This window comes from Vibrio sp. FE10, from assembly GCF_030297155.1.
GTDB classification, from domain to species: domain Bacteria; phylum Pseudomonadota; class Gammaproteobacteria; order Enterobacterales; family Vibrionaceae; genus Vibrio; species Vibrio apostichopi.
Genome location: NZ_AP028067.1, coordinates 3229601 through 3460286 on the forward strand (window position 1 = coordinate 3229601; position 230686 = coordinate 3460286).

The following is a 230686-nucleotide window of genomic DNA, read 5'->3' on the forward strand; positions in this document are numbered from 1 at the left end:
CAATAGCAATTTCAAAGTTGGTCATCAGTTGCGCGTCTTCACGTACATCTAATCCCGCTAGCTTACATACATAGCCTTGGCCATGACGTTTCCAGCTTTCAACTTTATACTCAACCCACTCGCCCTTTAGCTTTAAATACCAAGGACTGTAATCAAATATGCTTTCAGCATTGTCTGTGTAGGAGAACACTTTAAGCCAGCCACGAATACCATAGGTAGACCCAAGTTTACCCATAACAATTCTTTCGTTTTGCTCGCTCATCGTTTCTTTACCCTTCATCGACATAAGCTATTTCTCTTTTTAAAAAAGAATTAAGCCGCTTTTTGAGCGTCTTTAACTAGCTTAGCTACGCGGTCAGATAGAGATGCGCCTTGACCAACCCAGTGGTTAACACGATCTAGGTCTAGACGTAGACCTTCTTCTTGACCTTGAGCAGTAGGGTTAAAGAAACCTACTTTCTCGATGAAACGGCCAGTTACAGAGTTACGGCTATCCGCAACTACGATTTGATAAAATGGGCGCTTCTTTGCACCGTGACGTGCCAAACGAATGGTTACCATGTCGTCCTCTTTGCTTTCTTAATAAAATAATTAACCCCAAGTATAAGTAAATAGCTTGGGGTCTCGTGCCAAATTAAAGCCCCGGAATTTTACTCTTATTCCGGTGCAATGCAAGGGCTTTAGCTATTTTTTCACCAACATAGCCACCGTACACTTTCTGTGACACGGCTAACACTATGAAAAGTAACGTAGCTAAAGCTTACATTTGTAGATTATCGGCCAAACGGGTTAAAACCACCACCCATTCCGCCCATACCTCCACCGCCGCCCATCATGCCCTGCATGTTGCGCATCATGCCTTTCATTCCACCCTTCTGCATTTTCTTCATCATCTTCTGCATTTGAGTGAACTGTTTCAGCATACGGTTTACATCTTGTACTTGAGTGCCAGAACCTGCAGCAATACGCTTCTTGCGTGAGCCTTTGATTAGGTCAGGACGTTGGCGCTCTTTCATTGTCATAGAGTTGATGATCGCTTCCATTTGCTTGAACATCTTATCATCAACTTTATCTTTTACGTTGTCCGGCAGCTGAGACATGCCTGGAAGCTTATCCATCATGCCCATCATGCCGCCCATGTTCTGCATTTGTCCTAGCTGTTCACGGAAGTCTTCAAGGTCAAAGCCTTTCTTCTCTTTGAACTTCTTAGCCAGTTTCTCTGCTTTCTCGGTATCAACGTTTTTCTGTAGGTCTTCAATAAGAGACAGTACGTCGCCCATACCAAGGATACGAGAAGCAACACGATCTGGGTGGAACGGTTCTAGTGCGTCAGTTTTTTCACCAACACCCAAGAATTTAATCGGTTTACCTGTGATATGACGAACAGATAGTGCAGCACCACCACGCGCATCACCATCCACTTTCGTTAAGATAACACCAGTAAGTGGTAGCGTATCGCCAAAGGCTTTTGCAGTATTCGCAGCATCTTGACCTGTCATTGCATCAACAACGAACAGTGTCTCTACTGGGTTAATTGCAGTATGAAGCTCTTTGATCTCGCCCATCATCTCTTCATCGATAGCCAAACGACCGGCAGTATCGACAATGAGTACGTCGTAGAATTTCTTCTTCGCGTGGTCGATTGCAGCGTTTGCAATATCAAGAGGCTTTTGATCAGCTGAAGATGGGAAGAAGTCGACACCAACATCGCTTGCTAAGGTTTCAAGCTGTTTGATCGCCGCTGGACGGTAAACGTCGGCAGACACAACCAAAACTTTCTTCTTGTCACGTTCAGTCAGGAGCTTAGATAGCTTACCTACCGATGTGGTTTTACCCGCACCTTGTAGACCCGCCATTAAGATAACTGCTGGCGGTTGTGCAGCTAGGTCAAGAGCCTCGTTGGACTCGCCCATCACAGCTTCAAGTTCAGCTTGAACGATCTTAATGAATTCTTGGCCAGGTGTTAGAGATTTAGATACCTCAACACCCACAGCGCCTTCTTTTACGCGCTTAACAAAATCACGGACAACTGGCAGTGCAACGTCGGCTTCAAGTAGCGCCATACGTACTTCACGCAGCGTCTCTTTAATATTGTCTTCGGTCAGGCGACCTTTACCGCTGATATTCTTCAGCGTTTTGGATAGACGATCCGTTAAATTATCAAACATAGTTTTCTCTTCGCTCAATCCTGCGACTATTACTGTGAGTATACATTAGCGTGGATTAGAGTCATACCCGTTGTAGAGCGTTAATCATCCACGCTTGTGATGTGAGACATTGTTCCCTTGGAATTGAGTGAGGTTCACCATAGCCCCAAAGAGCGATGCAAGGTATAATTCGTCAATTAGTAATCATTTAAATGGATACCATGGACAGTCTTATTGCGATCGCAGCAGCCTTTCTTTATACAATGGCGATTTCCACGATCATTCCAGGTCTCGTGCACCAAACAGGAATCCGTGTAAAAACGGTGTTTATCAGCGCATTACTTGCTTTAGCTTTCCATGCTTGGTTGCTTGGCGATTTAATCTTTAATGCCAGTGGCCAAAACCTCAGTATCTTGAACGTTGCTTCATTGATCAGTTTAATCATCTCTTTGGTGATGAGCGGTGCTATGCTCAAAACCCGATTGTGGTTCATCTTGCCCGTCGTTTATAGCTTCGCTGCGCTTAACTTGATGGCTGCCACTTTTCTTCCGAGCACCTTCATCAAACATCTAGAGAATGACCCAAAACTGCTTGTGCACATCTCTTTGGCGCTCTTCTCATACGCGACACTGACTATCGGCGCGCTATATGCTCTGCAACTCGCGTGGCTCGATCACAAACTTAAAAAGAAAAAAGCGTTAGTAATAAACCCTAACCTACCTCCATTAATGATGGTGGAAAGACAACTTTTCAAGATCATTCTTATCGGTAATGGTTTATTAACGGGTACCTTGCTGACTGGCCTTATCTTCGTACAAGATATGTTTGCTCAAGGAAAGGCGCACAAAGCCGTGTTGTCTTTTATTGCTTGGGTTATCTACTCCATCCTTCTTTGGGGTCATTATCAAAAAGGTTGGCGTGGACAAAAAGTCACTTGGTTCGCCCTTGCGGGTGCCAGTATGCTCACATTAGCCTACTTCGGTAGCCGCTTCGTTCAGGAAATCATCCTGAATTAGTCTGTAAAATAAAGGCAAGGTCTCACACACCTTGCCTTTAAAATATTGAGTCCGTTAGATTCAATTGACATCTCGACCATGTTCGGTCATAAATTAATCAAGATACACAAATAGGAAAAGAATAGTTTTGGACGACATATCAACGGGTATCTTATTTGCGCTACTCGCGTGTCTCATCGTAATTTCTGGTTATTTCTCTGGTTCTGAAACGGGCATGATGTCCCTGAACCGCTACCGTTTAAAGCACTTAGCCAGTACGGGCCATAAAGGTGCCAAACGCGTAGAAAAACTTCTGAGTCGCCCAGACAGATTGATCGGCCTCATTCTCATCGGCAACAATCTCGTCAACATTCTTGCATCTGCGATCGCTACGATTCTTGGTATGCGTATCTATGGGGATATCGGCGTTGCAATCGCAACCGGAGCCCTGACCCTAGTGATCCTCGTATTTGCTGAGGTTACTCCAAAAACCATCGCCTCACTTTTCCCAGAACGAGTGTCTTACGCCAGCAGTATTCTATTAATGATACTGATGAAGGTGCTGTCTCCACTGGTTATCTTGGTTAACTTTATTACTAACGGCTTCATTCGTATCCTAGGTGTCAAAGCCAGCCATGATGCGACCGACCACTTGAGCTCAGAAGAGCTTAGAACCGTAGTAAATGAAGCGGGAACCCTGATACCTCAGCGTCACCAAGATATGTTGGTGTCTATTCTAGATTTAGAGCACGTCACCGTGAATGACATCATGGTGCCGCGTAATGAGATCACCGGCATCGACATCAATGATGACTGGAAGTCTATCGTCCGTCAGCTAACCCACTCTCCTCATGGTCGTGTCGTGCTATACCGCGATCAGATAGATGAAGTGGTTGGTATGTTGAGGCTGCGTGAAGCTTATCGCTTGATGCTTGAAAAGAACGAGTTCAATAAAGAGACACTGCTGCGTGCCGCAGATGAAATCTACTTTATTCCTGAAGCGACGCCACTCAATATTCAACTGCTTAAATTCCAACGCAACAAACAGCGTATTGGCTTGATCGTCGATGAGTATGGCGATATCAACGGCTTGGTCACGCTAGAAGATATTCTTGAAGAGATCGTGGGCGAATTTACGACTTCTATTGCACCGAGCTTATCTGAAGAGATCACACCACAAAGTGATGGTAGCTTCTTGATTGAAGGCAGCGCCAATATCCGAGATATTAACAAAGGCTTGCAGTGGAAATTGCCAACTGACGGCCCAAGAACACTCAATGGCCTGATATTAGAACATCTAGAAGATATCCCAGAAAGTCACCTCAGTGTTGAGGTTGCCAGCCACCCGATGGAAATCGTTGAACTCGAAGAGAACCGCATCAAACTAGTGCGCGTGTTTCCACAGGTAGCCAACGGGTAATCGCGACTCGACGAAAAACAAAAGGCCCGGTTCATTGAACCGGGCCTTTTAGTATCTAACTCTTTTAGTATCTAGCTCGCTCTGCCTCTAGAGTGAAATGTATCTAGAGGCAGAGCGTATTCAAAGTGAACTAACAATGACTAGTCGATTTTAAGCTCTTGAAGCATCGACTCTGGCAATGCCAGTTCATCATTTTTGTTTACAGAGATACCAGCAGCAATGATCGCTTTGGCGATATCTTTCGCTTCATCCAAAGAGTGCATTGCCGCAGTACCACATTGGTATTCGTTCAGCTCAGGGATCTTATTTTGATTCTCAACTTTCAGCACATCTTGCATTGCAGCCAACCAACCGTCTGCCACTTGTTGCTCTGAAGGCGTACCAATTAGGCTCATGTAGAAACCAGTACGACAGCCCATAGGTGAAATATCGATGATCTCCACATCTGAACCGTTCAATTGATTACGCATGAATCCAGCGTATAGATGCTCTAGAGTATGGATACCTTTTTCAGATAGGATATCTTTGTTTGGTGCAGTAAAACGCAGGTCAAATACCGTGATGGTATCCCCTTTTGGGGTTTGCATTGTTTTCGCAACACGAACTGCCGGGGCGTTCATGCGTGTATGATCAACAGTAAAACTATCTAATAAAGGCATTGCTATTCTCCATGACGGTTGGCTTTAGAAAAACCAACTTCGATTGTCTTCTAGTTCTTTGCGGCACTGTTTAAGTTGCCAGCCATAATCTTTTGCTTGCTGTTCGACTTTGCGGGCCACCTTAATCAAAGATGGTTTGCTGTTATACGATTTACGCTTAAAACCACCGCGACCTTCATGATAAGCCAAGTACTGGTTATATGGGTCCCAAAGTGAAACCCCTAACTGACGACGCGTCTCGCTGGTGTACCAGCCAATAAACATCAGTGCATCGTCAAAGTTGGTTCTTGAACCACCATTGTTGGTTGCCTTCTGGAAATCTTCCCAAGCAGGATCTTGAGCTTGTGCATAACCATAAGCACTGCTCACACGACCCCATGGAATGAAACCCAGAATGTAATCTTTTGGTGGGCGCGCATCATGACGAAAGCTACTCTCTTGCTTAACAAAAGCCATCGCTACGTTGATCGGCGTTCCCCACTCTTCTTGCATATCTAACGCATCTTCGTACCACGAAGGGTGCTCTCTAAAGATACTACAGATGTTACTTTGCTCTTTAGGCGGTGGTGTTGCACAGCCAACCAACAGGCTAGAGACAACACCAACAGTCACTACGGGCAGCCACTTTCCACTTACACGAGTGGACAGGCCTAATAAGGCTTGCTTCCTTTCCACCGAAGTCTCGCTATGCTTTTAAATACGAAAAATAATCCGTTAAGAAGCTGTCAAAATCTTGTGTGCTTGCTTCTTCACTTTGTTGCTGAGCGATCATTGAGCGTTGAACTTCCGCTTCCATCAACTCAGCTGAGTAAACTTTATATTGGTGCGCTTTGTGTTGTTGAGCGTAGGTTTTTCCTAACGCACAAGCAACTTTACCCAAGCCACCTAATCTTTTGGTCTCTTCAAGTAGCTGACCTGAAATCGTCAATTCTGGGTTATCGATCCAAGTTTCAAGCGTATCGCATGTTTCTTGGTAAGCTCGACCACCTTGCTCTGCGTCCATCATTTCGGCAATAGAGCGTAGATCTTTGAAGACACGCTTCGCCCAGTCTTGTAGAGACAGTCTTTCTCCATCACAACCGATTTTCAGCTCTAAACCAACCTGACGACCTTCTAAGATCACCTTGTTCCAGTTATCGCGCCAGCATTCAAGTTCGCAGTTATCCATCTCAGCAGAGTCGGTTAACACACTCCAAGTTAGGAATAAATCTAAGAAGCGAACTTGTTGCTCATTGATACCAATTGAGCTGAATGGGTTTACGTCTAAAGAGCGAACCTCGATGTACTCAACACCAGCACGAGCCAGTGCTTCAGATGGCTTCTCACCACTTTTAGCAACACGCTTAGGACGAATTGGCGCATAAAGCTCGTTCTCGATTTGAAGAACGTTGCTATTTAACTGACGGTATTCACCATCAACTTTGGTACCAATTTCGGCAAACTCTTCCGATGGTGTGCGAATCGCTTGGTTCAATCCCTCTAGGTACTGGTCTAGGCTATTAAAGCCAATTTTCAATACACTTTGAGCACTGTTGGTGTAGCCAAGATCGCTCAGACGTAGTGCCGTTGCTTTTGGCAGATACAGCGTCTCGCCAATCTTTTCAAAAGGTAGCTTTGTCTCTCTTCCTTTGATGAAAGAAGGACATAGTGCAGGTGAAGCACCGAAGAAATAAGGAATTAACCAGCCAAAACGGTAATAATTACGAATCAAGCCAAAGTAAGCATCGGACTTGGATTCACAACGCACTTCTTCGGTTTGCTCTCCAAACAAGCTATCCCAAAAACTATCTGGGAAAGAGAAGTTGAAGTGAACTCCTGAAATAATCTGCATCAGGCTACCGTAACGACGTTTTAAGCCTTCACGATATAGCGTCTTCATCTTGCCGTTGTTAGAGGTGCCGTATTGCGCTAGCTGAATATAATCTTCACTGCCTACATAACAAGGCATAGAAAGCGGCCACATCTTTTCGCCATCTAACTTGGTTTGTGTGAAATGGTGGATATCAGACAACTGATTCAAAAGCGTCGGAACGTCGTTAGAAACAGGCGTAATAAACTCCAGTAGCGACTCAGAAAAATCGGTCGTTACCCATCCGTTCATCAACGCAGATCCCAAAGCCTTTGGGTGCGGCCCAGTCGCAAGATGCCCATCTTCCGTGTAGCGTAACGTTTCCCTTTCAACACCACGACCAAATTGAGAGAAGGTCTTAGGGTTGGTTGCAACTTGCTTTAGTCGCGCAGCAAAATCAGTCAAAATTCAGTTCACTTATCTTATATCGTTCTGATTAGAACTATCATAAATTAGGTCGGAGGAGAAAAATAGAGTCTTTTCCCTCCCCCTTTAATGTGTACTCTAACGAATGATTTCAAGCTCTTCTATTGGAATATCTAACTTTTCTAGTTGAGGACGAAGCGAAGCCGCGTCGCCAACAACAATTATTTGATAATCATTCGGGTCAAACCATTTCTTAGATAGCTCGTTTAATGTCTCTTTTGAGACTGTTTCAACTATCTGATTACGTTGTTGTAGGTAATCTTCATCAAGGCTCAGCGCAACAATATTACTCAACAATCCAGCCTTTTGACTTGGTGTTTCGTATTTAAGCGCATCTTGTTGACCGACGGCAAGGCGCATAAATTTCACCTCTTCGTCAGTTAATCCACTTTGACTAAATTCATTCAGCTCAGAGATAAACTCTTGAATCGATGGAACCGTCGCATTGGCTCTTACTTGAGCACTGAATACTACCGCACCAGTTTCACGCGTACTGGCGAAGTAACCACTCGCACCGTAAGTGTAGGCTTTGTCCTCACGCAGGTTCTGGTTGATACGACTATTGAAGTTACCCGCTAAATTGAAGTTAGCCAACTGGCTCAAATACAACTCACCGGTCGCATCAAAAGGTAAACCTTTACGCACCAAACGAACAATACTTTGCGGCGCACCCGGTTTATCCACTAAATACAGATGCTGTCCTGAAAGCTCTTTGATGATCTGCGGACGCGTTAGTGGTGCCGCATCGCCTTGCCACTGTTCAAAGAATTGTAGCTGTTTCCCCACCTCTTTCTTCGAGATGTCTCCCACAACAACAAGATTGGCACCTTCTGGTGTGTAATGTTGGCCATAGAATTTTTTCACGTCATCTAAGGTCAGTTGCGATAGAGACGCTTTCGTGCCATCGCTGGCTCTAGCAAAAATACTGTCACCAAATAGCACTTCACGGGTTGCTTGAGAAGCCATCCAGCTTGGTTGTTGGTGCTGATAGACAACGCCTTCAAGCATCTGCTTCTTAACCCGTTCGAAGTCTTGCTCATCAAACTTAGGTTCAAACAGAACCTCTTGCACGATCGCTAACGTTTGAGGCAGGTTTTTCTCTAGCGTTGAAACCGAGATATCCGTGGTATAACTTCCGGCGCTAATGCTGACACTGCTGCCAAGCTTATCTAAGGTTGCCTGTAGCTCTTCAACCGTTCGCTTCGTCGAACCTTCTTCCATCATAGAAGCCGTTAAGTTCGCTAAGCCTTCTTGTCCTTTACGAACATAGCGTTCGCCTGCAGGCAGTTGAATTTGTAGCTGTACTGTCGGCGTTTCACTGGTCACAGTACCAATCAAGTCAGTGCCGTTCGCAAAGTGCATGCGATACAGTTCAGGCATGGTCGCTTCAACACCAAAGTTCACTTCTGGCATCACGCTGCGATCAAATGTGTTCGGTGCTTTTCTGAAATCAAGCTGATCTTCAGTGACCTTGGCATATTCAGGTAACGTGCGAGCTGGAGTGGTGAATGTAGCTTCACGAACCGCGAGATCGAGCTGCTTCTTAGGAACAACACTCAAGGTAACCTTATGCTTACCCTCGATGAAATCTTGATAAGCCTTGCTGACGCTTTCTGGTGTTACCGCTCGGATTTGATCGAGTTGCGATTCAATACGATCCGGTTGACCATAGAAGGTCTGATTCGAAGCCAGTTGTGACACTTTCCCTTTCACACTTTGCAGAGCGAAAACCGCATCCGCTTCAGCCATACCGGTAATTTGGTCTAAGCGCTCTTGTTCAACACCCTCTTTCGAGAACTGCTCTAAGGTATCCATCAACTCTTTGTTAAGAACCGTCAAATCACCTTTTTTACCAGAGTCGCCCATCGCATAAACATACATGGTACAAGCCAATTCAGCACAGTCATGGAAGGAACCTGCACTCACCGCTTTTTGCGTCTTAACCAAGTTTTGATATAGGTAACTGTTGGTACCAGAACCTAAAACATTAGACAGTGCATTTAGCGAAGCTTGTGTTTCTTCACCACGATACGTCGTTGGCCAACCGACCAGTACCATCGGCTGACGAATATTATCTTTTAGGGTGATGTACTTATCTTCAGTCAGCACTGCAGGTTGTTTCTCAGCAGCCTTAACTTCAGGGCCTTGAGGGATTGGACCAAAGTACTTGTTAACCCACTCTAGCGTGTCATCAACATCGATATCACCACCGATAGTCAACACAGCATTATTGGGGCCATACCAGCGTAGGAAGAAGGCTTTAAGATCATTCACATCCACACGGTCTAAGTCTTCAACATAACCGATTGGTTGCCACGAATACGGGTGCCCTTCAGGGTAAAGCGCTTCACCCATGCGTTCCCACATTAAGCCATAAGGGCGATTTTCGTAGCTTTGTGCTCGCTCGTTCTTAACCGTGCCTCTTTGCACTTCAAATTTCTTCTGAGAAACCGCATCCAACAAGAAGCCCATACGATCCGATTCCAACCACAACATTTTCTCAAGTTGATTAGAAGGAACGGTTTCAAAGTAGTTGGTACGGTCACGGTTGGTGGTGCCGTTTAACGAGCCACCAGCCTCGGTAATGATCTTAAAGTGCTGTTGGTCACCGACGTTTTCAGAGCCTTGGAACATCATGTGCTCAAAGAAGTGAGCAAAGCCTGACTTACCAATCTGCTCACGTGCAGAACCTACGTGATAAGTAACATCAACATGCACCAGTGGATCGGAATCGTCAGGAGAAAGAATAACGGTCAGGCCATTTTCAAGCTGATATTTCGCATACGGAATCACGACTTTATCTTTAGAAGGCTTAACTTCTTCTAATAAAGTGACACCTTCAGGTAGCGAAGAAAAGAAGGGTGTTGAGCTAGGTACATTGTAAGAACAGCCAGCAATGGCGATAAGAGAAAATGTACCAAGTAAAACCTTTTTCATAGGTTCTCCTTAGAAAAAACCGAAGTAGATAGCAGCAAGTAAGCTGTAGCGAGCGGCTTTGCCAATCGCTATCAAAATAACGCTAGGGATAAATTTCATTCTCAGCCAGCCTGCAGCCAGACACAAAGGATCACCAATGATGGGTAACCAACTAAATAACAATGTCCAGTAACCATAACGGCTCAGCCAAGCCATAGCCTTATGACCATGCTTTTCAGATTGAGTTCGATTAGGCAACCACAAACCAATCCAATAGTTGGTCAGGCCGCCTAAGGTATTACCAAGTGTCGCCAGCAGAATGATCGATGATGTTGAGAACTGATCCAAGCTCAATGCCGCAACCAGGCTTGCTTCTGAACCGCCGGGCAATAACGTGGCGCTCAAGAAGCCACTGATGAAAAGCACCCACAGCGCTGAGTCAGAGAACCACAGCGCTATGTTTTCAAACAGAGAATTAAAAAACTCTAGCACTGCCTATCAACCTTCTTGCATTTTAAGTAGTACCTTGCCTCTGGTATGTCCGGTTTCAACCTGTAGATGAGCTGACTGCGCTTCGTCTAACTGGTAGATACCTTGAATTTCTGTTTTGAGCAAACCGACACTGACCATGTACAGCATGGTGTCCATTTGCTCTGGGTTTGGCTCAACCAGCATACCTGACGCAGTAAAGCCTAATAATGTTGCTTTTTCGCAGATCAATTCAGCAGATAAAGTTGGGACTGTCACAACTCTTGCGCCATCTTTTAGACACTTCAATGCATCGAGAGCGGTGTCGCCACCAACCAAATCAATCAGCACATCAACATCAGATACTCTTTCTGATGCTGGCGCAAACTTATAGTTAATCGCATGAGCGCCCAGCGTTGCTAAGTAATCAAGATTCGCTTCGCTACAAGTGGTGTAAACCTCGGCTTTCGCTGCCACCGCGATTTGAACCGCTAGATGACCAACGCCGCCTGCACCCGCTAAGATGAGTACACGGTCGCCCTCTTTCACTTCAGCCTTGTTGAGTGCCTGTGCTGCCGTTTGACTGGCTAGTGGTAATGCCGCAGCCGCTTCTAGAGTGACCGAATCAGGAACCATGCTTAATGCAGCCTCTGGAACACACACATATTGGCTGTAACCGCCGCCTTGTAATGGGAAGCCAATAAAGCCGGCTACGTTATCACCAACAGTAAAACGCTCTGCCTGTTCGCCTAGCGTGACAATTTGCCCTGAAATGTCGTAACCAGGCACCCAAGGAAGGTTATCTTTGTTCTGTGCTGCAGCCCAACCAAGGCCAGCACGGGTTTTGACATCAATCGGATTAATGCCTGAAAAAGAAACTTTAACCACGACCTCCCCGGCTTTAGGCTCAGGAATAGCACTGGTTTGAATACTTAGGTTTTCGACGCCGCCGAATTGAGTAATCGCAATCTGTTTGTTTTCCATTTCCACATTTCCTTGATTGATAAAAGCCCTAGTGAGCAAACACCCTAATTGATAAAAAGAAAGGGATGCGAAAGCATCCCTTTGACTATAAACCATTTAATAAGGCGAAGTTAACCGCTCATTCGTAAATTGACGACCAATTAACGTAACGATACATGACCCAGCAGTTCATTAGCCGACTAGCGCTAATAGAATACCGGCGGCAACCGCACTACCAAGTACACCTGCCACGTTCGGCCCCATCGCATGCATCAACAAGAAATTCTGAGGGTTTGCCTCAAGACCGACCTTGTTTACAACACGAGCTGCCATCGGAACCGCTGATACACCAGCTGCGCCAATCAATGGGTTAATATCTTCTTTAGAGAAGCGATTAAGTAGCTTAGCCATTAATACGCCACCCGCCGTACCGATACTGAACGCCACCGCACCTAAACCTAAAATACCCAGTGTCTCTAAGTTCAAGAACGTATCCGCTTGAAGCTTAGAACCAACACCTAGACCTAGGAAAATAGTCACGACGTTAATCAGTTCGTTTTGAGCTGTTTTTGAAAGACGATCAACCACACCCGCTTCACGCATTAAGTTACCTAAACAGAACATACCCACTAGAGGTGTTGCTGAAGGTAGGAACAGAATCGTCATCAGTAGTACAGCAAGCGGGAAAAGGATCTTCTCAGCTTTACCAACGTGACGTAACTGCGCCATTTTAATCTTACGTTCTTCAGGCGTCGTTAACGCTTTCATGATTGGCGGCTGAATAATAGGAACCAACGCCATGTAGCTATAAGCCGCTACCGCAATGGCACCTAATAAATCAGGAGACAACTTACTCGCCAAGAAGATCGCGGTTGGGCCATCGGCACCACCAATGATCGCAATCGAAGAAGCATCGGCCATCGAGAATTCCATTCCTGGAACATAGTTCAGCAAGATCGCGCCAAATAGCGTTGCGAAGATACCAAACTGAGCCGCAGCTCCTAGCCATAACGTTTTAGGGTTCGCAATCAACGCACCGAAGTCCGTCATTGCACCAACACCCATAAAGATCAGCAGTGGGAAAATACCCGTTTCAATACCAATGTAGTAAACGTAATAAAGCAAACCACCAGGATCAGTAAACCCAGCATTTGGAATATTTGCTAATACGGCACCAAAACCAATCGGTAATAGAAGTAACGGTTCAAATCCTTTACGAATTGCCAAAAACAACAGTAAGCAACCGACCAACATCATACAGATCTGGCCGAACTCAAAGTTAGCAATACCTGTTTCAGACCATAAGGTCATCAATCCTTCCATGGGACTCCCTTACGCTAAGCTTAGTAGTGGAGCGCCTACAGTAACTGCATCGCCTTCTTTAACATTCAACTCTTGAACGATACCACCACGAGCAGCACGAACTTCCGTTTCCATCTTCATCGCTTCCAAGATCAGTAGCACATCACCTTCAGCCACCTCAGCGCCCGGCTGAACGATAACTTTGAAGATATTGCCCGCTAACGGAGCTGGAACGGCTTCTGCATCAGAAGCCGCAGCTGGTGCTGCTTGAGCCGCTTGTGCTGGTTTTGCTGATGGAGATACCGATGTCAGTTCACCTTGAGGGCCAACTTCAACATCATAAACCTGCCCGTCAACCTTCACGCTGTAGCTTTCAATACTACCAGAAGCTTGTACCGGAGCTGCCGCAACTGGAGCTGCCGTTTCTGCAGTCGGTGCAGGTTCAAATGCTTCAGGATTACGACGGTTCTTAAGGAACTTAAGGCCGACTTGTGGGAAGAGTGCGTAAGTTAGTACATCATCAACGGTATCTTCAGCGAGTGAAATGCCATCTGATTTCGCTTTTTCTAAAAGGTCCGTCGTTAACGTATCCATTTCAGACTTAAGTAAATCAGCAGGACGACATGTGATTGGCTCAGCACCATCTAGCACTTTCGCTTGCAGTTCAGCATCAACCTCAGCAGGAGCTTGACCGTACTCGCCTTTCAACAGACCCGCAGTCTCTTTAGTGATGCTCTTATAGCGCTCACCCGTTAGAACGTTGATAACCGCTTGAGTACCGACGATTTGAGAAGTAGGTGTTACCAAAGGAATGTAACCTAATTCTTTACGTACGCGAGGGATCTCTTCAAGCACTTCGTCCATACGATCGGCTGCGCCTTGCTCTTTAAGCTGACCTTCCATGTTGGTTAACATGCCGCCAGGAACTTGAGCAATCAAGATGCGAGAATCCACACCTTTTAACTGACCTTCCCATTTCGCGTACTTTTTACGTACATCACGGAAGTAAGCCGCGATGGGTTCGATCTGATCAAGCTTAAGATTGGTGTCGCGCTCTGTGCCTTCCAACATAGCAACAACCGTTTCGGTTGGCGTATGGCCGTAAGTGCAGCTCATAGAAGAGATTGCGGTGTCTAGAATATCAATGCCAGCCTCAACAGCTTTAACGGCTGTAGCGGTTGAGAGACCCGTTGTCGCATGGCTGTGCAGCGCTAGAGGTACATCACAAGACGCTTTGATGCGAGTGATTAGCTCTTCCGCTTCATAAGGCTTTAATAAACCTGACATATCTTTGATACATAGTGAATGACAGCCTAGGTCTTCCAAGCGCTTAGCAAGATCAACCCACGTATCTGAGTTGTGTACTGGGCTGGTTGTGTAAGACAACGTACCTTGAGCGTGGCCGCCAACATCAATCGTTGCTTTCACTGCCGTTTCAAAGTTACGAACATCATTCATCGCATCAAAAATACGGAATACGTCCATGCCGTTCTTATGGGCACGTTCAACAAACTTTTCAACTACGTCATCCGCGTAGTGGCGGTAACCTAATAAATTTTGACCACGCAGTAGCATCTGCATTGGTGTGTTTGGCATCGCTTTTTTCAGCTCACGCAAACGCTCCCACGGATCTTCTCCAAGAAAACGGATACACGAATCAAACGTCGCGCCACCCCAAGTCTCTAAAGACCAGTAACCGACTTTATCCAGTTCTGCCGCAATAGGCAGCATATCTTCGATACGCATACGTGTAGCAAATAGTGACTGGTGCGCGTCACGAAGTACCACATCAGTGATAGCTAGTGGTTTAGACATGCTCATAAACTCCTTTTTAATCCTTTAAATGCTACTTAGCAGTAGACGCACGGTATTGGTGAACCGCGGCCGAAATTGCTGCCACTACCTGTGGACTAACAGCAGAAGGGTTTGATTGTGATTTTTTAATTTTTTTAGGTGCTGCGATCGGTTCAGGTACTTCTTCTGGTACCAGTTTTGACATCAACCGAACGAGGTAAACTAGAATAGTTAGGAAAATAAAGACAACGGACATTCCCGTTATCATTAGAGTTGCTGCATCTCCTAGCAGGCTTCCAATATTAGTCATGTTGCTTCCTTTCTTCGTCATCCTGACATAGGTGCAGGATTTCAGCGAATAGTGATCCCGACCCATGGATTATCTCGATTGGTAAAAGTTTGTCAATTTTGTTTAAGGTTCTGTTACGGATAACGCACACATAAGGTTAATTATTCGCCTATCAGATCACATAAATCTGTCAAATGAGTCATTTTTAGATATTTAAACTGTGACTTAAACGGGGCTTTTCGGAGAAATGATATGAGAAAGGTGGAATAATAAAGAAGCAATCAAGAATTACTTTAAATACAACAAGTTAAAAAACCGTAAATTTAACATTGTTGCAACAAATTTACAGCGGGCATAAAAAAAGCCTCGTAAAAACGAGGCTTTCTCTAATAATGTGGTGCGCCCTGGAGGATTCGAACCTCCGACCGCCTGGTTCGTAGCCAGGTACTCTATCCAGCTGAGCTAAGGGCGCAACGGTTTCGATATTGAGCATAAAGTTAAAACTAAACATTCAACATCAGGATTAATAAAAACCCTAAATAGTGGTGCGCCCTGGAGGATTCGAACCTCCGACCGCCTGGTTCGTAGCCAGGTACTCTATCCAGCTGAGCTAAGGGCGCAACGGTTTCGATATTGAGCATAAAGCTAAGACAATAAAGCCAAACTAAACATTCAACATCAGGATTAATGAAAACCCTAAATAGTGGTGCGCCCTGGAGGATTCGAACCTCCGACCGCCTGGTTCGTAGCCAGGTACTCTATCCAGCTGAGCTAAGGGCGCAACGGTTTCGATATTGAACTGTTAGTTAAGGCAATAAAGCAGTTAAAACTAAACATTCAACATCAGGATTAATGAAAACCCTAAATAGTGGTGCGCCCTGGAGGATTCGAACCTCCGACCGCCTGGTTCGTAGCCAGGTACTCTATCCAGCTGAGCTAAGGGCGCAACGGTTTCGATATTGAGCATAAAGTTAAAACTAAACATTCAACATCAGGATTAATGAAAACCCTAAATAGTGGTGCGCCCTGGAGGATTCGAACCTCCGACCGCCTGGTTCGTAGCCAGGTACTCTATCCAGCTGAGCTAAGGGCGCACGGTATCTTCAAGTGAAGAAGTTGTGAAATATATCACATTCTTGTTTCTACGAAACAAAAAAAAGGCCATAGGCCTGTAATGAATGGCGGTGAGGGAGGGATTCGAACCCTCGATGCGGCTACAAACCACATACTCCCTTAGCAGGGGAGCGCCTTCGGCCACTCGGCCACCTCACCTAATTCATTATTCTTATCCATTACTTCTTAACAAAGTAATCTAAAGAATGGTGCGCCCTGGAGGATTCGAACCTCCGACCGCCTGGTTCGTAGCCAGGTACTCTATCCAGCTGAGCTAAGGGCGCACATTGTTACTTCTGTGTTTGCTTGCAAATTCAAACGTGCAAGAAATGGCGGTGAGGGAGGGATTCGAACCCTCGATGCGGCTACAAACCACATACTCCCTTAGCAGGGGAGCGCCTTCGGCCTCTCGGCCACCTCACCGTCTTGCGGAGGCACATATTACGTTTTACCGAAAATATGTCAAACACTTTATTGAAAAAAACCGGACAAAAACATTCAACCGTTTGCAATTTAATCAAAGCGCTTGCAAATTGAACTTATAACATCCAATTAGCGCTTTTTCCCTTAAAAATTAAGGTGAAAGATTGGCAATAATTAACAGCGGAAAACAATTATCTAATTTATCTCGCAGCAAGTGTCACTGCTGTTTGCACCATACTACGGGATGCTCTATTTCGCCATAGGGAAAGTCAGTAAAACTTGAACTGCGGCAAACAAATATCGTGTTGCCTCAATAAGAGTTAACTCAAGCGGTGTGGCTTTTCTATCTCAAGCATTCAGCTCAGCATCTTCAACTAAGCCAGTTATTGAACTAACCAATCACTAAGTTGTGATTCTGCTGTCCCAAGATCAAAAAAGGCTAGCAACAATGCTAGCCCCTCTTCTACGCAAAAGTATTAGTAGTTGCCAGATGCAACGTTACCATTACCTTTTTCAGCTTGAATGCGCATGTAGATCTCTTCACGGTGAACAGATACTTCTTTAGGTGCGTTAACACCAATACGTACTTGGTTACCTTTAACGCCTAGTACAGTAACTGTTACTTCATCACCAATCATCAGTGTTTCGCCAACACGGCGAGTCAAAATTAGCATTCTTTGCTCCTTGAGTAATCTCTAAATTTATCTAGCTACGAGAGCATTATCCAACAAAAGTTATATTTTCGTAAACTATCGATTGAGTTTATTTAACCAAAATGCACTTCTTTTTTAAGATAACCCTGTGTTTCACGCGCTACGATGTATGCATTGTGTAATATGTTAGCAGCCATATCGACTTGCGTTGGTGATATCACCAAAGTTAAAGACTGCTGCTGCAATAAGTGATGTTGTACATCAATTTCGCCTTCAGACAACAATCCATGTGAACTGACCACAATTTCTTGTGTTCGGCTTCCTACCACAGTTAACAAACTAACATATTCACTATTACGGATTTTTTCAGCAAAAACTAGTTTTAATTTAGCACTTATGTCCGGTTTGATAATGAGCGCTGCCCGTTCTGTTTCCTCGATCACACTACAGACTTCGATCCCTAACAACTGGCAATGCGACATGAGAGACGGTAAATCTTGATTCAAACACTCGATGCGAACCATATCTCTTTGAATGGCTATCCCAGCAATATCATTCAAACAGTCATTACCTGCGATAAGAGTTCCCTCGCCTTCTTCAAAGCTTGAAAGCACTCTCAATGGTACATTGTGTCGCCACGCATGCTGAACACATGGAAGGTGCAAAACCTTAGCGCCTCTGCGAGCCATTTCTTCCATAGAGGGAAAGTCTAAGGTATCTAATTTCTTAGATTGCTTAACCACTCTAGGGTCGCAGGAATATACGCCATCAACATCGGTATATATCTGACACTCTTTCGCTTGCAGCGCACCCGCCAACGCAACGGCCGTGGTGTCTGAACCACCTCGCCCTAAGGTTGTAATATCACCTTTAGCGTTAACGCCTTGAAAACCTGCAACAATGACTATCTGGTCATCATCTAACAGCGCTTTAATAGGAGCGGTATCAATACGCTCAATCGTCGCATTATTATGATTAGAATCGGTGTGTATCTTGGCTTGATAGCCAGTCATCGATGTCGCTTCATAACCCAACTTGTGCAACGTCATCGCTAACAAAGCCATGGAAACTTGTTCTCCAGCCGTTAACAGCACATCCAACTCTCTAGCGTTTGGTACGCTATCAACTTGTGAAGCTAAGTTAACTAACCGATTTGTTTCACCTGACATAGCAGAAACGACAACCAGGATCTGGTTCCCTTCATTTTTCGCTTCAATGATTTTTTCTGCTACATGATGGATTCGTTCTATTGAACCCACCGACGTTCCACCAAATTTCTGCACGATAAGAGGCATTTTCACCCTTCCTCACCTTCCCAAGACCAATGTCTATATATGACAAAAAAACACATACTCCGCGTCATGGCGAAGCAATAAAAAATTAACCAAGGAGTCTAACGTTACCATTAGACTTCTTGGTTAATCTCAATCAAACCTTTTTCAGACGTTCTTCCAATAGGCAAAATAAAAGATGCCCAATCAGTTGATTGGGCATCTTTGTATCAATTACTTAAGCTTAAAGACGCTCTTCTAGCCAAATACGTACTGATTTAAGCGCTTCAGGTAGTGCTTCAACATCTGTACCACCCGCTTGAGCCATATCTGGACGACCGCCGCCTTTACCGCCAATTTGCTCAGCAACCATCTTAACGAGGTCACCAGCTTTTACTTTGCCGATAAGGTCTTTGGTTACGCCAGCAATTAAGCCAACTTTACCGTCTGCTACGTTCGCAATCAGGATGATGCCACTACCCACTTGGTTTTTAGCATTATCAACCATAGTACGTAGGTTCTTGTTGTCTGCGCCTTCAATTGCAGCAACCAGAACTTTAGTCCCTGAGATGTCTTCCACTTTACCCATGATGTTTGCACCTTCAGCTGCAGCCATCTTTTCTTTAAGTAGTTGGATTTCTTTCTCTAGCGATTTCGCTTTCTTAGCCGATTCAGCCAGTTTTTCTTCGTAAGCGTTAGCTTGAGCATCAACTGCATCTAGAGCAGCTTCACCCGTTACCGCTTCAATACGACGAATACCGGCAGCGATACCACCTTCAGAAGTGATCTTGAATAGACCGATATCACCCGTGTTGCTCGCGTGGATACCACCACAAAGCTCAGTAGAGAAATCGCCCATCGACAAAACGCGAACTTCATCATCGTACTTCTCGCCAAACAGTGCCATCGCACCTTTCTCTTTCGCTGACTCGATGTCCATGATGTTCGTTTCAATCACATGGTTCTTACGAACTTGTGCGTTAACTAGACGCTCGACTTCTTTAATCTGTGCTGGTGTTACCGCTTCAAGGTTAGAGAAGTCAAAACGTAGGTTGTCTGGCTTAACTAAAGAACCTTTCTGAGCAACGTGCTCACCTAGCACTTCGCGCAATGCAGAGTGAAGTAAGTGAGTTGCAGAGTGATTCAGTGAGATAGCAGCACGACGCTCAGCATCAACGCGCGCTTCTACTTTATCGCCTTGAGCAAACACACCTTCAACGAGCTCGCCGTGGTGTGCAAATGCATTACCTAGCTTCTGAGTGTCTTGTACTTTGAACAGACCCGACGCAGTGCTTAGCGTACCAGCGTCACCACATTGACCGCCTGACTCAGCGTAGAATGGTGTCTCTTCAAGGATGATGATTGCTTTGTCGCCAGCCGATAGTGAAGATACTTCTTCGCCGTCAACGAATAACGCAGAAATCTCACCAGCACCTTCAGTACCTGTGTAACCACAGAACTCAGTGTTAGTGTCTACTTTGATCGTTGCGTTGTAATCAGTACCGAACTGACCCGCTTCACGTGCACGCTTACGCTGTGCTTCCATCGCCTTCTCAAAACCTTCTTCATCGATAGTAAAGTCGCGTTCGCGAGCTACATCGTTAGTAAGGTCAGCTGGGAAGCCGTATGTATCGTAAAGTTTGAATACTGTTTCACCGTCAAGCTCTTTGCCTTCAAGTGCGTCTAATGCGTCGTTAAGGATAACCATGCCGCGCTCTAGCGTGCGACCAAAGTTCTCTTCTTCGATGCGAAGTACTTTTTCAACAAGCTCTTGCTGTTTCTTAAGCTCTTCAGCCGCAGAACCCATCACTTCAGCCAGTACGCCCACAAGTTTGTGGAAGAACACGCCTTGTGCACCAATCTTGTTACCGTGACGAACTGCACGACGAATAATACGACGTAGAACGTAGCCACGACCTTCGTTTGAAGGCATTACGCCATCAGCGATTAGGAATGAACAAGAACGGATGTGGTCAGCAATAACGCGTAGCGATTGGTTAGATAGGTCGTCATGACCAACAACTTCAGCTGTCGCTTTAATTAGCTTTTGGAATACATCAATTTCGTAGTTAGAGTGAACGCCCTGCATGATTGCAGAGATACGCTCAATACCCATACCAGTATCTACAGCTGGCTTAGGTAGCGGTTCCATAGTGCCGTCAGCGTGACGGTTGAACTGCATGAATACGTTGTTCCAGATCTCGATGAAACGGTCACCATCTTCTTCAGGTGTACCAGGACGGCCCCCCCAAATGTGCTCACCGTGATCGTAGAAGATTTCAGTACATGGACCACAAGGACCTGTGTCACCCATTGTCCAGAAGTTGTCAGATTCAAACTTCTTGCCGCCTTCTTTGTCGCCGATGCGAACAATCTTGTCAGCTGGGATGCCTACTTTTTTGTTCCAGATTTCGAATGCTTCGTCATCTGTCTCGTAAACCGTTACTAACAGGCGGTCTTTTGGTAGACCTAGTGTTTCAGTCAGGAATTCCCAAGCAAACCCAATCGCTTCTTCTTTGAAGTAATCACCAAAGCTGAAGTTACCTAGCATTTCGAAGAATGTGTGGTGACGAGCCGTGAAACCTACATTTTCAAGGTCATTGTGTTTACCACCCGCACGTACACAACGCTGAGCCGTAGTTGCTCGAGTGTAGGCACGTTTTTCGGCGCCTAAGAAGCAATCTTTGAATTGGTTCATACCTGCATTAGTAAATAGCAGGGTTGGATCGTTATGTGGAACTAACGATGAACTGTCTACGATTTGGTGTTCTTTGCTCTCAAAGAACTTAAGGAACGCGTTGCGAACCTCATCAGTGCTCATGTACATGCAGCTCTTCCTGAAAATAGTCGAGTTAGAATTTTGCCGTATTGTAGATCATGGTTAAGGCTTCGACTAGTTTTCTTGTAGAAAAGACACCCTTGGGCAGGATTTTAGTTGGAATTCGATAAAATGAAGAATATTCCACTAGCTCAGGTAGAGAACACACAAAGAAAATGGATGAGACAGGGAGATAGTTGCTCTTAAAGGCTAAGGAACTCGGAAGGCTTAACGCTTGGTACAAATGTGATTGAACTCTTCACTATTGCTGGATGAATACAAGTAAAGAAAATCACCGTCCAATTCAATGTCATATTGGATAGTGAACCCTTTATACAAAGACTGATTACGATTAATCATGTCATCTGGGTGTTTATGTCTGAAGTTCACTTCATTGAAAACCATCTCTAGGAGGTTGTCATGCAGCGTATATTTCCCCACAAATACGACTTCCGCGGTTTCAACGGCGCCTTGTTGATTCTGGGTTTGAATTCTATCGCTGACAAAAAAATCTTCATCAGAGCTAAATGAATACAGCATAAATTCATTTAATTCGGAGTATTGCACATATGATGGTGTGACAAATCCCATTTGCTTGAAATTGCATGCCCACTGACTCCCGCGCAAAGCTAGCGGAGGCGTGCTCAATACGATGGCGAGAATAAGCCCCCCTATCGTTGAAAGCGTAACAAAAATGGCTAACTTTACTTTTATCAAGGAAGAACACCGATATCTAATTCAACAATCTAATTCAATAATCTAATTCAATAATCCAGTTCACTCGTTGGACATTGTTCTACAAGCAACTGAATTATAAGCGTAGACCGAATTGAGCTTGGGTTCTAAAAAACGAAATCAACGTGTTATCGTTATCCGTAAAATAGTGAAACCTTGATGCCCAAAATTCACCAAGGTTTCAAATCATCATTAAGCCTTTAAAGCTTCAATGATAGCGCTGTAGTTTGGCTCTTCAGTCACTTCAGCGACCAATTCACTGTGTACCACAACGTTGTTTGCATCCAACAGGATAATTGCGCGAGCTGACAAACCAGACAAAGCATGCTCTTCGAATTGAGTACCAAAGGCTTTTAGTAGCTCAGGGTTCTTGAATACTGATAGCTGCTCAACACCTGTCACTGCTTCTTTCTCTTGGAAACGAGCAAGTGCGAATGGCAGATCGGTTGAAACCGTGTAGATATCTACAGAATCTGATTTCAGTTCCGCTAACTCAGAGATAGCTTTAGTGCTGCTTGAGCATACTGGCGTATCAACACTTGGGAACAAGTAAATCAGTTTAAACTCAGCCGCTTTGTCTGAGATAGTTAACGGAGCTAGCGATACTGTTGTCATCGAAGGTGTTGTCAGTACTTCGCCCTTTTGTGGGAAATCACCCGCTAGTGCAATCTTGTCGCCTAAAAATGTCACTGTGTTCATTATTTCTTCCTTTCAATGTAATTATAATCTTGCTGTTCTAGCTGACTGTGTTGCCTTTGTTTAAAGACATTCAAATCAAACATGAACATCTTTAATTTATATTTCACTTAGAAATTGAACCTCAGGAGTCAGCGTAAATATCTGACAACCTTCAAATTCAAAATCTACGTTTAGACAACTTCAATGACTTTTCTAATTGAAGTCAGAATAGGAACGGCATCATCAAAACCAACAGAAAGTGAAAAATCGATCTCTTCATCGATATATTGTTGTGCAACCTTTACTAAGGTCACCTTATCGCGTTGCTCAAGGCTTTTATCAGTGTCGGTAAAAATCTTTATTAAAGACTTAACGACATCCAATTGAAAAGACTCAACGGAGGTCACTTCTTTGTACTCTTCTAACAGGGTCTTCACTGATTCCGAGTTTTTCTGTTTAATTTCGGGCATCCTATTTACCTATAAAACAACAATTAGTAATCGAGCTATCATCAAAACTCGTGGCGGCATAACGTTAGCAACCACCTTTGGCTTTCGCTACAAACCATTGCCAAACAAAAATATAACCAGATAACTAAATGTAATTTTTATATAACCAATGACGTTTTACAGTTACAGACTGGCCTCCTATGCTTAAAGTACCGCCCGCAAAAGCCAACATGAACACTGCATACAAGCCCATGAATCACACAAGTAATATCACTGACCACATCGTTATCAATAACAAAATGAGGACGATCACACAGATTCTGTCTGATACTACGATCAGCATGCGCCCGTTGCCGTTTAAGGTTCTTGTGTATCTGTTAGAGCACCAAGATCAGTGCATATCTCGAGACGAATTATTTGAAGAGTGTTGGCAAGGTGTACTGGTCACCGATCAGTCACTGACCAACACCATTAGCTACATTAGAAAGGTCATCAAAAATTTAGACACTGATGAGTTAGAGCTCAAAACGATAAGTAAGAAAGGATACTCACTTTCAGTCATCCCAAATAAGCAATCTCAAGCACCAAATGCCCCTCAAACTGAAAACCGAGATGTGACAGAAGCAATGCCTGAGGCTGGTATTTTAGGTAATGCGTTAGGAGTTGGGTTTGAAGTAGAAGTTGATAAAAGAACTGATCACCTACGACAACCAATCAACAACGAACAAGCCAACCCAAGATTCCCTCATCAATTTGCGATAAGTTTATGTGCTCTATGGTTTGGCATCATTCTGGTCGCCTATTACTTTATTCATTACAGCAATGAACAAGCGCCATTCCTGAACAAAGAGCGCTACCAACCCTATCAATTCGGCAGTGCGACGCTTTACCTCAGTGACGATTCACAGAAGGTATCTTCAACTGAAATGAAGGTCTATATAGATGGCTTAGAACTGTCGCAATGCAATGTAAAAAGTATCTACATTCGAGTTAGCAATTCAGCATACAGAGACAACATTGTTTCGATGTATGCCTTTGTCTTTACCAACAATAGAAAAAGCCAAAACATATTTAAGCAGAAGCTAGATAACATCAATCTCTATCACTCCATCATTACACCGTTACTGAACTCTTTTTACTGTAAGGGTAAGCCTCAAAAGTGATTAGGGTTTAAGGTTTAGGGAATGAAGAAATGAAATCGCACGATACAACTCAAAACTAAATCCGCCCCAATAAAAAAGCCCCGCATAAAATATGCGAGGCTTTCTACTCTTTCAAAACGGATGTTTCTTTAAAACACCCGCTCTATAAAACGTTAGCTTATAGCTCTTCGTTTTCTTCTTCTTTCTCTGCGCCTTTCTCTTCAAGAACAGCAGGAGTCAGTAGCAATTCACGAAGCTTAGTGTCAAGTTCCAGAGCGATCTCTGGGTTTTCACGTAGGTGCTTACAAGAGTTCGATTTACCTTGGCCGATCTTGTCGCCTTTGTAGCTGTACCAAGCGCCCGCTTTCTCTACTAGCTTATTCTTAACACCTAAATCGATAAGCTCACCTTCGCGGTTGAAGCCTTTACCGTAAAGGATTTGAGTTTCAGCTTGTTTGAATGGTGCAGCAATCTTGTTCTTAACAACCTTGATACGAGTCTCGTTACCAACAACTTCATCACCATCTTTGATTGCACCAGTACGGCGGATATCAAGACGAACAGATGCGTAGAACTTAAGTGCATTACCACCTGTTGTTGTTTCTGGGTTACCAAACATTACACCAATCTTCATACGGATTTGGTTAATGAAGATAGCCATACAGTTAGACTGCTTAAGGTTACCTGTTAGCTTACGCATTGCTTGAGAAAGCATACGTGCTTGAAGACCCATGTGGCTATCGCCCATTTCGCCTTCGATCTCAGCTTTAGGTGTTAGTGCAGCAACCGAGTCAATAACAAGAACATCAATAGCACCTGAACGAGCCAATGCATCACAGATTTCTAGAGCTTGTTCCCCCGTATCTGGTTGAGATACAAGCAAAGCATCGATATCAACACCAAGCTTTTGAGCGTAGATAGGGTCAAGTGCGTGTTCCGCATCAACGAATGCACACGTTTTGCCTACTTTCTGCGCTGCAGCAATAAGCTCAAGCGTTAGCGTTGTTTTACCTGATGATTCTGGACCGTAAACTTCAACGATACGTCCCATCGGTAGGCCACCAGCACCCAGTGCGATATCTAGAGATAGAGAACCTGTAGAAATAGTTTCTACGTCCATTGTACGGTTATCACCAAGACGCATGATCGAACCTTTACCAAATTGCTTTTCAATCTGACCAAGGGCTGCGGCTAACGCTTTTTGTTTATTCTCGTCCATTTCTATCTCCACATAATCGGTTGTCTCAACAAGCGACTTAGAATCTATTTCTAACCCACAAAGGGGTGACTAATTGGCTTTTATTATACTGTTGATTCATACAGTGTCTATACCTGTGTGAAAATAATTTGTACAAATGTTATTTGTCTTCCATTGATAGGTAATCATAAATAACTTGCAGGGCATGGTGCGTGGCTTGTTGGCGTACTTGTGATCTATCGCCTGTAAAAACATGCGTTGCTACTTTGTTCCATCCATTTGCAGCCTTCCAAGCAAAACAGACTGTACCAACGGGCTTCTCTTCTGTGCCGCCGCCAGGGCCAGCAATGCCGCTGATCGATACAGAAATAGTGCCGTTTGAATGTTGCAGCGCCCCGTGAGCCATTTCTATAACCACCGGCTCACTCACGGCACCAAACTCAACTAAGGTTTCAAGCTGAACACCAATCATCTCTTGTTTCGCTTCATTACTGTAGGTCACGAAAGCACGGTCAAACCAAGCCGAGCTACCAGCAATATCGGTTACCGCGCTAGCAACGCCACCGCCAGTGCAAGATTCAGCCGTCACTAATACATGTTTATGTTTCGCAAGTAAGTGTCCGAGTTTTTCACTAAGAGCTTGAGTCGTCTGCATCTTTGGCTTCCCTTATCTAGATGTATATCATTTGGATTTGCATCTTTTCGCATGTGTCGCTTTTCGCACGAAACGCTTTCACGTATCCTAAGCCGCAATAGAAATAAACGAAAGAAGTTAACTGTGAAAGCCGATCAAAAACATACTCCTATGATGCAGCAGTACCTAAAACTAAAAGCAGAAAATCCAGAAATTTTGCTGTTCTACCGCATGGGAGATTTCTACGAGCTTTTCTACGATGATGCTAAAAAGGCCTCTCAACTCCTCGATATTTCGCTAACCAAGCGTGGCTCTTCAAACGGTGAGCCTATTCCTATGGCTGGCGTTCCATACCACGCCGTTGAAGGTTACCTGGCGAAGTTAGTGCAGTTGGGCGAGTCCGTAGCGATTTGTGAGCAGATTGGTAATCCAGCAACTTCAAAGGGCCCGGTTGATCGCGCTGTCGTAAGAATAGTGACACCGGGAACTGTAACGGATGAAGCATTGCTTTCTGAGCGTATTGATAACTTAATTGCCTCCATTTACCACCACAATGGTAAATTTGGCTACGCGACGCTTGATATTACTTCTGGCCGATTCCAGCTATGTGAGCCGGAAACCGAAGAAGCGATGGCGGCAGAGCTACAAAGAACATCACCACGTGAACTGCTATTCCCTGAAGATTTCGAACCCGTAAATTTGATGGCAAGTCGTAATGGCAATCGCCGTCGTCCGGTATGGGAATTTGAATTAGATACCGCCAAGCAACAACTCAATCAACAATTTGGTACTCGTGATCTCGTTGGTTTTGGCGTTGAAAGCGCAAAACTAGGTTTATGCGCTGCGGGCTGTTTGATTCAATATGTAAAAGACACGCAACGTACTGCTCTTCCACATATCCGTTCACTTACAATGGATAAGCAAGATCACTCAGTGATCCTTGATGCGGCTACTCGCCGTAATTTGGAGATTACCCAAAATCTTAGTGGCGGCACAGACAACACCCTAGCCGAAGTACTTGATCACACTGCGACTGCTATGGGTAGCCGCATGCTTAAGCGTTGGTTGCATCAACCCATGCGTAATATTTCAGCTCTTGATCAACGCTTAGATGCGATTGGTGAAATGAAAGAGTTGGCTCTGTTTACTGAGTTACAACCAACGCTGAAACAGATCGGTGATATCGAGCGTATTCTTGCGCGTCTTGCCCTTCGTTCTGCTCGTCCACGTGATATGGCTCGACTTCGCCAAGCAATGGAATACCTACCAGAGCTTGCAGAAACGCTGACGCAACTTAAGCACCCATACCTGACTCAGCTTGCTCAGTATGCATCTCCTGTGGATGAAGTATCAGAGCTGCTTGAGCGTGCTATCAAAGAAAACCCACCGGTGGTGATCCGCGATGGCGGTGTGATAGCTGAAGGCTACAACGCAGAACTCGACGAATGGCGCGACCTTGCAGCGGGTGCAACCGAGTTTTTGGATAAGCTTGAGCAAGAAGAGCGTGAACGTCACGGTATCGACACGCTTAAAGTTGGCTACAACAACGTACACGGTTTCTTCATTCAAGTTAGCCGCGGACAAAGCCATCTTGTGCCACCACACTATGTTCGCCGTCAAACACTGAAAAATGCAGAACGCTACATAATTCCTGAGCTGAAAGAGCACGAAGACAAAGTTCTCAGCTCTAAATCGAAAGCTCTAGCTATCGAGAAGAAGTTATGGGAAGAGCTGTTTGATTTGTTACTGCCTTATCTAGAGCGACTACAAAACATTGCTTCTTCAGTGTCTCAACTGGATGTTCTACAAAACTTAGCTGAGCGTGCAGACACCCTTGATTACTGTCGTCCAACCATGACAGAGTCTGCTGGTGTACACATTCAGGCGGGCCGTCACCCTGTTGTTGAACAAGTGATGGACGAACCGTTTATTGCGAACCCTATCGACCTCAATGATCAACGTAAGATGCTGATCATCACGGGTCCAAACATGGGTGGTAAGTCGACCTACATGCGTCAGACCGCACTCATTGCGCTGATGGCTCACATCGGTTGTTATGTTCCAGCAGAAAGCGCAACGATTGGTTCTATCGACCGTATCTTTACGCGTATTGGCGCATCCGATGATTTGGCTTCGGGTCGTTCAACCTTCATGGTTGAGATGACAGAAACCGCGAATATTCTGCACAACGCAACACCAAATAGCCTTGTGTTAATGGATGAAATCGGTCGTGGTACCAGTACTTACGATGGTCTATCTCTAGCTTGGGCAAGTGCTGAATGGCTAGCCAATCAAATCAATGCGATGACACTATTTGCAACGCACTACTTTGAGCTAACTGAGCTACCTAACCAAATTCCAACCTTAGCGAACGTACACTTAGATGCGGTTGAACACGGTGACAGCATTGCCTTTATGCATGCGGTTCAAGAAGGTGCAGCAAGTAAATCTTACGGCCTTGCGGTTGCTGGATTAGCTGGTGTACCTAAAGCGGTGATCAAAAACGCACGTGCGAAGCTGACTCAGCTAGAGGCATTGAGTATCGACTCTCCGACATCAAAGCCAAGTGGCGTTGATATCGCGAACCAACTGAGCCTGATACCTGAACCAAGCGAAGTAGAACAAGCACTTGCGAATGTTGATCCCGATGATCTAACCCCTCGCCAAGCATTAGAAGAACTCTACCGCTTGAAGAAGTTGCTTTAGTCTCTTTCCAAATAGCTGGTTATTGTCGTTTTGTACTGTCGTTTGAGTGGGCAGCATCAAATACAAAAGCCATAAACAAAAAAACGCTGACTTAAAGTCAGCGTTTTTATTTGTCTTCTATTCAAAGAAACATCATCAGTTCATTTAGTCGTTTTCTACGTTGAACAGATTTTCCATGTTCAAGCCTTGCTTGATTAGAATCTCACGTAGACGACGAAGACCTTCAACTTGGATTTGACGAACACGTTCACGAGTCAGGCTGATTTCACGGCCTACTTCTTCTAATGTTGACGGTTCGTAGCCAAGTAATCCAAAGCGACGCGCAAGCACCTCTTTCTGCTTAGGATTCAGCTCATCAAGCCAGAAAATCAACGAGTTCTTGATATCGCTATCTTGAGTTGAAACCTCTGGATCTGAATTGTTGATGTCCGGAATAATATCCAGTAGCGCTTTCTCACCATCACCACCAATCGGCGTATCAACGGAGCTCACTCTTTCGTTTAGACGAAGCATCTTACTCACATCACCAACTGGTTTATCTAGCTTAGAAGCGATCTCTTCAGCCGTTGGTTCGTGGTCAAGTTTTTGTGATAGCTCTCGCGCAGTACGCAGGTAGATGTTCAGCTCTTTCACAACATGAATTGGCAAACGGATAGTGCGAGTCTGATTCATTAGTGCACGTTCAATGGTTTGACGAATCCACCATGTCGCGTAAGTTGAGAAGCGGAAGCCACGCTCTGGGTCAAACTTCTCTACGGCGCGAATCAAACCTAGGTTGCCTTCTTCAATAAGATCGAGAAGTGCAAGACCACGGTTGCTATAACGACGAGAAATTTTTACCACCAAACGCAGGTTACTTTCGATCATGCGTTTGCGTGCTGCTTCATCACCGCGTAGAGCTCGACGTGCATAAAGCACTTCTTCTTCAGCGGTTAATAGTGGTGAGAAACCGATTTCGCCTAAGTAGAGTTGAGTAGCATCTAAACTCTTAGATGTAACTTCAGTCTCTTCTTTCGTTTCGGCTTTCTTTTTGACTGTTCGTTTTGCTTTTCCAAGAGCTTCCGGTTCCGTGGTTGCTTGGTTAAGATCGAACTCTTCTTTGGTTACTGCATTGCTTATACTCATAACGCCTCCCCCTGGCGAAATTAGCATGACATTACAACTTCATATGTCGCTAAATGACTGTGTCACTCCATACAATACGTAATTTTGCATACTGTATTTAAGGTAAATATCGTTTTGGATTTACGGATTTACCTTGGTAACGAATCTCAAAGTGCAGCCTAACACTGCTGGCTCCAGAGCTTCCCATTGTTGCAATCTTCTGCCCTGGTTTCACACTTTGCCCTTCAGATACTAATAGTCGGTCGTTATGCGCGTATGCACTTAAGTAATTATCATTGTGCTTCACAATCACTAGATTGCCGTAGCCACGTAGTGCATTACCCGAATAAACAACCGTTCCCCCTGCAGTAGATACTATTGGCTGACCTCGCTGTCCTGCTATGTCTATGCCTTTATTTCCTTGTTCGCCTACAGAGAAATTCTTTATTACTCTCCCTTTAGTTGGCCATAACCATTTGGATACTTTATCACTTGTTGGTTTGGTGGACGGTGTAACATTCTGTTTACCTTTAGACCCAACATACTCCTTTGATTTGGATTGTTCAACCTTCTTTGGTGGATCTTTTTTCACCGGTTTGGCGGAAGTTTGCGCAGGCTTGGAATTAGAGTTTTTACTCTTTGCTGACGTGGTTTTTGGCTTACTGCTCGCAGACGCTGTCGTGGCCGCGGCTGCAGGAGCTACCACAGCAGCCGCAACGACCGTTGATTTACCATACGCTGGCGCGCTATAGCTAGGACGCCATAACTTAAGCTTCTGTCCGGGATGAATAGTGTAAGGTGCTGCGAGGTTGTTATAACTCACAAGGTCTTTGACGTCTTTATTGGTGACATAAGCAATGAAATAAAGGGTATCGCCTTTTTTGACTTCATAGTAACTGCCACGATAACTACCACGATCGATCGATGAGTAATTTTTGTTTAGGCTAGAAACTGGCGCAGGCGAGTTAGCCGCACACCCAACAAGTGCACAGCTAAGTAACAAAGTACTTCCTTTAAAAACCTTCGAACGCATCGACTATCTATCCACCTACACCATTAGTCTTGTTATTAAGCTAGCTCACCAGGAACAAGAGGTACAAACCTTACCATTTCAATCACGCTGGATAAGAACTCATCACCATGGCGAACGATTTTCAGCAACTGTTGTTCATCATCACCAACAGGAATCAACAAGCGACCACCATCTTTCAGCTGCTGTAGGAGTGCTTGAGGGATCGACTCCGCTGCTGCTGTTACAATAATGGCATCAAAAGGCGCCTTTGCAGCCCAGCCTTGCCAACCATCACCATGTTTGGTTGATATGTTGTAGAAATCGAGCTGTTTGAGACGACGCTTAGCATCCCATTGCAATGATTTAATTCTTTCAACCGAATACACATGATCAACCAGTTGAGCCAAGACGGCCGTTTGATAGCCAGAACCCGTACCGATTTCTAAAACACGGCTATTTTGCTGTAATTCTAGCAACTCTGTCATCTTAGCGACAATGTACGGCTGAGAAATCGTCTGGCCCTGTCCGATAGGAAGCGCATTATTATCATAGGCTTGATGATACATCGCCTGTGATAAAAAGCTCTCTCTCGGCAGTTGATAAATAGCATCAAGAACCTTTTGATCCTGAATACCATTTTCAATCAGAAAAGTAATTAAGCGCTCTGCTTGAGGATTACTCACTTACTTCTCCCCTAACCATGTTGTCATCGCACCTAGCGACTCATGCGCTGTCAGGTCAACTTGTAACGGTGTTACTGACACAAAGCCATGCTCGATAGCGTAAAAATCGGTGCCTTCACCCGCGTCTTGCTCTTTACCTGGAGGGCCAAGCCAATAGATATCATGACCGCGTGGATCTTTTTGCTTAATCATATCTTCAGCATGATGACGAGCACCTAGGCGTGTCACCTGAGTGCCAGACAATTGCTCTAAAGCTAAATCAGGGATATTAACGTTTAACAGGCGATTGGTTGGGATTGGGTTTACTAAATGTTGTTCGACGATACGGCGAGCAATAGCCGCCGCTGTCTTAAAATGTTTTTTACCCACCAGAGAAAACGCCACCGATTGAACGCCTAAAAAGTGCCCTTCCATTGCGGCTGCCACTGTACCTGAATAAAGCACATCGTCACCCAAGTTAGCACCATGATTAATACCCGTTAATACCAGATCGGGCATATCATTCTTTAGCAGTTCATTTAACGCAAAATGTACACAGTCGGTCGGTGTTCCTTGTACCGAATATGTATTTTCGGTAATTTCTTGAACACGTAAAGGCTGTTCTAAAGTTAATGAATTTGAAGCGCCCGAGCGATTACGGTCAGGTGCAACAATGATAATTTCAGCAAGATCACGTAATTCATTGGCCAGCTCATGAATACCTTGAGCGTGCACACCATCATCGTTGCTGAGTAAAATCTTCATCTTGTATCCTTTCTTTTGTTCCAATGCCAAGTCACTTAATTTCCGATATCAAGTGACTTCGCTCCAAGCAGAATCGTTATTGCTCGTAGCTTCTCTCTACGTGAACTTCTTCAACCAATTCACGAACAATAGCGGTTGCGAAACAACCCGCATCAAGAGAGAACTTAAGAGTGACATTGTCTTCGTTCACTTCCCAGGCTAAACCCATCGGCTTCAACGAAGCTTCACGGCGATCATGGCGCATACGGTTGCCACAAATAAGAGCCATTAGGTCTGGTTCAGCATCAAGATGTTTCTGCTCTAGAGCTTGAGATTCATCGGTCGTCGGTAACGCATTATCTCCGGCCAAAGCAACGGTAATAAACGCAGAGTCGTTCGCGACATCTTGATTTACCGTTTCGATATTGTCTGCCGTCACAGCTAATTGCGCGCCGTCTTTAACAACGATATCGCCAACCAATGCCGACGCAAACGCATCTTGCTCAATACGCTCAGAAAGGATTAAGTTGTAGATCCAAGAACGAGCGGCAGATAGATACAAGCTGCGCTTATTTTGATTACGCGTACGAACGTTTTCACGACCCCAACGACGAGCTTCAGATAAGTTGTTACCTTCATTACCGAAGCGCTGAGCACCGAAGTAATTTGGCACGCCGACTTGAGCGACTTTTTCTAAACGTTTTACCACATCATCACAGTCCGTTACTTCAGACAAAGTTAGCTCGAATTGGTTGCCAACTAAATCGCCTGGACGTAACTTTTTGTTGTGACGTGCTGTCGCCAAGATCTCAATGCTTGGGTATTGTGCAAGAAAAGCAGAAAAATCAGGTTCACCTTTTGGTAGATGCACGCTCAACCACTGTTCTGTCACAGCATGACGGTCTTTCAAACCAGCCCAGCTCACGTCTTTCGACTTAACACCACACGCTTTAGCCAGCTCGTTTGCTACGAAGCTCGTGTTCTCACCAGTTTTACGAATACGCACCATTAGGTGCTCGCCTTCACCAGTAAACTCAAAACCCAAGTCTTCATTAACGACAAAGTGTTCGGCTTTTGCTTTTAGTTTTGCTTTCGCAGTTGGTTTACCGTTTAGGTAAGCCAATGAAGATAAAATATCTGACATGCTGTTCTTTTCGTGTTGGTGCTTACGCACTTTTAGTAATTAGGACCACCGCTTCACATGCGATGCCCTCTTTGCGACCTGTAAAACCTAAACGCTCGGTAGTCGTGGCTTTTACATTCACATTGCTAATGCTTGTTTCTAAATCTTGAGCAATGGCTTGGCACATAGAGTCTATATGAGGAGCCATCTTTGGAGCTTGCGCCATGATAGTAATATCCGCATTACCAATCACATAACCTTGCTCTTTTACTCGACGGTAAACATCTTTAAGTAATTCGCGGCTATCTGCGCCTTTCCATTCATCATCCGTATCAGGGAAATGACGACCAATATCACCGGCTGCAATCGAACCCAGTAAAGCATCGCATAATGCGTGCAGGGCAACATCACCGTCTGAGTGTGCGATAAGACCCTGTTCATAAGGGACGCTCACGCCACCAATAATTACCGGGCCTTCACCACCAAATTTGTGTACATCAAAGCCATGGCCAATACGAATCATCATTATTCCTTATTCTGACTTAAATAGAACTCAGCCAAAGCCAAATCTTCAGGCTGAGTAATCTTAAAATTATCTGAACGCCCAGCAATCAGTGCTGGTGATAAACCTTTCCACTCAAACGCAGACGCTTCATCGGTAATTGAAACACCTTGTTGCAAAGCTTCACTCAAGACCTTCCGTAAAGGCTTAGATCGGAACATCTGAGGGGTAAGCGCATGCCAGAGATCGACGCGATCGACCGTGTGTTCAATTTGTCCTTGCGCACCACGTTTCATTGTATCGCGAACAGGCGCAGCTAAAATCGCACCAACATCATGGGTCATAGCACCAGAGATCAGTTTGTCGATGTCGCTCAATTGGATACAAGGCCTAGCGGCATCATGCACCATCACCCAATCACTGAGTTGCTGTTGAGCAATATAATCCAAAGCAGAAAGTACCGAGTCGGCTCTTTCCGTTCCACCGGAAACTCTGATCACCTGTGGATTAAGGTTAAGCGGTAATTCAGGGTAATAAGGGTCATCGTCGCTGACCGCTACCACGATTTTAGACACTTGAGGATGAGACAACAGTTTCTCAACGGTGTGCTCTAAAATCGTTTTACCGTGAATTTGAAGATATTGCTTGGGACGGTCTGCCTTCATTCGGCTGCCGACGCCCGCAGCGGGGACCACAGCAATAACGCTTTGAAGTTGGTTCGACATTAATGAGATTCCTCACCAATAATACGATAAAACGTTTCGCCTTCTTTCACCATTCCAAGCTCATGACGTGCGCGCTCTTCTATCGCGTCTAAGCCTTGGCGTAGATCGTCGATTTCCGCAAACATCTCAGCATTACGCAGATGAAGTTTTTCATTTACTTGCTGCTGAACTTGGATTTCGTTGTTCACACCGTAGTAATCAGAAATACCATTTTTACCGAGCCACAGTGTGTGTTGTAGCCAGCCAAACACTATGAGCAGTACTAAAGCAAAAATTCGCATAACACCTTTCGCCGGTTGAAAAAGAAGGAACTAGAATAAGGCACATATATACCATAATGAGCTTATTGGTGCGAGATATGTGGTGTCAGGGAATCAATAAGTCGGGGAATTATTGTTATGCGAAACCTGTGTTGAGAGTCCCGACTCCCTCCTTCATCAGCCTAGGGAGTCATGAATTAGATAAACCAATACCTGCAAAAGAGAAAACGACACACATTGCCCAACGACATCTAACCACGTCATTCCCAAGAAGGAGGAACGACTGAGTTGGGAATCTATCACGCTTAACGTAAGCAAGAGATTCCCTATGCCTTCCTCCGTCAGTCTAGGGAATGACGAATTTTAGGCAAAAAAAACGCCCTACCGAAGTAGAGCGTTTTCAAAAGCTTTAAGCTAATAATTCAGAGTGAATTATTGACCTTTAACTTCTTTAAGACCGTTGAAAGGAGCTTTAGAACCTAGAGCTTCTTCGATACGGATAAGTTGGTTGTACTTAGCAACACGGTCAGAACGGCTCATAGAACCAGTTTTGATTTGACCTGCAGCTGTACCTACCGCTAGATCAGCGATAGTTGCATCTTCAGTTTCACCAGAACGGTGAGAGATTACTGCAGTGTAGCCAGCGTCTTTAGCCATCTTGATAGCAGCTAGAGTCTCTGTTAGAGAACCGATTTGGTTGAACTTGATAAGGATAGAGTTAGCTACGCCTTTCTCGATACCTTCAGCAAGAATCTTAGTGTTTGTAACGAAAAGATCGTCACCAACGATTTGAAGCTTGTCGCCTAGAAGTTCAGTTTGGTGCTTGAAGCCATCCCAATCTGACTCGTCAAGACCGTCTTCGATAGAAACGATTGGGAAGTTGTTAGCTAGTTCAGCTAGGTAGTGGTTGAACTCTTCAGAAGTGAAAGTTTTACCTTCGCCCTTCATGTTGTAGATGCCAGCTTCTTTGTCGAAGAACTCAGATGCTGCACAGTCCATAGCAAGAGTAACGTCTTTACCTAGTTCGTAACCAGCAGCTGCAACAGCTTCTGCGATAACTTCTAGAGCTTCAGCGTTAGATTTAAGGTTAGGAGCGAAACCACCTTCATCACCAACTGCAGTGCTGTAGCCTTTAGACTTAAGAACTTTAGCTAGGTTGTGGAATACTTCAGCGCCGATACGCAGACCTTCTTTAAGAGTTTTAGCGCCAACTGGTTGGATCATGAACTCTTGGATGTCAACGTTGTTATCAGCGTGCTCGCCACCGTTGATGATGTTCATCATTGGTAGAGGCATAGAGAACTGACCAGCAGTACCGTTTAGCTCAGCAATGTGCTCGTATAGAGGCATGCCTTTCGCAGCAGCAGCAGCTTTTGCGTTAGCTAGAGAAACAGCAAGGATAGCGTTAGCGCCAAACTTAGACTTGTTCTCAGTACCGTCTAGATCAAGCATAACTTGGTCAACGTCAGCTTGTGCTTTAGCGTCTTTACCAACTAGAGCGTCAGCGATTGGGCCGTTTACAGCTTCAATTGCTTTAAGAACACCTTTACCTAGGAAACGTGATTTGTCGCCGTCACGTAGCTCAAGAGCTTCGCGAGAACCAGTAGATGCGCCAGATGGAGCAGCAGCCATACCTACGAAACCGCCTTCTAGGTGTACTTCAGCTTCTACAGTTGGGTTACCACGTGAATCGATGATTTCACGACCTAGAACTTTAACGATCTTAGACATTGAATGTTTCCTTCTCGTTGAATATATAAATGTCAAATTTAAAGGTAGCAGCACAACTTACGCAGCTACCTGTATTCCTTTTTACTTTTCTAATTCGCCGCGCTGGAATTCGCCAGCTGCTTTAACGAAACCTGCAAACAATGGGTGACCATCGCGAGGTGTTGAAGTGAACTCTGGGTGGAACTGAGCAGCAACAAACCATGGGTGGTTCGGGTTCTCAATAACTTCAACCAGTTTCTTGTCCGCAGATAGGCCCGATACTTTTAGGCCCGCTTTTTCGATTTGTGGACGAAGATTGTTGTTCACTTCGTAACGGTGACGGTGACGTTCATGGATCGTCGCGCTACCGTATAATTCGTAAGCTTTCGTCCCTTTCGCTAGGTGACAAAGCTGTGAACCAAGACGCATTGTGCCGCCTAGGTCAGATTTTTCAGTACGCTCTTCAACTTTACCTTCGCCGTCAATCCACTCAGTGATTAGGCCAACAACAGGGTATTTAGTTTCTTTGCAGAATTCAGAAGAGTGTGCACCTTCCATTTTCGCAACGTTACGAGCGTACTCAATAAGAGCAACTTGCATACCTAGACAGATACCTAAGTAAGGTACTTTGTTTTCACGAGCGTATTGAGCAGCAAGGATCTTACCTTCAACACCACGGTCGCCAAAGCCACCAGGAACTAGGATTGCATCTAGGTCTTGTAGAATTTCTGTGCCTTTAGATTCAACATCTTGTGAATCTACATATTTAATTGTGACACTTAGGCGATTTTTCAAGCCTGCGTGTTTCAGCGCTTCATTTACTGATTTGTATGCGTCAGGCAGTTCAATGTACTTACCAACCATACCAATCGTCACTTCACCCGTTGGGTTAGCTTCTTCGTAAATTACTTGTTCCCACTCAGACAGATCAGCTTCTGGTGCATTGATACCGAAACGCGTACATACAAGATCATCAATGCCTTGAGCACGGATTAATTGTGGGATCTTGTAGATTGAATCTACGTCTTTCATAGAGATAACTGCTTTTTCTTGTACATTACAGAAAAGAGCAATTTTCTTACGTTCGTTTGCTGGGATAACACGATCTGAACGACAAACTAGGATGTCAGGCTGGATACCGATAGACAGCAGCTCTTTTACAGAGTGTTGCGTTGGCTTAGTTTTCACTTCGCCCGCAGCTGCTAGGTATGGCACTAGAGTAAGGTGCATGAACATTGCGCGTTCACGGCCTAGTTCTACTGCTAGCTGACGAATCGCTTCCATGAATGGTAGAGATTCAATATCACCTACAGTACCACCAACTTCAACAAGCGCGATATCGTGGCCTTTAGCACCAGAGATTACGCGTTCTTTGATAGAGTTAGTGATGTGAGGGATAACCTGGATTGTTGCACCTAGGTAGTCACCACGACGTTCATTACGTAGAACGTCAGCATAAACACGACCTGCTGTGAAGTTGTTACGCTTAGTCATCTTGGTGCGAATGAATCGCTCATAGTGACCAAGGTCAAGGTCTGTTTCAGCGCCATCTTCCGTAACGAACACTTCACCGTGTTGAGTCGGGCTCATAGTGCCTGGATCAACGTTGATGTAAGGGTCAAGCTTCATCATAGTCACTTTAAGACCACGAGCTTCTAAAATAGCCGCAAGAGATGCTGCTGCAATACCTTTACCTAGAGAGGATACAACCCCGCCAGTAACAAAAATGTAATTTGTCGTCATGTTTAACCTGAAATTGGTTGAATGAGGGAAATGGATTACTTCTGGACGGGATGAAAATATACCAGAAGCCCCTTATCGCCACAACGTGAAATCTATCACACTGCAATTTTTTATTTTTTGCTTCAAATCAATTCATGATAAAAGCTTTGATGATCTTTTCTCCGCCACTTTGACTTCATCCCACATGGAATCAAGCTGTTGTAGAGAAAAGTCGGTCAAAATTTTATCTTGCTGACGAACTTTTTGTTCCACACCTTTAAAGCGGCGTGAAAATTTCAGATTGGCTTTATTGAGAGCCGTTTCTGGATTTTTACCTAAATGTCGCACTAAATTGACGGTAGCAAACAATAAATCACCCAGTTCTTCTTCAACTAAATCTTCGTTTGGCGTTACTTGAAGCGCTTCTTCTAACACCTCATCAACTTCCTCTAAAACCTTATCTGCGACTGGGCCAATAGAGTCCCAATCAAAGCCAAATTTCGCGACTTGCTTTTGAATTTTTGTAGCACGCGAAAGTGCAGGTAGAGAGTTTGGTATTGAGTCTAGAATACTTTCCTGAGTTTTTCCTGCCTGTGCTTTTTCTTTGGCTTTTTCAGCTTCCCAGTTGGCATTAATTTCTTCATCACTGGCAAATTCTGTATCAGAAAATACATGAGGATGACGGCGAGTCAGCTTCTCATTAATTCCGTCGACCACATCAGAGAACTCAAACAAGCCCTGCTCTTTTGCTAGCTGGCTATAGAAGATCACCTGAAACAACAGGTCGCCCAACTCTTCTTGTAGATTCGGCCAGTCTTTATTGTGAATCGCATCCACCACTTCGTAGGTCTCTTCGATAGTATGCGGCACAATTGTTTCAAAATTTTGTTTCAAATCCCAAGGACAGCCACCTTCAGGATCGCGCAGCTTAGCCATAATCTGTTCAAGTTGTTCAATCGGGTGATTCATCGTTTTCTTCCTATTCACTGTCTTTGATTTTTAAATTTAAACTTCACTAAAACTAAAAAAGGTGAGCAGCCAAAACCACTCACCTTTCTATTTTTCCAGTCATCCTCAAGAGCGAAGAATGAGCGAGTTGGGGATCTCAAATCGCTTGGCGAGATTCCCTATCACGTTCGTCCCTCACTGTAGGGAATGACGACTATCTTTGTTTTACTAAGTAATTGGTTCTTCTAACAAGGCAACAAACTTACGAGACTTCTGAGCATAGCTTGCCTATGTGATGAAGCGAGTATAGTGCAGTTAACACGGTTAGAAAGCCAAGTACGACGTAAAAACTAGCCTAGTCTTTTGACGCTCATTACATCTTTGATTTGTTCTACTCTGCTTGTTACGCGACTCAGAATCTCAATATTGGTCACTTCCAAATCGAAATCCATCACTGACAGCTGACGTTTATAGTCAATACGGCTCTTCATTGTCGTCACACTGACTTTTTCGTTCAAGAACAAGGATGTGATGTCTTTCAACAAGCCGGTACGTTCTAGCGCCTCTACACGCAGCGTTAAGATATACGAGCCTACGAAACCATCGCCCCACACAGTATCGATGATACGTTCGGGAGCATGCAGGTTAAGCTCACTCAACTGTTCGCAATCGCTGCGGTGTACTGAGATACCACGCCCTTGAGTAATGTAACCTTTGATCACATCGCCAGGGATAGGCTGACAACAACGAGCCAAATGGGTCATTAGGTTATCAACACCTTCAACAACGACGGCATCCTTTTTCGGACGACTTTGATGCGCTGGCTTATTGTCAGATTCAAGCAACTTCTCGAGCGCTTTCTTATCTTCTTCTTCCGCCGTTGGCTTGTTGACCAAAGCATTGATGTGATTAACGACTTGGTTGATACGTAAATCGCCGCTACCAATACCCGCATACAATTCATCTGGAGTGTTGACGTTGAATCGTTTCAGCGCGTATTGCTCGGCATCTTTCAGTGTTGCGCCGACTCTGCCTAGCTCGACTTCTAAGATATCTCGTCCAGCTTCGAGGTTTTTCTCACGACTCTGAGCACGGAACCAAGCGTTAATTTTTGCACGAGCTCGACTTGAATGAACAAAACCTGTGGTCGGGTTTAGCCAATCACGTGATGGATTCGGTTCTTTTTGAGTGATGATCTCAACTTGATCACCCATCGCCAACTTATGAGTAAACGGAACGATTCGACCTGCCACTTTGGCACCGATACAACGGTGTCCAACCATCGAGTGGATGTGGTAAGCAAAATCCAACGGTGTTGCACCCATTGGTAAATCGACCACATCACCGCGTGGTGTAAAGGCATAGACACGATCATCAAAGACTTGGCTACGTACTTCATCCAGCATTTCGCCAGAATCCGACATCTCTTCTTGCCAGTCGATAAGCTTACGCAACCAGGTGATTTTCTCATCGTAGCCACTGCGTACGCCGCTAGATGCACCTTCTTTGTATTTCCAGTGCGCAGCAACGCCCAATTCAGAATCTTCATGCATCTGCTTGGTTCGAATCTGAATTTCAATGGTCTTGCCTTCAGGGCCAAGAACTACGGTATGAATCGACTGATAACCATTTGGCTTAGGATTCGCCACGTAGTCATCAAATTCACTGGGTAGATGTTTGTATTTGGTGTGAACCACACCTAATCCGGCATAACAGTCTTGCAGCTGGTCTGCGATAATACGCACCGCACGCACGTCAAAAAGCTCATCAAACTCTAAGCCTTTTTTCTGCATTTTGCGCCAGATACTGTAGATGTGTTTTGGTCGACCGCTGACTTCAGCATTGATGCTTGAACGGTTCATTTCTGACGTGAGATCGTCAACAAAGTCGGTGATGTATTGTTCGCGCACGATACGTCGCTCAGACAGCTGTTTAGCAATCTGCTTATAGGTATCGGGTTGTTGGTAGCGGAAAGCGTAATCTTCAATTTCCCACTTTAGCTGACCAATACCGAGACGGTTTGCAAGAGGCGCATAGATGTTGGCACACTCTTTTGCTGCCGCACGGCGCACAGCATCAGGGGCCTTTTTTACTTCTATTAGGTTACAAATTCGCTCTGCTAGTTTGATGACTACGCAGCGGAAATCATCCACCATTGCCAATAGCATTCGTCGAACATTATCGACTTGACCCGAGGCTGCACTGCCTTCAAGGGTCACATTTAGCTGGCCCAAAGCCGCCATTTCTTCCACGCCATCAATCAGCTTTACGGTCTCCTTTCCGTAACTTTCTTCAAACGCTTCACGCTCAAAAACACCGCTTGATACGACTGGGAAGAGTTGTGCCGCCACTAAAGTAGCGCGATCCATCGACAAGGTGACCAAGATTTCGATCATCTCGCGACCACGCCAAAGCAAAAGTTCACCTTGCTCGTGATCTTTTAATAGCTCTTCACAGTGACGATAAACTTTGGTCAGTTTATTCGAGGTTTTTGCGTCTTGATTCAGTGACGCAATCCAATTATCTAGCTCAAACTGTTCGCTTGGGTTTAAATGTGCGCTTCGTACCGCAACCATCATGCCTTCCTAGTTATTATGTTTTATACCCAATTCAATATGACTAACTGGTTCCAAGTTAGTTCGACTCATATTGATATCGGTGCAGGCAGTCCCGCACCTTTGTAATACATTTTTAAGCCTTATTTAAGGACTTCTAAGCCTTGATAAAGAGAGCCATCGATTCGAGATGACTGGTATGAGGGAACATGTCCAACATGCCTAGCTTAGCCAATTGGTAGCCTTGTTTTTTCAAGCTCTCTGAATCTCTAGCTAGAGTAGCAGGATTACACGAAACATAAACCACACGCTTCGCTCCTAACCCTGAAATTTGATCAACGATCCCACTCGCTCCTGCACGTGCTGGATCAAGTAAGATTTTATCAAATCTTTCTTTTGCCCAAGGTTGTGAAGACAGTTCTTCTTCAAGGTTCGCTTGGTAGAATTCTGTATTACTTAATTGATTCAGAGCTGCGTTAGACGTTGCCTGCTGAACCATTTCATCGACACCTTCAACACCCACCACAAACGCAGATTGTTGTGCGATAGGTAGACTGAAGTTTCCTAAGCCACAAAACAGGTCGAGCACTCGCTCATCAGCTTGAGGCTCTAACCATTCAATCGCTTGAGCTACCATCTGTTGATTGACCTTTTGATTCACTTGAATGAAGTGGTTTGGTTCAAAAGGTAACGTTACGCCAGTTTCGTTATAGCTTGGCGTATCACCCACCAAACGAATCAACTTGTCTGTTTCTGGCATAGAATACAGCGTAGCGCCTTCTGCCTGAGCCAGCTCAATCAAAGATTGCTCATCTTTTTCAACCAAAGGCTTAAGGTGGCGTAGCACCATGACTGGACCAGTATCCCCGATCACTAATTCAACGTGTCCTAAAGAAGTAAGGTTGCTGAAAGTATTCAGTAAACTTTTCAGCTTTGGCAGCAAGGCATTGAGGCGAGGGTCAAGCACCGCACAATCGGTAATATTTTCAATCTGCTTGCTTTGCTTTTTACGGAAACCAAACTGAAGTTTCTGTGTTTTCTTATCAACAAACAAGCTGATGCGCGCACGGCGGCGATAACCTGTGTCATCACCAATAATCGGTTCAACAACGTCTGTTTTATCCGTTTGATATTGGCTCATCAAGTGGTTCAAAGACTGCGCTTTATGTTCTACCTGAGAAGAGTAGCCAAGGTGCTGGAGATGACAACCACCGCACTGATTAAAATGTTTACAGAAAGGCTTCAAACGCAGTTCGCTTGGCTCCAGTAATTTAATCAGTTTTGCTCGCGCAAATTTACTCTTACTCTCGATGAGCTGAATTACAACCTGCTCACCCGGCAATGCACCATCAATGAAAACGGGCTTATTTTTCTGATAAGCAATACCTGCCCCATTGTGATCCATTCGTTCAACCAAAACCGATTGGTGCTTGGTCTCGAATTGAGTTTTCTTTTTTGATTGAAAAAAACGTGCCATTGCTTGTGCCTAATGTATCTTTTAATAAGTAATTTGTATCCAGGACTCACTATTATGTCTTGGAATCATTGTCGAACGTCACGGCTTTGATTAAGCTTACCGTTCACTTAACCGCCATTGTGCGCGTTATTTTCCCATATCCAGACCTCGATGTAATTAAAGAACATGACCAGATATGGCTTAAGAGCCCGTGTAATTACCTTAACTCTAGCTCCAACCCTAATTATTGGGCTGCTATTGAGTGCATTTTTCTCATTTAACCGCTATCAAGACCTTGAGGGTCAGGTGGTTAACACTGGTACTAGCATTATAGAACCGCTTGCGATTGCGAGCGCATCTGGCATGCAACTCGAAAGTCGAGAGTCTGTTCGCCAACTCATCAGCTATGCACATCGAAAAAACTCTAACCTTGTGCGCAGTATCGCGGTGTTTGATGAACGCCATGAGTTGTTCGTAACCTCAAACTTCCACCCCGACTTTGAAAGCCTCACTTATCCCAAAGATAAGCCGATACCGCATTTGAGCTCGTCGAACCTGCTCGATAACACGCTGATTCTCAGGACGCCCATCATCGCTGAGGGGCAATACATCAACTCAGCCAACGGGCAATCACAAGCGAACCAAGCGATTGGCTATATCGCGATTGAACTCGACTTATCTTCATTACGATTACAGCAGTATCAAGAGGTGTTCTCTGCTTTCTTGGTGTTGATTCTGGGACTTGGTTTATCGGGCGTGTTTGCGTTCCGCTTAATGCACGATGTAACTCAACCGATCACGCACATGAAAAACATGGTTGACCGGATTCGACGAGGTCATCTCGATGTACGTATCGAAGGCAAGATGCATGGTGAGCTAGATTCACTGAAAAACGGTATCAACGCGATGGCGGTATCGCTATCAGAATATCACGTCGAGATGCAGCACAGCATCGACCAAGCAACGTCTGATCTGCGTGAAACCCTAGAGCAATTAGAGATTCAAAACGTTGAGTTAGACATTGCGAAAAAACGCGCTCAAGAAGCAGCTCGTGTTAAGTCTGAGTTCTTGGCTAACATGTCTCACGAATTGAGAACACCGCTCAACGGTGTGATTGGCTTTACTCGTCAGATGCTTAAAACCCACTTATCGACCAGCCAAACAGACTACTTGCAGACCATTGAGCGCTCTGCCAACAACCTACTAAGCATCATCAACGATATTCTCGATTTCTCGAAGTTGGAAGCTGGTAAATTAGCGCTCGAGAACATCCCATTTGAATTCCAAGCCAGCCTTGAAGAGGTTGTGAACCTTCAAGCGACCAATGCTCATGAGAAAGGCCTAGAGCTGACGCTTAAAATTGATCCGAAAGTGCCACCAGGCGTGGTTGGTGATCCGCTGCGTATTCAACAGATCCTAACCAACCTTGTTGGTAACTCAATCAAGTTTACCGAACGTGGCAACATTGACATCAGTGTTGAACTTCGTTCTCAGACCGAAGACAACATCGAGCTTCAATTCATGGTTCGAGACACCGGTATAGGTATCTCGGAGCGTCAACAAGCTCAGCTATTCCAAGCCTTCAGCCAAGCGGATGCGAGTATCTCTCGTCGTTATGGTGGTACCGGCCTTGGTCTCGTTATCACACAGAAATTGGTAAGCCAGATGGGCGGTGAGATCAGCCTAACCAGTCGCCTGCACCAAGGCTCAACCTTCTGGTTTACTTTAAGATTATCAACGACTGATATGCCAATGACCGAGCTTATCGAAACTCAATGTCTACAAGACAAACAGTTGTTGTTGATCGAGCCAAACATGCAAGCCGCCTCGATTACTCAGCAGATCTTGACCCAAGAAGGGCTGGTCGTCACTTACCGTTCGGTGATGCCTGACGAAAGCACCTCTTATGACTACGTATTGCTAAACCTTGCCGCGAACCAAGAATACCAACTTGATACCGTCAGTGGCTGGGCAATTGGTGCGAAGAAAATTGCTCAGAACGTCATTATTGGTACTCCAAGTACCGAACTTGCATTAGGCGAGCAATTGATGAAAGAGGTCGATGTTCAATGCATTACCAAGCCTCTCTCTCGTAAGAAGCTGCTGCAAACTCTGATCTCTAATCAAGCACCAACCTTGATTGCTCCAGCGATTGAAACGCACTCAGAAGAGAAACTACCGTTAACAGTACTGGCGGTAGACGATAACCCAGCCAACCTTAAGTTGATTACTGCGTTATTGAAAGAGCGTGTGGAAACCGTGATCAGCTGTACTAACGGTCAACAGGCAATCGACAAAGCGACCACCACACCGTTTGATATCATCTTCATGGATATCCAAATGCCACAAATGGATGGCGTGACCGCTTGTCAGCACATTAAGAAACTCGCTAACAATGCCAATACACCGATTATCGCGGTAACCGCGCACGCCATGACGGGTGAGCGAGATCGATTGCTCGCTGCGGGTATGGATGACTACCTGACCAAGCCTATCGAAGAGCATGTATTACAGCAGGTTCTACTCCACTGGAGTCCGGCTTCAGAGGTTGAGCATATCGATAAGATAGACCCTGAACATCCAGCCGTCGCAGTTGAGATCGATAGTAGTCAGCCACAAGAAACAGAAGCGAACGTGCACAAAAACATCATCATTGATTGGCAAGCCGCAATGAAGCAGGCCGCTAACAAAGAGGATCTTGCACGCGATATGCTGCGAATGTTAGTGGACTTTATTCCTGAGGTTTATGAAGCCGCAGAGAAAGCGATAGAAGACAACGACTTCCCAGTTGAAGAACTGATACATATCATCCACAAAATGCACGGCAGCAGCTCATACAGCGGCGTACCAAGGCTAAAATCGGTATGTGCAACGATAGAGAAAGAGTTGCGCTCAGGCACTTCCATTGAGGCGATTGAGCCAGAGCTGTTTGAATTGCAGGATGAATTAGACAAGGTTCAGGCAACAGCGATCCATTACTTGCAGCCGATTAACAGTTAAAAGTTGGCAGTTGGCAGTTGGCAGTTGGCAGGAAACTGTAACGCGTTCAGATAATAAAAAAGCAGAGCCATGAGCTCTGCTTTTTTTTACTGGAATATTTGGTCAGTGTTAATCGATTCGTTCAGTACCTAAACACATTCGTAACTAAACATGCTCGTAGTCTAAACACATGGCTCAATTCAAAGCTCACGACTCAAGTAATACCGTCGCCACCGCGTAGTGGCGCTCATCGGAAATCGTCAGATGAATCGACTTTGTTCCATTCGCCAATGCGATTTCCTGAGCTTTTTTATGCAAGTTCAAAACTGGCTTGCCATGCTCATCGTTCGATATTTCAAAATCGTGAAAGGTAACACCAAGCGCGATACCAGTACCGAGCGCTTTCGATGCCGCTTCTTTAGCCGCAAAACGCTTCGCAAGGTAACGCCCTTTTTGCTTAAGCTGCTGGAATACTTCAAATTCAGAATCCGTCAAAATACGTTTAGCGAAAGCCTCACCACTTCGTGACAGTGCTCTTTCTACACGTTCTATTTCTGCGATATCTGTACCTAATCCAACAACAGCCATGTTTACCTTACTATCAAACTTCGATTTATTGATTCTATTGGTTTTTGATTAACCACTTAACACTTAACACTTAACACTTAACACTTAACAAGCTAGGCGTTGTTACGCGCTGTTTCCATGATTGCTTTCATGTCTGCAACGGCTTTGTTCAAGCCATCAAACACTGCGCGTCCCATGATAGAGTGACCGATGTTCAACTCGTAGATCTCTGGAAGTGCCGCAATAGGTGCTACGTTGTGGTAAGTCAGGCCATGACCCGCATTCACTGTAATACCTAAGTCATCTGCGTAGCTTGCGCCTGCAGCAATCTTTTTAAGCTCATCTTGCTGATCTTCTTCTGTTTTCGCATCAGCGTAATGACCAGTGTGAAGCTCAATAAACGGTGCACCACATGCTTTTGCTGCATCGATTTGCTCACGATCTGCATCGATAAATAGAGAGACCTTAATACCTGCAGCCGACAGTTTTTCCGTCGCCGCTTTGATCTTCTCTAGTTGACCGACAACATCCAAGCCACCTTCAGTCGTTAGCTCTTCACGTTTTTCTGGAACCAAGCAAACGAACTCAGGATTGGTATCAAGTGCGATTTGAACCATCTCGTCCGTCACGGCCATCTCAAGATTCATGCGAGTTTGAATTGTCTCAGCAAGAATGCGTACATCACGGTCAACGATATGACGGCGATCTTCGCGTAGGTGAATTGTGATGCCGTCAGCACCAGCACGTTCAGCAATTTCAGCTGCGTGTACTGGGTCTGGATATTTAGTACCACGTGCATTACGTAGTGTTGCAATATGGTCGATATTAACGCCTAAAAGGATTGAGCTCATTTTCCAATACTCCGTGCTCTAGAGAGGGCTATTGTTGGCATAAATAGCTCTCTACTTTTTAATGGTTTGCCGCCAAGATACGGCTTTAAGGCTATGCGTGTAAAGCGTTTTGCCGCTTTTAACTGCTCTTTAGTGATAAACCTACGTTCACTGATTGCGATAAGTTCATCGCCCATAAAAGTTAGGTTATCTCGACGCACTGATGCGATAAAACCTTTCTGCTCTCGATAACGATAAGTCATGCTCGGATCAATCGGCTCACCGGTACCCGCACAGTGTAAAAAGTCGACGCCATACCCCATAGCGGAAAGTAGAGCCAATTCAAAACGACGTAGCGCTGGCTCAGGATTCTCATTATGAGCGAGTTCTGTTAAGGCATGAAGATAGTCGTGAAAAAATGCGGGCATAGCCACTTCGGCCATCAACACTCGCCCAACTAACTCATTGACGTACATTGCTGAGTACAGATTGATACCGGCAAGAGGAAGCCCCAAGCTGATTGGTTCAGCTTGGCGCAACGTTTTCATTGAACCATTGCCGGACCACTTAAGCAGCAGAGGCGTAAAAGGTTGCAATGCACCTTTCAAATTAGAACGCTTACTCCGCGCACCTTTAGACATCAACGTCACCCGACCGTACTCTTCACTGAAGACGTCCAGAATCAGGCTCGACTCACTGTATGGTCGACGGTGCAACACAAAGCATCGCTGTAACCCTTCGCTCAATAACTTACCCTTCTTACAGATACAAAAAGAGAGAGTTCGCACTCTCTCTTGTATTTATATTCAATTCAACTTTCTTGATATCAGAAAGTGACGTTCAATATATTATAGATCGTCGATGTAGCCTAACGAGCGAAGTGCACGCTCATCGTCAGCCCAACCAGACTTAACTTTAACCCAAGTCTCTAGGTAAACCTTACGACCGAATAGTTCTTCCATATCGATACGAGCTTCACGACCAATCGTTTTGATCTTCTCGCCCGCTTTACCAATTACCATCTTCTTCTGACCAGTACGTTCAACAAGAATCAAAGCATTGATGTGGAAACCATCGTTATCTGGGTTGTAATCAAAACGCTCGATTTCAACCGTTACTGAGTAAGGTAGCTCTTCGCCTGTGAATCGCATCAGTTTTTCACGGATGATTTCAGAGGCCATAAAGCGCTGTGAACGATCCGTTACGTACTCTTCAGGGAAGTGGTGCGTCGCTTTTGGTAAAGAGTTACGAACGTGCTTACGCAGTACATCGATATTCTTACCTTGCTTCGCCGAGATTGGCACAACATCAAGGAAGTCCATCTTCTTAGACACTTCCATCATGTGTTGCATTACGTCGGTACGATCTTGAACGTTGTCTACCTTGTTAATACAAAGGACAACTGGGAAATCTGTTTTTCTCAGCTTGTTCAGTACCATTTCATCGTCGTCAGTCCAGTGAGTACCGTCCACAAGGAAAAATACTAGGTTCACATCGCTCAGTGAGCTGTTCGCCGCACGGTTCATCAAACGGTTGATTGCACGCTTTTCTTCAATATGAAGTCCAGGAGTATCAACGTAGATCGCTTGGTAATCACCTTCAGTTTCTACGCCCATAATACGGTGACGTGTCGTCTGAGGTTTACGTGATGTGATCGAGATTTTCTGACCCAAAATATGGTTCAGAAGCGTCGATTTACCTACGTTTGGTCGACCCACAATAGCGATGAAGCCACAGTGTTGGTTTTCCGGTAGGCCCGTTTTTTTGCTATCAGATGAAAAGAATGCATCGATATCGAAATCTTGATTGTTATCAGACATTGCTTAGTTGCTCTAATGCTGTTTCAGCAGCCGCTTGTTCTGCCTTGCGGCGGCTAGTGCCTTTACCGATAACAGGTTTATCCACACCTGCCACTTCACACTCAACCGTAAACTCTTGGTTGTGTGCTTCACCTTTAATATTAGTCACTGTGTAGACAGGTAGGGGATTTCTTCGACCTTGTAAAAACTCTTGTAAGCGAGTTTTTGGATCTTTTTGAGATACACCAGGCTGAATAGACTCTAGGCGAGATTGGTACCAGCTTAAAATAATGCGGCGAACAACCTCGGTATCACTATCTAAATAGACAGCACCGATGATCGCTTCTACTGCATCCGCTAGAATAGAATCACGACGGAAACCGCCACTCTTCAACTCACCTGGACCTAATTTTAAGTAATCTCCTAGTTCGAATTCACGACCTAGTTCTGCCAATGTATGACCACGTACTAATGTTGCGCGCATGCGGCTCATATCACCTTCGTTTACCTTAGGAAAACGGTGGTAAAGATCATCAGCGATAACAAAACTTAAAATTGAATCGCCCAGAAACTCAAGACGTTCGTTGTGTTTACCTGCGGCGCTGCGGTGAGTCAGCGCCAGATGGATAAGATCGGCATCATTAAACTGATAGCCAATCTTTCTCTCTAGTTTATCAATTGGAGAATTCATGCTCTCTCGATGTGTTATGTGATCGATTAGTGAATCCCACCGATGCGATTAAAACGCACACCAGTAGGAATCCATGTTGGAAGTACACTGTCTGAACCGCGTTCGAATTCGAAGCTGATCCAAATAGCAACGGCCTTACCAACAAGGTTTGCTTCAGGGACAAAGCCCCAGTAACGGCTGTCAGCACTGTTGTCACGGTTATCACCCATCACAAAGTATTGGCCTTCTGGAACGATCCACTCGTTAACACCATTGCGAGGTTGATATGCTTGCACACGATCACGGCGTAATGGGTTAACTAAAATTTGGTGCTCCACATCACCCAGCTGTTCATTCAGCTGAATCAGAGGTACACCATCTTGAATAAATTGACTTTCTTCAACGTGACTTAGTTTCACTGGTTCACAGCTACTTGTGCCCTTCGCTTGAATGCAGACCTCTTTGCGGCTGCTGTAGCGAATTGTGTCGCCAGGCATACCAACAACACGTTTGATGTAGTCGATATTCGGCTGAGGTGGGTACTTAAATACGATTGAATCACCACGCTCTGGCTTGCCCGTTTCGACCAATTGAGTGCGCCATACCGGGTCTTTTAGACCGTACGCGTACTTCTCTACTAAGATGAAATCACCAACCAAAAGGGTTGGCATCATCGAACCAGATGGGATTTGAAACGGTTCATAAATAAATGAACGCAAAACCAAAACAAATGCAATTACAGGGAAAATGGACACACTGTTCTCAACCCACCAAGGCTGAGCCGTAACTTTTGCGCTGGTTGCAGCGTCTAGGCCATTCGATTGTGCTTCAACGTCAGCCAATTTTTGTTGGCGTTTCTTCGCCCACACAAACTTTTCCAACGCCCATACAATGCCGGTCACTAGAGTTACGATCACTAAAATAAGCGAAAATGTATTAGCCATTGATATCCCTTAAATTTCATTTCTTTAAAAATAACGAAAGTGAAAGAATAGCGAGCTACTCTTCCACTTTCAATTATTCGTTTAATGCTGGATAAAGTTAGTCTTTACCAACATGAAGAATCGCTAAGAATGCTTCTTGAGGCAGTTCAACGTTACCGATCTGCTTCATACGTTTCTTACCTTCTTTTTGTTTCTTAAGAAGTTTCTTCTTACGACTGATATCACCACCGTAACATTTTGCGATTACGTTCTTACGCAGTTGTTTCACTGTAGAACGAGCAATGATGTGGTTACCAATCGCTGCTTGAATCGCGATATCAAACATTTGACGAGGGATGAATTCTTTCATCTTCTCAACCAATAGACGACCACGAGACTGTGCAATGTCTTTGTGCGTAATGATAGCTAGTGCGTCAACCGTTTCGCCATTAAGCAATACGTCTACACGAACCATGTTCGACATTTCAAAACGTTGGAAGTTGTAATCCAGTGACGCATAGCCACGAGATGTTGATTTCAAACGGTCGAAGAAGTCTAGAACCACTTCTGCCATTGGCAGGTCGTAAGTCACAGCTACTTGCTTACCGTGATAAACCATATCAACTTGAACACCACGTTTTTCTACACATAAGGTAATTACGTTACCTAGGTAGTCAGACGGTACAAGGATATTACAACGAGCGATAGGCTCACGAATTTCTTCTACATCATTAGTCGCAGGCAGTTTAGCTGGGCTATCAACATAAAGAATGCTGCCATCCGTTTTTACAACTTCGTACACTACGGTTGGTGCCGTTGTGATTAGGTCTAGGTCGTATTCACGCTCTAAACGCTCTTGAATGATCTCCATGTGAAGCATTCCTAAGAAGCCACAACGGAAACCAAAGCCAAGTGCTGCTGAACTTTCTGGTTCGTAGAACAGTGATGCATCGTTCAGGCTTAGTTTGCCTAGTGCGTCACGGAAGTTTTCGTAGTCATCAGACGATACTGGGAATAGACCTGCGTATACCTGAGGCTTCACTTTTTGGAAACCAGGTAGACGTTCTGTGCTGCCGCCTTTTGCAAGCGTCAACGTATCACCAACAGGTGCGCCAAGGATGTCTTTAATACCACAAACAACCCAACCAACTTCGCCAGTATTTAGCTCAGTTGTGTCGATTTGCTTAGGTGTGAAGATACCTAGACGGTCAACACCCCAAACTTGGTCTGTCGACATTACTCTAATCTTGTCGTTCTTCTTCAGCTTACCGTTCTTGATACGAACCAAAGAAACAACGCCTAAGTAGTTATCGAACCAAGAGTCGATGATCAGCGCTTGTAGTGGCGCTTCTGGATCACCTTCTGGTGGTGGGATAGCCGTTACGATGTTTTCAAGAACGTCATCAACACCGATACCAGTTTTTGCAGAACAACGAGTCGCTTCCATCGCATCGATACCAACGATCTCTTCGATTTCTTCAGCAACACGCTCAGGTTCAGCAGCAGGTAAGTCAATCTTGTTCAAGATTGGCACTACTTCCAGTTCCATTTCGATCGCGGTGTAACAGTTTGCTAGAGTTTGTGCTTCAACACCTTGACCAGCATCCACAACCAATAGCGCGCCTTCACAAGCGGCTAGAGAACGAGATACTTCGTAAGAGAAATCTACGTGTCCTGGAGTGTCGATAAAGTTAAGTTGGTAAGTTTCACCATCTTTCGCTTTGTAATCTAAAGTCACACTCTGCGCTTTAATTGTAATACCACGCTCGCGTTCTATATCCATAGAATCGAGGACTTGAGCTGCCATCTCACGTTCACTTAACCCTCCACAAACTTGGATTAAGCGGTCAGAAAGGGTCGACTTACCGTGGTCGATGTGGGCGATAATCGAAAAATTACGAATGTGCTTCATAGGCTTGGTGTGACTAAACTCTTTGAATAGGGATAATAAGAAAGCCGCGACGCGTCCAATCTACAGTCAGCATTGGTGGCGGCATTTCAATCAAGTTGGCAGATTCTACCCAATTTAAGGGCAAGAAGCATCATAAATTAGACGAGAGGCTCGCCTAGGATTCGAATCAAGACGACTTCTTGCTTGGATTTGTCTTCCATCGGTTTGGCTAACCGCTTCGCTAAGGCAATGCCACCAGCAGTAAACAGCGCAGCACTTAAGATAACAATGCCCTCGCCCCCTTGGAGTAAGGGTTGTAACAAGAGTTGTCCAAAACCAGCACCAATCATCAACATGAAAAGTGGGATGAGGTAAACAATCGCCGCCGACTGAAGTAGGCTTTTTTCGGGAAAGCCAATTTCTACGATTTGTCCTGCTTTAACTAAACTTTTGGTTTTCAGCTGCCAAAACAAAGATTTATTACCGACAGCTTTAGTGACAATACCGGTTCCACAGCTTTTTTGAGAAGAACAGCTACTGCAACTGGTTTGTTGTTCGCAGCTCAGATGAACAAAAAATTGCTTACCTTTTTGTTCGACTGAGCTGACGGTAGCAAGCGCGGTCATCATTGCGCTGCAACCGAATTAGCAAACTTGATCGATTGAGCAATACGCTTAGCGGTTGCTGGCGGAATATCACCCACCACAGAGATCTCGCGGTCTCCATTCACTAAACTGTGTAACGTTCTGCGTCCTTGACGCACCAACTGACCTTTCAATGAATGTTCATCTTTATCGGCAACGTACACCGAGAAACTGAATAATCCATCACTGAACAGTTGGCTCTCAACCATTTTATTGGTTGCCGCCATAGGATAACGACTGAGTTCTTTTGACTTAAAGCCTTCCGGAATCCAAGACACTTCCCAGTTTGTTTCACTCACTAAGCCTTCAGGCAATGACAGTACTTTCGGCAGTTGAGCGCTATTTAAGCCTCCCATCGCCTCTGCAATTTTGTCATTCACCACGTAAGAAATAGTGCGGTACTGTTCTAAGACTTCACCGTCACGATCAAGAAGATCGGCACGTAAAGGAAGATTGGTTTTTTCGTCAACCCATACGACATAAGAATAGCGAAGCCCATCTTTCGGAACCACTCGCAACACTTGTGTGGTACTTCCAGCTTCACGAGCTCGACCAACTTTAACGAAATCGTAGTAGTCGTTGAGCGCGTCAATATCTCGGTTAATCATAGGAATGACAGGTGCAACCATACTGCCAGACTGGATAGTGAATGGTTCTGTACCCGGTTCTATATAGCTAACTTCGTCGCCACGTCGAATGACTTCGCGAACAGGGCCGCTTAAGTAAACAAGGTGTGCTAGTTGTTGGTCGTCGTTAACTGCATGACGATAAAGCAGAGGTTCAATACTGCTCTTCTTTATCAAAATATAGGAGAGTTCGTAATTTAGATGCTGACTGGCCTCGTTCATTTGATGCAATAACGCCTTTGCAGTAATTTCCTCTGCAAAGGCCGTTGGAGACATCAAGCTGAACAGTGTCAGTGCACTGACCAGGATTTTCTTCATTCAATGTCCGATTCTAGATGTGCATCTTGCATTGGCGATGCATCACTGTTTAATCTTAGCTGTAACTCATAATCTTCTAACAGTGCATGAACGCGTTTGCGCTGCTCTTGCAAGTTAGCTTCAGATGCTGGTTTCTCAACAGAGTCACGCGTTAAGCTTACTGGTTCAGCAGAACCCGCAAACGGAATCGTCTGGAGTACAGGCAGCTGTTCTGGTGCTGCTGGGTCACTGCCACCATATTGTTGAACACCTAACACAACAGCTAGAGAAACACAGGCTGCAACGGCAACTTGTCCAAACTGTTGTAACCAAGCAGGAAGCTGGCGCTTCGCTTGTTGAGGTTTCGGTTGTTCTTCAATTGGAGCAACAACAGGTTCTACATTCACTTGGTGCAAGTTCGACATTGAACCGTGTGCTGGCTCGCTTTCAAGCGCAGCGGCAACACTGTTAGCAATGTTCCAACCTTGACTTTCTGGCGCATCCCCACGCATTACATCACCAATTAAATGGTAATTCTGCCAGGTATCCATGCTTTCTTGATCAGACTCCAACTCTGCAATCAGAGCTTTGTCGATCATTTCTCCATCCATGAGTGTCGAAAGCTTTTCTTTATCAGCCATTATTTTCACCATAATTATTACAAGTTCTAGCGTTGTAAAAGAGGTTTAATTTTCTTTTCCACTGCTTCACGAGCTCGGAAAATACGCGAACGTACGGTTCCTACAGGGCAATCCATTACTTCTGCAATCTCTTCGTAGCTCAAACCTTCGAGCTCACGCAGCGTCATTGCAGTTTTTAAGTCTTCTGGTAACGCTTCAATCGCACCAAAAACGACCTGTTTCAATTCTTTGGACAGCGTTAAGTTCTCAGGGTTCGATATTTCTTTTAACGCGCTGCCTGTTTCGTAATATTCTGCATCTTCTGCATCAACATCTGTTGCTGGCGGCCTTCGGCTCTGAGCAACAATATGATTTTTAGCGGTGTTCACGGCAATTCGGTACAACCATGTATAGAAGGCACTTTCGCCACGAAAATTAGGTATCGCGCGGTAAGCTTTAATAAAAGCTTCTTGTGCTACATCAGGTACATCACCAGAATTATTCACGTATCGAGAGATAAGGTTACAAACTTTATTTTGGTACTTAACCACTAGTAAGTTAAATGCCTGCTTATCTCCACTCTGCACTCGCTCAATCAACACTTGATCGGTTAGCTGCTCGTTCATTCGAGCGGGTACTCCTATTGTTATAACCCTTACCTTCGCAGATATGGGTACTAATTATGCGAAATGTAGTATTGACACCACCGTCTACAAGAGCACTATTGTGACTAAGCCAAATACTGAAAGTTCCAACTTTCTTAAAATTATTTGCCATTATTGTTTCACAATGTGATGTAATAAAAATAGCTATCCCTATTAATTTGGGGAAATTTGAGCAAAAGCAATGGTATTGAGCAATTAAATATTTCTAGATAGCTGTCTATATCTTGATTTTGCATAGCGTTTTAGGATGGCACTGCGGGGATTATAACAGTCTTACCCCAACTCCTAAAACAAGACAGAGTCAATTGAGAGTGGACAACTCTACTATAGCCCGGGATTTAATAAGTTTTATGAACGCAAACCGTGAACATCAGTGTGATGTATTAGTGGTAGGAAGTGGTGCGGCAGGCTTGTCATTAGCCTTACGTGTAGCAGAACATGCAAAAGTAATTGTATTAAGCAAAGGACCACGTAGCGAAGGATCGACGTATTACGCACAAGGTGGTATTGCCGCGGTATTCGATGAATCAGACAGTATTGAGTCTCACGTAGAAGATACTCAAATTGCTGGTGCTGGGCTATGTGAAGAAGATACAGTTCAATTCATTGCTGAAAATGCAAAAGAGTGTGTGCAGTGGCTAATTGATGGCGGTGTTCCATTTGATAAAGATGAGAACAGCACCGAAGGTCAACCTAAATATCACCTCACTCGTGAAGGTGGACACAGCCACCGCCGAATTTTGCACGCTGCCGATGCAACTGGCATGGCGATGCAAACCTCACTACAAGACAACGTCAATAATCACCCCAACATCGAGATCTTCGAACGCCACAATGCGCTTGATTTGATCACAGAAGATAAAGTCGGTGGTTCGAAAGACAAGGTTATCGGTGCCTACATCTGGAACCGTAACCAAGAACACGTAGAAACCGTGCGTGCTAAGTTTGTGGTACTAGCAACTGGCGGCGCTTCCAAGGTTTACCAATACACTTCGAACCCTGATGTCTCTTCAGGTGATGGTATTGCTATTGCTTGGCGTGCAGGTTGTCGTGTCGCAAATCTCGAATTCAACCAATTCCACCCAACATGCCTATTCCACCCAGAAGCGCGTAACTTCCTTTTGACGGAAGCATTACGTGGCGAAGGCGCATATTTACGTCGCCCTGATGGTTCAAGATTCATGAAGGACTTTGACGAGCGTGGTGAACTGGCTCCTCGTGATGTGGTTGCTCGTGCGATTGACTTCGAAATGAAGCGTTTAGGCGCAGACTGTATGTATGTAGACATCAGCCACAAGCCTGAAGAATTCATCACCGCGCATTTCCCAATGATCCACACGCGTTTGATGGATTTGGGTATCGACATGACCAAAGAGCCGATCCCTATCGTACCGGCTGCCCACTACACTTGTGGTGGTGTAATGGTGAATAAGCAAGGTCAAACCGACTTAACTAACTTATATGCGATTGGCGAAGTGAGCTACACCGGCTTACACGGTGCAAACCGTATGGCTTCAAACTCATTGCTTGAGTGTGTGGTATACGCATGGGCAGCAGCGAAAGATATTGTTGAGAACATCGACCAATCTCAACTGTGTGCTGAACTGCCTGCATGGGATGAAAGCCAAGTCACCAACAGTGATGAAGAGGTGATCATTCAGCACAACTGGCACGAGCTAAGACTGTTCATGTGGGATTACATGGGGATTGTTCGAACGGATAAACGTCTAGAACGTGCAATGCGCCGTATTCAGATGCTGCAGCAAGAAACTCATGAGTACTACAGCTACTTTAAGGTTTCGAACAACCTGCTTGAACTGCGTAACTTATTGCAAGTGGCTGAACTGATGGTGCGTTGTGCGATGCAACGTAAAGAGAGCCGAGGTCTGCACTATACGTTGGATTACCCAGAGCTTGCAGAAGACAGCGGCCCAACTATTCTCACACCAGAGAGAAACCAATCATAACCATTGGTTAAAAGTTGTTAGCGACTTAATGCGTTAACCAAAAACAATCAAATGAAAGGGAGCCAAGTGCTCTCTTTTCTTTTATCTACGCTTTCTTTTATTTGATGCTCTAGTTTATCTCGCGGGCTCGTTGTAGGTTGGCGAGAAAATGTCGATACTCACGTTCATCACAACTATCTCGCCATAACAGGACTGAATGTCCACATTCAAAACTCAGCTTAACGAAAAATTGCGCCCAAACCTTATCGACGGTCTTGAGAACATAACTTTGGTCATTCAATCTAACTTCCCCATCAAGCTTGTAATCGAAACGACCTTGAGCCGCATTAACCACAACCGTATCGGTTTTGAATAAAGAGATCATGAGATGCAAACAGTAGAGACTGGCAACAAGGGAGATGGAAGAGAATACGATGAAAAACAAAAGGCACCCAAAAATAGTGCCTTTTGCAAATAATGCGGAATATGAAGGGTTAAGCTGAAGCCTAACGAACCTTGCTGAGGTTATGTGCGACAATTTTATCAACCATTGATGCATGACCTAGGTTTTCACTGCGCCCGTGTCCCATCACCCAAGTAAACAGATCTGGGTCATCACACTCTAATAGAGAAACAAACTCGCGCTGTTCCTGCTCTTGCAATGAATCAAAACACTCTTCAAAAAATGGCATGATGACTACATCAAGTTCTAACATGCCGCGACGGCAACCCCATTTAATTCGTGCTTTCTGCTCTGCAGTGTACATTGGCTATCCTCACCTATAATTTTTCTTTCTCGGAGTGTAACAAGTCATACGCTCTGCAACTACTATGTGAGTCACAGTCCCTATCTAAGCTCACAAAAAAACCTAGGCTGACAAAGAAACAGAACCGGATTAACATAGAGCCAAATAAAATTCTTAGGAAAGATAAAATGGATTGGAAAAACACATTTCAGCCGCTCGCTCATACGCAAAATGAATCGCTTCCAGAACTGATGATGACACACGTGTCTGATTGGAGCGCAATTACCATGATAGGCGATGACAAAAAGTCGTACCTACAAGGTCAAGTTACGTGCGATGTCGTCACTCTTCCTAATGATGAATCTACATTAGGTGCGCATTGTGATGCGAAAGGAAAGGTATGGAGTATCTTCCGCCTATTCCACCACAATGGCGGCTACGCACTCATGCAGCCTAAATCGGCAATTGAAGTCGAGTTAGTTGAAATCAAGAAGTACGCGGTGTTCTCTAAGGTTGATATAGAGCAAACATCTGACGTTGTTATCGGTGTCATGGGCGCGTCTGCGGATCAATACATTGATTCTATTTCAGAAAGCCAAGGTAACGTACGTGTTATCTCTGGTGGCACAGCGGTTCAAGTCTCTGACAACCGTTGGGCTCTGCTTGTTACGCAAGAAGCAGCCGAAGCCTTGGTATCAAGCAGCACTGCAGAAAAAGTATCGGAAGCGCTTTGGCAGTATCATGAAATTCTTGATGCTCAGCCGAACCTATCGAAAGCAGAGCAAAACGAACACATTCCTCAAGCACTTAACCTGCAAGCAATTGGCGGTATCAGCTTTTCAAAAGGCTGCTATACAGGTCAAGAAACGGTTGCTCGAGCTAAGTACCGTGGCATGAACAAGCGTGAAATGCGCATTGTTTCGGGAACGACTTCAGATGTACTGTCTCTTGAGAATGCGATTGAACTAGAACGCAGCGTGGGTGAGAACTGGCGTGGTGCAGGCCGATTATTAAACGTCTATCAATATGCTGATAACCAAGCGATTGGTTTGATGGTATTGCCAAACAACCTTGATGACGACGTTCAGCTTCGATTGACTGCGCAGCCTGATCAAGTGTGGAACATTCTGCCACTGCCTTACAGCCTTGACGAAAAGTAACCACGTGGAAACACTGATTACACAATGGTTGGATCAACAGCAGGTGGACTATCGCCTGCTGATGCAAAGTAAACCAACCACCAGCATCGAAGAGACAGCGCAAGAACGAGGCATCGATGCCTCTCAAATGGTCAAGTGTATCCTGCTCAAGGATATGGGAAACCAGTATGCGTTAGCTTGTATTGCAGGTGATCGCTCTGTCGACCCTAAGAAAGTACGCTCGGTACTGAATTGCCGCCGAATGACCTGCGTATCATTAAAAGATGTTGAATCCATCACTGGCTTTAAAGCTGGGTGTGTTGGGCCGCTTGCTCTGAAGAGACACATGCCGATCATTTTTGATCCTTCTCTGCAGAACAACGCCTTCGTGACGATCAGCTCTGGCGATCGAATGGCTGGCGTCGCACTGGATCTCGATGATCTTATGGCTTTGTGTGCCCCTATCGTCGCAGAGATCAGTCGATGATCGACTCTAAGGCGTAATTGATCGCAAACCTCAGTTAAAGTTTTCATTAAATACATATTTTGTGTGAAGTTCGTCATAAGAAAAACACATTAATAGTAAATATTTAATCAAATTAAAAGCATAAGTAGTCACAAGGTTAAATCTGCGTTATTGTTAATTTACTGACTAGCCTTTAGGTAAATCAGTACAAGTGAATCCACTGAGTAACATCAGTATCCACTTTTGTGTAATGCATCTGTGACTATTCGCCCGTTTTAGACGGGCTTTTTTTATGTCTAAAATTTACAATTTGATTACACAAATAAAAAAATCCCGCCTATTCTTATACTTGTAACATCTCTACTGCTTAATACCGAACAGGAAAGTTCACGGCAGTTTCCCTACTCACTATTATTTTGAGGAGAAGCTCACGTAAAAATAGATATTTACTACAGGAAGTGCTTAGAACAGCACAAATATCTAATAAACGTCAACTCTGCTGCATATTAATCCACGCTTATCACAATTATTATCACGGATTTTTTCTATAATATGCAGGCTAGGTAAATATAAGGATAATTAAGAATGAGACTGTTTAAGCGCTATACACCGGGTATGATTGCTAAACATGTAAGTCGACTTTTCAAAGGACGAATCTACATTTACGGCGTCGGCAAATTTGAGTTTGATAATGGCAAGCTCGTATTACCGGAGCGAGCAGAGAAACGTCATTTTCAAACCGTGAAAGAGATCAACAGTGAAATCATGAAGCTGCGTTGTGCATACGCCTGATCTGATTATCTAAAGAATTCTAAATAAAAAGGGTTGGCATATTAATGCCAACCCTTTTTTAGTACTTATGATTCTGAAAACTGTTCTGCCGCGAGTAATTCATAATGAATGCTCAACAACTTAACCATTAAATCCCTATCGGTGAGTCACAGGGCGTTTTGCTAAGTCAGGAAGGTTTCCTGATAGGCCAAGTGCTCTTTTCATGATTTCATCTTTCGCGCCAGGCAGTTGACCCGCAAGCTTCATACCGATGCCACGAATCAGCTTCTTAGCTGGATTATCGCCTTCAAACAGATCTTTAAAGCCCTGCATAGACGCAATCATCTTAGCTGCCTCAGCTTTTCTCCAGCGCTCATAGCCACGAAGGTTACGCTTAGTACCAATATCCTCGCCAGCAGCCCACAGCGTTAGCAGCTCTTGCGCTAAGCTTGCAGCATCTAATAGCCCTAGGTTGACACCCTGCCCCGCTAACGGGTGAATCGTATGAGCAGCATCACCAACTAAAGCTACACGCTCTACCGCGAAATCGCGCGCGTATCGCATGCGCAGCGGGAAGGCAAAACGCTCACCAACCACTTCGCACAATCCAAGCTTGGTATCAAATTCAGCTGTCAGCTGTTTATTGAAATCAGCGTCCGACATGGATACAAGCTTCTCGGCACGATTTGGTTCCGTAGACCAAACGATAGAGCTCATATTCGTTGGCTGCATTGGCAAGAACGCCAACGGCCCTTGCGGTGTGAATATTTGACGAGCAACACTGTGGTGAGGCTCTGTTGTTTTAATGTTCGCGACAATCGCACTGTGGCCATAATCCCAATGTGTCAGCGGGATATCTTGTTGTTTGCGAACCCAAGAGTTTGCACCGTCAGCGCCAACAACTAACTTAGCGGTCAGCGCTTGGCCATTGTCTAACGTTAACCATGCTTCACTTTCACCAATCGCCATCGTTTTGCACGTAGCTGGCATGTATAGGCTGACATTATCTTGCTTCTTAACCTGATCAAGCAGCGCTAATTGAATTACGCGGTTCTCTACAATATGTCCTAGGTTAGGCTGTGCCAAACGCGTCGAGTCAAACTCAATGCGAGCAAAGCTGTCTTGTTCCCACACTTCCATCGCTTGATAGGGCGCTGCACGTCTTTGTTCGATGCCTTGCCATGCGCCTAGATTACGCAGAATAACCTCACTCGAACGGCTCAGGGCCGACACTCGAACATCAGGTAATTCACTAAGCCCTTCACTGGGTGCTTTGCCTTCAATCACCGCAACTCTTAAGTCACTGTCTTTCAATGCGGCCGCAAGCGCTAGGCCAACCATGCCACCACCCACAATGGCGATATCAACACTTTGCATCATTATTTTTTACCTTATCTATCTACTAGGCCAAGCGTATGACGCAAAAGTGGACCTTTAAGAGATGGGAGGTTATCGATTACGGCTAACCCAAGATTTCGCCCAATACGAGCGGTCAAAAAATCGTTTGAGAACAGATGAACGAGGCTTGAAGTCAACGTAATCGTTGTGTCTCTGTCTTGTTCTCTACGCTTTCTAAAGTTAACAAGACCAGTGTAACGCCCAACATCATCCAGTTGGTTACATAACTCTTCCGCCAAAGAGGCGACGTCACGAATGCCGAGGTTAAAACCTTGGCCCGCAATGGGATGAAGCGTTTGAGCGGCATTGCCTACGATCGCAAAGCGATGAGAAATATTCTGCTGGCGATGACGAAGGATTAATGGGTAACTCGCACGCTTGCCCACTTTTTCTAATCGGCCCAATCGCCAGCCAAAATCTTTCTGCAGTTGCTCAAGAAATTCATCATCGCTTAAAGCGGTGACTTGCTGTGCTTGCTCTGGTGATAAACACCAAACCAGAGATAAACGGTTGTCGCTCATCGGTAACAGAGCAACTGGCCCATGATGGGTAAAACGTTCAAAGGCTCGACCTTGATGGGGTTCACTAGCAACAATATTGGCAATCACCGCAACTTGTTCAAAGTCATGTTCACTCAATGAGATATTCAGTTGCTGACAGCAGGTTGAGATAGCACCGTCAGCGGCAACCAATAACTTAGTAGTTACTGTTTGCCCACTTGTCAGCTCAATCGTCGTTAACGATTCATCACGTTCAACGGTTCTAACAGAATCAGGGCAAAGCATCGTAATTGCAGCTTCTGATTCTAATTTCTGTTGGTAGATCCGACCAACATCCGCCAACTCGACTACATAGCCAAGCGCATCAACTGCAAGGTCTTCACTGTAGATGTCTGTCATTCCAGCATGGCCTCGATCTGATACATGAATATCTTTGATCGGGGTTGCAACGGGAGCGATAGATTGCCACAACTGCAAAGAGTCAAGGATCTGCACTGTGCCATAGGACAAAGCGATAGAACGAGAATCGAATCCAGGATGAGCTTGATGATCAACCTGATAAGGCTCCACTACTGCAATAGACAGAGAGCCTTGACTTAAGTGGTTCAGAGCAAGGGCTAAGGTTGCCCCCGCCATTGCACCACCAGCAATTACAACATCATACTGAGCCATCATAACCTCAAGCGAGCAAACGAATTAGTGAATGGTTGGAGCGGCATCTTCAGATGGACGAGCACCAAACTCAGCATGAATCGTTAATGCACACGCTTTAACATGCTCGATAACGTGTTCTAGAAGCTGTGCTTGTTCTTCTAAGTCGTCTTCTTCATCAATACCCAGCTTCGCCATCTCTTCCAGATCAGCCAAGGCTTCTTTAGTGCCATCAGACGCTTTGTTTAACGGAGCGCCCACTAGACCCAAACCAGAAATAAAGTGGTTAATCCAATCAGAAACACCGTCAGCAAGATCAAACAAGCTTGCACTTGCGTCTTCATCAGGCAGCAACATAGATAATTCCATGCCAGAACCGGTAATTTCGCTGGTCGTCACCTTTAATGTTGCTTCAGCTAACGTTAAGACACGATCAGGCCAACCCATGCCTTCATTGGTGTAATCAAAGATCAGTGGCTGCCAGCTTTTATCTGTAAGGTTTAAACCTCCACTTAACATACCCGTTAACAGACCATGCATTTCAGCAGGTGTTACGGCTAGGCTTGCCGATTGAAGTTCAGTCGCAACCGTTAGGTAGTCAGGTAAAGTAGTTTCGCTCATCAGTAGCTCGCTCAGTTATTCTTTATATCGATAGTATAATCGTACCACTTCACCCCAATTCTGGTAAGCATCGATCCCCAGCAATTGAAGGATGACTGACTACCAAATGTTCAATTTGCTGAATTACTGTGTGCTCAAGCTCTCATTTACAAACAGTCACTCTGAAAAGCTTGAATCTTAATAGCGGTTTACCTATAGTTTCTCCCTCAGAGGAGATTGCTTCCTCAGCGGTGTTTGCTCTTTTTCTTTTTCAAAAATGAGAAAGTGCAACAGCCTTAAAAATAGCGCGTTAAAGAGTTCATCCATCATGAGTAATCAAGCGGTAGACGTTGAAATATTAGGAAAACTGACTCGAGTTAATTGTCCTCCTGGGCAAGAAGAGTCATTAATTGCAGCGGCGGCCGATCTTGATAATCGATTGAAAGAGATGGCTGAACGTACTAAGGTAACCAATGAAGTGAAGCTGCTAACGATCGCAGCTCTGAATATTTGTTATGAGCTACAGACTAAGAAGTTTGAAGCAAGCGACGAACAAGACGCACTGACCGAGCGAATGGAACAGCTCACGACATCACTTTCCGATGTCCTCAGTAAAGTTAAGCACGGACAGCAATAGCGTACACAAAATTTACCCTGGAGTGTTTGTCAGAGGATTCACGTCCCCGAGCCGATAAGCAATCCCTAAGGGTTAGTACTTGAGTGCTATTGAGCATGCTCGGTCCGCCGAGAAGCCTACGGTAATCATTGCTGATCCGCCTTGAACTCGCTGGTTCAAGGGCCATCTATTCTCAACGGCACTTTGGGGTATCCCTTCTTATGAAGACGCTCACACGCAGCGAATTTCGCAAACAGATCCGCATCAAACGCAATGCCTTAACGGGCGACCAGCAAACTCAATCCGGTTTAGATTTAGTCCAGCAGTGCGCTCAGCTTGCGGAAATTCAATCTGCTCAGCATATTGCACTCTATATTTCTATTGATGGCGAACTCGATACCCAGCCTTTAATTGAATGGTTATGGGCGCAAGGTAAACAAACTTATTTACCAGTATTACACCCCTTCTCTGCCGGACACCTGTTATTTCTTCACTATTCTCCAGACACACCGACCGTCCTCAATAAGTACGGAATCGTTGAACCTCAGCTGAATCAATTGCTCGTTAAACCGTGCCAGCAACTCGATCTTATTCTCACACCCTTGGTGGGCTTTGACTCTCAGGGCCATCGCTTAGGCATGGGCGGTGGGTATTACGATCGCACTTTGGCTCGATGGTTTGAGACTGGCAATGGCGCAACCCCGATTGGTCTCGCGCACGATTGCCAACATGTCGATCGCTTACCTATTGAAGGTTGGGACATTCCGTTACCTAAAATCGTGACTCCGAGTAAAACTTGGCAATGGGAAAACAACCATTAAAGCGCTATAATCGCGCCGCAAACGTTAACCTCGATATACAAACGTTAACTTTAATACGCGAACGATTAATTCACAGCGCAAGACCTTATTCAGGAGAATGGCATGACTCAAGATGAAATGAAAAAAGCAGCTGGCTGGGCAGCACTTCAATATGTTGAAGAAGGCAGCATTGTAGGTGTCGGTACTGGCTCAACAGTAAATCACTTCATCGACGCACTTGGCACAATGAAAGACAAAATCAAAGGTGCGGTTTCAAGCTCTGTCGCTTCTACTGAAAAACTAGAAGCACTAGAAATCAAAGTTTTTGAGTGCAACGACGTTTTCAAACTAGACGTTTATGTTGATGGTGCTGACGAAATTAACGGTTCACGTGACATGATCAAAGGCGGCGGCGCTGCTCTTACTCGTGAAAAAATCGTAGCGGCAATCTCAGACAAATTTATTTGTATCGTAGATGGCACGAAAGCGGTTGATGTTTTAGGTAAATTCCCTCTTCCTGTTGAAGTTATTCCAATGGCGCGCTCATACGTAGCTCGCGAGCTAGTGAAACTTGGTGGTGACCCAGTTTACCGCGATGGTTGCACAACGGATAACGGCAACGTGATCTTAGACGTGTACGGCATGGCGATCGAAAATCCAAAACAACTAGAAGATATTATCAATGGTATCGCTGGTGTGGTGACGGTTGGTCTATTCGCTCATCGCGGCGCAGATGTGGTTATCACAGGCACGCCTGAAGGTGCAAAAATCGAAGAATAAATAATAGAAGATTGAGTTTTTCTGTTACTTCATTACATACGGTGCCCAAGGGCGCCGTTTTTTTTGCTTTATACCTGTAAAATTATGTCTTATTCCGTAATTTTCTTACCCAAAACATTTTTTTTTTGTTACTTTATTGTTCAGAAGACGCACAGGGAAAACGTTTGTCTCCTGACAAAGTGGTGAATTTGTTCCCCTTTCAGCCATTTTGTAGCACGTGCGCCGCATTTGCCCAACCTTTCCATTTTAAGGACGAGAACAATGGCCAAAGTTTCACTGGAAAAAGAAAAAATAAAAATTCTACTTCTAGAAGGTCTTCACCCTTCTTCTGTAGAAGTACTGCAAGCCGCTGGTTACACAAACATTGAGTACCACAAAGGCTCGCTACCTGAAGATGAACTTCTTGAAGCAGTTAAAGATGCTCACTTCATTGGTATCCGTTCTCGCACAAACATCTCCCAAGAAGTTATTGATGCGGCTGAAAAGCTAGTTGCAGTTGGTTGTTTCTGTATTGGTACTAACCAAGTAAACCTTCAAGCGGCAGCAAAACGTGGTATCCCTGTGTTCAACGCACCGTTCTCAAACACTCGAAGTGTTGCTGAGCTGGTTCTTGGTCAGGTTCTATTGCTACTGCGTGGTATTCCAGAAAAGAATGCTCTTGCTCACCGTGGCATCTGGAAAAAGAGTGCAGACAACTCTTACGAAGCTCGTGGCAAGCGTTTAGGTATTATTGGCTACGGTCACATTGGTACTCAACTGGGTATTATTGCTGAAAACCTTGGTATGCGTGTTTACTTCTACGATATCGAAAACAAGCTGTCTTTGGGTAACGCAACTCAAGTCCATACCATGACTGATCTTCTGAACAAGTGTGATGTCATTTCTCTGCATGTTCCAGAAACCAATGAAACCAAGAACATGATGGGCAAAGAAGAATTTGACCGCATGAAGCCTGGTTCTATCTTCATCAATGCCGCACGTGGCACTGTTGTTGATATCCCAGCTCTGTGTGGTGCTCTAGATTCTGGTCATATTGCGGGTGCAGCGATCGATGTTTTCCCAACAGAGCCAAAAACCAATGCTGACCCATTTGAGTCACCATTGATGCAGTTCGATAACGTGATTCTTACCCCTCACGTTGGTGGTTCAACTCAGGAAGCACAAGAGAACATCGGTGTTGAAGTAGCAGGCAAGCTAGCGAAATACTCTGATAACGGTTCTACGCTATCAAGTGTTAACTTCCCAGAGGTATCTCTACCGCTACACACTGGCACTTCTCGTTTGCTACACATCCACGAAAACCGTCCAGGTATTCTTACTCAGATCAACACCATCTTCGCTGAAGAAGGCATCAACATTGCAGGTCAGTATCTACAAACTGCTGCTGATATGGGTTATGTGGTTATTGATGTGGAAGCCGATCGTTCACAAGAAGCTCTGCTTAAATTGAAAGAGATCGAAGGCACAATCCGTGCTCGTCTTCTTCACTAATCATCGAATTAGACCATAAGTAAAAACAGAAAAGGCTCTCGCAATGAGAGCCTTTTTAGTATTTGGCCTATAGTAGGCAATAAGATCATGATGATCCAAAATCTTCTTAAGGTGCGTTCACTACTCTTCTAGTTGGTAGATCACGTTGACACGATCACGAATGGTGATCGTTGAATCTTCATAAGAGTTCGATTCTGTTCTTGCATCCATCGCCATTGAACGCATTAGCACGGGCTGTGAAGACTGTGCGTTGTAGTCCACGCGCCACACATCACCTAGATCACGCTCAAAACCACTCGCCAATGACTTGGCTTTCGATCTCGCATCCTTGATTGCTTCTAAACGAGCCTGCTCTTGATACTTAGCTTGATCACGAACTTGCAGTTGAATGTTATCGATCTGGTTAATGCCCTGACCAATAGCAATATCCATGTAGTCATTTAGGTTAGCTAAATCATTAACTTGAACCGTCACATTACGTGAAGCACGGTAGCCAACCAGTTCAGGCTTACCATCTTTCGGGTAATGGTATTGAGGAGATAAATACAGGTTAGAGCTGTGTACGCTAGCCTCATCAACACCGGCTTGATGCAGTTTATTGAGAAAGCCTGTCACGACTTTATCAACGGTATTTTTAGCCTGTTCAGCGGTCATCGTAGATTCTACGACTCTAACAGAAAATGTTGCCATATCAGGTGTCGCAACTACTTCACCATAGCCCGTCGTTGAAATGTGCGGGAAAGAGGGAGAGTTTGCCAATGACGGAAAGCTCACAGCACTCAACGCTGCAGTAAGAGTAAGAGACGTTGTTAAGATTTTTGGTACAAACTTCATTAGGAAAACCCATGCTGAACAAATGTTCTTTTATCATAGAGTAATTTGCCGCATAGCCAATCCTGAGACCTAACTTCTAACAGAACTTTGACGATGAAAAAACCAACAACTTACTGAGGTAAGTGGTTGTGAGCATAACTTAATATGGCTTGAGAGATCTCTTTCAACACCCCGCTTTCAAGCTGCCAGTGGTGCCAGTAGATACGATAAGACAACAAGAAACCCGGCGTAACATCAATCAATGTCCCAGATTCCAACTCTTCAATAATCTGCAGCCGAGGGATCAAACAATAGGCGACCCCAGATAAGGCGAGTCGAACAAAAGCTTCTGAACTGCCTACCGTATGATTGATAACACTGTCTCTAGGAACATTAAAATGATCATGCAAAAACTTCTTATGCAGATCATCGTATTGGTCGTACGAAACCGCAGGCGCTTTTGTTAATGTCGAATAGTTCACTCCATCAGAGAAGTAACGTTGATGGAAGCTAGGACTCGCCACACACACGTAGTCCATACGGCCGAGATAGTCAGCGCTACACCCAGGGATAGGCTGTGATTCAAGACTGATCGCCCCTGCTACTTCTCCACTCTTAATTTTTTCTATCGTTCTCGACTCACCATGAATCGCAAGGTTCAACTCAACTTGACGTGAATTCATCACATCAGATAACGCAGGCAACAGCCATGTCGCCAAACTATCCGCATTGGTCGCTATGGATAGGGAAAGAGGTTGAGTACCCTCTTCATTCATCAATTCAGGGACAAGCTCGTGCTCTAACAAACGAACACGACGATACAAACCCAACAATTTTTTTCCTGCCGGTGTTGGCCTTGGCGGGCTCTCTCTCACAAGCGCGGGTTGGGCTAACCACTTTTCCAGTTGTTTGATGCGTTGAGACACCGCCGATTGGGAGATATAGAGTTGCTCAGCTGCCCTTTCAAAGCTGCGTTGTTTCACCACGGCATCCAGTGCTTCGATCCATTTGTAATCCAATCCACGCATCAACTTGCTTCCTTTTTAACCTAACTATCAATCACATTAGCAAGTCTAATAATAGATTAAAATCATTAATTATACTTATTTAAAAGGTCAGAGTATCTTCGCCATATAGCACGTAAATATCGTTAATTAAGTGGAGGTTAAAATGAATTTTTGGGTTTTATTACAAGGTTTTGGTCTAGGGGCAAGCATGATTATCCCTATTGGCGCTCAGAATGCGTACGTCTTAAATCAAGGGATAAAACGCAATCACCACCTAACCACAGCAACGATTTGTAGTCTGCTCGATACCTTATTCATCTCACTGGGTATTTTTGGTGGCGGAGCGATCCTATCGAAAAATGAATTACTGCTCACCTCAGTGACATTGGGTGGTATCGCCTTTCTTACAATTTATGGCTTGCTATCCCTGCGCAGTGCGTTCAGAACACGTACCAATGATGAATCAAAGGGTGAGATATTAGCTCGCGGTAAGCGCACCGTTATTTTAGGTGCATTGGCGGTAACAGTATTAAACCCACACCTCTATTTGGATACCGTGGTGATTCTAGGATCTATTGGCGGGCAGTTTGAAGGTAACGACAGAATTGCTTTTGCTATGGGCACGATCTTGGCTTCGTTTGTTTGGTTTTACTCTCTGTCATTGGGCGCAGCAAAGCTAGGCCCAACACTATCTAAACCAAATGTTAAGAAAGGCATTGATATCGCAGTCGCGACCATGATGTTTGCCATTGCTGCAGTGCTTACCAATGGACTGATCGAGCAATACTGGTAATCACTTAAAGAACAGAGACTACCGACTAAGCCAGGCACACCGTAAGTAACTCATTAATATAATGAGTTACGTTAAAATAACTCGAATTTTATTGTTCAGTTCACTCAGCGCAGCTTCAAGGCTTGGTTCCGGTTGGCTCAAGTGACTTACTAAGGTCATGAAATAGCTATCCATAATCAATGGCATTTTTTCAGAAATAGATGCATCAACATTAACCGTTTGAAAGAGTGCCTGATCAAAGGTGCGATAATAGTCTAAATCCCAAATGACCTCTTTGAGTAACGCTCGACTTAACTCAACATTATCAAAATAATAGCGATAGTAGTGTTCAATCAGCGAGATACCGGCATCCACAGCACGTTTATCTTGCTCAGCAGCTAACACCTCCTGACCAATCTTTTCCAACTGCGATAGCATCCCTTCTCGAAGAATCATCAGCTTGGTTTCAAAATGACTAAACACCGTGCCATCTGCCACACCCGCGTGGCGAGCGATCTGGCGAGTTGTGGTGTTGTCATAACCATTCTCCCCAAACAACTCCCAAGCAGACGCTAAGATCTTCTGTTTCGTTATCTCTCTCTTACTCACGAAAATACACCCTTCTCAAATCAAGCTTGATCATACTCTTAGTGCTCTAATTTGACAAATTGAGCGCGCTCAATTATAAAAATGAGCGCGCTCATTTTATTTTGGAGATACGGACATGATGAATATATTAAACCGACTGGGACAAGTACTGATTTTTTTACCCACTATCTTTTGTTTCTCTTATCTACTTCGACCACTATTGATGATTATTCTTATCCCCGGTGGATTATGTCTACTGGCAATTTTAGGAGGCAAAGAAGTAAGAAAACCTTTATATGCAATGCTGAAAACATCGTTATGGCCGACGTCGAGTAAAACGCTAAATAAAGATATACAAAGAAAAGAAGCTAAACAGTGATAACAACGAACGAACAGGAGTAGTGATATTGAAGACAACAAAAAAGGCGGATAACCTAAGTTATCCGCCTTTCCTTATAAAAGCTTATAGCTATAAAAGCTAACTAGAAATTAAGCTTCTACTTTATTCATGTGTACATCCACTTGCGGGAATGGGATTTCGATACCTTCATTATCCAAGCCTTCTTTGATTGCTTGCATCAGGTCGAAGTAAACATTCCAGTACTCTGCAGTGCTAACCCATGGACGAACGACAAAATTAACTGAAGAATCCGCTAGTGTGTGAACACCAACTTGAACACCAGGCTCTTTCAGTACACGCTCATCAGATTCACAGATCTTAGTCAGCAGCGCTTTTGTCTTCTGAAGATCGGCGTTGTAAGAAACACCAATCATTAGATCAATACGACGCGTATCATGACGAGAGTAGTTCGTGATTGGGCTACCAATAACGCTACCGTTCGGCACTACTACCATCTTGTTGTCTGGCGTTGTTAGAACTGTTTGGAAGATTTGAATTGAATCAACCGAACCTGCTACACCACCAATTTCCACGTAGTCACCAGACTTGAATGGACGGAATGCAACGATAAGTACACCAGCTGCAAAGTTAGATAGTGAGCCTTGTAGCGCTAGACCTACCGCTAAACCAGCCGCACCAATAACAGCAACCACAGATGCAGTTTGAACGCCTAAACGACCAAGTGCAGCAATTAAAACAATAACAAACAATAAGTAACGAACTAAACCATGGACGAATTCCACAACTGCTCGATCCATTTTCTTCTTCTGAAGAACCTTAGACACGCTATTCGCTACTGCTTTAACAATAAGGTTACCAATAAATAGAATTATCAGTGCTGAGATAATGTTTACACCGTATTGAATAAACAGATCTGAGTTATTTGTTAACCACTGCTCTGCGTGAGACAAACCATCCACAAGTGGAGTCTCAATCGCTGTCGAACTATCAGCCATAATGTGCATCCTCTATATAATATGCTATGAGCTAAACTGCCTTAAGCCAAACTTACCCAACAACAAAACAAACCGTTTAATTTACGTTAAGTCGTTGTGTTAAAAGTAAATTAAAGCCAAGTCCTTTTTTATAAACTGAACCAAGTTCAGTTTTTCGGCACGATATCCTATCTTTGACAGATTGCAAAGTCATATTTATGTAAGCTTTTGAATTAATAAAACTTACCAATAAACACAAATACCGATAACTAAAAGACTACGAAATTTATTCACCGCACGCTAGGTTTTTCACATATTTAATACAAGTTTTTATCAGACATAAAAAAACCCGCTCAATGAGCGGGTTTTTAAAACTTAAAGAATACTTAATTCAAAGAATTACAGTACGTCTACAGCGTTAAGGTCAGCGAATGCTTTCTCAAGACGAGTAACCATTGAAGACTGACCAGCACGTAGCCATACGCGTGGATCGTAGAACTTCTTGTTTGGAGCAGCTTCACCAGTTGGGTTACCGATTTGACCTTGTAGGAAATCACGGTTCTCAGCTTCGTAAGTACGAACGCCATCCCATGAAGCCCACTGAGTATCAGTATCGATGTTCATTTTGATAACGCCGTAACCGATAGACTCTTGGATTTCAGCTTCTGAAGAACCTGAACCACCGTGGAATACGAAGTTAAGAGCGTCAGCTGCAATGCCAAACTTCTCAGCACAGTATGCTTGAGAGTCACGCAGGATAGTTGGAGTAAGTACAACGTTACCAGCTTGGTAAACACCGTGTACGTTACCGAAAGAAGCTGCGATAGTGAAACGTGGGCTAACTGCGTTTAGTTTCTCGTATGCGTAAGCAACATCTTCAGGAGAAGTGTAAAGCTCAGATGCGTCCATATCAGAGTTATCAACGCCGTCTTCTTCACCACCAGTACAACCAAGTTCGATCTCGATTGTCATGTTTAGTTTAGCCATGCGAGCTAGGTAAGCTGCACATGTTTCGATGTTCTCTTCTAGAGACTCTTCAGAAAGGTCTAGCATGTGAGAAGAGAATAGTGGCTTACCAGTTTGTGCGAAGAACTCTTCACCAGCGTCTAGTAGACCGTCGATCCATGGAAGAAGTTTCTTAGCAGCGTGGTCAGTATGAAGAATAACTGGAACACCGTAAGATTCAGCTACTGCGTGAACGTATTTTGCACCAGCTACAGCGCCAAGAATTTGTGCGCCTTGACCTTCAAGTTTAACGCCTTTACCAGCGAAGAAACCAGCACCGCCGTTAGAGAACTGAACAACAACTGGAGCTTTTGCTTTAGCAGCAGCTTCAAGAACAGCGTTGATAGTATCAGTGTTGATTACGTTTACTGCAGGAAGAGCAAATTTGTTTGCTTTTGCTACTTCAAATACTTTCTGTACGTCATCGCCAGAAATCACACCAGGTTTTACAAAATCGAAGATCTTAGACATGGAAATAGTCCTATTTATTCTATCGTTTTAAGATTAAAAAACTTAAGTTTAAAAATTTGCAATCGTTTGCTCACAACTTATGCCATTCTAGCAAAAAAGTGTGATATGCAGCAAACGTTAAAAGGCGAGATTCACATCTCGCCTTTCTAAATCAATTATGCTTTAGCACGCTCTTCAAGCATTGCTACTGCAGGAAGTACTTTACCTTCAACAAACTCAAGGAAAGCGCCGCCGCCAGTAGAGATGTAAGAAACATCTGCTTTGATACCGAACTTGTCGATAGCTGCTAGCGTGTCACCACCGCCTGCTACTGAGAAACCTTCAGAGTCAGCGATTGCCTTAGAAATGCCAGCAGTACCCGCTTCGAAGTTTTTGAATTCGAATACGCCTACAGGGCCGTTCCAAAGAATTGTTTTTGCGTTGCCGATGATTTCAGCTAGAGCTGCAGTTGAATCTGGGCCAAGGTCGAAGATCATGTCGTCGTCTTGAACTTCAGAAACGTGCTTGATTTCAGCTTCTGCGTTTTCGTCGAATGCTTTAGCACATGCAACGTCAGTCGCTACTGGGATAGCACACTCTTTCATTAGCTTCTTAGCAGTTTCAACTAGGTCAGCTTCGTATAGAGACTTACCTACGTTGTGGCCTTCAGCAGCGATGAACGTGTTCGCAATACCACCACCAACAACAAGTTGGTCAGCGATTTTAGAAAGAGATTCTAGAACAGTTAGTTTAGTAGAAACTTTAGAACCACCAACGATAGCCACTAGTGGGCGAGCTGGGTTGTCCATTGCTTTACCAAGAGCTTCAAGCTCAGCAGCTAGAAGAGGACCAGCACATGCTACAGGAGCGTAAGTACCAACGCCGTGTGTAGAAGCTTGAGCACGGTGAGCTGTACCGAATGCGTCCATCACGAAGATGTCACATAGTGCAGCGTATTGCTTAGAAAGTGCTTCTTCGTTCTTCTTCTCGCCTTTGTTAAAGCGAACGTTTTCAAGAACAGTTAGTTCGCCAGCGTTTAGCTCTAGGCCATTTACGTAATCTTTCGCTAGCTTAACTTCGCAGTCTAGTGCGTCGTTTAGGTAGTTAACTACAGGAGCTAGAGAGAACTCTTCGTTGTATTCGCCTTCAGTAGGACGACCAAGGTGAGAAGTAACCATAACTTTTGCGCCAGCTTCTAGGCAAAGTTTGATAGTTGGTAGAGATGCTAGGATACGTGCATCTGAAGTTACTTTACCGTCTTTTACTGGTACGTTTAGGTCAGCACGGATAAATACGCGTTTACCTGCAAGTTCCAGGTCAGTCATCTTGATCACAGACATGATTTGTCCTCTCAAATTTAAATAAAAATAAAGTTTTGGAAACTCAGCAACCCTGCTAAGCCTATAAATTATTCAACTGGTAATTCTTTAACTACTAGTAATATGTGGACACTTAGCATTTAATTCAAGCTAAAAAATAAATAATCCACACATTTGCTTCTAGGTCTTACTTCTTGCCTTCAGAAGCTTCCATTGCAAGAACCGTATCCAGCATTCGGTTTGCAAAGCCCCATTCATTGTCGCACCACACCAGCATTTTGACTAAGTGGCCGTTGCTCACTCGAGTTTGTGAACCATCAACAATTGCGCTATGGGGATCGTGATTAAAATCGATGGAAACGAGCGGCGCTTCAGTATAGTCAACTATATTGTGTAATGTACACTGGGATGCATTAACAATGGTTTGATTTACGTCATTAACTTTCACATTTGCATTAATTGTGACACTTAAATCCATCGCAGTGACGTTTACCGTTGGCACACGCACAGATATCGCTTCAAATTTGTTAGAAAATTTCGGGAAGATTCTTTCAATACCTTTATGCAACTTGGTATCAACAGGAATGATTGATTGGCTTGCTGCTCGAGTTCGACGTAGGTCGCTGTGGTACGCATCGATCACTTGCTGGTCATTCATAGAAGAGTGAATGGTCGTAATCGTACCGGACTCAATACCAAAGGCATCATCAAGCACCTTGATGATAGGGACAATACAGTTAGTCGTGCATGAACCGTTGGAAACGATTCGATGGTCAGCTGTGATAGTGTCGTGATTCACACCGTAAATAATGGTGTTATCCAGATCGTTAGCACCAGGATGTGAAAACAGCACCTTTTTCGCCCCAGCAGCAATGTGCGCTAGGCCGTCATCACGGCAACCGTAAACGCCAGTACAATCAAGGACGATATCCACTTCTAGGTCACGCCAAGGCAACAACTCAATATCAGCAAGATGTAAGATACGAATAGTATCGAACTCTCCTTTATCTTCAGCACCAATACCATGATGAACATAGATGTGCTCTTGATCGTTAGAGATTTTCTTGCCGAAGCGGCCGTGACTGGTGTCGTATTGCAATAGGTGAGCCATAGCGTCAGGCTGAGCAAGCTCATTGACAGCTACTACTTTGATTTGTTGGCTTTTGCCACTTTCATAGACAGCGCGCAATACATTACGCCCTATTCGTCCAAATCCGTTTATCGCGACTTTTAGCATAGTTCCGTACATCTAACCAAAATTTCGTGCAACAGATGATAACTGAATCCTACCTAAAAGGCATTACTTGAATAACTCAGCCTACTTAGGACAGATTGATCTGCTGCGTATAAAGATGAGTCTAGGAGAAAACAAATCCTAGATACAAAAAAACCGAGCTCAGCGCTCGGTTTTTCTTTCACTTCACTGTTAGCACAAGGCCATCAGTTAATGATTAAGCAAGAAGTTCTTTCGCTGTGTTTACTACGTTTTCAGTAGTGAAACCGAACATCTTGAATAGCTCGCCTGCTGGTGCAGATTCGCCGAACGTTGTCATACCGATGATCTTGCCACCGAAACCAACGTACTTGTACCAGAAGTCAGCGATGCCAGCTTCTACAGCAATACGTACTGTTACGTCAGCTGGAAGTACAGACTCACGGTATTCAGCGTCTTGCTTATCAAACGCGTCAGTTGCAGGCATCGATACTACGCGTACTTTCTTGCCTTCAGCTGTTAGTTCAGCAGCAGCGCTAACCGCTAGTTCAACTTCAGAACCCGTCGCGATAAGGATAAGCTCTGGTTTGCCTTCGCAATCTTTCAGGGTGTAACCACCCTTAGCGATGTTTGCCACTTGCTCTGCATCACGATCTTGTTGTGCAAGGTTTTGACGAGAGAAGATAAGTGCAGAAGGACCATCTTTGCGTTCGATTGCCAGTTTCCAAGCAACAGCAGACTCAACTTGGTCACATGGACGCCATGTGCTCATGTTTGGGGTCAGACGTAGAGAAGCGATCTGCTCAACCGGTTGGTGAGTCGGACCATCTTCGCCTAGGCCGATAGAATCGTGCGTGTAAACTTGGATGTTCTGAATTTTCATCAGAGCAGCCATACGCATTGCGTTACGCGCGTATTCCATGAACATTAGGAACGTTGCGCCGTATGGTACGAAACCACCGTGCAGAGCGATACCGTTCATGATAGCCGTCATACCGAATTCACGTACACCGTAGTGGATGTAGTTACCAGAGAAGTCATTTGCTTCAAGAGACTTAGAACCAGACCACATAGTCAGGTTAGAAGGCGCAAGGTCAGCAGAACCGCCCATGAATTCAGGTAGCATAGCACCGAACGCTTCTAGAGCATTTTGAGATGCTTTACGTGATGCGATGTTTGCAGGGTTAGCTTGAAGATCAGCAATGATTGCGTTTGCTTTCTCTTCCCACTCAGCTGGAAGTTCGCCGTTAGTACGACGTTTAAACTCTGCTGCTAGCTCTGGGTGAGCGGCTGCGTATGCGTCAAACTTAGCATTCCAAGCCGCTTCTTTCGCTGCGCCCGCTTCTTTCGCATTCCACTCAGCTGCAATATCAGCTGGGATTTCGAAAGGACCGTGTTCCCAACCAAGTGCCGCTTTAGTTGCTGTGATTTCATCAGCGCCTAGTGGAGCACCATGACAGTCGTGCGTACCCGCTTTGTTTGGAGAACCAAAACCGATGATAGTTTTAGTACAGATAAGTGTTGGACGAGGATCCGCTTTAGCCGCTTCAATAGCAGCATTGATAGCGTCAGCGTCATGACCATCAACCGCTGGAATTACATGCCAGCCGTAAGCTTCAAAACGCTTAGGTGTATCGTCAGAGAACCAACCTTCAACTTCGCCATCGATAGAGATGCCGTTGTCATCCCAGAAAGCAACCAACTTACCAAGACCTAGCGTACCCGCTAGAGAACATGCTTCGTGAGAGATACCTTCCATCAGACAACCATCACCCATGAATGCATAAGTGAAGTGATCGACGATGTCGTGGCCTTCTTTGTTGAACTGTGCAGCCAATGCTTTCTCAGCCATCGCCATACCAACAGCGTTAGTGATGCCTTGACCTAGAGGACCAGTAGTCGTTTCGATACCAGGAGCGTAACCGTACTCTGGGTGACCAGGAGTCTTAGAGTGCAGTTGACGGAAGTTCTTAAGGTCTTCAATTGAAAGCTCGTAACCTGCAAGATGAAGCAGAGAGTAAATCAACATTGAACCATGGCCGTTAGACAGAATAAAACGGTCGCGGTCAGCCCACTCTGGGTTTGCTGGGTTGTGGTTCAAGTGACCACGCCAAAGAACTTCAGCGATGTCAGCCATACCCATAGGTGCGCCAGGGTGGCCTGAATTTGCTTGTTGAACGCCATCCATGCTAAGTGCGCGAATTGCATTGGCTAGATCTTTACGAGAAGGCATGTCTGCTCCTGAGTACATAAGCGATTTAAAAAAGAGATTGATGCTAAAATTTTCATTTTTATTAGCGCGGGTATTCTCTCAAACGACTTTAGCGACTGCAAACGTTTTACTGGCATTTTAACGGTCATTTTTCGCAATTTTCGAACATTTACATCACTTAGGAATGCCTTATCTCGACCGATACGCAAACGTTTAGTTATGACATATCATAAAAAAGAGCTTGTAATTCGACCGCTGGAATTTAGAATAGCCGTCTAGATGTAGAAACACCTACAAAATATACTGTATTTAATGGCGGCGCTTCCTAGCTTGCGACGCCTGAAATTATTTGCATTTAACTATTTGCAACTAAAAACTAAACTAAAAGTGGAGCTCTCATGGCTAAGCACCTATTCACTTCTGAATCTGTTTCAGAAGGCCATCCAGATAAAATTGCAGACCAAATCTCTGATGCTGTTCTTGATGCCATCTTGGAACAAGATCCAAAAGCACGTGTTGCTTGTGAGACTTACGTAAAAACCGGCATGGTTATGGTTGGCGGTGAAGTAACAACGTCTGCATGGGTTGATATCGAAGAAATCACTCGTGAAACAGTTCGTGAAATTGGTTACGTTCATTCTGATATGGGCTTTGACGCTGACTCTTGTGCTGTACTAAACACAATTGGTAAGCAGTCTCCAGACATCAACCAAGGTGTTGATAAAGCTGATCCTAAAGATCAAGGCGCAGGCGACCAAGGTATCATGTTTGGTTACGCGACTAACGAAACACCAATCCTAATGCCAGCTCCAATTACTTACTCTCACCTTCTTGTTAAGAAGCAAGCTGAAGTACGTAAGAGCGGCAAACTTGACTTCCTTCGCCCAGATGCGAAATCTCAAGTTACGTTCCAATACGACCAAGGTAAGATCGTTGGTATCGATGCTGTTGTTCTTTCGACTCAACACTGTGATTCAGTAACAACACCTGACCTACGTGAAGCGGTAATGGAAGAGATCATCAAGCCAGTACTTCCTTCAGAGTGGATCAACAAAGACACTAACTTCTTCATCAACCCAACAGGCCGTTTTGTAATCGGTGGCCCAATGGGTGACTGTGGTCTAACTGGTCGTAAGATCATCGTTGATACCTACGGCGGCGCAGCTCGTCACGGTGGCGGTGCATTCTCTGGTAAAGATCCATCAAAAGTTGACCGTTCTGCAGCTTACGCAGCTCGTTACGTTGCGAAAAACATCGTTGCTGCTGGCATGGCTGACCGTTGTGAGATTCAACTGTCTTACGCTATCGGTGTTGCAGATCCAACATCTATCATGGTTGAAACGTTTGGTACTGAGAAAGTAGCTCACGAAATCATCATTGAAGCCGTTCGTCAAAACTTCGACCTACGTCCATACGGTCTTCAAGAGATGCTGAACCTTCTTCAACCTATCTACAAGCAGACTGCAGCATACGGTCACTTCGGTCGTGAAGAGTTCCCTTGGGAAGCGACTGACAAAGCAGCAATGCTTGCAGACTTTGCTGGCCTAAAATAATTTAGCCAAAGCAAATCACTTCTTTAAAGCCCTTACTTGTTAGTAAGGGCTTTATTTTTATGTACTTACCTCTCCCACGCTAATCTATCCACCTTTCAAAAGACGCCTTTACCGTTAACCACTTAGTATAAAAACCCGCCGATAATTTGTGTTTTCGAACACTACTGACAATAGTTAAGGTAACTCCTAGGCGATCAAGCTCACATTTAACTCAAAGTAATTCAGTCTGATAGCTCTCGTTAAATGCACGCTAGAACAATAACTGGGACGAAAAAGAGCAATTTAGCTCAACACCATAACTCTCACAAAAGCCACACCGATGAGCCTTATGGAACTATAACTAGGACGTTATTTAACTAGGGGGATATATGCCTCGTACTGTACACCCATCCGAACTGAACGATAAGAAACACAAGGTCAGCGATCAGGATTACGCTCGCACCATTCCTTGTAACCAAGTAAGCATATCCGCCCCTTTCCATTGGTTATCGCTTGCACTACATGACTTAGTGAGAATGCCAATAATCAGCGCATTTTACGGATTGTGCTTCATGGCCGCGGCCATCGCCATCGTGCAACTAGTGCAATGGCAAGGAACACACCTAGTCGTCATGCCAAGCTTGATAGTCTATATGTTGATAGGACCATTCCTTGCTTTGGGTTTATACGATGCGAGCTGGGAAAGAGAGAAAGGACATTCACCAAGTTTGTTCCACTCAATGAAGGCGATTACTCGCAACTCCACGCACCAATGGGCTTTTGCGATTGTGTTGATGGTGGCAATGATATTTTGGATGAGGATTGCTGCGTTATTGCATGCACTCTACCCTTCCGTACAAGGCGCACCATTAAGCGAGTTTGCGCCATTCCTTATTACTGGTTCGGTGATTGGATTAGTTATCGCGAGTCTCATATTCAGCATCTCAGCATTTTCGATTCCATTGATGATGGAAAGACGTGTTGATGTGATGAGCGCCATCTTTACTAGCTTCAACGCCGTTAAATCGAACATCCCTGCGATGGTCGTTTGGGCTGGTATCATTGGTACAGGTATCTTAGTCGGCTTCGCGACCTACGGTGTGGGTATGATTGTAACGATGCCATTACTTGGTTACGGAACATGGCATGCTTACCACGAAGTCATCAAAAAGAAACATCACGTTTAAATCGTTTCACGATCGATGAGCAATGTTATGATGAGGCCTTAGCTTAAACGCTGAGGCTTTTTTTGGAGTTAACAACGCTTGTCTTACACCCCGCAACAACATCGAGTAAATAAAAAACTGGGCGAATGCCTAGCTATTGCTAATCAACATTTTTCTCGTGAATTTCCATGCCCAACCGTCACTTACAAGTTAAGAGGAAAGGCAGCAGGAAAAGCCTACCTCCAGTTAAACGAGATAAAACTCAATCAAGTGCTATTCAGCGAAAATGAAGACGCCTTTATTAACGAAGTCGTGCCTCATGAACTCGCACATCTGATCACACATCAGGTATTCGGACGAGTGAGACCTCACGGGAATGAGTGGAAATACGTCATGGAAAAGGTATTCAATGTACCGGCCAGAACCACCCACAGCTTGGAGATCACCTCAGTGCAAGGAAAAACCTTTGAGTACCGCTGTGATTGCACTACTTATCCCCTGTCGATTAGAAGACACAACAAAGTCATCCGCAACCAATCAACTTATCGTTGCCAACAATGCCAGCAAACCTTAGCTTTTACCGGCCTTCAATTGAGCTAAGTCTTAAGCTCACAAGGTAACGCGAATAAATGTAATAGAGAGAACTAACATTTGAGTGCTAGACTGTTGTTTATCATACTTTCATCAGTCTTTCTCTATGCAAAAAACCACTCCAAAAGTATTTGGCCTGTCGGTGTCCTTTTACCTATCAATAGTATTTGGCCTACTGGTAACCCAAAGCGTTTTCGCCGCTCCACCAAGCTCCTTCTCCAAAGCAAAAAAAGAAGCCGTGAAGATTTATCTCGATCACCCGACTTCATTTTATTGTGGTTGTGACATTACTTGGAAAGACAAAAAGAAAGGTATCCCCGACCTCGATGGCTGTGGTTATCAAGTGAGAAAACAGCAAAAACGCGCTTCCCGTATTGAGTGGGAACACGTGGTTCCAGCTTGGCAATTTGGCCACCAGCGTCAGTGTTGGCAAGATGGCGGACGTAAGAACTGCACTCGCAATGACAAAATATTCAAATCGATGGAAGCCGATCTTCACAACCTGACTCCGGCTATTGGCGAGGTTAACGGTGATCGCTCCAATTACAATTTCAGTCAGTGGAATGGAATGGATGGCGTGAGCTACGGTCAGTGTGAAATGCAGGTCAACTTCAAACAGCGTAAAGTGATGCCGCCAGACAGAGCAAAAGGTTCTATCGCGCGTACTTATCTTTACATGAGCCAAGAATATGGTTTCAAGCTATCTAAGCAGCAGACTAACCTAATGATGGCGTGGAACAAGCAATTCCCTGTCGATAAGTGGGAATGTACTCGTGATGAGCGAATCTATGCGATCCAAGGTAATCACAACCCATTTGTTTTCCCTGCTTGTAAATAACACGACGCAGGCAACCAACATCTCCAATTGCCTCCATCTCAAACAAGAGTTTCAGAATTGCCCCTGAAACTCTTGCTCTACCCTTGTTTTTTCAACTAAAAGCATCCATGTTAGGCAGAGACAAAATACCCAAATGACACTATTTATAGGTTTACCAGCATGAGAATCCCTCGTATCCATCACCCAGAACGCATTCATCAGTTAGGTTCACTCGCTTTAGGCGAAGATGCCGCGGGTCATGTTGGTCGAGTCCTTCGTATGAAAGAAGGTCAAGATGTTCTTCTATTTGATGGCAGTGGCGCTGAATTCCCTGCGACAATTGCTGAAGTATCAAAAAAGAACGTCACAGTTAATGTTACTGAACGTATCGAGCATAGCAGCGAATCTCCGTTAGACTTACATTTAGGCCAAGTAATTTCACGTGGCGACAAAATGGAATTCACGATTCAGAAATCGGTTGAGCTTGGTGTGAATACCATTACCCCACTGATTTCAGAGCGCTGTGGCGTTAAGCTTGATACTAAACGCTTCGAGAAAAAGCTCGCGCAGTGGCAAAAGATTGCTATCGCAGCATGTGAACAGTCTGGCCGTAATACGGTTCCAGTTATTCGCCCAATCATGCAACTTGAAGAGTGGTGCAGCGAACCGAGTGAAGCGTTAAAGCTAAACCTGCATCCTCGTGCAAAATACTCAATTAACACCCTTCCAGAACCCATCAGTAAGGTGCGCCTATTGATCGGTCCTGAAGGCGGACTGTCAGCTGAAGAAATCGGCATGACAGAACAATACAAATTTGAAGAGACGCTACTCGGCCCACGTGTACTTCGTACCGAGACAGCAGCTCTAACCGCAATTACTGCCTTACAAGTCCGTTTTGGCGATCTAGGCTAGGAGAAAAAAATGATCAAACTTGGCATCGTAATGGATCCAATTTCATCCATTAACATCAAAAAAGACTCTAGCTTTGCCATGATGCTTGAAGCTCAGCGTCGTGGTTACGAAATCCATTACATGGAAATGGATGATCTACATTTAGATCAAGGCGTAGCCATTGCTGACACTAAGGTTGTTGAACTAAAAGAAGATCCAAACGGTTGGTACGAGTTCAAATCAGAACAGACTATCGCGCTATCCGATTTAGATGCTGTATTGATGCGTAAAGATCCTCCGTTTGATACTGAGTACATCTACGCGACTTATATTCTTGAGCGTGCTGAAGAGAACGGCGCACTGATCGTAAACAAGCCACAAAGCTTACGTGACTGTAACGAGAAGCTATTCACGGCTTGGTTCCCAGAACTGACGCCGACCACCATCGTGACTCGTAAAGCTGAAAAGATTAAAGCGTTCCGAGAAGAACACGGTGACGTGATTCTAAAGCCACTTGATGGCATGGGCGGCGCGTCTATCTTCCGAGTGAAAGAAGGCGATCCAAACGTATCAGTTATTATTGAAACCTTGACCAACCACGGTCAAAACTACGCAATGGCACAAACCTTTGTACCAGACATCAGCAATGGTGATAAGCGTATTCTTGTGGTTGATGGTGAACCAATGCCTTACTGCCTAGCGCGTATTCCTGCTAAAGGGGAAACTCGAGGTAACCTTGCTGCTGGTGGTACAGGTGAAGCTCGTCCGCTAAGTGAAACCGATTGGGCTATCGCAAGAGCGGTTGCACCTGCACTAAAAGAGAAAGGCTTAATCTTTGTCGGACTTGATGTTATCGGCGACAAGCTGACTGAAATCAACGTGACAAGCCCTACTTGTATCCGTGAAATTGAAGCTGCTTTTGATATTTCGGTAACGGGCAAATTAATGGATGCAATCGAGCGTCGCGTTAACGCTAAATAGCCTAAACTAAAGAAAGCCTTAGCTATTCGAAAGCACAAAAATATCTAGGCAAAGAACAATGAGCGGCTTTACGCCGCTCTTTTTCCTTTACTGGGAACACACTGGCAGGAGGCTCTATGAATTTAACGAACCACTTTCTGGTCGCTATGCCCGGAATGAAAGATCCATACTTTCAAAATTCGGTGATCTATCTTTGTGAGCACAATGACGCAGGTGCGATGGGTTTAATGATCAACGCTCCTATCGATGTCACTGTCGGCAGCATGCTTAAGCAAGTTGAGGTTGATTCTGAACAGCCGAAACCCAACCAAGCAAGCCTTGATAAGCCAGTACTTAATGGTGGGCCAGTCGCAGAAGACCGTGGGTTTATTTTGCACAAACCCAAAGGCAGTTATCAATCCAGCATCAACATGACGGATCAAATCTCGGTAACAACCTCGAAAGATATTCTAATGGTGTTAGGGACAGAAGATGAACCTATGCATTATCTGGTCGCGCTTGGTTATGCCGGATGGGAACCAGGACAACTGGAAACCGAGCTGACTGAAAACTCATGGCTAACCGTTGAGGCCGATCCAAAGGTTATCTTCGACACGCCAATTTCGGATCGCTGGAAAGTCGCCGTTCAAATGTTAGGCATCAATGCGGCTCAGCTTTCAGCGGACGCTGGCCACGCCTAGCCTAGCCCGACTCAGCTCAATAGAATAAACAGACACTCTCAAACACAGATTAATTTGGAAGCCCCATGTCACGAACAATTATGGCATTTGACTACGGTACAAAAAGTATCGGCAGTGCGATAGGACAAGAAATCACAGGTACAGCAAGCCCTTTAAAAGCCTTTAAAGCGAAAGATGGCATCCCAAACTGGGACGATATCGAGAAGCAAATTAAGGAATGGCAGCCAAATCTTATTGTGGTTGGCCTTCCTACCGACCTTCATGGTAAAGATCTAGCAGCCATTACACCCAGAGCGAAGAAGTTCGCTAACCGTCTTAAAGGACGCTTTGGTGTGGATGTTGAACTGCATGATGAAAGACTTTCTACTACAGAAGCAAGGGCCGACCTTTTTGAAATGGGTGGCTATAAAGCGCTAAGCAAAGGTAATGTCGATAACCAGTCTGCAGTCGTCATTTTAGAGAGCTGGTTTGAAGCACAATATTCATAACGAAAAATAAGTGAGCAAAATGTAAGCTAACTTGTGATCCCACTCGAATTTCACATCGTAATGTCGATGCAATTCAAAATAAGAACGTGGGAGTTCACATGAAAATTTTTCTAGCAATCTTCGCCGCTCTAGCAATATCAGCATGTAGTTCAATGGGTGGTGGTTCAGCGGGTTACACTGGCGAACAATATCCGACTAAAATTAAATTAGAAAAAGAACGCGGTTACTCGAACGATAACAACAGCTTTGCAAATCACTAATTTACTCGCTTCACAAAAAACCCGCTTCTAGAGCGGGTTTTTTATTGGTTTTAAGATTAAGCACTAAGCACTAAGCACTGAATCTACTCCATATCTATCTTCACACCAGCCAAAGCGCCAGTCCCGTAGTCATCATCACCACGTCTGGTTTTTAGCATTAAGCGCAAGTCATTGGCTGAATCTGCACTGTGGAACGCATCTTCTTCGCTAATCTTGCCAGCAACGACCAAATCATACAAAGCTTGGTCAAAGGTCTGCATCCCAATCTCTTTCGATTTCGCCATGGTTGCTTTTAGCTCATGTAACTCACCACGGCGAATCAAGTCAGACACTCGTGGGCTGTTGAGTAGAATCTCAAACACACCATGACGACCGCTACCATTCTTATCTCGGATTAATTGCTGAGCGACCACACCACGCAGGTTCATCGACAAATCAAACAAGAACTGTTCTTTCTGCTCTTTAGGCACCAAGTGGAGAATACGTTCTAACGCTTGGTTAGCGTTATTGGCGTGCAAGGTTGCCATACACAAATGACCCGTTTCAGCAAAGGTCATCGCATATTCCATGGTTTCACGGCTACGGATTTCGCCAATCAAGATCATATCAGGAGCTTGGCGCAAAGAGTTCTTAAGCGCAACTTCATAACTCTCGGTGTCGAGCCCAACCTCACGTTGAGTCACGATGCACTTTTTATGTTCGTGAACAAATTCAATTGGGTCTTCAACCGTCAAGATATGCCCCGAGCGGTTAGTATTTCGATAACCCGTCATTGCAGCCATTGAAGTCGATTTACCAGAACCCGTCGCCCCAACCACCAGCACAAGTCCACGCTTTGCGATTGAAAGGTCTTGCAGTACATCAGGAAGCTTTAATTGCTCAAAGGTTGGGATGTTAGTTTCGATACGACGAATGACCGCTCCTGGTAGCTCTCGCTGAAAAAACGCACTCACTCGAAAACGACCAAAATCACGCACTATGGCAAAATTAGCCTCACGCGTTTGCTGATATTCATCACGTCGGTCTTGATCCATCATCGCGTCAAGCAACTGTCCGACTTGAGCCGCATTCAATTTCTCGCCTTGAGGTCGCAGTTCACCATCGACACGAAATAAAATAGGCGCATCGACAGTGATATAAAGATCCGACGCTTTTTGAGATAGCATCCCCTCAAGAATTTGATTCAATTCCATTTTGTTCACCTTGATTAAAACATTGAGGTTTCAATTTCGATCTTTTTCTCGACCTCTTCTGAATCAACCAAGCCTTGAGCCATCAGCTGCTTCGCATTTTGCTCCATGGTCTGCATACCATGTGCCGCGCCCGTTTGAATTATCGAATACATCTGCGCGACCTTGTCTTCACGGATCAAGTTTCTAATCGCAGGTGTCGCCATCATGATTTCATGACAAGCCACACGACCGCCACCAACACGCTTTAACAGCTTCTGGGCAATCACCGAACGTAACGATTCAGACAACATTGAACGCACCATGTCTTTGTCGCTACCCGGGAATACATCGATAATACGGTCTATGGTTTTTGCCGCAGAGCTCGTGTGCAAGGTACCAAACACTAAGTGGCCTGTTTCTGCTGCGGTTAACGCTAAGCTGATCGTCTCTTGGTCACGAAGCTCACCAACAAGGATTACGTCTGGATCTTCACGTAACGCACTACGCAACGCCGCTTTGAAGCTGTGAGTATCGCGGTGTACTTCTCGTTGGTTGATTAGGCATTTGTTGTTGGTATGAACAAATTCGATCGGATCTTCAATCGTCAATATATGCTTATTATGGTTACGGTTAACGTAATCCACCATCGCTGCCAAAGTTGTCGACTTACCTGACCCAGTCGGCCCTGTGACCAAGACTAAACCTTTTTCGTAATTAGATATTCTTTCAAAGATCTCAGGAGCCCCTAGCTGTTCAAGGGTAGGAATCTCGACTGGAATGGTACGAAATACAGCAGAGCAGCCACGAGATTGGTTAAAAGCATTAACACGGAAACGACCAACGTTGGGTAATTCAAAAGAGAAGTCGACTTCCAGTTTTTCCTCGAACTCACCGCGTTGTGAATCACTCATGATCTCAAAAACCAAACGATGCACATCAGCATGACTCAAAGCTGGTATTCCAAGCTTCCTTACTTCACCATCTATACGTACCATTGGAGATACACCCGCAGAAAGATGTAGATCTGACGCGTTATGCTTTACACTAAAATCTAGTAACTCAGTGATATCCATTTATTTTCCCTTAAGTAAAGTCAGCTATGAGTAGTATTCAACAAAATATCGAACAAATCACCTCACAGATTCGTAGTGCTGAGCAAAAGTGCGGACGAGCTCCAGAGTCCGTGCAACTTTTAGCCGTCAGTAAAACTAAACCTATTGATGCGATTCTAGAAGCCGCACTCGGAGGCCAAGTTGCCTTTGGTGAAAACTATGTTCAAGAAGGTGTCGATAAAGTAAAACACTTTTCAGAACAACATTCTAACCTAAATTTAGAATGGCATTTTATTGGCCCAATTCAATCCAATAAAACCCGCCCTATCGCAGAAAGCTTCCAGTGGGTGCATTCTGTCGATCGCGATAAAATCGCGCAAAGGCTTAATGATCAGCGACCAAACGAGCTTCCACCTCTACAAGTACTCATTCAAGTGAACACCAGTGGTGAAGATTCGAAATCAGGAACGTCAGAAGAGACAGTTTTTGCACTCGCGGAGTTGATTTCGTCGCTTCCGAACCTCACCTTAAGAGGATTGATGTCGATTCCTGCAAACGTATCTGACTATCAATCACAGCTTAATGCATTTTCGCAACTGGCAGAGCTTAAAGACAAGCTAGCCGCGAAGTATCCAAACATCGATACCCTTTCGATGGGTATGAGTGGTGATATGGATGCAGCAGTTGAGGCTGGTAGCACCATGGTTCGTATTGGAACGGCTATTTTCGGTGCTCGTGATTACGCGAAATAGCAAATAGTCAGCGACCAAAAGTCGACGATAAGTATTGATACCGCTTCGCTTTAACTGCGCAGCGACACGCTCAGGATTTTATATATGGAACATAAGAACATCGCCTTTATTGGGGCGGGAAATATGGTTCGCTCAATTGTAGCGGGCTTAGTGGCGAGTGGTTACCCAGCGCAAAAGGTTACTGCAACAGCGCCTTCAGACACCAGAAGGCTGCCGTTAGAGCAAGAATACGGCATCAATACCACCAGCGATAATATTGCCGCAGCTGAGCAAGCAGACGTTGTTGTATTATCAGTGAAGCCACAAATGATGGCTGATGTATGTAAACCCTTACAAAGCATCGACTTTAGCAACAAACTGGTTATCTCAATTGCTGCGGGTATTAATGCGAATCGACTCAATGAGATGTTAAACTGCCAACTGAACCTTGTACGAGTTATGCCAAACACGCCCTCACTGCTTGGTAAGGGGATGAGCGGCCTTTATGCTGACTCAACGGTTAGTCAGGGCGATAAAGAGTTCGCTTCTCAGCTAATGCAAGCCGTAGGTGAGGTAAGCTGGGTTGAACAAGAGTCTGGCATCAACAATATCATTGCAGCGGCGGGCAGTGCTCCGGCTTACTTCTTCTTGTTTATGGAAGCGATGCAAGCTGAAGCAATTAACCAAGGTTTTGACCAAGAAACCGCTCGTAAGTTAGTGCAGCAGTCTGCATTAGGCGCGGCAGAGATGGTGGTAGCAAATCCAAAAACTGAATTATCAACACTGCGTGAGCAAGTGACTTCAAAAGGCGGAACGACCGCAGAAGCATTGCGCACGTTTAACGACCATCAACTATCAGACATCGTAGCCAAAGCCATGCAAGCGGCGGTTGCTCGAGCTGAAGAGATGGAAAAACTGTTTTAATACTCGTTACAGTACAAAAGCATTGTGCCGTTCAGGTTATACCTAGCGGCAAGTAAATCCGAAAAAGGAAACAATATGAATTCGATGAGCTTTCTGATCTCGACCGTTTTTGATCTTTACATCATGGTTGTGATCTTGCGTATCTGGCTACAAGCATCACGTGCAGATTTCTACAACCCATTCTCACAATTTATCGTAAAAGCGACACAACCGGTTGTTGCCCCACTACGCCGAGTGATTCCATCAATAGGCAGCCTTGACCTTGCGACTGTTGTTTTCGCTTATGTGCTGTGTGTACTTAAGTTTGTCGCTCTAAACTTGATTATCTCTGGCGGTGCGGCTGTATTTGATATCAGCTTCCTGATCTTTGGCGCACTATCTCTGCTCAAAGCGGCTGGTGGGTTAATTTTCTGGGTTCTGCTAATCCGTGCAATCCTAAGTTGGGTTAGCCAAGGTCGCAGCCCAATCGAGTACGTATTCCACCAGTTAACAGAACCAATGCTAACGCCAATTCGCCGTATCCTTCCTGATATGGGTGGCTTCGACCTAAGTGTGCTTGTTCTGTTCATTGTTCTGCAATTCGCGAACTTCTTAATGGGTGACCTAATTGGCCCGATTTGGTATCAGCTATAATTCAAGTACGAACATCAGGTACTTTGACGATGCCAAAAGCGGTTTGGGCCGAGGAAGACGATATTCTTCTTAGGCTCTATATCCAACCCAAAGCAAGCCGAGATAAAATTGTCGGCTTACACGGCGAGGAACTGAAAATTGCCATTACTGCACCACCGGTTGATGGCAAAGCCAATGCTCACTTAGCGAAATACCTTGCGAAACAATTTAAGGTCGCTAAAGGGCAAATTACGATAGAAAAGGGAGAGCTAGGTAGGCACAAGCAAGTTCGAATATGCTCGCCAAGCCAAATCCCAACTGAAGTCAAAGCCATCCTATGATGGCTTTTTGCTATTTATTGGAGTCATTATGCGTTTATGGATAACAGCACTACTCACCGCTCTTGTTGCCTTACCAAGTTCGGCAGGACAGTTTAAAAGTATCAAGGATGTCGAGGTTCATTATTCGGCTTTCAATTCCACATTTTTAACTGCGCAGGTCGCTAAGCAATATAAGCTGAAACGAAACGGATACTCAGCGATTCTAAACATCAGCGTGCTAGACAACGCTTCTCTAGGCAAGCCTGCAACAACGGCTAAAGTTACGGGAACAGCTCGAAACCTAGTAGGTAACACTCGCACGCTTAACTTCCGTGAAATAAAGGAAGGTGATGCAATTTATTACCTTGCTGAGTTCCCTATCACTCACGAAGAGAACATCACTTTTAATATCGATGTTAACGCCGGTTTGAAAGGCACAGGTCCACTGCGTTTCACACAAAAATTCTATATAGAAGAGTAGCTTCAAAGCTCACATTTCTAGTCATTAACTTATTAGAGCCACATCCCCATGAGTAAGATTGTTTTAGCAACAGGCAACCAAGGCAAAGTTCGCGAGATGGCAGATATTCTGTCTGAGTTTGGTTTCGACGTTGTCGCGCAAAGTGAATTTAACGTTTCAGAAGTCGCTGAAACGGGAACAACTTTCATTGAAAATGCCATCATCAAAGCTCGCCATGCAGCGAAAGAAACAGGGCTGCCAGCCATTGCTGACGATTCTGGCTTAGAAGTGGATTACCTTAATGGTGCACCCGGTATCTACTCAGCGCGTTACTCAGGTGAAGGGGCGACTGATAAGCAGAACATCGAAAAGCTGTTAGATGCTATGCAAGGTGTCGACGTTGAAAAACGCACAGCTCGTTTTCACTGTGTATTGGTACTAATGCGTCACGAAAACGATCCGACTCCATTAGTATGTCACGGTAAATGGGAAGGTCGCATTCTGATTGAAGAACACGGTGAGAATGGCTTTGGCTACGATCCTGTCTTCTTTGTACCAGAAGATAACTGCGCCTCAGCAGAGCTTGAATCGTCACGTAAGAAGCAACTGTCACACCGTGGTAAAGCCCTCGCGTCATTATTCAAGACTCTCAAGGAGCAAGCTCTGTAATGCACAATGCAGCGCTAATACCACCCGCACTAAGCCTCTATGTCCACATCCCATGGTGTGTACAAAAGTGTCCGTATTGTGATTTTAACTCTCATGCTCTAAAAGCCGAGATTCCTGAAAAAGAGTACATCGATGCACTGCTTGAGGATCTCGATACCGATATCGAAAAATACCAACTCAATGGCGCACCTCGCCCATTGCATTCGATCTTTATTGGTGGCGGCACGCCGAGTCTATTTTCTCCAGAAGGAATAGGTCGATTACTGCAAGGTATTGAACAATGCATCCCGTTCAAACCTGAAATAGAAATCACCATGGAAGCCAACCCGGGCACCATAGAGGCTGAACGTTTCGCAGGTTACCAAAAGGCAGGCATTACTCGAATTTCGGTAGGCGTACAAAGTTTTGAGCAAGAGAAACTGGAAAGGCTTGGCCGTATTCATGGTCAAGATGAAGCAGTGAATGCGGCTCATTTAGCGCATAAGATTGGATTGAATAGCTTCAACCTAGATCTAATGCACGGCTTACCGGATCAAAGCATTGATCAGGCCTTGGCTGATTTGGACAAAGCGATCGAGCTCGATCCTCCACATTTGTCTTGGTATCAGCTAACAATAGAACCTAACACCATGTTCTATTACAAAACACCAAAGCTACCTGACGATGATGACCTTTGGGATATCTTCGACTTAGGCCATAAGAAGCTCGCAGACGCAGGTTATGTACAGTACGAAATTTCAGGCTACAGCAAGCCGGGATATCAGTGTCAGCATAATCTCAACTACTGGCGCTTTGGTGACTACCTAGGTATTGGCTGTGGCTCTCATGGCAAGCTGAGCTTTGCAGATGGACGTATTGTTCGCACTACTAAGGTTAAACACCCTAGAGGCTACCTAGCAGCGTATCAGAATCTGGTGAAGCCCTATCTGTCGGATGAACTGGAAGTACCTAATGAGGACCGCCCTTTCGAGTTCTTCATGAACCGCTTCAGGCTAATGGAAGCATGTCCAAAACAAGACTTCATTGATACGACAGGGTTAGAGTTTGATTCGATTCAGCCAACGATAGAGTGGGCCAAAGAGCTCGGTTATCTTAATGAAACCGACAGCCATTGGCAGATCACTGAAAAAGGAAAATTGTTCCTAAATGATCTGCTTGAAGCCTTTATGGCTGAAGAAGACGAATAGTTCGAACGCTAGAATGCATAAAGCCTCTCATCACGAGAGGCTTTTTTGCGAGCTTAGAACTTAGAAAATAGAACGACCAATACGCTCAGAGAGCAATTCTAAAGCCTGAGTTCCCGCCAGTGAATTACCCGACGCGTCTAGTTCCGGAGACCACACCGCGATCGTCATTTCGCCAGGAACAATCGCAATAATCCCGCCACCGACACCAGACTTTCCTGGCATACCAACACGATAAGCAAACTCTCCCGCTCCATCGTACAAACCACATGTCGCAAGCAAGGCATTCAATTGTTTGGTTTGAACTGGCGTGATGATCTCTTTCTTAGTCTGAACCGACACGCCTTTGTTTGCCAAATAGCTAAAGGTTTTCGCCAAATCAACACACGTCATTTTAAGCGCACAAGCATGGAAGTAATTATTGAGTACGGGAATAACATCGTTCTCAAAGTTACCAAATGAACGCATCAAATAAGCGATAGCAGCATTGCGATCGCTGTGCATCATCTCAGAAGCAGCTACAACCTTGTCATACACAATATGAGTATCACCTGATAACTGACGCACAAATTCTAATAAACGGTGTCTTGGTGCTGATAGACGGCTTTGTAATAAGTCGGCCACGACAATCGCGCCAGCATTAATAAACGGGTTACGAGGAATGCCGTGCTCCATCTCAAGCTGGATCATCGAGTTAAAGGCTTGCCCTGAAGGCTCCTTCCCTACTCGCTGCCAGATTTCTTCAGGCTTATACAACACCATCGCCAACGTCAGGCTTAAAGCTTTAGAGATTGATTGCACAGAAAAGGCTTCATCGGCATCGCCAGCTTGAATAACTTCACCTTCATTGGTGTATACCGCAATCGCCAGTTTCTGGTTCGATACACGAGCCAATGCAGGAATATAATCTGCGACCTTTCCCTGACCAATTAAAGGGCGAACTTCATCTAAAATCTCGGCCAAAATAGCTTGAGTTGGTTTCATGTGTGCTTACTTCTTTATTGTTATTTTTGTAGGGGGTGTGACATTACTTTCTGTCCTTAAACCTTTATCGCAATAAAAGCCTAAGGACAAAAAAGCCAACATTACAATAATGTTGGCTTTAATCAATCCCACAAAGTGTAGGGTTTAAATCCTAAGTCGGATTCACCTTCACTTAATTTGATTTAGAATTACTTAGTACGCTTGAACTTAATGTCCCAAACGCCATGACCTAAACGGTGGCCACGAGCTTCAAACTTAGTCAGTGGACGCTCGTCTGGACGAGGAATGTAATCCCCATCTTCAGCGATATTCTTGAAGCCTGGAGCAACGTTCATCACTTCAATCATGTGTTCTGCGTAGTTTTCCCAGTCTGTTGCCATGTGGAAAATACCAGTATCAAGTTGCAGCTTACCGCGAACCATCTCTGCAAACTCAGCCTTAACAATACGACGTTTGTGGTGACGAGCTTTATGCCATGGGTCAGGGAAGAACAGTTGCAGTGTATGCAGGCTGCTGTCTGGGATCATGTGTTCAAATACTTCTACTGCATCGTGACACATTACACGCAGATTAGTTACGCCAGCATCGCGAGCTGTACCTAAACACGCACCAACACCTGGGCTATGAACTTCAATACCTAAGAAGTTTTTCTCAGGCGCATTCTTTGCCATTTCAACCAGTGATGCACCCATACCGAAGCCAATTTCTAGTACAACAGGGTTGTCGTTGCCAAACACTTCTTTCCAATTAAGAAGTTCTGGGTTGTAGTCGATACCCATTGTTGGCCAACATTCGTTCATCGCGTTTTCTTGGCCTTTTGTTAAGCGGCCTTCGCGGCGAACAAAACTACGGATCTTACGAACCAGTTTGCCGTCTTCAGTATATTCGTTAGTGGTCACTTCACTCATTGATTTTTGCCTGCACATTGATTAATCAAAGCGGGGATTATCCAAAGAATTGCCTCCGGTGCAAGTCTTTCCGTGGATAAATTCCCACACAATTTGTCTGTTTTACATCCAACCGTAAGTGTGGTGCAATTTCACTCCTAATAATAGCAAAGCATAGAGCATGTCGTGACTCCTTTCGCAACCGCCATATTAAAGTGGTATGACGCCTTTGGGCGTAAAGAATTACCTTGGCAACAAAACAAAACTGCCTACACCGTTTGGCTATCTGAAATTATGCTTCAGCAGACTCAAGTCGCCACGGTCATTCCATACTACCAACGCTTCTTAGAGCGCTTTCCAACGGTTATTGACCTAGCGAACGCCGAGCAAGACGAGGTACTTCACTTATGGACAGGGCTTGGCTATTACGCGCGAGCTCGTAACTTACATAAGGCTGCCAAAATTGTTGCCGAGCAATACGGTGGTGAGTTTCCGCTTTCTATCGAAGAAATGAACGCGCTACCGGGTATTGGACGTTCTACTGCCGCTGCAGTGCTGTCTTCCGTTCACAAGCTCCCTCATGCGATCCTTGATGGCAACGTCAAGCGCACCTTGGCGAGAAGCTTCGCAGTAGAATGTTGGCCAGGGCAAAAGAAAGTTGAAAATCAGCTGTGGGAATACGCAGAAGCACATACTCCCAATCAAGATGTTGATAAGTACAATCAAGCAATGATGGACATGGGTGCGATGGTTTGTACCCGTAGCAAGCCCAAATGTACCTTATGCCCGATTGAAAGCATGTGTGAAGCTAAGAAGCTCGATAGACAGCTCGATTTCCCAGGCAAGAAGCCTAAGAAAGAGAAGCCAATAAAAGAAACATGGTTTGTTATTCTGTACCACAACAATCAAGTATGGCTCGAACAACGCCCTCAATCTGGTATCTGGGGAGGACTCTTCTGTTTCCCTCAAAATGAAAACGCAGAGATCGAACATCAGTTAGATCTTCGTTCGATCAAAGACAATGAAACCGATTCGATCAAGACCATGATTGCGTTTAGACATACTTTCAGCCACTACCACTTAGATATCACGCCTGTATTAGTAAAATTAGATAAACAACCAGATTTGATAATGGAAGGGACTAAAGGTCTCTGGTATAACTTATCAAAACCGGAAGAAATTGGCCTAGCCGCTCCTGTAAAGCAGCTTATTGAGAGCCTACCCTTTGAACTGAATGACGACGTTTGAATCAACGAACGCGATAAGAGGAACCACTATGAGCCGCACTGTATTTTGTGCTCGCCTTCAAAAAGATGCTGAAGGCCTAGATTTTCAACTTTACCCAGGTGACTTAGGTAAGCGTATCTTTGACAACATCTCTAAAGAAGCTTGGGGACAATGGCAAAGCAAGCAAACCATGCTTATCAATGAGAAGAAGCTAAACATGATGGATCCTGAACATCGTAAACTTCTTGAAACTGAGATGGTTAACTTCCTTTTCGAAGGTAAAGATGTCGTTATTGATGGCTACACTCCACCAAGCGAATAAGACATTTATTTAAGCAAATTTTAATGACATCATGGTTAACGCTGCGATGTCATTTTTGTATGAGGAACTATGAAAAAGCTAAGTTACTTCCTAACAGCTATGTTGTTAACTGGGTGCAGTCGTGAATTTGTCGAAAGCATTTATGATGTTAATTACGAACCAACCAACCGATTTGTCAGTAATTTAGCGGAGCTACCCGGTCAATTTGAAAAAGACACAGGGGCGTTAGATTCTTTAATTAATAGCTTTTCTGGCAATATCCAAAAACGCTGGGGCAGCAGTGAAGTAAAGATGGCGGGCAAGAGTAACTATGTGAAATACATAGATAATTACTTGAGCCGTTCAGAAGTAAACTTTAACCAAGGCCTGATCACAGTTGAAACCGTATCCTCAACAGATCCTAAAAAGCACCTCAAAAATGCAATAATGACGACACTTTTGACGCCAGATGATCCTGCGAATGTCGATCTATTCTCTTCCAAAAGCATCAAGTTAGAAGGTCAACCTTTCCTCTATAACCAAGTCGTTGATCAGGATAAGAAGCCTATTCAATGGACATGGCGCGCTAATAAGTTTGCTGATTATCTGATCGCTAATAACCTGAAAACCAAGGAAGTCGACTTTAAAAAAGCGTATTACGTTGAAATTCCAATGGTGGCCGATCACGCCAGCAAGCGAAGCTATAAGTATGCAGATATCGTTCGTCGCGCATCTCAACGTTATGACATTCCTGAAGACTTGATTTACGCGATCATCAAAACAGAGAGTAGTTTTAACCCATACGCTGTGAGTTGGGCAAACGCTTATGGTCTTATGCAGGTGGTCCCAAAAACGGCAGGCCGAGATGTCTTTAAGCTCGTCAAAAAGAAACCTGGAGAACCAAGTCCTGAGTACTTATTCAATCCAGAAAACAACATTGATGCCGGCACTGCGTACTTTTACATCCTTAAAAATCGTTATTTGAAGGACGTGCAGCACCCAACAACGCTTGAGTACAGCATGATCTCAGCATACAACGGCGGTACTGGTGGGGTACTCAATACCTTCAGTAAGGACAGAAAGCGGGCAATGCGTGACTTAAATTCATTGCAACCTAGTCAAGCTTACTGGGCACTGACAAAGAAACACCCAAACAAAGAGTCGCGTCGATACTTAGAAAAAGTAACAAAATTCAAGAAAGATTTTAACCAAGGTAAAACGTAAGCCTCACTTTTGAATAAAAAAACAACTAACGAACGTTTTTTTTAATTATTTTCAAAAAAGGTGTTGACGGTTATGCAGAAAATCCGTTTAATAGCGCTCCGTTGCCCGGATAGCTCAGTCGGTAGAGCAGAGGATTGAAAATCCTCGTGTCGGTGGTTCGATTCCGCCTCCGGGCACCACATTTGATTTGTTGGTGTCATTACTCTTTAACAGGGAGTAGCAACACGAACAAAAGCATAAAGAATTTAGTGTGCCGACTTAGCTCAGTAGGTAGAGCAACTGACTTGTAATCAGTAGGTCACCAGTTCGACTCCGGTAGTCGGCACCATTCTTTTGCCTCGATAGCTCAGTCGGTAGAGCAGCGGATTGAAAATCCGCGTGTCGGTGGTTCGATTCCGCCTCGAGGCACCATTATTTGGTACTTAACAAATAATGGTCTTTATAGACCTGATGTTGAGACAAGTAATTCCCCTTTAGTTCAGTTGGTAGAACGGCGGACTGTTAATCCGTATGTCGCAAGTTCAAGTCTTGCAAGGGGAGCCATTTTAAAGAACTTCATTTTATATGGGGTTTTAATTAGAGAGTTTACTCTCTAAAGCAAAGAATTTAGTGTGCCGACTTAGCTCAGTAGGTAGAGCAACTGACTTGTAATCAGTAGGTCACCAGTTCGACTCCGGTAGTCGGCACCATTCTTTTGCCTCGATAGCTCAGTCGGTAGAGCAGCGGATTGAAAATCCGCGTGTCGGTGGTTCGATTCCGCCTCGAGGCACCATTATTTGGTACTTAACAAATAATGGTCTTTATAGACCTGATGTTAAGACAAGTAATTCCCCTTTAGTTCAGTTGGTAGAACGGCGGACTGTTAATCCGTATGTCGCAAGTTCAAGTCTTGCAAGGGGAGCCACATTCAAGAAAGCCAAGTCGAAAGACTTGGCTTTTTTTCGTTTGAGCAAAAGCTAACTCTATTCAGCATTGCCGCCAACTCAACATCAAGCCCTGATCATCCCCATAAAGTTAAAGCATCCCCTTTCCTATCTCGACAGTACCCATCCTTGAATTCGTTCAAACCCTCTCGATACAAACTAAACCACCTCTGAAATTAAGCATCTTTAGCCGCGTATCGTCACATAAAAATAAACAACATGACGGCTCGTTACTTTTTTTGCTTCGTAAATTTAATCTTCATCATATTTTGATATCTTTCTGATACCTGCCCTACACGACTTAGATTAAGATTCGATGAATTATATCTAATACTAATTATTGAATCGCTACGCAGGAAAATATGAAATTAAAAACGCAAGCTTACTTATTATCGGGCATCATCTTGATCGCTCTGCTGGCGCTAACTGCTACTGGTTTATGGACCTTGAGAGTCGCGAGTAACATGGACAACAAAGCTCGTGTGACAGAGCTATTTAAGAGCGCATACAGCATTCTTACTGAAGTCGAAAAAATGGCTATTGATGGCACCCTAGAAGAACAACAGGCCAAACAGCTTGCTACTCGCCTACTACGTAACAACATCTATAAAGACAATGAATACGTTTATGTTGCGGATGAAAACATGACGTTTGTTGCGACACCTCTGGATCCACAACTACACGGGACCAGCTTTAATGATTTTAAAGACGGTGATGGAAACAGTGTTGGCCAACTCATTCAACGAGTACTTGGTAATCGTACTAGCCAGATCATTGAGTACACCTGGACACAAAAGCTTCCAGACGGAACGATTGAAGAAAAACTGTCTATTGCAGAGAAGACTCCGCATTGGGGTTGGGTTGTCGGCACAGGTATCGGCTTCAATGAAGTCAATGCACGTTTCTGGTCAACGGCTCAATGGCAATTGTTTCTATGTGTCGTGATTGCTGGCCTTATTTTATCAAGCCTAATCGTATCTATTAAGCGAATGCTAGCGCTTCTTGGCGGCGAGCCTAAAGATGTAAGAGAAGCGGTACAAGCCGTCGCAGAAGGCCGTATTCAAACCTCTTTTGAAACTCAGGCAATAAACGGCAGTATTTATCACGCCGTACAACAAATGAGTAAGTCGTTAGCCGAGCTAGTCTCAAACCTTAATGCATCAATGTTGGCACTGAGAGGTGAGTTGCAGCGTGTAGAAGATCGTGCAGGTTCAATAGCTCAGCTGACCGAGACTCAGCAACAGTCAACTGAGATGATCGCGACAGCTATGACGGAAATGGCCTCTTCAGCCAACAACGTTGCTGATTCAGCTGGCGATACTGCGCGTAATACTGACGAAGCAGATAAACAGAGCCAACATACTCAGCGCCTCATCCACAGCACAGTAGATAACATTCAAGGTCTAGCAGGCCAACTCGGCACAGCAAGTGAAGCCGTCGCTAACTTAGATAGCGATGTACATAACATCGTTAAGGTCTTAGACGTCATCGGTGATATTGCAGAACAAACGAACCTTCTAGCACTGAATGCGGCAATTGAAGCGGCGCGTGCTGGCGAACAAGGTCGCGGATTTGCCGTTGTAGCAGATGAAGTTCGCAACCTTGCGGGTCGAACACAGTCAAGCACCAAAAAAATCCAACGAATGATCAATAATCTTCAAGAAGGCTCTCGTAACGCGATAAAAACTATGGAAGTGTGTGCGACTACCAGTGAAAGCACCGTAACAGAGTCCCAGAATGCCTCTGAAGCATTACAACAGATAGTTGTGGCGTTAGAGTCTATTTCATCGATGAGTCATCAAATCGCGACAGCCGCCGCTGAACAGACTCAGGTGAGTGATGATATTTCGAAGCGTATCAATATGATCGAAGAAAGTGGCAACCAACTGAGTAATGTAGTGACAGAAAGTCATAACAGCACTCAAACACTCGCCTCTCTTTCTAACGAATTAGAAGCTTGGGTTAATAGGTTTGAAGTAAAACACTAAACTCTCAGCAAAATTCTTAAATATAAAAGCACGTTTTCATACGTGCTTTTTTTATTTCGACGCCCATTCAGTGTAGTTAACCGTAGTTTTACTATCTTTTAGAGCATGCTAGACCTAGGTTTTTCGCCCCAAATGAACAAAAACAACCCACTAAGTATAGAAAAACATCAAACAATACTTTTTTTGCAATTTAATGTTGACCCAGAACGCGAAAACACGTTTAATACACCTCGTCGCCCGGATAGCTCAGTCGGTAGAGCAGAGGATTGAAAATCCTCGTGTCGGTGGTTCGATTCCGCCTCCGGGCACCACAATTTATTTGTTGGTGTCTTAGACAACAACAGTAAAGCACAAAGAAATATTATGTGCCGACTTAGCTCAGTAGGTAGAGCAACTGACTTGTAATCAGTAGGTCACCAGTTCGACTCCGGTAGTCGGCACCATTTCTTTAAAGCTTTAAGAATAATTCCCCTTTAGTTCAGTTGGTAGAACGGCGGACTGTTAATCCGTATGTCGCAAGTTCAAGTCTTGCAAGGGGAGCCAAGTTAATCATCAAGCATAAGCTTTTTGGTTCATGATGCCGACTTAGCTCAGTAGGTAGAGCAACTGACTTGTAATCAGTAGGTCACCAGTTCGATTCCGGTAGTCGGCACCATTCTCGTGATTAGAGACTAAACAATCAATTCCCCTTTAGTTCAGTTGGTAGAACGGCGGACTGTTAATCCGTATGTCGCAAGTTCAAGTCTTGCAAGGGGAGCCAATTAAAAGAAGCCGCATCATTGATGCGGCTTTTTTGCATCTAAAAACCGAAACTTATTCATACAAGTCCCCTCGCCTTTCTACTACCCGTTTAATTCGAAAACCAACTCTTTTAAGACTCCTCTAAAACCATCAGACTTTCTCTTTAATTCAGTTCAAGCTATCACAACAACAAGCTAATCACTCTTATAAAAAGTCAGTCATCACGAACGTGCTACTTCTTGTATCTATAAAGTACTCTGCTGAAAAATTCTAGTCGTAATGGGGCAGGAATTGAAAAACTAAAGAATGAATTCAAATGAGCTCTAGAAAGGCTCTGTTGGTTGCTGAGATTGAAGTGACACAACTACTCACTCTTTATCGAAACTATCCACCACGATTGCTCCCATAGACGCTGGCATGGAAATAACGATCACTCTTTTAATAGATACAATTGGATCGCTTAATAAAGGCAGCTTATCCAAACAAGTCAGCACCAAAGCAACAACCAATGCAGTCATCACATAAGCAATAACAATTCTGAAAATAAACACCGGTAACCGAGCAACAATATCTTTCTGGAATACACTTTCATACGTATAAAAGCCAAGGAATACAGCAGACAATAGAAACAACAACAGCAAGTTAGCTGTAGGTAAAGTCTCCCCTAACTTCCACGCCTCTTCAGAAAAAGAAATCGGTACGGCCAAAGCAAAAGATCCGACAAAGATCTGGCTGGCATCTTCAAAGTTAAAGCTTAATTTCATAGAGCTACCTTTAAGGCTTTTGGACCAAATAAATTTATCAAAGTGCTCCCAAAACTATCGGTTCATGATCTTGGGGGATTTGGGTTACCAACTAACAAAGGTAACTTTACGTAACCTTATACTAGTCGTATTTACTAAGACGCAACTTAAACTCGTAAGCAATAAATCAAATCACTCACAGGCGAAGGTGTTTTTCGCTCTACCCCATGATGACAAATCAATAACTAATATCGAGTAAACAAACACACCTCAGTAAAAGAAAGCTTGAAAACGTCACGAAGATCGAGCCGATTCTTCCTCTAAATCAGGATACGGGAGATGTTCTATCTAGGTGATTGATCGAATATTGTCATTTCAAACCTGAGCTATTCTAATCATTAGCTGCAGACCAACACCTTGCTAGTCACTTAAATACTATATATGGAATTGTTAGCCTTTATTCAGCCTATTAAGCAAGGCGTTCAAATAGGACTCAAAATAGCTTTAGGGTTAATGCATGCTAGGGAGTCGTTAATTAATACAGACAAGTTTACCACGCTCTAAAGAGGTTTCTGACGCACAGTAAGCTCTTATCTCCATCAAAGAATTCCGGTCTAAAGAGTAGTCGAGTTCGTAGACAAGCATATAAGCAATACTGAAAACGATACTCATATCCTATTAAGCGAAATCACACTGGTACAAACCGAGCGGTACTCTCCCATCTATTAGTACATTTCTATAGCGATAGACAGTTAGGGAAACTGCCTGCTTGACTAAATCTATCAAGGGAGAAAGTTATAGTAACTCGACACATTTGGCTACGATACCTTGATAAGTTCAGTAGCTAATTATGTAGGCAGTTGAAATATATCTAGGTCATTCGCGATTAGAATCGTAAAAAGCCTAGTTGTCGTGTCGATTGCATATTTCGGAGCTAGCCGACCGCCTATTTCGGTTTTAATCGACCACCAAATCCGTTTTTAACCAACCACTCATTTCGGTTTTAATCATCCACTTTTCGGTGTGTTTCCGAAATCGATGGTCGATTTACCGAAATAAACCTCTTTTCTCTTTTAAATCAATAGGTTTAACCTGAGTCTTTCATGTTGAGAGCACTAAGGATAAATCATGCCGAAAAAGAGAATGCCAATGAATAAAATTAAGGAAATCTTACGCCTCCGATACGAGTGCAATCTTTCTAATCGACAGATCGCCGCTTGCCTCAATATTGCTCATTCCACTGTATCCCAGCATCTATCCCGATTTAAATCCAGTGGCCTCACGTGGCCACTGGAAGAGACTCATCATGAAAATCAAGTCACCCAAGCTTTGTTTGATGGTCGCTCATCTTCTCAGCATAAAGTGATGCCTGATTTCACTCTCTGCTACTTAGAATTGAAGCGTAAAGGGATGACTAAAGCTTTGCTTTGGGAAGAGTATTGTCATCAGCATCAAGACAAAGCCTATGGCTATACACAGTTCTGCGAACTGTATAGACGTTGGCTAAAGACACAAAAACGCAGTATGCGCCAACTTCACCATGCTGGTGACAAGCTCTTCATTGACTACTGTGGCCCAACGATCCCTGTTGTGAATCCAGATACAGGAGAATGCCGACATGCTCAGGTATTTGTCGCCACTTTAGGAGCGTCAAATTACACCTATGTCGAGGCGAGTGAGAGCCAAGGGCTTGAACACTTCCTCATGGCTCATGTGAATACCTTTAATCACTTTGGTGGTGCTCCGAATCTACTTGTACCTGATAATCTGAAATCTGCTGTAACGAAAGCAGACTGTCATAGCCCTATCCTCAATGAGAGCTACCGAAAACTGGCACAACATTACGGCGTTGCTGTGATGCCAGCCAGGCCCTACAAGCCTAAAGATAAAGCCAAAGCTGAGAACGCAGTTCTCATCGTAGAGCGCTGGATAATGATGCGCCTTCGCCACCAAGTGTTCTATACAATGGCTGAGCTGAACCTGGCTATCCGAAAGCTGATGCATGACTTAAACCAACGAGAGATGAAACAGCTTGGTGTCAATCGACATGACTTGTTCAACAAAGTTGACCGTCCAGCGTTAAAACCACTGCCATCGCAACCATATGTGTATATCGAAACTAAACGAGCAACCGTCTCCCCTGATTATCACATTCAATATAAAAAGCACTTCTACTCTGTGCCGCACCAACTTGTTGGGCAACAAGTTGAGCTTGAAGCAACGCATCAAATAATACGTATCTACCACAAAGGGAGCATTGTTGCTCACCACTGCACAAGCCAAAAAGAATATGGTCTCTCTACCGTTTACGAGCATATGCCAAGCAACCATCAATACCAATCATGGACACCCGAGCGTTTTATCCGTTGGGGAAAATCTATTGGGCCAGCCACAGGTGAACTGACTCAGATGTTGCTCAAACGCCCAGAGCATGAAGCATTGGCCTTTAGAAGTTGCTTTGGGTTACTAAGTCTTGCCAAAAAGCACTCAGACGCACGGTTAGAACAAGCTTGCCGAGATGCCTTAGTGACAGAGAAGCCATACCTTGGCTTCGTCAAAAACTTATTGAAGAACCATCGAGAAGGCACTCTCTCTCAGCCTTCCACTGATACCCCAAACCTTAAACACACTAATGTTCGTGGTTCCAACTACTACCACTAGGAGAAACAATATGGACGCAATAATCCAACAGTTAAAATCACTACGCCTAAGTCATGCTTCTGATGCACTGGAACAGCAAAGGATACACCCCGCGACCTATGCTGAACTTGGCTTTGAAGAAAGGTTAGGACTCATCCTTGATCATGAGATAGTGAACCGAGATCAAACCAAAATCCAACGACTTAAACGGCAAGCCAAGCTGCGCCTAAGCGCTAGCGGTAATCAACTGGACTACCGCCCAGAACGAGGCTTAAAAAGAGCAATGATGGGAGAGTTATTATCAGGCACTTATTTACAAAAGCGACAGAATGTCCTGATTACAGGTGCAACAGGTGCAGGTAAAACCTATGTTGCTTGTGCGCTCGCCGAGCAGGCGTGTGAGCAACACTGCCCAAGTCGTTATTATCGCCTAAATCGTTTACTTGATGACCTGAGTAGTAGCCGCCTTGATGGCAGCTATCAAAAGCTGCTACTGAGCTTGTCTAAGAAAAAACTGTTGGTTATCGATGACTGGGGAATGGAAAAACTCAGCCAAGAGCATGCAAGTAATCTTCTCGAAGTGCTAGAAGATAGATACCAAGAGTGCAGTACAATCATTATCAGCCAACTACCTGTAAAAGAATGGCACGAGATGATCGACAACTCGACGATCGCTGATGCGATCTTAGATAGGTTGGTTCATCAAAGTCATAGAATCGAGTTACGAGGGGAATCAATGAGAAAACTGGCTTAAATCGACCACTTGGAGTAAAACTAAGGAAGAGAAAAGAGAGGCTTAAAAAGGTGGTCGATTAAAAACGAAACTAGGGGTCACATCAGCCGAAATACGCAGTCGATAACCGAGCTTCTCTAAAGAGTATCCAAATATGGTACATCGCAAGCAATTGGGATTGTAGGTAACCCCGAGAAAAATCATCGAAGAAACAGGCAAACCTAGTCTTTAAATGCTGTTTTATGATGGGGCTGAAATGACCCAGATTGACACAGTCGCTCAATTAGCTAGGCCCATTTTCAATATGTAGAAAGCCTCACTATTTCTAACTAGGTGTTTTAACCAGTGATTGAATTGCTGGGAAACCTTTTTCAGAGTTAGCCGATCTAACCCCAAACATGATATTGGAAACGACGAAAGCCTAGTCGTAAGACTAGGCTTTCTGATAACTGGTGAAACGCTCGTCGTTATGAAATGCGGGCAAACCCTTTGCAGGACTCGTCGAACGAAGGGTAAAAATACAATGATTTAGATGTAAAAAAGCCCCGCTATTTCTAGCGAGGCTTCTAAATAAGTGGCGGAGTGGACGGGACTCGAACCCGCGACCCCCGGCGTGACAGGCCGGTATTCTAACCAACTGAACTACCACTCCGCAGTGTCTATTCAGCATAATGCAATTTAAGCCTGACGATGTCCTACTCTCACATGGGGAAACCCCACACTACCATCGGCGCTATTGTGTTTCACTTCTGAGTTCGGCATGGAATCAGGTGGGTCCACAATGCTATGGTCGTCAAACAAATTCTGTTATTAACTTGATTAATCAAGTTAACTAAATAGTGGTGCTGATACCCAGACTCGAACTGGGGACCTCACCCTTACCAAGGGTGCGCTCTACCGGGCTGAGCTATATCAGCAATTCAAGAACCGTTTTAAAACGGTTCTTAAAATTTAAAGCCTGGCGATGTCCTACTCTCACATGGGGAAACCCCACACTACCATCGGCGCTATTGTGTTTCACTTCTGAGTTCGGCATGGAATCAGGTGGGTCCACAATGCTATGGTCGCCAAGCAAATTTTAAAATTCGGAAAGCTTATCTAAAAGTTGTTTCTCTTCAAACGCATTCAAGGTCTGGTACATCTGAGTCCACAAAACCCCTTGGGTGTTGTATGGTTAAGCCTCACGGGCAATTAGTACAGGTTAGCTCAATGCCTCGCAGCACTTACACACCCTGCCTATCAACGTCGTAGTCTACGACAACCCTTTAGGACACTTATAGTGCCAGGGAAAACTCATCTCAAGGCTCGCTTCCCGCTTAGATGCTTTCAGCGGTTATCGATTCCGAACTTAGCTACCGGGCAATGCCATTGGCATGACAACCCGAACACCAGAGGTTCGTCCACTCCGGTCCTCTCGTACTAGGAGCAGCCCCTTTCAATTTTCCAACGCCCACGGCAGATAGGGACCGAACTGTCTCACGACGTTCTAAACCCAGCTCGCGTACCACTTTAAATGGCGAACAGCCATACCCTTGGGACCGACTTCAGCCCCAGGATGTGATGAGCCGACATCGAGGTGCCAAACACCGCCGTCGATATGAACTCTTGGGCGGTATCAGCCTGTTATCCCCGGAGTACCTTTTATCCGTTGAGCGATGGCCCTTCCATTCAGAACCACCGGATCACTATGACCTGCTTTCGCACCTGCTCGAATTGTCATTCTCGCAGTCAAGCGGGCTTATGCCATTGCACTAACCACACGATGTCCAACCGTGTTTAGCCCACCTTCGTGCTCCTCCGTTACTCTTTGGGAGGAGACCGCCCCAGTCAAACTACCCACCAGGCACTGTCCGTAATCCCGATTCAGGGACCAACGTTAGAACATCAAAACTACAAGGGTGGTATTTCAAGGACGACTCCACCACATCTAGCGACGCGGTTTCATAGTCTCCCACCTATCCTACACATGTAGGTTCAATGTTCAGTGCCAAGCTGTAGTAAAGGTTCACGGGGTCTTTCCGTCTAGCCGCGGGTACACTGCATCTTCACAGCGATTTCAATTTCACTGAGTCTCGGGTGGAGACAGCGTGGCCATCATTACGCCATTCGTGCAGGTCGGAACTTACCCGACAAGGAATTTCGCTACCTTAGGACCGTTATAGTTACGGCCGCCGTTTACCGGGGCTTCGATCAAGAGCTTCGACCGAAGTCTAACCCCATCAATTAACCTTCCGGCACCGGGCAGGCGTCACACCGTATACGTCATCTTACGATTTTGCACAGTGCTGTGTTTTTAATAAACAGTTGCAGCCACCTGGTATCTGCGACTCTCGTCTGCTCCATCCGCAAGGGACTTCACTGATAAGAGCGTACCTTCTCCCGAAGTTACGGTACCATTTTGCCTAGTTCCTTCACCCGAGTTCTCTCAAGCGCCTTGGTATTCTCTACCCGACCACCTGTGTCGGTTTGGGGTACGATTCCTTACAATCTGAAGCTTAGAGGCTTTTCCTGGAAGCATGGCATCAATGACTTCACTACCGTAGTAGCTCGACATCGTATCTCAGCGTTAAAGAAAGTCCGGATTTACCTAAACTTTCCGCCTACGTACTTGAACCTGGACAACCGTCGCCAGGCCCACCTAGCCTTCTCCGTCCCCCCATCGCAATTGTAAGAAGTACGGGAATATTAACCCGTTTCCCATCGACTACGCCTTTCGGCCTCGCCTTAGGAGTCGACTTACCCTGCCCCGATTAACGTTGGACAGGAACCCTTGGTCTTCCGGCGAGGGAGTTTTTCACTCCCTTTATCGTTACTCATGTCAGCATTCGCACTTCTGATACCTCCAGCAGCCCTTACAGACCACCTTCAACGGCTTACAGAACGCTCCCCTACCCCACATACCCTAAGGTACGTAGCCGCAGCTTCGGTGTATAGCTTAGCCCCGTTACATCTTCCGCGCAGGCCGACTCGACCAGTGAGCTATTACGCTTTCTTTAAATGATGGCTGCTTCTAAGCCAACATCCTGGCTGTCTGAGCCTTCCCACATCGTTTCCCACTTAGCTATACTTTGGGACCTTAGCTGGCGGTCTGGGTTGTTTCCCTCTCCACGACGGACGTTAGCACCCGCCGTGTGTCTCCCGGATAGTACTTACTGGTATTCGGAGTTTGCAAAGGGTTGGTAAGTCGGGATGACCCCCTAGCCTTAACAGTGCTCTACCCCCAGTAGTATTCGTCCGAGGCGCTACCTAAATAGCTTTCGGGGAGAACCAGCTATCTCCAGGTTTGATTGGCCTTTCACCCCTAGCCACAAGTCATCCGCTAATTTTTCAACATTAGTCGGTTCGGTCCTCCAGTTGATGTTACTCAACCTTCAACCTGCCCATGGCTAGATCACCTGGTTTCGGGTCTAATCCTAGCAACTGTACGCCCAGTTAAGACTCGGTTTCCCTACGGCTCCCCTAAACGGTTAACCTTGCTACTAAAATTAAGTCGCTGACCCATTATACAAAAGGTACGCAGTCACACCACGAAGGTGCTCCTACTGCTTGTACGTACACGGTTTCAGGTTCTATTTCACTCCCCTCACAGGGGTTCTTTTCGCCTTTCCCTCACGGTACTGGTTCACTATCGGTCAGTCAGTAGTATTTAGCCTTGGAGGATGGTCCCCCCATATTCAGACAGGATATCACGTGTCCCGCCCTACTCGATTTCACTGATTATGATGTGTCGGTTACGGGGCTATCACCCTTTGTTGCGCCACTTTCCAGAGGCTTCACCTGCATCATTAAAAGCTTAAGGGCTAATCCAATTTCGCTCGCCGCTACTTTCGGAATCTCGGTTGATTTCTCTTCCTCGGGGTACTTAGATGTTTCAGTTCCCCCGGTTTGCCTCCTGTTGCTATGTATTCACAACAGGATACGTGCTTATGCACGTGGGTTTCCCCATTCAGAAATCCCAGACTCAAAAGGTTATTACTACCTAATCTGGGCTTATCGCAAGTTATTACGTCTTTCATCGCCTCTGACTGCCAAGGCATCCACCGTGTACGCTTAGTCACTTAACCATACAACCCGAAAGGGTCTTAGTGTATGGCAACTAACCAAGGTTTTTGGTTGTCATTAAGAAGGGTTAATTCTCAATGACTGTTTGCCGGACTCAATTGTGAATCAAACTAAGTTTGATTCGAATACAAGACACTTGAATGTGTTTGTTGTGTTTATCTAATGAAAGATAAACATTGAGAACTTTTAAATTTGATTTGAATTACTCGTAAGTAATCAAATCAGTCAGCTTTCCAAATTGTTAAAGAGCTAGATTTCTTTCGAAACCATTTTTAAATATTTTCAGATAAAAACACTTAAAGATGGTGGAGCTATGCGGGATCGAACCGCAGACCTCCTGCGTGCAAGGCAGGCGCTCTCCCAGCTGAGCTATAGCCCCATCTTTGTTTCTAGTCGATATTGGTGGGTCTGAGTGGACTCGAACCACCGACCTCCCGCTTATCAGGCGAGCGCTCTAACCAGCTGAGCTACAGACCCAATATCGTCTCTTTTACTTTTCTAAACCTAATCAATCTGTGTGGACACTCATCGTGGTATCTTCGTATAAGGAGGTGATCCAGCCCCAGGTTCCCCTAGGGCTACCTTGTTACGACTTCACCCCAGTCATGAACCACAAAGTGGTGAGCGTCCTCCCCGAAAGGTTAAACTACCCACTTCTTTTGCAGCCCACTCCCATGGTGTGACGGGCGGTGTGTACAAGGCCCGGGAACGTATTCACCGTGACATTCTGATTCACGATTACTAGCGATTCCGACTTCATGGAGTCGAGTTGCAGACTCCAATCCGGACTACGACGCACTTTTTGGGATTCGCTCACTATCGCTAGCTTGCTGCCCTCTGTATGCGCCATTGTAGCACGTGTGTAGCCCTACTCGTAAGGGCCATGATGACTTGACGTCGTCCCCACCTTCCTCCGGTTTATCACCGGCAGTCTCCCTGGAGTTCCCGACATTACTCGCTGGCAAACAAGGATAAGGGTTGCGCTCGTTGCGGGACTTAACCCAACATTTCACAACACGAGCTGACGACAGCCATGCAGCACCTGTCTCAGAGCTCCCGAAGGCACACCTGCGTCTCCGCTGGCTTCTCTGGATGTCAAGAGTAGGTAAGGTTCTTCGCGTTGCATCGAATTAAACCACATGCTCCACCGCTTGTGCGGGCCCCCGTCAATTCATTTGAGTTTTAATCTTGCGACCGTACTCCCCAGGCGGTCTACTTAACGCGTTAGCTCCGAAAGCCACGGCTCAAGGCCACAACCTCCAAGTAGACATCGTTTACGGCGTGGACTACCAGGGTATCTAATCCTGTTTGCTCCCCACGCTTTCGCATCTGAGTGTCAGTGTCTGTCCAGGGGGCCGCCTTCGCCACTGGTATTCCTTCAGATCTCTACGCATTTCACCGCTACACCTGAAATTCTACCCCCCTCTACAGCACTCTAGTTCACCAGTTTCAAATGCAGTTCCGAGGTTGAGCCCCGGGCTTTCACATCTGACTTAATGAACCACCTGCATGCGCTTTACGCCCAGTAATTCCGATTAACGCTCGCACCCTCCGTATTACCGCGGCTGCTGGCACGGAGTTAGCCGGTGCTTCTTCTGTTGCTAACGTCAAGATGCGCAGCTATTAACTACACACCCTTCCTCACAACTGAAAGTACTTTACAACCCGAAGGCCTTCTTCATACACGCGGCATGGCTGCATCAGGCTTTCGCCCATTGTGCAATATTCCCCACTGCTGCCTCCCGTAGGAGTCTGGACCGTGTCTCAGTTCCAGTGTGGCTGATCATCCTCTCAGACCAGCTAGGGATCGTCGCCTTGGTGAGCCATTACCTCACCAACTAGCTAATCCCACCTAGGCATATCTTGACGCGAGAGGCCCGAAGGTCCCCCTCTTTGGCCCGTAGGCATTATGCGGTATTAGCCATCGTTTCCAATGGTTATCCCCCACATCAAGGCAATTTCCTAGGCATTACTCACCCGTCCGCCGCTCGACGCCCAACAAATCCTCCGAAGATTCAATGTTGTCGTTTCCGCTCGACTTGCATGTGTTAGGCCTGCCGCCAGCGTTCAATCTGAGCCATGATCAAACTCTTCAATTTAAGATTTTGTGACTCAACGAATACTGACTTCAAAACTAATATTCATTCGAAAATGAACATGTAATTCTAAAGCTATTACCATTCCAACAGAATGGTAATGAATTGACTGTGCCGAATAATTTCTTTCTACAAGAGAAAGTCGTTAAACGTATTGGTCACTCAGTTCATTGAAATCAATTTTGATTCCGAAGAATCTGTTTTATCTAACGATAAAACGTTTTGATATTCATCAACGAGTGCCCACACAGATTGATAGGTTTAAATTGTTAAAGAGCTTTGCTTTCAGTGCCTTAGCACGTAAGCAGGACGCGTATAATACGCTTTCCACTTTGAAAGTCAACATAAAACTCTAAGAAACTTAGAACCCTATGGTGACTTGTCTAGAAACTAGACAAAGTCGAAATTAAAGCCTGGCGATGTCCTACTCTCACATGGGGAAACCCCACACTACCATCGGCGCTATTGTGTTTCACTTCTGAGTTCGGCATGGAATCAGGTGGGTCCACAATGCTATGGTCGCCAAGCAAATTTTAAAATTCGGAAAGCTTATCTAAAAGTTGTTTCTCTTCAAACGCATTCAAGGTCTGGTACATCTGAGTCCACAAAACCCCTTGGGTGTTGTATGGTTAAGCCTCACGGGCAATTAGTACAGGTTAGCTCAATGCCTCGCAGCACTTACACACCCTGCCTATCAACGTCGTAGTCTACGACAACCCTTTAGGACACTTATAGTGCCAGGGAAAACTCATCTCAAGGCTCGCTTCCCGCTTAGATGCTTTCAGCGGTTATCGATTCCGAACTTAGCTACCGGGCAATGCCATTGGCATGACAACCCGAACACCAGAGGTTCGTCCACTCCGGTCCTCTCGTACTAGGAGCAGCCCCTTTCAATTTTCCAACGCCCACGGCAGATAGGGACCGAACTGTCTCACGACGTTCTAAACCCAGCTCGCGTACCACTTTAAATGGCGAACAGCCATACCCTTGGGACCGACTTCAGCCCCAGGATGTGATGAGCCGACATCGAGGTGCCAAACACCGCCGTCGATATGAACTCTTGGGCGGTATCAGCCTGTTATCCCCGGAGTACCTTTTATCCGTTGAGCGATGGCCCTTCCATTCAGAACCACCGGATCACTATGACCTGCTTTCGCACCTGCTCGAATTGTCATTCTCGCAGTCAAGCGGGCTTATGCCATTGCACTAACCACACGATGTCCAACCGTGTTTAGCCCACCTTCGTGCTCCTCCGTTACTCTTTGGGAGGAGACCGCCCCAGTCAAACTACCCACCAGGCACTGTCCGTAATCCCGATTCAGGGACCAACGTTAGAACATCAAAACTACAAGGGTGGTATTTCAAGGACGACTCCACCACATCTAGCGACGCGGTTTCATAGTCTCCCACCTATCCTACACATGTAGGTTCAATGTTCAGTGCCAAGCTGTAGTAAAGGTTCACGGGGTCTTTCCGTCTAGCCGCGGGTACACTGCATCTTCACAGCGATTTCAATTTCACTGAGTCTCGGGTGGAGACAGCGTGGCCATCATTACGCCATTCGTGCAGGTCGGAACTTACCCGACAAGGAATTTCGCTACCTTAGGACCGTTATAGTTACGGCCGCCGTTTACCGGGGCTTCGATCAAGAGCTTCGACCGAAGTCTAACCCCATCAATTAACCTTCCGGCACCGGGCAGGCGTCACACCGTATACGTCATCTTACGATTTTGCACAGTGCTGTGTTTTTAATAAACAGTTGCAGCCACCTGGTATCTGCGACTCTCGTCTGCTCCATCCGCAAGGGACTTCACTGATAAGAGCGTACCTTCTCCCGAAGTTACGGTACCATTTTGCCTAGTTCCTTCACCCGAGTTCTCTCAAGCGCCTTGGTATTCTCTACCCGACCACCTGTGTCGGTTTGGGGTACGATTCCTTACAATCTGAAGCTTAGAGGCTTTTCCTGGAAGCATGGCATCAATGACTTCACTACCGTAGTAGCTCGACATCGTATCTCAGCGTTAAAGAAAGTCCGGATTTACCTAAACTTTCCGCCTACGTACTTGAACCTGGACAACCGTCGCCAGGCCCACCTAGCCTTCTCCGTCCCCCCATCGCAATTGTAAGAAGTACGGGAATATTAACCCGTTTCCCATCGACTACGCCTTTCGGCCTCGCCTTAGGAGTCGACTTACCCTGCCCCGATTAACGTTGGACAGGAACCCTTGGTCTTCCGGCGAGGGAGTTTTTCACTCCCTTTATCGTTACTCATGTCAGCATTCGCACTTCTGATACCTCCAGCAGCCCTTACAGACCACCTTCAACGGCTTACAGAACGCTCCCCTACCCCACATACCCTAAGGTACGTAGCCGCAGCTTCGGTGTATAGCTTAGCCCCGTTACATCTTCCGCGCAGGCCGACTCGACCAGTGAGCTATTACGCTTTCTTTAAATGATGGCTGCTTCTAAGCCAACATCCTGGCTGTCTGAGCCTTCCCACATCGTTTCCCACTTAGCTATACTTTGGGACCTTAGCTGGCGGTCTGGGTTGTTTCCCTCTCCACGACGGACGTTAGCACCCGCCGTGTGTCTCCCGGATAGTACTTACTGGTATTCGGAGTTTGCAAAGGGTTGGTAAGTCGGGATGACCCCCTAGCCTTAACAGTGCTCTACCCCCAGTAGTATTCGTCCGAGGCGCTACCTAAATAGCTTTCGGGGAGAACCAGCTATCTCCAGGTTTGATTGGCCTTTCACCCCTAGCCACAAGTCATCCGCTAATTTTTCAACATTAGTCGGTTCGGTCCTCCAGTTGATGTTACTCAACCTTCAACCTGCCCATGGCTAGATCACCTGGTTTCGGGTCTAATCCTAGCAACTGTACGCCCAGTTAAGACTCGGTTTCCCTACGGCTCCCCTAAACGGTTAACCTTGCTACTAAAATTAAGTCGCTGACCCATTATACAAAAGGTACGCAGTCACACCACGAAGGTGCTCCTACTGCTTGTACGTACACGGTTTCAGGTTCTATTTCACTCCCCTCACAGGGGTTCTTTTCGCCTTTCCCTCACGGTACTGGTTCACTATCGGTCAGTCAGTAGTATTTAGCCTTGGAGGATGGTCCCCCCATATTCAGACAGGATATCACGTGTCCCGCCCTACTCGATTTCACTGATTATGATGTGTCGGTTACGGGGCTATCACCCTTTGTTGCGCCACTTTCCAGAGGCTTCACCTGCATCATTAAAAGCTTAAGGGCTAATCCAATTTCGCTCGCCGCTACTTTCGGAATCTCGGTTGATTTCTCTTCCTCGGGGTACTTAGATGTTTCAGTTCCCCCGGTTTGCCTCCTGTTGCTATGTATTCACAACAGGATACGTGCTTATGCACGTGGGTTTCCCCATTCAGAAATCCCAGACTCAAAAGGTTATTACTACCTAATCTGGGCTTATCGCAAGTTATTACGTCTTTCATCGCCTCTGACTGCCAAGGCATCCACCGTGTACGCTTAGTCACTTAACCATACAACCCGAAAGGGTCTTAGTGTATGGCAACTAACCAAGGTTTTTGGTTGTCATCAAGAAGGGTTAATTCTCAATGACTGTTTGCCGGACTCAATTGTGAATCAAACTAAGTTTGATTCGAATACAAGACACTTGAATGTGTTTGTTGTGTTTATCTAATGAAAAATAAACATTGAGAACTTTTAAATTTGATTGAATTACTCGTAAGTAATCAAATCAGTCAGCTTTCCAAATTGTTAAAGAGCATAAAGCAAAAAGCTTTAATCAATAACTTACGTTATTAATTAAAGCTCTGGCTTTAACTAAATCTAAACCATCAATCTGTGTGGACACTCATCGTAAGTATCTTCGTATAAGGAGGTGATCCAGCCCCAGGTTCCCCTAGGGCTACCTTGTTACGACTTCACCCCAGTCATGAACCACAAAGTGGTGAGCGTCCTCCCCGAAAGGTTAAACTACCCACTTCTTTTGCAGCCCACTCCCATGGTGTGACGGGCGGTGTGTACAAGGCCCGGGAACGTATTCACCGTGACATTCTGATTCACGATTACTAGCGATTCCGACTTCATGGAGTCGAGTTGCAGACTCCAATCCGGACTACGACGCACTTTTTGGGATTCGCTCACTATCGCTAGCTTGCTGCCCTCTGTATGCGCCATTGTAGCACGTGTGTAGCCCTACTCGTAAGGGCCATGATGACTTGACGTCGTCCCCACCTTCCTCCGGTTTATCACCGGCAGTCTCCCTGGAGTTCCCGACATTACTCGCTGGCAAACAAGGATAAGGGTTGCGCTCGTTGCGGGACTTAACCCAACATTTCACAACACGAGCTGACGACAGCCATGCAGCACCTGTCTCAGAGCTCCCGAAGGCACACCTGCGTCTCCGCTGGCTTCTCTGGATGTCAAGAGTAGGTAAGGTTCTTCGCGTTGCATCGAATTAAACCACATGCTCCACCGCTTGTGCGGGCCCCCGTCAATTCATTTGAGTTTTAATCTTGCGACCGTACTCCCCAGGCGGTCTACTTAACGCGTTAGCTCCGAAAGCCACGGCTCAAGGCCACAACCTCCAAGTAGACATCGTTTACGGCGTGGACTACCAGGGTATCTAATCCTGTTTGCTCCCCACGCTTTCGCATCTGAGTGTCAGTGTCTGTCCAGGGGGCCGCCTTCGCCACTGGTATTCCTTCAGATCTCTACGCATTTCACCGCTACACCTGAAATTCTACCCCCCTCTACAGCACTCTAGTTCACCAGTTTCAAATGCAGTTCCGAGGTTGAGCCCCGGGCTTTCACATCTGACTTAATGAACCACCTGCATGCGCTTTACGCCCAGTAATTCCGATTAACGCTCGCACCCTCCGTATTACCGCGGCTGCTGGCACGGAGTTAGCCGGTGCTTCTTCTGTTGCTAACGTCAAGATATGCAGCTATTAACTACACACCCTTCCTCACAACTGAAAGTACTTTACAACCCGAAGGCCTTCTTCATACACGCGGCATGGCTGCATCAGGCTTTCGCCCATTGTGCAATATTCCCCACTGCTGCCTCCCGTAGGAGTCTGGACCGTGTCTCAGTTCCAGTGTGGCTGATCATCCTCTCAGACCAGCTAGGGATCGTCGCCTTGGTGAGCCATTACCTCACCAACTAGCTAATCCCACCTAGGCATATCTTGACGCGAGAGGCCCGAAGGTCCCCCTCTTTGGCCCGTAGGCATTATGCGGTATTAGCCATCGTTTCCAATGGTTATCCCCCACATCAAGGCAATTTCCTAGGCATTACTCACCCGTCCGCCGCTCGACGCCCATTAAATCCTCCGAAGAGTCAATAATGTCGTTTCCGCTCGACTTGCATGTGTTAGGCCTGCCGCCAGCGTTCAATCTGAGCCATGATCAAACTCTTCAATTTAAGATTTTGTGACTCAACGAATACTGACTTCAAAACTAATATTCATGTAAACATGAACATGTAATTCTAAAGCTATTACCATTCCAACAGAATGGTAATGAATTGACTGTGCCAAATAACCGAAGTTATTCGTATTGGTCACTCAGTTCATTGAAATCAATTTTGATTCCGAAAAATCTGTTTTATCTAACGATAAAACGTTTTGATATTCATCAACGAGTGCCCACACAGATTGATAGGTTTAAATTGTTAAAGAGCTTCACTTGTTGAGCGTTCCTTTTAAGTAAGGAGCCTCTCGAAGTGGACGGACATTCTAGCGTTTTAATTCTCAGTGTCAAACACTTATTGGTAATTAATTTCTACTTTTTTAAAAGTAGGAGCGATTAAACGCTTTAAGCTAGTTGCCTTACCAACATTCTGCGCTGAAGCCTTGTGGCGTCTGCCGTGTCAGTGAGGCGGCATTATAGAGATGCCGCTCATATTGGCAAGCATTAAATACGTTTTTTATTAAAAAAAGAGGTTAAGTGAAGACAATTCAACCAAGGGCTTATTTATACCACTTTTAACCCAAGTTTCGAACAAATTACCCACAACACCCTGTGGGTAACTACTCGCCATTATCAAAAAAGTAAGATAAACGAGCCCTTGGGTTTAGATATTCTCTAACTTGTTCCGGTAACTTGCTTGGATGAACCGCATTGACAATTTTTATCTCTTTAGTAAAGAGGTCAATGATCGGAGCTTGGGTTCTTGGAACGCTAGGATCATAGATCAGTACATTCGGGTAAAGCATGTGTTTGGCATTAACCGAAATCACGATTCCAATCGATTCATTTGAAAGCTGCACGACAGTACCCGGTGGATACACTCCCATAAACTTAACTAACAGGCTCAAGTTGTCCTGGCTATATAGGTGTTTACAGTTCTTATATAAATGAGAGAGTGCTAAGTAAGGAATCTTTTGTTGGGATTGCGCTTTACCATGGCAAAGGTTATCAAATGCATTCGCTACTGCAACTATCTTGGCAAACTCATCTATGTCTTGCTCTTTTAAGCCTTCAGGATAACCAGAACCATCATTCATCTCATGATGTTGAGCAATCACCTTTTTAGCACTTTCAGGAAAGTCATCAATTCCTGAGACAATATCTGCACCATATTTGGTGTGAAGCTTTAGGTAATTCTCTTCTGGTGGCGTCAGTGCGCTCTGCTTTCTTAATATCGCAACTGGTATTTTGATTTTGCCTACATCGTGGAACAATGCGGCAAATGAAAGATCTTTCAACTGTTGCGTATTGTAGCCTTTGGCTTTACCTATCATTAGCGCAACAACAGAGACATTTAATGTATGAAAGTAGATGTCTTCAAAGTCAGCTTTTGCATTCATGAGATGCAAGGTTACGTTATCGTCACTTACTAGCGTTTCAACAATATCATCAACAAGAGCTTTAACCTCCCCTACCGCATCTAATGGGCGATTACGGATTTTGGTCATCACTGAACGCATTCGGGCAAGCGAACGTTCGAACTCTTTCTCGCAATTACTCACCCTACGACGGTAAGAACTTAGAGTTTCGATACTCTCATGCTTATCTTTCCACATTCTTTCCGCTTCAAGACTTACCTGTAAATCAGTATCAAGATCTTGTTCACTCACATGGTTAGCGGGTAAGGGAGATGTATCACTTTGGTTCGGGTTTATATAGACGTGCTTAATCCCAAGATGTCGAATGACCTTTACTTGAGCATCATCTTTGATTTTAAAACTGTTGAGTAGAAATGGGTGTTCATTCCATTTTACTGGGAGTCGTATATGTAGACCGGGCTGAATGCGATCTACGGTAATCTTTATGCTGCCCATTTTTATATATAATATTGATTATTAATCTCTATTTATAATTCTAATAAAACCAAGCAGCAATTTCACTATCCAATTTCACAGGTTCAACTTAAAGAATCACAGTGCACCATCCAACGTATACCGAACTTGTCTTCTACTTTGCCAAACCGGGCGCCCCAAAAAGTATCCGCTAGCGGTGTCATTATACGCCCGCCTTGCTTGAGCTTTTCAAAGATGTGTTCCTGAGTCGCGGTATCTTCGGTAACAAGCGAGAGTGCAAGGTTGTTCCCTTCGAGTTCCTTGGCTTTAACACCATCAGACATCATGAGCTTCATGCCGAAGGCTTCGAACTCAGCATGCATAATCCAATCAGGTTGAGCTCCCTCTATTACTTGTGGCGCATCACTAAAAAGTTGTTTCGATAAAACCACACCGCCAAAACACTTATGGTAAAAATCCAACGCTTCATTACAACGGCCATCAAAAAACAAATAAGGGGTTACTGTCAGCATATCTCTCTCCTCTGCTATTTCTTTAAACATAGACAATAGAAGAGAGAATGATAGGTAACATTCTGATTTAAGGTGATTAATTTACTAAGAAGTTGAACTACGAAAGGAAACGGTGAAATTTCGGGATGAAACATAAAGATCTGACTGATTGAAAAAGCATCCCTGCCGCCACAGCGAAGGCAACGTTTTCTGCTCTCCAGATACAACAAAGCCCCGACTTGAGTCGAGGCTTTGTCATTTAAATATGGTACCGGTAGGCGACTTGACTGGGCTTGCATCCAAGCCGACACGCTGGGTTAGGAATTTACAAACGCCCAAAACGACGAAAGGTCGCTATAAAAGCGACCTTTCTATGTTTGGTACCGGTAGGCGGACTTGAACCGCCACGCCCGAAGGCAACGGATTTTGAATCCGTCGTGTATACCAATTTCACCATACCGGCATTATCTTGGGGCATTGCCCTTTCGATGTCTGGCATTATACGTATGCGAACTGATGTGGCAAGTATAAAAACTTGAATTTATGTGTGTTTGCCGATAATTTCGCCACTAAGTCATAAGCTGTGCGTCATGTCTCTTTTCACGCCAAGCCTTAGACTATATTCTGACGCCTAAATTTTTGAAGAAGTAATAACACCATGACATCAACAAACACAATGCCACCAGCAGGAGTAATGCGCCGATTTGGTGCCTTGTTCTATGACGCCCTCATCGTAATCGCTATTGAAATGTTGGCGGCTGGCGTCATTGTCGCTCTGCTGCACGCACTCATGGCGCTTGGCGTTTTTAACCATAGCGGTTATGCCGATGTTAGTGACTTCTTGACGAACCACCCTATCTGGAGCCCTGCATACACTTTCTACTTAGTCGTAGTTTGGGTGTACTTCTTTGTTTTCTTCTGGACAAGAGCAGGCCAAACGCTAGGAATGAGAGCTTGGAAATTGCGTGTTCAAAACAAAGATGGCTCAGCAATTACCGTAACCCAAGCGCTGATTCGCTTAGGAACCTCAGGATTTGGATTAGCAAATCTATGTGTTCCATTCGATCCTCAGAAGCGTGGCTTTCACGATATCTGGGCGAAAACTGAAGTAGTCGTGCTACCACAAGCACGATAGCGCTATTAACTTCGCTACAATCAAGATCAAAAAAGGAAGGCGTTATGCCTTCCTTTTTCTATTTACAGTTTCCGCCTCAAGAGCATTATGGCAATTCCGAGGAACACCACGCTCGGGGCGAGCGCACCAAAGGCCGGTGGTATTTGATAAACCAAACTGACCGGACCAAAGAACTCACTGGATATATAGAAGGTGAAACCTGCAATAACCCCCGAAAGAATCCTTGCCCCCATAGTCACACTTCGTAATGGACCAAAGATAAACGACAATGCCATCAACATCATGACTGCTATCGAGATAGGCTGAGTTATCTTTCTCCATAAAGCGAGTTCATAGCGTGATGCATCTTGCTCCGACGCCTTAAGATAAGAAACATAATCGTACAACCCACTTAAAGACAGCTCTTCAGGCTTAACCGTTACTATCGCAAGCTTATCTGGAGCGAGTGACGTCTTCCATGAGTATGTCGGTAGGCTTTCTTTAGTAATTTGAATCTCATTTTCGAACGACGTGATCTCGACATCGTTCATTGTCCAAACGTTGTCTCCAACGTAATCGACCTCTTCAGAGTATATCGCCGTCTTAAGTGCCTTATTTTCATCAAAGCGCCACATATTCAAACCATATAGCTTTTCATCGTCAATTTTGACAACGAATATAAAGTCGTTGGCATCACGCGCCCATACCCCACTTTGGGTAGAGATAATATTACCACCAGCAATCGATATGGTTCTTAGGTCACGAGCCATCTTCTGTGCTTGAGGTGCACCCCATTGACCAAGAAGAGTCACGACGATCATTAATGGAATAGCGGTTTTGAGTACCGATAGGCCAATATCTAACTTAGAGAAACCCGCCGCCTGCATCACCACCAGTTCAGAACTCGCAGCAAGCATACCCAGCCCAATCAATGCGCCAAGTAACGCGGCCATTGGAAAGAACATTTCGATATCACGAGGAACACTCAATAGTACGAAATACAGCGCTTGCAATAGATCATAGGTACCACGACCAACCTTTCTCAGCTGCTCTACGTACTTGATAATCCCAGAGAGACCAACAAACGTCACCAATACCAGTGACGTCGTTGCGATGATGGTTCTGCCTATATATAAATCGAGAATCTTAAACACGGCTTAAGCTAACCTTTTATTCTTGAATTTTTCTTTCAAACGCCTTACTGGCACGCTATCCATAAAGTTTGCACCAATCGCGACAAATAACAACAACGCATTAATTGGCCACATGCCGACTACCGCTGGGATATTCCCCTCTTCAATCGAAGATTTGGTTGCACTGATTGCTAAGAAATAGGTTAGGTAAATTAAAATTGCTGGGCCAATTTTAGCGAAGCGACCTTGTCGAGGGTTCACCGCAGACAGTGGCACAACAAGCATGGTCAACAATGGAATACAAAGCACCAATGAAATACGCCATTGTAATTCCGCTTTCGCACTGTTTTCTGGATTACCAATCAATTCGAGCGTAGGAATCGCTTCCCAATCTCGACCTTTTTTCTCGACCTCACGCTGACCAATTAAGCCTTCGTACTCTTCAAAATGCGTCACCATATAATCAAGACGTGTCGGAATCCCTTCATGACGAGTACCATCGTACATCACAATCACTTGGCGACCATCGCTGAGCTCTTTTACATCACCCGACTTAGAGAACATCACACTAGGCAATACCGAATCACGTGGGCGCATTTGAGCAACGAACACATTTTCTAACTTATTACCGTCGATATCATCAATGAAAACGACAGAAGAGCCATCAGGCGTACCTTCAAACTTACCTTTTGGCAGCAAATCAACACTGTTTTCTGCAGCCACTTCTTCATACATTTGCTCAACTTTGTCTTGCGACCAAGGAGACAACCAAAATGAGTTGAAGGCAGCAACAGATGCGGTAATCAAAGCCAAATAAAGCGCAGATTGGATAAGGAATTTATTACCAATACCGGTAGCGTTCATTACGACTATTTCACTTTCAGCGTAAAGACGGCCAAAAGTCAGCAAAATACCAATATAGATACTGAGTGGAAGCATCAATAAGCCCATCGCTGGCATATTTAGACCAACAATCGACAATATGAGGCTCGCAGGAATATCACCATCAGAGGCGTCCGCTAAAACACTGATGAATTTTTGGCTGAGAAACACGAGAAAGAGAACAAAAAAGATCGCAAATTGGCTCTTGATTGTCTCGCGGATCAAATATCTAACAATAATCACGCTCAAATTACCTATACAAAACTTGTTTTTTTGATTGAATCACTATAATTTCCCGTTGAACCTTTTATTTTTTTAAATTTTTAGCTAAGTGTTAGCGTTCTTCTTTAAGGTTAGTTCCATTATAGGATCCAACAAGTAAGAACCCATTATCTAACATTTAGTTCGATTTGTCTTCAGGATGTAGGAGTACGCATGGAGTTCAGTGTAAAAAGTGGCAGCCCAGAGAAACAGCGCAGCGCATGTATCGTTGTCGGTGTATTCGAACCGCGCCGCCTTTCTCCAGTAGCCGAGCAATTAGATAAGATTAGCGATGGCTACATTAGTTCACTGCTTCGTCGCGGTGATCTAGAGGGTAAACCTGGCCAGATGCTGCTACTGCATCAAGTACCTGGTGTACTTTCAGAACGTGTTCTACTGGTAGGCTGTGGTAAAGAACGTGAGCTAGGCGAGCGTCAATACAAAGAAATTATCCAAAAAACTATCAGCACACTAAACGAAACAGGTTCTATGGAAGCAGTATGTTTCCTTACAGAGCTTCACGTTAAAGGTCGCGACACTTACTGGAAAGTTCGTCAAGCAGTAGAAGCAACTAAAGATGGTCTTTACACATTCGACCAATTTAAGAGCAACAAACCAGAGACTCGTCGCCCATTGCGTAAATTGGTATTCAACGTACCAACACGTCGCGAGCTAAGCCTTGGCGAAAAAGCGATCTCTCATGGTCTTGCTATTGCTTCAGGTGTGAAAGCATCTAAAGACCTTGGCAACATGCCACCGAATATCGCAAACCCGGCTTACCTAGCTTCTCAAGCTCGTCGTTTAGCTGACGATTATGAGACAGTAAAGACTAAGATCATCGGTGAAGAAGAGATGGAAAAGCTGGGTATGACTTCATACTTAGCAGTAGGCCGTGGCTCTAAGAACGAATCTATGATGTCTATCATGGAATACAAAGGTGCTGCTGACCCAAATGCAAAACCTATCGTTCTAGTGGGTAAAGGTCTTACTTTCGATTCAGGCGGTATCTCACTTAAGCCTGGTGAAGGCATGGATGAGATGAAGTACGACATGTGTGGTGCTGCATCTGTATTCGGTACAATGAAAGCATTGGCGAAACTTAACTTGCCAATCAACGTTGTAGGTATTCTTGCGGGCTGTGAAAACATGCCGGGTAGTAATGCTTACCGTCCAGGTGACATTCTAACAACCATGTCTGGCCAAACAGTTGAAGTACTCAACACTGATGCTGAAGGTCGCTTGGTTCTATGTGATGCTCTAACTTACGTTGAGCGTTTTGAACCTGATTGTGTTGTTGACGTTGCAACACTAACTGGCGCGTGTGTTATTGCTTTAGGCCACCACATCAGTGGCGTTCTATCAAACCACAACCCTCTTTCTCATGAACTTGTTAATGCTTCAGAGCAAGCAAGTGACCGTGCATGGCGTCTACCTATGGCAGACGAGTACCATGAGCAGCTAAACAGCCCGTTTGCTGATATGGCAAACATCGGTGGCCGCCCTGGCGGTACTATCACCGCAGGTTGTTTCCTGTCTAAATTCACCAAAAAGTACCACTGGGCCCACATCGACAGTGCAGGTACAGCGTGGAAGTCAGGCGCAGCGAAAGGCTCGACAGGTCGCCCTGTCTCAATGCTAGTCCAATTCTTATTGAACCGCAGCGGCCATGAGACTGAAGAGCAATCTTCAAAATAATGAAAAGGGCCTACGGGCCCTTTTTTAATAAGCGCTATTTGTTAGATCCTGTTAGCCAAGTAACATTGATATCCACGATTTTCAGTTCGAGTGTTAAGTATGCAGACTGCTACATTTTACATTGTGTCTCCAGACAGCCCGCAAGCCAGCGAAGAAGGTTTTGCTCACTATGTGTTGTTTCTTGCGCAGCATTTTGCAAAACAAGGCGCTAAACTTTATCTCAACTGTAACGATAAAGATCATGCTGAGCGTATCGCTGAAGTTTTTTGGCAGGTAGAGCCTACTGAATTTATCGCGCACAACTTGGTTGGCGAAGGCCCAAAATACTCAACGAATATTGAAATAGGCCATCAAGGTGTCAAACCTAATTGGAACCGCCAATTGGTAATAAATCTGGCCGATAATCATACAACCTTTGCGAACGCCTTTGCTCAGGTGATAGACTTCGTTCCTTGCGAAGAAAAACCTAAGCAACTCGCTCGAGAAAGGTATAAAATTTACCGTCAGGCTGGATATCAGCTACAAACTATCGAGATTCAACATCCATAGTCAAACCTCATAGTTAAAGCTATCTTTGGATTTAGATTCAAGAAGCTTCACTTATGAAGTTTGACCACGATTAACCATTCACAGTATCCGTTTAAGAGCACTATGGAAAAGACATACAACCCAACATCAATCGAACAAGCTCTGTATAAGACTTGGGAAGAGAAAGGCTACTTTAAGCCACACGGTGACACATCAAAAGAAGCTTACAGCATCATGATCCCGCCACCGAACGTCACTGGTAGCCTACACATGGGTCACGCGTTCCAAGATACGATCATGGATACGCTTATCCGTGCTCAACGTATGAAAGGCAAAAATACGCTTTGGCAAGTGGGTACTGACCACGCTGGTATCGCAACTCAAATGGTTGTTGAGCGTAAGATCGCCGCTGAAGAAGGCAAAACAAAACACGACTACGGCCGTGAAGCTTTCATCGACAAGATCTGGGAATGGAAAGGCGAATCAGGCGGCACGATCACTCAACAACTTCGTCGTCTTGGTGCATCTGTAGATTGGGATCGTGAGCGATTCACTATGGATGACGGCCTATCGGCAGCGACTCAAGAAGTATTTGTTCGTCTATACGAAGAAGACCTAATCTACCGTGGTAAGCGTCTAGTAAACTGGGATCCTAAACTGCACACTGCAATTTCTGATCTTGAAGTTGAAAACAAAGACAAAAAAGGTTTCATGTGGCACTTCCGCTACCCACTGGCGAATGGTGTAAAAACAGCTGACGGCAAAGACTACATCGTCGTTGCGACTACGCGTCCTGAAACCATGCTTGGTGATACCGGCGTTGCGGTTAACCCAGAAGATCCTCGCTACAAAGATCTTATCGGTAAAGAAATCCTGCTTCCTATCGTTAACCGTCTTATCCCTATCGTAGGTGATGAGCACGCTGACATGGATAAAGGCACGGGTTGTGTGAAAATCACGCCAGCTCATGACTTTAACGATTACGAAGTGGGCAAGCGCCATAGCCTACCAATGATCAACATCCTAACGTTCAACGGTGATATCCGTGATGCGGCAGAAATCTTCACAACGAACGGTGAAGAGAGCGATGTGTACTCAACAGAACTTCCAGCTAAATACCAAGGTATGGAGCGCTTTGCTGCTCGTCGTGCAACGGTTGCTGAATTTGAAGAGCTAGGCCTACTTGAAGAGATCAAAGATCACGATCTAACCGTTCCTTACGGTGACCGTGGTGGCGTGGTTATCGAACCAATGCTGACTGACCAATGGTACGTGCGTACAGCGCCTCTTGCTGCGCCTGCTGTTAAAGCCGTTGAAGATGGTGAGATCCAATTCGTACCTAAGCAGTACGAAAACATGTACTTCGCGTGGATGCGTGACGTGCAAGACTGGTGTATCTCTCGTCAACTTTGGTGGGGGCACCGTATCCCAGCATGGTACGACAACGATGGTAAAGTTTACGTAGGTCGCACTGAAGAAGAAGTTCGTGAAAAGAACAACCTTTCACCGGTAATTGTTCTTAAGCAAGACAACGACGTTCTTGATACCTGGTTCTCTTCTGCACTTTGGACGTTCGGCACACAAGGCTGGCCTGAAGATACTGAAGCAATGAAAACATTCCACCCATCAGAAGTACTAGTATCTGGTTTTGATATTATCTTCTTCTGGGTTGCTCGTATGATCATGATGACTATGCACTTCGTGAAAGACGAAGATGGCAAGGCTCAAGTACCTTTCAAAACTGTTTACATGACGGGTCTTATCCGTGATGAAAACGGCGACAAGATGTCTAAGTCGAAAGGTAACGTGCTTGACCCAATCGATATGATTGACGGCATCGGCCTTGAAGAGCTAGTAGAGAAGCGTTGTGGCAACATGATGCAACCTAAACTAGCTGCTAAGATCGAAAAAGCTACACGTAAAACTTTCGAAGATGGTATCGAACCATACGGTACTGATGCGTTACGTTTCACTCTTGCTGCTATGGCTTCAACTGGCCGTGACATCAACTGGGACATGAAGCGTCTTGAAGGTTACCGTAACTTCTGTAACAAGCTATGGAACGCAAGCCGTTACGTACTGATGAACACAGAAGAGCACGATTGTGGCATGTCACTGTCTGTTGAAGACCGTGCAAACATGGAATTCTCTCTAGCTGATAAGTGGATTGAATCTCAGTTTGAAGTTGCTGCGAAAGAGTTTAACGCTCACCTAGACAACTACCGTCTAGATATGGCGGCAAACACGCTTTACGAATTCATCTGGAACCAATTCTGTGACTGGTACCTAGAGCTAACTAAACCTGTTCTTTGGAAGGGTACTGAAGCTCAACAACAAGCGACTCGTTACACGCTTATTACGGTTCTTGAGAAGACCCTACGTCTGGCTCACCCTGTTCTTCCTTACATCACTGAATCTATCTGGCAGAGCGTTAAGCCGCTAGTAGACGGCGTTGAAGGCGAGACAATCATGACTCAAGCGCTTCCTCAGTTTAATGAAGCTAACTTCAATGCTGAGATCGTTGACGATATCGAATGGGTTAAGACTTTCATCACTGCTATCCGTAACCTACGTGCGGAATACGACATTGCACCAAGCCAAGGCTTAGAAGTAATGATCAAAGTCGCTGATGAGAAAGATGCCGCTCGTATCGAAGCAAACAAGATCGTTCTTACTTCTCTAGCTAAGCTAGACGATATTAAAGTTCTAGCAGACGGCGAAGCAACTCCGGCTTGTGCAACTAAGTTAGTTGGCAAATCTGAGCTGATGATCCCAATGGCTGGTCTTATCGACAAAGATGCAGAGCTTGCTCGTCTAGATAAAGAAGTAGCGAAGACTCACGGTGAGATTAAGCGTATCGAAGGTAAGCTAGGTAACGAAGGTTTTGTTGCTAAAGCACCAGAAGCGGTTATCGCGAAAGAGCGTGAAAAGCTTGAAGGCTACCAAGAAACTCTTATTAAGCTAGAAGAGCAAAAAGCGACCATCGCAGCTTTATAATCCATGCGATAGTTTTTAAGTAAGAAAAAGGGCAGATAATAATCTGCCCTTTTTATTGTCTAAAATTCGGTGATAATTGTTTGATTAATATAAATTACAATTAGATAACAATGATTTAGGTATTAACACTAACCCTTTTCACTAAACAACTAATGTACGGCCTTCAATGATTCAATCCGTTCACCCAGTTCAGGATGAGAACTGAGCCATGTGGGTAGTTCAGCATGTCCATCAGAATCTTTTCCTAACAATTCAAACATCTCAATCATAGCTTGATTAGAACCATGCAGCTCGATCATCGAATAAGAAGCAAATGAATCCGCCTCTCGCTCTGCATCTTGAGATTGACCATTATTTGCAACAAAAACACCAAGACCAGTAAGGTTATCAATGATCCCAGAGCTTTCACCTGTCAAAGCCGCTACAGTTACTGACAACAGACTTGACCGAACCAATACCTTCATTACATGCTGGTGCTGAACATGTCCTAATTCATGTAACAAGATACTGTCTAGTTGCTCTTCAGTTTTAGTCAATCTAACGAGATCATCGAATACGATGATTGTCCCAGCACTCAGCGCAAAAGCATTGGCGCCAAGCTCTGAAGAACGAAAAACCAACTGTACATCGCCTTCAATACTCATTTTTTGCAACTGCCTTTCAAAGCGCTGTCGAATATGGCGCTGTCGTTCTTCCGACAGCGTGGAGATCTCAAAGAACTGTTCATCTAAAGACTCTAAAACCTGATTTTCAACCAGTCTAGGCACCGAATCAGGTAGATAAGTGACTATTTGATGAGTTAACCATGGGATCCCATGAGTGAACATAGAAATAGTAAGTAACACGAGAACAACACTACTAGCTAAGATAGCCGTGATGTTCTTCTCTAATTTACCTAAGAAATTATGTCTACCTTTGTCTCTCAAATAGGCGTCCAGCTCATCACTTTCCTCCGAGATAAATTGCCATCCATCTGGGAATTTGAGCCTTGTTGGAGCGGATCCAACGCCTCGCATAATTTCAACACGTTCAAAATATGCAGAAACAATAGAGCCATCCACACTCAGGAGTAGTTTATTAGGGTGAGAGATATCTAAAATGGCCTCGCAGCGTTCAGAACTACGAGGCGGGTGTGCAACACCAGAGATCATTTAGCCAATACCAAGATCAACATTAAACGCTTGAGCTATTTCATCGGAAATAGCCGATTCCACATCAGACGGTTGGTCGTTTGCTACTAGTAAATCTAAGTTACCTTGAACATACGTATTCTCCGACAAGTAATTCATCGTTCTTACCATCACCCATGGTCTAGCTAACCCGAGGGTAATCACTTGAAGCAAGAAGTTAGTTAATACTAAAAACATGTAGCTTTTTATCGTTAATGTCGAAGCAAAACTTAACGTTGAATCGGCCTCATTTTCTTTTCCTTCAAGCACTAATTTAGAGAAAGTATAATTTCTAATTTTTACTTGAATGTAAGCAGCAATCGCAATACTCATAACAATGAAAGCAAAGTAATAAGCAACCATCATAGAAGTCAAACTTCCGTTGCTAGCAATTTCGGATAACGACTCAGGGTTGCTGATCATGTTGAAGCCAACGGCACTGAATAAAGCCAAAACGGCAACAATAGAGACAACCAGCCATGCAATCATACTGGTTAAGTATACTTTGAAATAAAAGCCATCTTGGTAATCAGCTTTAAACTGACGATCGCCATAGCGATAACCATTAGAAAAATAATTGGCGATACCGGCAAGTAGCCAGGATTGTAAATAAATATAAGAAGGTATGGATATTAAAATGGCGATACCACCAGCAATCATATTCATTTGCATAGTAAATATTATTGCCATGATTGCCGTAAATACGCCGACACCCACAACAAGACCGCGCCCAAGAATTGCCCAGTAGGCTCCGGAAACAGTACCATGGAAAGAGAAGTGAACATTTCGAAAGCTTGTCATTGCAGAATCAAAACGAGCATTACTGCGAGATAACAATGGTAACAATGCAAAAAAAGCCAGTAATAAAACCAATGCCACCTGAGGGGCAAACTGATTACTGACTCCCCAAGCGACTACACAAATCAACGCAATGATTCGCCCTTTCAATATTTGCATAGGCTTACCATGATATTCAAAGCTATCACTGCCAATAAATGTATTCCCATAAAAGTAACGTTTATTTCGAACTTTCGCCCAAGCCGAATAAATACCGAGAGTGATCACTGATAGTAGAATGTTAACAATCCATATTCCAAAGTACTCTTTCCCTTTCCCACTAAAGTGAACCTTAGTTTCCAATTCTTTGTTTTCCATTTTAACTCCATCTGACGTTCATCATTAAACCATGCGCATCTTGGTGCGCATTAAGGAGATGCACGCTATAGAAACACGCCATGCTAATCAATAATTTGAATGGATAAATCAAAGGGAGTTATCATAATTTTTGCAAATAATAACAAGGAGTTGAATAAGTCTTATTAAGGCATTTATCACTATACAGTTACATTCAACTAGAGATGATTCTCCCCCTAAAATCCTTTGATAGGTTTCATCTATCAAATTAATCTCTCCTTCCCATTAGACTTAATGATAATAATTCTCAATAATAGCTCTATCGAAACAACACAACGACTGAGTAATTATCATGAAAAAGACACTAACCTTTGCTGCATTACATTTTACTATCGCATTTAGTGTCGCTTACGTACTAACAGGCGACATCTTAATTGGCAGCTTAATCGCTATGATTGAGCCCTCTGTGAATACTGTTGCTTTCTATTTTCATGAAAAGGCATGGGCTCAAGTTCCAGCGCTCAAAGCTCGTCAGTGGATGACTAAATTAAAAACAGCAAGCTTCGCGACTATCCACTTTAGTGTTGCCTTTACCGTTGTCTACTTATTGACTGGCGATGCCTTCGTTGGTGGTGTGATGGCAACGTTAGAACCCGCTTTGAATACCGTGGCTTACTACTTCCATGAGAAGGTGTGGTTACGAAAAGCAGAAAGCCAAGCAGCACAACCACAGTTTTGTTTACACCAACATGCTTAACCTAGAGAGTTTACTGTTGACATAGTTGCGATGCGCACTTAAATTGTAGTTGTACATCGCAACCATATTAAGAGGCAACATGACTTCAGCACAACTTAGAGAATTATCACGTCAGCTCGTTCGACAGCTTGGAATGCTCGACAAAGATTGTGGTGATATTGCCCTACCTCCGATTCAAGCTCATACACTGATTGAACTAGAACAGCAGCCATTAACCGTGAATCAATTAGCGGATAAGCTCAATATTGATAAGTCCAACGCCAGTAGAGCAGTCAACAATCTAGCGAAGAACTCGTTAATTCTAACCTCACCACACCCCAACGATAAGCGCAGTGTTGTGGCTTCAGTAACAGAGCAAGGGATAAACACTCTTGCCGAACTTCACCGCCAACAGGATCAATTTTATGACTCGGTACTTGAACGTTTAACGGAAGCGGAAACTCAACAAGTTTCGGGGGGAATGGAGCATTACCTTAAAGCACTGCAACAAAGCCACGCTTCAAGTGATGTGGTGGTTCGTCCCCTACAACAGCAGGACAACACCGTAGTGGCCAATGTGATTCGCCAAGTCTCTTATGAAAACGGGTTAACTGAAGATAAAGGTTATGGTGTAGCTGATCCCACCTTAGAAGACATGTTCAGCGTTTATAACAATGAAAGGTCTCAGTACTGGGTAATTGAACTTGATGGAAAGGTTGTCGGTGGTGGTGGATTTGCACCATTAGCAGGTATGCCAGAAGTCTGTGAACTGCAAAAGATGTACTTCTTGCCAGAAACCAGAGGCAAAGGCTTAGCGAAGAAGCTGGTTAATATGTCGATGGAGAAAGCTAAGGAGGTGGGTTATCAACATATGTATTTAGAAACAACCGAATGTCTTAATGCCGCCGTTAAACTTTACGAAAAATTGGGCTTTGAACACCTTGATTCAGCCTGGGGAGAAACAGGCCATGACGCTTGTGAAGTTGTCATGGCCAAAACGCTATAATGTGTTTTGGAAATAGGGTTAGCGTCGGCAGTTCATTAGATGACAAGCGAGTGAGCAAATTAATTCATTGCGTAACGGGCTAATTAAATAAACGCTAGTTACGCAAAAAGTTACTCACGCAAGAGGCTGGATTCAAGGCGACAAAAGAGCTTTCTTTCTGTCCATCGAGTTCCACTTCTAACAGGTATAAGTGCTTAGGGTTAGGCTTCTCAAGGTTAAATACCATAGGAGCCTCCACCTGAAACACAACGCCGGTATGCTCAGCTCGCACATCTATCGGCATCACGAGCGTCATACCGTTGAACTTAATTGATGCAGAGACTAGCCCTGCTTTTAGTGTCTGATAAATAACATCCACTTTAAACTCACAGCCACCACCGTGGTGCCAGATTTGCTCGGTGACGACTTGCTCAAGCTTCACATTACGAACAAACTGCAAATACGGTGCGTGCCAAATCCCAATACGTGAATCTGATTTAGCAACGGCAGCTGAAGATACAGAGTTATCCATATCCTCTTCAAGCAACAGGCTTTCCTCTTCTTCCAGGAAAAGGATCTCAAAACGATTTCGACCAAGCTGCATATAAGGACGGATGTCTTTACGATATTCGGCTTCGCTGCCATCACAGTCAAACACAGCCACGCCATTGAGTCTTACTTCGGCAAAGTAGTCAACGCCGGCCACAACTAACTCAACAAATGGGCACGCCAACATGGCATCATCCACTTCGATGTCATGCATCAGGTGCCACTCTTGCTCTGCGATTTCCTCTTCACTCAAGTTATCAGGGAGTTTAGAGCTTAACGGAGCAGGAAAGGTAATGTCATCTTGTGGGATTGAGAGATCCGTCAGTGGCGAAATTTGCCAAAGACCATCGAGAGGTAGCCGCATGTCATTCCTTGAGCTAGATCAATTTTGACCGCATTATAATGAATGAATACATATAAAGACATTTATTTTTCTGAGGACAAAAAAATGCCAGCTCAAGGCTGGCATTCTTTAAAACTGGGAGAGATTACTCTTCGTCTTCATCATCTTCGTCAGGGTAGATAGCATCTTCACCTTCGTAGTAAGTGCCCCAACCGTCGTAGATAATGTCAAACTTCTCTGCAAGATTTACAAGCTTTTCAACTTGCTCATCAATCGCTTCTGCGTTCAGAGTACACTGCATCGTTGCATCACAACAAAGTAGCTTGTTGCCATCTTCGTCTTCTGTCTCTTCAGCTTCAAGCACTTCAAAGCCCATTTTGAATGCTTCAACAACGGCTTTCTCAAGTACTGCGAAATCTTCAGCGAATAGGTGATGCTCGATATCGTATAGAGCTTCAGGATCGCTACCATCTTCGATTAGTGCTTCAATGATGTCGCGAGTCTCTCCTTTTTGAAATTCAATTAATTCCGCTACTGATAGATATTCATCTTCGTGAGACATGTGTCTGCTCCAGAGTGTTGACTATGAAAAGATCAAATTTGATTGCCACGAAATATGGCACGGATCGCCTAGAAAAGCCACCTAGATCAGGCGTAGAAGAGTAAGTTTATCGCTAGATAACAGAAGGGATATCAATTAAAAAGTGAAATCAAAATCACAGAAACAAATTTTCAACATATTATTAACCATCGTGTGTTTTAGCATTTCATTTTTATTGTTACTTTTAGTCTTACTCCCGCAAAATTGAGTGGTTAGTCATATCAGATGCATACGGTTGATCACTTGATTGATGCATAAAACCGCACTTAAAAGTAAATAACTGCATAAATTTTGAATGAAAAATCATGTTCACCAAGCAAAGTGGATTATCGAATCACTGAAATTTGAGCATAGAACCGCAAAAAGTTTGTTCCAGAACCCAGCCTTTCGATTGGGTTTTAATATCAAAAATTACAAACAACTCAGCATTTAAAACCAAAAATATCAAAATAACATAACCTTTACACAAGTTTCAAAACTTGCATATTACGAGCAAGCTTGTCATAAATAGACGCTGGATTAATAGTAAGGATGCAAAATGAGTAAGCTGTACGTTGGCTCCGAAGTCGGTCAATTAAGACGAGTTCTCCTAAATAGGCCTGAAAGGGCACTCACCCACCTCACCCCTTCTAACTGTCATGAGCTACTCTTTGATGATGTACTTGCAGTAGAAGCGGCTGGTGAAGAACACGATGCCTTTGCGACGACACTTCGTAACCAAGACGTTGAAGTGTTACTACTGCATGACCTACTGGTTGAGACACTCGCTGTAGCACAAGCTCGTGAGTGGCTGCTTAATACTCAAATCTCTGATTTCCGTTACGGCCCTACATTCGCACGTGATTTAAGAGAGTACCTTGCTCAAATGGACAATGAGCACTTGGCTACGATCCTACTTGGTGGTTTAGCCTACTCTGAGCTTCCTATTAAATCTTCTTCAATGTTACCGAAGATGCACCACCCACTTGATTTCGTTATTGAGCCGCTACCTAACCATCTATTTACCCGTGACACTTCTTGCTGGGTTTATGGAGGCGTCTCTCTTAACCCTATGATGATGCCTGCTCGCCAACGAGAAACGAATCACTTGCGAGCGATATACCGCTGGCACCCTGTATTCGCCGGCCAAGATTTCATTAAGTATTTCGGTGATGAAGATCTTCACTACGACAACGCCAATATTGAAGGTGGAGATGTACTGGTTATCGGTAAAGGCGCTGTTCTTATCGGTATCTCTGAGCGTACTAAGCCACAAGGTGTTGAAAACCTGGCGGCGAGTTTATTCAAATCCGGTCAAGCTAAAGAAGTGATTGCGATTGATTTACCGAAACACCGCTCTTGTATGCACCTTGATACGGTCATGACGCACATGGATATCGACACATTCTCAGTCTATCCAGAGATCGTTCGCAAAGACCTAGATACTTGGCGCTTAACGCCGAAAGAAAATGGCGAAATGCGAGTAGAGAAAGCTGAAAACTACCTAACAGCGATTGAAGGCGCACTGGATCTCGATCAACTGAAGATCATCACAACTGGTGGTGATAACTACGAAGCTGAACGTGAACAGTGGAATGACGCTAACAACGTACTGACGGTGAAACCGGGTACGGTTATCGGTTATGAGCGTAATGTTTACACCAATGAGAAATACGACAAAGCAGGCATCGAAGTTCTGACAATTCCAGGCAATGAACTGGGTCGCGGTCGCGGTGGCGCTCGTTGCATGAGCTGTCCTATCGAAAGAGACGGTATTTAACTCAAGTAGTTCAATAAAGCGAACACATTAACTTATCTAGGCCAGTACCATTGTACTGGCCTTTTTTATCAAATTAATAAAATAAATATTCACAAATATAGCATTTTTATGTTTAACTAGGTTCTTCATTGATTCTATATACCCAAGGAGCGAGAGATGGCATTTAATCTTCGCAATCGTAACTTTCTAAAACTTCTCGACTTTACTCCTAAAGAGATTCAGTTTTTACTCGACCTGTCTGCTGACCTTAAAAAAGCTAAGTATGCAGGTACAGAGCAGAAAAAGCTTAACGGTAAAAACATCGCTTTGATCTTTGAAAAAGCATCAACTCGAACTCGATGTGCCTTTGAGGTAGCTGCTTTTGATCAAGGAGCTCAAGTCTCTTATTTAGGCCCTTCTGGTTCTCAGATTGGTCAGAAAGAATCAATGAAAGATACCGCGCGTGTATTAGGTCGTATGTACGATGGCATCGAATACCGTGGCTTTGGCCAGAGTATTGTCGAAGATCTTGGCGCTTATGCGGGTGTACCGGTTTGGAATGGTCTAACCGATGAGTTCCACCCTACTCAGATCTTGGCTGATTTCCTTACTATGATCGAACATGGTCACGGTAAACATCTGCATCAAATCAGTTTTGCTTACCTAGGCGATGCACGTAACAACATGGGTAACTCTCTGTTAGTGGGTGCAGCTAAAATGGGCATGGATATTCGTCTTGTCGCGCCTAAAGCGTTCTGGCCAGAAGAACAACTTGTGGAAGAGTGCCAAGCTATTGCACAAACTACAGGTGCAAAAATCACGCTGACAGAAGACGTTGCCGAAGGCGTGAAAAGCTGTGATTTCCTTTACACCGATGTTTGGGTTTCTATGGGTGAAGCGCCAGAAGCTTGGGACGAACGTGTGGCTGTAATGACACCTTACCAAGTGAATATGGATGTCATAAAGCTTACAGGTAACCCTCAAGTGAAGTTCATGCATTGCCTGCCGGCTTTCCACAACAATGAAACCGTAATCGGCCAGCAAGTCGCAGACAAATATGGAATGAACGGCTTAGAAGTAACAGACGAAGTGTTTGAGTCTGACTACTCGATTGTGTTTGATGAAGCAGAGAATCGCATGCACACCATCAAAGCGGTAATGGTCGCGACACTTGGCCAATAGAGAATAATGAAAGTAAACAAAAGCTTGATGTAATCGCTTGCGCTCACAAATTGAAAGCGTATAATTCTCGGCAATTTGTCTGAGAGTAGTGAAAATGACGCCAAGCAATGTTGTGATAAAACATAATGATATTGTGAAAACACATAATAAAATTGTGAAAACACCAAATATTGCTCGCAAGCTAGCATGCTTGCCAGGCCGTCTATTCTGCTTTTCAGCACTTTTTTAAAGCCTCCCATTATGGGGGGCTTTTTTATGGCCAATACATTATTGTGGGGAAGAAGATCATGGCGAATTCGCTCTATCAAAAGCACATCATCTCAATTCCAGAGCTTTCTCGTGAAGAGCTAGAATTAATTGTTCAAACGGCAGGTCAACTCAAAGCTGAACCAAACCCAGAACTCATCAAGAACAAAGTTGTTGCAAGCTGCTTCTTCGAACCTTCAACACGAACTCGTCTCTCTTTTGAAACGGCTATTCAACGCATCGGTGGTGATGTGATTGGTTTCGACAGCGGTGGTAACACGTCACTGGCGAAGAAAGGCGAAACACTAGCGGATTCAGTACAGGTTATCTCTTCATACGTTGATGCTTACGTAATGCGCCACCCTCAAGAAGGCGCAGCGCGTCTGGCTTCTGAGTTCTCTAACGGTGTACCCGTGATTAACGCGGGCGACGGTGCAAACCAACATCCAACACAAACGCTATTGGACCTGTTCTCTATTGCCGAAACTCAAGGTCGTTTAGATAACCTTAACGTTGCATTCGTTGGTGACCTTAAGTACGGCCGTACAGTTCACTCGTTGACTCAAGCACTAGCGAAGTTCGACAACATCTGTTTCTACTTCGTTGCTCCAGAAGCGCTGGCGATGCCTGACTATATTTGTGAAGAGCTGGATGAAGCGGGTATCAAGTACCAACTACTGACAGACATGGAAGATGTGATTCCTGAGTTGGATGTTCTGTACATGACTCGAGTTCAGAAAGAACGTTTTGATGAATCGGAATACGCGCACATTAAATCAGCGTACATCCTGACTGCTCCTATGCTGGAAAATGCACGTGATAACCTAAAGGTTCTACATCCTCTGCCTCGCGTTGACGAAATTACAATTGATGTCGATAAAACGCCTTACGCTTACTACTTCCAGCAAGCAGAGAACGGTGTTTACGCGCGTGAAGCATTGCTAGCCCTTGTTCTTAACGAAACGCTGTAGAGGAGAGATATCATGTCTAAAGAGACTCAATTAAAAGTTGAAGCAATCAAAAACGGAACGGTTATCGACCACATCCCAGCCAACATCGGGATCAAGGTACTCAAACTGTTCGACATGCATAACTCTAATCAGCGAGTGACAATTGGCCTAAACCTACCGTCTTCTGCACTAGGTGGAAAAGACCTACTCAAGATTGAGAATGTATTTGTCACCGAAGAACAAGCAAGCAAGCTGGCTCTTTATGCTCCTCATGCAACGGTAAACCAAATCGAAGATTACGAAGTGGTTAAGAAGCTAGCATTGGAACTTCCTGAGCAAATCAACGATGTGTTTGAGTGTCCAAACACCAACTGTATTACTCACAACGAGCCGGTTGAAAGCAGCTTTAAGATCTTTGAAAAGAAAGAAGATATTCGATTGAAGTGTAAGTACTGCGAAAAAGTATTCTCTCGTGAGATCGTGACAGAAAGATAACGTCATACGGCAACGCCGATCGAACGCAAAAACTATTCAATACCTCGCCTGTGCGGGGTATTTTGCTCTTTACCTATCCTAAGTTTGAAGGCACACTGAAAATCGCTTTTTATCTAATAACTGACGGAATAACCAATGACTAAAGTACTTCACACAGAATCTGCTCCAGCTGCAATCGGCCCATACGTACAAGGTGTTGACCTTGGCAACATGGTTCTGACTTCTGGTCAAATCCCAGTAAACCCAGCAACTGGTGAAGTATCTGCTGATATCGCAGAGCAAGCTCGCCAATCTCTAGACAACGTTCAAGCGGTTGTTGAAGCTTCTGGCCTGACTGTAAAAGACATCGTAAAACTAACGGTATTCGTTAAAGACCTAAACGACTTCGGCACAGTAAACGAAGTTTACGGTAAATTCTTTGATGAGCACGGCGTTGCAAACTACCCTGCACGTTCATGTGTTGAAGTAGCACGTCTGCCAAAAGATGTAGGTATCGAAATCGAAGCTATTGCGGTTCGTAAATAGGTTTTAACCTCTAGGTTAAACACCTTCTAATAAACGACTTAGCGTAATGCTGAGTGTTTATCAGAAACAAAAAAGGTTGCCCAATTGGCAACCTTTTTTATTGTCTGTTGTTTTGCTTAGATAATTACTTCTTATTAAGCTCAACCACTTCTTTGTCTAACTCTTCAAGTTTGGCGGCCATTTGCTCACGGGCTAGGTTAGCGAGTTGGCGAACATTAGACTTATCGTAGTCTTCAGTGCTGATTGGTGGCAACATTTCAACAATCACATGACCATTGTTCCAACGGTTCAGCTTCACGCCACCAGTTGAGCTACACACGATAGGAATAATAGGTAAACCAGCACCAATAGCAGCATGGAAAGCACCCGTCTTAAATGGCAACAAGCCACGGCCACGAGAACGAGTGCCTTCAGGGAACATCCATACTGAAACATCACTCTCTTTAAGGCTAGTAACCACTTGATCGATCGTACCTACCGCTTTGCTGCGGTTAGCTCGGTCGATTAGGATATTACCCGTCAGCCAGTACAACTGACCAAAAAGAGGCATCCACGCTAGGCTCTTCTTACCAACAGTAACAACCTTAGGTGTTACCGCTGATGAAATCGTGAATAGATCCCAGCTATTTTGGTGGTTCGCAACATAAACGTGTTGGCCACGAGAGTAAGCATCTTCCGGGATACGAAGTTCTAGTTTCATGCCGAAGATCTTCGACATACGACCGAAATAGCGGCCAAAGGTAAATACGTGCTTCGGATTACGCGGACTAAGTAGACAGTAACCACAACCAAATACAAACATAAGAATCGCAAATATCGCCAATGCGAAAATACGTAATATTGCTATCATTTTGTTCCTCACCAACCGCAAAGCTCATTTATCGACTCACACTAAGGTGTACAACAGAGTCACTAGCGGTAAATACAACTATAAAAAAGCCGAAACCAAGGTTCCGACTTTTGTGTTTTTATCTTACTGATTCATGAACTCACTAACCTAAGTTAGCTCGATTCACGAAATCGCGTAATGTTTGCGCCTAAGGCTGAAAGCTTATCTTCAATCTTATCGTAGCCACGATCGATGTGATAAATACGGTCAACGATGGTTTCACCTTGAGCAATACAACCAGCAATAACAAGGCTCGCAGATGCACGAAGATCCGTTGCCATTACTTGAGCGCCGCTCAATTTTTCGGTTTCACCACAGATAGCGGTATTACCTTCGATCTCAGCTTTTGCACCCATTCGCTGTAATTCAGGAATGTGCATAAAGCGGTTTTCAAAGATAGTCTCAGTGATAACACCACTGCCCTTCGCCATCATGTTAAGCAGAGTAAACTGAGCTTGCATGTCTGTTGGGAAGCCAGGATGAGGTGCTGTTACGATTTTCACCGCTTTTAGCTCACGCTCTGTCATATCAAGACTGATCCAGTCGTCGCCCGTTTCAATCTTCGCACCCGCTTCTTCAAGCTTAGCTAAAGCTGCTTCAAGAAGATGAGCGTTGGTATTACGACAAACAACTTTACCGCCAGAAACCGCAGCCGCTACAAGGAACGTACCTGTTTCAATGCGATCGGCAACCACAGAGTGATGACCACCACCAAGACGCTCAACGCCTTCGATAGTAATCGTGTCTGTACCTGCACCAGAGATCTTAGCACCTAGCTTGTTTAGGAAATCAGCCGTATCAACAATCTCAGGCTCGCGCGCTGAGTTATCTAATACTGTTGTTCCTTCAGCTAATGTTGCTGCACACATGATAGTAATCGTAGCGCCAACGCTTACTTTATCCATCACGATATGCGCGCCTTTCAGACGGCCATCAACACTTGCTTTTACATAACCATCTTCCAATTTAATGGTCGCACCTAGTTGCTCTAGGCCATGGATATGCAAATCAACAGGTCGAGCACCAATAGCACAACCACCAGGAAGTGACACTTGGCCTTCACCAAAGCGAGCAACTAGAGGACCTAAAGCCCAGATAGAAGCACGCATTGTTTTCACTAAATCGTAAGGCGCACAAAATTCATTAATTTCGCTGCCATCAACATGAACACTACCGTTGCGTGATACTTTTGCGCCTAAACGCTTAAGCAATTCCATCGTAGTATCGATGTCACGTAGGTGAGGAACATTACTCACTTCAACCGGCTCTTCAGCAAGGATTGATGCGAATAAAATAGGTAGCGCTGCATTTTTTGCGCCTGAGATCGTCACTTCACCGCTTAACGGCTTATCCGATCCAATAACTCGAAACTTTTCCATCATAAACCTTAAAGTGACATCAGTTTCTTATCACGTTCCCACTCTTCTGGCGTGAAAGCCTTAATAGAAAGAGCATGGATGTCATTGCGTTGAATGTATTCCATTAGTGGGCCGTAGATTAGTTGCTGCTTCTTAACTCGATTCATGCCATCAAAACATGCATCAACCGCAACAACTTCGTAATGACTGCCTTCACCCTTCACGAAAATCTCCTGAAGGTTCAGTGCTTCTGCTAATAATTCTTGTACTTTTGTGCTGTCCACAAATAGCTCCTGCCTAATTTTTTATGTGTTCTGCCATCATTGGCTGGATATTGCTCAATTGGAACAACGTTCGTAATTGTTCTGGCACGAAACTGAGCATTATATGACAGTTTTGATTTTTTGCATGCTCTAATAAGTGAATTAGCATCACCATTCCTGCTGAATCGACTCGATTTATATGGCTAAGGTCAATTTCAACGTCTGATTCCGTCGTTTGCCACTTTTCCAATATACGCCAGATTGCAGGAACACTGTCTCGGTCGATATCACCGAGCAGCTGATACTCTTTAGAGCTTAGTGCTTGCCATTGAGAATGGCTCATTATTTGTTACTCTCGAAACGAATCGGTTGTGCAGCCAGTTTTTCTAGTTCGTCGGCAACTTGTAAGATGCCTTCTTGACGAATCTTAGTATTCCACTCTGACTGCTTACTTGAAAGCAAGCTAATGCCTTCAGCAACCATATCAAATGCTTTCCACTCGCCCGACTTCTTGTCTTTGCGCAGCTTAAATTCAAGTTTGATGTTAGGTCGCGGCGAATCAATGATATCTACCTTGATGCTGGTAATACGGCTATCCGCTTTGATTTTTGGTTCAGGTCCAAATTGAATTGTCTGATCCGAGTACTGAGTCAGTACTTGAGCGTAAGAAGAAACGAGGTATTTACGGAATGCATCAATAAATACGCGTACGTCTTTTCTGTCCGCGCCTTTCAGGTTAGGCCCTAATAACTTAAGTGCCGCATATTGAGCGTTCACATAAGGCATCAATTCTTCTTCTACAATAACCTTCAATAATTCAGGATCATTGTGGATGTTCTCTTGTTCGTTCTTCAAACGTTCAAAAGACACTTCGGCAACTTGAGTCATCATCTGATAAGGCTGAGTGCGATCAATCGATTCTTCAGCAAGAACTTGAGTCGACATCAGCAAAGCAACCGCTGTTATAAACCATTTTTTCAATAGGCTATTCGTCTTTAACATGAGACTACTCCTTAGCTTCATTATCATCAGAACCGCCAACGCTATACAGCACCTGGCCAATCAAATCTTCGAGCACTAATGCTGATTTGGTGTCTTCAATCGAGTCACCATCTACCAACATCTCTTCATCTTCAAAAATGAAGCCAGGAACAAGACTGATGTATTGCTCACCAATTAAACCAGACGTTAAGATTTGAGCACTAGAGGTATCAGGAAATTGTGAGTACTTCGCATCAATAGACAGTTCAACCACAGGGAGATAGCTTTCAGTATCAAGCTGAATGCTCTGAACTCGGCCAACAACCACGCCACCCACCTTTACCGGAGAGCGAACTTTCAGGCTGCCAATGTTGTCAAAGGTCGCTTTTAAGTTGTAAGTATGGTTTGAACCTAGACCTTTTACGTCAGCGACTTGAAAGATCATGATTAAGATTGCGCAAATTCCGGCAATAACAAAGGTGCCGACCCATAATTCTAATTTTCGAGTTTGTTGCATGATTAATTCCCAAACATCAATGCGGTAAGAACAAAATCTAGCCCTAATACCGCTAGAGAAGAGTGCACTACTGTGCGTGTGGTTGCCTGACTAATACCTTCAGAGGTCGGTACCGCATCATAACCATTGAAAAGCGCGATCCACGTTACGGTGATAGCGAAGACCATACATTTGATCATGCTGTTGCCAATATCTCGGCCCAGCTCAACAGAAGACTGCATCGCAGACCAGAAACTACCGTGGTCGATGCCTTTCCAATCAACACCCACGAGTTGGCCGCCCCAGATACCTACCGCCATAAAGATCATAGCAAGCAAAGGCATTGAGATAAGCCCGGCCCAAAGTCGTGGTGCAATAATGCGTTTAAGAGGATCGACCGCCATCATTTCAAGGCTAGAGATCTGCTCCGTCGCCTTCATTAAGCCAATTTCCGCAGTCAATGCTGAACCAGCACGTCCGGCAAATAAAAGCGCTGTGACCACAGGGCCGAGTTCACGAAGCAACGACAACGCGACCATTTGACCAAGATTACCCTCAGCGCCGTAATCAATTAATACGACATAACCTTGTAGGCTGAGTACCATGCCGATGAATAGACCCGAAACTAAAATAATAGCCAATGACTGAACGCCAACGCTATAAAGTTGTTTAACTAATAAAGGGAAGTTTTTTAGTTTCGGGATGCCAAACAAAGCGCCAAATAACATCAGGCTTGCTCGACCAAATGACTCACAGATCGCAAGTGTTCGTTTGCCGACACCCGCAATAGTTTTCGCAATCATATTAAAACAAATCCTTTTCTAGACTCTTTGCCGGGAACCTAAACGGCACTGGGCCATCCGCATCACCCTGCAAGAATTGCTGCACTCTCGGGTCGTCATTGTTGTACAACTCTTCAGGAGTTCCCGCAGCAATGATTTTGCTATCGGCCATGAGGTAAACCCAATCCGCAATACTCATCACCTCTGGAACATCGTGAGAAACGACAATCGAGGTTAAACCCAAGGCTTGATTGAGGTTACGGATAAGCTCAACCAAAACACCCATAGTGATTGGGTCTTGGCCAACAAACGGTTCATCGTACATGATGAGCTCTGGATCCAAAGCAATCGCACGAGCCAAAGCCGCTCGCCTTGCCATGCCACCAGACAACTCACTCGGCATCAATTGAGCCGCACCACGCAACCCTACCGCTTCAAGTTTAAGCAAAACAACGGTACGAATAAATTTCTCGTTAAGCTCAGTATGCTCACGAAGGGGAAATGCCACGTTATCAAAGACATTGAGATCCGTAAAAAGTGCACCCGACTGGAAAAGCATGCTCATTTTTTTACGGGCTTGGTATAACTTACGGCGCGACAACGCTGGAATATTATCGCCATCAAACCACACTTCCCCAGCATCTGGAGGCAGTTGACCGCCAATCAAACGAAGTAAGGTGGTTTTACCAATCCCAGACGGTCCCATGATCGCAGTAATTTTGCCTTGAGGTACCTCTAAGCTAATGTCATCAAAGATAACTCGCTCGCCTCGAGAGAAGCTGAGGTTTTTAACCTTCACAAGCTCAGTATTCAACATGACCTGTTGTTTCCTTGCTCTAAAAAACATCAATTATGGCTGTAATAATAATGAGTCTACTTTAGAATTAAAAGCACTGTTCGATTAATTACATAAAACAAAAAGACAGGCAGGGATTTGAAAGCATTGAAAAATTCACCTTTCGAGTGCATTTCTTTATCACTAACCCTGAATTAATTTGTAGAGTGACTTCCCTTTTATCTATCAACAAGTCAAAATTAGCGGTTAATTCTCCGTTTTTTATTAATTTTTAGGAATCATCATGCTTGAAGCGATTGCGTTTCTCATTATCGGTCTAGGTTTTTTGGTGTGGAGTGCAGATAAACTGGTTTATGGAGCCGCTGCTCTTGCCCGCAACTTCGGTATTTCACCTTTAGTTATCGGTATGACGATTCTTGCAATGGGATCTTCTGCGCCAGAAATGATGGTTTCAGCAACAGCTGCTCTCGACGGAAAAACAGATACTGCAGTTGGTAACGTTTTAGGTTCTAACATCGCTAACATCGCTCTGATTTTAGGTATTACAGCGCTTATCAAGCCACTATCTATCAGCTCTGGTGTGATTCGCCGTGAACTACCATTGATGATTGGTGTCACTCTACTTGCAGGCGCTTTGCTGTGGGACAACCATTTAGGGTTCTACGAAGGCGTGTTGTTGTTTGTTCTTTTTGCCGCATTCTTATTCGCAATGCTACAAATCAGCCGCAGTGAGAAAAAGAACGGCGATGCATTCCTTGAAGAGCAAGAATCTGAAGTTCCTGAAGGCGTAAGCAACCCTAAAGCCGCAATGTGGGTGGTGGTTGGTCTAATTGTTCTGCCTCTCGCTGCCAATATGTTGGTTGATAACGCGGTTGTTATCGCTAAGTTCTTTGGCATGAGCGACCTTGTAATTGGTTTAACTATCATTGCCGTTGGCACTAGCCTACCTGAACTTGCAGCGTCTCTTGCAGGTGTAATGAAGGGTGAAGATGATATGGCTGTAGGTAATATCATCGGTTCAAACGTATTCAACATTCTTGCGGTTATGGGTATTCCGGGCATCTTAAACCCATCCATATTGAGTGAATTTGCGATGGGTCGTGATTTCTGGGTAATGCTAGGCGTATCGCTACTGCTTGTTGTAATGGCACTCGGTAAATCTCGTAGTGTGAATCGTATTGAAGGTGGCGTATTGATTGTGACGTTTGTGGCGTATCAAAGTTACCTACTAATGAACATGTCAGCTTAATTATTGATTTAACTTCCCGTACTTGGAGTATTTGATGTCTCAGTCATTCGATTATCGCAGTGTTGCAAAGCAAGTTTTGGAAACCGAAGTTGCAGGTCTTACTCAATTGGACCAATATTTTAATGATGATTTTTGCAAAGCTTGCGACCTTATCCTGAACAACAAAGGAAAAGTGGTTGTGATGGGCATGGGGAAATCTGGTCACATCGGCAACAAAATAGCAGCAACATTGGCAAGTACAGGTACATCCGCTTTCTTCGTACACCCTGGGGAAGCCGCGCACGGTGATCTAGGCATGATCGGAGCTGGCGATGTCGTAATAGCGATATCCAACTCGGGTGAATCAGGTGAGATCCTGAGCCTATTCCCAGTATTGAAACGTTTGAACATCAAGATCATCAGCATGACCGGTAAGCCAGCTTCAAACATGGCGACGTTATCTGATATTCATTTACAAATATCAGTGCCAGAAGAAGCGTGTCCATTAGGGCTTGCGCCAACAACCAGCACTACAGCAACCTTGGTGATGGGTGATGCATTAGCCGTCGCACTTTTACAAGCCAGAGGCTTTACTGCGCAAGATTTTGCTTTGTCTCACCCTGGCGGCGCTTTGGGTCGACAACTATTATTGAAGCTTGAAGATATCATGCACACTGGTGATGCACTTCCTGTCGTTGCACCTAACGCCCTAGTCAGAGATGCTCTACTAGAGATATCGCAGAAAGGTCTCGGTATGACCGTGGTTGTTGGCGATGACGGTCAAATGGCGGGTATTTTTACCGACGGTGATTTACGTCGTATTCTAGATAAGCGCGTTGATATTCATAGCACGCAGATCGGCGATGTAATGACACAAAACCCAACCGTTGCAGAGCCAAACATGCTCGCGGTTGAAGGCTTAAATCTGATGCAAGCAAAAAGCATTAATGGTTTGATGTTATGCCATGAAGGCAAGCTCGTCGGTGCCCTAAATATGCATGACTTACTCAAAGCAGGAGTAATGTAATGACAAACACAGTAGAAACCTTATACGGCACAGCAGACGCAGCCGTATTCGAATTAGCAAAAGATATTAAGCTGCTGATTTGCGATGTCGACGGCGTATTCTCAGATGGTCGCATCTACATGGGCAACAACGGCGAAGAACTGAAAACCTTCCACACTCGTGATGGTTACGGCATTAAATCACTGATGAACGCAGGCATTGAAATCGCGATCATCACCGGCCGTAAATCTCAAATTGTTGAGAACCGTATGACAGCTCTTGGTATTAAACTTATCTACCAAGGTCAAGATGATAAAGTTAAAGCCTACCAAGATATTTGCGATAAGCTTTCTGTAGACCCAATCAATACGGGTTACATCGGTGACGATCTGATCGATTGGCCAGTGATGGAAAAAGTTGGCTTGAAGGTATGTGTGGCAGATGGTCACCCACTGCTTGCTAGACGAGCGAATTACGTGACAACCATTAAAGGTGGTCATGGTGCGGTGCGCGAAGTGTGCGACCTTATCCTACAAGCAAGAAATGAACTCGACATGCATAAAGGTTTAAGCATATGAGTTTTACTCGTATTATCTATTTAATACTCATATTTATTGCTTCTTGGTCGACCTATTACTTGTTCGACAAAGAGCAACAATCAACGATACAAGTAGCTCCAAATTTAGAGCTGCCGGCTTTTAGTGGCAAAAGTTTAGATAACATCAGCTATGACGAAAGCGGTATTCGTAGCTATCAGGTTGAATCAACCTACTTGGAGCACTACTCCGTTGTTGGCGATACACATTTTCAAAACCCCGTTCTCTCTGTTTTCCGCGAAGGACATACGATTGAATGGCAAGTGACCGCAGATCGCGCGATCATGGATGAAAATCAAGTCGTTACTTTTTATGATAACGTGGTAGCCAAGAACCTATTGCCAGATGCGAGCTTCGATACCATGACAACCGATAAAATGGTTGTTGAGCTCACTAGCCGAGATTTTTATTCAGAGACTCCGGTCCATATGATCGGTACATTTTTTGAAACTGAGGGACAAGCAATGAAGGGTAACTTCGGTACCAACAATGCAACCCTCTTTAATTCTGTTCAAGGTAGATATGAAACTCTTACCCCTTAGTTTACTTGCTTTTGCCTTTGCTGCGCCAAGCGTATACGCCCTATCTTCGGATAGCGAGCAGCCTGTCTATATTGATTCAGACAGTCAGCAGCTGGATATGAAAAGCAACAAAGTCACATTCATCGGCGATGTTGTTCTTAAGCAGGGCAGCATCAATATCAATGCTGATAAAGTGATTGTTACTCGAAACGCGGTCAACGGTGAAATTGAAGAAATTCAAGGCTTCGGCAAGCCTGCAACCTTCTCTCAGTTGACTGACGACGGGAAGACACTCTACGGCGAAGCTGACGACTTACATTACCAGCTTGTTGCTGACAGATTGATCATGACTAAGAATGCCATGCTATCTCAAGATGGCAGCATCATTCGTGGTTCTAAGATCACTTACCAGATCGGCTCTCAAAAATTAGTCGCTGACAGTGGTGAGAACAAACGTGTATCAACGGTTTTACAACCTACTGAAGTGAACAAGTAATCATGGCAGTCCTTACAGCAAAGAACCTAGCGAAAACATACAGCAAGCGTAAAGTCGTGACCGACGTAAGCTTACAGGTAGAGTCCGGCCAGATCGTAGGATTACTTGGGCCCAACGGCGCAGGTAAAACCACGTCTTTCTATATGATTGTTGGCTTAGTTGCGCGTGATGAAGGCACTATCAGCATTGATGATCTCGATATCAGTATCTTGCCAATGCACAGTCGTTCACGCCTTGGAATTGGTTATCTGCCTCAAGAAGCGTCGATTTTCCGTAAGTTGTCAGTTGAGAACAACATCATGGCCGTTTTACAAACCCGTGATGAGCTGACTCACGAACAGCGTCAGGATAAGCTAGAAGACCTGCTTGAAGAGTTCCATATCCAACATATCCGAACCAGTAATGGTATGGCTCTGTCGGGTGGTGAGCGCCGTCGTGTTGAGATTGCCCGCGCACTTGCAGCCAATCCTCAGTTTATTCTATTGGATGAACCATTTGCTGGTGTTGACCCAATATCGGTTATTGATATCAAAAAAATCATTGTTCACCTGCGCGATCGCGGCTTAGGCGTTTTGATTACCGACCACAACGTGCGCGAAACATTGGACGTGTGTGAAAAAGCTTACATTGTGAGCCAAGGACACCTGATTGCAGAGGGTACTCCTGAAGATGTTCTCAATAACGAACAAGTTAAACAAGTTTATCTAGGCGAACAATTCCGTCTATGATTATATAGAGAGTATCGAGAGTTCTTAGAATAATAACTAGGTAAGTACCACTGAATGAAACCCTCATTACAACTTAAGCTAGGCCAACAGTTAGCAATGACTCCTCAATTGCAGCAAGCGATCCGTTTGTTGCAATTGTCTACATTAGATTTGCAGCAAGAGATTCAAGAAGCACTAGAATCCAACCCACTACTCGATGTCGAAGAAGGCAATGAAGAAGCGCCTGCATCAGAAGAGAAACCTAGCAGTGACGAGAAAGAAACAGTTGAAACCGCAGAGCCGGACTTACCTGATAGCTCCGAATTAATCGAAAAATCAGAGATTGGCAACGAACTAGAAATCGATACCACTTGGGAAGACGTTTATAGCGCGAATACCGGAAATACGGGTATTGCCATTGACGACGATATGCCCGTCTACCAAGGCGAAACAACTCAAAGCCTGCACGACTACCTACTTTGGCAACTCGACCTCACACCGTTCTCTGAAACTGACAGAACCATAGCCTTTGCACTGATTGATGCCATTGATGACTATGGGTACCTCACCGTTACGTGCGAAGACATCCTTGAGAACTTCGACAACGAAGAGATCGAGCTTGATGAAGTAGAAGCTGTACGCAAAAGAATCCAACAGTTTGATCCGCTTGGTGTGGGTTCTGTGAATCTTCAAGATTGCTTGCTACTACAACTGGCCACCTTCCCTCAAGACACACCTTGGCTCAACGAAGCTAAGTTAGTACTTACTAGCCATATCGATCAACTCGGTAATCGTGATTACAAACTGGTCATCAAAGAAACCAAGTTGAAAGAAGCAGAACTACGTGAAGTTTTGCAGCTCATTCAACAACTGGACCCTCGCCCTGGCAGTAAGATAACCCCAGACGAAACTGAATATGTCGTTCCCGATGTATCGGTCTTCAAAGATCTGGGCAAATGGTTAGTGACCATTAACCCCGATAGCGTGCCTAAACTAAAAGTAAATCAGCAGTACGCTGACTTAGGTAGCAAAGGTAATAGCGCCGATAACCAATACATCCGCTCAAATTTGCAAGAAGCGAAATGGTTAATTAAGAGCCTAGAAAGCCGAAATGAGACGCTACTCAAAGTTGCACGATGTATTGTTGAACATCAACGCGGTTTCTTCGAACATGGCGCAGAAGCCATGAAGCCGATGGTACTGAATGATGTGGCTTTAGCTGTCGACATGCACGAATCGACTATTTCTCGTGTAACGACTCAGAAATTCATGCACACCCCTCGTGGCATATTTGAACTCAAATACTTTTTCTCTAGCCATGTCAGTACTGACAATGGCGGTGAATGTTCATCGACAGCAATTCGCGCGCTCATTAAGAAGCTTGTCGCGGCTGAAAATACCGCAAAACCTCTCAGTGATAGTAAGATTGCTGCTTTACTGGCTGACCAAGGAATTCAGGTAGCTAGACGTACGATAGCGAAATACCGTGAGTCTCTGGGCATTGCCCCATCGAGTCAGCGTAAACGTCTGCTATAAACTTATTTAGTTAGCTATTTAAGTTTTATATCAGGCAACAAACTGAAAAGGAAAGTCTATGCAAATCAATATTCAAGGCCATCACGTTGATCTTACCGATTCAATGCAAGACTATGTTCACACCAAATTCGACAAACTTGAACGCTTTTTTGACCATATCAATAGTATTCAAGTTGTTTTAAAAGTTGAGAAAATCAATCAAATTGCAGAAGCGACCCTTCATATAAATCAAGGCGAAATTCATGCAGCAGCAACAGATGAAAGTATGTATGCTGCGATTGATTCATTGGTTGATAAACTCGTCCGCCAACTCAACAAACACAAAGAAAAGCTAAGTAGTCACTAACATGCAATTAAGCGAAGTACTTTCATTGGACTGCACCAAAAGTGCAGTCCAATGCACAAGCAAAAAAAGAGCCCTTGAGCTCATCAGTCAAATCGCCGCTGAAAGCTGCGGTCAAGATTCAACAGAACTGTTTGAGTGCATGTTGAGCCGTGAAAAGATGGGCAGTACTGGTATCGGTAATGGCATCGCTATTCCGCATGCTCGTATGAATGTCAGTGATAAAGCGATTGCTGTATTACTGCAATGCCAAGAACCCATCGAATTTGATGCGATTGATAACCGTCCTGTCGACCTATTATTTGCTCTGCTTGTTCCTAGTGAACAATGTAAAGAACATCTAAAAACCCTTTCTTGTATGGCAGAACGACTTAACGATAAGCAGACCCTTAAACAGTTGCGTAATGCTCAGAGTGATCAAGAGCTTTACGACATCATGATTCAAGTGCCAACTTGCGAGCAATAGCATGCGATTAATCGTTGTTAGTGGCCAATCTGGGGCCGGTAAAAGTGTTGCGCTACGAGTCCTTGAAGACTTGGGGTATTACTGTGTTGATAACCTACCAGTAAATCTACTCAGCGACTTTGTCGAATCAGTACGCGAAATCAATCAGAACGTTGCCGTCAGCATTGATATCCGGAACCTGCCGAAAGAACCGAAATTGGTCACAGATACGCTAGAGCAGCTAGAATCTGCAACCGACATCGACGTCAATGTGTTGTTCCTAGATGCAAGCAAGCAGACGCTACTGAAACGCTACAGCGAAACGCGCCGAATACATCCTCTTTCGATTGGCCAAGACAAGCTATCACTTGAACAAGCTATCGACTTAGAGAAAACCCTTCTGACACCTCTCGCAGAGCAAGCTTGCATCGTCATTGATAGCAGTGACTGCAATCTTTACGAGTTAAGTGAAAAGGTTCGATTTAAAGTTGAAGGAAAAGAGAAGCAAGAGTTAATCATTGTCTTTCAATCTTTCGGTTTTAAATACGGTCTACCCAGTGATGCTGACTATGTATTTGATGTTCGTTTCTTGCCGAACCCTCACTGGGAACCGGCTCTTCGACCATTGACTGGGCTTGATGCGCCTATTCACTCTTTTCTGGAAAAACACTCTGAAGTGCTTGAACTCAAACAGCAGATCCAAGGCTTTGTTGAGCAATGGTTACCGATGTTAGAGAAGAACAATCGCAGTTACCTAACGGTCGCGATTGGTTGTACCGGTGGCAAACATCGCTCAGTGTATTTAACGCAGAAAATTGGTGAGTACTTCGACCAACTTGGACACCAAGTTCAAATTAGACACGCCTCCCTAGAGAAACAACAGCAGGTTTAACCATGGAATTAACTCGAACTGTACTGATCCAAAACCGTTTGGGTCTTCATGCTAGAGCGGCGGTAAAGTTAGTTGAACTCGCACAAAGCTTTGATGCCACGATCACTATCCATAGTGAAGAAGACAAAGTCGCGACAGCCGACAGTGTTATGGGGCTGCTCATGCTGGAATCAGCACAAGGGCAACATATCACAATTCAAGCCGCGGGGACTGATTCGCAACAAGCCTTGGATGCTGTCTGCCATTTAATTGAAGACAAGTTTGATGAGGGCGAGTAGCTCGAAATCACGACGCCAAATACCCAATGGTCCGGAGCAACTTCCGGACACGATTAAATCTTAGTTCTGCCTAAGTTAATGATTTAAATAAGCCCCAGAATTAAGTTACTATTCCAAGCATTGTTAGAATAATGAGATAGGAGGAAAATATGGCAGAGCAATTAGAATTCGACCAAGCTCACCAAACCCTCCAAGAAGTCAGCGAAGCCCTAGAAAACGGCCGATTTGTTCACGTACGCCGACTACTTCAGGACATGGAACCTGAAGATATTGCACACCTTTTAGAAGCCTCCCCTCGCAAAAGTCGTGATGTACTCTGGCAACTCACCGATCCTGAAGACTACGGTGAAATTCTTGATGAGCTAAACGAAGACGTCAAAGATGCTCTTGTGTCAAAAATGGCACCAGAAACCTTGGCAGAAGCAACCGAAGGTATGGAAACCGATGACGTCGCGTACGTACTTCGAAGCCTACCCGACGATGTTTCTCGCGAAGTCCTTTCTCAAATGGACTCCGTTGATCGTGCTTTAGTTGAAACAGCACTATCGTACCCTGAAGATTCAGCGGGTGCGTTAATGAACACCGACGTAATCACGATCCGTGGTGATGTCGATGTTGAAGTCGTCCTGCGTTATTTACGTATGCGTGGTGAGTTACCTGACGCTACCGATGCATTGTATGTTATCGACGATGATGAACGCCTCATTGGTAACCTATCGCTCAGCACACTGATTACGACGCAACCCGATGTTGCGGTTTCCGAAGTGATGGAAGATGCCGACGAAGCTATCGCGGTTGAAACCAGTGCCTCAGATATCGCCAGCCTATTCGAACGTCGTAACTGGGTGTCAGCTCCTGTTGTCGATGTAAATCAACATCTTGTCGGTCGTATCACGATCGATGATGTGGTTGATGTCATTCGTGAAGATGCCGAACACTCGATGATGAGTATGGCGGGTATGGACGATGACGAAGATACATTCGCTCCGGTCGTAAAATCCGCTCGCCGCCGTAGTGTGTGGTTAGGCGCAAATGTTTTGGCAGCACTCGCCGCAGCGTCTGTGTCTAATATGTTTGAAGCGACACTGAATGAGATGGCAGCCATCGCTGTTTTGATGACCATCGTACCGTCCATGGGCGGTGTTGCTGGCAACCAAACCGTCGCTCTGGTCATTCGTGGTTTAGCACTTGGTCACATCGGTGACAGTAACAAACGCGAACTACTCCTCAAAGAAGCCTCTATCGGCTTCCTTAATGGCATTCTATGGGCCGTTATCATTGGCGGTATAGTCGTAGCTTGGAAAGGCAATTGGATCTTGGGAGGCATCATCTCAGCAGCGATGATGACAAACTTGATTGTCGCAGGTATTGCAGGTGTAACAATTCCTGTGATGCTGAAGAAGATGAATATCGACCCCGCGCTTGCTGGCGGTATGGCTCTCACCACGGTAACCGATGTGATTGGCCTATCGGTGTTCTTAGGCTTAGCAACCATACTGATCTAGCGAAGATGAACAGATAGCCAACTTTTGGCGAAAAACAAAAAGGGAGCTATCAGCTCCCTTTTTAATTCATCAGATTAGCTTTAATTGAATTACTCGCCTGCGACTTTCATCGACTCAAGCAAGATAGAACCGGTTTGAATCTGAGAACGCATTTCAACGTCGTTACCTACCGCTACAATCTGAGTGAACATGTCTTTTAGATTGCCCGCGATCGTCACTTCCGATACTGGGTATTGGATCTCTCCATTCTCAACCCAGAAACCAGCTGCGCCACGAGAGTAATCACCGGTTACGGTATTCACACCTTGACCCATCACTTCAGTCACAAGGAAACCTGTGCCTAATTCTTTTAGCATTTGCTCAAAGTTTTGACCGGTAGATTTAACGAACCAGTTATGGATACCACCAGCATGGCCTGTCGGTGTCATTTCCATCTTACGTGCTGCATAGCTAGTAAGAAGGTAAGTTGCTAACACACCATCCGTGATAATTTCACGATCTTGAGTGTAAACACCTTCGCTGTCGAACGGGCTTGAAGCCAAACCACGTAAGATATGTGGACGCTCAGAGATATTGAACCAATCAGGTAGGATTTTCTGACCTAGATGATCCAGTAAGAACGAAGACTTACGGTAAAGGTTACCACCACTAATTGCCATCACAAGGTGACCAATTAGGCCTGTAGCGACGTCGTTAGCGAACATAATTGGATATTGACCTGTTGGAAGCTTCTTCGCATCCAAACGGCTTACAGTCTTTTCTGCGGCTTCTTGACCAACACGCTCAGGCGTCCAAAGCTCATCACGGTGACGTGCAACGGTGTAGCTGTAATCACGTTCCATTTCGCCATTAGCACCTTCACCGATCACACAGCAGCTTGTGCTATGACGGCTTGATGCGAAGCTGGCTAGCAAACCGTGGCTATTACCATAAACTTTAACGCCATAATGGCTGTCGTAGCTTGCGCCATCACTTTGTTTGATCTTGTCGCTGTAAGCGAGTGCTTGTCTTTCAGCAGCAATCGCAATCTCAGCGGCATAGTCTGGATTCGGCTCATCTGGGTGAAAAAGATCCAAATCAGGAATTTCTTTCACCATATATTCTTTAGGTGCTGGACCTGCAAACGGGTCTTCAGAAGTGTATTGAGCAATATCAAGCGCGGCTGCGACGGTTTGAGCAATCGCCTTCTCGCTCAGATCAGATGTAGATGCGCTGCCTTTCTTCTGGCCGCGATAAACAGTAATGCCTAGAGCACCATCACTATTAAATTCAACGTTTTCCACTTCACACATACGTGTTGAAACACTTAAACCCGTTGACTTAGTAATAGCGACCTCAGCTGCGTCTGCACTCACTGATGCCATATCCAACGCTTTAGCTACTGCGGCTTCTAGCTCAACTCTTTGCTGGGCGACTTGCTGTTTTACATCCATATCTATTCTAATTTTTTAGGTCAATATTACGTAGGATAACAAGAATTTCGCTTTCTCCCCAAGATTCTTGCTAAAATAGGCAATATATTCGTTTGAGATAGTGACATAGGCAGAAAAGATGGCTCGCAAAAACCAAAAAGCCCCATGGGAACCAGAAGAAGAAATCATCTGGGTAAGTAAGACTGAAATGAAAACGGACATGGACGCCCTGCAAAAGCTGGGAGAAGAGCTTGTTGAACTAAAGCCTTCTATTCTTGATAAGTTTCCTTTGTCTGAAGATCTGGCTTTAGCGATTAAAGATGCACAGCGCTTTAAAAATGAAGCAAAGCGCCGTCAGCTTCAATACATTGGTAAAGTAATGCGCAATGTAGATCCAGAGCCGATTCAAGCGGCTTTAGATAAGATTCGCAACAAACACTCTCAAGCAACAGTTGAACTGCACAAACTAGAGCAACTGCGTGACCGCGTTGTTGCTGAAGGCGATGCTGCCATTTCAGACGTGATGGATATGTACCCTGAAGCAGACCGTCAACGTCTTCGTCAGCTAGCTCGTCAAGCTAACAAAGAGAAAGCGGCAAATAAACCTGCTAAGTCTTCTCGTGAAATCTTCCAAATCTTAAAAGAGCTAAAGCTAGGCGACTAATTTTTGCCTCCCTTTACTCAGAAAGATAATAAAAGACCTAGCAGATGCTAGGTCTTTTTGTATTCGACGCTCTCAATATCAAAAAATGCTCAATATCGAGCTCAGTCGTTATTCTCCGGCTCGAACAAATGAACTCAATTCGCCTTGTGGGTGATCGACAGTTAGCGCGTCTATCGAGTCTTCGACTAAAACCTTACCCAGTGCCACAAACACAAACTTGTTCGCGATACTGCGCGCATCACCTAAGTGGTGTGTCACCATCAAAACAGTAATGTTTCGCTCTGCTGCTAATCGCTTAACTAAGCTCAGCATCTCTTCACGAAGCAAAGGATCAAGTGCAGAAAAGGGCTCATCAAGCAGCCAAATATCATGCGGCTGCACAAAACATCGAGCTAGCGCAACACGCTGACGTTGCCCCCCCGATAAGTGCTCAGGCAATCTATCCAAATACTCCGCGACCCCAACTTGTGCGGCAGCTTGCTCAACTTCGAGCTTTTGGGTTGCGGTAAGCTTTAACCCTGGATGCAGCCCTAAACCAATATTTTCACGCACGGTAAGATGGGCAAACAGATTATGTTCTTGGAACAGCATAGCCAATGGGCGTTGATGCGCCTCTTTACCTATCAAGGACTGCCCTGCTACCGAGATCTCACCCGATGTAGGCTCAATAAAACCAGCCACCAGCGCCAGCAGTGTGGATTTACCCGCACCACTCGGCCCCATCAATGCAACAATGTCGCCCTGCTCTGCTTGAAAATCAAAACGAAACAACTCTTGGTGATAGTGGTAGTCCACATCTTTCATCACTAACATCATCGGTTCCTTAACTTTTTAGCATTGAGATTTGAGGTTCGAGTAAATAAAAATTCAATCAGACTAAAACTGCCCACACTCAACAACAATAAACTCACTGACACCACTGCCGCCGCTTCCATTTGATAGCTGCCTAACAATTGGAATAGATACAAAGGCAGAGTTCTAAAGTCTTGGCTACCAAATAAGGCAATCGCACTTAAGTCGCCCATCGCTAGCATAAAACTGATTGAGAATGCGTGAGCCATAGGTTTACGCAGTGCGCGCCATTCCACTAGTCTGAATCGGGTGAACCCCGTCATCCCTAAACTCGCACACACATACTGATATTGCTGAGACAGGTGCAGCATAGGTTGAGCTAAGGTTTTAATCACATAAGGTAGTGCCATCAAGCTGTTCACGGCGATCACAATAAAGAAAGCCAAGCTGAACACATCGGTAAATGAACGCAACAATAAGAAGAGACCAGTACTGATCACTAGCCCCGGCGTCACTAAAATAATAGTGCCAATCAACTCGATTTTATCGGCTCTAAAATTCTTGTTCTGCAAGCGCCATGCACGACTGGTCAGCAATATCGCAATACCAATAAAAACGGCGATAACACTGGCCAAGGAAGCGACACGAACCGAAGTCATTAACGCTGCCCAAAACGGTTCACTGCTGAGCACAGTTAAAGCTTGTGAGTTAATACCACTAAAGATAACCATAGCTAAAGGCGGCAATACCAGCATTGAGACTACGATGATCCAAAAGCTATCCCAAGCTTTTGACCACCAGCTGTCCTTAACCAAATATTTCTCTTCCGACAGCTGACTGGCCGTCACTGAAATAGGTTTAGATAGGCGTTGAATACTCACCGCTAATACACCACACAACAGCATTTGCCATATTGCGAGTAACGCACCCGCTTGCAGGCCAAAATCGAATTTAATCGCTTGATAGATGGCTAGCTCGATAGTGGTCGATTTCGGGCCGCCGCCAAGAGCCATCACGGTAGCAAAGCTAGTAAAACACAACATGAAGACCAAACCACAAACATGTGGCAGTTGTTGCCTTAAACGCGGCCATTCGACCCATTTAAATTTATTCCAGTGACTCATACCCAAATGAGCACACAGCTTGTGCTGCTCGGCAGGCACGGTATCCAAAGCCTGTAAAAGCAGACGGCTAGCATAAGGCAAATTAAAGAAGACATGCGCGAGCAAAATGCCATTCAAACCATAAATCGAGAATGGCAATTCAATGTCGAAGTTAGCCAAAAATTTAGCTAACCAGCCACTGTTGCCATAAATCGCGAGCAAGCCAAATACACCGACCAACACAGGCAGAACCAAGGTCGACGCGAACAGCCTGAGCAACAGAGCTCGTCCAAAAAATTGCCTGCGACACAGAGCGTGCGCAATGGGTATAGCAAAGCCAACACTCAGTAAAGTTGAGAACGTCGCTTGATAAAAACTGAATTTCGTTACATGCCAATAGTAAGGGTCGGACCATACTTGGCTGATATCAAGAGAAGGGGCATTGCTAAGCAATGCCCCAACTGCTGAAACCACGAAGGCGGTAATGAGTATCGCAACCCAGATCCCGACCTTAGGTGTTCTCTTTATCATAAATTGATTTTTTACCGTAAATAGTTCGCTCAAAGTATATCGAACGAACCTTTAAATACAGAAAGCTAATTTTTTAAAATACGTTAAAAAGTAAGTGCACTCTGCCATTCACGGATCCAAGGCTTGCGCTTAGCGGCGATTTCTTCAGGCGTAAAGCTCAGAGCTTTCTGCGGTACCGTTAACTGCTCGAACCCTTTTGGTAGTTCGATGTCGGTCACTGGGTACATCCAGTTACCCGTTGGCATCGCTGATTGGAACTCGTCACTCAGGATAAATGCCATAAATTCATCAGCCAGCTTTTCGTTCTTGCTGCCTTTGACCTTAGCTGCCACTTCGACTTGAGTGTAATGACCTTCTTCAAAGCTTGCTGCTGCGTACTTAGAATCACTTTCTGCAATGATGTGGTAAGCCGGAGAAGTCGTGTAAGACAGGACTAAGTCCGACTCGCCTTCTAGGAACATAGAGTAAGCCTCAGACCAACCTTTAGTCACAGTAACCGTTTTCTGAGCGAGCTTCTTCCACGCGTCTGTCGCTTCATCACCATAAACAGACTTCATCCATAGCATCATGCCTTGACCTGGCGTTGAAGTACGTGGGTCTTGGTAGATAACCTTGAGGTCGTCACGCTGCTCAACCAATTCTTTCAAACTCTTAGGCGGATTTGCTAATTTCTCTTTGTTATAGATAAACGCAAAGTAACCAAAATCATAAGGAACAAAGGTACTGTCGTTCCAGCCGTTAGGAAGTGTCACTGATGACGTATCAACACTATGTTCAGCCAATAAGCCCGTCGCTTTCGCTTCAGCCATTAGATTATTATCTAGGCCTAACACGATGTCTGCTTTGCTATTACCACCTTCAAGACGCAAGCGGTTAAGAATAGACACGCCATCTTCTAGCGCGACAAAATTCACATCACAGCCACACTTTTCTTCAAATGCTTTCTCAACAGCAGGACGAGGGCCCCAATCCGCAGCAAAAGAATCATAGGTATATACAGTTAGAGTATTGTCTGCAGCAACGGCAGAAAAAGAGATGGCTGTAGTAACAGCAAGGGTTGTTAATGTGAATTTCACTGGACGCTCTCCATGGTCTGAGCGGCACAGGTTTGAGGGAGGAGAACGGTAGAAGTTGTTCCTAACTCAATTCCTACGCCAGCATTATCTGGTTCAGGTTTACGGGTCCCAAGCACTTGCTTGATCTCAGCTCGCATTCACTATTTGAATGGTTCGCTCCCCGATGAGTGTTCAGAATTGTAATTCGAATTTTAACAATAAGCTATCAAGTTTGGATCAATTACGTTGATCGTAACCCCAACGTGGCACTAAACCTTGCTCGATACCAAGATGATCCAGAATTCGCGCCACCATAAAATCGACCAGATCTTCGATCGACTTAGGTTGGTGATAAAAACCCGGAGCCGCAGGCATGATCGTGACGCCCATGGTCGAAAGTTTGTGCATGTTCTCTAAGTGCAACGTAGAAAATGGCGTCTCACGAACCACCAACAACAGCTGACCTCGCTCTTTCATAACCACATCTGCTGCTCGCTCGATCAGATTATCTGATAAGCCATGAGCAATTGAAGCCAAGCTTCCCGCTGAACATGGACAAACGACCATCTGCTTCGGCGCTGCAGAACCAGAGGCAACCGGTGAGAACCAATCATCTTTGCCACACACCACCAGCTTTTCTGGGGCGCAACCTAAATGCTTAACTAAAGCTTGTTTCGCAGCATCTGGCCCAGCAGGTAACTTAAGTTCATGCTCTGTCGCCAACACCACTCGCGCTGCCGACGATATCAGTAAATAGACCTGATAATCTGCCGCTAATAAGCATTCAAGTAAACGCAGTCCGTAAGGCGCACCAGATGCGCCAGTGAAAGCGAGGGTTATAGCTTTATCGTGTTTTGTCATGTTCTCAATTACTTCAAATTATAAGGTCTTGGATCCGTTAGCCCTTGAGTGCCAACGCATCCAACAGTTTCTGGTGAATACCACCAAAGCCACCATTACTCATTACCAAGATTTGGTCGCCCGCTTGTGCCTCTGAAACAATTTTAGCAACGAATGCATCCATGTCATCACTTACGTGCGCGGGTTGATGGCACGCATCGGCAACGTCTTGTACAGACCAATCAATGTTATCCGGTTGGAATAAGTAGGTAGAATCCGCCTGCTTGAGCGAATCAGCCAAGGTTTCTTTGTGCACACCGCGCTTCATGGTGGCGGAACGAGGCTCTAAAACGGCAATGATTTTCTTTGTGTCGACCTTATTACGTAAGCCACCGAGCGTAAGTTCAATCGCTGTAGGATGATGTGCAAAATCGTCATAGACAGAAACACCTGCTACTTCGCCTTTAAACTCTAAGCGACGCTTGGTATTAATGAACGTCGCCAGTGATTCGCACCCTAAGTCAGGCGTAACACCAACATGTCTTGCCGCCGCTATCGCCATCAGAGCATTGCTTACGTTATGATCGCCAACCAAATCCCAGTCTACGGTTCCAACACATTCGCCTTGGAAGAACACCTCAAATTTGGAACCATCTTTAACTAACTTCTTGGCATCCCAATCACCGAGTTCACCACTCGACTCAGTTTCACTCCAGCAACCACGAGATAACACATCTTGGATCGCGGTATCTTGCTTCGGTGAGAAAATACGACCATTGCTTGGCACTGTGCGAACCAAATGATGGAACTGTCGCTTGATCGCTTCAAGGTCATCAAAGATATCTGCATGGTCGAATTCGAGATTGTTCATCACTAACGTTCTTGGGTGGTAATGAACAAACTTAGATCGTTTATCAAAAAAAGCACTGTCGTATTCGTCGGCTTCAACCACGAAGAACATGCTTTCACCAAGGCGAGCAGAGATACCAAAGTTACCCAATACACCACCGACAAGGAAGCCCGGAGCGTAACCGCAATCTTCAAGGATCCAAGCCAGCATGCTCGATGTTGTGGTCTTACCATGCGTACCTGATACGGCCAGAACCCAACGGTCATGCAGTAAGAATTCTTGCAACCACTGCGGTCCTGATGTGTATCTAAGGTTGTTATCTAAGACATACTCAACGCACGGGTTGCCACGGCTCATCGCATTGCCAATGACCACCAAGTCAGGTCTTGGTTCTAATTGGCTCGGGTCGAACCCTTCAATAATCTCAATCCCCTGAGACTCCAACAAGGTGCTCATTGGAGGGTAAACATTCGCGTCACTACCAGTAACCTTGTGACCTAATTGACGAGCCAATACCGCAGCACCACCCATGAAGGTGCCACAAATTCCTAAGATATGAATATGCATATATTGCTTCCAAACGCTTGGCTAAATGAGCCATGTCTAAATCAAACTACTTGCACTCATTATCATTAAATGGCGATTAAAAGCGAGTCACAATGCAAAACAAATTTAGTCGACATAGTAAGTGAGATCTGTGTCGCTTAGTTCATTACCATTAAAAAGATCTAACCTTTAGAATTTAGGTAAGCGTCTAGATGAATAAAGCCCATATAAGAGGCTAATTCTAAAGTGCTCAAATCCCCCCTAATATTCAGAGAAGTTTAAGGAAATAACATGTCTGAGATGCGCACCCTTGGTGAATTCATTGTTGCAAAACAAAATGACTTCCCCCATGCAAGCGGTGATCTATCATCCCTTTTGTCATCAATTCGTCTTGCTGCGAAAATTGTTAACCGCGAAATTAACAAAGCAGGTCTTGTCGACATTACTGGCGCTGTTGGTACAGACAACGTTCAAGGTGAAGAGCAACAAAAGCTAGACCTATACGCGAACGACAAGTTTAAAGCTGCACTTGAAGCCCGAGACCAAGTTTGTGGTGTGGCGAGTGAAGAAGAAGACGAAGCCGTTGCCTTCAATAAAGAGCTCAACAAAAACGCAAAATACGTCGTGCTGATGGATCCACTTGATGGATCTTCAAACATTGATGTGAATGTATCGGTTGGTACAATTTTCTCTATCTACCGTCGAGTATCTCCGATTGGTACTCCGCCAACACAAGAAGATTTCCTACAACCTGGACACAAACAAGTTGCCGCAGGTTACGTAATTTACGGTTCTTCAACCATGCTTGTTTACACAACAGGCGCTGGCGTAAATGGCTTCACCTACGATCCATCACTGGGTACCTTCTGTCTATCTCATGAAAACATGATGATCCCTGATGAAGGCAAGATTTACTCGATCAACGAAGGTAACTACTTCCGCTTCCCAACGGGTGTTAAAAAGTACATTAAGTACTGCCAAGAAGATGAGCCGAGTGACAACCGCCCTTACACCTCTCGTTACATTGGTTCTCTAGTATCAGATTTCCACCGTAACCTGCTCAAAGGCGGTATCTACTTATACCCAAGCACACAAAGCCACCCTCAAGGTAAGCTGCGTTTGCTTTACGAGTGCAACCCAATTGCTTTCCTTATGGAACAGGCTGGTGGTATCGCTTCAGACGGTGTTCAACGTATCATGGATATCAAACCAACAGAGTTACACCAACGTGTACCTTTCTTTGTTGGTTCAACAGACATGGTTCGTAAAGTAGAAGAGTTTCTTGAACTTAACCAAGACTAATCCTCTCGTTTATTTCTCAAAATAACGCTATTAAAAAAGCCAGCATTCACATGCTGGCTTTTTGTTTGATCACTCAAAACACATAGCTACTGAGGGTTGTCCCGCTTACACCAGTCACCCGAAAGTATTTCTTTATTAGCTGTTAGATCAAGCTGATACAAATATACCCATACTAATCCAAATATAGTCTCTATTTGCTCGCGACGATACTCAACAGGAACATCTTCTAGCCGATCGAGCGACTCCAAAATTTCGTCGTTAATGATATAGACCTCGCCAGCGACACTTTTCTTTCCAAAAATCATCGCCGGATAGGCACCTAAATCAAAAAGGGCAAATGTATCTGGTGTATCAAAGCGCCCCAACAACTCACAATGCTGCAAATAGTGATGATTGGATTGGCCTTGTCTCAACGTGCCATAGACGAACACAAGATGCTGCATAAACCCTCCACAAGCCATTCACACCGGAGCTTCGATGAATGGCTGAAACATTATCTACTCAAACTCAAATTGATAAAGAAGGTCCACTGCACTGTCTAGACCTGATACGGCTTCAACATAGAGATCCTGCATCAGTCGGTAACGAACGGTAAACTCACCTAACGAGTTAAAGATACCCACGCCATACTTCACCTGTAAACCAGGCAGAATATAGCCACTTACCGTTACTTGCGAGTCATCCCCAGAACCTGCGGTATCCAGTTGTAAATCTTGCACACCAAACGCTTCGCCAATTTCGCCGACAACCTTACCGCTTTTCGCCAAGCTCAAGCCAATTAAGGTGGTAGTCATCGAACCGCTCGACTCACCATCAATATCTTGGCCACGCAAAATATAAGACAGCGCATTTGCTTGAGGCATCGCAGGGTCAGAATAAATCTCGATGGTCGGCTCTGTCGCCGGGCCAGTCACTCGAATACCGGCGGTCACGTCATCCTGTGTGTTGTCAGGGTTACGTATCGCGTTGATTGCTACGTATGGCTGATCCGGAGGACCATTCATTAGAATCTTACCCTCTTCGATCAACAGATCTTGTCCGAATGATTGGTAAGTACCATCGACGATGTTCACTTCACCGGTAATGAATGGGCCTTGATCTTTTTGAGCGACATTAAGCTTACCAACCAACTCACCTTCAAGGCCGAAAGCGGAAAGTTTAAAGTCATCACCAATTGAGATATTAATATTGGTCATCACATTGAATGGAATCGTGTCTTCGTTTTCTGGCTCAAGATCTTTATTCAAGATAACTTGATCAGAAGAGACGCCAACCGCTGACGGTGGTAAGTCTTCGACAACAATACGTCCCCAAGGCAATGCAATATCACCCGTAATTTTTGCAAGCTCAGGCGTGACATCAATGGTCATGTCAGGAACAACCTTAACCTTAACCATCGGTGGGATATCAACCATCAACTCGTCAGCAAAGACTCTCACGTTAGAGTGCCATGCTTGAAGATCCTGCCAGTCCCCGGAACCCTCAATATCAAGATGGCCATCCGGTGTTTCAACATTGGCATCCAACTTGGCGCTGTAGCCGTCAAAATCGAGGTCAATGCGGCCGCCTTTAATATCCACTGGCGTGACATCGCCTTTGACTTGAATACCATCAACAGAAAATTGACCAAAGACTTGAGGATGCATCAAAGAGCCTTTTACTTTTAAATCACTCTCAAGATCCGCCTTCAATAGGCTGTATTCACCAAGAATCGGCTGTAAGAAATCCAGATGGAATGTTGTCAGCTTAATTGCCGCATCAACCATTTTGTCTTCAGCGAGGATATCCGGTAGCGACACCGTACCAGACAGGTCGCCATTATCAGACACATCCAGTTTAAAATCGGCGTTCAGTTGGTTGTCTTTCAGCTGTGCATTTAATGCAACGCTTTCCCAACCTAATGTGATCGGCTCTCCAACTTGCTGAACAACCTGACCTTTCGGCATATCGACGCTAACCGTCACCTCCGGTTCACCTTGTTCCGACCACTTAGCATGAGCGGTCGCATTCACTAAGCCCTGTAGTTGTGTCTCTTTAGGCACAAAGGCTTTAATCTGTTCGAAGTCGAATTGGTTGATCGCCAATTTGGCCTCACCCGACTTCCCGACACGAACGTCTTCATCCAGACATACACTCGAATCCGATTGATTCCAACAGTGTGCTTGTACATCGGCAAACTGCTTATCGACATCCGCCTTAATCGCGACAGGTTGGTCTAATACCCAAGGTCCCTGTTGCGTGGTAATTTTGACTCTGTCTAACGACCCATCCCAAATAAGAGAAGGCTTTTGAATCAACTCACCGGAAATAGCTAAGCTTGTAGACACGATGTCGGATATCACATCAAGTGTCACGGTATGCTTCTTCTCACCACCACTCACCGTTAAGTCGATGCTCTCAACGCTTTGGTCTTGGTAGGTTAAGTTTTTGGCATTTAATACAAGATCAGCTTGAGCTTCAGGCAATGGCAGTGGCACCACAGAGCCATTGAGCGACAAGGATTCCAGTGTAGCCTCGCTATTCCAATCGACCTTATCAACATTTAAAGCAAGATCGACTTCAGGCTCTTTCGTTGGACCGCTCAGTTGGATGCTACCGATCACTCTGCCTTTCAACTCAGGAATACTTTTTGCGAGCTCAGGGAAGAAGATATCAACGCCCATGTCCCATTGCTTATCAAGCTCACCCAAAGCCTTAATCGAGTTAACACCGTGAGCTAAGCTCAAGCCGCTGGTTTTCAGTTTAGGTTCACCGCTCGCGCTGCGATCAGACGCTGACAACTGGCCTTCGATATCCAGAGGGTATTCTCGCAAGATCCCTTCTATATCTAACTTAGGCAGCTCAATTGCCCAACCACCCGCTTCGGTCAACTCACCCGAAGTGATGATGCTACCGCTAATATTACCTTCGGCTTCTGGCCACTGCAGGCCCGGTTGAATGTCTTTGAGCGTCACATCGGCTTGCCAATTAACGAGCTTCTTCCAGTTCGCTTTCACTACACCATTTAGTTCACCACCCAAGGTATTCAGTTTCAAGCGTTCAAGTTCAATCTGTTCCGTAGTCCCTTTGCCTTGCAGATCTATTGTTAAGGCCGGAATTTCCTTACCATCAGCCTCACCTTTAAGCTGCACATTAAAACCATCTAATGAGCCATCGGCTTTGAATTTCTCAATTGCAGCTTGGTAGTCACTTTTACCAGTAAGAGGCCATTGCGCTTTACCTCTCTCCAAAAGAAGGTCAAATGGCAGAGTTGGCTCTAAAGGTTGAATCTCCCCAGACAGTTTTGCCTCTATCAATTCAGAAAACTGAGACTCTAGGCTTAACTTAGCCACGCTGCCTTGTGCTTTCAGCGATAACTTCTGACCAGCAAGATCGGTTTCTTTCACCAAAGCATCTAAAGAAAGATCTAACGGGTAGCCCTCTTTAAGCTCAACCTTAGCCGCAAGGCTAGCGCTTGCTTGTGGCATATCGAGCTCTAGAGCGGAAACATCTACCGTATGTTTACCTGCTCGAGCTTCTAGCCCAAGGTGGTTCACTACAATTGGGGTTTCTTGTTCTAAGGTGAAACGGTTTAGGTCAAAACGCTCCAGTACAACCTGTAAAGGAATCCAGACTTCAGGTAGCTCGATCGCAGTTTTAGCGGTTGATTCTGGCTCTACTGTTTCGGTTTGCGGTTCTTCTGTCGACTCAGCAAGCTTAACCTTTAGGTCATTGAACAAGGTTGGCGACACCGTCAGCTTTTCACCCTGCATGCTCAGAGCGGTTGAGAACAAACCCCATTCGATCTCATGACCCAAGATATTCAGTTTGATATCAGACAAAGCGATGCGATTGATCACGATTGGTAGCGGTGTTTTCACCGATGTCACTGGCGGAGTCGGTTCTGTTTCTTCTGTAGAGGCAGGAGGCAATTCAGTAAATGCGAAGTCCAATCCTTGAATCGCCAAGCGGTCGACACACAACTTAGGATCGAGTAAGCAGCGAGGATTAATCGCCAAATTCAGCTTTTGAACCTTGGTGTCGATATGCAGGCTGTCATCTTTAAACTGAACATTATTAAGCGTAAAACTTGGGAACAGAGCCCCTTTGGTGCTTTCTACTTTAAGTTGTGGCAGTGCTTTTTCAGCGCCCCATAGCACTGTGTTCAATCCTGGATTGGTGAATAAAACAAAACCGAGCAGGGCTATCAACAACAGCAAAATAGACGTCAACGAAATTGACGTCCATTTAATGCATTTGCCCATCACTTTGATCATAATTCTGGCCCTAAACTAAAGTGCAGTTGGAACTCATCGCCTTTCTTCGCATCTAGACCCCAAGCAAAATCTAAACTCACAGGACCGACAGGCGATGCCCAACGAACCCCGACACCGGTACCATGTTTCCATTCAGGCTTGTCATTGAATGCATCACCAATATCGTAGAAAGCCGCCCCCCACCAATTACCAACCAAGCGGTATTGGTATTCAAACGAGCTGGTTGCAATGAATTTTGCACCCGTTAGTGCACCACTTTCATCACGAGGAGAGATAGATTCATAACCATAACCACGGATACTGTTGTCACCACCAGCAAAGAACCTCAGCGAGGGAGACAGTTTCTCAAATTCATCGGCAAAGTTTCCGCCGAATTGAAGTCGAGTTAAGCCACGGTGATTGTTACCGATGCTGCGAATCCATGCCGTTTGTCCTTGAAAACGCACGACTTTAGTTTCAGACAATAAGGTGTCATCGCCCGCTTCAACCATGATGGTTTGCTTGTCGCCCCACATTGGCATCGAGCCACCACGAGTTCGAGTTCGCGAAAAAGAGATACCCGGCAACACGAATTGCGCTAAGTCATCTTGCAGGCCTTGTTCATAGTTTTCGATCAAGTATCGAATGAACACTGTGCGTTGCCAGCCGTTATCCAGACGCCAATACCTTTCTAAGGCTAAGTTTGACTCCAAACTCTTAGTATCACGGTTATCTAAGTTCTTCATGCCGTACTTAATTTGATAATAGTCATTAAGTACGTCATCTAACGGAATCTTATAAGTCGCAGTAATCGTCTGTTCGGGCTTAGAAATTGATAGGCTGCTATTGAAGCTATGGCCTCGGTCGTTAACCCAGGGCTTCTTCCATTTAAGGGTACCTTTTACACCAAGATCGGTTGAAACACCGATACCGGTTTCGATTTGATTACGCGCTTGCGGTGCAAGGCTGACCTTCATCGGAATTTCTCTTCCCTCACCCAGCTCGCTTAAATCCGGTTCAACAAATACAGAAGAGAACCAATCCGTATTAGATAGGTTTTGGTTATACTCGCCGACTTTGGTAATCGAATAAGGTTCGCCATCTTCAAAGGGTTTGAGTGATTGCACCTTGTCATCTCTGATCTGGCTGCCAGTAACCTGAGTCGTGCCAAAGTGATAGCGAATACCACTGTTGTAATGAAGACGAACGTAAGCACGGTTTAATTCCGGGGCAACCTCTAACTTGCTGACCTCATACGCACCATCAAAATACCCTTTCGCTAATCCAAGGTTGCGCATTGAAGATTTCAAAGAGTCGTAACTACCATGATTGAGAACCGAGCCTTTAGAAAGCTTGCTCTTGGCGATCAAAGCCAAAAAGTCAGGATCATCTTTTGCTTCGCCGCTAAGCACGATATCAGATGTATAAATGAGAACCGGTTCGCCCGGCTCAACAGAAACAATGAGCTCAGAATCATCTTCAGAATGAGAGAATTTGATTGTAGGTTGGTAGTAACCCAACGCATTGAGGGCTTCTTTGATCATAGATTCCAAACGAGATTGGAACCTCAGTGAAATCGCATACTCTTCTTCAGGAATGGCACTTAGATAAGCATCAACATTGTCCTCAAGCGCTCCATCAAGCCCTTTAATCTCAAGGGATACGTCGGCATAAGCAAGCGTCGATGACAGTAGAGTGCCAATCAGAACTGGTAAAGTTTTTCTTATCATGTTTAATTGGTTGAAGAAGTTATCAATACGTTAATAAGTGAAAAGAAATAATACCGCTAAAAAGCCATTGAGTCTGTAACAAATCTGGTAATAACACGGTCTAATTTAAAGACTTAGTCAATATTAACCAACCGTTAATATGAACCTAGAGTTAAATTAAACCAACGCGGTAAACGTATGCGAAAAGGAATATAACATGCTAAACAAACAACAACTGGTTTCCGCAACAACCGCTTTACCGGGAAATGCGAACCCAATCCAAATCACTGAGCGCCATTTCGTTAATCAAACGGATCTACTTGATCCGCCTACGGGTTCTCAACAAGAAGTTCTGCTCGGTATGGGGTGTTTCTGGGGAGCTGAACGTCTGTTCTGGCAATTAAAGGGCGTTGTCTCTACCTCAGTTGGTTACGCAGGTGGATACACAGTAAACCCAACCTATGAACAAGTATGCTCAGGACAAACAGGCCATACTGAAGTGGTTCGTGTTGTTTTTGATAGCGAGCAAACCTCATTAGCAACGTTGCTTGAAACCTTCTGGGAAAGTCACGATCCCACTCAAGGTATGCGCCAAGGTAATGATTTAGGCACTCAATATCGCTCCGCTATCTACACCTTCAGTGAGCAACAACAATTGGTTGCTGAACAATCTAAGCAGGAATACCAACGAGCGGTCACTGAATCATTAGGCAACGAGATCACGACGGAAGTTCTGCCAGCAGGAAAGTATTTTTTTGCGGAGACGTACCACCAGCAGTATCTAGCAAAAAATCCTAATGGCTACTGTGGGTTGGGCGGAACCGGTGTGTGCTTCCCTCCACAATAAACGGTGCTAGGCCGTAAACGAAATCCATTAAAAAAGGGCTTTTATTAAGAAGCCCTTTTTCATTGTTCTCTATTTCGCATGAGACAAATCGATAAGTGTCAGTTACACCGGCAGCGCAGCAATCGTGCCGTTAACTTCTTTAAAAATGGTGAGCTTTTGTTTGTCTGAAACTTCAGGAAGAAGCACTTTGCCTTGGTCGAAGCGAAACTCTCCGATACCTTCAATAGCAAACTGGCCTTTGAACAGGACTTTAACGAAACGCGCCACTTGGTGTGGACGGTAAGTAGAAAATTTTCTTAACATAATACAACCTCAATTCCATTTGAGTACTACAGTTACCTGCCTGAACATCGCCTTGTTCAAAGCACATATAATCGCTAAATCCTTTAGCAAACAGCAAGATAATCTATTTTTCATCTCGATATTGATGCATTATACCTTTTGATAACAAGCCTGCAACTTATTTCTACATCGTACGATAAAAAAGTTAAAGAGGCATTTTTCAAATTTCATATTATACTTCCAGTGCAAACCAATAAGCGGAACAAAAATATAATGAAAAACAAAACTCTACTGGCTTTTTTAGCCGCAGCCTCTCCACTCTTCGCCAATGCTCACAACCTATCTGTAGGTGAAACTCTGCCTGCTGTCGATGTTAGCAACTATGGTGAAATCGTACTAAACGACGGAAATACCGGATATCAAGCTTGGGCAACCAACAATCTCCTAGGTAAAGTTCGTGTCGTTCAAGCTATCGCTGGCCGTAGCAGCTCTAAAGAGCTCAACGCACCACTGATGGCAGCCATTACAGCATCTAAATTCTCAGAAGACAGCTACCAAACCACTACCATCATCAACCAAGATGATGCTATCTGGGGTACAGGTTCTTTTGTGAAATCGTCTGCCGAAAGCAGTAAAGAAGAATTTCCATGGTCTTCGATGGTGTTAGATGAAGACGGAGCCGTCGCGTCATCATGGGCTTTAGCAGAAGAAAGCTCAGCGATTATCGTTCAAGACAAACAAGGTAAAATATTGTTTGTCAAAGAAGGTGCTCTCAACGAATCAGAAGTCACGCAAGTTATTGAATTGATTAAAGCGAGCCTTTAATCAGATAATCGCGTCTTTTTCGAGACCTGACCAAAGGATATTGTTATATTATAACAGTATCCTTTTTTAATTCTGTGGTTAATCATACTCATGTGGCAAAACACACCTAACAATGTGAAACGCAAAACAGGCTTCTTGCTTGGGCTGATGCTCATGTTAAGCGTGTTAGCGGCAACACATATGGTGGATATTGACCCCGATCACCACACTTCGCATCACTGTGAGCTGTTTTCGATAAATCAGTTCATTACTGCGCACTCACTGCCACAGGTTCCAGAGTTCCATTCCGAATTTATTGCCACGATTACAGAGTCAGTAATTTCGTTACAGCGCCTGTATTTCGCTTATTTAGCACGTTCACCTCCTGTAAATATCGCTTAATTACCACTACTTTTTAATTAACCTTTATTCAGGAAAAAAACATGAAACCTACTATTTTAGCCGTTGTTATCGGCATGACTGTCTCAACGAATGTTCTAGCTAACGAAGAATTCCGCTCTCACGAAGCACACGTGCACGGTAAAGTTGAAGTGAACATCGCTCAAGATGGGCAAGAGCTGCTTGTTGAAGTAACAGCTCCCGGCGCTGATGTGGTTGGCTTTGAACATGCTCCAGAAACTGCCGAGCAAAAGAAAGTGTTTGAACAAGCTATCGCGCAACTGAACAAGCCAGAAGAACTATTTGGTTTCAACAATGCAAGCTGTACTCTGAAGTTCAAGTCAGTGACGAACACCCTAGAAGACAATCATGATGACCATGAAGGCCATGACCACGCTGAAGGCGAACATGACGACCACGAAGGTCATGACCACGCTGAGCACGATCATGACGACCACAAAGACCATGACCATGCTGAACATGATCATGACGATCACAAAGACCATGACCACGCCGAACACGATCATGACGACCACAAAGGCCATGACCACGCGGAACACGATCATGACGACCACGAAGGCCATGACCATGCTGAACACGGTCATGATGACCACGAAGGCCATGACCATTCAGAAGGTGGCCACGGTGAATTCACGGTTGAGTATCACTACCAATGTTCAGACATTGCGAAACTCGATACGGTGAGCACTCAATGGTTCTCTAAGTTCAGCAACACAAAATCAATGACGGTGAACCTGCTAACTGACAGCGCTCAAATTCAAGAAGTGCTTAACGCAGATCGTATTAGTTTTCGATTCTAATCAGTATTAGATTGAATTAAACGTAGATAAGCAGCCAAGTAAGTATTCACTTACTTGGCTGTACAAATCGGTGTGCTCTGGGAATTTATTATTCGAATAACTGTCCAGTAGATACACCGCTTTAATTATTGGAGCTAATATGTCTTCTGACAGTTCATCACTTGTCGTCAAACTCGAAAATATCAGCTTTCGTTGGAAGCCTGAGCTATCCCCAACTCTAGAGATCCCTTCACTGCACATCCAAACCCAAGAGCACCTTTTCATTAAAGGTCCCAGTGGTTGCGGGAAATCGACATTATTAGGGCTGCTGACCGGAATTAACCAAGCAGATCAAGGTGAAGTCTCTATCTTAGGCCAAGACCTCACTCAGCTGACACCTCGTCAAAGAGACAAATTCAGAGCCGATCATATTGGTTATATATTCCAACAATTTAACCTGCTTCCTTACCTGTCTGTGATCGACAACGTGACGCTTCCTTGTCAGTTCTCAACAATTCGCAAGCAGCAAGTCACTGAAAGTAAGAGCAGCCTGCAAGCCACCGCCCAAGATTTATTGTTACGCCTAAAACTGCCTCAAGCTCTAATGGATAAGCCCGTTACGGAGTTGAGTATTGGCCAACAACAACGTGTTGCGGCAGCTCGTGCCTTAATCGGCCAACCAAAGATCATCATTGCTGATGAACCGACATCCGCTTTGGATCACGACAACCGAGAAGCTTTTATCGAACTGTTGCTAGAGCAAGCCAACCAAGCGGGTTCTACTCTGATCTTTGTTAGTCATGATCCCACACTAGAAAAGCTGTTCACTCGAACCATAGATTTAAAAACCGTTAACCAAGCTAAGGTTGTCGTATGAAAGTAATTACTCACTTAGCCTTAAAAAGCGTACTCAACCGTAAAGCCACCGCTATTCTGACCATTCTCACAGTAGCAGTGTCCGTCATTCTCTTGCTCGGTGTTGAACGCGTTAGAACCGAAGCTAAGAGCAGCTTTGCTAATACGATTTCAGGTACTGACCTTATCGTCGGTGGCCGCTCTGGTCAGGTAAACCTGCTGCTTTATTCCGTATTTCGAATCGGTAATGCGACCAACAACATCGACTGGAAAAGCTATCAAGAATTTAGCCAGCACAACGCTGTAAAGTGGGCGATCCCAATCTCATTGGGTGATTCACATAAAGGCTTCCGCGTAATGGGCACAAACCATAGCTACTTTGAAAACTATCGCTATGGAAGTAAGCAACCACTTACTTTCCAAGAAGGAAAAGAATTCAATCAACTATTTGATGTAGTGATTGGTGCCGATGTCGCGAAGAAGTTAGATTACAAGATTGGTGATCACATCATTCTGGCGCACGGTATCAGTGATGTTGCCTTCAGTCGCCACGACAATCTGCCCTTCACAATTGTAGGTATACTCGCGCCAACCGGAACACCGGTAGATAAAACCGTGCATGTTTCGTTAGAGGCCATTGAAGCGATTCACGTTGGCTGGGAATCGGGTGCCAACTTAGGTCACACGCCGGATGCTGAAACGCTCAAGACCTACGATTTCCAACCTAAACAGATTACTGCGATGATGGTGGGGCTTAACTCGAAAATCCAAACCTTCGCACTGCAACGAGAAATCAATAACTACCGCCAAGAGCCGTTGAGCGCCATTATGCCGGGCATTGCTCTGCATGAATTGTGGGGAATGATGGCCGTCGCAGAACAAGCGCTATTAATTGTGTCAGGGTTTGTTGTAATCGCGGGACTTTTAGGGATGCTGAGTAGTCTACTCACTAGCTTGCAAGAAAGACGTCGAGAGATGGCCATTTTGCGTGCGATGGGCGCAAGGCCTCGCCATGTATTTGGTTTGCTAATTAGTGAAGCCAGTGCACTGACCTTCCTAGGTATCACACTGGGTGTTGCCGTGTTGTTTGCCCTGATCGCAGTAGTTGCTCCTATTGTGCAACAAAGTTATGGTATCAACATATCGATATCCGCAATCACACCTCATGAGTGGAAACTGCTTATGTTGGTGCAAGTTGCCGGAATCATTATCGGCTTTATTCCCGCTTTCAGGGCTTACCGTCAGTCATTGTCTGATGGCATGACTATTCGAATCTAAAATAGGAACCTACGATGCAACGCAAATTCCTACTGATACTTGGGTTACTTATGTTCCCATTTATCAGCACAGCTCACGCTGACACCACTCAGACTGACGAATCGGTATTAACACTCGATTGGATTGACTTAATTCCGGAGTCTGAGCGAGCACAACTAGACTCATTTGGCATGCCGATGGTTAACCACGACAGTATGGACAAACCTCAACAATCGACACTTGGCGCTGTTCGTCCGGAGTTGAATGGCAGCACAGTTAAGATCCCAGGCTTTGTGATTCCATTAGAAGGCGATGAGAACATGATCACTGAGTTTCTGTTGGTGCCGTACTTTGGCGCATGTATCCACGTGCCACCACCGCCACCGAACCAAATCATCTATGTGAAGTTCCCTAAAGGTGCACCGATCCAGCAGTTATGGGATGTGATCTATTTAGTCGGTACGCTGAAAACGGAATCAATAAGCCACGAATTAGCTCAGACAGGTTACCTGATTGAAGGTACTGCAATAGAAGAATATGACGACATGTAGTCATTAGAAGGGTGGCTCAAGGATGAGCTGCCGTCACTGAACAAAAGATATTATTCAATAACAGTTTTATAACGATATTGTTTGACTAGATTACGCGATGTAATTAGACAAATAAGCTAGCACAGCTACATAAGTAGCGAGTAATAACCCTATACTAAGCTGTTTCTTCAGCTTGTTATCATTGACTTGATTCATAACTCCTCCTTGAGAATTACAACAAATTTAACATTTTATTATCATTATAAAAAGTAAAATTTTGTTGAAGTCTTCAACTCTGCACGCAAAATCTAGCCACCAATACGATAAAGAGTTACATTTTAGACAGTTATACCAATCACAGTAAGTAAGTGTTCAGAAGTAGCGTAGGAAAAAAGCGTGAGAACAAGGCGGCTCTTTTCGATAAGTAGTTATTCTACAATCAAAAATGCTAACGCAATTATCGAGCGTTTTAACAAGCTAGGGCGAGCAATTAATTACTACGATTGGTATTGAGTCGTCTCCTAACGGTACTCTTATGTCAGAAACCAAACAGCCAGTGATCATTGAGCATGCTAGCGATACACAGCACAAGCATGAGAAAAAGCCTCATATTGCCGACAGCACAAGCAGAATGCTGCACATCGCACAAAGCTTCGGCTTAGATTCCTTAATCAGTCATAGTGCAAAACCAAGCGATAAAGCAGAGAATACGCTTATCGAGCGGGCGCTATTACGAGAGAAGAAACGTAAAGAACTGCGTCAAAAGAATCTAGAACAGATTCTGAAATTGGCGCACTCTTCATGTAAGGATGAAGCGGCTGGAGATCCTGATCAGGACTGGTTATATCGCTTTTTCGATATGGCACAAGAGATCCACAATACATCGATGCAGAGACTATGGGCTCAGGTATTAAAAAGAGAAGTCACCAACCCAGGTTCAACGTCGATGAAGGCGCTGCAGATCTTGCAAGACATGACACCAAAAGAAGCACTCACCCTACAAAGAGCAGCGTCACTTGGCTGTAGTTTTGGTAGTGATAGCAGCAGAAAGCTATTACTTGGTTTTAAATCTCATGCTGGAATATTCAGCTTCGGCAAAAGAGACACCACCAACACCATCAACCTTGGTGGGCACAACCTGCCCTACTCTAGCCTGCTCCATTTGATTGAGCTCGGTATCATTCTAGGCACTGAATTAGAGTCTGGTGAGATTGATTTCGACCCAGCGTTACACCTGACTTATCAAGGTAAGAGCATGTCACTGGCGCCTATATCAAAAGGGGTCAAGCTGGTTTACTACCGATTCAGTCCAACAGGCAATGAGCTGTGTACCTTACTTGGCAACAAACCCAACATGCAGTATTACGACCAACTGATTGCTCTATTGAGTCAGAAATTTACGGTACAAACAGAAGTGAAAAGCAGTGTGAACTACACCGTCTAGTAATAGACGGTGTAAGAAATAGATGATGTACACAGTAAAGAATATTGAGAAGAGTAAAGAGAATCTAGAGGATAGGTTTCTTGTCTCGGTAAACCAAGGCTGCTCTATTTATCCATCATGAATAAGCAGATAAACAGGCGAGTAGCCTTAGTCATACCAACGATCTCAATTGGCTAAAATATTACGCTTCTCTAAAGCATCAATACACAATTCGACCAGTTCATCGAGTGTCTTCTCACCCGCAGGTAGATCTATCTCAGGGTTCTGAGGCGCTTCGTACACTGAGCTAATGCCAGTAAAATTCGGGATTTCTCCAGCGCGCGCTTTCTTATACAAACCTTTAGGATCGCGCTGTTCGCAAACCTCAAGTGGCGTATTAACAAACACCTCTAGAAACTCACCTTCAGGCAATAAATCACGCACCAACTGTCTCTCCGCTTGATGTGGAGAAATAAACGCAGACAATACGATCAAACCCGCATCCGCCATCAATTTAGCAAGTTCACCAATACGACGAATATTCTCTCGACGGTCTTGCTCAGAGAAACCAAGATCGCTACATAATCCGTGACGAACATTATCGCCATCCAATAAGTAAGTATGGTAACCAAGCTGTGCCAAGCGGTTTTCTAATGCTCCAGCGACTGTTGACTTCCCAGAACCAGATAATCCCGTGAACCAGAGCACGGCTGGCTTTTGTGATTTCAGATTAGAGCGGAATGCTTTATCAATCGAGTGTTGATGCCACACAACATTCTCATCTTTTGGTTTGAGTACTGCGGTCATAATTAGTCCTTTAAATAAACAGCATTAAAATGGGAAAAAGTAAGGAATTAGGGTCAGCACCAAGCCCGAATAGACAATCGAGATTGGGATGCCGATGCGTAGATAATCGGTGAGATGATAATTACCTACGCTATAAACAAGTAAATTGGTTTGGTAGCCGTATGGCGAAATAAAGCTGGCGCTGGCACCAAACAGAACCGCCATAATGAATGGCATAGGGTCAACGCCATAGCCGATAGCCATGCTGTAGCCAATTGGGAACGAGAGTGCTGCAGCCGCATTATTGGTCACCAACTCAGTCAGAACCAAGGTCATAAAGTAGGTCGCGACTAACGCACCGAACACGCCCCAGCCATTAAAGGCTTCCATAAACATCAGCCCCATACGCTCAGATAAACCCGATGAAATCATCAGTTGAGCAATAGAAAGTGCAGAGCCAACGATCACCACAATATCAACCGGAAAACGGCGACGAAGCTCACCTAGTTGCACCACGCCAAAGGCCACTAGCAACAGTAAGAAACCAGCCAGCCCTTTGATAATCGGCACAACTTCAGCAAGGGCTAAACCAATCACACTAGCAAAACCGAGCAATACAAACGTCGATTTATCCGCATCAAGCTTGGCACTCGAGTCCAAGTCATTCATCAACACAAACTCTTTGTTGTGTTGCTGGCGCTGCTCTTCAAAACGCTTACCAGGAACCAAAATCAAGGTATCCCCAGCGGTTAGTGTGATGTTTCCAAGGCCACCTTCGAGGCGTTCATGACCTCGACGAATAGCAACCACAACCGCATCGAAGCGATCTCTAAACTGGCTGGTTTTCAGGGTTTTATTACAGAAGCTTGCAGACGAACTCACTACTACTTCAACAAAGCTCTGGCCGTTAAGGTGATGCTGGCCAAACAAAGTCAGTCCTTGGATTTCTTGCAGTGTCGCAACACTCTCGACATCACCACAAAACAGCAGTCGATCACGAGCTTGCAGTATGAAGTCTGGGTCTATAGATGCCGTTGTTTTGCCGTCTCGAATCACTTCGGCTAAGAACAGTTTTCTCAGAGCTCTAAGATTATTCTCGCTTACGCTACGACCAACTAACGGTGAGCCGGGTTCCACTCTTGCTTCTAGAAAGTAAGGTAAATCATCTTGGGAACCATCATCGTAGCTTGGTAGGAAGTAACTCAGCGGAATAAGGATCAACACACCACCGACTAAGACCGCTAAACCGATCAACGTTGGTGTGAAAAAGTTTAAGCTCGGCAATCCGGCATCTTCAACAAAGCTATTAATGATCAAGTTGGTTGAGGTGCCGATCAATGTCAGCGTTCCACCTAAAATGGCAGCGTATGACAGAGGGATAAGTAACTTAGATGGCGCGTGTTGTTGATTGCGTTTGATCGCTCCGATCAAAGAGACAACCACCGCCGTGTTATTGGTAAAAGAAGAAAGTAACGCTGTGGAAATACCCAACTTCGCAACCACGGTGCCTAGCCTACCTTCAGAGATATTGCGGCTAACCCAGCTGATTAAGCGAGTTTTCTCCAACGCACTTGATGCGAGGATCAGAAGAATTAAAGTCAGTAACGAGGAGTTAGTGAAGTTATTAGCCAAGCTCGACAAATCGATCATGCCAGCCATAAAAGCAATAAACGCCGCGCCAGCAAAGATAAAGCTTGGCTTAATACGGGTAATGAGCAGGCAAGTAATGATGCCGAGCAAAATCGCTAATACAAATCCTTGTTGCCACATATACCCGTCCTTTATGGCGGAAACGATGGGTTCCCGCCTGATTCAATAAGCTGTTACTTAGTCATTTATGACTTCAGTAATTGGCTTAGATCTTTGGCATCCCAATGAGGGAAGTGCTTGCGTACCAATGCGTTGAACTCAAGTTCAAATGCAGAGAAGTTACCGACTTGCTGTTCAACAGAGTCCAAACGGTCTCGAATCAAACCAGCACCAACCGTCACGTTGGTTAGACGGTCGATAACGATGAAACCACCGGTATCCGCACTCTCACGGTATTTATCCAATGCGACAGTCTCGTTCAATGACCATTCACACAAGCCAATACCATTTAGTGGTAACTCATCAACAGCGTGGGTCGACAGGTTGTTGATGTCATATTGGTGACGAACCGTTTCAACCTGACCGACGGTTTTCTTGCCTGCGATTTTGATGTCGTAAGCTTTACCCGGTTGCAGTGGTTGTTCTGTCATCCACACGATATCTGCCAATACATGGTTGGTGGATTCAATTTGCGCATTTTCCAACACAATCAAATCGCCACGACTGATATCGATCTCATCTTCAAGAGTCAGCGTTACCGCCAAGCCCGCTTGCGCTGATTCAAGTTCACCATCAAAGGTCACAATGCTTGCCACCTTAGAGGTTTTACCTGAAGGCAACGCCTTGATTTCATCACCCACGCTGACACGACCTGAAGCCACTGTGCCGGCAAAGCCTCGGAAATCTAGGTTAGGACGATTGACGTACTGCACTGGGAATCGGAATTCACCCGCAGAGCGTTTTTGGTCAATGTCGACGTTCTCTAGTACTTCCAATAGAGATGGGCCTTCGAACCATGCAAGCTCTTTACTTGGTGCAGCAACGTTAATGCCTTCAAGTGCCGAAACGGGCAAGATCTGAATGTTGGTCTCACCCTCTAAGTTTTCTGCAAACTCTAGATACTGATCGCGAATCTCCTCAAAACGATCTTGCGAGTACTCGACGAGATCCATTTTGTTGACTGCGACGATGAAATGCTTCAAACCAAGTAGGTTAGAAATAAACGAGTGACGACGTGTTTGATCCAGTACACCCTTGCGAGCATCAATCAGGATCACAGCCAGATCACACGTTGAAGCGCCTGTTGCCATGTTACGTGTGTACTGCTCATGCCCTGGGGTATCAGCAATAATGAATTTACGCTTTTGCGTCGAGAAGTAGCGGTAAGCCACGTCGATCGTGATGCCTTGCTCACGCTCAGCCTGCAAGCCATCAACAAGCAGTGCCAAATCAGGTTTCTCACCCGTCGTACCCACTCGTTGGCTATCCGAGTGAACCGCTGCTAGCTGATCTTCATAAATCTGTTTTGTATCATGGAGCAAGCGACCGATTAACGTACTTTTACCATCGTCTACCGAGCCACAAGTTAAAAATCTAAGCATAGATTTATGCTGATGCTGACTTAGATAACCTTCAATCCCTAGTTCAGCCAATTCGGCTTCTACTGCACTATTCATTTTTCTTTCCTTAGATTCTTAGAAATAACCTTGGCGCTTTTTCAGCTCCATTGAGCCCGACTGATCATGGTCAATCGCTCGGCCTTGACGCTCACTAGACGTTGCCACCAGCATCTCTTCAATAATGCCTGTTAGCGTGTTCGCCTCAGATTCAACGGCTCCGGTCAGTGGGTAACAACCCAAAGTACGGAAGCGAACGCTTTTCTCTTCAATCACTTCACCTTCTTGCAGCTCCATACGGTCATCATCAACCATGATCAACATGCCATCACGCTCAACCACAGGACGCTTGTCTGAAAGGTAAAGTGGAACAATATCGATGCTCTCTAGGTAGATGTATTGCCAGATATCGAGCTCAGTCCAGTTAGATAGCGGGAATACACGAATGCTTTCGCCTTTATTAACCTGGCCGTTATAGGTATGCCAAAGTTCAGGGCGCTGGTTTTTTGGATCCCACGTGTGGTTCTTGTCGCGGAAAGAATAAACACGCTCTTTCGCTCGAGATTTTTCTTCATCACGACGCGCGCCACCAAAAGCGGCATCGAACCCGTACTTGTTTAACGCCTGCTTAAGGCCTTGAGTTTTCATGATGTCAGTGTGCTTAGAAGAACCATGTACGAACGGGCTACACCCCATCTCAATACCTTCTGGGTTCTTATGTACTAAAAGGTCGAAGCCGTACTTCTTAGCCGTACGATCACGAAACTCAATCATCTCGCGGAATTTCCAATCCGTATCAACATGCAATAGTGGGAATGGAATCTTGCCTGGATAAAACGCTTTGCGAGCTAAATGAAGCATCACAGAAGAATCTTTACCGATGGAGTACATCATCACTGGGTTATCAAACTCAGCAGCAACTTCACGGATAATATGAATACTTTCCGCTTCAAGCTGTTTTAGGTGGGTTAAACGTTCTTGGTCCATTTCAGTGCTTCCTTTAAGGCTCGCAGTACGAGCAATTCATTACTTGGTCTTGCCAAGCAAGGGATTTAACTCATCCACTTGAGTGAATGGGAGTATTGGCACTAGAAGAAAACAGAAGCTTCGTTTTGAGCTATCCTTGCTATTCATCTGCCTGATACGTCCTTGATATAGGCATTATGACGAGCCTCTCATATTACTGGAAATTCTAAAATTTCATTTTTTATTCGAAAAGCTGATAAGGGATGGGATTCATCGATAAATAGGTGAAATGAATGGACTAATACTATCGATGTGATTTGTACATTGATTGAGCAGGTTTGGGAGGCGTCTTGCAGAACACCATAAAGTAATCGATCTAAGTCACGAATTAACATTCGTTGTAATCATTGTTTCATTCGGTTTTGTTACATTACGCAACGAATTTTCTACTATCCACTTTGGAGCTACAAAATGAAAGTTGCAATGAAACCTTTGTCATTGGCTGTACTTGCGGGTCTTGGTTTGACTCTAGCAGGCTGCACAACAACACCAGATACCGATGAAGTGATTAAATTACGTGTCGTAGAAACGACGGATATCCATACCAACCTAATGGATTACGACTACTACAAAGACAAGCCATCGAAAAAAATCGGCTTAGCACGTACTGCAACTCTAGTAAAAGAAGCTCAAAGCGAAGTAACCAACAGCGTATTAGTTGATAACGGTGACTTGCTGCAAGGTAGCCCAATGGGTGACTACATGGCAGACAAAGGCATCGAAGCTGGCGAAGTTCACCCTGCATATAAAGCAATGAATCAACTGAGCTACGACGCTGCAAACCTAGGTAACCACGAGTTCAACTACGGTCTTGAGTTCCTAGAAGAGTCAATCAACGACGCTGATTTCCCATACATCAGTGCCAACGTTTACGACGCAGAAACCAAAGAACACTACTTCACGCCTTACATCATCAAGACTCACACGTTTGAAGATACAGCAGGCGTAAAGCATGAAGTAAAAGTCGGCTACATCGGTTTTGTTCCACCACAAATCATGACGTGGGATAAGAAGAACCTAGAAGGCAAAGTGATCGCTCGTGACATCATTGAGACAGCTAACGAATTAGTGCCTCAAATGAAAGCGGAAGGCGCAGAGGTTATCGTTGCTATCCCTCACTCAGGCGTATCAACTGACCCGTACAAAAATGGCGAAGAGAACTCAACGTTCTACCTATCTGAAGTAGACGGCATTGATGCAATCGCATTTGGCCACTCTCACGCAGTGTTCCCAGGTAAAGGTTTTGATGACATCCAAGGCATCGACAACGAAACGGGCACAATGAACGGCGTTGCGGCAGTAATGCCAGGTCGTTGGGGTAGCCACGTTGGTGTTATGGATCTAACACTTGCACAAAAAGACGGTAAGTGGGAAGTCGTTAAAGGCCAATCAGAAGCGCGCCCTATCTACGACAAGATCGAGAAGAAATCGCTTGCTGCAGCTGATGAAGGCATCGTAACAGCGCTAGAAAAAGACCACGCAGGTACTCGTGAGTTTGTTAACCAACCGATTGGTAAAGCAGACGACGTGATGTACAGCTTCCTATCTCTAGTGCAAGACGATCCAACAGTACAGATTGTTAACCTTGCGCAGAAAGATTACGTTGAACAGTTCATCCAAGGCGACCCAGACCTAGATGGTACGCCAGTACTTTCTGCTGCTGCACCATTTAAAGCCGGTGGTCGTAAGAATGACCCAGCGAACTTCACTGAAGTTGAATCTGGTCAACTGACATTCCGTAACGCAGCTGACTTGTACCTTTACCCGAACACGCTAGTTGCGATGAAGGTAACAGGTAACGAAGTAAAAGAGTGGCTTGAGTGTTCTGCTGGTCAGTTCAACCAAGTGGATGTTAACTCAACAGCACCACAACAGTTGATCGAGTGGGATAACTTCCGCACTTACAACTTCGATGTTATCGATGGTGTTGATTACCAAATCGACGTAACTCAACCTGCGAAATACGATGCAAACTGTAAAGTCGTTAACCCTGACTCACAACGTATTGTTGGCCTAACTTACCAAGGTAAGCCAATCGACATGAAACAAGACTTCCTGATCGCAACCAACAACTACCGTGCGTACAGTGCTAAGTTCCCAGGTACTGGTGAAGACTTCATCGCATTTGATGCTCCAGATGAGAACCGTACTGTTCTTGCGAACTACATCTCTCGCGTAAGCAAAGAGCAAGGTCAAGTTAGCCCAACAGCTGATAACAACTGGTCATTTGCGCCAATCAAAACGGATAACAAACTAGATATCCGCTTTGAAACATCTCCAAGCGACAAAGCGGCAGAGTTCATCAAAGAAAAGGGTCAATACCCGATGAAACACGTTGCGACTGACGATGTTGGTTTTGCTGTTTACCAGATTGACCTAACTAAATAGATTACCCAGTAATCCATAGTTAGCATTCTGAAAGGCTGAGTTTAACGACTCAGCCTTTTTCTTTTGTTATTCAGAAATCGACTCCACCGCCCTACTTTTCTTACCGTAAACGCCCGCTAATTCAACACCCAAACAGCACGACTCAAACCGTCAATCGATTTAAGCCCCTACAAAAAAACACTAATCCGCTGTAAGTTTTTCTCTGCTCCTCCTGTCTATTTAATTTACTACACTCAATGAATGGCCAATAAGCCATTCATCTATAGGATAGATAAGGACATTTGATGGGCACCGTCGAGAGCATTCAAGCATGGTTAAATACAGGAGAGGAATCGCTGCTATGGCTGATGCTTGGCATCATCGCGCTTTCTTACCTGCTTGAAGATCTGGCGATTGTTACAGCGGCAGGCTTAGCCACTCAAGGACTCATGCTTCCTCAATATGCGTTGCTTGCCATTTTCATCGGCATTGCCACGGGTGACCTCGGTCTCTATTACCTAGGTAAATCCGGACGTTATTTCCGAGGCGTTCGTTACAAAGCCCTCACCAACCGATACTTTCGTGCGCTTCGCACTAAATTACGTCAAAACGCTTTCAGCAGTCTTTTTGTCATCCGCTTTATTCCCGGGCTTCGTACCGTTGGTTTTACCTTAAGTGGCTTTTTCGCCATCCCACTGCCTACTTTCTTGTTTGCCGTTATTAGTGCCACAGCGCTCTGGACTGGCATTGTCTTCTCTGCCATCTACTATTTAGGGACATCAGCGTGGCTGCAAGCCTCTGAATATCAATGGATCATCATCCCATGTGCCATCGCTTTGCTGTTTATCGGCAATCGATTAATGAATAGAACCTACTCTAGAGGATTATCATGAGTTCACCGCAAGATATTCGCATCATTCCAGCACATCAAATCAATGCAGGTATGCCCTTGCTTGAAAAAGATACCGTGCGCAGTGTATCTCCTTATGAGTTTCTTCCAACTTGGTTTTTCTACACGCCAGTGGTGATTCAAAGCCTGATGCAAGGGTTACGGCACTTTGACTGGGCGCTGCCGCTCATCGCCAACCCGAGCATCAAGTTAAGCGGCATGGTAGGCGAATCAAAACACGAAATACTGAGCCTTGCCGGATCATCGAGTCAGCGCTGGATCTCTCCGTTTATCACCCTAACCAAAACGGATCTTAGCAGTAAGAAACAAGCTGAAGATGCGCGCAGTGCACTCATACAATCGGATCTCGATTTCCCGATTGTGGCTAAACCGGATCTTGGCTGTCGAGGTGTTGGCGTTAAGCTGATCAACACACAAGATCAACTTGAACAGTATGTTGAATCCTTCCCAAATAATGCTCGATTTCTATTGCAAGAAAAGGCGCCTTATCAAGCCGAAGCGGGTGTTTTCTACGTTCGTTACCCAAACAAAAAGCAAGGCGAGATCATCTCGATCACACTCAAGTATGCGCCAATGGTGGTGGGTGATGGCAGTTCGACACTCAAGCAGTTAATTGAAAATAGCCCTCGTGCAGGGCAGCTTAGTCACCTGTATCTGCCAAGACATCAAGATAAATTGGATCAAGTGCTCGCAGAGGGCGAAGAGTTTCAACTCGCATTCGCAGGTAGTCATAGTCGTGGCTGTATCTTCCGAGACGGCAACCAATACATCACTCAAGCTTTAACCGAACGCTTAGACGAGATATTCGACGACTTCGATGGCTTTCACTTTGGTCGACTCGACGTCAAATTCAAAGACATGCATAGCCTAATGAAAGGTGAGGATTTCACTATCCTTGAGGTCAATGGCGCCAGCAGTGAGGCTGGGCATATCTGGGATCGCAACACGCCATTGCGAGAGATATTTTCTACGCTACTTCTGCAATACCGCATTCTTTTTGATATTGGCGCTCAGCAAAAACAGCGAGGCCACCAGCCTCCTTCCTTTAAGAGCCTGTTTAACGCGTGGCAAGAAGAGCGACGTCTTGTTCAACAATATCCGACCACCGATTAACTTTGTACGAGGATCATGAATGAACCCCATAGCCCAACCGAGCGCCCTCACTTCTTTCTCTCCTAGTATCAAGGGAGCGGTAGAGATATTGAATCAGGGTTTAGAGTTTTTGTTAGCGATATCTGACAGCGACTATCTGACACGAGCAAAGCCGCACGTCACAAGTTCTATTGGTGAGCATACTCGTCACACTCTCGATCTTTTTCACGCTCTGATTTTAAAAGAGAATGCGACCGTTGATTACAACACTCGTCGCCGTGGTCATCCCGTCGAATTCGACAGGTCGATTGCGTTGAAAGAGATCCATTACGTGATCAACTGGCTTGAACGATTAGACCGTCGAGATCTCGAAGCGCCTATCATGATCCAAACCGAAGTTTCAATGGATACACAAGTGTTCGCCAGCCTGCCTTCTACGTTAGAAAGAGAGGTTACCTTTGCTGCTCTGCATGCCAATCATCACTATGCGATGATCAAGGTGATCACGACCTTTCTTGATGTCGAAACATGCAACACCTTTGGTTACGCCCCAACCACCAGCAGCTATCTGAGGGAGCAATAATCATGTGTTCAGTATCTTGGCTGCTTGAAGACAATGGCTATCAGGTCTTTTTTAATCGTGATGAACAAAAGACACGGGCACTGGCGATGCCACCTAAACAATATCGAGTTAACGGTGTCGATATCATCATGCCACTCGACCCAACTGGTGGTGGTAGCTGGATCAGTATCAATGAGTTCGGGCTTTCGTTATGCCTACTCAATAACTATCAAGGCATCGTACCTGATGGACTTTTGGTCAGCCGTGGTTTGTTACTCAAGAACCTATCATCGAGTCGTAATATCAGTCAGCTCTCTGAAGCTTTTCATAAGCTCGACCTGCACTCTTTTGCCCCATTTACCTTGCTGGCTTTCGCGCCAAACTTAACTCAACACCATGGTTTGGTTATCGCCTATATGTGGGATGGCATCCAACAAAAAATAGTCGAAACCGATTCTCCGCTCTTCTCATCCGGTGTTGATTTAGAGCGAGTGCAAGCCTACCGACAAGCAAAATACGATCAGCTTATGGCAACAGGTAAGAATCAACAGAACTTACTTCAGTTTCACTCTCACCATCACAGCGAACAGCCTCATTTAGCGACCTGTATGCATCGTGAAGACGCGCACACCGTGAGCTTTACGCATTTACGTAATCTACACGGCCAAGCCTCTATGTTTTACGCACCCGGCTCGCCTTGTGAACCCATTAAACCATGCCAGATAAATCAACAGCGTTTTACCTTCGATTTATCACCAGCAATCAATCTATAGATGGAGTCCATCATGAGAAAACTATTAACTATGGTCATGCTACTTGTTAGCCCTTACGTATTTGCCGCCGATGAAATCTACACCGGCTTCTTTAGCAGCAAGGCGCTCGATGGCTACGACACTGTGGCTTATTTCACTTCAGGTGAGCCCATTGAAGGCAGTAAAAAATTCAGCACAGAGTACAAAGGCGCGGACTGGTATTTCTCTTCTGAAAAGAATCTGACTTTATTTGTTAATAATCCTGAAAAATATGCACCTCAATATGGTGGCTATTGCGCTTGGGCTGTTTCAGCAAAAAGTGACTTTGCACCCGGAGACCCTAATCAATGGACAATTGTTGATAACAAGCTTTACCTCAACTACGACCAAGAGATTAAACAGCGTTGGGAACAAGACCGAGCACAACATATTCAAAAAGCCGACACCGTTTGGCCGCAATTGATCAAATAAGGGAATAACCATGACATTCACTCCAGCTAAACATATCCCTGCGGCATTTATCGCGTTTGTGTTCATTCAGTCGCTGTTTTTTAAGTTCACAGGTTCATACGAGACAGAACATATCTTTGGCACCTTGGCGACATGGTCTGGCCTGAGTTGGTTCGGTTCATTTGGCGGCTACATGATTGGGGGCGCTGAATTGATTGCTGCCATTTTGTTGTTTACTCGTTGGCATGGCCTGGGTGCCATCATGAGCGTGGGAATTATGAGTGGCGCGATTTTCTTCCATCTGTTTACGCCACTCGGTATTCAAATGCCTGAGTTTAATGCAGCGGGTGAAATTGTCGGTTATGACGGTGGATTACTGTTTGGTATGGCATGCCTAGTGTGGTTATGCGGTGCATTTTTAAGTGTGAAAGATTTCAAGAATCAAGACGGTTTCCTAAACAACTTTAGTCAATAAGGTAGCTTCATTATGATTGATAGTCCTTTTCGTTTACCACGTTACACGCCTTTTGGTTTAGGTGAGTCTGTTGTCGAGTGGGCAACTGGGCTATCTAAGCTAGACAAGCTCTATCAAGATAGACCTGATGAGTTATCTAGCTTTGAATTCATGCATCACACCCTGTCGGCATTGAATATCGACTATTCTGTTTCAGCAGGCGCCACTGATAATATCCCTGAAGAAGGGCCAGTAGTCATTGTGGCTAACCACCCGCTTGGCGCGATTGAAGGTGTGATCCTTGCTGATCTCGTAGGATCGGTAAGGAAAGATGTGAAGGTGTTAGCGAATGAGTTACTCAAGCGACTGCCTGAACTGGACGATCTTTTCATCGGAGTCGATGTCTTTAATAGTAAAGAATCGAAACGAACCAACGCTAAAGCGATTCGAGATGCCAATCGTCATTTAGCCGACGGTGGGCTGTTGATTGTGTTCCCTGCGGGCGAAGTATCGAGTTACCGTAAAGGCGCAAAAACACTTACAGACATCGAATGGAGCAAATCGGTTGCCAAGTTCGTCAAACGTCATCAAGCCACCACAGTGCCTATCTTTATCAATGGTAAAAACAGTGAGCTTTTCTATCAAGCTGGCCGTGTCCATCCGCTATTAAGAACGGCTCTACTCGGGCGTGAACTTCTGAATAAACAAGCGACCACCATCTCTATCTCTATTGGCTCATCGATTCCGTATTCGGAGATAAAGTCGTTTGAACAAGAGATGGATATCGTCAACTATCTGCGACTCAATACCTATCTGATGAGTCAACAAGATAGCCCTAGCACAGCAGCCCATGCCCCCTCTTTTGACACTCAAGTGATAGCACCAATCTCACCAGAAGTATTGTCCATCGAGATTAGCTCGCTCCCTGAAGAGATGAAACTGCTCGAGCAAGGTGACTTCGAAGTCTACTGTACACCAAGCCAGTCGATCCCCAATTTAATGCGAGAGATTGGTCGAGTCAGAGAAGAGAGCTTTCGAGAAGTGGGAGAAGGCAGCGGGCTTGCCTGTGATTTGGATGAGTATGACCTTTACTACCATCAACTCTTTGTGTGGAACAAAGCCAAGGCTGAACTGGTCGGGGCGTACCGACTTGGTATGGTCGACAAGTTAATCGCAGAACATGGGCTTGACCAGCTCTACTCTCGAAGTTTGTTTAACTACAATCAAGAATTCATCGATACCCTAGATAACAGTATCGAACTTGGGCGTTCTGTAGTGAGCAAACCTTATCAAAAGAGCCTTAACTCACTGTTACTATTATGGAAAGGAATCGCGGCCTTCGTGTATCGTCATCCTCAATACACCCATCTATTCGGTCCAGTCAGTATCAGTAATGATTACAGCCATAATGCTCGTCTGTTGATCGCGACGACCTTATCGATACACCATTATGACGAAGAAAAGGCGAATTTGGTGTCTCCTTCGTCACCACTCAATACCAGTAATCATGTGTTCTGGCAGAATCACCTGTTATCGTCATTGGCGAGTGTTCCTCTGCTCTCTAAAGTGTTAGCACGTATGGAGCAAGGAAAAGGCCTACCAGTACTACTGCGCCAGTATCTAGGGATGAATGGTAAATTGGTATGCTTTAACGTCGACCCATCATTTAATGATGCTCTAGATGGCTTGATTGTGGTGAACCTTAAGAAAGTACCATTGAAAACCTTAGGCAAGTATATGGGTAGAGAACTCGCTCAAGACTATCTAGAGCAACACGCTCGACGCTGATTTAGCCCGCCCTGTACCTATACTCAAATAAGTGCGATGATTTCGACACTTATTTGGGTTAGGTTATTTCCATGCACACCTCGTTTATCGAACAACTACAAAGCTTCGACTTCTCTGAAAGTCAGATTGAATCTCTATTAGCCGTCGCAAAACCGCTTGAGCTACCAACCAGACACATCCTGATCAATCAAGGTGAAATGGCGAGTTCAATCTACTTTGTACTTGAAGGCTTGTGCCACGCTTGCTACCTCACTAATGACGGTAAGCAATACAGCAAAGAGTTCTACTGGGAACAAGATTGGATCATCGGCTTTGAGAGTTTGATAAAGAACCAAGCGTCACCTTACCTATTAGAAACGCTCACACCAATTACTATGTTAGAACTGCCAATGAACGCGGTTATCGAGTGGCGCGCATCAAACAACCCTTTGTATTTAAAGCTGTTAGAAACTCAGCTGATGCATAAGGAAAACAAAGAACGCTTTATGCTGCTCTATACTCCAGAGCAACGCTATCAACTTTTCTGCGAACATTATCCCGACCTTGAACAGCGCTTGAACGACAATCAAATTGCCGCTTACCTAGGAATAACCGCGATCAGTCTGAGCAGAATTAAAGGTCGAATTAACAATAGTTAATGCCAACAATCATCGCACATAGTACATTCAGAGCATCGATAACCTCTGGATGTAAACATGATCACTTGGCACTCAATTCCCTTCTCTGAACTTTCAACACAACAGCTTTATCAACTACTTAAATTACGAGTAGATGTGTTCGTCGTTGAGCAAAATTGCCCTTATCCAGAGCTCGATGGTAAAGATACACTCGCAGGTGTTGAACACTTGCTTGGCTATGCTGATGAAGAGTTAGTGGCGTGTGCACGCTTGTTACCACCAGGAACTTCTTACGACAACACGAGCATCGGCCGAGTGGCGACCAAGCAATCAGCAAGAGGTGATGGCTTGGGTCATCAATTGATCAAAGAAGCGTTAACACGCTGTGAGACCCTTTGGCCTAGCAAAACCATTAATATTGGCGCGCAACAACACCTAGAAAACTTCTATGCAAGTCACGGGTTCGAAACTATCTCTGAGATGTATCTGGAAGACGATATTCCGCACGTTGATATGAGATTAGAGAAGTAATGTCGAATATCACTGTCGGTATCCTATTGCTGATTGCAGGCAACCTTTTTGCCTCGCTTTCCGACGTAGCGGTAAAACTGTTGAATGGCGAAGTGCCACCTCTTCAGTATATTTTTTTCCGACAGTTGATATCCCTGCTCATCATCACCCCTTTGTGGCTACAGCAGAAAAAGGAACAACGACGCTTACAGCAAGCTAAAGTGACCTTTATTCGAGGACAACTGATCCTAATCGGCAGTGGATGCATGGTTGTCGCGATTACTCATTTATCTTTGGCCACCGCCAACGCCGTATTTTACGTCGCCCCCCTGTTGATGCTGCCTTTATCGATGTTTCTACTCAAAGAGCAACCCGCACTGGGTAAGGTGATAGCAACAACCATCGGCTTCATTGGCGCACTGATAGTTTTGAGGCCATCACAATTTCATTGGGCAGCATTGTTTGCATTAGGTACAGCCCTTACTCTCGCACTATTTAATGTATTAGTAAGAAAGCTTCCTAGTGAACAAACGGTGGTCACTACGCTGTGGTGGACAACCTTATTCTCTATTCCAGCCTCATTAGTAATGTGTTTCTTATACTGGCAGCCGGTGTCGGTGGAGCATTTGGGATACATAGCATTAAGTGCGACGCTAATCTTAAGCTATAACGGACTTGCGGTTGCTGCCTACCAAAAAGCGCATTCGAGCCAAATAGCCTTGGCTGAATACTCAGGCTTAGTGTTTGTCGCAATAATAGGCGCGATATGGTTTGATGAGATTCCAGATACATTAACCTTTATCGGAATTATGCTCATCATCTTACCGCTAGCCCCTTTCAAGCGACCAAAAAAAAGAGCTAATCATTAGCTCTTTTCTATCGACTATCTGTATCTGGTGTAACGCTTTAACACAGGCTCAGTATCGAACTACTTACTACGGCCAAAGCCACCATCTGACAATCGGAAAAACATCACCGAAGTGTTGCCTTTCTCTAGCTGCAGAATATCCAGTTGCCCAGTTTCAGCTAGCTTGAATCTAACCAGCTGGCCTTTGCGAATCTGACTAAGTGGTTTGTCTGCCCCTTCAATACGCACTAGCGCGTTCAAGTCAGACAACGGTAAGTCGTTATTTCGAAAAACCTGCGCTAACGTATCCCCTTGCTTCACAAGATACTCCTGCCAGTTGTTGTTACTCGGCTCTGATGAACTGCTCTTGGCATTTTGCTGTTCGCTTAAGCCAACAGTGTTTATCTCAAGCTCAACGCGCGATGTTGTTGGCGTAGCGTCTACTTTAGGTTCTGGTAGCGGCACAAAAAGTAAGATTAATACGATCGGAGAAATCACCATCAACAGTCTCTGGTGCAATTTCGGCAATGATCCCCAAGTTTGCACTGTTGAGGTTTTCATTTTCTTGATATCGATCGAGCTAAATTTCTCTTTGACCTGATTCAGTCGATCCTTAAACTCTGCTAAGTGGTCTACTTTCTGTTTTTTCTTTTGACGACGATTCATGCCACTGCGTCCTATACATTGAATAACTACAGTATAAAAACCAAAGTACCAACAGTATAGATCTTTCCGCTACAACAGAGACCAAAGCAAGAAAATTGACATAGCTGTGATTTGGACACGGTAAAGCGTAAGTGATCAGGGGTTAGCCGTTTATTCAGGCTGCTAATACTGGTATTCTTACCCTTTTCGTACTGACAAAAAGAGTGACTTTTCATGTCTGAAGTAAAATTTGAAACTGTAGAGCAAAAAGCTAGCTACGGTATCGGTCTACAAATGGGCCAACAACTTGCTGGTTCTGGTCTTGAAGGCCTAAACGTTGACGCAATCGCTGCTGGTATCGCAACAGCTCTAGTTGGTGACATGCCAGCTATCGAAGTTGACGAAATCAACAACGCACTACAAGAGCTACACACTCGTGGTGAAGCTGCACGTCAAGAACTAGCTAAAGCTGCAGCTGCTGACGGCGAAGCTTTCCTATCTGACAACGCTCTTCGTTCAGAAGTAACTGTTCTTGAGTCTGGTCTTCAGTACGAAGTACTAACTGAAGGTACTGGCGAAATCCCTACTGCAGACAAGCAAGTACGTGTTCACTACCACGGCGAACTAACTGACGGTACTGTTTTTGACAGCTCTGTATCTCGCGGTCAACCTGCTGAATTCCCAGTAACTGGCGTAATTCAAGGTTGGGTACAAGCTCTACAGATGATGCCTGTTGGCTCTAAGTGGAAGCTATACATCCCTCAAGACCTAGCATACGGTGAGCGTGGCGCAGGCGCTGCAATCCCACCATTTGCTGCTCTAGTATTTGAAGTAGAACTTCTAGCTATTCTTTAATTTTTATAAAAACCTTTAGTAAAACAAAAAACTATAGGCAAATAAAATTAAAATAATCCAACGGCGATGTGACTACATCGCCGTTTTTCGTTTATAGTGAATAGGTCGATTACTTTATTACTTAAGGAAGAATAATGAAGAAAATACTCATCACTATGCTCAGCAGCCTTGCTGTAGTCTCTTGCGCTAGCACGAGCGATTCTGAACAAACCAGTTCATCATCAGATACCAACTATTCCCAATTATCACAAACTGCACTGATGGCAGCGGTGAATATGTGGTCTCAACAAAATGAAACAACACCTCTTGCTGATACCGTTGCTGACCAAGCGTCTGTAACAAGCGATCAAGCGATCGGCGGAATTGGTTCAATGTTGGCGCTTGCACAAAATTCACTTGGCTCTGCCGACAATAAAGAACTCGCGTCGCTTATCCCTGGGATGTCTTCACTTGAATCTACTGGCTTATCATCAGTTCTAAGCTCACAAGGTGCCGTAGAAAGCGCTTTTTCAGGTTTAGGAATGGATTCGTCAATGATTACAACATTCGCACCAATCATTCTTCAAACACTTCAATCTCAAGGTGCAACCAGCGGATTGATGGATTCACTTGCAGCTATTTGGCAGTAGGCCTTCGCGATTAGCGATTAGCGATTAGTAGAATATTGTAAGGGCACTTCGGTGCTCTTTTTTGTGCGCGCAAGAAAGGGATACGAGATATTTTTGAATAATGGAGCAGAGAAGGCAAGAATAAATGCCAAACATCATGGTGCAAGTTTAATTATCTAAAGGCACGAAGTCCAGATACAAAAAAGCCGAGCTAATGCTCGGCTTTTGTATTAAGAATCTAGTATAGATTACTCAGCAGCTTCTTCAGCAGCTGGGCGGTCTACAAGCTCAATGTAAGCCATTGGAGCTTTATCACCAGTACGGAAACCACATTTAAGAATGCGAGTGTAACCACCTTGGCGAGCCGCGAAACGCGGGCCTAGTTCATTAAATAGTTTTGCCACAACTTCGTTATCACGAGTGCGAGCAAATGCAAGACGACGGTTAGCAACACTGTCTGTCTTAGCTAGGGTAATCAACGGCTCAATTACGCGACGTAGTTCTTTTGCTTTAGGCACGGTAGTTTTAATAACTTCGTGACGAACAAGAGAGCTAGCCATGTTGCTGAACATCGCTTTGCGATGACTGCTGTTGCGGTTGAGTTGACGACCACTTTTACGATGGCGCATGACCTAATCCTTCTAACTTTTCGATTAATCTTCAGCGATTGACGCTGGTGGCCAGTTTTCTAGGCGCATGCCTAGAGAAAGACCACGTGAAGCAAGCACATCTTTAATCTCTGTAAGAGATTTCTTACCAAGGTTTGGCGTTTTAAGTAGCTCAACCTCAGTGCGCTGTACAAGATCACCGATGTAGTGAATCGCTTCTGCTTTCAAACAGTTAGCAGAGCGAACTGTTAGTTCAAGATCGTCTACAGGACGCAGTAGGATAGGATCGAATTCTGGCTTCTCTTCCTTCTCCTCAGGTACACGTACATCACGAAGATCTACGAACGCATCCAGTTGTTCAGCTAAAATAGTAGCTGCACGACGGATTGCTTCCTCAGGTTCAAGAGTACCGTTCGTTTCCATATCGATAACAAGCTTGTCTAAGTCAGTACGTTGTTCTACACGTGCCGCTTCTACAGCGTAGGCGATTTTATCGACCGGGCTGTAAGTTGCGTCAACAAGTAGACGACCGATTGGACGCTCATCTTCTTCAGTATGGATACGAGCTGAAGCTGGAACGTAACCACGACCACGTTCAACTTTGATACGCATAGCGATCTCAGCGTTGTCATCCGTTAGGTGACAAATAACGTGCTCAGGGTTAGCGATCTCTACATCACCATCGTGGGTGATGTCACCTGCAACAACAGGGCCTGAGCCTGATTTGTTCAGTGTAATAAACACTTCATCTTTGCCTTCAGCAACGCGTACAGCCAAACCTTTAAGGTTTAGAAGGATTTCTAGGATATCTTCCTGAACGCCTTCTTTAGTGCTGTATTCGTGTAGCACACCTTCGATTTCAACTTCTGTTACGGCACAACCCGGCATAGAAGATAGAAGAATGCGGCGAAGAGCATTACCTAGAGTGTGGCCGAAACCGCGCTCTAATGGCTCAAGAGTTACTTTCGCGTGTGTCGTATTGATCTGTTCAATGTCAACAAGACGCGGCTTAAGAAATTCTGTTACAGAACCCTGCATTGTGTCCTCTCTTTTTTTAACCTTACTTAGAGTAAAGTTCGACGATCAAGTGTTCATTGATGTCAGCTGATAGGTCAGAACGCTCAGGCATACGCTTGAATGTACCTTCCATCTTGCTAGCATCTACTTCAATCCAAGTTGGCTTTTCACGTTGTTCAGCAACTTCTAGAGCCGCTTTAATACGAGATTGCTGTTTAGCTTTCTCGCGGATAGAAACAACGTCGTTTGCCGCTACTTTGAAAGAAGGAACGTTTACAACTTTACCGTTAACTAGAATAGACTTGTGGCTAACTAGTTGACGAGATTCAGCACGAGTAGCGCCGAAGCCCATACGGTAAACTACGTTATCAAGACGACCTTCAAGAAGCTGAAGCAGGTTTGCACCTGTGTTGCCTTTAAGACGTGCAGCTTCTTTGTAGTAGTTGCGGAATTGTTTTTCTAGAACGCCGTAAATACGACGAACTTTTTGCTTCTCACGAAGCTGAACGCCATACTCAGATAGACGACCGCGACGAGCGCCGTGTACACCTGGTGCGTTATCAATTTTACACTTGGTATCGATCGCACGGACACCAGACTTAAGGAATAAGTCAGTACCTTCGCGACGGCTAAGCTTCAGCTTAGGACCCAAATATCTTGCCATGATCTTTCTCCAATATTCCTAGAAACGAAACTTAAACGCGACGTTTCTTAGGTGGACGACAACCGTTATGAGGGATTGGTGTCGCATCAACAATGTTAGTGATACGGAAACCAGCAGCGTTCAGTGCACGAACAGTAGATTCGCGACCTGGACCTGGACCCTTAACCATAACTTCCAAGTTCTTTAGGCCATATTCTTTAGCCATTTCACCACAACGCTCAGCTGCAACTTGTGCTGCGAACGGAGTAGATTTACGAGAACCACGGAAACCTGAACCACCAGCTGTAGCCCATGCAAGAGCGTTGCCTTGACGGTCAGTGATAGTTACGATTGTGTTGTTGAAAGAAGCATGGATGTGCGCTACGCCATCAGCTACTTGCTTGCGTACGCGCTTACGCGCGCGAGTTGGTTGTTTTGCCATTGTACTCTACCTTATCCGACTATTTCTTGATCGGCTTGCGCGGACCCTTACGGGTGCGAGCGTTGGTTTTAGTACGCTGTCCACGTAGTGGTAGACTGCGACGATGACGAAGACCGCGGTAACAGCCAAGGTCCATAAGACGCTTGATGTTCATCGATACTTCACGACGTAGATCACCTTCTACAGTGTACTTAGCTACACCATCACGCAGTTGATCGATCTGCTCTTCAGTTAGTTCACTGATCTTAGCATCTTCAGCAATACCCACTTCAGCTAGAATAGCTTGAGAGCGAGTTTTACCGATACCGTAAATTGCAGTAAGTGCAATTACAGAATGCTTATGATCAGGAATGTTAATGCCGGCTATACGGGCCATTATTCACTCCTAAGGGGTTCATAAAAGAATTATCCGCAGCAAAGCCCGTGATGGATACGCTGCGGCATACTACTTCTTTTGCACGCAAAAGGTAGGCCGAGGAATATACTCGACTCTACCTTGTATTTCAAGTAAAAATTTCTGCTAATTAGCCTTGGCGTTGCTTATGCTTTGGCTCACTGCAAATCACGCGAACGACACCGTTACGCTTGATAACTTTACAGTTACGGCAGATTTTTTTAACGGAAGCACGAACTTTCATTGCTAAACTCCGTAATGGAATCTAAATGCTACAACCGGATTAACGGCCGTAACCTTTAAGATTCGCTTTCTTTAACACAGAATCATACTGTTGTGACATCAGATGAGTCTGTACCTGTGCCATGAAATCCATGATAACAACCACTACGATTAGTAGGGATGTGCCGCCAAAGTAGAAACGAACGTTCCACGCGACCATCATGAACTCAGGAATCAGACATATAAAAGTAATGTATAGAGCGCCCGCAAGGGTTAGTCTAGTCATCACTTTATCGATATATTTCGCTGTCTGCTCACCTGGGCGGATACCGGGTACGAATGCACCAGACTTCTTCAAGTTATCAGCTGTTTCACGTGGGTTAAACACCAACGCTGTATAGAAGAAACAGAAGAAGATTATAGCTGCTGCATAAAGCATTACATACAAAGGTTGACCTGGGCTAAGAGCTAATGACACGTCAGTTAACCAACCGAACGCGCTGCTTTCACCATTTTGACCGAACCATTGCGCTAATGTTCCTGGGAACAAAATAATACTTGATGCAAAAATCGCTGGTATAACACCTGCCATATTAATCTTAAGTGGCAAATGAGAACTTTGTGCTGCAAACACTTTACGACCTTGTTGACGCTTCGCATAGTTAACGACGATACGACGTTGACCACGCTCCATGAAAACTACGAAGTAAATTACAGCAAAAGACAATACCGCGATAAACAACAGAAGAAGCACATGCAATTCACCTTGACGCGCTTGCTCGATTGTTTGACCGATTGCAGAAGGCAATCCAGCAACAATACCTGCAAAAATCAGAATGGAAATACCATTACCGATTCCTCGCTCAGTGATTTGTTCACCTAACCACATCAAAAACATGGTACCAGTTACTAAACTCACGGTAGCAATAAGCGTAAACATGGTTTGGTTGATAACAACCAGATTGTCGACCATGTTTGGTAAGCCTGTTGCGATACCAATAGCTTGGAATGTTGCAAGTACAAGCGTGCCGTAGCGTGTATATTGGCTTATCTTACGACGGCCTGCTTCACCCTCTTTCTTGAGTTCCGCTAACGCTGGATGAACTACAGTTAGCAATTGGACTACGATCGATGCCGAAATGTACGGCATGATACCCAATGCTAATATAGATGCACGCTCAAGAGCACCACCGGAGAACATGTTAAACATTTCTACGATGGTACCTTTTTGCTGATCGAACAAATCGGCAAGTACAGCTGCGTCAATACCAGGGATCGGCACAAAAGAGCCGGCTCGGAATACTAAAAGTGCACCAATTACGAATAACAAGCGCGACTTTAATTCACTTAAGCCGCTCTGAGCACTACGAAAATCTTTTCCTGGTTTCTTAGCCATCTGTACCTCGTTCCTCGAGATTATTCCTCGATTTTACCGCCTGCAGCTTCGATTGCAGCTTTAGCGCCTTTAGTCACGCGTAGACCTTTAACAGTCACAGCTTTGCTTAGGTCACCAGAAAGAACGATCTTAACAAACTCGATGTTCTTAGTGATAACGTTAGCAGCTTTAAGGCTGTTAAGATCAACTACGTCACCTGTTACTTTCGCTAGCTCAGCTAGACGAACTTCAGCAGACACTAGGCTCTTACGAGAAGTGAAACCGAATTTAGGTAGACGTTGTTTTAGAGGCATTTGACCGCCTTCAAAACCTGGACGAACAGAGCCGCCAGAACGTGACTTTTGACCTTTGTGACCGCGGCCACCTGTTTTACCAAGGCCAGAACCGATACCACGACCTACACGCTTCTTAGAAGGTTTAGAGCCAGCAGCCGGTGATAGAGTATTCAAACGCATTCTGATTACTCCTCAATCTTAACCATGTAGTAAACCTTGTTGATCATACCGCGTACGCACGGTGTATCTTCAAGTTCTACTGTATGGTTGATGCGACGAAGACCTAGACCTTTAAGACACGCTTTGTGCTTAGGTAGGCGACCAATTGAGCTTTTAGTTTGAGTTACTTTAATAGTTGCCATCGTGTTCTTACTCCGAAATAGATTCAACAGTTAGACCACGTTTAGCAGCAACCATTTCTGGTGACTTAACGTCTACTAGAGCACCAATCGTTGCGCGAACAACGTTGATTGGGTTCGTTGAACCGTATGCTTTAGAAAGTACGTTATGTACGCCTGCAACTTCAAGTACGGCACGCATTGCACCACCGGCAATAACACCTGTACCTTCAGCAGCTGGCTGCATGTAAACTTTAGAGCCCGAATGACGACCTTTCACCGGGTGGTGAAGAGTGCCTTCGTTAAGCGCAACAGTAACCATGTTACGACGCGCTTTTTCCATTGCTTTTTGAATCGCAGCAGGTACTTCACGAGCTTTGCCGTAACCGAAACCTACGCGACCATTACCGTCACCAACTACTGTTAGTGCAGTGAAGCTCATGATTCGACCACCTTTAACCGTCTTAGATACACGGTTAACAGCGATCAGCTTTTCTTGCAAATCATTAGCTTGTTGTTGTTCTTTAGCCATCTTCCAACCCTACCTTAGAATTTCAGACCAGCTTCGCGAGCAGAATCTGCTAGCGCCGCTACTCGACCGTGGTATTGGAAACCAGAACGATCAAATGCAACTGTAGCTACGCCTTTTTCAAGAGCGCGCTCAGCAACAGCTTTACCAACTGCTTTAGCTGCATCAACGTTACCAGTGTTCTTAACTTGCTCACGGATCGCTTTTTCTACAGTAGAAGCAGCTGCGATAACCTCAGAGCCGTTTGCCGAGATAACTTGAGCGTAAACGTGGCGAGGAGTACGGTGTACTACCAAGCGAGTTGCGCCAAGTTCTGCAATCTTACGACGTGCACGTGTAGCACGACGGATGCGAGATGCTTTCTTATCCATAGTGATACCTTACTTCTTCTTAGCTTCTTTAGTACGCACATTTTCATCTGCGTAACGAACACCTTTGCCTTTGTAAGGCTCAGGAGCACGGTAAGAACGAATGTCAGCCGCAACTTGACCTACTACTTGCTTATCGCAACCAGTAATGATGATCTCAGTTTGGCTAGGGCACTCAGCTTTAATACCTTCAGGTAGAGCGTGCTCTACTGGGTGAGAAAAACCAAGAGTTAGAGCTACAGTATTGCCTTTCATAGCAGCACGGTAACCAACACCCTTAAGAGTTAGCTTCTTAGTGAAGCCCTCAGTAACACCCACAACCATGTTATTAACTAGAGCGCGAGCTGTACCAGCCTGTGCCCATGCGTTACTAACGCCTTCTTTCGGACCGAAAGTAAGGTTGGTTTCTTCCTGTGCAATAACTACGGCGCTGTTAAGAACGCGAGTAAGCTCACCTTTGCTACCTTTTACAGTAACTTCTTGGCCGTTTAGTTTCACCTCTACGCCAGCTGGAATAGCGACAGGTGCTTTAGCAACACGAGACATAATCTACTCCTTAAGCTACGTAACAGATGATTTCACCGCCAAGACCTGCTTTACGAGCAGCACGGTCAGACATCAGACCCTTGGAAGTAGAAACAACTGCAATACCAAGACCACCCATCACTGTAGGTAAAGAGTCTTTATTTTTATAAACTCTTAGACCAGGACGTGATACACGCTTGATTTGCTCGATTACAGGTTTAGCTTGGAAGTACTTAAGAGTAACTTCTAGCTCAGGTTTTGCTTCGCCGTCAACAGCGAAGTCTACGATGTAACCTTCAGCTTTAAGTAATGCAGCAATTGCAACTTTAAGCTTTGAAGAAGGCATTTTTACAGCAACTTTGTTTGCTGCCTGACCGTTGCGAACGCGGGTCAGCATATCCGAAATCGGATCTTGCATGCTCATAAGATTTACTCCAAATGATTAAGTGGCAATTACCAGCTAGCCTTACGAAGACCCGGAATCTCGCCTTTCATGCAAGCTTCGCGAACCTTAATACGGCTTAGACCGAATTTACGTAGGTAACCGTGTGGACGACCAGTTTGGTTGCAACGGTTGCGCTGACGTGATGCACTTGAATCACGTGGAAGAGATTGCAGTTTAAGAACCGCATTCCAACGATCTTCTTCAGATGCGTTTACATCGCTAATGATAACTTTTAGCGCAGAACGCTTTTCAGCGAACTTAACTACTAGTTTTGCACGTTTAGCTTCACGTGCTTTCATTGATTGTTTAGCCATAACAGTAACCCTACCCTTACTTACGGAATGGGAAGTTAAAGGCAGCCAGCAGAGCTCGGCCTTCCTCATCGGATCCCGCAGATGTCGTGATAGTAATATCAAGACCGCGGACACGATCGACTTTATCGTAGTCGATTTCCGGAAAGATGATTTGCTCGCGAACGCCCATGCTGTAGTTACCGCGTCCGTCAAAAGACTTAGCGCTAACACCACGGAAATCACGTACACGTGGAAGTGCGATAGAGATTAAACGCTCTAAAAATTCCCACATGCGCTCACCACGCAAGGTTACTTTACAACCGATTGGGTAGCCTTCACGAATTTTGAAACCAGCTACAGATTTACGCGCTTTAGTGATAAGTGGCTTTTGACCAGAGATCGTTGCCATATCAGCTGCTGCGTTTTCTAGCAGTTTCTTATCGTTGATTGCTTCACCAACGCCCATGTTTAGGGTGATTTTCTCAATCCTAGGGACTTGCATGACGCTTGTGTAGCTGAACTCTTTGGTAAGCTCAGCGACTACAGACGACTTGTAGTAATCATGCAGTTTCGCCATAGTAGAACTCCAAATTACTTCTAATTAGTTAGAAACAGTTTCGCCGTTAGATTTGAAGAAACGAACTTTCTTGCCATCTTCGATACGGAAACCGATACGGTCTGCTTTACCAGTAGCCGTGTTAAAGACTGCAACGTTAGAAGCATCAATAGCTGCTTCCTGTTCAACGATGCCACCTTGTTGACCTAGAGCCGGAACCGGCTTTTGGTGTTTTTTAACAAGATTGATGCCTTCAACAACAACTTTACCAGTTGTCAGAACCTTAGTTACTTTACCTTTCTTGCCTTTATCTTTACCAGCAAGAATGATTACTTCGTCATTACGACGGATTTTAGCTGCCATGTTGCCGCTCCTTACAGAACTTCAGGTGCTAGTGATACAATCTTCATGAATTTCGCGTTACGAAGTTCACGAGTCACAGGACCAAAGATACGTGTGCCGACTGGTTGCTCAGTAGTGTCATTTAACAATACACAAGCATTACTGTCGAAGCGAATGACAGAACCGTCTGGGCGACGAACGCCTTTACGGGTGCGCACTACTACCGCCTTCAGAACATCACCTTTCTTTACTTTACCGCGAGGAATCGCTTCCTTCACTGTAACCTTGATGACGTCACCGATATGTGCATAACGGCGGTGAGAGCCACCCAGAACCTTAATACACATTACCTTGCGCGCGCCAGAGTTATCTGCTGCGTCAAGTGTACTTTGCATCTGGATCATTGTTAGTGCTCCGCTAAATATTAAAACTAGACCCTCTCGGGTCGGGCTGCCTCTTTAAAAGGGACGCGAATTGTACCACCCTTTTTTTAAATTGGGTAGACAAAAAACAAGCGGCTCCAAAAAATTATTTGGAGCCGCTTTAAGTTATAGAATTACAAAGATTAAATCTTCGCCTTTTCTAGAACTTTAACCAATGTCCAAGACTTAGTCTTAGACAGAGGACGACACTCAGCGATTTCAACTTTGTCGCCTAGGCCACAAGTGTTGTCTTCGTCGTGTGCGTGTACTTTAGTCGTGCGTTTGATGAACTTACCGTAAATTGGGTGTTTTACAGTACGCTCAATAGCAACAACGATAGACTTGTCCATCTTGTCACTTACTACACGGCCTTGCTGGATGCGGTTAGTTTCGCTCATTATGCGCCTGCCTTTTCAGTCAAAACAGTTTTCACACGTGCGATGTCACGGCGTACAGCTTTTAGAGTATGAGTTTGCTGTAGTTGACCAGTTGCAGCTTGCATGCGCAAGTTAAACTGTTCACGTAGCAAATTCAATAGCTCAGCGTTAAGCTCTTCAACGTTCTTTTCGCGTAGATCTTGTGCTTTCATCACATCACCTGCTTAGTTACAAAAGTAGTTTTAACAGGCAGTTTACGTGCCGCTAGGCGGAACGCTTCACGTGCCAACTCTTCAGGTACGCCATTCATCTCGTACATAACTTTGCCTGGTTGGATTTGAGCAACCCAGTACGCAACTGAACCTTTACCTTTACCTTGACGAACTTCAAGAGGCTTTTCAGTAATCGGTTTGTCTGGGAACACACGGATCCAGATTTGACCTTGACGCTTAATGTGACGTGTCATAGCACGACGTGCCGCTTCGATTTGACGTGCAGTCAGACGACCACGGCCAACAGCTTTAAGACCGAATTCGCCGAAGCTCACTTCAGTACCTTTAGCTAGGCCACGGTTACGACCAGTCATAACCTTGCGGAACTTAGTACGTTTTGGTTGTAGCATCGTTCGACTCCTTACTTACGGCCTTTACGCTGCTTCTTAGGCTTATCGCCTTTAGGCTCTACTGCGTTAGCAGCTGGCATACCGCCTAGAATCTCACCTTTGAAGATCCAAACTTTAATGCCGATCACACCGTATTGAGTGTGAGCCGAAGAAGTTGCGTAATCAATGTCTGCACGTAGAGTGTGTAGAGGCACACGGCCTTCACGGTACCACTCTGAACGTGCGATTTCAGCGCCGCCAAGACGGCCGCCTACTTGTACTTTGATGCCTTTAGCGCCTAGACGCATAGCATTTTGTACCGCACGCTTCATTGCACGACGGAACATAACACGACGCTCTAGTTGAGACGCGATGCTATCAGCTACAAGCTGACCATCTAACTCAGGTTTACGTACTTCAGCGATGTTAATTTGCGCTGGTACACCTGCGATTTTAGCTACAGCTGCACGTAGTTTCTCTACGTCTTCACCTTTCTTACCGATAACAACGCCAGGGCGAGCAGTGTGAATAGTCACACGGATGCTCTTAGCTGGACGCTCGATAACGATACGAGATAATGATGCTTTTTGTAGTTCCTTAGTAAGGAACTGACGTACCTTGAAGTCGCCGTCTAGGTTGTCAGCGAATTCGTTGGTATTAGCAAACCATGTAGCATTCCAAGGCTTAACGATGCCAAGACGAATACCATTAGGATGTACTTTCTGACCCATTGCTTAATCTCCTAGTCTTTAGCGATCTGCTACAACAATAGTGATGTGGCTTGAACGCTTCAAGATACGATCCGCACGACCTTTAGCACGAGGCATAATGCGCTTCATGATAGGGCCCTCATCTACGAAGATTTTAGCGACATTTAGATCGTCGATATCTGCACCTTCGTTATGTTCCGCGTTAGCGATAGCTGACTCAAGAACTTTCTTAACTAGTACAGCAGCTTTTTTGTTGCTGAAAGTTAGAATTTCTAGAGCCTGGTCTACCGACTTACCGCGAATTTGGTCTGCAACTAAGCGAGCTTTCTGTGGAGAAATACGAGCAAAGTTATGTTTAGCTAAAGCTTCCATCATCTACTCCTTATTTCTTCTTAGCTTTCTTATCTGCAGCATGACCGCGATAAGTACGAGTTGGTGCAAATTCGCCCAGTTTGTGACCGATCATTTCTTCGGTAACGAAAACTGGAACGTGCTGACGACCATTATGGACAGCGATGGTCAAACCAATCATTGTTGGGATGATCATTGAGCGACGGGACCAAGTCTTAATAGGCTTTTTGTCTCCGCTTTCCACCGCTTTCTCTACCTTCTTCAGCAAGTGTAGGTCAATAAAAGGACCTTTCTTGAGAGAACGTGGCATGGCGATTCCTCTTTATAGATTATTTATTACGACGACGTACGATGTACTTGTCAGTGCGTTTGTTCTTACGAGTCTTGAAGCCCTTAGTAGGAACGCCCCAAGGAGAAACTGGGTGACGACCACCAGATGTGCGGCCTTCACCACCACCATGTGGGTGATCCACCGGGTTCATTACTACACCACGTACGGTTGGACGTACGCCGCGCCAGCGTGAAGCACCAGCTTTACCAAGTTCACGTAGCATATGCTCAGAGTTACCAACTTCACCGATCGTTGCACGACCTTCAGAAAGTACTTTGCGCATCTCACCAGAACGTAGACGGATAGTTACGTATGCACCATCGCGAGCGATGATTTGTACATATGCACCAGCCGAACGAGCTAGTTGAGCACCTTTACCAGGCTTAAGTTCAACACAGTGTACAGTAGAACCTACTGGGATGTTGCGCATCGGCAGAGTGTTACCTGCTTTGATTGGCGCATCAGAACCAGATTGAATCTGGTCACCTGCGTTAACACCTTTAGGTGCAATGATGTAACGACGCTCACCGTCTGCGTACAGAACTAGAGCGATGTTAGCACTACGGTTTGGATCGTATTCTAAACGCTCAACTTTCGCTGGGATACCGTCTTTAGTACGTTTGAAGTCAATCAAACGGTAATGGTGCTTATGACCACCACCGATGTGACGTACTGTGATACGACCGTTGTTGTTACGACCACCGTTCTTAGAGTTTTTCTCTAGAAGTGGTGCGTATGGCTTACCCTTGTGCAGGTCAGCGTTAACAACTTTAACGACGTGACGACGACCAGGGGAAGTCGGCTTACATTTAACAATAGCCATTTTTACTACTCCTGTTATTCCGCGCCGCCAACGAAGTCAAGATCTTGACCTTCTTTCAAAGTAACGTAGGCTTTTTTCACGTCTGAACGACGGCCTTCACGCATACCTTGACGTTTGGTCTTACCCTTTTGTACAAGAGTATTTACTGACTTAACTTCAACTTCAAATAGCTTTTCTACAGCTGCTTTGATCTCTTTCTTAGTTGCATCTTTAGCTACTTTGAAAACGATAGTGTTCGCTTTCTCAGCCGCCATAGTTGCTTTTTCAGAGATGTGCGGAGCACGTAGAACTTTTAAGATACGTTCTTCAGTGATCATGCTAGCATCTCCTCAACTTGCTTAACTGCGTCAGCAGTCATTAGAACCTTGTCGAATGCAATTAGAGATACTGGATCAATACCAGCAACGTCACGTGCGTCAACTTTGTACAGGTTACGAGCAGCTAAGAATAGATTTTCATCTACTTCGCCAGTTACAATCAGAACGTCGTTAAGCTGAAGCTCATTAAGCTTAGCTAAAAGTTCTTTTGTTTTTGGTGCTTCTACAGAGAAGTTATCAACAACGATTAGACGCTCTTGACGAATCAACTCAGAAAGAATGCTTTTCATAGCACCGCGGTACATTTTCTTGTTAACTTTTTGGCTGTGATCTTGTGGTTTCGCAGCAAAAGTAACACCACCTGTACGCCAGATTGGGCTACGAATTGTACCAGCACGTGCACGGCCAGTACCTTTTTGGCGCCATGGCTTAGCACCGCCGCCTGATACTTCAGAACGAGTCTTTTGAGCACGAGTACCTTGACGAGCACCTGCTGCATACGCAACAACTACTTGATGTACTAGAGCTTCGTTAAAGTCACGTCCGAAAGTAGTCTCGGAAACAGTTAGTGCATCAGCACCTTTAACCATCAATTCCATTACTTACTCCTAGACGTTATGCTTTAACAGCAGGTTTTACGATCACGTTACCGCCTGTTGAGCCTGGTACTGCACCTTTAATAAGGAGTAGATTGCGCTCAGCGTCAACACGTACGATCTCTAGGTTTTGAGTCGTTACACGCTCAGCACCCATGTGACCTGCCATTTTCTTGCCTTTAAACACGCGGCCTGGAGTTTGACATTGGCCAATTGAACCCGGTGCGCGGTGAGACAAAGAGTTACCGTGAGTCATATCTTGAGTAGAGAAGTTCCAACGCTTGATAGCGCCTTGGAAGCCTTTACCTTTAGATGTACCAGTAACGTCTACTTTTTTAATTTCGTTGAAAAGTTCTACGTTTAGCTCAGCGCCAACTTCAAACTCTTCGCCGTTTTCTAAACGGAATTCCCAAAGACCGCGACCTGCTTCAACACCCGCTTTCGCGAAGTGACCAGCTTCAGGTTTAGTTACACGGTTAGCTTTCTTAGCACCAGTAGTTACTTGGATTGCTGCGTAGCCGTCTGTCTCAAGAGTTTTAACTTGAGAAATACGGTTCGCTTCAACCTCAACAACAGTTACTGGGATAGAAACGCCTTCTTCGGTAAATACGCGGGTCATACCCACTTTACGTCCGACTAGACCAATCATTATTCTTATCTCCCTTAACCTAGGCTGATTTGAACATCAACGCCAGCTGCAAGATCAAGACGCATTAGAGCATCAACAGTTTTATCTGTTGGCTCAACGATGTCGATCAAACGCTTGTGAGTACGAATTTCGTACTGGTCACGTGCATCTTTGTTGACGTGTGGAGAGGTAAGAACAGTGAAACGCTCTTTACGAGTAGGAAGTGGAATAGGACCACGAACCTGTGCGCCAGTACGTTTTGCTGTTTCAACGATTTCCGCAGTTGAAGCATCGATTAACTTGTAATCAAACGCTTTAAGGCGGATACGAATACGTTGGTTCTGCATGAGACAGAGCTCCAATTATTAATAATTACACAAACAATATCGCCACTCAAACTCGAAAGAACGAGAGAATGCCGATTGATTTATGTGAAACCGTAGCATCCAAAATCAGGACGCATTGTCAGTTAACTTTTGAAGTAAACACAAGGTTTACTATTTTTATTAACCGCGAACATAAGCTGAGTATACATTACTAGGTAAGACCTACTCCTCAGTGCTCATTGGTTCACAAACCGGCGTTAGCCAGTGCGATGCATTATACAGATCACATTTTGGTATGCAAGTGTCGTTGGAAAAATAATCGGAATATATTTGATGGAGGCAATCGACGGTAGTTGAATGACGAAAGTCGAATAGCAAAGAACGGGGGAATGCTTGGGGGATTGTAGAAACAAAAGAGGTTAGAAAAATAAAAGGGAAGCCGAAGCTTCCCTTTTTCAATGCAGTTCTTCTAATGAAGAGTGTGCAAAATCAATTCGCGATTAAGCGAAGATTTTAGCTACAACACCAGCACCAACTGTACGGCCACCTTCGCGGATTGCGAAACGTAGACCTTCGTCCATTGCGATTGGAGCGATTAGCTCAACAGTCATTTGAACGTTGTCACCTGGCATTACCATTTCTACGCCTTCAGGTAGAGTGATATCGCCTGTTACGTCAGTTGTACGGAAGTAGAACTGTGGACGGTAACCCTTGAAGAAAGGAGTGTGACGGCCGCCTTCGTCTTTAGAAAGTACGTATACTTCAGACTCAAACTTAGTGTGTGGGTTGATTGAACCTTTAGCAGAAAGTACTTGGCCACGTTCAACGTCATCACGCTTAGTACCACGTAGAAGTGCACCAACGTTCTCACCAGCACGACCTTCGTCAAGCAGCTTACGGAACATTTCAACACCAGTACAAGTAGTAAGAGTAGTTTCTTTGATACCAACGATTTCTACTTCGTCACCTACGCGTAGGATACCGCGCTCGATACGACCAGTAACTACAGTACCACGACCTTGGATTGAGAATACATCTTCAATAGGAAGTAGGAACGGTAGATCAACAGCACGCTCTGGAAGTGGAATGTAAGAATCTAGTGCTTCTGCAAGCTCAACGATCTTGTCTTCCCACTGTTTTTCGCCGTTTAGAGCGCCAAGTGCAGAACCTTGAATTACTGGAAGGTCGTCTCCTGGGTACTCGTACTCAGAAAGAAGTTCACGAACTTCCATTTCTACTAGCTCAAGTAGCTCTTCGTCATCAACCATGTCACATTTGTTCATGAATACGATGATGTAAGGGATACCAACTTGACGACCAAGTAGGATGTGCTCACGAGTTTGTGGCATAGGGCCATCTGTAGCAGCAACAACTAGGATACCGCCGTCCATTTGAGCAGCACCAGTGATCATGTTTTTAACATAATCGGCGTGTCCAGGACAGTCTACGTGTGCGTAGTGACGTTCAGGAGTATCGTACTCAACGTGAGAAGTTGCGATTGTGATACCGCGCTCGCGCTCTTCTGGAGCGTTATCGATAGATGCGAAATCTTTAGCAACACCGCCGTACACTTTTGCAAGTGTAGTACAGATAGCAGCAGTTAGAGTTGTTTTACCGTGGTCAACGTGGCCGATAGTACCAACGTTTACGTGCGGTTTCGTACGTTCAAATTTTTCTTTAGACACAATCGTGTTCCTTCCTAGTTATGATTCGCCACGTTCATTATTGAGCGAGACGCGCCAGAAATTGCTATTTTATGCGCCAACTCTCGTTAGCGCAATATTTGGACGCATTGATCTTTCAAAAAATGAAAAAAATGCATCCCTTTTGTTTAACCACGCTCTGCAATGATTGCATTAGCAACATTTTTTGGCACTTCAGCGTACTCACTAAACTCCATAGAGTAAGAAGCACGACCTTGTGTCGCAGAACGCAAATCAGTTGCGTAACCGAACATGACAGACAACGGAACTTGTGCACGAATTATCTTCAGGCCAGCTGTCCCCTCGTCCATACCTTCGATGATGCCGCGACGACGGTTAATATCGCCAACAACGTCACCCATCCAGTCTTCTGGAGTAGTTACTTCAACTTTCATCATAGGCTCAAGCAAAACTGGTTGCGCTTCTAGTGCACCCGTTCTGAAAGCCATAGAGGCAGCGATTGTAAACGCCATCTCACTTGAATCTACTTCATGGTAAGAACCATCATATAGTGTAGCTTTGATATCCAAAACTGGATAGCCCGCTAATACACCATTGTTCATTTGCTCTTCAACGCCTTTAGCGACAGAGGTAATGAACTCTTTTGGCACGATACCATTGGCAATTTCATCTACGAAGACAAAGCCTTCGCCGGCTTCTGATGGTTCCAGTTTCAGCCATACGTGACCGTACTGTCCTTTACCACCATGTTCGCGGATAAATTTACCTTCAGCTTTCGCTGTACCACGAATGGTTTCACGATAAGCAACTTGCGGATTACCAACGTTGCAGTTCACACTAAATTCACGTTTCATGCGGTCAACGATGATATCTAAGTGCAGTTCACCCATGCCAGAGATTAGTGTCTGGCCAGTTTCGTCATCCGTTTCAACACGGAACGATGGATCTTCTGCCGCTAGCTTACCTAACGCGATAGTCATTTTATCTTGATCTGCTTGAGAGCGAGGCTCTACAACGATCTGAATAACTGGATCTGGGAATTCCATACGCTCAAGAACAATTTTATGGTTCTGGTCACACAGAGTTTCACCAGTAGTAACATCTTTAAGGCCGATAATGGCTGCGATGTCACCTGCTCGTACTTCTTTTACTTCTTCACGTTTGTTTGAGTGCATTTGAACAATGCGCCCTAAACGTTCACGTTGTTTCTTCACAGAGTTGTAAGCTGTTTTACCGCTTTCAACAACACCAGAGTAAACACGGATGAAAGTTAAAGTACCAACAAACGGGTCTGTTGCAATTTTAAATGCTAGCGCTGAGAACGGTTCTTTGTCGTCCGCGTGACGCTCAATTTCATTCTCGTCATCATCGATACCCTTAATTGCAGGTACATCGACTGGAGAAGGAAGGAAATCAACAACTGCATCTAGAACAGCTTGTACGCCTTTGTTTTTGAAAGCACTACCGCAAGTTGCAAGTACGATTTCATTATTAAGGGTACGAGTACGAAGACCTTGTTTGATTTCAGCTTCTGTCAATTCACCTTCTTCAAGGTACTTATCCATCAGCTCTTCATTTGCTTCTGCAGCAGCTTCAACAAGTTCTATACGATATTCTTCAGCCATTTCTTGCATGTCTGCTGGAATGTCTTCGTACGTAAAAGTCATGCCTTGGTCAGCTTCGTTCCAGTTGATTGCCTTCATCTTGATAAGATCGACAACACCCTGGAAGTTTTCTTCAGCACCAATGTTAAGTTGAATAGGCACAGGAGTCGCGCCTAGGCGGTCCTTAATCTGTTCAACTACGCGCAAGAAGTCTGCGCCTGTACGGTCCATTTTGTTAACGAAAACCATACGTGGAACTTGGTACTTATCAGCTTGACGCCATACTGTCTCTGACTGAGGTTCAACACCCGATGAGCCACAGAAAACAACAACTGCACCATCAAGTACACGCAGAGAACGTTCTACTTCGATAGTGAAGTCAACGTGTCCAGGAGTATCGATGATGTTGATGCGGTGGTCAGAATACTGAGCTTCCATACCACGCCAAAACGTAGTGGTTGCTGCTGAAGTGATCGTAATACCGCGCTCTTGCTCTTGCTCCATCCAGTCCATGGTTGCTGCACCATCGTGAACTTCGCCGATTTTGTGAGAAAGACCGGTATAGAACAGAATACGTTCACTTGTGGTTGTTTTACCTGCATCTACGTGAGCAACGATACCGATATTACGGTACTGCTCAATAGGAGTTTTACGAGCCACGGTTGAATCCTCTTATTAGAGACTTAGGGACTATTGCTATGTCTAGATTATGCGTTAAAAGCGATACTTTGCTAAAAAGCTTTGCCCTAGAAATAGCAATAGTTCCTAGCATAAGCATAGGAACTAAAGAAGTGCTGCAAGGAACCTTGCAGCACTGAAAAGGTATTACCAGCGGTAATGTGCGAACGCTTTGTTTGCGTCAGCCATGCGGTGAACGTCTTCACGTTTCTTAACCGCAGTACCTTTGTTCTCAGACGCGTCTAGCATTTCAGCAGCTAGGCGTTGAGCCATAGATTTTTCACCACGCTTACGCGCAGCTTCAACTACCCAACGCATAGCAAGAGCGTTACGGCGAACCGGACGAACTTCTACAGGTACTTGGTAAGTTGAACCACCCACACGGCGAGATTTAACTTCTACCGCTGGGCGAACATTTTCAAGAGCTTCTTCAAATACAGCTAAGTGATCTTTACCAGATTTCTCAGCCATAGTTTCTAGTGCAGTGTAAACAATCTTCTCTGCAGTAGATTTTTTTCCGTCAACCATAAGGATGTTAACGAATTTTGCCAGCAGTTCAGATTTGAACTTAGGATCTGGAAGGATCTTACGCTGGCCTATTACGCGACGACGTGGCATGGAATTTCTCCGTTGTCTTCTTCAGGTTTTTTCCAAAACTTTTCAGAATAATAAATAAATAGTGTTTGGCCTTACTTAACGCTTTCTTTTTAAAAAAAGACGCATTAAGACTTAGGACGTTTCACACCATACTTAGAACGACCTTTCTTACGGTCGTTAACGCCTGCACAGTCAAGTGCACCGCGAACAGTGTGGTAACGCACACCTGGTAAATCTTTAACACGACCACCACGGATAAGAACAACACTGTGTTCTTGAAGGTTATGACCTTCGCCGCCGATGTATGAAGTAACTTCAAAGCCGTTAGTTAGACGAACACGACATACTTTACGTAGTGCTGAGTTCGGTTTTTTTGGAGTAGTAGTATATACGCGAGTACATACACCACGTTTTTGTGGGCACGCTTCTAGTGCAGGCACGTTGCTTTTAACAACCTGCTTTACACGAGGAGTACGTACCAACTGGTTAATAGTTGCCATTAACTAGCTCCTGATTTACTTGAAAGTAAGCTTGATGAAAAATCTAGCCCTATTACACATAGTGTAAATAGGGACGCAAAATTCTATTCAGCAGTGGGATGTGTGTCAAGAAATATACAGATCTTTTTTAGCCGTCTAGAGCTCAGGATGGTCTTTTTTTAACCATGCTGATAAAACACGGCTACCAAGTCACTGATTTGTCGTTCAAAACCGTCAGTTTGACGAATCCATCGAAGTCCACTTGATTCAGAGTGCTTGAAGCAAGTTGTTGTAAACCTCGGCTATCTAGATCTGTTTTTAATACCGACACATGTTCAACGGTTGAGATTTGATTGAATAACTCATGATTTGGCAGGCAAACATACACCGCATCTTCCAGCACAAGGATGTGATCCTGTTGTTGCGAGTACGCCAATGCAAGCTTGAGTTTGTCTACTGATTTTACAATATGAAGCATAACGTTCCCTAGAAAGTCAGTATTTTTTGGCTCTGAGCTAACTTCTGCGTCAACTCACTCACTTCTAGCGCAGTCACATCGATCAACAAGTTATCTGTCGAGAGGCCGAACTGATTGAGGCTATCTTGACACACGTAAACCTGCTCGATGTCGTAAAGATCCATGAGCTTAAATGCAGAAATATAGTCACGTGATAGGGATTCATCTGGCTGTTGAGCCTTGAGAAGCTGTGTAACGCCATCACCAACAAAGAATACGATAATGTCTTCACTATAGGCTGAAGCCGCTAGCAGCGCATCTAGCCCTTCTCTACCCGCAGCCGTCGTATGAGGAAAAGTATTAAATATAAAGGCCAATTTACTCAAAACTGCACAACCCTATCTTGCGTCAAAAGTGCTTCAGATAAGCTCCCTAATCCAGCTTGGGTAAAACCAGCCGCCAAGTTAGAGGCACTCAATTGATGTTGCGTTGCTTCTTCTGTGCTGATCACTCCGCGTCTGAGCGCAGCAGCAACACATGTCTCTAGGCTAACATTGTGCTCATCCGCCAGTTTTTGCCAAGCAGAAGCCAAGTCAAATTCATCATTAGCAGGTACTGTAATGCCAGAACCATTGCTGACACCATCTTGATAGAAGAACACACTGTGGAGTTTGTGGCCCTGTTTCAATAGAGCCACGGCAAACTGATAAGCACTTCTTGCGGATTGTGAGCCGTAAACCGGCCCATTAACTAGGAGTGTGTAGCTTAACAACCCTCTTCATCCTCTGTTTTGCGTTGACGGATGTATAAGTAAACGGTGTGCTTAGAGATATTCAACCGCTCAGCTACACGGTTAATCGCGTCTTTAATATCGAAAATACCTTTGTCGTAAAGCTCCATCACGATTTGACGGTTCTTAGTATTGTTCGATACTGATTTGTCTGCATTGATTTCTTCAATGGTGCGTTCAACCGTTTGGTCGACAAGCTCTTCCACATCACTGGCAAAGTTTACTGATGATGCAGCTTCGTCCGCATCTTGCGTAGGCATGAAAGATTGCAGTACTTGTGAGAATGGCGCATCTAGGTTTACGTTAATACACAACAAGCCAATCACTCGGTCTTCACCATTGCGGATAGCAACCGTGATCGACTTCATCAATACTCCGCCTTTAGCACGAGTAAAGTATGAACGTGAGAAGTTACGCTTAGAACCTTCAATATCTTTCAGCATCTTTAATGCAAGATCGGTGATCGGCGAACCAACCTGACGACCTGTATTTTCGCCGTTGGCAATTTTAATCGCAGAAGTATTGAGGTCTTCTAAAGAGTGTAAAACGATTTCACAAAACGGACCGATAAGACTCGCAATACCGTCAACCACGGCCTCATAAGATCTTAAGATAATTTTATCGTGTTCACTGAATGGCATGACGTGGACTGATTCCATTTCAAGTAACACATCCGCATTGACTGTTTCTGTAGTAGTCACTTATTCCTTACCTTCGTGTGAAAAATCAACAAATTTATGTAAGTTTATCAGAAAATTTTAATTGCACACCTAGCTAACATTGCAACTAGTGATTTAGAACAACTTTAAAAATCAAATACTCATTTAAAAAGCAAAAAAAAAAGCCCAACTCAACGTTAGGCTTTTTATTCAATCCACGAATTTTAATACGAGAGATTCATTCGATACTTTCGTTCGATATTACTGAGCAGGGGCTGCTTCAGCGTTATCGATTTTCAGTAGCTCAACTTCAAATACTAGCGTTGAGTTAGCTGGGATAGTCGGTGTGTCTTGCTCACCGTATGCTAGCTCTGGCGGGATTACGAATTTGTACTTAGAACCAACTTGCATCAGTTGTACGCCTTCAGTCCAGCCTGGGATTACGCGGTTTAGTGGGAATGTTGCTGGTTCGCCACGATCGTAAGAGCTATCGAACTGAGTACCGTCTGTTAGCGTACCTTTGTAGTGTACTTGAACCGTATCAGTGTCTTTTGGAGATGCGCCTTCGCCAGCTGTCATTACTTGGTAAAGCAGGCCAGATTCAGTTTGCTTTACGCCTTCAGTCTTTGCGAACTCAGCGCGGAAGTCATCACCCGCTTTCTTCACTTCAGCTGATTTCTCTGCCGCTTGTGCTTGCATTGTTTCAGCAACACGCTTGTCTAGAGCTTCAAGTGCAGCACGAGTCTCTTCTTCGTTCAGTGCAGTTTTTTCTGCAAATACGTCTTCAATACCTTGAAGAACCATATCTTTGTCTAGGTTGATGCCTAGCTCGCTTGGCTTATCAATGCTTGTGCTTAGGTAGTTCGCGAAAGATACGCCGATTGCGTATGCCGCTTTGTCGTCTTCTGTTTTAAAGTTTACTGCTGCAACTTTAGCTTCTTCTACCTGTGGAGCTTCTGCCTTTGGTTCTTCTTTCTGACAACCAACTGCTAGCATAACCGTTGCGGCAAGCAGTGATACTTTTAAAACTGATTTCATTGAATTCTCCAATTAATGGCCAAGCCATTGGTTATTGTGCACAAATCTAATGATTAGATTGGTGTGAATACGTTAGTTATAACAATATACTAGTCATATGTCTTTCGACAAAAACCGGATTATTAGACGTGATGCAAATATTTTTCCATTCATTGCTATGTGCAATTGTCATCACCTTGTTAAATGGATGTTTTTTCTTCCAAGATGATGAGCAACGTTGGGAAATTGAACCCAATGGTGCCACCAGCTTTGCCCTAAGCAGAGATGGACGCTTCGCTCTACTCTACTCTCAGCAAAAACACTTACTGCTCTGGGACTTAGACCAAAACAAAGAGCTCGCTCAACTCGGCCCGCAAGACCAATCCGAAAACCAAATATCGCGTATTCGCATCTCTGACAATGGTCGCTTTGCGATTACCGCAAGTCAGATGAATTTCGCCGTTTGGGACTTGTCTTGGACTCAAGCTGAAGGGCTTTGGTCTATTTCCGATGGCTTGATTCGCGATGTCGACATATCCAGCAATGGTGAAAAAGTCTTACTTGGCCTGTCTAACGGCAAAGCTATCTATGTGGACTTAGTCACCGGACGGCGTCTGGAGTTCCTCGCTCACCGAGAAAAAGTTAATTCCGTCTCCCTATCTTCGAATGGGCGTTACGCATTGTCAGGCGGTAACGACTACAAAGCTTACCTTTGGGATACTGAATCAGGCTTGGTGTTACGTACCTTCGAGCATGAACAAAGAGTAGTACGAGTTGCACTACAACGTGATGGAGAATTGGCATTTACTTCTGATGGCGGCAACCAAGCGATGATTTGGGATCTAGAAACCGGTGAACCTCAAGCGCAATTGCAGAGCTGGTCTCGACAGCTGATATTCTCTAGTGCTCGCTTTTCTGACGACGGCAGTATGTTGGTGACAGGCACGCCATCAAGCCAAGTGAGCGTGTGGAATACTCAAGATGGAAAACGAATTTCTCGCCACGATGCTGAGCCATTAAAAGATGCTCGCCCTCCCCGTGCGGTAGTGTATGATGCAGCCTTTGATGAAAAGAACCGTGTGATATCGGGCACCTCTGCGGGCATAGCCCAAGCTTGGAATGTGGATTAAGAACGATGACAGAAAAGCGAATTGAACAACTAGAAAGCCGCGTGAATGACCTAGAATGTCAGTTGGCTTTCCAAGAACAAACCATTGAAGAACTCAATGAAGCGCTTAGCCAACAACAGATGTTGATCACGAGAATGCAAGATCAAATGAAGTTCGTAGTGGGTAAAGTGAAAAATATGGATGGCTCAAACCTCGCTGACGCATCAGAAGAGACGCCACCTCCACACTATTAAGTGCGGTTCCAAATAACGAATGGGTTCTAGTGACGCGTATCGCTAGCCTCTCGTCCTCGATATGTAAACACATTTCAGGACGGGGCATAGAAAACTAAAAGGGCGACAGATGCTTATCTGTCGCCCTTTTGTTTGTTTAATCTGCGCTAATTCAACCAAAGCGAGTTAAACCAATACAAGCTTAATCATCGGCATAAATCTTCACTTCCACGCAGCCGTTAGTATCAACACTCGCGCGGTACATTCCTGAGCTGTTCATACCGAAGTGAATATCACCTTGGCCATCGATAGCGATCAAGCCACCTTCACCGCCCATAGCTTTCAGTTCACCTTGGATGATGTGTTCGCAAGCCGTATGCACATCTTCTTTGAGATAACGCATTCGTGCTGCCACATCGCTTGCAACCATCTTTCTAAGGAAGAACTCACCCATGCCTGTTGTTGATACGGCCACGTTACCATTTTCAGCAACAGTGCCTGCACCTATGATTGGAGAATCTCCCACACGACCGTATTTTTTATTGGTTACACCACCAGTGCTGGTTGCGGCCGCTAAATTGCCTGCTTGGTCTAACGCCACCGCGCCAACCGTGCCGTACTTTTTATCGTCTGGGTATTTCTGTGCTTGTTGCTCATCGTATTTTGCTTCAGACAAAGCGAAGATGCCTTTCTCTTTCATCGACTGAAGTTGGTCATAACGACGCTCAGTAAAGAAGTAATCTTGCTCGGTGAAGACGTACTCATGCTCAAACGCAAACCTCTCTGCGCCTTCACCAATCAGTAACACGTGGTCGCTTTTAAGCATCACGTCACGAGCCAGCTCGATCGGGTTTTTAATATGACGGACACCGGCAATAGCACCCGCGTCCATTTCGCGACCATGCATAACAGAAGCATCCATCTCAACGAATTCATCATGAGTCAGAACCGAACCTTTACCGGCATTAAAGTGTGGGCTGTCTTCCATCACTTTAACCGATGCCACCACCGCATCCAGAGCATCACCGCCCGATTGCAGGACTTGATAGCCCGCTAAAACTGACTTTTCCAAAGCCTCGGTAATACCCGTTTTTAATTCATCGCTCATTTGCTCTCGTAAGATGGTGCCTGCACCACCATGAATGGCAATTGAAAAAGGCTGTGACATGCGAATTCTCCACTGACGTCGTCTTAAAATGTTGTGCTATCAATACCACATCCATGGTTTGATGTCTGATAGCGAAAACCAAACTTTTTACGAATGCTTAGATTTGCGGACACTTAGATTTGCAGACACTTAGTTCAGTAGATTAAAAGTCAGCTCAGAAAGCTCGGCTCCTAAACGAAAAAAACCTCCGCTAGGGAGGCTTTCAGTATTCTTAAACTAAACCGTTAATTCGGTATTAGTGAGAACCACAGCTACCGCCGCCGCAGCAGCCGTCTTTTTTCTCTTCACCGTGGTCATGGCCTTCGCCACCACAACAACCGCCTTCGTGGTCGTGATCATGGTCGTGACCGTGGCTGCCACAGCCGCCTTCTTGGTGTACGTGACCGTGCTGAACTTCTTCTTCAGTCGCTTCACGAACAGCGACAACTTCAACGTCAAACGTTAGAGTTTGGCCAGCAAGCATGTGGTTACCGTCAACAACAACTTCGTCGCCATCTACTTCAGTCACTTCAACTGGGATTGGACCTTGGTCAGTATCCGCTAGGAAACGCATGCCAACTTCGATTTGCTCAACACCTTGGAACACGTCAGCAGGAACACGTTGAACTAGGTCATCGTTGTGATCGCCGTATGCGTCTTCTGGAGTAACAGTTGCTGAGAACTTGTCGCCAGCTACTTTGCCTTCAAGCTCTTTTTCAAGACCTGTAATTAGGTTGTTGTGACCGTGAAGGTAATCTAGTGGAGCTTCTGCAGTTGATTGGTCAACTACTACGCCATCTTCAAGTTTCACTTGATATGCAACACTAACTACTACGTTCTTTTCAATTTTCATGAGAGCTCCAAGGAGGTTTGGACTAAGCTCGAACAGTTGAGCTTAGGAAAAATTCTGTACCGGGATATTATGGGGATCAATTAACGAAACTCAATCATTCTGGCTTAAAAATACCGATCATTTCTTGATTCGCGTGTTCAGATTTCTCTACAGTTTTCGGTTTACGCTGCTCGGTGAAGTCACAATCGACGCATTCCACCAGCTCGATATTATTTTCAACCCACCAGCGGAGTGTGTCTTGAGTACTGCAGCTTGGGCAGCTCGCCCCAGCGATAAAGCGTTTTTTCTGTTTCACGTTCATATCCTTTACTACTCTGGATTCGCAGTTCTTCTATTCGTCTCTGAATTAAAGACTCTGTAGAGACCGCGTTTATTATTGGATTGGTTCTTTTAAGTGTTCACTTTTAACTCAGGCTATATTTCTAGACTCGGCTACTGCCAGTAATTTCGAGATTGGTGATCGTTTTCCATCTCGTGCCCAAAAATTTCTTCGAGCTCTTTACGAGCCTCTTTTGCTCGCTGGGCTAACTCGGCATCTTCGTTATGCTGAGGAAGTAACTCTTTCAGCATACCATTATCCAATTTCCTAAAGTGTGCTTCTGCTCGCTTCGCTTTATATGGATGCATGCCAAGTTCGGTCAATGTTTGACGACCTAAATCTAATGCCCCAAGGAAGGTTTCACGCGAGTAGTTGCTCACACCATGGTTAAGTAATTGATACGCTTCAACACGGCTTCGTGCACGCGCTAAAATCTTCAACTGTGGGAAGTGCTGCTTACACAAATCGACGGTCTTCATGATTTCATCAGGAGAATCGGTACACAACACAATGGCTTCTGCCTTGTCAGCTCCCGCAGCTCGTAATAGTTCAAGGTGAGTAGAGTCACCGTAAAATACCTTGTAGCCGAACTTCCTAAGGATATGTATTTGGCTGGCATCACTTTCAAGGACGGTGATACGAATCTTGTTGGCATACATCAGACGACCAATGATCTGACCGAAACGACCAAAGCCCGCAATAATCACTCGAGGACTACGATCAACCACATCTGAAGACATCGCACTTTCACTGATTTGATTAAGTTGGCGAGCAAAGAATCGGTCTTGCAGTTTAAGCATCAATGGCGTAGTCACCATAGAAAGGCTCACAACAACCAGTAAGAACGACACTTGGTCACCGCTTAAGATGCCTTGCGCACTCGCCGCGGTAAAAATAACGAAGGCAAACTCACCACCTTGGCTGAGAATCATCGCCATTCGGCTACGCGCTTTAGCTTGAGTGCCGAAGATACGAGCCAGCGCATACAGCACCAAACCTTTCAATACGACCAGAGACGACACTGCGATAAGTATTGCGAATGGGCTCTCTGCCAATAAACCTAGGTTTACCGCCATACCCACAGAGATAAAGAACAGACCAAGCAGTAACCCTTTGAATGGGTCAATCGCGATCTCAAGCTCATGTCGATATTCACTTTCAGCCAGAAGTACGCCCGCTAAGAATGTACCGAGTGCCATCGATAGACCGATCTGCTGCATGATAACGGCAATACCAATTACCAATAACAGGGCTGCAACAGTGAACAATTCACGCACGCCACTCATGACTACGTATCGGAATAGCGGTCTCAATAAGAAGTGACCACCGACAAGCAAGCCAATCACACCACCCAGCATCCAAAGCATGTCCGCCCAGCTACCGCCGGTATTACCCGCAAGCAGAGGCAACATTGCTAGCATAGGGATGACTGCAATATCTTGAAAAAGTAAGACTGCAAAGCCTGACTGCCCCGCTTCTTTACCACCGAGTTCTCGCTCCTCAATAACACGCAAGGCGATGGCAGTCGAAGACAAAGCTAAACCCATGCCGATGACTAAGCTAGTTTGCCAAGTTAAACCAAACATACACGCGATGGCGGTAATAATCAGAGTGGTGATCAGCACTTGTGCGCCACCGAGTCCTAGAATGGGAGCTCGCATCTGCCACAGTTTTTTCGGATTAAGTTCGAGACCAATCAAGAAGAGCAGCAGTACCACCCCGAATTCGGAGAAGTGTAGAATCGCTTCGACATCACTGATTAAGCCAAGCCCCCATGGGCCAATCGCCACACCAGCTAATAAGTAACCGAGTACCGAACCTAATCCAGCGCGCTGTGCGATAGGAACCGCAACCACAGCAGCTGCTAAAAATATAACGCTACTTTGTAGAAAATCGTTAGTCAGAGCCATCATTCGCTCCTATATCTTGTAGCGGGTCTCGCAGCCAATTTCGATACGCTTCCGCGTGTTGGTAACGCGTCATATCCGAGACATTTCTTGCCCAGTGTAGAACTAAAGGTGACATCCAGTGCATCTGACACAAAGCGGCGGTTAACTCGAATGGCTGCAAAATCTCTTGTAATGGATATTTATTATAGCCTGCCTCTCCAAACGCCTCTTCTTTACCACCTGTTGTGATCACGCTACGCCAGTGTTTCCCTTTAAGGGCACTATGCTCACCAAACGCAAAACCTTTGCCTAATACTCGGTCAAACCACTCTTTCAGTAGCGATGGGCATGAATACATAAACAAAGGGTGTTGGAAGACAATCACATCATACTGAAGCAGTAACTCATGCTCATAAGGCACATCAATAAAGAAATCAGGATACGTCGCGTAGAGATCATGGATTTTGACATGCCCAAGCGACTCTATCTTTTTAACCATCATTTGATTGGCAATAGAGGTTTGTGGCTCAGGATGTGCGTAGATCACTAGCACCTTTGGCACAGCTTTTTGTGTCGAGGGAGTATTACTCATTCCTTTGAAACATTCCTTTTAGAGCTAAACGGTGGCAAGGCCACAAGAATTTAAGCAAAAGTTATTAATATGTTATTGGCATCATAACGCAAATTGCATTGTGATCGACTTTTATCTGGATTCAGCCTACTATGCAGGCGTCTGTTCACCTCTAATTTCTATGCTACCTCTATATGATTACTTTCTCTGATATTCAATTGCTACGCGGCGGTAAGCCACTTCTCGACCAAGCATCTGCAACCCTTCACCCTGGCGATAAAGTCGGTTTGGTGGGTAAAAATGGCTGTGGTAAATCTACGCTGTTCGCCTTAATTAAAGACGAGCTATCGATTGATGCTGGTTCATTCAGCAAACCCGCTCACTGGGAAATGGCTTGGGTTGCACAAGAAACCCCGGCATTAGAAAGAAAAGCCATTGAATATGTGATTGATGGTGACAGAGAGTATCGTGGCCTTGAAGAGCAGCTGGCTAAAGCGGAACAGGCCGACAACGGTACACTGGTAGCAGAGATACACGGCAAGATTGAAACCATTGGTGGTTACACCATCAATTCACGAGCAGCCGAATTACTTGATGGTCTTGGTTTTCGCCAAGAGCAAATGACATGGAACCTGACCCAATTTTCGGGTGGTTGGCGTATGCGTTTGAATTTAGCGCAAGCCCTTCTATGTCGCAGTGACTTACTGCTACTCGATGAACCAACCAACCACTTAGACTTAGATGCTGTGATGTGGTTAGAGCGCTGGCTACAAAACTACCCAGGCACACTGGTTCTTATCTCGCACGATAGAGACTTCTTAGACCCTATCGTTAACCGCATCGTGCATGTTGAAAACCAGCAGCTGAACGAATACACCGGTAACTACTCGTCGTTTGAGACTCAACGCGCTCAAAAACTTATCTTGCAACAAGCGATGTTCCAGAAACAGCAGAAACAAATGTCTCACATGCAGAGCTACATTGACCGTTTCCGCTACAAAGCCTCAAAGGCTCGCCAAGCGCAAAGCCGTATTAAAGCGCTTGAGAAAATGGAACAAGTGCTACCCGCTCAATTTGATAACCCATTCAGCTTTGAATTTAGAGAGCCAGACGCGCTGCCAAACCCAATCATGATGATGGATGAGGTATCGGCGGGCTATGATGACAACCTAATTCTAGAAAAGATTCGCCTTAACCTCGTTCCGGGTAGCCGTATCGGCCTGCTGGGTCGAAACGGTGCCGGTAAATCAACGCTGATCAAACTGCTTTCGGGCGAACTGAAACAGCAAGGTGGTGAGCTGAGCTATTCGCAAGGCGTTAAAATGGGTTACTTCGCTCAGCATCAATTAGAGACGCTGCACCCAGAAGAGACACCACTGCAACACATGATGCAGATCGCGCCTAAACACACCGAGCAACAACTGCGTGATTATCTGGGTAGCTTTGGCTTCCAAGGTGAAAAAGCACTCGATAAAGTGGCCCCGTTTTCGGGTGGTGAGAAAGCACGATTAGTACTGGCTCTGCTGGTATGGCAAAAACCGAATCTATTATTACTCGATGAACCAACCAACCACTTGGATCTCGACATGCGTCAGGCGCTGACCTTCGCGCTGCAAACATTTGAAGGTGCGATGGTTATCGTATCGCACGACCGTTACTTACTGCGTGCAACCACCGATGACTTGTATCTAGTACATGACCGTCAGGTTGCGCCGTTTGATGGTGATCTTGACGATTATTATAAATGGCTGACTGAACAGCAAAAAATTGAACGTAAAGAAGCGCAAGCGTTAGCTCCGGCTAAAGACAGTGCAAACAGTGCGGCATCGAAGAAAGAACAAAAACGTAAAGAAGCCGAGTTCAGAAAACTGACTGCGCCTATTCGCAAACAATTGACTCAGTTTGAAAAGAAAATGGATAAGTTGACGCTTGATCTTGAAGAGGCTGAACAGCAATTATCTGACACTTCACTTTATGAAGCTGAAAATAAGGCTAGACTGAATAAAGTACTCGCTCTGCAAGCGAGCAGTAAATCACAGCTAGAAGAAGTTGAAATGGATTGGATGTCCACTCAAGAAGAGCTTGAGCAAATGGAACAGGAAATGGATAGCTTATGAGCCCAGAGCACGCCCCGATATCACTAACACTGGAACGACTATGGCAATTTAGCCTTCAGTATTACAGTGTGCGCGGTGTAAAGGATGCGTGCTTAGCTTTACAAAACCAGTTCCACGGCAACGTCAATCTACTGCTGCTTCTCAAATGGCTTGATGAGCAGCAATTGTCTTTTGCTGAAGAAGAGTGGCACAAAGTACAGCAGTGCTTAAGCCGCTCTGAAACTCTTCTTCATAGTTATCGAGAGCTACGTAAGCATCTCAAACCTCAAGTCGTCGATTCTCTCTACCGCGAAGCGCTCCAGTTTGAGCTGCAGCTAGAGAAGCAACAGCAATCTGATCTCGTCGACTGTATCAACTCTCTACATCTCTCCTGCAATCAACAATCGCCACTCGCGTTTGAATATTGTCGGCTACTCGGCGCAGAAAACCTCTATGATGCTTTTTCTGAACCAGCCCCTCAGCCTTAACTCGTTACCTTTCCCTTTTATTCCATCAAGATCCAAGCTTAACCTCGATATTATTCAATCAGTTACTCATGGCGTATTTTTATAGCCCGTATCTGTGAAACCCTTGCGCTTATGCCGAGAATCAACCAAGCTCAAATAAAAACGTGGGCGTTTCGCTAAAAGCTCAACACTTTTCAAAGCCCACAAATAAGCATGGACTGTTTTATGACAATATTTACCGCTGCTGCTGGTTTATCAAATCCTCACCTACAAACCTTAGTGCCACGATTTATTAGAAAGCAGGCGTTGTTTGCTCCCCAATGGCAAACCTTAGAAACACCCGATGGTGACTTTCTCGACCTTGCATGGAGCGAATCACCAGATGACGACAATCCAAATCGTGACGATATAAAGAACAAGCCGATATTCGTGCTGTTCCACGGTTTGGAAGGCAGCTTTGAGAGCCCATACGCCAATGGACTGATGAACGCATTTGCTAAAGATGGTTGGTTATCCGTGATGATGCACTTCAGAGGTTGCAGCGGAAAACCGAATCGCTTAGCTCGTGCTTACCACTCTGGAGAAGTCGAAGACGCTCGCTTCTTTTTAAGGCATCTGCATTCAAGATTTCCCAATAACCCTAAGGTTGCGGTTGGCATCTCACTGGGCGGTAACATGTTGGCCAATTACCTCGCCGACTACGCAGATGATCCGTTAATCTCAGCGGCGACGATCGTCTCTGCCCCCTTTGACCTTGCTTGTTGTTCGAGTCGTATTGAACAAGGCTTCTCTAAGATCTATAAAAAGTACCTGCTCAATTCTTTGAAATCGAATGCGTTGAAGAAACATAAGCTGCTGCAAGAGAAGATTGGCATCTCAGCGGAAAGCATTAAGAAGATCGACAAACTGTATGAGTTTGATGAACGAATTACTGCGCCTCTGCACGGATTCAAGAATGCACAAGACTACTATGCCCAATGTTCTGCATTGCCTAAATTGAATCAGATTAAACTGCCCACACAGATCATTCATGCGAAAGACGATCCTTTCATGACCGATGATGTGATTCCAAAATTCGTTCTACCCGACAACATCGACTATCGTCTGTTTCAAAAAGGCGGCCATGTGGGATTCATTACAGGTAGCACGCTCAAACCAAGGTTTTGGTTGGAAGAAGCATTACCCGCCTACTATGAAAGTATTCAAGATTCGGCATAATGGCCGAGCCTTTGTTAAGGACTGAATGGTTAACGTCACTAGACACACCGATTAACACATCAATAAACTATTAATGAACATATCCATGAACATAAAAGAGAGAAGTATTTATGATCATCCCATGGCAAGACATCGCACCAGAAACGCTGGAAAACCTCATTAAAGAATTCGTGCTACGTGAAGGTACAGACTACGGTGACGTAGAGGTTTCACTGCAAAACAAGATTGACCAAGTGAAACATCAATTAGCCTCAAAGGAAGTCAGCATCGTGTTTTCTGAGCTGCATGAAACCGTTGATATTCAGGTCACAAAACGCTTCTAAGCTGCGCTCATAAAGGAGCCGTGTTATAGTGGTAAACGATTGCTAACAAGTAAGTTACTCAAAAGACAAGGGTTGTCATGTCCGCTAAACATCCAATTATTGCGGTGACGGGTTCATCTGGAGCCGGCACCACCACTACCTCAGAAGCCTTCCGTAAAATGTTCAATATGATGGACGTGAAGGCAGCTTGGGTTGAAGGGGATAGTTTCCATCGCTTCACTCGACCAGAGATGGATGTCGAGATCCGTAAGGCGCGTGAGCAAGGTAAGCACATCAGCTACTTTGGTCCACAAGCTAACGATTTTGGCGCATTAGAAGAGTTCTTCCGTCAATACGGTAATGAAGGCACGGGCAAAGTCCGCAGCTATCTACATACCTTCGATGAAGCCGTTCCTTACAACCAAATGCCCGGCACATTTACGCCATGGCAAGAGATCCCAGAAAATTCGGATGTGATGTTCTACGAAGGCCTTCACGGTGGCGTAGTCGATGGCGATATTAACGTCTCACAACACGTCGACCTGCTTATCGGCATGGTACCTATCGTAAACCTAGAGTGGATCCAGAAATTCGTTCGTGACACACGCGATCGTGGGCACTCTCGCGAAGCGGTGATGGACTCTATTGTTCGCTCAATGGATGATTACCTTAACTACATTACCCCGCAGTTTTCGCGCACTCATATCAACTTTCAACGTGTCCCAACCGTAGATACATCGAATCCACTGAACGCCAAAGGGATTCCAAGTTTAGACGAAAGCTTCGTTGTTATACGTTTGCGTGGCATCAAAAACGTCGACTTCCCTTACCTTTTGGCAATGATTGATGGCTCATTTATGTCACGTCATAACACGCTTGTGGTGCCAGGAGGCAAAATGAGTTTTGCTATGGAGCTCATTGTAAGGCCAATCCTACAACAACTAATCGAAACCGGAAAAATAGGTTAACAAAACGACATTCTGGTTGATTACTTTTCATACCGTGATCATGTGCACAATTTTGCGTAAAAAATCGTAGCTTGGTCACGATTAAAATCAAGAAATAGTACCTGAAAAAGGATACTATTCTTAAACGAAACACAAGATAGCTTGCAGCACTCAACGAGTGCTCTTATCCTAACTGAGTCAATTCAGGCTTAGCTAAAATACGGAAAGCGGCAAGCATACCCTGCAGAGGAAGTGAGATATTATGGTTCTAGGTAAACCTCAAACCGATCCAACATTAGAGTGGTTCCTTTCACACTGTCATATTCATAAGTACCCTTCAAAAAGTACTTTGATTCATGCTGGTGAAAAGGCAGAAACCTTGTACTACATCGTTAAAGGTTCTGTGGCTGTTCTTATCAAAGACGAAGAAGGTAAGGAAATGATTCTTTCTTACCTAAACCAAGGCGACTTCATCGGTGAACTTGGACTTTTCGAAGAAGACCAAGAGCGTACTGCGTGGGTTCGTGCTAAATCTCCTTGTGAAGTAGCTGAAATTTCTTTCAAGAAATTCCGTCAACTTATCCAAGTGAACCCAGATATCCTGATGCGCCTTTCAGCACAAATGGCGAACCGTCTACAAGTAACTAGCCAAAAAGTTGGTGACTTAGCGTTCCTTGACGTAACAGGTCGTATCGCTCAAACGCTACTTAACCTAGCGAAACAGCCAGATGCAATGACTCACCCTGACGGCATGCAAATCAAGATCACTCGTCAAGAGATTGGCCAGATCGTTGGTTGTTCTCGTGAGACAGTAGGTCGTATCTTGAAGATGCTTGAAGAGCAGAACCTAATTTCTGCACACGGTAAGACTATCGTGGTATACGGCACTCGTTAATCTCGATTAACTGAGCCAAAAATTTGAAAGCCACCAAATGCGAATTTGGTGGCTTTTTTGTTTTCTAAAGATCTTGAGAACAGATGCGAGATGCGAATGGAACACTTACAACTTCCAAACGCAAACACTCTCGAAGCGAAGCGTACCCACATCTCTAGGGCAAAGCCCGTGCTCGTATCTTTCTTTAACCGTTGGTGCTTTCGAAGATCTTATCCGCTGATGCTGCAACGAATCCTGTATAAAGCTCACCATTGGCCATCGCATAACGCTTAGCGAACTCATAGAAGCCACCAGGAATCATCTCATTGCCTTCAACAAATGAAACTGGGACTTTGTCTGCCATTGTTGATGATTGCTCTAATAAGACCTCTGGAGAGCCTTTAACCTCACCACCAGATGCATTGATAGTGAAGCCTGATTCGCTCAGGTAATCATTCACTGCCTGCACTTCATCAAAAGCGTCGAGTTGATTCACGCTCACCGTGAAGTGGTTTGCACCGTAACCATGAGCTGCGAGCCAAGAAGCGTATTCACTCTCTTTTGCCAGCACTTGGAAATCCGCGAAACTCAGATCCCAAAGACGACCACCAAACAAGAACTCATGACCTTGAAGCTTGCTTGCATCGACTTGCTCAACCAACTTAGCAACGATCTGTTGTAAGTCACTTGAACACTCCTCTACCTTCAACTCACTAATGAACACTTTCGGCTGATTTGGATCTGGGTGCTCGTAGTGCTTAGCTACTAGCTTCTTACTCTCAAACAAGTAATCGCCACACGCCTTGTAACCCAGCTCAAGGAAAGGCTTGGCCAATGTTTCAATACCTAACGGTGCAACATTGAAAGTACGCAGTGCAATATGATCATTAATCAGAGCTTCGTCTTCTTTCAGCAAGTGATGTACTTTCTCAGCCGATGGACAAAGCCTGTGGATGTAATCGTCCCATAGTGATTTAAAGAGTAGATCGGGCGTCATGGTGACTCCTTGTCAGAGGTTCTAGCAAGCTAGTAATTTGGATTAGAAAGGGAGAGGCTGGACATAGAGTCAGCAGCCATCAGCCTGTGACATACTTGTTCTATTATTATCTATCGCCCAATCGAGGTGTCGGACGTGGGTGAAAAGAGGAAGCGATAACATCGCTTCCTTATTACACAATTAACCAATGAAGCTGTTAGTCATGAGCCTAAAGCTCATAAGCTTATGATTTATAAACTTTTGATTCATGAACTTATAGCTTAAGAGCCAAAACTACAGCTCAATACCTGGGCTAAATGTCGCTGGCAGTTGAGTTTCACCGCCTTCCATTGACGCCATTGGGTAAGCACAGTAGTCAGCCGCGTAGTAAGCACTTGGGCGTAGGTTGCCTGAAGCACCCGGGCCACCAAATGGTGCATCACCACTTGCGCCTGTTAGTTGGCGGTTACGGTTAACAATACCCGCACGGATATGGTCAACGAAGTATTCCCACTCTGAATCGTCGGTTGAAACTAGGCCTGCAGACAAACCAAAGCGTGTGTCATTTGCCAGTTCAACCGCTTGCTCTAACGATTGGTAACGAACCACTTGCAGCAATGGGCCGAAGTACTCTTCATCTGGCAACTCAGCAATGTTGGTTGCATCGATAATACCCGGAGAAACAAACGCCGCTTCACCCGCTTTTGCTTCAACTAGGCTTACACCACCTAGCGATTGCAGATTAGCTTGTGCGTCCAGAATAAACTTAGCTGCCGCTTCAGAGATCTGTGGCCCCATGAAAGGTGCTGGCTCAGCGAATGGCTGATCGACACGAATCTTCAAAGTAGCCGCAACGAGCTTATCAAGCAGTTGATCGCCCTTCTCTCCAACAGGAACATACAAGCGACGTGCACATGTACAACGTTGACCCGCACTGATGAAAGCCGATTGGATAATTGTATAAACCGTCGCGTCAGCATCACCAAATTGGTCACTGATCACCATTGGGTTATTACCGCCCATCTCTAGTGCCAGCATCTTACCCGGTTGACCCGCGAATTGACGGTGAAGGATATGACCAGTATTCGCACTACCTGTGAATAGCACGCCATCAAGGCCTTTAGCATCAGCCAGTGCGATACCTGTCTCTTTGGCGCCTTGCACTAGGTTAATCACGCCAGCAGGAAGACCCGCTTCTTGCCATAGCTTCATCGCAAACTCACCTGTCCAAGGTGTCTGCTCTGACGGCTTAAATACCACGGTATTACCCGATAGCAGTGCTGGAACAATATGACCGTTAGGTAAGTGACCTGGGAAGTTGTAAGGGCCAAATACCGCCATTACGCCTAATGGACGATGACGCAGTACGATTTGGTTGCCTGCGGCTTCACGCGAAGCTTCACCCGTACGTTCGTGGTAAGCACGGATAGAGATAGCGATTTTGCCCGCCATTGCACCCGCTTCAGTGCGAGTTTCCCAAATCGGTTTACCCGTCTCTTTTGCAATAATCTGTGCAATCTCTTCGCTGTTCTCTTTTACCTTCTCAGCAAAGTTCAACACGATCGCTTCACGCTCTGCAAAGCTCAGTTTTTTCCAAACTAAGAACGCATCACGAGCCGCTGCTACTGCAGATTCAACCTGCGCTGGTGTTGCACTATCGCCTTGCCACACCACTTCATTGTTGTATGGGCTTACTGATGTCATGGCGTCGCCTTGACCTGCCACCCACTGTCCTGCTATCCACTGAGTCATACTTCTATCCTTAAAATCTTCGACAGATAATCGCCGCTCTTATTGAGCCAACATTCGAACGAATTCGCCTTCTTTTACTTCAAGAGCGCTTGCTACTTCAGATGATAAAATCACTGTGTCGCTTGCTTGGTCATACGCGCCTTTCGCGGCTACTGCACGGAAGTTCTCAAACGAGGTATTACCAATTAGGAAGTCTTTAGAGCTGGAGTGCTCTGCAATTTGAACCTGTGCTCGAATCGCATGACGCACGGATTCAATGTTTCTTAAATCACACTCAACCGTCGGGCCTGCATCAAAGATGTCGACATAACCACGGTTAGTGAAACCTTCACGTTCCAGCAACTTAAGTGCAGGACGTGTATTATCATGTACCTCTCCAATCACCGCCTGAGCTTCTTTGCTCAGTAGGTTCACGTAGATAGGCAGCTTCGGCATTAGGTCAGCAATAAAGCCTTTCTTACCAATACCAGTTAGGTAATCTG

The 230686-nt window shown here is 44.9% G+C and carries 228 protein-coding genes, 25 tRNA genes, 7 rRNA genes, 1 other RNA gene and 1 riboswitch (2 of these 262 cut by a window edge); of the genes, 103 read left to right on the forward strand and 158 right to left on the reverse strand.

The genetic code is table 11. The features are described from left to right. The 3 genes from rimM to ffh form a co-directional block, all read right to left on the reverse strand. Window positions 1-286: the 5' portion of a ribosome maturation factor RimM gene (gene rimM, locus QUF19_RS14275; protein ID WP_009847609.1), read on the reverse strand. The gene continues 269 nt to the left of window position 1, outside the view; only the first 286 of its 555 coding nucleotides appear in the window; its start codon is at window positions 284-286; the stop codon falls past the left edge of the window. Between the two features lie 26 nt (window positions 287-312). Further along, the gene (rpsP, locus tag QUF19_RS14280) at window positions 313-561 is read right to left on the reverse strand and encodes a 30S ribosomal protein S16 (RefSeq protein WP_004735508.1); all 249 of its coding nucleotides are present in this window, start codon (window positions 559-561) and stop codon (window positions 313-315) included. A 212-nt stretch (window positions 562-773) separates the two neighbouring features. Continuing rightward, window positions 774-2168, reverse strand: a complete 1395-nt coding sequence (ffh, locus tag QUF19_RS14285) for a signal recognition particle protein (protein ID WP_029223244.1) — start codon at window positions 2166-2168, stop codon at window positions 774-776. Between the two features lie 200 nt (window positions 2169-2368). On the opposite strand from ffh, the gene QUF19_RS14290 reads away from it, so the two are divergent. Then, window positions 2369-3163: a cytochrome C assembly family protein gene (locus tag QUF19_RS14290; protein WP_029223243.1), complete on the forward strand. Its 795-nt coding sequence runs from the start codon at window positions 2369-2371 to the stop codon at window positions 3161-3163. A 127-nt stretch (window positions 3164-3290) separates the two neighbouring features. Continuing rightward, the gene (locus QUF19_RS14295; protein WP_102437670.1) at window positions 3291-4562 is read left to right on the forward strand and encodes an HlyC/CorC family transporter; all 1272 of its coding nucleotides are present in this window, start codon (window positions 3291-3293) and stop codon (window positions 4560-4562) included. Between the two features lie 140 nt (window positions 4563-4702). Here the strand turns inward: QUF19_RS14295 and luxS are convergent, their stop codons facing one another. The 23 genes from luxS to QUF19_RS14410 all read right to left on the reverse strand — a co-directional run bounded on the left by luxS (window position 4703) and on the right by QUF19_RS14410 (window position 23389). Then, the gene (gene luxS, locus QUF19_RS14300) at window positions 4703-5221 is read right to left on the reverse strand and encodes an S-ribosylhomocysteine lyase (protein ID WP_286294734.1); all 519 of its coding nucleotides are present in this window, start codon (window positions 5219-5221) and stop codon (window positions 4703-4705) included. A gap of 24 nt (window positions 5222-5245) precedes the next feature. Next, window positions 5246-5896, reverse strand: coding sequence for a transglycosylase SLT domain-containing protein (locus QUF19_RS14305; RefSeq protein WP_122053472.1), 651 nt, complete (start codon window positions 5894-5896; stop codon window positions 5246-5248). A 10-nt stretch (window positions 5897-5906) separates the two neighbouring features. After that, window positions 5907-7475, reverse strand: a complete 1569-nt coding sequence (gene gshA / locus QUF19_RS14310; RefSeq protein ID WP_286294735.1) for a glutamate--cysteine ligase — start codon at window positions 7473-7475, stop codon at window positions 5907-5909. A 99-nt stretch (window positions 7476-7574) separates the two neighbouring features. After that, a complete protein-coding gene (locus QUF19_RS14315; RefSeq protein ID WP_286294736.1) occupies window positions 7575-10433 on the reverse strand; it encodes a M16 family metallopeptidase in 2859 nt (952 codons plus the stop codon). A 9-nt stretch (window positions 10434-10442) separates the two neighbouring features. Further along, window positions 10443-10904: a YqaA family protein gene (locus QUF19_RS14320; protein WP_004735497.1), complete on the reverse strand. Its 462-nt coding sequence runs from the start codon at window positions 10902-10904 to the stop codon at window positions 10443-10445. A gap of 6 nt (window positions 10905-10910) precedes the next feature. Next, window positions 10911-11864: an NADP-dependent oxidoreductase gene (locus QUF19_RS14325; protein ID WP_029222288.1), complete on the reverse strand. Its 954-nt coding sequence runs from the start codon at window positions 11862-11864 to the stop codon at window positions 10911-10913. Window positions 11865-12035: 171 nt separating this feature from the next. After that, window positions 12036-13166: a sodium ion-translocating decarboxylase subunit beta gene (locus QUF19_RS14330; protein WP_004735495.1), complete on the reverse strand. Its 1131-nt coding sequence runs from the start codon at window positions 13164-13166 to the stop codon at window positions 12036-12038. Window positions 13167-13175: 9 nt separating this feature from the next. Beyond that, window positions 13176-14960, reverse strand: coding sequence for a sodium-extruding oxaloacetate decarboxylase subunit alpha (oadA, locus tag QUF19_RS14335; RefSeq protein WP_286294738.1), 1785 nt, complete (start codon window positions 14958-14960; stop codon window positions 13176-13178). A 31-nt stretch (window positions 14961-14991) separates the two neighbouring features. Beyond that, the gene (locus QUF19_RS14340; RefSeq protein WP_010435831.1) at window positions 14992-15249 is read right to left on the reverse strand and encodes an oxaloacetate decarboxylase subunit gamma; all 258 of its coding nucleotides are present in this window, start codon (window positions 15247-15249) and stop codon (window positions 14992-14994) included. A gap of 374 nt (window positions 15250-15623) precedes the next feature. Continuing rightward, a tRNA-Arg gene (locus tag QUF19_RS14345) sits at window positions 15624-15700 on the reverse strand. Between the two features lie 71 nt (window positions 15701-15771). Beyond that, window positions 15772-15848, reverse strand: a tRNA-Arg gene (locus tag QUF19_RS14350). An 84-nt stretch (window positions 15849-15932) separates the two neighbouring features. After that, a tRNA-Arg gene (locus QUF19_RS14355) sits at window positions 15933-16009 on the reverse strand. An 88-nt stretch (window positions 16010-16097) separates the two neighbouring features. Further along, window positions 16098-16174, reverse strand: a tRNA-Arg gene (locus tag QUF19_RS14360). 71 nt (window positions 16175-16245) lie between these two features. Continuing rightward, window positions 16246-16322 (reverse strand) — tRNA-Arg (locus QUF19_RS14365). Window positions 16323-16407: 85 nt separating this feature from the next. Next, window positions 16408-16500, reverse strand: a tRNA-Ser gene (locus tag QUF19_RS14370). Window positions 16501-16548: 48 nt separating this feature from the next. Then, a tRNA-Arg gene (locus QUF19_RS14375) sits at window positions 16549-16625 on the reverse strand. 46 nt (window positions 16626-16671) lie between these two features. Next, window positions 16672-16764, reverse strand: a tRNA-Ser gene (locus QUF19_RS14380). Window positions 16765-17240: 476 nt separating this feature from the next. Next, window positions 17241-17438 carry a carbon storage regulator CsrA gene (csrA, locus tag QUF19_RS14385; protein ID WP_004415691.1) on the reverse strand — a complete coding sequence of 66 codons (198 nt, stop codon included), beginning with the start codon at window positions 17436-17438 and terminating at the stop codon, window positions 17241-17243. Between the two features lie 92 nt (window positions 17439-17530). Beyond that, window positions 17531-18712: an aspartate kinase gene (locus tag QUF19_RS14390; protein WP_083717847.1), complete on the reverse strand. Its 1182-nt coding sequence runs from the start codon at window positions 18710-18712 to the stop codon at window positions 17531-17533. A gap of 220 nt (window positions 18713-18932) precedes the next feature. After that, window positions 18933-21515: an alanine--tRNA ligase gene (gene alaS, locus QUF19_RS14395; RefSeq protein ID WP_286294739.1), complete on the reverse strand. Its 2583-nt coding sequence runs from the start codon at window positions 21513-21515 to the stop codon at window positions 18933-18935. 219 nt (window positions 21516-21734) lie between these two features. Next, on the reverse strand, window positions 21735-22223 hold the full coding sequence (locus QUF19_RS14400; RefSeq protein ID WP_286294740.1) for a hypothetical protein: 489 nt from the start codon (window positions 22221-22223) through the stop codon (window positions 21735-21737). A 210-nt stretch (window positions 22224-22433) separates the two neighbouring features. Then, window positions 22434-22940: a thiol peroxidase gene (tpx, locus tag QUF19_RS14405; protein ID WP_102435551.1), complete on the reverse strand. Its 507-nt coding sequence runs from the start codon at window positions 22938-22940 to the stop codon at window positions 22434-22436. 170 nt (window positions 22941-23110) lie between these two features. Continuing rightward, the gene (locus tag QUF19_RS14410; RefSeq protein WP_286294741.1) at window positions 23111-23389 is read right to left on the reverse strand and encodes a hypothetical protein; all 279 of its coding nucleotides are present in this window, start codon (window positions 23387-23389) and stop codon (window positions 23111-23113) included. Between the two features lie 179 nt (window positions 23390-23568). Here QUF19_RS14410 and QUF19_RS14415 point away from each other — a divergent pair, with 179 nt between their 5' ends. Beyond that, window positions 23569-24531: a winged helix-turn-helix domain-containing protein gene (locus tag QUF19_RS14415; protein ID WP_286294742.1), complete on the forward strand. Its 963-nt coding sequence runs from the start codon at window positions 23569-23571 to the stop codon at window positions 24529-24531. 157 nt (window positions 24532-24688) lie between these two features. Here the strand turns inward: QUF19_RS14415 and recA are convergent, their stop codons facing one another. Both recA and pncC read right to left on the reverse strand, forming a co-directional pair. Then, window positions 24689-25729 carry a recombinase RecA gene (recA, locus tag QUF19_RS14420; protein WP_029223240.1) on the reverse strand — a complete coding sequence of 347 codons (1041 nt, stop codon included), beginning with the start codon at window positions 25727-25729 and terminating at the stop codon, window positions 24689-24691. Window positions 25730-25868: 139 nt separating this feature from the next. After that, window positions 25869-26363 (reverse strand): nicotinamide-nucleotide amidase, encoded by a 495-nt coding sequence (gene pncC / locus QUF19_RS14425; RefSeq protein ID WP_286294743.1) that lies wholly within the window; start codon window positions 26361-26363, stop codon window positions 25869-25871. 123 nt (window positions 26364-26486) lie between these two features. Here pncC and mutS point away from each other — a divergent pair, with 123 nt between their 5' ends. Then, the gene (gene mutS, locus QUF19_RS14430) at window positions 26487-29048 is read left to right on the forward strand and encodes a DNA mismatch repair protein MutS (protein ID WP_286294744.1); all 2562 of its coding nucleotides are present in this window, start codon (window positions 26487-26489) and stop codon (window positions 29046-29048) included. 144 nt (window positions 29049-29192) lie between these two features. Here mutS and rpoS read toward each other — a convergent pair whose 3' ends face one another. The 13 genes from rpoS to rlmD all read right to left on the reverse strand — a co-directional run bounded on the left by rpoS (window position 29193) and on the right by rlmD (window position 43592). Beyond that, window positions 29193-30173 (reverse strand): RNA polymerase sigma factor RpoS, encoded by a 981-nt coding sequence (rpoS, locus tag QUF19_RS14435; protein WP_029223238.1) that lies wholly within the window; start codon window positions 30171-30173, stop codon window positions 29193-29195. A 97-nt stretch (window positions 30174-30270) separates the two neighbouring features. Beyond that, the gene (gene nlpD / locus QUF19_RS14440; RefSeq protein ID WP_286294745.1) at window positions 30271-31185 is read right to left on the reverse strand and encodes a murein hydrolase activator NlpD; all 915 of its coding nucleotides are present in this window, start codon (window positions 31183-31185) and stop codon (window positions 30271-30273) included. Window positions 31186-31220: 35 nt separating this feature from the next. After that, entirely contained in the window at window positions 31221-31847 is a 627-nt protein-coding gene (locus QUF19_RS14445; RefSeq protein ID WP_017108696.1) for a protein-L-isoaspartate(D-aspartate) O-methyltransferase, read from the reverse strand. After that, complete coding sequence (gene surE, locus QUF19_RS14450) at window positions 31848-32591, reverse strand: 5'/3'-nucleotidase SurE (protein ID WP_102436062.1); 744 nt, start codon at window positions 32589-32591, stop codon at window positions 31848-31850. Window positions 32592-32667: 76 nt separating this feature from the next. Then, on the reverse strand, window positions 32668-33714 hold the full coding sequence (gene truD, locus QUF19_RS14455) for a tRNA pseudouridine(13) synthase TruD (RefSeq protein ID WP_286294747.1): 1047 nt from the start codon (window positions 33712-33714) through the stop codon (window positions 32668-32670). 22 nt (window positions 33715-33736) lie between these two features. Beyond that, on the reverse strand, window positions 33737-34216 hold the full coding sequence (ispF, locus tag QUF19_RS14460) for a 2-C-methyl-D-erythritol 2,4-cyclodiphosphate synthase (RefSeq protein ID WP_004735397.1): 480 nt from the start codon (window positions 34214-34216) through the stop codon (window positions 33737-33739). 2 nt (window positions 34217-34218) lie between these two features. Then, complete coding sequence (gene ispD / locus QUF19_RS14465) at window positions 34219-34920, reverse strand: 2-C-methyl-D-erythritol 4-phosphate cytidylyltransferase (protein WP_017090808.1); 702 nt, start codon at window positions 34918-34920, stop codon at window positions 34219-34221. Beyond that, window positions 34920-35201, reverse strand: a complete 282-nt coding sequence (gene ftsB, locus QUF19_RS14470; protein WP_004735394.1) for a cell division protein FtsB — start codon at window positions 35199-35201, stop codon at window positions 34920-34922. The genes ispD and ftsB overlap by 1 nt, the downstream gene beginning before the upstream one ends. A gap of 411 nt (window positions 35202-35612) precedes the next feature. Then, entirely contained in the window at window positions 35613-36911 is a 1299-nt protein-coding gene (eno, locus tag QUF19_RS14475; RefSeq protein ID WP_004735393.1) for a phosphopyruvate hydratase, read from the reverse strand. A gap of 81 nt (window positions 36912-36992) precedes the next feature. Next, window positions 36993-38633 (reverse strand): CTP synthase, encoded by a 1641-nt coding sequence (pyrG, locus tag QUF19_RS14480; protein ID WP_017108150.1) that lies wholly within the window; start codon window positions 38631-38633, stop codon window positions 36993-36995. A 132-nt stretch (window positions 38634-38765) separates the two neighbouring features. Beyond that, window positions 38766-39581 (reverse strand): nucleoside triphosphate pyrophosphohydrolase, encoded by an 816-nt coding sequence (gene mazG, locus QUF19_RS14485; protein WP_004735391.1) that lies wholly within the window; start codon window positions 39579-39581, stop codon window positions 38766-38768. Between the two features lie 329 nt (window positions 39582-39910). Next, complete coding sequence (gene relA, locus QUF19_RS14490; RefSeq protein WP_029223233.1) at window positions 39911-42136, reverse strand: GTP diphosphokinase; 2226 nt, start codon at window positions 42134-42136, stop codon at window positions 39911-39913. Window positions 42137-42272: 136 nt separating this feature from the next. Further along, window positions 42273-43592, reverse strand: a complete 1320-nt coding sequence (gene rlmD, locus QUF19_RS14495) for a 23S rRNA (uracil(1939)-C(5))-methyltransferase RlmD (protein ID WP_286294748.1) — start codon at window positions 43590-43592, stop codon at window positions 42273-42275. A 165-nt stretch (window positions 43593-43757) separates the two neighbouring features. Between rlmD and barA the strand changes: the two genes are divergently transcribed. Further along, window positions 43758-46571 carry a two-component sensor histidine kinase BarA gene (gene barA / locus QUF19_RS14500; protein ID WP_286294749.1) on the forward strand — a complete coding sequence of 938 codons (2814 nt, stop codon included), beginning with the start codon at window positions 43758-43760 and terminating at the stop codon, window positions 46569-46571. A 186-nt stretch (window positions 46572-46757) separates the two neighbouring features. Here barA and acpS read toward each other — a convergent pair whose 3' ends face one another. The 11 genes from acpS to rpoE all read right to left on the reverse strand — a co-directional run bounded on the left by acpS (window position 46758) and on the right by rpoE (window position 56043). Continuing rightward, window positions 46758-47138, reverse strand: coding sequence for a holo-ACP synthase (acpS, locus tag QUF19_RS14505; protein ID WP_286294750.1), 381 nt, complete (start codon window positions 47136-47138; stop codon window positions 46758-46760). Window positions 47139-47230: 92 nt separating this feature from the next. Then, window positions 47231-47968, reverse strand: coding sequence for a pyridoxine 5'-phosphate synthase (pdxJ, locus tag QUF19_RS14510; protein WP_017108145.1), 738 nt, complete (start codon window positions 47966-47968; stop codon window positions 47231-47233). Continuing rightward, window positions 47965-48693: a DNA repair protein RecO gene (recO, locus tag QUF19_RS14515; RefSeq protein WP_017108686.1), complete on the reverse strand. Its 729-nt coding sequence runs from the start codon at window positions 48691-48693 to the stop codon at window positions 47965-47967. The genes pdxJ and recO overlap by 4 nt, the downstream gene beginning before the upstream one ends. Before the next feature lie 102 nt (window positions 48694-48795). Then, window positions 48796-49767 carry a GTPase Era gene (gene era, locus QUF19_RS14520; protein WP_004735384.1) on the reverse strand — a complete coding sequence of 324 codons (972 nt, stop codon included), beginning with the start codon at window positions 49765-49767 and terminating at the stop codon, window positions 48796-48798. Further along, on the reverse strand, window positions 49760-50437 hold the full coding sequence (gene rnc / locus QUF19_RS14525) for a ribonuclease III (protein ID WP_004735383.1): 678 nt from the start codon (window positions 50435-50437) through the stop codon (window positions 49760-49762). Before rnc ends, era begins: the two co-directional genes overlap by 8 nt. Window positions 50438-50463: 26 nt before the next feature. Then, complete coding sequence (gene lepB / locus QUF19_RS14530) at window positions 50464-51360, reverse strand: signal peptidase I (protein WP_102353386.1); 897 nt, start codon at window positions 51358-51360, stop codon at window positions 50464-50466. A 97-nt stretch (window positions 51361-51457) separates the two neighbouring features. Then, a complete protein-coding gene (gene lepA / locus QUF19_RS14535) occupies window positions 51458-53251 on the reverse strand; it encodes a translation elongation factor 4 (protein ID WP_286294751.1) in 1794 nt (597 codons plus the stop codon). Between the two features lie 137 nt (window positions 53252-53388). Then, window positions 53389-53859 (reverse strand): SoxR reducing system RseC family protein, encoded by a 471-nt coding sequence (locus QUF19_RS14540; protein ID WP_017108684.1) that lies wholly within the window; start codon window positions 53857-53859, stop codon window positions 53389-53391. Beyond that, complete coding sequence (gene rseB, locus QUF19_RS14545; RefSeq protein WP_286294753.1) at window positions 53856-54818, reverse strand: sigma-E factor regulatory protein RseB; 963 nt, start codon at window positions 54816-54818, stop codon at window positions 53856-53858. Before rseB ends, QUF19_RS14540 begins: the two co-directional genes overlap by 4 nt. Then, window positions 54815-55438, reverse strand: coding sequence for a sigma-E factor negative regulatory protein (locus QUF19_RS14550; RefSeq protein WP_029223232.1), 624 nt, complete (start codon window positions 55436-55438; stop codon window positions 54815-54817). The genes rseB and QUF19_RS14550 overlap by 4 nt, the downstream gene beginning before the upstream one ends. A 26-nt stretch (window positions 55439-55464) precedes the next feature. Further along, entirely contained in the window at window positions 55465-56043 is a 579-nt protein-coding gene (gene rpoE / locus QUF19_RS14555; RefSeq protein ID WP_008223963.1) for an RNA polymerase sigma factor RpoE, read from the reverse strand. Between the two features lie 389 nt (window positions 56044-56432). Here rpoE and nadB point away from each other — a divergent pair, with 389 nt between their 5' ends. Next, window positions 56433-58049 carry an L-aspartate oxidase gene (nadB, locus tag QUF19_RS14560; RefSeq protein ID WP_017108682.1) on the forward strand — a complete coding sequence of 539 codons (1617 nt, stop codon included), beginning with the start codon at window positions 56433-56435 and terminating at the stop codon, window positions 58047-58049. 109 nt (window positions 58050-58158) lie between these two features. Here the strand turns inward: nadB and QUF19_RS26450 are convergent, their stop codons facing one another. Both QUF19_RS26450 and QUF19_RS14570 read right to left on the reverse strand, forming a co-directional pair. Continuing rightward, window positions 58159-58587 carry a protein YgfX gene (locus QUF19_RS26450; protein ID WP_353505916.1) on the reverse strand — a complete coding sequence of 143 codons (429 nt, stop codon included), beginning with the start codon at window positions 58585-58587 and terminating at the stop codon, window positions 58159-58161. Then, window positions 58535-58795: an FAD assembly factor SdhE gene (locus QUF19_RS14570; protein ID WP_004735374.1), complete on the reverse strand. Its 261-nt coding sequence runs from the start codon at window positions 58793-58795 to the stop codon at window positions 58535-58537. The genes QUF19_RS26450 and QUF19_RS14570 overlap by 53 nt, the downstream gene beginning before the upstream one ends. A gap of 167 nt (window positions 58796-58962) precedes the next feature. Between QUF19_RS14570 and ygfZ the strand changes: the two genes are divergently transcribed. The 3 genes from ygfZ (at window position 58963) to QUF19_RS14585 (ending at window position 61171) form a co-directional block, all read left to right on the forward strand. Further along, complete coding sequence (gene ygfZ, locus QUF19_RS14575; protein ID WP_286294761.1) at window positions 58963-59934, forward strand: tRNA-modifying protein YgfZ; 972 nt, start codon at window positions 58963-58965, stop codon at window positions 59932-59934. A gap of 4 nt (window positions 59935-59938) precedes the next feature. Then, a complete protein-coding gene (locus QUF19_RS14580) occupies window positions 59939-60400 on the forward strand; it encodes an aminoacyl-tRNA deacylase (protein ID WP_286294762.1) in 462 nt (153 codons plus the stop codon). 564 nt (window positions 60401-60964) lie between these two features. Further along, on the forward strand, window positions 60965-61171 hold the full coding sequence (locus tag QUF19_RS14585) for a DUF1107 domain-containing protein (RefSeq protein ID WP_017108134.1): 207 nt from the start codon (window positions 60965-60967) through the stop codon (window positions 61169-61171). A 135-nt stretch (window positions 61172-61306) separates the two neighbouring features. Here QUF19_RS14585 and QUF19_RS14590 read toward each other — a convergent pair whose 3' ends face one another. Genes QUF19_RS14590 through QUF19_RS14600 form a run of 3 tightly spaced genes read right to left on the reverse strand, consistent with a single transcriptional unit; the run spans window position 61307 to window position 64320 of the window. Continuing rightward, window positions 61307-62530, reverse strand: a complete 1224-nt coding sequence (locus QUF19_RS14590) for an FAD-dependent 2-octaprenylphenol hydroxylase (protein ID WP_017077791.1) — start codon at window positions 62528-62530, stop codon at window positions 61307-61309. 11 nt (window positions 62531-62541) lie between these two features. After that, entirely contained in the window at window positions 62542-63720 is a 1179-nt protein-coding gene (gene ubiH / locus QUF19_RS14595; RefSeq protein WP_286298902.1) for a 2-octaprenyl-6-methoxyphenyl hydroxylase, read from the reverse strand. Window positions 63721-63744: 24 nt separating this feature from the next. Beyond that, on the reverse strand, window positions 63745-64320 hold the full coding sequence (locus QUF19_RS14600) for a YecA/YgfB family protein (RefSeq protein ID WP_017108131.1): 576 nt from the start codon (window positions 64318-64320) through the stop codon (window positions 63745-63747). A gap of 307 nt (window positions 64321-64627) precedes the next feature. On the opposite strand from QUF19_RS14600, the gene zapA reads away from it, so the two are divergent. The 5 genes from zapA (at window position 64628) to serA (ending at window position 67986) form a co-directional block, all read left to right on the forward strand. Further along, on the forward strand, window positions 64628-64936 hold the full coding sequence (gene zapA / locus QUF19_RS14605) for a cell division protein ZapA (RefSeq protein ID WP_192889420.1): 309 nt from the start codon (window positions 64628-64630) through the stop codon (window positions 64934-64936). Between the two features lie 11 nt (window positions 64937-64947). Further along, window positions 64948-65130, forward strand: a non-coding RNA gene (gene ssrS, locus QUF19_RS14610) — 6S RNA. Between the two features lie 6 nt (window positions 65131-65136). Beyond that, window positions 65137-65736 (forward strand): 5-formyltetrahydrofolate cyclo-ligase, encoded by a 600-nt coding sequence (locus tag QUF19_RS14615; RefSeq protein ID WP_286294763.1) that lies wholly within the window; start codon window positions 65137-65139, stop codon window positions 65734-65736. Between the two features lie 102 nt (window positions 65737-65838). Further along, entirely contained in the window at window positions 65839-66495 is a 657-nt protein-coding gene (rpiA, locus tag QUF19_RS14620; protein WP_286294764.1) for a ribose-5-phosphate isomerase RpiA, read from the forward strand. A gap of 261 nt (window positions 66496-66756) precedes the next feature. After that, window positions 66757-67986 (forward strand): phosphoglycerate dehydrogenase, encoded by a 1230-nt coding sequence (serA, locus tag QUF19_RS14625; RefSeq protein ID WP_286294765.1) that lies wholly within the window; start codon window positions 66757-66759, stop codon window positions 67984-67986. Window positions 67987-68106: 120 nt separating this feature from the next. Here serA and QUF19_RS14630 read toward each other — a convergent pair whose 3' ends face one another. Together QUF19_RS14630 and QUF19_RS14635 are read right to left on the reverse strand one after the other, a co-directional pair. Beyond that, window positions 68107-68820 (reverse strand): oxidative stress defense protein, encoded by a 714-nt coding sequence (locus QUF19_RS14630; RefSeq protein WP_286294766.1) that lies wholly within the window; start codon window positions 68818-68820, stop codon window positions 68107-68109. Between the two features lie 110 nt (window positions 68821-68930). Next, window positions 68931-69827: a LysR family transcriptional regulator ArgP gene (locus QUF19_RS14635; protein WP_029223489.1), complete on the reverse strand. Its 897-nt coding sequence runs from the start codon at window positions 69825-69827 to the stop codon at window positions 68931-68933. Window positions 69828-69969: 142 nt separating this feature from the next. On the opposite strand from QUF19_RS14635, the gene QUF19_RS14640 reads away from it, so the two are divergent. Continuing rightward, a complete protein-coding gene (locus tag QUF19_RS14640) occupies window positions 69970-70599 on the forward strand; it encodes a LysE/ArgO family amino acid transporter (protein WP_286294767.1) in 630 nt (209 codons plus the stop codon). Window positions 70600-70665: 66 nt separating this feature from the next. Here the strand turns inward: QUF19_RS14640 and QUF19_RS14645 are convergent, their stop codons facing one another. The 6 genes from QUF19_RS14645 to tkt form a co-directional block, all read right to left on the reverse strand. Then, a complete protein-coding gene (locus tag QUF19_RS14645) occupies window positions 70666-71187 on the reverse strand; it encodes a TetR/AcrR family transcriptional regulator (RefSeq protein WP_286294768.1) in 522 nt (173 codons plus the stop codon). 468 nt (window positions 71188-71655) lie between these two features. Beyond that, the gene (gene mscS / locus QUF19_RS14650) at window positions 71656-72522 is read right to left on the reverse strand and encodes a small-conductance mechanosensitive channel MscS (protein WP_054547455.1); all 867 of its coding nucleotides are present in this window, start codon (window positions 72520-72522) and stop codon (window positions 71656-71658) included. Window positions 72523-72900: 378 nt separating this feature from the next. Further along, on the reverse strand, window positions 72901-73977 hold the full coding sequence (fbaA, locus tag QUF19_RS14655; RefSeq protein ID WP_004735492.1) for a class II fructose-bisphosphate aldolase: 1077 nt from the start codon (window positions 73975-73977) through the stop codon (window positions 72901-72903). Between the two features lie 155 nt (window positions 73978-74132). Then, complete coding sequence (locus QUF19_RS14660; protein WP_029223491.1) at window positions 74133-75296, reverse strand: phosphoglycerate kinase; 1164 nt, start codon at window positions 75294-75296, stop codon at window positions 74133-74135. Window positions 75297-75462: 166 nt separating this feature from the next. Then, window positions 75463-76512 (reverse strand): erythrose-4-phosphate dehydrogenase, encoded by a 1050-nt coding sequence (gene epd, locus QUF19_RS14665; RefSeq protein WP_032501131.1) that lies wholly within the window; start codon window positions 76510-76512, stop codon window positions 75463-75465. A gap of 214 nt (window positions 76513-76726) precedes the next feature. Next, a complete protein-coding gene (gene tkt / locus QUF19_RS14670) occupies window positions 76727-78721 on the reverse strand; it encodes a transketolase (RefSeq protein WP_286294770.1) in 1995 nt (664 codons plus the stop codon). A gap of 377 nt (window positions 78722-79098) precedes the next feature. Here tkt and metK point away from each other — a divergent pair, with 377 nt between their 5' ends. From metK to QUF19_RS14715, 9 genes are all read left to right on the forward strand, one after another. Next, a complete protein-coding gene (metK, locus tag QUF19_RS14675) occupies window positions 79099-80253 on the forward strand; it encodes a methionine adenosyltransferase (RefSeq protein WP_192889429.1) in 1155 nt (384 codons plus the stop codon). Between the two features lie 368 nt (window positions 80254-80621). Then, complete coding sequence (locus QUF19_RS14680) at window positions 80622-81419, forward strand: DUF2189 domain-containing protein (protein WP_286294771.1); 798 nt, start codon at window positions 80622-80624, stop codon at window positions 81417-81419. A 78-nt stretch (window positions 81420-81497) separates the two neighbouring features. Further along, on the forward strand, window positions 81498-81998 hold the full coding sequence (locus QUF19_RS14685) for a SprT family zinc-dependent metalloprotease (protein ID WP_012604825.1): 501 nt from the start codon (window positions 81498-81500) through the stop codon (window positions 81996-81998). A 97-nt stretch (window positions 81999-82095) separates the two neighbouring features. Next, window positions 82096-82827 (forward strand): endonuclease, encoded by a 732-nt coding sequence (locus QUF19_RS14690; RefSeq protein ID WP_065102938.1) that lies wholly within the window; start codon window positions 82096-82098, stop codon window positions 82825-82827. Window positions 82828-82986: 159 nt separating this feature from the next. Further along, complete coding sequence (gene rsmE / locus QUF19_RS14695; protein WP_286294772.1) at window positions 82987-83718, forward strand: 16S rRNA (uracil(1498)-N(3))-methyltransferase; 732 nt, start codon at window positions 82987-82989, stop codon at window positions 83716-83718. Window positions 83719-83727: 9 nt separating this feature from the next. After that, entirely contained in the window at window positions 83728-84678 is a 951-nt protein-coding gene (gene gshB, locus QUF19_RS14700; protein WP_004735482.1) for a glutathione synthase, read from the forward strand. Window positions 84679-84794: 116 nt separating this feature from the next. Further along, complete coding sequence (locus QUF19_RS14705) at window positions 84795-85358, forward strand: YqgE/AlgH family protein (RefSeq protein WP_286294773.1); 564 nt, start codon at window positions 84795-84797, stop codon at window positions 85356-85358. Window positions 85359-85423: 65 nt separating this feature from the next. Beyond that, on the forward strand, window positions 85424-85846 hold the full coding sequence (gene ruvX / locus QUF19_RS14710) for a Holliday junction resolvase RuvX (protein ID WP_004735480.1): 423 nt from the start codon (window positions 85424-85426) through the stop codon (window positions 85844-85846). Between the two features lie 98 nt (window positions 85847-85944). Continuing rightward, on the forward strand, window positions 85945-86106 hold the full coding sequence (locus QUF19_RS14715; protein WP_170960663.1) for a hypothetical protein: 162 nt from the start codon (window positions 85945-85947) through the stop codon (window positions 86104-86106). Between the two features lie 83 nt (window positions 86107-86189). On the opposite strand, the gene QUF19_RS14720 is transcribed toward QUF19_RS14715, so the two are convergent. Beyond that, entirely contained in the window at window positions 86190-87299 is a 1110-nt protein-coding gene (locus tag QUF19_RS14720) for a PilT/PilU family type 4a pilus ATPase (protein ID WP_286294774.1), read from the reverse strand. Between the two features lie 14 nt (window positions 87300-87313). Beyond that, the gene (locus tag QUF19_RS14725) at window positions 87314-88351 is read right to left on the reverse strand and encodes a type IV pilus twitching motility protein PilT (RefSeq protein ID WP_004735478.1); all 1038 of its coding nucleotides are present in this window, start codon (window positions 88349-88351) and stop codon (window positions 87314-87316) included. A gap of 26 nt (window positions 88352-88377) precedes the next feature. Between QUF19_RS14725 and QUF19_RS14730 the strand changes: the two genes are divergently transcribed. From QUF19_RS14730 to hemW, 7 genes are all read left to right on the forward strand, one after another. Beyond that, on the forward strand, window positions 88378-89082 hold the full coding sequence (locus tag QUF19_RS14730; RefSeq protein ID WP_286294775.1) for a YggS family pyridoxal phosphate-dependent enzyme: 705 nt from the start codon (window positions 88378-88380) through the stop codon (window positions 89080-89082). A gap of 84 nt (window positions 89083-89166) precedes the next feature. After that, entirely contained in the window at window positions 89167-89985 is an 819-nt protein-coding gene (gene proC / locus QUF19_RS14735) for a pyrroline-5-carboxylate reductase (protein ID WP_286294776.1), read from the forward strand. Window positions 89986-90060: 75 nt separating this feature from the next. After that, complete coding sequence (locus tag QUF19_RS14740; RefSeq protein ID WP_286294777.1) at window positions 90061-90618, forward strand: YggT family protein; 558 nt, start codon at window positions 90061-90063, stop codon at window positions 90616-90618. Window positions 90619-90647: 29 nt separating this feature from the next. Further along, complete coding sequence (yggU, locus tag QUF19_RS14745) at window positions 90648-90938, forward strand: DUF167 family protein YggU (RefSeq protein ID WP_017101445.1); 291 nt, start codon at window positions 90648-90650, stop codon at window positions 90936-90938. Between the two features lie 28 nt (window positions 90939-90966). Next, the gene (locus QUF19_RS14750) at window positions 90967-91398 is read left to right on the forward strand and encodes a DUF4426 domain-containing protein (protein ID WP_286294778.1); all 432 of its coding nucleotides are present in this window, start codon (window positions 90967-90969) and stop codon (window positions 91396-91398) included. A gap of 48 nt (window positions 91399-91446) precedes the next feature. Then, complete coding sequence (locus tag QUF19_RS14755) at window positions 91447-92046, forward strand: XTP/dITP diphosphatase (RefSeq protein WP_286294779.1); 600 nt, start codon at window positions 91447-91449, stop codon at window positions 92044-92046. Beyond that, window positions 92046-93233, forward strand: coding sequence for a radical SAM family heme chaperone HemW (hemW, locus tag QUF19_RS14760; protein WP_286294780.1), 1188 nt, complete (start codon window positions 92046-92048; stop codon window positions 93231-93233). The genes QUF19_RS14755 and hemW overlap by 1 nt, the downstream gene beginning before the upstream one ends. A gap of 60 nt (window positions 93234-93293) precedes the next feature. Here the strand turns inward: hemW and glsB are convergent, their stop codons facing one another. Both glsB and trmB read right to left on the reverse strand, forming a co-directional pair. Continuing rightward, window positions 93294-94214 carry a glutaminase B gene (glsB, locus tag QUF19_RS14765; protein WP_009847707.1) on the reverse strand — a complete coding sequence of 307 codons (921 nt, stop codon included), beginning with the start codon at window positions 94212-94214 and terminating at the stop codon, window positions 93294-93296. A 188-nt stretch (window positions 94215-94402) separates the two neighbouring features. Continuing rightward, complete coding sequence (gene trmB, locus QUF19_RS14770; protein ID WP_029222028.1) at window positions 94403-95122, reverse strand: tRNA (guanosine(46)-N7)-methyltransferase TrmB; 720 nt, start codon at window positions 95120-95122, stop codon at window positions 94403-94405. 165 nt (window positions 95123-95287) lie between these two features. On the opposite strand from trmB, the gene mutY reads away from it, so the two are divergent. From mutY to QUF19_RS14850, 16 genes are all read left to right on the forward strand, one after another. Beyond that, window positions 95288-96349 carry an A/G-specific adenine glycosylase gene (gene mutY / locus QUF19_RS14775; protein ID WP_286294781.1) on the forward strand — a complete coding sequence of 354 codons (1062 nt, stop codon included), beginning with the start codon at window positions 95288-95290 and terminating at the stop codon, window positions 96347-96349. Window positions 96350-96377: 28 nt separating this feature from the next. Next, the gene (locus tag QUF19_RS14780) at window positions 96378-96650 is read left to right on the forward strand and encodes an oxidative damage protection protein (RefSeq protein ID WP_004735465.1); all 273 of its coding nucleotides are present in this window, start codon (window positions 96378-96380) and stop codon (window positions 96648-96650) included. A 69-nt stretch (window positions 96651-96719) separates the two neighbouring features. Further along, a complete protein-coding gene (gene mltC / locus QUF19_RS14785) occupies window positions 96720-97853 on the forward strand; it encodes a membrane-bound lytic murein transglycosylase MltC (RefSeq protein ID WP_286294782.1) in 1134 nt (377 codons plus the stop codon). A 103-nt stretch (window positions 97854-97956) separates the two neighbouring features. Then, window positions 97957-98032 (forward strand) — tRNA-Phe (locus QUF19_RS14790). 73 nt (window positions 98033-98105) lie between these two features. After that, window positions 98106-98181, forward strand: a tRNA-Thr gene (locus QUF19_RS14795). Window positions 98182-98188: 7 nt separating this feature from the next. Beyond that, window positions 98189-98264: transfer RNA gene (locus tag QUF19_RS14800), tRNA-Phe, on the forward strand. A gap of 56 nt (window positions 98265-98320) precedes the next feature. Beyond that, window positions 98321-98396 (forward strand) — tRNA-Asn (locus tag QUF19_RS14805). A 70-nt stretch (window positions 98397-98466) separates the two neighbouring features. Next, window positions 98467-98542 (forward strand) — tRNA-Thr (locus QUF19_RS14810). A gap of 7 nt (window positions 98543-98549) precedes the next feature. Next, window positions 98550-98625, forward strand: a tRNA-Phe gene (locus QUF19_RS14815). 56 nt (window positions 98626-98681) lie between these two features. Further along, window positions 98682-98757: transfer RNA gene (locus QUF19_RS14820), tRNA-Asn, on the forward strand. Window positions 98758-99138: 381 nt separating this feature from the next. Beyond that, entirely contained in the window at window positions 99139-100764 is a 1626-nt protein-coding gene (locus QUF19_RS14825; protein WP_286294783.1) for a methyl-accepting chemotaxis protein, read from the forward strand. A 235-nt stretch (window positions 100765-100999) separates the two neighbouring features. After that, a tRNA-Phe gene (locus QUF19_RS14830) sits at window positions 101000-101075 on the forward strand. 56 nt (window positions 101076-101131) lie between these two features. Beyond that, window positions 101132-101207, forward strand: a tRNA-Thr gene (locus tag QUF19_RS14835). 24 nt (window positions 101208-101231) lie between these two features. Next, window positions 101232-101307 (forward strand) — tRNA-Asn (locus QUF19_RS14840). A 36-nt stretch (window positions 101308-101343) separates the two neighbouring features. Then, window positions 101344-101419, forward strand: a tRNA-Thr gene (locus QUF19_RS14845). A 29-nt stretch (window positions 101420-101448) separates the two neighbouring features. After that, window positions 101449-101524, forward strand: a tRNA-Asn gene (locus tag QUF19_RS14850). Window positions 101525-101873: 349 nt separating this feature from the next. Here the strand turns inward: QUF19_RS14850 and QUF19_RS14855 are convergent. Next, on the reverse strand, window positions 101874-102269 hold the full coding sequence (locus tag QUF19_RS14855; protein WP_017079303.1) for a DUF2391 family protein: 396 nt from the start codon (window positions 102267-102269) through the stop codon (window positions 101874-101876). Between the two features lie 1107 nt (window positions 102270-103376). Here QUF19_RS14855 and istA point away from each other — a divergent pair. Next, window positions 103377-104909, forward strand: coding sequence for an IS21 family transposase (istA, locus tag QUF19_RS14860; protein ID WP_286291968.1), 1533 nt, complete (start codon window positions 103377-103379; stop codon window positions 104907-104909). A 10-nt stretch (window positions 104910-104919) separates the two neighbouring features. After that, window positions 104920-105642 carry an IS21-like element helper ATPase IstB gene (istB, locus tag QUF19_RS14865; protein ID WP_286291966.1) on the forward strand — a complete coding sequence of 241 codons (723 nt, stop codon included), beginning with the start codon at window positions 104920-104922 and terminating at the stop codon, window positions 105640-105642. A gap of 554 nt (window positions 105643-106196) precedes the next feature. Here the strand turns inward: istB and QUF19_RS14870 are convergent. From QUF19_RS14870 to QUF19_RS14935, 14 genes are all read right to left on the reverse strand, one after another. Then, window positions 106197-106273: transfer RNA gene (locus tag QUF19_RS14870), tRNA-Asp, on the reverse strand. Window positions 106274-106303: 30 nt separating this feature from the next. Continuing rightward, window positions 106304-106419 (reverse strand): 5S ribosomal RNA (gene rrf, locus QUF19_RS14875). A gap of 42 nt (window positions 106420-106461) precedes the next feature. Continuing rightward, a tRNA-Thr gene (locus tag QUF19_RS14880) sits at window positions 106462-106538 on the reverse strand. Window positions 106539-106577: 39 nt separating this feature from the next. After that, window positions 106578-106693, reverse strand: a 5S ribosomal RNA gene (gene rrf / locus QUF19_RS14885). A 98-nt stretch (window positions 106694-106791) separates the two neighbouring features. Further along, window positions 106792-109685, reverse strand: a 23S ribosomal RNA gene (locus tag QUF19_RS14890). A gap of 301 nt (window positions 109686-109986) precedes the next feature. Continuing rightward, a tRNA-Ala gene (locus QUF19_RS14895) sits at window positions 109987-110062 on the reverse strand. Window positions 110063-110083: 21 nt separating this feature from the next. Then, window positions 110084-110160: transfer RNA gene (locus QUF19_RS14900), tRNA-Ile, on the reverse strand. 67 nt (window positions 110161-110227) lie between these two features. Then, window positions 110228-111782 (reverse strand): 16S ribosomal RNA (locus QUF19_RS14905). Window positions 111783-112190: 408 nt separating this feature from the next. Further along, window positions 112191-112306, reverse strand: a 5S ribosomal RNA gene (gene rrf / locus QUF19_RS14910). Window positions 112307-112404: 98 nt separating this feature from the next. Further along, window positions 112405-115298, reverse strand: a 23S ribosomal RNA gene (locus QUF19_RS14915). 355 nt (window positions 115299-115653) lie between these two features. Then, a 16S ribosomal RNA gene (locus QUF19_RS14920) occupies window positions 115654-117208 on the reverse strand. The 16S, 23S and 5S rRNA genes sit together here with 4 tRNA genes alongside, the layout of an rRNA operon. Before the next feature lie 607 nt (window positions 117209-117815). Further along, window positions 117816-119069 (reverse strand): cyclic di-GMP phosphodiesterase, encoded by a 1254-nt coding sequence (locus QUF19_RS14925; RefSeq protein WP_286294785.1) that lies wholly within the window; start codon window positions 119067-119069, stop codon window positions 117816-117818. 83 nt (window positions 119070-119152) lie between these two features. Continuing rightward, window positions 119153-119560 (reverse strand): VOC family protein, encoded by a 408-nt coding sequence (locus QUF19_RS14930; RefSeq protein WP_029223348.1) that lies wholly within the window; start codon window positions 119558-119560, stop codon window positions 119153-119155. A 357-nt stretch (window positions 119561-119917) separates the two neighbouring features. Continuing rightward, a tRNA-Leu gene (locus QUF19_RS14935) sits at window positions 119918-120002 on the reverse strand. 195 nt (window positions 120003-120197) lie between these two features. On the opposite strand from QUF19_RS14935, the gene QUF19_RS14940 reads away from it, so the two are divergent. Continuing rightward, window positions 120198-120674: an RDD family protein gene (locus QUF19_RS14940; protein WP_017107789.1), complete on the forward strand. Its 477-nt coding sequence runs from the start codon at window positions 120198-120200 to the stop codon at window positions 120672-120674. A 62-nt stretch (window positions 120675-120736) separates the two neighbouring features. Here QUF19_RS14940 and lptG read toward each other — a convergent pair whose 3' ends face one another. Continuing rightward, window positions 120737-121807 carry an LPS export ABC transporter permease LptG gene (lptG, locus tag QUF19_RS14945; RefSeq protein WP_004735337.1) on the reverse strand — a complete coding sequence of 357 codons (1071 nt, stop codon included), beginning with the start codon at window positions 121805-121807 and terminating at the stop codon, window positions 120737-120739. Between the two features lie 3 nt (window positions 121808-121810). After that, window positions 121811-122911 carry an LPS export ABC transporter permease LptF gene (gene lptF / locus QUF19_RS14950; protein ID WP_286294786.1) on the reverse strand — a complete coding sequence of 367 codons (1101 nt, stop codon included), beginning with the start codon at window positions 122909-122911 and terminating at the stop codon, window positions 121811-121813. A gap of 192 nt (window positions 122912-123103) precedes the next feature. Here lptF and pepA point away from each other — a divergent pair, with 192 nt between their 5' ends. The 3 genes from pepA (at window position 123104) to QUF19_RS14965 (ending at window position 128149) form a co-directional block, all read left to right on the forward strand. Further along, on the forward strand, window positions 123104-124624 hold the full coding sequence (gene pepA, locus QUF19_RS14955) for a leucyl aminopeptidase (RefSeq protein WP_065104169.1): 1521 nt from the start codon (window positions 123104-123106) through the stop codon (window positions 124622-124624). A 99-nt stretch (window positions 124625-124723) separates the two neighbouring features. Continuing rightward, entirely contained in the window at window positions 124724-125173 is a 450-nt protein-coding gene (locus tag QUF19_RS14960; protein WP_017107785.1) for a DNA polymerase III subunit chi, read from the forward strand. Between the two features lie 102 nt (window positions 125174-125275). Then, window positions 125276-128149: a valine--tRNA ligase gene (locus tag QUF19_RS14965; protein ID WP_286294787.1), complete on the forward strand. Its 2874-nt coding sequence runs from the start codon at window positions 125276-125278 to the stop codon at window positions 128147-128149. 149 nt (window positions 128150-128298) lie between these two features. Here QUF19_RS14965 and QUF19_RS14970 read toward each other — a convergent pair whose 3' ends face one another. Both QUF19_RS14970 and QUF19_RS14975 read right to left on the reverse strand, forming a co-directional pair. After that, window positions 128299-129300, reverse strand: a complete 1002-nt coding sequence (locus QUF19_RS14970) for a M48 family metallopeptidase (protein WP_286294788.1) — start codon at window positions 129298-129300, stop codon at window positions 128299-128301. After that, window positions 129301-130473, reverse strand: coding sequence for a YjgN family protein (locus tag QUF19_RS14975; RefSeq protein WP_286294789.1), 1173 nt, complete (start codon window positions 130471-130473; stop codon window positions 129301-129303). Between the two features lie 331 nt (window positions 130474-130804). Here QUF19_RS14975 and QUF19_RS14980 point away from each other — a divergent pair, with 331 nt between their 5' ends. Together QUF19_RS14980 and QUF19_RS14985 are read left to right on the forward strand one after the other, a co-directional pair. Next, a complete protein-coding gene (locus tag QUF19_RS14980; protein WP_192889449.1) occupies window positions 130805-131209 on the forward strand; it encodes a DUF2061 domain-containing protein in 405 nt (134 codons plus the stop codon). A 79-nt stretch (window positions 131210-131288) separates the two neighbouring features. Next, window positions 131289-132194 carry a bifunctional helix-turn-helix transcriptional regulator/GNAT family N-acetyltransferase gene (locus QUF19_RS14985; RefSeq protein ID WP_286294790.1) on the forward strand — a complete coding sequence of 302 codons (906 nt, stop codon included), beginning with the start codon at window positions 131289-131291 and terminating at the stop codon, window positions 132192-132194. Between the two features lie 94 nt (window positions 132195-132288). On the opposite strand, the gene QUF19_RS14990 is transcribed toward QUF19_RS14985, so the two are convergent. Then, on the reverse strand, window positions 132289-133086 hold the full coding sequence (locus tag QUF19_RS14990) for a glycosyl hydrolase 2 galactose-binding domain-containing protein (RefSeq protein WP_286294791.1): 798 nt from the start codon (window positions 133084-133086) through the stop codon (window positions 132289-132291). A gap of 124 nt (window positions 133087-133210) precedes the next feature. Beyond that, window positions 133211-133627, reverse strand: coding sequence for a ribonuclease E inhibitor RraB (gene rraB / locus QUF19_RS14995; RefSeq protein ID WP_004735324.1), 417 nt, complete (start codon window positions 133625-133627; stop codon window positions 133211-133213). Between the two features lie 577 nt (window positions 133628-134204). On the opposite strand from rraB, the gene arcA reads away from it, so the two are divergent. The 5 genes from arcA (at window position 134205) to QUF19_RS15020 (ending at window position 138802) form a co-directional block, all read left to right on the forward strand. Beyond that, window positions 134205-135425 (forward strand): arginine deiminase, encoded by a 1221-nt coding sequence (gene arcA, locus QUF19_RS15000; RefSeq protein ID WP_286294793.1) that lies wholly within the window; start codon window positions 134205-134207, stop codon window positions 135423-135425. A 156-nt stretch (window positions 135426-135581) separates the two neighbouring features. Beyond that, a complete protein-coding gene (locus QUF19_RS15005) occupies window positions 135582-136586 on the forward strand; it encodes an ornithine carbamoyltransferase (protein ID WP_286294794.1) in 1005 nt (334 codons plus the stop codon). A gap of 287 nt (window positions 136587-136873) precedes the next feature. Next, window positions 136874-137803 carry an aspartate carbamoyltransferase gene (gene pyrB, locus QUF19_RS15010; protein WP_009847728.1) on the forward strand — a complete coding sequence of 310 codons (930 nt, stop codon included), beginning with the start codon at window positions 136874-136876 and terminating at the stop codon, window positions 137801-137803. A gap of 12 nt (window positions 137804-137815) precedes the next feature. Further along, the gene (gene pyrI / locus QUF19_RS15015) at window positions 137816-138277 is read left to right on the forward strand and encodes an aspartate carbamoyltransferase regulatory subunit (RefSeq protein WP_102438168.1); all 462 of its coding nucleotides are present in this window, start codon (window positions 137816-137818) and stop codon (window positions 138275-138277) included. Between the two features lie 135 nt (window positions 138278-138412). Continuing rightward, a complete protein-coding gene (locus QUF19_RS15020) occupies window positions 138413-138802 on the forward strand; it encodes a RidA family protein (RefSeq protein WP_004735319.1) in 390 nt (129 codons plus the stop codon). A gap of 124 nt (window positions 138803-138926) precedes the next feature. Here the strand turns inward: QUF19_RS15020 and QUF19_RS15025 are convergent, their stop codons facing one another. From QUF19_RS15025 to mlaF, 8 genes are all read right to left on the reverse strand, one after another. Next, window positions 138927-139652 carry a 1-acylglycerol-3-phosphate O-acyltransferase gene (locus tag QUF19_RS15025; RefSeq protein WP_102438164.1) on the reverse strand — a complete coding sequence of 242 codons (726 nt, stop codon included), beginning with the start codon at window positions 139650-139652 and terminating at the stop codon, window positions 138927-138929. A gap of 152 nt (window positions 139653-139804) precedes the next feature. Then, window positions 139805-141070, reverse strand: a complete 1266-nt coding sequence (murA, locus tag QUF19_RS15030; protein WP_102438162.1) for a UDP-N-acetylglucosamine 1-carboxyvinyltransferase — start codon at window positions 141068-141070, stop codon at window positions 139805-139807. An 8-nt stretch (window positions 141071-141078) separates the two neighbouring features. Then, complete coding sequence (gene ibaG / locus QUF19_RS15035; RefSeq protein WP_010435028.1) at window positions 141079-141333, reverse strand: BolA family iron metabolism protein IbaG; 255 nt, start codon at window positions 141331-141333, stop codon at window positions 141079-141081. Window positions 141334-141346: 13 nt separating this feature from the next. Beyond that, on the reverse strand, window positions 141347-141655 hold the full coding sequence (locus QUF19_RS15040; protein WP_102438160.1) for an STAS domain-containing protein: 309 nt from the start codon (window positions 141653-141655) through the stop codon (window positions 141347-141349). Continuing rightward, window positions 141655-142257, reverse strand: coding sequence for an MlaC/ttg2D family ABC transporter substrate-binding protein (locus tag QUF19_RS15045; RefSeq protein ID WP_286298903.1), 603 nt, complete (start codon window positions 142255-142257; stop codon window positions 141655-141657). The genes QUF19_RS15040 and QUF19_RS15045 overlap by 1 nt, the downstream gene beginning before the upstream one ends. Window positions 142258-142318: 61 nt before the next feature. Continuing rightward, the gene (mlaD, locus tag QUF19_RS15050; protein WP_065104177.1) at window positions 142319-142810 is read right to left on the reverse strand and encodes an outer membrane lipid asymmetry maintenance protein MlaD; all 492 of its coding nucleotides are present in this window, start codon (window positions 142808-142810) and stop codon (window positions 142319-142321) included. A 2-nt stretch (window positions 142811-142812) separates the two neighbouring features. Further along, window positions 142813-143592 (reverse strand): lipid asymmetry maintenance ABC transporter permease subunit MlaE, encoded by a 780-nt coding sequence (gene mlaE / locus QUF19_RS15055; RefSeq protein ID WP_102438156.1) that lies wholly within the window; start codon window positions 143590-143592, stop codon window positions 142813-142815. Between the two features lies 1 nt (window position 143593). Next, complete coding sequence (mlaF, locus tag QUF19_RS15060) at window positions 143594-144388, reverse strand: phospholipid ABC transporter ATP-binding protein MlaF (RefSeq protein ID WP_102438154.1); 795 nt, start codon at window positions 144386-144388, stop codon at window positions 143594-143596. Window positions 144389-144650: 262 nt separating this feature from the next. Here mlaF and QUF19_RS15065 point away from each other — a divergent pair, with 262 nt between their 5' ends. From QUF19_RS15065 to mgtE, 12 genes are all read left to right on the forward strand, one after another. Further along, window positions 144651-145616: a calcium/sodium antiporter gene (locus QUF19_RS15065; RefSeq protein WP_017107773.1), complete on the forward strand. Its 966-nt coding sequence runs from the start codon at window positions 144651-144653 to the stop codon at window positions 145614-145616. A 34-nt stretch (window positions 145617-145650) separates the two neighbouring features. After that, on the forward strand, window positions 145651-146622 hold the full coding sequence (gene kdsD / locus QUF19_RS15070; protein WP_286294799.1) for an arabinose-5-phosphate isomerase KdsD: 972 nt from the start codon (window positions 145651-145653) through the stop codon (window positions 146620-146622). Continuing rightward, a complete protein-coding gene (gene kdsC / locus QUF19_RS15075; RefSeq protein WP_017107771.1) occupies window positions 146622-147179 on the forward strand; it encodes a 3-deoxy-manno-octulosonate-8-phosphatase KdsC in 558 nt (185 codons plus the stop codon). The genes kdsD and kdsC overlap by 1 nt, the downstream gene beginning before the upstream one ends. Then, window positions 147176-147739, forward strand: coding sequence for an LPS export ABC transporter periplasmic protein LptC (lptC, locus tag QUF19_RS15080; protein WP_286294800.1), 564 nt, complete (start codon window positions 147176-147178; stop codon window positions 147737-147739). Before kdsC ends, lptC begins: the two co-directional genes overlap by 4 nt. After that, window positions 147720-148214, forward strand: a complete 495-nt coding sequence (lptA, locus tag QUF19_RS15085; protein ID WP_017107769.1) for a lipopolysaccharide transport periplasmic protein LptA — start codon at window positions 147720-147722, stop codon at window positions 148212-148214. Before lptC ends, lptA begins: the two co-directional genes overlap by 20 nt. A gap of 2 nt (window positions 148215-148216) precedes the next feature. Beyond that, a complete protein-coding gene (gene lptB / locus QUF19_RS15090; protein ID WP_017107768.1) occupies window positions 148217-148942 on the forward strand; it encodes an LPS export ABC transporter ATP-binding protein in 726 nt (241 codons plus the stop codon). A gap of 54 nt (window positions 148943-148996) precedes the next feature. Then, window positions 148997-150457 (forward strand): RNA polymerase factor sigma-54, encoded by a 1461-nt coding sequence (locus QUF19_RS15095; RefSeq protein WP_286294802.1) that lies wholly within the window; start codon window positions 148997-148999, stop codon window positions 150455-150457. Window positions 150458-150515: 58 nt separating this feature from the next. Further along, the gene (gene hpf, locus QUF19_RS15100; RefSeq protein WP_017107766.1) at window positions 150516-150803 is read left to right on the forward strand and encodes a ribosome hibernation promoting factor; all 288 of its coding nucleotides are present in this window, start codon (window positions 150516-150518) and stop codon (window positions 150801-150803) included. Between the two features lies 1 nt (window position 150804). Then, complete coding sequence (ptsN, locus tag QUF19_RS15105) at window positions 150805-151266, forward strand: PTS IIA-like nitrogen regulatory protein PtsN (protein WP_017107765.1); 462 nt, start codon at window positions 150805-150807, stop codon at window positions 151264-151266. 1 nt (window position 151267) lies between these two features. Continuing rightward, window positions 151268-152137, forward strand: coding sequence for an RNase adapter RapZ (gene rapZ / locus QUF19_RS15110; protein WP_017110570.1), 870 nt, complete (start codon window positions 151268-151270; stop codon window positions 152135-152137). A gap of 2 nt (window positions 152138-152139) precedes the next feature. Continuing rightward, window positions 152140-152415 carry an HPr family phosphocarrier protein gene (locus QUF19_RS15115; RefSeq protein ID WP_017110571.1) on the forward strand — a complete coding sequence of 92 codons (276 nt, stop codon included), beginning with the start codon at window positions 152140-152142 and terminating at the stop codon, window positions 152413-152415. A 149-nt stretch (window positions 152416-152564) separates the two neighbouring features. After that, window positions 152565-153920, forward strand: coding sequence for a magnesium transporter (mgtE, locus tag QUF19_RS15120; RefSeq protein WP_065104182.1), 1356 nt, complete (start codon window positions 152565-152567; stop codon window positions 153918-153920). An 89-nt stretch (window positions 153921-154009) separates the two neighbouring features. Here mgtE and pmbA read toward each other — a convergent pair whose 3' ends face one another. Next, entirely contained in the window at window positions 154010-155353 is a 1344-nt protein-coding gene (gene pmbA, locus QUF19_RS15125) for a metalloprotease PmbA (RefSeq protein WP_286294803.1), read from the reverse strand. Between the two features lie 118 nt (window positions 155354-155471). Here pmbA and yjgA point away from each other — a divergent pair, with 118 nt between their 5' ends. Next, window positions 155472-155996, forward strand: a complete 525-nt coding sequence (yjgA, locus tag QUF19_RS15130; protein WP_017107760.1) for a ribosome biogenesis factor YjgA — start codon at window positions 155472-155474, stop codon at window positions 155994-155996. Between the two features lie 108 nt (window positions 155997-156104). Here yjgA and thiQ read toward each other — a convergent pair whose 3' ends face one another. From thiQ to mpl, 5 genes are all read right to left on the reverse strand, one after another. Beyond that, window positions 156105-156809 carry a thiamine ABC transporter ATP-binding protein gene (gene thiQ, locus QUF19_RS15135; protein ID WP_248397876.1) on the reverse strand — a complete coding sequence of 235 codons (705 nt, stop codon included), beginning with the start codon at window positions 156807-156809 and terminating at the stop codon, window positions 156105-156107. Then, window positions 156809-158422: a thiamine/thiamine pyrophosphate ABC transporter permease ThiP gene (gene thiP / locus QUF19_RS15140; protein WP_286294805.1), complete on the reverse strand. Its 1614-nt coding sequence runs from the start codon at window positions 158420-158422 to the stop codon at window positions 156809-156811. The genes thiQ and thiP overlap by 1 nt, the downstream gene beginning before the upstream one ends. A gap of 83 nt (window positions 158423-158505) precedes the next feature. Next, window positions 158506-159498, reverse strand: a complete 993-nt coding sequence (gene thiB / locus QUF19_RS15145; protein WP_102438139.1) for a thiamine ABC transporter substrate binding subunit — start codon at window positions 159496-159498, stop codon at window positions 158506-158508. Window positions 159499-159551: 53 nt separating this feature from the next. Then, window positions 159552-159671, reverse strand: a riboswitch (TPP riboswitch). Between the two features lie 43 nt (window positions 159672-159714). Further along, window positions 159715-160338, reverse strand: a complete 624-nt coding sequence (locus QUF19_RS15150) for a flavin prenyltransferase UbiX (RefSeq protein WP_099165086.1) — start codon at window positions 160336-160338, stop codon at window positions 159715-159717. Window positions 160339-160375: 37 nt separating this feature from the next. Then, window positions 160376-161734 carry a UDP-N-acetylmuramate:L-alanyl-gamma-D-glutamyl-meso-diaminopimelate ligase gene (gene mpl / locus QUF19_RS15155; protein WP_286294806.1) on the reverse strand — a complete coding sequence of 453 codons (1359 nt, stop codon included), beginning with the start codon at window positions 161732-161734 and terminating at the stop codon, window positions 160376-160378. 270 nt (window positions 161735-162004) lie between these two features. Between mpl and fbp the strand changes: the two genes are divergently transcribed. Beyond that, on the forward strand, window positions 162005-163015 hold the full coding sequence (gene fbp, locus QUF19_RS15160) for a class 1 fructose-bisphosphatase (protein WP_017107754.1): 1011 nt from the start codon (window positions 162005-162007) through the stop codon (window positions 163013-163015). Window positions 163016-163101: 86 nt separating this feature from the next. Here the strand turns inward: fbp and QUF19_RS15165 are convergent, their stop codons facing one another. From QUF19_RS15165 to tamA, 3 genes are read right to left on the reverse strand one after another with little or no spacing between them, the layout of a single operon-like run. Beyond that, on the reverse strand, window positions 163102-163458 hold the full coding sequence (locus QUF19_RS15165; RefSeq protein ID WP_286294807.1) for a gamma-glutamylcyclotransferase family protein: 357 nt from the start codon (window positions 163456-163458) through the stop codon (window positions 163102-163104). A gap of 54 nt (window positions 163459-163512) precedes the next feature. After that, on the reverse strand, window positions 163513-167271 hold the full coding sequence (gene tamB / locus QUF19_RS15170; RefSeq protein ID WP_286294808.1) for an autotransporter assembly complex protein TamB: 3759 nt from the start codon (window positions 167269-167271) through the stop codon (window positions 163513-163515). Beyond that, window positions 167268-168980 carry an autotransporter assembly complex protein TamA gene (gene tamA / locus QUF19_RS15175; RefSeq protein ID WP_286294809.1) on the reverse strand — a complete coding sequence of 571 codons (1713 nt, stop codon included), beginning with the start codon at window positions 168978-168980 and terminating at the stop codon, window positions 167268-167270. The genes tamB and tamA overlap by 4 nt, the downstream gene beginning before the upstream one ends. A 196-nt stretch (window positions 168981-169176) precedes the next feature. Here tamA and msrA point away from each other — a divergent pair, with 196 nt between their 5' ends. After that, window positions 169177-169806 carry a peptide-methionine (S)-S-oxide reductase MsrA gene (gene msrA / locus QUF19_RS15180; RefSeq protein WP_102438127.1) on the forward strand — a complete coding sequence of 210 codons (630 nt, stop codon included), beginning with the start codon at window positions 169177-169179 and terminating at the stop codon, window positions 169804-169806. A 102-nt stretch (window positions 169807-169908) separates the two neighbouring features. On the opposite strand, the gene QUF19_RS15185 is transcribed toward msrA, so the two are convergent. Then, window positions 169909-170109 carry a DUF1107 family protein gene (locus QUF19_RS15185; RefSeq protein ID WP_004735283.1) on the reverse strand — a complete coding sequence of 67 codons (201 nt, stop codon included), beginning with the start codon at window positions 170107-170109 and terminating at the stop codon, window positions 169909-169911. 252 nt (window positions 170110-170361) lie between these two features. Here QUF19_RS15185 and QUF19_RS15190 point away from each other — a divergent pair, with 252 nt between their 5' ends. From QUF19_RS15190 to QUF19_RS15220, 7 genes are all read left to right on the forward strand, one after another. Then, window positions 170362-170913: a YtfJ family protein gene (locus QUF19_RS15190; RefSeq protein ID WP_286294810.1), complete on the forward strand. Its 552-nt coding sequence runs from the start codon at window positions 170362-170364 to the stop codon at window positions 170911-170913. 90 nt (window positions 170914-171003) lie between these two features. Further along, window positions 171004-171294, forward strand: coding sequence for a DUF2607 family protein (locus tag QUF19_RS15195; RefSeq protein WP_286294811.1), 291 nt, complete (start codon window positions 171004-171006; stop codon window positions 171292-171294). 41 nt (window positions 171295-171335) lie between these two features. Further along, the gene (gene zrgA / locus QUF19_RS15200; protein WP_286294812.1) at window positions 171336-172112 is read left to right on the forward strand and encodes a zinc uptake protein ZrgA; all 777 of its coding nucleotides are present in this window, start codon (window positions 171336-171338) and stop codon (window positions 172110-172112) included. 139 nt (window positions 172113-172251) lie between these two features. Further along, window positions 172252-172968, forward strand: a complete 717-nt coding sequence (locus tag QUF19_RS15205; protein ID WP_065207463.1) for an ABC transporter ATP-binding protein — start codon at window positions 172252-172254, stop codon at window positions 172966-172968. Next, window positions 172965-174224 carry an ABC transporter permease gene (locus tag QUF19_RS15210; protein ID WP_286294816.1) on the forward strand — a complete coding sequence of 420 codons (1260 nt, stop codon included), beginning with the start codon at window positions 172965-172967 and terminating at the stop codon, window positions 174222-174224. Before QUF19_RS15205 ends, QUF19_RS15210 begins: the two co-directional genes overlap by 4 nt. Window positions 174225-174238: 14 nt before the next feature. Beyond that, complete coding sequence (locus tag QUF19_RS15215; protein ID WP_286294817.1) at window positions 174239-174754, forward strand: DUF3299 domain-containing protein; 516 nt, start codon at window positions 174239-174241, stop codon at window positions 174752-174754. Window positions 174755-175268: 514 nt separating this feature from the next. Then, the gene (locus QUF19_RS15220) at window positions 175269-176177 is read left to right on the forward strand and encodes a TIGR03899 family protein (protein ID WP_286294818.1); all 909 of its coding nucleotides are present in this window, start codon (window positions 175269-175271) and stop codon (window positions 176175-176177) included. A gap of 165 nt (window positions 176178-176342) precedes the next feature. Here the strand turns inward: QUF19_RS15220 and cysC are convergent, their stop codons facing one another. The 4 genes from cysC to cysD form a co-directional block, all read right to left on the reverse strand. After that, window positions 176343-176963: an adenylyl-sulfate kinase gene (cysC, locus tag QUF19_RS15225; protein WP_017107743.1), complete on the reverse strand. Its 621-nt coding sequence runs from the start codon at window positions 176961-176963 to the stop codon at window positions 176343-176345. A gap of 24 nt (window positions 176964-176987) precedes the next feature. Continuing rightward, window positions 176988-178712, reverse strand: a complete 1725-nt coding sequence (locus QUF19_RS15230) for an SLC13 family permease (protein ID WP_286294820.1) — start codon at window positions 178710-178712, stop codon at window positions 176988-176990. A gap of 65 nt (window positions 178713-178777) precedes the next feature. Further along, on the reverse strand, window positions 178778-180208 hold the full coding sequence (gene cysN / locus QUF19_RS15235) for a sulfate adenylyltransferase subunit CysN (RefSeq protein ID WP_004735272.1): 1431 nt from the start codon (window positions 180206-180208) through the stop codon (window positions 178778-178780). An 18-nt stretch (window positions 180209-180226) separates the two neighbouring features. Then, window positions 180227-181135, reverse strand: coding sequence for a sulfate adenylyltransferase subunit CysD (cysD, locus tag QUF19_RS15240; RefSeq protein WP_004735271.1), 909 nt, complete (start codon window positions 181133-181135; stop codon window positions 180227-180229). A gap of 450 nt (window positions 181136-181585) precedes the next feature. On the opposite strand from cysD, the gene QUF19_RS15245 reads away from it, so the two are divergent. The 11 genes from QUF19_RS15245 to QUF19_RS15295 all read left to right on the forward strand — a co-directional run bounded on the left by QUF19_RS15245 (window position 181586) and on the right by QUF19_RS15295 (window position 191545). Further along, window positions 181586-183562 (forward strand): bifunctional 2',3'-cyclic-nucleotide 2'-phosphodiesterase/3'-nucleotidase, encoded by a 1977-nt coding sequence (locus tag QUF19_RS15245; protein WP_286294823.1) that lies wholly within the window; start codon window positions 181586-181588, stop codon window positions 183560-183562. A gap of 284 nt (window positions 183563-183846) precedes the next feature. After that, window positions 183847-184434 carry a DedA family protein gene (locus QUF19_RS15250; protein WP_286294824.1) on the forward strand — a complete coding sequence of 196 codons (588 nt, stop codon included), beginning with the start codon at window positions 183847-183849 and terminating at the stop codon, window positions 184432-184434. Continuing rightward, window positions 184431-185564 carry an ATP-grasp domain-containing protein gene (locus QUF19_RS15255; RefSeq protein WP_286294825.1) on the forward strand — a complete coding sequence of 378 codons (1134 nt, stop codon included), beginning with the start codon at window positions 184431-184433 and terminating at the stop codon, window positions 185562-185564. Before QUF19_RS15250 ends, QUF19_RS15255 begins: the two co-directional genes overlap by 4 nt. Before the next feature lie 19 nt (window positions 185565-185583). Beyond that, window positions 185584-186126, forward strand: coding sequence for a DinB family protein (locus QUF19_RS15260; protein WP_017078811.1), 543 nt, complete (start codon window positions 185584-185586; stop codon window positions 186124-186126). Window positions 186127-186128: 2 nt separating this feature from the next. Beyond that, window positions 186129-186878: an NRDE family protein gene (locus QUF19_RS15265; RefSeq protein WP_102340810.1), complete on the forward strand. Its 750-nt coding sequence runs from the start codon at window positions 186129-186131 to the stop codon at window positions 186876-186878. A 12-nt stretch (window positions 186879-186890) separates the two neighbouring features. Then, on the forward strand, window positions 186891-187328 hold the full coding sequence (locus tag QUF19_RS15270; protein ID WP_286294826.1) for a YHS domain-containing (seleno)protein: 438 nt from the start codon (window positions 186891-186893) through the stop codon (window positions 187326-187328). Window positions 187329-187338: 10 nt separating this feature from the next. After that, window positions 187339-187782 carry a hypothetical protein gene (locus tag QUF19_RS15275; protein WP_286294827.1) on the forward strand — a complete coding sequence of 148 codons (444 nt, stop codon included), beginning with the start codon at window positions 187339-187341 and terminating at the stop codon, window positions 187780-187782. Between the two features lie 12 nt (window positions 187783-187794). Beyond that, entirely contained in the window at window positions 187795-189549 is a 1755-nt protein-coding gene (locus QUF19_RS15280; RefSeq protein WP_286294828.1) for a bifunctional lysophospholipid acyltransferase family protein/GNAT family N-acetyltransferase, read from the forward strand. Window positions 189550-189620: 71 nt separating this feature from the next. Next, window positions 189621-190187: a Crp/Fnr family transcriptional regulator gene (locus tag QUF19_RS15285; protein WP_004735262.1), complete on the forward strand. Its 567-nt coding sequence runs from the start codon at window positions 189621-189623 to the stop codon at window positions 190185-190187. Between the two features lie 57 nt (window positions 190188-190244). Next, window positions 190245-190697 (forward strand): GNAT family N-acetyltransferase, encoded by a 453-nt coding sequence (locus tag QUF19_RS15290; protein ID WP_286294829.1) that lies wholly within the window; start codon window positions 190245-190247, stop codon window positions 190695-190697. Next, entirely contained in the window at window positions 190697-191545 is an 849-nt protein-coding gene (locus QUF19_RS15295; RefSeq protein ID WP_286294830.1) for a DMT family transporter, read from the forward strand. Before QUF19_RS15290 ends, QUF19_RS15295 begins: the two co-directional genes overlap by 1 nt. Before the next feature lie 59 nt (window positions 191546-191604). Here QUF19_RS15295 and QUF19_RS15300 read toward each other — a convergent pair whose 3' ends face one another. After that, entirely contained in the window at window positions 191605-192189 is a 585-nt protein-coding gene (locus tag QUF19_RS15300) for a LysM-like peptidoglycan-binding domain-containing protein (RefSeq protein WP_286294832.1), read from the reverse strand. Window positions 192190-192402: 213 nt separating this feature from the next. Between QUF19_RS15300 and bamJ the strand changes: the two genes are divergently transcribed. Next, complete coding sequence (gene bamJ, locus QUF19_RS15305) at window positions 192403-193023, forward strand: BamJ family beta-barrel-assembly machinery protein (protein ID WP_017107729.1); 621 nt, start codon at window positions 192403-192405, stop codon at window positions 193021-193023. A gap of 134 nt (window positions 193024-193157) precedes the next feature. Further along, window positions 193158-193652 (forward strand): DUF2780 domain-containing protein, encoded by a 495-nt coding sequence (locus tag QUF19_RS15310; RefSeq protein ID WP_102438099.1) that lies wholly within the window; start codon window positions 193158-193160, stop codon window positions 193650-193652. A gap of 227 nt (window positions 193653-193879) precedes the next feature. Here QUF19_RS15310 and rplQ read toward each other — a convergent pair whose 3' ends face one another. The 37 genes from rplQ to fkpA all read right to left on the reverse strand — a co-directional run bounded on the left by rplQ (window position 193880) and on the right by fkpA (window position 215472). Further along, the gene (gene rplQ / locus QUF19_RS15315; RefSeq protein ID WP_004729812.1) at window positions 193880-194260 is read right to left on the reverse strand and encodes a 50S ribosomal protein L17; all 381 of its coding nucleotides are present in this window, start codon (window positions 194258-194260) and stop codon (window positions 193880-193882) included. Window positions 194261-194284: 24 nt separating this feature from the next. After that, window positions 194285-195277 (reverse strand): DNA-directed RNA polymerase subunit alpha, encoded by a 993-nt coding sequence (locus QUF19_RS15320; protein WP_004729813.1) that lies wholly within the window; start codon window positions 195275-195277, stop codon window positions 194285-194287. Between the two features lie 22 nt (window positions 195278-195299). Next, complete coding sequence (gene rpsD / locus QUF19_RS15325) at window positions 195300-195920, reverse strand: 30S ribosomal protein S4 (protein WP_017076303.1); 621 nt, start codon at window positions 195918-195920, stop codon at window positions 195300-195302. Window positions 195921-195951: 31 nt separating this feature from the next. Next, complete coding sequence (gene rpsK, locus QUF19_RS15330; RefSeq protein ID WP_004738778.1) at window positions 195952-196341, reverse strand: 30S ribosomal protein S11; 390 nt, start codon at window positions 196339-196341, stop codon at window positions 195952-195954. A 19-nt stretch (window positions 196342-196360) separates the two neighbouring features. Beyond that, window positions 196361-196717, reverse strand: coding sequence for a 30S ribosomal protein S13 (rpsM, locus tag QUF19_RS15335; protein WP_004738779.1), 357 nt, complete (start codon window positions 196715-196717; stop codon window positions 196361-196363). 148 nt (window positions 196718-196865) lie between these two features. After that, window positions 196866-196979, reverse strand: a complete 114-nt coding sequence (gene rpmJ, locus QUF19_RS15340) for a 50S ribosomal protein L36 (protein WP_000868186.1) — start codon at window positions 196977-196979, stop codon at window positions 196866-196868. 39 nt (window positions 196980-197018) lie between these two features. Beyond that, complete coding sequence (secY, locus tag QUF19_RS15345) at window positions 197019-198353, reverse strand: preprotein translocase subunit SecY (protein ID WP_004736759.1); 1335 nt, start codon at window positions 198351-198353, stop codon at window positions 197019-197021. Window positions 198354-198373: 20 nt separating this feature from the next. Then, complete coding sequence (gene rplO / locus QUF19_RS15350) at window positions 198374-198808, reverse strand: 50S ribosomal protein L15 (protein ID WP_004736758.1); 435 nt, start codon at window positions 198806-198808, stop codon at window positions 198374-198376. Between the two features lie 5 nt (window positions 198809-198813). Then, window positions 198814-198990: a 50S ribosomal protein L30 gene (gene rpmD, locus QUF19_RS15355; protein WP_004736756.1), complete on the reverse strand. Its 177-nt coding sequence runs from the start codon at window positions 198988-198990 to the stop codon at window positions 198814-198816. 7 nt (window positions 198991-198997) lie between these two features. After that, entirely contained in the window at window positions 198998-199498 is a 501-nt protein-coding gene (rpsE, locus tag QUF19_RS15360; protein ID WP_004736754.1) for a 30S ribosomal protein S5, read from the reverse strand. A 14-nt stretch (window positions 199499-199512) separates the two neighbouring features. Then, the gene (rplR, locus tag QUF19_RS15365) at window positions 199513-199866 is read right to left on the reverse strand and encodes a 50S ribosomal protein L18 (RefSeq protein WP_017104678.1); all 354 of its coding nucleotides are present in this window, start codon (window positions 199864-199866) and stop codon (window positions 199513-199515) included. A gap of 9 nt (window positions 199867-199875) precedes the next feature. Continuing rightward, window positions 199876-200409, reverse strand: a complete 534-nt coding sequence (gene rplF, locus QUF19_RS15370; protein WP_065104204.1) for a 50S ribosomal protein L6 — start codon at window positions 200407-200409, stop codon at window positions 199876-199878. A gap of 10 nt (window positions 200410-200419) precedes the next feature. After that, entirely contained in the window at window positions 200420-200812 is a 393-nt protein-coding gene (rpsH, locus tag QUF19_RS15375; RefSeq protein ID WP_017104676.1) for a 30S ribosomal protein S8, read from the reverse strand. Between the two features lie 29 nt (window positions 200813-200841). After that, the gene (gene rpsN / locus QUF19_RS15380; RefSeq protein WP_004736747.1) at window positions 200842-201147 is read right to left on the reverse strand and encodes a 30S ribosomal protein S14; all 306 of its coding nucleotides are present in this window, start codon (window positions 201145-201147) and stop codon (window positions 200842-200844) included. A 16-nt stretch (window positions 201148-201163) separates the two neighbouring features. Further along, a complete protein-coding gene (gene rplE / locus QUF19_RS15385; protein ID WP_004738790.1) occupies window positions 201164-201703 on the reverse strand; it encodes a 50S ribosomal protein L5 in 540 nt (179 codons plus the stop codon). 24 nt (window positions 201704-201727) lie between these two features. Further along, window positions 201728-202045 (reverse strand): 50S ribosomal protein L24, encoded by a 318-nt coding sequence (gene rplX / locus QUF19_RS15390; protein WP_017108547.1) that lies wholly within the window; start codon window positions 202043-202045, stop codon window positions 201728-201730. A gap of 11 nt (window positions 202046-202056) precedes the next feature. Then, the gene (rplN, locus tag QUF19_RS15395) at window positions 202057-202428 is read right to left on the reverse strand and encodes a 50S ribosomal protein L14 (RefSeq protein WP_004736740.1); all 372 of its coding nucleotides are present in this window, start codon (window positions 202426-202428) and stop codon (window positions 202057-202059) included. A gap of 161 nt (window positions 202429-202589) precedes the next feature. Beyond that, window positions 202590-202844 (reverse strand): 30S ribosomal protein S17, encoded by a 255-nt coding sequence (gene rpsQ / locus QUF19_RS15400; RefSeq protein ID WP_004736739.1) that lies wholly within the window; start codon window positions 202842-202844, stop codon window positions 202590-202592. Continuing rightward, on the reverse strand, window positions 202844-203035 hold the full coding sequence (gene rpmC / locus QUF19_RS15405) for a 50S ribosomal protein L29 (RefSeq protein WP_004736737.1): 192 nt from the start codon (window positions 203033-203035) through the stop codon (window positions 202844-202846). Before rpmC ends, rpsQ begins: the two co-directional genes overlap by 1 nt. Beyond that, window positions 203035-203445, reverse strand: coding sequence for a 50S ribosomal protein L16 (gene rplP / locus QUF19_RS15410; RefSeq protein WP_004736736.1), 411 nt, complete (start codon window positions 203443-203445; stop codon window positions 203035-203037). The genes rpmC and rplP overlap by 1 nt, the downstream gene beginning before the upstream one ends. A gap of 11 nt (window positions 203446-203456) precedes the next feature. Then, entirely contained in the window at window positions 203457-204155 is a 699-nt protein-coding gene (gene rpsC, locus QUF19_RS15415; protein WP_004736734.1) for a 30S ribosomal protein S3, read from the reverse strand. An 18-nt stretch (window positions 204156-204173) separates the two neighbouring features. Beyond that, window positions 204174-204506, reverse strand: coding sequence for a 50S ribosomal protein L22 (gene rplV / locus QUF19_RS15420; RefSeq protein ID WP_004736732.1), 333 nt, complete (start codon window positions 204504-204506; stop codon window positions 204174-204176). Between the two features lie 10 nt (window positions 204507-204516). Then, the gene (gene rpsS / locus QUF19_RS15425) at window positions 204517-204795 is read right to left on the reverse strand and encodes a 30S ribosomal protein S19 (RefSeq protein WP_004736729.1); all 279 of its coding nucleotides are present in this window, start codon (window positions 204793-204795) and stop codon (window positions 204517-204519) included. 19 nt (window positions 204796-204814) lie between these two features. Beyond that, window positions 204815-205639, reverse strand: coding sequence for a 50S ribosomal protein L2 (rplB, locus tag QUF19_RS15430; RefSeq protein WP_017104674.1), 825 nt, complete (start codon window positions 205637-205639; stop codon window positions 204815-204817). Window positions 205640-205653: 14 nt separating this feature from the next. Continuing rightward, a complete protein-coding gene (gene rplW / locus QUF19_RS15435) occupies window positions 205654-205956 on the reverse strand; it encodes a 50S ribosomal protein L23 (protein WP_004738802.1) in 303 nt (100 codons plus the stop codon). Beyond that, the gene (gene rplD / locus QUF19_RS15440) at window positions 205953-206555 is read right to left on the reverse strand and encodes a 50S ribosomal protein L4 (RefSeq protein ID WP_017104673.1); all 603 of its coding nucleotides are present in this window, start codon (window positions 206553-206555) and stop codon (window positions 205953-205955) included. The genes rplW and rplD overlap by 4 nt, the downstream gene beginning before the upstream one ends. A 16-nt stretch (window positions 206556-206571) precedes the next feature. Next, window positions 206572-207201 (reverse strand): 50S ribosomal protein L3, encoded by a 630-nt coding sequence (gene rplC / locus QUF19_RS15445; protein ID WP_004736763.1) that lies wholly within the window; start codon window positions 207199-207201, stop codon window positions 206572-206574. 14 nt (window positions 207202-207215) lie between these two features. After that, a complete protein-coding gene (gene rpsJ / locus QUF19_RS15450; RefSeq protein ID WP_004736761.1) occupies window positions 207216-207527 on the reverse strand; it encodes a 30S ribosomal protein S10 in 312 nt (103 codons plus the stop codon). Between the two features lie 479 nt (window positions 207528-208006). Continuing rightward, a complete protein-coding gene (gene tuf / locus QUF19_RS15455) occupies window positions 208007-209191 on the reverse strand; it encodes an elongation factor Tu (RefSeq protein WP_012604914.1) in 1185 nt (394 codons plus the stop codon). A gap of 146 nt (window positions 209192-209337) precedes the next feature. After that, window positions 209338-211434: an elongation factor G gene (gene fusA, locus QUF19_RS15460; RefSeq protein ID WP_102438515.1), complete on the reverse strand. Its 2097-nt coding sequence runs from the start codon at window positions 211432-211434 to the stop codon at window positions 209338-209340. Between the two features lie 165 nt (window positions 211435-211599). Continuing rightward, window positions 211600-212070: a 30S ribosomal protein S7 gene (rpsG, locus tag QUF19_RS15465; protein ID WP_017073678.1), complete on the reverse strand. Its 471-nt coding sequence runs from the start codon at window positions 212068-212070 to the stop codon at window positions 211600-211602. A 104-nt stretch (window positions 212071-212174) separates the two neighbouring features. After that, window positions 212175-212549 (reverse strand): 30S ribosomal protein S12, encoded by a 375-nt coding sequence (gene rpsL / locus QUF19_RS15470; RefSeq protein WP_012604917.1) that lies wholly within the window; start codon window positions 212547-212549, stop codon window positions 212175-212177. A 181-nt stretch (window positions 212550-212730) separates the two neighbouring features. Next, window positions 212731-213006 (reverse strand): sulfurtransferase complex subunit TusB, encoded by a 276-nt coding sequence (tusB, locus tag QUF19_RS15475; RefSeq protein WP_286294846.1) that lies wholly within the window; start codon window positions 213004-213006, stop codon window positions 212731-212733. A gap of 8 nt (window positions 213007-213014) precedes the next feature. After that, complete coding sequence (gene tusC / locus QUF19_RS15480; protein WP_286294847.1) at window positions 213015-213371, reverse strand: sulfurtransferase complex subunit TusC; 357 nt, start codon at window positions 213369-213371, stop codon at window positions 213015-213017. Next, window positions 213368-213757 carry a sulfurtransferase complex subunit TusD gene (gene tusD / locus QUF19_RS15485; protein ID WP_102438511.1) on the reverse strand — a complete coding sequence of 130 codons (390 nt, stop codon included), beginning with the start codon at window positions 213755-213757 and terminating at the stop codon, window positions 213368-213370. The genes tusC and tusD overlap by 4 nt, the downstream gene beginning before the upstream one ends. Beyond that, window positions 213751-214476, reverse strand: coding sequence for a helix-turn-helix transcriptional regulator (locus QUF19_RS15490; RefSeq protein WP_004729851.1), 726 nt, complete (start codon window positions 214474-214476; stop codon window positions 213751-213753). The genes tusD and QUF19_RS15490 overlap by 7 nt, the downstream gene beginning before the upstream one ends. 219 nt (window positions 214477-214695) lie before the next feature. After that, the gene (fkpA, locus tag QUF19_RS15495) at window positions 214696-215472 is read right to left on the reverse strand and encodes an FKBP-type peptidyl-prolyl cis-trans isomerase (RefSeq protein WP_004729852.1); all 777 of its coding nucleotides are present in this window, start codon (window positions 215470-215472) and stop codon (window positions 214696-214698) included. 131 nt (window positions 215473-215603) lie between these two features. On the opposite strand from fkpA, the gene QUF19_RS15500 reads away from it, so the two are divergent. Both QUF19_RS15500 and QUF19_RS15505 read left to right on the forward strand, forming a co-directional pair. Further along, window positions 215604-216581, forward strand: coding sequence for a WD40 repeat domain-containing protein (locus tag QUF19_RS15500; protein WP_029223204.1), 978 nt, complete (start codon window positions 215604-215606; stop codon window positions 216579-216581). 5 nt (window positions 216582-216586) lie between these two features. Next, window positions 216587-216814, forward strand: a complete 228-nt coding sequence (locus QUF19_RS15505; protein WP_004729640.1) for a SlyX family protein — start codon at window positions 216587-216589, stop codon at window positions 216812-216814. Window positions 216815-216995: 181 nt separating this feature from the next. Here the strand turns inward: QUF19_RS15505 and QUF19_RS15510 are convergent, their stop codons facing one another. The 5 genes from QUF19_RS15510 to kefG form a co-directional block, all read right to left on the reverse strand. Continuing rightward, window positions 216996-217961, reverse strand: coding sequence for an isoaspartyl peptidase/L-asparaginase family protein (locus QUF19_RS15510; protein WP_286294848.1), 966 nt, complete (start codon window positions 217959-217961; stop codon window positions 216996-216998). Between the two features lie 235 nt (window positions 217962-218196). Further along, complete coding sequence (slyD, locus tag QUF19_RS15515) at window positions 218197-218793, reverse strand: peptidylprolyl isomerase (RefSeq protein WP_017104666.1); 597 nt, start codon at window positions 218791-218793, stop codon at window positions 218197-218199. Between the two features lie 94 nt (window positions 218794-218887). Then, the gene (locus QUF19_RS15520) at window positions 218888-219088 is read right to left on the reverse strand and encodes a YheV family putative zinc ribbon protein (RefSeq protein WP_020477226.1); all 201 of its coding nucleotides are present in this window, start codon (window positions 219086-219088) and stop codon (window positions 218888-218890) included. 137 nt (window positions 219089-219225) lie between these two features. Then, a complete protein-coding gene (gene kefB / locus QUF19_RS15525) occupies window positions 219226-221022 on the reverse strand; it encodes a glutathione-regulated potassium-efflux system protein KefB (protein WP_029225383.1) in 1797 nt (598 codons plus the stop codon). After that, entirely contained in the window at window positions 221009-221593 is a 585-nt protein-coding gene (gene kefG, locus QUF19_RS15530; RefSeq protein WP_102438505.1) for a glutathione-regulated potassium-efflux system ancillary protein KefG, read from the reverse strand. Before kefG ends, kefB begins: the two co-directional genes overlap by 14 nt. A gap of 173 nt (window positions 221594-221766) precedes the next feature. Here kefG and QUF19_RS15535 point away from each other — a divergent pair, with 173 nt between their 5' ends. From QUF19_RS15535 to crp, 6 genes are all read left to right on the forward strand, one after another. Then, a complete protein-coding gene (locus tag QUF19_RS15535; protein ID WP_065104117.1) occupies window positions 221767-223689 on the forward strand; it encodes an ABC transporter ATP-binding protein in 1923 nt (640 codons plus the stop codon). Beyond that, window positions 223686-224156, forward strand: a complete 471-nt coding sequence (locus tag QUF19_RS15540; RefSeq protein ID WP_065104118.1) for a TIGR02444 family protein — start codon at window positions 223686-223688, stop codon at window positions 224154-224156. Before QUF19_RS15535 ends, QUF19_RS15540 begins: the two co-directional genes overlap by 4 nt. A 204-nt stretch (window positions 224157-224360) precedes the next feature. Further along, window positions 224361-225353 (forward strand): hydrolase, encoded by a 993-nt coding sequence (locus QUF19_RS15545; protein WP_286294850.1) that lies wholly within the window; start codon window positions 224361-224363, stop codon window positions 225351-225353. Between the two features lie 110 nt (window positions 225354-225463). Continuing rightward, on the forward strand, window positions 225464-225676 hold the full coding sequence (locus tag QUF19_RS15550; RefSeq protein WP_004729649.1) for a YheU family protein: 213 nt from the start codon (window positions 225464-225466) through the stop codon (window positions 225674-225676). Window positions 225677-225753: 77 nt separating this feature from the next. Beyond that, window positions 225754-226623, forward strand: a complete 870-nt coding sequence (locus QUF19_RS15555; protein WP_004729650.1) for a phosphoribulokinase — start codon at window positions 225754-225756, stop codon at window positions 226621-226623. 241 nt (window positions 226624-226864) lie between these two features. Then, on the forward strand, window positions 226865-227497 hold the full coding sequence (gene crp, locus QUF19_RS15560; protein WP_004729651.1) for a cAMP-activated global transcriptional regulator CRP: 633 nt from the start codon (window positions 226865-226867) through the stop codon (window positions 227495-227497). A 184-nt stretch (window positions 227498-227681) separates the two neighbouring features. Here crp and QUF19_RS15565 read toward each other — a convergent pair whose 3' ends face one another. The 3 genes from QUF19_RS15565 to astA form a co-directional block, all read right to left on the reverse strand. Then, window positions 227682-228473, reverse strand: a complete 792-nt coding sequence (locus QUF19_RS15565; RefSeq protein WP_286294852.1) for a DUF1338 domain-containing protein — start codon at window positions 228471-228473, stop codon at window positions 227682-227684. A gap of 273 nt (window positions 228474-228746) precedes the next feature. After that, a complete protein-coding gene (gene astD, locus QUF19_RS15570; RefSeq protein ID WP_012604932.1) occupies window positions 228747-230204 on the reverse strand; it encodes a succinylglutamate-semialdehyde dehydrogenase in 1458 nt (485 codons plus the stop codon). Between the two features lie 39 nt (window positions 230205-230243). Continuing rightward, window positions 230244-230686 carry the 3' portion of an arginine N-succinyltransferase gene (gene astA / locus QUF19_RS15575; protein ID WP_009848917.1) on the reverse strand. It continues 577 nt past the right edge of the window, so only the last 443 of its 1020 coding nucleotides appear in the window; the start codon falls outside the window, past its right edge; its stop codon occupies window positions 230244-230246.

What these genes read in the sequence shown, in the direction of transcription:
- rpsP (WP_004735508.1), bottom strand. Translation starts at nt 561, where the DNA reads ATGGTAACCATTCGTTTGGCACGTCACGGTGCAAAGAAGCGCCCATTT.
- ffh (WP_029223244.1), bottom strand. Translation starts at nt 2,168, where the DNA reads ATGTTTGATAATTTAACGGATCGTCTATCCAAAACGCTGAAGAATATC.
- QUF19_RS14290 (WP_029223243.1), top strand. Translation starts at nt 2,369, where the DNA reads ATGGACAGTCTTATTGCGATCGCAGCAGCCTTTCTTTATACAATGGCG.
- luxS (WP_286294734.1), bottom strand. Translation starts at nt 5,221, where the DNA reads ATGCCTTTATTAGATAGTTTTACTGTTGATCATACACGCATGAACGCC.
- QUF19_RS14315 (WP_286294736.1), bottom strand. Translation starts at nt 10,433, where the DNA reads ATGAAAAAGGTTTTACTTGGTACATTTTCTCTTATCGCCATTGCTGGC.
- QUF19_RS14325 (WP_029222288.1), bottom strand. Translation starts at nt 11,864, where the DNA reads ATGGAAAACAAACAGATTGCGATTACTCAATTCGGCGGCGTCGAAAAC.
- QUF19_RS14330 (WP_004735495.1), bottom strand. Translation starts at nt 13,166, where the DNA reads ATGGAAGGATTGATGACCTTATGGTCTGAAACAGGTATTGCTAACTTT.
- oadA (WP_286294738.1), bottom strand. Translation starts at nt 14,960, where the DNA reads ATGTCTAAACCACTAGCTATCACTGATGTGGTACTTCGTGACGCGCAC.
- QUF19_RS14340 (WP_010435831.1), bottom strand. Translation starts at nt 15,249, where the DNA reads ATGACTAATATTGGAAGCCTGCTAGGAGATGCAGCAACTCTAATGATA.
- csrA (WP_004415691.1), bottom strand. Translation starts at nt 17,438, where the DNA reads ATGCTAATTTTGACTCGCCGTGTTGGCGAAACACTGATGATTGGTGAT.
- QUF19_RS14390 (WP_083717847.1), bottom strand. Translation starts at nt 18,712, where the DNA reads ATGCCTCTTATCGTGCAGAAATTTGGTGGAACGTCGGTGGGTTCAATA.
- alaS (WP_286294739.1), bottom strand. Translation starts at nt 21,515, where the DNA reads ATGTACATGAGCACTGATGAGGTTCGCAACGCGTTCCTTAAGTTCTTT.
- tpx (WP_102435551.1), bottom strand. Translation starts at nt 22,940, where the DNA reads ATGAACACAGTGACATTTTTAGGCGACAAGATTGCACTAGCGGGTGAT.
- QUF19_RS14410 (WP_286294741.1), bottom strand. Translation starts at nt 23,389, where the DNA reads ATGCCCGAAATTAAACAGAAAAACTCGGAATCAGTGAAGACCCTGTTA.
- QUF19_RS14415 (WP_286294742.1), top strand. Translation starts at nt 23,569, where the DNA reads ATGCTTAAAGTACCGCCCGCAAAAGCCAACATGAACACTGCATACAAG.
- recA (WP_029223240.1), bottom strand. Translation starts at nt 25,729, where the DNA reads ATGGACGAGAATAAACAAAAAGCGTTAGCCGCAGCCCTTGGTCAGATT.
- pncC (WP_286294743.1), bottom strand. Translation starts at nt 26,363, where the DNA reads ATGCAGACGACTCAAGCTCTTAGTGAAAAACTCGGACACTTACTTGCG.
- rpoS (WP_029223238.1), bottom strand. Translation starts at nt 30,173, where the DNA reads ATGAGTATAAGCAATGCAGTAACCAAAGAAGAGTTCGATCTTAACCAA.
- nlpD (WP_286294745.1), bottom strand. Translation starts at nt 31,185, where the DNA reads ATGCGTTCGAAGGTTTTTAAAGGAAGTACTTTGTTACTTAGCTGTGCA.
- surE (WP_102436062.1), bottom strand. Translation starts at nt 32,591, where the DNA reads ATGAAGATTTTACTCAGCAACGATGATGGTGTGCACGCTCAAGGTATT.
- truD (WP_286294747.1), bottom strand. Translation starts at nt 33,714, where the DNA reads ATGTCAGATATTTTATCTTCATTGGCTTACCTAAACGGTAAACCAACT.
- ispF (WP_004735397.1), bottom strand. Translation starts at nt 34,216, where the DNA reads ATGATTCGTATTGGCCATGGCTTTGATGTACACAAATTTGGTGGTGAA.
- ispD (WP_017090808.1), bottom strand. Translation starts at nt 34,920, where the DNA reads ATGTCGAACCAACTTCAAAGCGTTATTGCTGTGGTCCCCGCTGCGGGC.
- ftsB (WP_004735394.1), bottom strand. Translation starts at nt 35,201, where the DNA reads ATGCGAATTTTTGCTTTAGTACTGCTCATAGTGTTTGGCTGGCTACAA.
- eno (WP_004735393.1), bottom strand. Translation starts at nt 36,911, where the DNA reads ATGTCTAAGATCGTTAAAGTTCTAGGTCGTGAAATCATCGATTCACGT.
- pyrG (WP_017108150.1), bottom strand. Translation starts at nt 38,633, where the DNA reads ATGACGACAAATTACATTTTTGTTACTGGCGGGGTTGTATCCTCTCTA.
- mazG (WP_004735391.1), bottom strand. Translation starts at nt 39,581, where the DNA reads ATGAATCACCCGATTGAACAACTTGAACAGATTATGGCTAAGCTGCGC.
- relA (WP_029223233.1), bottom strand. Translation starts at nt 42,136, where the DNA reads ATGGTTGCGGTACGAAGCGCACATTTAAACCCAAGCGAACAGTTTGAG.
- rlmD (WP_286294748.1), bottom strand. Translation starts at nt 43,592, where the DNA reads ATGGCACGTTTTTTTCAATCAAAAAAGAAAACTCAATTCGAGACCAAG.
- barA (WP_286294749.1), top strand. Translation starts at nt 43,758, where the DNA reads ATGACCAGATATGGCTTAAGAGCCCGTGTAATTACCTTAACTCTAGCT.
- acpS (WP_286294750.1), bottom strand. Translation starts at nt 47,138, where the DNA reads ATGGCTGTTGTTGGATTAGGTACAGATATCGCAGAAATAGAACGTGTA.
- pdxJ (WP_017108145.1), bottom strand. Translation starts at nt 47,968, where the DNA reads ATGAGCTCAATCCTTTTAGGCGTTAATATCGACCATATTGCAACACTA.
- era (WP_004735384.1), bottom strand. Translation starts at nt 49,767, where the DNA reads ATGTCTGATAACAATCAAGATTTCGATATCGATGCATTCTTTTCATCT.
- rnc (WP_004735383.1), bottom strand. Translation starts at nt 50,437, where the DNA reads ATGAATTCTCCAATTGATAAACTAGAGAGAAAGATTGGCTATCAGTTT.
- lepB (WP_102353386.1), bottom strand. Translation starts at nt 51,360, where the DNA reads ATGGCTAATACATTTTCGCTTATTTTAGTGATCGTAACTCTAGTGACC.
- lepA (WP_286294751.1), bottom strand. Translation starts at nt 53,251, where the DNA reads ATGAAGCACATTCGTAATTTTTCGATTATCGCCCACATCGACCACGGT.
- QUF19_RS14540 (WP_017108684.1), bottom strand. Translation starts at nt 53,859, where the DNA reads ATGATGACCGCGCTTGCTACCGTCAGCTCAGTCGAACAAAAAGGTAAG.
- rseB (WP_286294753.1), bottom strand. Translation starts at nt 54,818, where the DNA reads ATGAAGAAAATCCTGGTCAGTGCACTGACACTGTTCAGCTTGATGTCT.
- QUF19_RS14550 (WP_029223232.1), bottom strand. Translation starts at nt 55,438, where the DNA reads ATGGCTGATAAAGAAAAGCTTTCGACACTCATGGATGGAGAAATGATC.
- rpoE (WP_008223963.1), bottom strand. Translation starts at nt 56,043, where the DNA reads ATGAACGAGCAGCTAACCGATCAAGTGTTGATTGAGCGAGTGCAGAGT.
- nadB (WP_017108682.1), top strand. Translation starts at nt 56,433, where the DNA reads ATGAACGCAAACCGTGAACATCAGTGTGATGTATTAGTGGTAGGAAGT.
- QUF19_RS26450 (WP_353505916.1), bottom strand. Translation starts at nt 58,587, where the DNA reads ATGCATCAATGGTTGATAAAATTGTCGCACATAACCTCAGCAAGGTTC.
- QUF19_RS14570 (WP_004735374.1), bottom strand. Translation starts at nt 58,795, where the DNA reads ATGTACACTGCAGAGCAGAAAGCACGAATTAAATGGGGTTGCCGTCGC.
- ygfZ (WP_286294761.1), top strand. Translation starts at nt 58,963, where the DNA reads ATGGATTGGAAAAACACATTTCAGCCGCTCGCTCATACGCAAAATGAA.
- QUF19_RS14585 (WP_017108134.1), top strand. Translation starts at nt 60,965, where the DNA reads ATGAGACTGTTTAAGCGCTATACACCGGGTATGATTGCTAAACATGTA.
- QUF19_RS14590 (WP_017077791.1), bottom strand. Translation starts at nt 62,530, where the DNA reads ATGATGCAAAGTGTTGATATCGCCATTGTGGGTGGTGGCATGGTTGGC.
- ubiH (WP_286298902.1), bottom strand. Translation starts at nt 63,720, where the DNA reads ATGGCTCAGTATGATGTTGTAATTGCTGGTGGTGCAATGGCGGGGGCA.
- QUF19_RS14600 (WP_017108131.1), bottom strand. Translation starts at nt 64,320, where the DNA reads ATGAGCGAAACTACTTTACCTGACTACCTAACGGTTGCGACTGAACTT.
- zapA (WP_192889420.1), top strand. Translation starts at nt 64,628, where the DNA reads ATGAGTAATCAAGCGGTAGACGTTGAAATATTAGGAAAACTGACTCGA.
- QUF19_RS14615 (WP_286294763.1), top strand. Translation starts at nt 65,137, where the DNA reads ATGAAGACGCTCACACGCAGCGAATTTCGCAAACAGATCCGCATCAAA.
- rpiA (WP_286294764.1), top strand. Translation starts at nt 65,839, where the DNA reads ATGACTCAAGATGAAATGAAAAAAGCAGCTGGCTGGGCAGCACTTCAA.
- serA (WP_286294765.1), top strand. Translation starts at nt 66,757, where the DNA reads ATGGCCAAAGTTTCACTGGAAAAAGAAAAAATAAAAATTCTACTTCTA.
- QUF19_RS14630 (WP_286294766.1), bottom strand. Translation starts at nt 68,820, where the DNA reads ATGAAGTTTGTACCAAAAATCTTAACAACGTCTCTTACTCTTACTGCA.
- QUF19_RS14635 (WP_029223489.1), bottom strand. Translation starts at nt 69,827, where the DNA reads ATGCGTGGATTGGATTACAAATGGATCGAAGCACTGGATGCCGTGGTG.
- QUF19_RS14640 (WP_286294767.1), top strand. Translation starts at nt 69,970, where the DNA reads ATGAATTTTTGGGTTTTATTACAAGGTTTTGGTCTAGGGGCAAGCATG.
- mscS (WP_054547455.1), bottom strand. Translation starts at nt 72,522, where the DNA reads ATGGCTGATAGTTCGACAGCGATTGAGACTCCACTTGTGGATGGTTTG.
- fbaA (WP_004735492.1), bottom strand. Translation starts at nt 73,977, where the DNA reads ATGTCTAAGATCTTCGATTTTGTAAAACCTGGTGTGATTTCTGGCGAT.
- QUF19_RS14660 (WP_029223491.1), bottom strand. Translation starts at nt 75,296, where the DNA reads ATGTCTGTGATCAAGATGACTGACCTGGAACTTGCAGGTAAACGCGTA.
- epd (WP_032501131.1), bottom strand. Translation starts at nt 76,512, where the DNA reads ATGCTAAAAGTCGCGATAAACGGATTTGGACGAATAGGGCGTAATGTA.
- tkt (WP_286294770.1), bottom strand. Translation starts at nt 78,721, where the DNA reads ATGCCTTCTCGTAAAGATCTAGCCAATGCAATTCGCGCACTTAGCATG.
- metK (WP_192889429.1), top strand. Translation starts at nt 79,099, where the DNA reads ATGGCTAAGCACCTATTCACTTCTGAATCTGTTTCAGAAGGCCATCCA.
- QUF19_RS14680 (WP_286294771.1), top strand. Translation starts at nt 80,622, where the DNA reads ATGCCTCGTACTGTACACCCATCCGAACTGAACGATAAGAAACACAAG.
- QUF19_RS14690 (WP_065102938.1), top strand. Translation starts at nt 82,096, where the DNA reads ATGCAAAAAACCACTCCAAAAGTATTTGGCCTGTCGGTGTCCTTTTAC.
- rsmE (WP_286294772.1), top strand. Translation starts at nt 82,987, where the DNA reads ATGAGAATCCCTCGTATCCATCACCCAGAACGCATTCATCAGTTAGGT.
- gshB (WP_004735482.1), top strand. Translation starts at nt 83,728, where the DNA reads ATGATCAAACTTGGCATCGTAATGGATCCAATTTCATCCATTAACATC.
- QUF19_RS14705 (WP_286294773.1), top strand. Translation starts at nt 84,795, where the DNA reads ATGAATTTAACGAACCACTTTCTGGTCGCTATGCCCGGAATGAAAGAT.
- ruvX (WP_004735480.1), top strand. Translation starts at nt 85,424, where the DNA reads ATGTCACGAACAATTATGGCATTTGACTACGGTACAAAAAGTATCGGC.
- QUF19_RS14715 (WP_170960663.1), top strand. Translation starts at nt 85,945, where the DNA reads ATGAAAATTTTTCTAGCAATCTTCGCCGCTCTAGCAATATCAGCATGT.
- QUF19_RS14720 (WP_286294774.1), bottom strand. Translation starts at nt 87,299, where the DNA reads ATGGAATTGAATCAAATTCTTGAGGGGATGCTATCTCAAAAAGCGTCG.
- QUF19_RS14725 (WP_004735478.1), bottom strand. Translation starts at nt 88,351, where the DNA reads ATGGATATCACTGAGTTACTAGATTTTAGTGTAAAGCATAACGCGTCA.
- QUF19_RS14730 (WP_286294775.1), top strand. Translation starts at nt 88,378, where the DNA reads ATGAGTAGTATTCAACAAAATATCGAACAAATCACCTCACAGATTCGT.
- proC (WP_286294776.1), top strand. Translation starts at nt 89,167, where the DNA reads ATGGAACATAAGAACATCGCCTTTATTGGGGCGGGAAATATGGTTCGC.
- QUF19_RS14740 (WP_286294777.1), top strand. Translation starts at nt 90,061, where the DNA reads ATGAATTCGATGAGCTTTCTGATCTCGACCGTTTTTGATCTTTACATC.
- yggU (WP_017101445.1), top strand. Translation starts at nt 90,648, where the DNA reads ATGCCAAAAGCGGTTTGGGCCGAGGAAGACGATATTCTTCTTAGGCTC.
- QUF19_RS14750 (WP_286294778.1), top strand. Translation starts at nt 90,967, where the DNA reads ATGCGTTTATGGATAACAGCACTACTCACCGCTCTTGTTGCCTTACCA.
- QUF19_RS14755 (WP_286294779.1), top strand. Translation starts at nt 91,447, where the DNA reads ATGAGTAAGATTGTTTTAGCAACAGGCAACCAAGGCAAAGTTCGCGAG.
- hemW (WP_286294780.1), top strand. Translation starts at nt 92,046, where the DNA reads ATGCACAATGCAGCGCTAATACCACCCGCACTAAGCCTCTATGTCCAC.
- glsB (WP_009847707.1), bottom strand. Translation starts at nt 94,214, where the DNA reads ATGAAACCAACTCAAGCTATTTTGGCCGAGATTTTAGATGAAGTTCGC.
- trmB (WP_029222028.1), bottom strand. Translation starts at nt 95,122, where the DNA reads ATGAGTGAAGTGACCACTAACGAATATACTGAAGACGGCAAACTGGTT.
- QUF19_RS14780 (WP_004735465.1), top strand. Translation starts at nt 96,378, where the DNA reads ATGAGCCGCACTGTATTTTGTGCTCGCCTTCAAAAAGATGCTGAAGGC.
- mltC (WP_286294782.1), top strand. Translation starts at nt 96,720, where the DNA reads ATGAAAAAGCTAAGTTACTTCCTAACAGCTATGTTGTTAACTGGGTGC.
- QUF19_RS14825 (WP_286294783.1), top strand. Translation starts at nt 99,139, where the DNA reads ATGAAATTAAAAACGCAAGCTTACTTATTATCGGGCATCATCTTGATC.
- QUF19_RS14855 (WP_017079303.1), bottom strand. Translation starts at nt 102,269, where the DNA reads ATGAAATTAAGCTTTAACTTTGAAGATGCCAGCCAGATCTTTGTCGGA.
- istA (WP_286291968.1), top strand. Translation starts at nt 103,377, where the DNA reads ATGCCGAAAAAGAGAATGCCAATGAATAAAATTAAGGAAATCTTACGC.
- istB (WP_286291966.1), top strand. Translation starts at nt 104,920, where the DNA reads ATGGACGCAATAATCCAACAGTTAAAATCACTACGCCTAAGTCATGCT.
- QUF19_RS14925 (WP_286294785.1), bottom strand. Translation starts at nt 119,069, where the DNA reads ATGGGCAGCATAAAGATTACCGTAGATCGCATTCAGCCCGGTCTACAT.
- QUF19_RS14930 (WP_029223348.1), bottom strand. Translation starts at nt 119,560, where the DNA reads ATGCTGACAGTAACCCCTTATTTGTTTTTTGATGGCCGTTGTAATGAA.
- QUF19_RS14940 (WP_017107789.1), top strand. Translation starts at nt 120,198, where the DNA reads ATGACATCAACAAACACAATGCCACCAGCAGGAGTAATGCGCCGATTT.
- pepA (WP_065104169.1), top strand. Translation starts at nt 123,104, where the DNA reads ATGGAGTTCAGTGTAAAAAGTGGCAGCCCAGAGAAACAGCGCAGCGCA.
- QUF19_RS14960 (WP_017107785.1), top strand. Translation starts at nt 124,724, where the DNA reads ATGCAGACTGCTACATTTTACATTGTGTCTCCAGACAGCCCGCAAGCC.
- QUF19_RS14965 (WP_286294787.1), top strand. Translation starts at nt 125,276, where the DNA reads ATGGAAAAGACATACAACCCAACATCAATCGAACAAGCTCTGTATAAG.
- QUF19_RS14970 (WP_286294788.1), bottom strand. Translation starts at nt 129,300, where the DNA reads ATGATCTCTGGTGTTGCACACCCGCCTCGTAGTTCTGAACGCTGCGAG.
- QUF19_RS14975 (WP_286294789.1), bottom strand. Translation starts at nt 130,473, where the DNA reads ATGGAAAACAAAGAATTGGAAACTAAGGTTCACTTTAGTGGGAAAGGG.
- QUF19_RS14980 (WP_192889449.1), top strand. Translation starts at nt 130,805, where the DNA reads ATGAAAAAGACACTAACCTTTGCTGCATTACATTTTACTATCGCATTT.
- QUF19_RS14985 (WP_286294790.1), top strand. Translation starts at nt 131,289, where the DNA reads ATGACTTCAGCACAACTTAGAGAATTATCACGTCAGCTCGTTCGACAG.
- QUF19_RS14990 (WP_286294791.1), bottom strand. Translation starts at nt 133,086, where the DNA reads ATGCGGCTACCTCTCGATGGTCTTTGGCAAATTTCGCCACTGACGGAT.
- rraB (WP_004735324.1), bottom strand. Translation starts at nt 133,627, where the DNA reads ATGTCTCACGAAGATGAATATCTATCAGTAGCGGAATTAATTGAATTT.
- arcA (WP_286294793.1), top strand. Translation starts at nt 134,205, where the DNA reads ATGAGTAAGCTGTACGTTGGCTCCGAAGTCGGTCAATTAAGACGAGTT.
- QUF19_RS15005 (WP_286294794.1), top strand. Translation starts at nt 135,582, where the DNA reads ATGGCATTTAATCTTCGCAATCGTAACTTTCTAAAACTTCTCGACTTT.
- pyrB (WP_009847728.1), top strand. Translation starts at nt 136,874, where the DNA reads ATGGCGAATTCGCTCTATCAAAAGCACATCATCTCAATTCCAGAGCTT.
- pyrI (WP_102438168.1), top strand. Translation starts at nt 137,816, where the DNA reads ATGTCTAAAGAGACTCAATTAAAAGTTGAAGCAATCAAAAACGGAACG.
- QUF19_RS15020 (WP_004735319.1), top strand. Translation starts at nt 138,413, where the DNA reads ATGACTAAAGTACTTCACACAGAATCTGCTCCAGCTGCAATCGGCCCA.
- QUF19_RS15025 (WP_102438164.1), bottom strand. Translation starts at nt 139,652, where the DNA reads ATGATAGCAATATTACGTATTTTCGCATTGGCGATATTTGCGATTCTT.
- murA (WP_102438162.1), bottom strand. Translation starts at nt 141,070, where the DNA reads ATGGAAAAGTTTCGAGTTATTGGATCGGATAAGCCGTTAAGCGGTGAA.
- QUF19_RS15040 (WP_102438160.1), bottom strand. Translation starts at nt 141,655, where the DNA reads ATGAGCCATTCTCAATGGCAAGCACTAAGCTCTAAAGAGTATCAGCTG.
- QUF19_RS15045 (WP_286298903.1), bottom strand. Translation starts at nt 142,257, where the DNA reads ATGTCGACTCAAGTTCTTGCTGAAGAATCGATTGATCGCACTCAGCCT.
- mlaD (WP_065104177.1), bottom strand. Translation starts at nt 142,810, where the DNA reads ATGCAACAAACTCGAAAATTAGAATTATGGGTCGGCACCTTTGTTATT.
- mlaE (WP_102438156.1), bottom strand. Translation starts at nt 143,592, where the DNA reads ATGATTGCGAAAACTATTGCGGGTGTCGGCAAACGAACACTTGCGATC.
- mlaF (WP_102438154.1), bottom strand. Translation starts at nt 144,388, where the DNA reads ATGTTGAATACTGAGCTTGTGAAGGTTAAAAACCTCAGCTTCTCTCGA.
- QUF19_RS15065 (WP_017107773.1), top strand. Translation starts at nt 144,651, where the DNA reads ATGCTTGAAGCGATTGCGTTTCTCATTATCGGTCTAGGTTTTTTGGTG.
- kdsD (WP_286294799.1), top strand. Translation starts at nt 145,651, where the DNA reads ATGTCTCAGTCATTCGATTATCGCAGTGTTGCAAAGCAAGTTTTGGAA.
- kdsC (WP_017107771.1), top strand. Translation starts at nt 146,622, where the DNA reads ATGACAAACACAGTAGAAACCTTATACGGCACAGCAGACGCAGCCGTA.
- lptC (WP_286294800.1), top strand. Translation starts at nt 147,176, where the DNA reads ATGAGTTTTACTCGTATTATCTATTTAATACTCATATTTATTGCTTCT.
- lptA (WP_017107769.1), top strand. Translation starts at nt 147,720, where the DNA reads ATGAAACTCTTACCCCTTAGTTTACTTGCTTTTGCCTTTGCTGCGCCA.
- lptB (WP_017107768.1), top strand. Translation starts at nt 148,217, where the DNA reads ATGGCAGTCCTTACAGCAAAGAACCTAGCGAAAACATACAGCAAGCGT.
- QUF19_RS15095 (WP_286294802.1), top strand. Translation starts at nt 148,997, where the DNA reads ATGAAACCCTCATTACAACTTAAGCTAGGCCAACAGTTAGCAATGACT.
- hpf (WP_017107766.1), top strand. Translation starts at nt 150,516, where the DNA reads ATGCAAATCAATATTCAAGGCCATCACGTTGATCTTACCGATTCAATG.
- ptsN (WP_017107765.1), top strand. Translation starts at nt 150,805, where the DNA reads ATGCAATTAAGCGAAGTACTTTCATTGGACTGCACCAAAAGTGCAGTC.
- rapZ (WP_017110570.1), top strand. Translation starts at nt 151,268, where the DNA reads ATGCGATTAATCGTTGTTAGTGGCCAATCTGGGGCCGGTAAAAGTGTT.
- QUF19_RS15115 (WP_017110571.1), top strand. Translation starts at nt 152,140, where the DNA reads ATGGAATTAACTCGAACTGTACTGATCCAAAACCGTTTGGGTCTTCAT.
- mgtE (WP_065104182.1), top strand. Translation starts at nt 152,565, where the DNA reads ATGGCAGAGCAATTAGAATTCGACCAAGCTCACCAAACCCTCCAAGAA.
- pmbA (WP_286294803.1), bottom strand. Translation starts at nt 155,353, where the DNA reads ATGGATGTAAAACAGCAAGTCGCCCAGCAAAGAGTTGAGCTAGAAGCC.
- yjgA (WP_017107760.1), top strand. Translation starts at nt 155,472, where the DNA reads ATGGCTCGCAAAAACCAAAAAGCCCCATGGGAACCAGAAGAAGAAATC.
- thiQ (WP_248397876.1), bottom strand. Translation starts at nt 156,809, where the DNA reads ATGTTAGTGATGAAAGATGTGGACTACCACTATCACCAAGAGTTGTTT.
- thiP (WP_286294805.1), bottom strand. Translation starts at nt 158,422, where the DNA reads ATGATAAAGAGAACACCTAAGGTCGGGATCTGGGTTGCGATACTCATT.
- QUF19_RS15150 (WP_099165086.1), bottom strand. Translation starts at nt 160,338, where the DNA reads ATGACAAAACACGATAAAGCTATAACCCTCGCTTTCACTGGCGCATCT.
- mpl (WP_286294806.1), bottom strand. Translation starts at nt 161,734, where the DNA reads ATGCATATTCATATCTTAGGAATTTGTGGCACCTTCATGGGTGGTGCT.
- fbp (WP_017107754.1), top strand. Translation starts at nt 162,005, where the DNA reads ATGTCTGAGATGCGCACCCTTGGTGAATTCATTGTTGCAAAACAAAAT.
- QUF19_RS15165 (WP_286294807.1), bottom strand. Translation starts at nt 163,458, where the DNA reads ATGCAGCATCTTGTGTTCGTCTATGGCACGTTGAGACAAGGCCAATCC.
- tamB (WP_286294808.1), bottom strand. Translation starts at nt 167,271, where the DNA reads ATGATCAAAGTGATGGGCAAATGCATTAAATGGACGTCAATTTCGTTG.
- tamA (WP_286294809.1), bottom strand. Translation starts at nt 168,980, where the DNA reads ATGATAAGAAAAACTTTACCAGTTCTGATTGGCACTCTACTGTCATCG.
- msrA (WP_102438127.1), top strand. Translation starts at nt 169,177, where the DNA reads ATGCTAAACAAACAACAACTGGTTTCCGCAACAACCGCTTTACCGGGA.
- QUF19_RS15185 (WP_004735283.1), bottom strand. Translation starts at nt 170,109, where the DNA reads ATGTTAAGAAAATTTTCTACTTACCGTCCACACCAAGTGGCGCGTTTC.
- QUF19_RS15190 (WP_286294810.1), top strand. Translation starts at nt 170,362, where the DNA reads ATGAAAAACAAAACTCTACTGGCTTTTTTAGCCGCAGCCTCTCCACTC.
- QUF19_RS15195 (WP_286294811.1), top strand. Translation starts at nt 171,004, where the DNA reads ATGTGGCAAAACACACCTAACAATGTGAAACGCAAAACAGGCTTCTTG.
- zrgA (WP_286294812.1), top strand. Translation starts at nt 171,336, where the DNA reads ATGAAACCTACTATTTTAGCCGTTGTTATCGGCATGACTGTCTCAACG.
- QUF19_RS15205 (WP_065207463.1), top strand. Translation starts at nt 172,252, where the DNA reads ATGTCTTCTGACAGTTCATCACTTGTCGTCAAACTCGAAAATATCAGC.
- QUF19_RS15210 (WP_286294816.1), top strand. Translation starts at nt 172,965, where the DNA reads ATGAAAGTAATTACTCACTTAGCCTTAAAAAGCGTACTCAACCGTAAA.
- QUF19_RS15215 (WP_286294817.1), top strand. Translation starts at nt 174,239, where the DNA reads ATGCAACGCAAATTCCTACTGATACTTGGGTTACTTATGTTCCCATTT.
- QUF19_RS15220 (WP_286294818.1), top strand. Translation starts at nt 175,269, where the DNA reads ATGTCAGAAACCAAACAGCCAGTGATCATTGAGCATGCTAGCGATACA.
- cysC (WP_017107743.1), bottom strand. Translation starts at nt 176,963, where the DNA reads ATGACCGCAGTACTCAAACCAAAAGATGAGAATGTTGTGTGGCATCAA.
- QUF19_RS15230 (WP_286294820.1), bottom strand. Translation starts at nt 178,712, where the DNA reads ATGTGGCAACAAGGATTTGTATTAGCGATTTTGCTCGGCATCATTACT.
- cysN (WP_004735272.1), bottom strand. Translation starts at nt 180,208, where the DNA reads ATGAATAGTGCAGTAGAAGCCGAATTGGCTGAACTAGGGATTGAAGGT.
- cysD (WP_004735271.1), bottom strand. Translation starts at nt 181,135, where the DNA reads ATGGACCAAGAACGTTTAACCCACCTAAAACAGCTTGAAGCGGAAAGT.
- QUF19_RS15245 (WP_286294823.1), top strand. Translation starts at nt 181,586, where the DNA reads ATGAAAGTTGCAATGAAACCTTTGTCATTGGCTGTACTTGCGGGTCTT.
- QUF19_RS15250 (WP_286294824.1), top strand. Translation starts at nt 183,847, where the DNA reads ATGGGCACCGTCGAGAGCATTCAAGCATGGTTAAATACAGGAGAGGAA.
- QUF19_RS15255 (WP_286294825.1), top strand. Translation starts at nt 184,431, where the DNA reads ATGAGTTCACCGCAAGATATTCGCATCATTCCAGCACATCAAATCAAT.
- QUF19_RS15260 (WP_017078811.1), top strand. Translation starts at nt 185,584, where the DNA reads ATGAACCCCATAGCCCAACCGAGCGCCCTCACTTCTTTCTCTCCTAGT.
- QUF19_RS15265 (WP_102340810.1), top strand. Translation starts at nt 186,129, where the DNA reads ATGTGTTCAGTATCTTGGCTGCTTGAAGACAATGGCTATCAGGTCTTT.
- QUF19_RS15270 (WP_286294826.1), top strand. Translation starts at nt 186,891, where the DNA reads ATGAGAAAACTATTAACTATGGTCATGCTACTTGTTAGCCCTTACGTA.
- QUF19_RS15275 (WP_286294827.1), top strand. Translation starts at nt 187,339, where the DNA reads ATGACATTCACTCCAGCTAAACATATCCCTGCGGCATTTATCGCGTTT.
- QUF19_RS15280 (WP_286294828.1), top strand. Translation starts at nt 187,795, where the DNA reads ATGATTGATAGTCCTTTTCGTTTACCACGTTACACGCCTTTTGGTTTA.
- QUF19_RS15285 (WP_004735262.1), top strand. Translation starts at nt 189,621, where the DNA reads ATGCACACCTCGTTTATCGAACAACTACAAAGCTTCGACTTCTCTGAA.
- QUF19_RS15290 (WP_286294829.1), top strand. Translation starts at nt 190,245, where the DNA reads ATGATCACTTGGCACTCAATTCCCTTCTCTGAACTTTCAACACAACAG.
- QUF19_RS15295 (WP_286294830.1), top strand. Translation starts at nt 190,697, where the DNA reads ATGTCGAATATCACTGTCGGTATCCTATTGCTGATTGCAGGCAACCTT.
- QUF19_RS15300 (WP_286294832.1), bottom strand. Translation starts at nt 192,189, where the DNA reads ATGAATCGTCGTCAAAAGAAAAAACAGAAAGTAGACCACTTAGCAGAG.
- bamJ (WP_017107729.1), top strand. Translation starts at nt 192,403, where the DNA reads ATGTCTGAAGTAAAATTTGAAACTGTAGAGCAAAAAGCTAGCTACGGT.
- QUF19_RS15310 (WP_102438099.1), top strand. Translation starts at nt 193,158, where the DNA reads ATGAAGAAAATACTCATCACTATGCTCAGCAGCCTTGCTGTAGTCTCT.
- rplQ (WP_004729812.1), bottom strand. Translation starts at nt 194,260, where the DNA reads ATGCGCCATCGTAAAAGTGGTCGTCAACTCAACCGCAACAGCAGTCAT.
- QUF19_RS15320 (WP_004729813.1), bottom strand. Translation starts at nt 195,277, where the DNA reads ATGCAGGGTTCTGTAACAGAATTTCTTAAGCCGCGTCTTGTTGACATT.
- rpsD (WP_017076303.1), bottom strand. Translation starts at nt 195,920, where the DNA reads ATGGCAAGATATTTGGGTCCTAAGCTGAAGCTTAGCCGTCGCGAAGGT.
- rpsK (WP_004738778.1), bottom strand. Translation starts at nt 196,341, where the DNA reads ATGGCAAAACAACCAACTCGCGCGCGTAAGCGCGTACGCAAGCAAGTA.
- rpsM (WP_004738779.1), bottom strand. Translation starts at nt 196,717, where the DNA reads ATGGCCCGTATAGCCGGCATTAACATTCCTGATCATAAGCATTCTGTA.
- rpmJ (WP_000868186.1), bottom strand. Translation starts at nt 196,979, where the DNA reads ATGAAAGTTCGTGCTTCCGTTAAAAAAATCTGCCGTAACTGTAAAGTT.
- secY (WP_004736759.1), bottom strand. Translation starts at nt 198,353, where the DNA reads ATGGCTAAGAAACCAGGAAAAGATTTTCGTAGTGCTCAGAGCGGCTTA.
- rplO (WP_004736758.1), bottom strand. Translation starts at nt 198,808, where the DNA reads ATGCGTTTGAATACTCTATCACCGGCTGCTGGCTCTAAACCTTCTAAG.
- rpmD (WP_004736756.1), bottom strand. Translation starts at nt 198,990, where the DNA reads ATGGCAACTATTAAAGTAACTCAAACTAAAAGCTCAATTGGTCGCCTA.
- rpsE (WP_004736754.1), bottom strand. Translation starts at nt 199,498, where the DNA reads ATGGCTAAAGAACAACAACAAGCTAATGATTTGCAAGAAAAGCTGATC.
- rplR (WP_017104678.1), bottom strand. Translation starts at nt 199,866, where the DNA reads ATGGATAAGAAAGCATCTCGCATCCGTCGTGCTACACGTGCACGTCGT.
- rplF (WP_065104204.1), bottom strand. Translation starts at nt 200,409, where the DNA reads ATGTCTCGTGTTGCTAAAGCACCTGTCGCTATTCCAGCTGGCGTAGAG.
- rpsH (WP_017104676.1), bottom strand. Translation starts at nt 200,812, where the DNA reads ATGAGCATGCAAGATCCGATTTCGGATATGCTGACCCGCGTTCGCAAC.
- rpsN (WP_004736747.1), bottom strand. Translation starts at nt 201,147, where the DNA reads ATGGCTAAACAATCAATGAAAGCACGTGAAGCTAAACGTGCAAAACTA.
- rplE (WP_004738790.1), bottom strand. Translation starts at nt 201,703, where the DNA reads ATGGCGAAACTGCATGATTACTACAAGTCGTCTGTAGTCGCTGAGCTT.
- rplX (WP_017108547.1), bottom strand. Translation starts at nt 202,045, where the DNA reads ATGGCAGCTAAAATCCGTCGTAATGACGAAGTAATCATTCTTGCTGGT.
- rplN (WP_004736740.1), bottom strand. Translation starts at nt 202,428, where the DNA reads ATGATCCAGATGCAAAGTACACTTGACGCAGCAGATAACTCTGGCGCG.
- rpsQ (WP_004736739.1), bottom strand. Translation starts at nt 202,844, where the DNA reads ATGAGCGAAACTAACCGCATCCAGCAAGGCCGTGTAGTAAGTGACAAG.
- rpmC (WP_004736737.1), bottom strand. Translation starts at nt 203,035, where the DNA reads ATGAAAGCACAAGATCTACGCGAAAAGAACGTTGAAGAGCTTAACGCT.
- rplP (WP_004736736.1), bottom strand. Translation starts at nt 203,445, where the DNA reads ATGCTACAACCAAAACGTACTAAGTTCCGCAAGGTTATGACTGGTCGT.
- rpsC (WP_004736734.1), bottom strand. Translation starts at nt 204,155, where the DNA reads ATGGGTCAGAAAGTACATCCTAATGGTATTCGTCTTGGCATCGTTAAG.
- rplV (WP_004736732.1), bottom strand. Translation starts at nt 204,506, where the DNA reads ATGGAAGCTTTAGCTAAACATAACTTTGCTCGTATTTCTCCACAGAAA.
- rpsS (WP_004736729.1), bottom strand. Translation starts at nt 204,795, where the DNA reads ATGCCACGTTCTCTCAAGAAAGGTCCTTTTATTGACCTACACTTGCTG.
- rplB (WP_017104674.1), bottom strand. Translation starts at nt 205,639, where the DNA reads ATGGCTATTGTTAAATGTAAGCCGACTTCCCCTGGTCGTCGTCACGTC.
- rplW (WP_004738802.1), bottom strand. Translation starts at nt 205,956, where the DNA reads ATGATCACTGAAGAACGTATCTTAAAAGTTCTACGTGCTCCGCACATC.
- rplD (WP_017104673.1), bottom strand. Translation starts at nt 206,555, where the DNA reads ATGGAATTGATGGTTAAAGGTGCTGATGCACTAACTGTTTCCGAGACT.
- rplC (WP_004736763.1), bottom strand. Translation starts at nt 207,201, where the DNA reads ATGATTGGTCTAGTCGGACGTAAAGTGGGTATGACCCGCGTATTTACC.
- rpsJ (WP_004736761.1), bottom strand. Translation starts at nt 207,527, where the DNA reads ATGCAGAACCAACGTATTCGTATCCGCCTTAAAGCGTTTGATTACAAG.
- rpsG (WP_017073678.1), bottom strand. Translation starts at nt 212,070, where the DNA reads ATGCCACGTCGTCGCGTAATAGGCCAGCGTAAGATCCTTCCAGATCCT.
- rpsL (WP_012604917.1), bottom strand. Translation starts at nt 212,549, where the DNA reads ATGGCAACTATTAACCAGTTGGTACGTACTCCTCGTGTAAAGCAGGTT.
- tusB (WP_286294846.1), bottom strand. Translation starts at nt 213,006, where the DNA reads ATGCTTCATATTGTAAAATCAGTAGACAAACTCAAGCTTGCATTGGCG.
- fkpA (WP_004729852.1), bottom strand. Translation starts at nt 215,472, where the DNA reads ATGAAATCAGTTTTAAAAGTATCACTGCTTGCCGCAACGGTTATGCTA.
- QUF19_RS15500 (WP_029223204.1), top strand. Translation starts at nt 215,604, where the DNA reads ATGCAAATATTTTTCCATTCATTGCTATGTGCAATTGTCATCACCTTG.
- QUF19_RS15505 (WP_004729640.1), top strand. Translation starts at nt 216,587, where the DNA reads ATGACAGAAAAGCGAATTGAACAACTAGAAAGCCGCGTGAATGACCTA.
- QUF19_RS15510 (WP_286294848.1), bottom strand. Translation starts at nt 217,961, where the DNA reads ATGTCACAGCCTTTTTCAATTGCCATTCATGGTGGTGCAGGCACCATC.
- slyD (WP_017104666.1), bottom strand. Translation starts at nt 218,793, where the DNA reads ATGAAAATTGAAAAGAACGTAGTAGTTAGTGTTGCATATCAAGTGAAA.
- kefB (WP_029225383.1), bottom strand. Translation starts at nt 221,022, where the DNA reads ATGGCTCTGACTAACGATTTTCTACAAAGTAGCGTTATATTTTTAGCA.
- kefG (WP_102438505.1), bottom strand. Translation starts at nt 221,593, where the DNA reads ATGAGTAATACTCCCTCGACACAAAAAGCTGTGCCAAAGGTGCTAGTG.
- QUF19_RS15535 (WP_065104117.1), top strand. Translation starts at nt 221,767, where the DNA reads ATGATTACTTTCTCTGATATTCAATTGCTACGCGGCGGTAAGCCACTT.
- QUF19_RS15540 (WP_065104118.1), top strand. Translation starts at nt 223,686, where the DNA reads ATGAGCCCAGAGCACGCCCCGATATCACTAACACTGGAACGACTATGG.
- QUF19_RS15545 (WP_286294850.1), top strand. Translation starts at nt 224,361, where the DNA reads ATGACAATATTTACCGCTGCTGCTGGTTTATCAAATCCTCACCTACAA.
- QUF19_RS15550 (WP_004729649.1), top strand. Translation starts at nt 225,464, where the DNA reads ATGATCATCCCATGGCAAGACATCGCACCAGAAACGCTGGAAAACCTC.
- QUF19_RS15555 (WP_004729650.1), top strand. Translation starts at nt 225,754, where the DNA reads ATGTCCGCTAAACATCCAATTATTGCGGTGACGGGTTCATCTGGAGCC.
- crp (WP_004729651.1), top strand. Translation starts at nt 226,865, where the DNA reads ATGGTTCTAGGTAAACCTCAAACCGATCCAACATTAGAGTGGTTCCTT.
- QUF19_RS15565 (WP_286294852.1), bottom strand. Translation starts at nt 228,473, where the DNA reads ATGACGCCCGATCTACTCTTTAAATCACTATGGGACGATTACATCCAC.
- astD (WP_012604932.1), bottom strand. Translation starts at nt 230,204, where the DNA reads ATGACTCAGTGGATAGCAGGACAGTGGGTGGCAGGTCAAGGCGACGCC.